The organism is Paeniglutamicibacter cryotolerans, assembly GCF_014190875.1.
GTDB lineage: Bacteria > Actinomycetota > Actinomycetes > Actinomycetales > Micrococcaceae > Paeniglutamicibacter > Paeniglutamicibacter cryotolerans.
Genome location: NZ_JACHVS010000001.1, coordinates 1,717,549 through 1,946,674 on the forward strand (window position 1 = coordinate 1,717,549; position 229,126 = coordinate 1,946,674).

Below are 229,126 nucleotides of genomic sequence, written 5' to 3' on the forward strand. Positions count from 1 at the left end.
GCCCGGGGCACTCCTTCCAGACACCACAGATTAAGGAACAACAGCAATGACCACTAACATCGCCGATCAGCTGGCAGCGGCTCCCATCTCCTGGGGCGTCTGCGAGGCCCCCGACTGGGGCGTGCAGCTTTCCCCCGAGCGGGTTCTTGCGGACATGCGCGAGCTGGGCATCAAGGCCACCGAATTCGGCCCGCTGGGCTTCCTGCCGGCCGAACCGGGCCCGCGCGCCGAGTACCTGGCCGGCTACGGGATGAAGGCCATCGGCGGCTTCCTTCCCGTGGTGCTGCACGACGCATCGGTGGATCCGATGCCGCTGGTCGATGCCGAGCTCGAGGCCTTCGTGGCGGCAGGAGCCTCGGTGCTGGTGCTCGCTGCCGATGCCGGAACCGGCGACTACGAGGCGCACCACGAAATGGACGAGGCCCAGTGGGGCACCTTCGCCGCGAACCTGCAGCAGATCGTGGACCGTGCTGCAGCATGCGGGATCCTCGCCGTGCTGCACCCGCACGTGGGGACGATGATCGAATCAGCCGCCGCGGTGATCCGGCTGCTGGAAACCACCACGGCGCAGATCTGCCTGGACACCGGCCACCTGCTGGTCGGCGGAACCAACCCGCTTCAGCTGGTGCGCAAGCATGCGGACCGGGTCGGGATAGCGCACCTGAAGGACGTGCGTTCCGAGGTGGCGGCGCAGGTTGAAGCCGGTGACCTCGGCTTCGTCCAGGCCGTGAAGCAGGGCATGTTCGTGCCGCTGGGCCAGGGCGATTGCGAGATCGGGGAGATCGTGAACCTGCTCCAGAGCTCGGGCTATGCCGGCTGGTACGTCATGGAGCAGGACGCCGTGCTGGACAGCGCCGCCGAGGCCGACGCGGCCAAGGGCAACGTGCGCGCGTCGATCGACTTCCTGCTGGCACTCTAGCCCCCCGCCCATGGTCCCGGCATCCTCCCCTCTGGGAGGCGGGGTGCCGGGATCTTTGTCGTCCAGGCGGATACCCGAGGGACCCGGGGCCTAGACTGGGGCCATGCCAGCTTCCCAGTACCTGCAATCGCGCCGGCGCATCGTTGCGGCCGGGCCACACGAGATCTTCGAGCTGCTCTCGGATCCGGCAATGCACCCGGTCATCGACGGCTCGGGTACGGTCAGGGCCTCCCGCGGCGCAGCGGAGAAGTTGGTGCTGGGCAGCACCTTCGGCATGGACATGCGCCTAGGCGTGCCCTACCGGATCACCAACAGAGTGGTTGAGTTCGAGCAAGACAAGCTGATTGCCTGGAGGCACTTCAACGGACACCGGTGGCGCTACGAGCTGGAACCCGTCGCGGGTGGAACGCTGGTCACCGAGACCTGGGACGCCAGCCGGCTGCGGTACAAATGGGTGCTGAGGCCGTTGGGTTTCACGCGGAGCACCGGGCCGAACATGGAGCGGACGCTGGAGCGCTTGGCCGCACACTTCGCCCCGGAACCGCGGTAAGGGGCTCCGGAAACCTACCAACCGATGGTCAGGCCACCGAGCCGCCGAAGATCAGGCCCAGCACATAGGTCACGCCCGCGGCACCGAGCCCGATGCCCAGCTGGCGTAGACCGCGCTTGGCCGGCGAGGCGCCGGAGAGCAGCCCGACGACACCGCCGGTGAGCAGCAAGGCGACACCGACCAGGCTGGCGGCGAGCAGGATGGCCGGTGTGCCGACCATGCCGAAGATAAACGGCAGGATCGGGATGATCGCACCGGAGGCGAAGAAGCAGAAGCTGGCCGAGGCGGCCCCCAGGGCCGAGCCGATTTCTTCGTGCTCGATTTCGGTGGCGGCCTCCAACTCGGGCTGCACCGACAATGAGGGATTGCAGTCGCAGGAGTAGATGCCCATGCGCTCGGCGGCCCGGTGTGCTGCATCGGCGTCGCTCATGCCGCGGGCCTTGTAGACCAGCATCAGCTCATTGGATTCCAGATCCAGATCGGGCGCGGCGGACAGGGTGATCTGGGTGGGCTTGGATGCGGAAAGAAGCTCGAGTTGGGAACGCACCGAGACGTATTCTCCGGCGGCCATGGACAAGGCTCCGGCGAGCAGCCCGGCGAAACCGGAAAATAGGACGAGCGAGGATGAAACGCCGGTCGCGCCGATGCCCAAGACCAGCGCCAAGTTGGATACCAGACCGTCATTGGCGCCGAAGACGGCGGCACGGAAGTTGCCCGAGAGCCGGTGTCGGCCCCGCGTTGCCAGGCCGCGGACCACCTCCTCGTGGACCAGTTCGTCGGCGGCCATCTGCCGGGATGCGTCCTTGTCGGCTCCGTAAGGTGAAGCGCCTTCGGCCCGCTGGGCCAGGGCCAGGACGAAAACCGAGCCGAAGTGCCGGGCCAGGAAACGCAGTACCGTCCGGCGCAACGAGGGGCGGGAGGACTTCGCTGCATGCGGACCCAGCAGGTTGTGCCAGTGTTCTTCATGGCGTTTTTCGGCGTCTGCCAGGCCCAGGAGGATCTGGCGTTCCTCACCCGAACGGTTATTGGCCAACTCGCGGTAGACGGCACCCTCGGCGATTTCATCTGCCAAGTACTTGCGCCAACGCCGGATTTGGACGGGCGTGGGCTCGGAGAACGGAATCGGTGCTGGCGCTTGCTGCGTCATGGTTTCCTTTGTCGGTTCGTCATTTCCACGCGGGGCGGAAAGCGGAAAACCGAGGGAAACGGGTACAGAGAGCCTCGGTCCGCCGCTGGCGGTCCGAAGGTCTCGCTCGCCCGTGAAAATGATCGCGGGTGGATTGCCGGGTCAACATCATTGTGACCAGTATGTCGACAAGCCGCCGTCACCGCCGGGGCGGTGCATCGGGAACTACTCCCCTTCAGCCTATGAGTATAGCCGCATGGTCGCGGGTGAGGGTCGAAGCTGACCGGTCACTGCCGTTGAGTGGTTCCAGCACGAAGGCACAGGCTTTACCGTTGGCGCTGCCGGTGCGCGGTACCCGGATCGCGAGGGTGCGCGACATCGGATTCCACTCGGCCGGGCCGACCGCCCGGGCCAATGCGAGATGCAGTGCAGCGGGGGCCGGGCAGAGGAACCGGTGCCAGCGGCGGTTGATGCGCAGCTGGATCACGCCGAGGTCGGTATCGAGGATCGGCAGGACGCGGAAGACGGATTGCATGGGGCGGACTTCTTTTCCCTGGTTCTTGCACCGCCGGTCTGGACGGTGCCACTTCGTCATCCGAACCACCCCGTGAACCTGGGGGTTGGTGCGCGGCCAGTCGGAGCTTGGCGCCGCATCTCTTGAAGCTGGAATCAGTATAGCCACGGACCCGTTCGGGCGATCAGTTGATGAAGTGGCCGCCCGCGACCTCTGCCGCGCGTTGGACCCGGCCGCGGTAGCCTTCCCACCAGCCGTCTGCCTCGGTGGGGATGTTGGTGTTCCCCTCGCGCAGCCCGATCTCGCCGTCGATCAGCTCGCGCACGATGTCAGCATGGCCGGCGTGGCGGGCGGTTTCCGCGATGACGTGGGTGATGACCAGATGCAATGGCACCGCCCGTCGTTCCTCGGGCCACCAGGGTACCGAACCGATGTCATCCAGGTCGAGGTCCTCGACGGTGGCATTCGCATGGGCCTGCGCGCGCCGGTAGAAGTCAACGATCCAGGCACTTGATTCACCGGGCATGGCCCACATATCGTAATTGGTTTCCAGCTGGTCTTCGGGAACCCCGGCCCAGGGCATGGGCTCGGGCGCGGGCCGGCCAAAGGTCTCGCCGAAGTACCCGTATTCGACGCCGGCCATGTGCTTGACGAGCCCCAGCAGGTTCGTCGCACTGGGAACCAAGGGCCGGCGCATGTCCATCTCACCGAGCCCGGCAAGTTTCCAGAGCAGCGCATCACGCTGGGTCTGAAGGTATCGCATGAGGGTATCCTTGGCCTGATCCATGGGCACAGGGTAGGCTTTTTCGCTTGGAATTCACAGGGAACGGGACACCTGCCGCCGCTGCTGGGGGAGCGCCCTCGCTGATGTCGAATGCCGTCTGGCCTAAGCTTGTGCAAGACCGGAAAACCCAGAGCAGTAGAGAGTCGCAACCCATGAAGGCCTTGCCCGTCGAGCCCAGTAGTGCCCCGTTGGCCATCGGGTCGCGCATCCGTGCCGCGCGCCACGCCCAGCGCCTGACCATCGAGCAGGTGGCTGAATCCACGGGGCTGACCAAGGGGTTCCTCTCGCGGGTCGAGCGCGATCTCACCTCACCCTCCGTCGCCTCTCTGGTAACCCTGTGCCAGGTGCTCTCGGTGGAGGTCGGTGCGCTCTTCTCCGCCCCGGACATCCACGTGGTGCCCCTGGCCGACGCCCCGCGGATCTCCATGGGCGGGGTGGGAATCGTCGAACAACTCGTGACGGCGCGTTCGGAGCGCCGGCTGCAGGTCATCCGCTCCGTCATCGACCCCCGCGGGGCCGGCGAGCAGGAGCTCTACGCGGTGGACTGCGAGGTGGAGGTGCTGCATGTGGTCTCGGGGCGCTTCGTGCTGATCTTGGCGAATGAGCGCTATGAGCTGGCGGCCGGTGACACGCTCACCTTTCCTGGGCGCGAACCGCACAGCTGGCTCAACCCGACGGATGAGCCGGCAGTGGTCATTTGGACGCTGGTCCCGGCGGCCTCCAGCTAACCCACGTGCACCCACGGCCGGCGCTGCAGGTTCGGCTCCGCCTCCCGCAGCACCTCGCGGGTCATCGGGGCGATTTCGCCCTGGCCCAGGAAGAGGAAGCTGAGCATGTTCTTCACCGGGGAACCCTCGGTCCAGCGGAAATAGATGTGCGGCATGATGCCCGTTGTATCGCGTACGTGCATTGCGATGGCTGCCAGCGCCGTGGGGACGGAGGTGGCACTGGCCTCCAGGATCGGGAACCCGTGCCGGGTCAGCCCGCGGACCACGATGTCCTCGGCGAAGTCGGAGAAGTCCCCGATCTTCACCTCCACGAAGATGGCGGGCGAGTCGACGGGCAGGTGGCTTGCCGCGCGGGCATGGGCCAGCTTGTGCCGGTAGCGCTCTGCGCTCATCCGGACCGGCTCGTGGGCGATGAAACGGACCAGGCCCTGGTGCTCGGCGGCGCGGATGATCGCCTGGGCCTCCTCATCAAGCAACACAGAGGTGGCACGCAGTTCGGTGGATCGCTGGAAGCGCGAGATGAATGAAACGATCACTATCCCTGAGATGAAGAACGCGGCGATGCGCAGGCCGTCGGGCCGTTCGATGGAGTTGACGACCGTCGTGTAGAGGAAGACCACGGATACCAGCGCGAACATGAAGGTGCGCCAGCGTTGCTTCAGACGCCGAGCCGACAGTGTTACGGCCACGGCGGCCGAGGTCATCAGCACCAGCACGCCGGTGGCGTACGCGGCTCCCTGGGCGTCGACATCGGCATCGAAGACGATGGTCACGAGCAGGGCGATGGCCCCGAGCACCAGGACCAGCGGGCGGATGGCCCGGGCCCATTCGGGGGCCATGCCGAAGCGCGGCAGGTAGCGGGGGATCAGGTTCAGCATCCCGGCCAGCGCCGAGGCACCGGCGAACCAGAGGATGCCGATGGTGGAGAGGTCGTAGATGCTGCCGAAGACCTCGCCCAGCTGCTCATGGGCCAGGAAGGCCAGCGCGCGCCCGTTGGCCGGTCCGCCGGGTTGGAACGCCGCGGCAGGAATCAGGATCGTCGTCACCAGGGAGGAAGCGACGAGGAAGCCGCTCATGGTCAGTGCTGCCGTGGTGAGCAGCTTTTTGGCCCCGGCGATGCGTCCGGCCGGATTGGCCTCGGTGTCGCCCGGGCGCATCCGGATCTGCGGCATGACAGCAACGCCGGTCTCGAAGCCGGAGAGTCCCAGGGCCAGCTTGGGGAAGACGATCAAGGCCATCGCCACCATCATGACCGGGCTGCCGTGGCCGGTGGTCAGCGAGGTCCACCAGTCGCCGGCGGGGACCGGGTTCCGGGCGATCACCATGAATGAATTCACCACGACGACCAGGTTCAACACCAGGTAGATGCCCACCAGTGCCACGGCAAGGCCCATGACCTCGGTGAATCCGCGCAGGAACAATGCCGTGAGGCCGATGATCAGGAGGATCGTGATGGGGAGGTTCTGTCCGTGGAACCAATCCGGGGTGAATGGGTTCTCAATGATGTGCGCCGTCGAGTCGGCCGAGGACAGGGTAATGGTGATCATGTAGTCGGTGGCGGCGAAGCCCAGCAGGACCAGCACGAAGACCTTTCCCTTCCAGCGCGGCAACAGCCGTTCGAGCATGGAGATCGATCCTTGCCCATGAGGGCTTTCCTCGGCCACCCGGCGGTAGACCGGCAGCGCGGCGCCGAGGGTGACTGCAACGAGGATCAGTGTGGCCAGCGGGGCCAGGGCCCCGGCGGCGAGCGCCGCAATGGCCGGCTGGTAGCCCAGCGTGGAGAAGTAATCGAGTCCTGAAAGGCACATGACCTGCCACCATCGGTGACCAGCCGGCTTGGCCTCCTTCGTGGCCTGTCCCGTTTCGACGTGGCCGACGCCGGGGTTCATGAGCCAGGCGGAAATCCGCGTACCCGCGGTGCGGGAGCCGGGGGCGATGCGGCGGCCGTTAGCGCCAATGGGTGTGTTCACGACCGGAAACGCTACTCCTGGTTGGAGGCGAAAGCATCGGATCACCGCGGATAGTTTTGTGATACGGCTGACACCGCCGTTGATTTTCCCCCGCGGAAAGACAATGGTTTTCCATAACGGAAAGACAGATGGAGGGGAGTTGGGGTGGATGGAAGATGCATGTGGGGCGGACCCGGGCTGGCGGCGCGTGGAGCTGGCTAAGAGCCTGGCGCTCGCAGAGGGGGCCGCCAAGGCGATGGCCGGGCGTTTCGGGGAGCCTCTGTGGTTCTGCGTGCTCATGGGAATGCTGGCCGGAATCGGGGTGACGTTGCTGCATCTGGACGGAGCGGGCTTCGCGGGGGCGGTCGTCGTCGGGATCTTCGTTGCCCTGGTATCGGTCCGGGCCATCTGGCGTGGCCGCCGCGTGCGCGACCGCCCGCCACTGACCCATGGGCGGAGCCATATGTGGTGGGTCTGCGCGATGCTCCTACTCATGGGCCCGGTGCCGATGCTCACCGCGGTCGACGCGTTGCCCTGGGTGCTGGCAAAGCTGCTGCTGCTCTCCGCGGCCTTCACTTTGGTCTATTTCAAGTTGAGCAGGGCGGCACTGCGCCAGGCGGTAAAGGAGGGGTGGGTTGATGACACCTTCTGATCCGCCGGGCTTCAACGCGCTGATCCACGCACCGCAGCGCCTTCGCATTTGTGCCGCTCTGCTGCCCGTGCGGGAAATTGAGTTCTCGGCGTTGCGCGACGGACTCGCAGTGGCCGATTCCGTCCTGTCCAAGCACCTGCGGGTCTTGGACGAGGCTGGCTATATCCGCCTCTCCAAGCCCACGGGCCGGGGCCGGGCGAGGACCTGGGTGTCGATCACCGCGTCCGGGCGCACCGCCGTGCTGAAGCACCTGGATGCGCTTCGTGCCATGCTCGGTGATGTGGGCGCCTGAGCCCGACATTGTTTTCTTGACTGTGGCAGCTGCCACAAATAGCATTATAGGCAACAGTTGTTTTCAAATAGGAAACTTGGTGTGGGGTTCTTCCTCGAACCGCATCCGGGTGCCGCCCCGAAGGAGATCCAACATGGAAGAGATCCGCATCGAAGCCAATGGCAAGCTCGGCCCGATCGACGCCTCGCGCATTCCACGCTTTGCCGGTGCCGCGACCTATGCCAAGCTGCCGCGGATCGACCAGGTCGATGCCGCAGACATCAAAATCGTCGGAGTGCCCTTCGACGCCGGAGTCTCCTACCGCCCCGGTGCCCGCTTCGGTTCCACCCACATCCGCGAATCCTCACGGCTGCTGCGGCCCTATAACCCGGCCCTGGACATCTCCCCGTTCGAACGCTGCCAAGTGGCAGACGCCGGCGACATGGCGGTGAATCCGTTCAATATCAACGAGGCGATAGAGTCCATCCAGCAGAACGCGCTGGAGCTCACGGCCGACGGCTCCACCCTGGTGACACTGGGCGGGGACCACACCATCGCGCTGCCGCTGCTACGCGCCGCCTCCGAACGCGCCGGGGAACCGGTGGCCATGCTGCACTTCGACGCGCACCTGGACACCTGGGACACCTACTTCGGTGCCGAGTACACCCACGGCACGCCCTTCCGCCGCGCCGTGGAGGAAGGGATCCTGGACACCGAGGCGATCTCCCACGTGGGCACCCGCGGCCCGCTCTACGGCAAGAAGGACCTGGAGGACGACAAGCGCTTCGGCTTCGGCATCGTGACCTCCTCCGACGTCTACTACCAGGGCGTGCGTGAAATCGTCGAGAAGCTCCGCGATCGGATCGGGGCCCGCCCGCTGTACATCTCGGTGGACATCGATGTGCTTGACCCGGCCCACGCCCCGGGCACCGGAACCCCCGAGGCCGGCGGCATCACCAGCCGTGAACTGCTCGAAATCATCCGCGGGCTGCGTGGCATGAACATCATCGGCGCAGACATCGTCGAGGTCTCCCCGGCCTACGACCACGCCGAAATGACCGGCATCGCCGCCTCACACGTCGCCTACGACCTGGTTTCACTGATCGCCGACAAGCGCGCCGCCGATGCGGAGGCCAAGGCATGAACGCACCGACTGGGCCGAGCACCCGCAACGGCGGGGATCTGGTCATCGAGACGCTGACCGCTCTCGGTGCCAAGGCCGTCTTCGGGATCCCCGGGCAGCACGCGCTGGGCCTCTTCGACGCGCTTTCGCGTTCGAAGCTGAGCTTCGTCTCCTCCCGGGTGGAAAACAATTCGGCCTTTGCCGCCGATGGCTATTCCCGGGCCACCGGCGAGGTCGGAGTACTCTTCCTATCCACCGGGCCCGGAGCCCTGACTTCGTTGGCCGGACTGCAGGAGGCCTACGCGACGGGCGTGCCGATGATCGTGGTGGCCAGCCAGATCCCGCTGGACGGGCTCGGCGCCCGCCGCAAGGGCATGCTGCACCAACTGGATGACCAGAAAGCCTCCGCCGCGAACGTCACCAAGTCCCAACGCACCGTCCACCATGCCTCCGGCATCCCCTCGGCGATCCAGGACGCCTGGGCCGACGCGATCACCGTGCCGCAGGGCCCGGTCTGGATCGAGGTGCCGCAGGACGTGCTGCTGGCCCCGGTGTTCGTCCCGCCGGTCGCCGACGCGCTGGCCGAGGCATACCAGCACCCACCGCGGATCGAGCTCATCGACGAGGCGGTGCGCTGGCTCGGCGAGGCATCGCGCCCCGTGATCGTCGCCGGCGGAGGGGTTCGCCGTGCCGGTGCGCAGGCGGCGCTGCTGGCTGTGGCCGAAACGCTCGGCGCCCCCGTGGTGTGTTCGCCCGGCGGCAACGGCGCCTTCCCCTGGAACCACGAACTGTCGCTGCAATCCTGGGTGGAGGACCGGTACGTCACCGAGGTACTCGAGGACGCCGACGTGCTCATCGTCGTCGGGTCCGCCTTGGGCGAGGTGACCAGCAACTACTTCACGCTGGAACCACGCGGGCGGCTGATCCAGATCGACGCCGAACCTCGCGTGCTTGAATCCAACCGCCCGGCGCTGGGCATCCGCGCCGACGCCCGGGCAGCCCTCGAATACCTGGAAACTGCACTGACTGCCACCTCGGGCGGAACTGCCGCCGACTGGCACGGCCAGGGTCCGGTCCGGGTCGTCGCACAGACCCTCGCGAAGGTCGCTGCCCGGCTCGATGCCCAGGACCTGGCCAAGGAGCGCCGGTTCATGGCCGACATCCGGACCGCCGTGCCAGAGGACATGCAGACCTTCTGGGACATGACGATCTCCGCCTATTGGGGTTGGAGTTGTTGGGATGCTCGAAGCGGCGAATTCCACTCGGCCCAGGGCGCCGGCGGGCTGGGGTTCGGCTTCCCCGCGGCCATCGGCGGTGCCGTAGGCCTGCAAGTCGCCGGCAAATCCCATGCCGATGCGCGCGTGTTGGCCGTCTCCGGTGACGGTTCGGCGATGTACTCGATTTCCGAGCTCGCCACGGCCCGGCAGCACAACACACCGGTCACCTGGCTGATCGTCGATGACGGCGGGTACGGGATACTACGCGAATACATGGTCGGCACCTTCGGAAAGGCCACGGCCACCGAGCTTGCCCGCCCCGATTTCGTGGCACTGGCGCAATCCTTCGGCGTTCCGTCCCGACTGGTCGATCCAGAGGACGTCGGTGCCGCGCTGGCAGAGTCGTTTGCCGGGCAGGGTCCGAACGTGGTGGTTGTGCAGACACTGCTGAAGATGTTCGCCCCGACGCACCTCTAGCGGGAGTTTCCTAGCTAATCACTCCGATAGTCATGTCACACCTAGTCAGTGTCGGTTTTTAGTGACCGGAAATGTATGACCTAACTTTTCTTCGGGGCCAGCTTGGCGAGGTTGAAGATTTCGGCAAGGTTGGCGTGGGTGTCGATTTCTTCGGTGAGCATGCGCCGGGCCTTGGGGCGGCCTCCGGTGGAGGGGTAGATCATCACGGTTTCGCCGATGCTGGCCAGTCGTTCGAGCAGTTCTCGTACGGAGTGGTGTTCGCCGGCCTGTTCGACGTCGCGGCGCATGAGGTGGGCGATCTGCAGGGCCAGGACGCAGGTGAAGGTGTGGATGCGGATGTTGTGTTCGGTCCAGTGGTTCATGGGTGAGAACGAGACCACGTGGGGGTCCTTGAGCTGCCGGAACCCGAATTCCGCGTCCGATTGGGACCGGTAGGCGTCGACCACCTCGGCCACCGGCCAGTTCTCGTGGGTGGTGACCAGGATCCTTTTCCCGAACACCTCGTCTTCCAGCTCCTTGCGTGCGGTCTCGTTGACGCTGACGGAGAGCCTGTGGGTGGCCGGTGTGGTGCCGGTGACCTCGCAGAGCAGGACGCGCTGGAGCCAGGAGTCGCGAGTGATCGATTTGATGTGCTCGGCCAGCTCTCCGGTGGTGCGGCGGGCCTTTCCGCGGGCCAGTGTCTCGGCGAGGTCCGCGAGCTTTGCCTGGGCCTTGGCCAGGGTTTGGGCAAAGCCTGCGGCCTGCTTTTGGTGCAGTGTCGGTGAGTGGGTGAGGATCACCCGGCGCTCGGTCCCGTAGACATCCCTACGGGACTCCACTGCGCTGAGCCCCTCGAAGCGTTCCTCCTCCATGATCACGCGGTCCTTGGCCGGTATCTTGAGCAGGTCCGTGACCTGGGAGGGTGGGATGGAGCCGACGAAGGCGAGGTCGGTGTCGGTGACGCGGGTGAAGTTGGAGGCCGAGTTCTGTCCGGCGTCGAACACCACGGTGACTTCCGGGTTACCGGAGATCCCGGCGGTTTCGGCGAGCTTGCGGTGCCGCGCTCCGAGCGCGTCGATCATGAGCGGGAATTGGGTGACGTCGGGTTTGTTTCCCGGGTAGGCGTGGGCGAGCAGCGGGATGCCGCCGTCGCGGGTGATGACCAGTCCCAGGCCGACCAGGCGCAGGTCGTTGCGTTTCTGTTTGGCCTTGCCGCGTTGGGCGATCGGCGCTTTCTCGTTGGTGGAGTCGATGTAGGTGGCGAAGTTGGTCATGTCCAGGGCCAGGGCGGAGATGTCCAGGTTGAATTCGGTGATCATCGCCAATGCGATGCGTTCCTCGATCACCGCGAGCTGTTCCAGGGTGACCTTGTGCATGGCGTCCCAGAAGCGCCGGTGGTCCAGCACGGACGCGGGGATCTTGGTGAAGCGGTCCGCCGCGGTGGTTTTCCACCAATCACTGAAGCCGGCCTTGGAGGTGGGTGCCACGACCCGGTTCAGCGCCGCCAGGGACAGGTAGGTGCCTACCGAGGCACCTGCGTCCGTGCGGCGTGGGCCAACGGCCTCGTCGATAATCCCGGCGATGTCCAGGCGTTGCAGGATGCCCCAGACCGCGGCGGAATCCCCGAAGCCCAGGTGCCGCGTTTTCTCTGGCACGGTTGCGGCTTCCTTGGCGTCCAGGAGCTTTTCGATGTCCTTGGCGCTTCCCAGGTACCGCTCGGAAACCATCTTCGGCTTCCCGTCCACCCGCGCCATCTCACGCAGGTACCAGTACACGTTGCCGTTGATCGTTTTCTTGTAGAGCGCCATGTCATAAATCATACTTTAGGTCATACATATTTCGGCAGATGGAAGGCCCCGACACGCCGCTGATTCCGCGGTTTATTTCTTGTCGGGGCCTTCGAAAACGAAATAGCTAGGAAACTCCCGCTAGGGCCGGACGGTTGTTGTAGGTGTCATCGGCCGCGCATCTGCCGGGGAGGCCCCTGTACAAGCATTTCCGGAGCCCGGGCAATCAGAAGCCACACTGGCAGTACGGCAAAGCAGAGGACGGGTAGAAGCCGGATGTCCCCTGCCACCACCACGGCGATGAAGATGGCAATCCACCCGTCGCGGGACACGGACAGGACCATTCCCAAGGCTCCGCAGGCGATCGCCAAACCCACGGGGATCTGCTGTAGTACGGCATGGGCGCAGAGCCCGATGGCGACGCCGATGAACACGGCGGGGAAGATCCTTCCACCGCGAAAACCGGCGGTCGCGGCGATGAGCAGCGCCGCCAGTTTGACCGCGATGATGCCCGCGAGTTGCCATGCGGTGAAATTGCCGGCCCGATCCACGAGCTCCACCATCTCCTCGCTGCCCTTGAAGAGCGTCAGCGGACCACCCACGGCGCCCAGCAATCCAAGGATCAACCCGCCGAGCGTGGTGTAGAGGAGCGGCCACTTCAAGCGGCGGAAGAGGCCATGCAGGGGCTGGAAAAGCACACCTCCGACGAGTCCGACGAGCGCCGCGAGGCAAGCTACCAGGACGGCTGCTGGCAGCAGCCCCAACAAGGGGGAATCCACCGCGGGAACCACCGGCGCACGCAGCTGTTGGCCACCGAGAAGCACCAGGGTTATTGACGCCGTACTGGCTGATAGCAGCGGGAGGAACAACCTGTCCCACAGCGTTCCCCCGGTTTTGGCCGCTGCCACGACGCCCGTCAGCACGAGTATCGCGGCCACCGGCGTGCCGAAAAGGGCGCCGATGGTTCCCGCTGCGGAAACCATCACCACCAGTTCGACGCCAATGCGCGGCCATAAACGGTGGACGACCGCCACCAGAATCGCTGTGTTGAGGGCAACGATGGATGACTCCGGGCCCAAGCTGACCCCTCCGCCTAGACCCAACGCCGTCACGATGGCGAGGCCAGGAACGGCGGCCAGGGGCATCGGCGCTCCTATGAGTTCTATTGTTGCCGAGTCCTTGCCTCCATGGCCGGGCACGAAGGCGACGATCAGGCCGATGAGGAATCCAATGGCGCTCAGCACGGCGAAAATCCACCAGCGGGAATCGGGATCAACCTGCAAGAGATGGGGGAGCCAAGCCCAAAGGAATTCCTTAATGACATGAGCGACTTCGTCCACGATGAACAACCCGAGGGCTGAAACGAAACCCACGATGACCGCCGGTACCGACAACTGCAGCAGCATCCGGATGGAGGGAACTTCTTGTTCGTTCGTGATACTCATTTCGACAAGTTTTCGGAGCCCGAAAGGCCTCCACAGTGTGGGCCTTCGGGCCACGTGCGCGCACTACCGATCGCCGGCAATGACGCGGGCCCGGAGTATCGCGTCGTTGGCGGGGGCGGAATGGCCCGTGCAACAGAGCAGGAGCCCACACGGGAAACGGTGAAAACATGGAGTCGGTATTGGTGATTCATTCTGTCGAAGCACCCACTTTCTTTCGTCATGCACACGGGTGAGCCGTGTCGATCAGCTGGACATCAACCGTCTCCGGGTTTCGGCCGGCCTGCCAACGAACCGTTCCACCATGCCCCGGCCCCGAAGGCCGGCCCAGAACCTCGCCGCACCACCTTCCAGCGGAAGTACCCCTCACCTTGGTTTCGGATGCGCCACTCGCAGGGGTGGCGCATTTCGTGGTCGGCCAATCGACGGCACGTCAAACAAGACACCGACCGAAGGACGTGGCTAGCCGATCAGCCTCGATTTCGCCGCGACGAATTCCTCTTCGCTGAGAATTCCGGCATCTTTGAGCCCGGCGAGCTTTTGCAGCTCGGCGACGAGGTCGAAGCGGCCATTGCCCGGAACGGCCGCCTGCACCGGCTGCACCGGCTGCGCCGGCTGCACCGGCTGCGCCGGCTGGGCAGACTGCTGCATCATGGCCTGTTGCTGGGCGGCCTCATACTGTTGCTGATCGGTTGCGGACTGGGCTTTTTGCTGCTGTTTCGCGGCCATTCCGCCGGACACGGCGTTGACGGTTCCGGCGACAACGGCCGTCCTCGCGGCCAGGCCCAGCAGGCCCGGACGTCCGCCTCTTCCCATTCGTGGCATGATGATTCTCCTTTAGTTTTCATTCATTGAGCTGACGGCGTCAACGAGACCGTTGACGACCGGTGCGGGGATGCGTTCGACACTCAGTACTTCGGCACCGGAAGCGGCGAACCGCTCGCTGAGCTTCTTGGCCCAGGTGAGCTCAAGCACGACGAGCGCAGCCGAGCTTCCCGGCGGGACGAGCTCGGCGAGCTGCTCGATGTCGTCGTCGCCGGCGATGCCCACGGCGGCCATGTCGGCGCCACCGAATCCGTAGTCCTCGGATTCGTACTCGATCTCGGTAACGGTGACTTCACCATCGGTGTCCTTGGTAATGATCATGAAGTCCAGCAGCCGCACCACTTCGGTATCGAGTAGGTTCCCGAGGGCTTCAAGCACCCCAGCCGAGGGTCGGTCGCCCTCCAAACCAACAAGGTAGAGCTCTACGGGCCCAAAAGTGAACTGTGCCATGGCATGATTCCTTTCTCGAGGTTGCTGATTTCCGAGCCGGCAGTCGAGACGACGGCGGGCAACGTTGGATCCACCATGATGTTGGCGGCTTCTCCGCGCGATCCACAGTTCGGTTCCGTTTGGGGGATGCCGTGATTGTCCTCGGCTTGCAAATAGCCGAGCACGGTGTCCAACCCATGGATAGGAGGGCTCGCTCCGGGGATCGATGCACCCATGGCTAGGCCTCTCCGGGCGGCAGATCGGAGAGGCGGTTGTCCCTTGAGAGGGCAGCAATGGCAGCGCGATTGGTCGGGAAGACAGTGTGTTCATCGAGCAGTTCCAGACGCCTGAGACGGTGTTTTGCCTCAGGGCGCACCCGGCTGAAGCTCGGTGCCACCTGGTGTTCGGAAAGCCAAGTCTGGAGCCCTGCGAACGATTCGGCACCCGTGACGTCGATGTCGGTCATAGCCTCCATGTCGATCACGAGGTGATCCACCAAATCTGGGCCCGCCGATTCAATGGCCCCCCTTTCGGCCTGAACAAACATGTCGCTGTTAGCGAAGAACAAGGGGGCGGCGAGTCGGATCACAATGACTCCCGGAGCTGAAACGGAGCCAGCGGGAACGTCGTCCAGAAGAGACTCTCCCAAGTCACCGGAGGCCTGAAGCACATCGACAGCGGGGTTGGATGCACGTTTGGCCATATTAACGAGCGTGAGCACGAACGCCACGATGATGCCCATGATCGATCCAACGAACAGCGTGACCAGAAAGCAGAACACGCCGACGGTAAATTCACAACGGTACTTGCGCCACAACTCCTCGAACTCCCTGATACCCAGCAACGGTATGATCGCCACGCTCACAACAGCGCCGATCGCCGGTGACGGTATATCGGCCAGAATGCCCGTGCCAAAAAGCAGCAGCAGAAGTGTCCCGAGAGCCATCACCAGTGAAGGCAGTTGGGTTCGGGAACCGGCCTGGTCGACCGCCGCTGTTCGAGACGTGGAAGAACCCACGGTAAAGCTCGCTGATGCCCCGGCCGCGATGTTGCCCAAACCAAAAGCCAGAAAGTCGCGGTTGGGGCTGGTCTTATAACCCCGCTTCTCGGCGTAGGGACGTGAGAGGAGAAGTCCCTCCGCCGTCGACACCATGGTGAGGGCCAGGGCCGAAGGGATGAGCACAAGCCACATCGACCACTCGATCACCGGCCAGGACAGCCTTGGCGGTCCGGCCGGCACCTCGCGCAGCACAGCGACACCGGCCTGCTGGTCATTGGTGAGGAGCACGAAGGCCGTAGCGGCGACGAGTACTACGAGCGCCCACGGAACCACGGCGTGTAGGCGCCGTCCTCCCAAGAGTACGAGAACCGAGCCCACGACTATGAGTAGCGAGAACACGCTGATCGTGTTGAGCCCCATGATCAGTTGACCGAGCTTTTCCGTAAACTCGGCCACCGAATCGACGTGTACCCCCAGCACCTTCGCAACCTGGCTCACCATGATGTTCAGCACCAAAACTACGACGAACCCGAGGAGGATCGGTTTGGACCGGAAATTCGCCAGGAAACCAAGCCTGAACATCGCCAGGAGCAAGAACATGATCCCGACGATGATTGCCTGGGCCAGTGCAAGGGTCGCATAGTCGGCGCTCCCGGCGATGGCGAGTCCTGCGAGTGAGGATGCCACGAGGGCGGAAGCAACGGCATCCACCGAGACCACCAGCTGGCGCGATGACACGGTGAGCGCATAGATGATCGTCGGGAGGACCAGCGCGTACAGGCCAGCGGTGGCTGGCAATCCCGCGATTTGGGCATATCCGATATTGAGGGGAATCGCGATCGCGAGCAGCGATACTCCGGCCAAGAGCTCGCGCACGAGATTTGTCCTGCTGAGCCCCACCAAAGGTCTCCGCATGATTTCCTCCGAGGGCTCGGTTTCCTGAGCATATGCTCCTGCATTCCCAGGCTTCACGGCATCACCCGTGGAGGGTGATATCCGGAAGCATGCCGACGGATGCAGCATCTACGTCGGCCATCGCGGATCGCGAGGGCCGACTGCGATTCCCGAGCACACCACCCGGCACTCTGCGGGCAGGGGGCCGGCACACCTGATGCAAAAACGAATCTTCGTGTTCACCTACTTGTTGTCCAGAGCGGGAGTGAACAACCTTATGACGGCTCATCGCGTACATGGACCTCGGCGATCTCCAAGCCCATGTCGGCAATGCGAGTGAGGATCCCGTGGAGCTCAGCCTGGTCATGGAGCATGCCCGTCAGCACCGTCGTCGACGGTGCCAGCTGCACTGCATCGAACTCGGGGAACGCCGCAGCCAGGGTGGCGGACAGGGCATAGGGAAGTCGGATTTCATATCGTTTCATTCGGGTAAACCACCTCCGGATGCAGAAGACCTTGTCATTCTCCCGTCGAGCCGCAGTCCACATATCACCTCGGACGGGTGAGCTACGATTTGCCCCATGAATTCCTTCAATGGCTGATTGGCGTACGCAGCAGGAGCCTGGTCCGGAGCAAACAGGTCAGTAGCCGGTCAAGTCACGCATCACAGTGTGGGCGGACTTCGAAAAAACGGCCTACTGGGAACACGCATGATGTCGAATTCTCGGCAGGCCCCGGTTATTGATGATCAGGGTGCGCTGTCGTTCATGGAAAGTCACCCTTATTGGGTGTTGGGCGAGGTTCGTTTCCCCCGTAGAAAAGTTAAAGGCCTCGGAATCAGCCGCAGGCATCGACGTGGAGGAGTGTTTCTCATGAATTTTTGGAATAGTTTTTGGGACATCATTTGGTTCTTCCTGTGGGGGTTTGAGCCTGTCAGATGGAGTGTGTAAATGACCTAGTCACCATCTGATTCAGAGGACAATTATGACCGTGATAGAACGCAAAAAACCGGCAGGGAAAGTAGACGCCTCGGCAGCGGCCGAGCGCATGGCCGCCGTCGGGAACATGGAAGAACTCAAGGCCTCGGGGGCCTTCGATGAGCTGATGGGCCAGATCGACCGCGGCGAGATCGAACTCGATGGCAAGGACGGGTTCATCCAGCACCTGATCCGGGCCGGTCTGGAACGGGGCCTGAAGACCGAATTGACCGAGCACCTGGGCTACGAGAAGCACGAGTACGCCGGCCGCGAGGTCACGAACTCCCGCAACGGTTCCTACCCCAAGACGGTGTCCACCAGCGCCGGGGACATCGACCTGGCAGTACCGCGGGACCGGGCCGGGACCTTCGTCCCGCGCCTGGTTCCCAAGGGCACCCGGCATACCGGGCAGCTGGCGGACATGATCGTGAGCCTCTATGCCGGGGGCATGACGGTGCGGGACATCGAACACCACCTGGCCTCCACCCTGGGCACCGAACTCTCGCGCGAGACGATCTCGAAGATCACCGACGAGATCCTTGACGAGGTCATCGCCTGGCAGAACCGCCCCTTGGATCCGATCTACCCGATCATGTACCTGGATGCGATCGTGATCAAGGTCCGCGACGGCGCGCACGTGAAGAACAAGGCCGCGCACATCGCCGTGGGCGTGGACATGGACGGGATCAAGCACGTGCTGGGGATCTGGATCGCCGCGGCCGAGGGCGCGAAGTTCTGGGCGCAGGTCTGCTCCGAGCTGGCCAACCGCGGGGTGAAGGACGTGCTGATCGTCTGCTGCGACGGGCTCACCGGTTTCCCCGAGGCCATCGAGGCGACGTGGCCCCACGCGACGGTGCAGACCTGCGTGGTGCACCTGATCCGTTCTTCGATGCGTTTCGTTTCCTACGCAGACCGGCAGAAGGTCGCCGCCCAGCTGCGGCTCATCTACACGGCCCCGAACGAGGAAGCCGCCGGTGCGGCCCTGAAGGAGTTCAGCGACGGCGAGTGGGGCACCAGGTATCCGGCGGCGGTGAAGACGTGGCAGAGCGCCTGGGAGCGTTTCACCCCGTTCCTCGCGTTTCCCCCTGCCTTGAGGAAGGTCATTTATACGACCAATGCCATCGAGTCGTTGAATTTCCAACTTCGAAAAGTCACCAAGAACCGTGGTCACTTCCCTAACGACGCGGCCGCGGTGAAGCTGCTGTGGTTGGCGATCTGCAACATCGAGGACAAGCGCGCCATCGAACGTGCCAAGGTCCGGGCCGGCACCCGGGCCTCCAGCGGACGCCTCCTGGAGGGGGCCAAGACCACCGGTTGGAACCAGGCCCTGCAGTACCTGTGCCTGACCTATCCCGAACGCGTGGAAGCCTACCTGGATTAGAATCGAATCTTCGCCTTAAAGGGCCTCAAGGATTAGAGCAAGAAACACTATCTGACTAGTTCATTTACACAGACAACTTGACAGGCCCGGGGGTTTGCCTTCGTTGCCTACCTGTTTGCCCTGTTTGCGGTCATCAGCGACCTGTTCCGAGACCGGGCACTGAACGGCTGGTGGAAGGCGCTCTGGATTATCCTGCTGGTATTCGTTCCGTTCCTGACTGCGCTCGTCTACTTGATTGTCCGGGGCAAGGGCATGGCGGAGCGAAGCTACGAATACGCCAGTCACGCGCAGGCCGCGACCGAGCAGTACATCAAGGGCGTGGCGGCAACCAACCCCGCGGACGAAATCGAGAAGGCGAAGACATTGCTGGATGCCGGGACGATCACCCAAGAGGAGTACCAAGGGCTCAAGGCCCGTGCACTTCGCTGAGTGGCATGCCCCGTTCACTATTGCCCGACCCCGGCAAAGCCGCTGCGGGGATTCGCCGTCTCGGAACGTCCCGCCCGGGAAACGGGGTTCGGAATTGGGGGCCAGGGGTGGTGGTCGCGACGCGTTGGTGACGGGCCTGTCGCCGACCGGAGGCGATAGGGGGGCGCTATCGGCGGATTCTGTCTGACTCGTAGGTGTTCAATGACCACGAACCTGCCCTAGTGTTTCCATGAATCTATGGGGCACGTCTCCACTGTTGTGGAGGCGTGCAGCGGCCGTCCTAGGAGGAACAGTGGATACGAGCAGCAGGCCCATCCGCAACGACATCGAGACCATGCGCAATACGGTGCTCTTTGACGGACCGGATCGGGGACATCGGCTCAGCCGATTCTGGATGCTGCTGACGCTTTCCTCCATGCTCGCTGCCGCGGGCGTCGTGGCGGACTCCACGGCGACGGTGATCGGAGCCATAATCGTCGCGCCTATGCTGCTGCCCATCCAAGGCACCACGCTGGCGACGGTGCTGGGCGATCGCACGAATCTCGTTCGATCCGTGCTGCTGGTCATTCTGGGAGCAGCCGCTTCCCTCGTCATCGGGTACCTGATCGGCCTGGTAGTGGTGAACGATGTCGTGGCAGAGACCAACTCACAGGTAGCCAGCAGGGTGAGCCCGGGGCTGATCGACATACTGGCGGCTCTTGGGACGGGGGTCGTCGGATCCATCGCGCTGGTTCGCCGGGATATTTCAGATACCCTCCCGGTGGTTGCGATAGCGATTTCCCTGGTTCCGCCCCTGGTGGTCGTGGGCCTCGCCCTGGAAGCGGGAGCATACTCACAGTCGCTCGGGGCACTGCTTCTTTTCGTCACGAATGTCACTGCGATCCTCGCCATCGGGATCGTGGCCATCGGGATCGTGGTGATGGCCTTGTACGGTATTTACCGCGGACCCATTTCCCCAGACGTCAGCGGACGGAAGACGGTGAATCGGAGGAAGGCCGTCCTCGTGATCTTCACGATGATGCTCATCGTCGGGATCCCGCTCACTATCTCCAGTATTGGCAGCAGCACCAGCGCACTGCGGGAAAGTGCCGTTCGCACGGCAGCCGAAACATGGACACGCGCCGAGGGCTGGGATCTACTCGATGTCACCACGGACTACGACGGCATGAAAGCCAGGGTCACCGGCCCGTTGCCGATCCCCGGTGTCGGACCGTTCAAGAAACTTCTCGTTGATTCGGGGATAGACACCCAAGACATTGATATCGATCTCGTTCCGTCGTACATCGTGAAGCTCGAAGGTCCGTGAGCACATCGATGGCACGCGGTACGTCAAGTTATGCATTGTGAGCAAAGGCTGGAACACGTGATGAGTCAAAAGAAGAGCCCGCTGGATTTCACGAAACTTGCTCCAGGCGGAAGGATCCGCGTTCTTCTTTTCGCAGTGATGCGAGCGGTCCTGGTGCTGTTGGCCATGTTCTTGCTGTACTTCCTCATTCCCGTCGCTGGGTTCAATGCAAACAATCCCACGGGGGCCTGGATCAGGCTCCTGGCAGTAATCGTGGTTTTTCTGACGATTTTGGTCCTGCAGCTGCGCTTCGTGCTCTTTGCCAGCGCTCCGCAAATCAGGGCGGTGGAGGCCGTGGTGGAAAGCGTCGTGGCGTTCGTGCTCTTGTTCGCTTGGCTCTACGTGTCGCTATCGACGACCGAGCCGGCCTACTTTAGCGAGCTGCTGGACAAGGTAGATGCCCTCTATTTTACGTCCAGCACATTTTCCACCGTCGGATTCGGTGACATTGTCGCCACGTCGAAACTGACCAGGGGCTTGGTCTCGATCCAGATGATCTCCGGACTGGGAGTTCTGGCCTTGACGGCCAAGGCCGCATTTCTGATGGCCCAGAAAGCGGAGAGCCGAAGGCCCTGACCTGCTGCCGGGGCATCGGGTTTCGGTCAGCGCAACACGACGGTGCGGTTCCCGTCGAGGAACACCCGGCTCTGGCAGTGCCATTTCACCGCATTGGACAGCGCCTTGCATTCGCTGTCGCGGCCGGCGGCGATCAGGTCTGCGGGGGAGAAGGTGTGGTCAACCTCGACGACCTGCTGGGCGATGATCGGGCCCTCGTCAAGCTCGGAGTTCACATAATGAGCCGTCGCACCGACGGTCTTCACCCCACGCTCGTACGCCTGGTGGTAGGGCTTGGCGCCCTTGAAGCTGGGCAGGAACGAATGGTGGATGTTGATGGTCTTGCCCGTGAGCCGGCGGCTGAGGTCGTCGCTGAGCACCTGCATGTAGCGGGCCAATACGACCAGTTCGACGTCGTAGTCGTCGAGGAGTTCAAGCAGCCGGGCCTCTGCCGCCGGCTTCGTCTCCCGGGTGACCGGCACGTGGTAATACGGGATGTCATGCCATTCCACCAGCCCGCGGTGGTCCTCGTGGTTGGAGACCACAGCGACGATGTCGATGGGAAGTTCGCCCATGCGCGAGCGGTAGAGCAGATCGTTGAGGCAGTGCCCGAATTTGGAGACCATGATCAGCACCCGGCGTTTGGTTCCCCGTGGTTCCAGCGTCCATTCCATGTTGAACCGCGCGGCGACCGGGCCGAACGCGGCACGCATGGCGTCGGTCAGCTCCGGGGCGTCTGCACCCGAAACATCGAGGCGCATGAAGAACCTGCCGGCGGCCGGATCGCCGAACTGCTTGAGCTCGACGATGTCCCGGCCCTGCTCAAACAGGAAGCCGGAGACGGCGTGCACGATCCCCGGCCCCTCGGGGCACTGAACCGTCATGATGTGTTCGACCTCGTTGACCGCTTCCATGCCCCGCCACTTCCCTGTTTTTCGTGATGTGTTGTGTATGCCCGGCGGTGAACCACCGGACAAGCGGGGCGGGGTCCGGACCGTTGGAATCCGTCCGCACGCCCACCCCGCCGATCGGTCCCCGGCTATCCGGCGGCCGTGTACTCCACCATGGCATCGAGCAACCAGTGCGCCGTGTAGTCGGCGAACGAGGCCCGCGGCAGGATCCGGAAGGTGTCCGGAGCCGTGCGCCAGAGCAATACCGGGACCGGGCCGAGCGTGGTGGAGATGGCGGTTCCGACGGCGAAGGAACGCGGGTGCAGATCCGCAGGGCAGCCCTTCTCCAACACGTCCCGGCTCTTGGGACCGGACAGTTCGAGCGTGGTGCGGTTTGCCGAGAGATCGACCACCGCACCGGGTTCGTTCCCGAGCGCTTCGGTCAGCGGACCGGCGCTGCCGGTGCCATCCGGTGCGATCAGCAGGAATTCGTCGGGCCCCTGCCAGAGCACGGCGATGCCCGAGGCGTCCCCGGCGACCTGGCCGACCGAGCCCGGAAGCCCGACCCCGGTGGCGGCGGCCAACGCGGTATGGGCGTCGCTGCCGGGGTCGGCGCGCAACCCCGTCATTTCCATGAAGACGAGCTCGCGCAGGCTCACCACGGCCTCCAGGCCAGCGGCTGCCAGCTCGGTTGTGCGGTGTGCCAGCGGCGAACGGCGCAGCACTGAAATATCGTCAAGGACCTGTTCAGCCATCTCGACGGCTCCCTTCAGGATCGAAAAGCACTGTTTCGGAAACGAGGACCTCGACGAGGTCCCCCTTGATGGGGGCGAAGAGCGTTTCGCCGATGCGGTTGCGTCCGTCCTTGATCAGCGCCATGGCGAAGCTGCGTCCCAGTGCCGCCGAATGGTAGCTGGAGGTCACATAGCCCTCCATCGGCACCGGACCGGCCTCGGGGGTGATCGGGGTGCCGGCGTTCACCAGTTGGGCGCCCTCGGGCAGCCGGTAGCCGGTGTCCACCGGGAGCACGGTGACCAGGTGCTTGCGGTCGGTGCGCAGGTTGTCCACCCGGGTGAACGAGCGCTTGCCTACGAAGTCCTTGACCTTGGACACGACCCAGCCCATCGACGCGTCGTCCGGTGTGACAGTGCCGTCGGTGTCCTGGCCGACGATGATGAAGCCCTTTTCGGCGCGCAGCACGTGCATGGTCTCGGTGCCGTAGGGGGTGATATCGAATTCGGCACCCGCCGCCACGACGTCTTCCCAGACCTTGAGCCCGAACCAGGAAGCCGTATTGATCTCGTAGGCCAGTTCGCCGGAAAAGGAGATCCGGCAGATGCGCGCCTCGATGCCCGATTCCAACGTGGTTTCCCGGAACTCCATGAACTTGAAGGCCTCGTTGTCCAGATCCAGGTCCGGGGCTAGCTTGGCCATCACGGCGCGGGACTTCGGACCCACGACGGCGACGGTCGAATACTGCTCGGTGACCGATGTGCACACCACGTCGAGCTCCGGCCATTCGGTCTGCAGCCATTCCTCCAACCAGTCCAGCACCTTGGCGGCGCCACCGGTGGTGGTGGTCATCAGGAAACGGTCCTCGTCCAGGCGAAGCGTCACGCCGTCGTCGAGGATCATCCCGTCCGCCGTGCACATCAACCCGTAGCGGGCCATGCCGGGGGCCAGCTTCTTGAACGCGTTGGTGTACATCCGGTTCAGGAACTCGCCGGCGTCCTTGCCGCGGATCTCGATCTTGCCCAGTGTGGTGGCGTCCATGACGCCGACCGATCCGCGCACGGCTGCGCATTCGCGCAGCACCGCAGCGTCCATGTCCTCCCCGGGAAGCGGGTAGTACCAGGGGCGCTTCCATTGGCCGACATCCTCGAACAGGGCTCCGTTGTCCACATGCCAGGGGTGGATGGAAGTCAGCCGGGCCGGGTCGAAGAGCTCGCCGCGCTGGCGTCCGGCCAAGGCGGCGAAGGCGACCGGGGTGTAGGGGGCACGGAACGCCGTGGTGCCGATGCCCGCCACGTCGTTGGTGCCCAGCGCGGCGGCAATCACGCCGATGGCGTTGACCCCGGAGGTCTTGCCCTGGTCGTTGGCGGTGGAGATGGAGGTGTAGCGCTTGATGTGTTCCACCGACCGCAGGCCGGCGCCGGTGGAACGCAGCACGTCGGCCACGCTCTGGTCGCGCTGGAAGTCCACGAAGTGGTGCTTGTAGTCGGTGTCTTCGCCCTTCAGCCCCGGAACCAGCCATAGTGCGCGGGTCTCGGAGGGGTGTTCGGCAGGGGCCATCGGCACGATGGCGGTGGTGGGGAAGCCCGCCGCCGTGGCGGCGGCGGCACCGGCTGCCGCACCCTGGCTGAGCGCCGCAGCCAGCTCGAGCCGGCCGTTCATGGCGCCGGCGGTTCCCTGGTGCTCGACCGGATGGCCGGGGACGAAAGCCGAAAGGGACTCGTCCCAAGCGAGCCGTCGTTCACGCTGCGAGTGCAGGTGGACCACCGGGTTCCAGCCGCCGGAGACCGCGAGTACGTCGGTGGCGATGGTTTCGGTGGTGCCGCTCAGCGCGCCGTCCGCATCGATGGCGCTGACGGTAACGGCCGAGAGCGACCCGTCGGGGTGGGCGGAGGTATCGGCGACGACGGATGCGGTGAGGACCCGGATCCCGCGGCCCACTGCCTCTGCCGCTGCCAGGGAGACCGAATCCCGGGCGTCGATGACGACGGGCACCTCGATGCCGCGGTCCAGCAGGTCATTGACCAGCGCGTAGGCCGAGTCGTTGGTGGTTGCCACGACCACTTCGGACCCGACGGCCACGCCGTAGCGGTTCAGGTAACTCCGGGCGGCCGAGGCGAGCATGATGCCGGGGCGGTCGTTGTTCTCGAACACCAGCGGACGCTCGTGGGCGCCGGTGGCAAGCACCACGCGGGCGGCACGCACGTGCCAGACCCGTTCGCGGGAGACGCCGTGTGCCGGTTCGGCGCCGAGGTGGTCGGTGCGGCGCTCGAGCGCGAGCAGGTAGTTGGCGTCGTAGCTGCCGAAGACGGTGGTGCGTGGCAGGTAGCTGAACTCCGCTGCGGCCTCCAGTTCGGCGCGGGTGGCGGCGATCCAGTCGAGCGCCGGCATCCCGTCAATCATCTCCCCGTTGCCCGACAGCAGCGAGCCGCCGGCTTCGGGCTGTTCATCCATGAGGATGACCCGGGCGCCGGAGCGGGCCGCTTCGCGGGCCGCCGCCAGTCCGGCGGGGCCGGCGCCGACCACGAGCACGTCGGTGTGCACGTGCTTGCGGTCGTAGAGTGCCTCGTCCTTGCGCGGATCGAGCTGGCCCAGGCCGCTGAGCAGCGAGACGGCCATGCCGTCGGTGATTTCAACGGTGGGCGCCGGAAGCATCGACTCGTTCACGTGTCCGGCATACCGGGCGGCGATCTTCACCAGTGCGTTTGCCTCCTCGACACCGGCTGACATGATGCCGCGCGGGCGGCCCAGGTACAGCGAATTGCCGCAGCTGCGGATCCCCGAGGCCAGCATGGCCGAGGCGATCGAATCACCGGGGTGTCCGGTGGCTACTCGCCCGTCGATGTCCAGGTTCAGCGTGGTGCCGCGGTCGATCCGGGCGTTGGGTACGGCTGCCGCATCAAGGCGGCGGGGGGCTGCTGCCGTGCTCATTTCGATCCTCCCGTGGCGGGTGTTGCGGCGATGTCCGGGCGGGGATCGCCCGGTTTGTAGACTGCCTTGAATTCGTAGGTCACCGTGTCGCGGATGGCGTTGAACCAGCGGCGGCAGCCGGTGGAGTGCATCCAGCGTTCGGCGAACAGGCCCTTGGGGTTCTGGCGGTAGAAGAGGAACCGTGACCATTCCTTGTCGCTGAGCGCGGCGGGGTCCTGGGGGTAGGCAACATGGGCCTGGCCACCGTAGTGGTATTCGTTTTCGTTGCGGGGCCCGCACCATGGGCATGCAATGAGCATCATCGGAAGTGGTTTCCCTTCTAGTGGGCCACGGCTGCGGCGCCGTGTTCGTCGATGAGGTGGCCTGTTTCAAAGCGGTCAAGCGAGAACCCGGCGTTGAGCTGGTGTGGTTCGTCGTTGGCAATGGTGTGGGCGAAGGTGTAGCCGGCGCCCGGGGTTCCCTTGAAGCCACCGGTTCCCCAGCCGCAGTTCACATAGAGCTGGTCGATCGGGGTCTTTGAAACAATCGGGGAGGCGTCCATCGTGGTATCCACGATGCCGCCCCAGGTACGCAGCACGTGGGCCCGTGCAAAGATCGGGAAGAGTTCGACGGCCGCTGCCATCTGCTCCTCGATCACGTGGAAGGCGCCGCGCTGGCCGTAGCCGTTGTAGGAATCGATGCCCGCGCCCATGACCAGTTCGCCCTTGTGGGCCTGGGAGACGTAGACATGGACGTGGTTCGACATGACCACCGTCGGGTGGACCGGTTCGTGCAGTTCGGAAACCAGTGCCTGCAACGGGTGGGACTGGATCGGCAGTTCGAAGCCGGCCAGTTCGGCCAGTACCGAGGAGTGCCCGGCGCCGCAGAGCGCCACCTTGCCGGCGTTGATCCGCCCGCGGTTGGTCTCCACGCCGACGACCCGGTTGCCGTCCTTGATGATCCCGGTGACCTCGCAGTTCTGGATGATGTCCACGCCCATTTCGTCGCACTTGCGGGCAAAGGCCCAGGCGACGTGGTCGTGCTTGGCGATGCCGGCGCGGGGCTGGTAGGTGCCGCCCATGACCGGGTAGCGGATGTCATCGTTGATGTTGATGATCGGGCAGAGTTCCTTGACCTGCTCCGGGGTGATCCACTCGGCGTCGACCCCGTTGAGCTGGTTGGCATAGACCCGGCGCATCGATTCACGCACGTCGCCCAGGGTATGGGCGAGGTTCATGACGCCGCGCTGGGAGAAGAGGAAGTCGTATTCGAGTTCCTCCGGCAGCTGCTCCCAGAGCTTGAGCGAGTGCTCGTAGATGCCGGCCGATTCGTCCCAGAGGTAGTTGGAACGGATGATCGTGGTGTTGCGGGCCATGTTGCCGCCGGCCAGCCAGCCGCGCTCGAGCACCGCGATGTTCGTCATGCCGTGGTTCTTGGCCAGGTAGTAGGCGGTGGCCAGGCCGTGCCCGCCGCCGCCGACGATGACGGCATCGTAGGACGGCTTCGGGTCCGGGTTGTGCCAGAGGAAATCCGGGTGCTCCGGAAGGATGTCTGCCATGGTCTTAGGCTCCTGTCGGGGAAGAGAGGTTTTCCAGTTCCGGGTACAGCGGGTGCGCCGCGGCCAGTGCGTGGACCCGGGCCCTGAGCCCGTCCAGCACGGCGGCTTCGGCGTCGGCCCCTGCGACCAGGGTTTCGGCGATGAGGTCGGCGACCTCGGCGAAGGCCGCGGCGGAGAAGCCGCGGGTGGCCAGGGCCGGGGTTCCGATGCGCAGTCCGGAAGTCACCATCGGCGGGCGCGGGTCGAACGGGACGGCGTTGCGGTTCACCGTGATGTCGACCTTGGCCAGCAGGTCCTCGGCGACCTGCCCGTCGAGGGCCGACGCACGCAGGTCGACCAGCACCAGGTGCACGTCGGTGCCGCCGGTGAGCACGCTGATGCCCGCTGCCGCGACGTCCCCGCGACCGAGGCGTTCGGCCAGGATGGCGGCGCCTTCCAGCGTGCGGGCCTGGCGCTCGGCGAACTCCTGCGTGGCGGCGATCTTGAACGCGACGGCCTTGCCGGCGATCACGTGTTCCAGCGGGCCGCCCTGCTGCCCGGGGAACACGGCGGAGTTGATTTTCTTGGCGATCTCCGCGTCGTTGGACAGGATGATCCCGCCGCGAGGTCCGGCCAGCGTCTTGTGCGTGGTGGAGGTGGTGACGTGTGCGTGCGGCACCGGGCTGGGGTGCAGCCCGGCGGCGACCAGCCCGGCGAAGTGCGCCATGTCGACAAACAGGTACGCGCCGACCTTGTCGGCAATCTCGCGGAAGCGGGCGAAGTCCAGCTGGCGCGGGTAGGCGGACCAGCCGGCGACGATCAGCTTCGGCCGGTGCTCCAGCGCCAGCGCCTCGACGGCGTCCATGTCCACAATCAGGGTCTGCTCATCGACCCCGTAGGGGACGATGTTGTACAGCCGGCCGGAGAAATTGATCTTCATGCCGTGGGTCAGGTGCCCGCCGTGGGCCAGGTTCAGTCCCATCACCGTATCGCCGGGGCGGATCAGTGCGTGAAACACCGAGGCGTTGGCCTGGGTGCCGGAGTGCGGCTGCACGTTGGCGTAGGCCGCGCCAAACAGGCCCTTGGCCCGCTCGATGGCGAGGGTTTCGATGACGTCGACCTCCTCGCAGCCGCCATAGTAGCGGCGGCCCGGGTAGCCCTCGGCGTACTTGTTGGTCAGCACGGATCCCTGTGCCTGCATGACGGCGAGGGCGGTGTGGTTTTCCGAGGCGATCATTTCCAGGCCATTGCGCTGGCGGGCAAGCTCGGCGTCGATGCGCTCGGCGATTTCCGGATCGAGGCTCGAGATGTCCTGTGTCAGCGTCGATTCCACGAGGGTCGAATTCAGGGGGGTCATGGTGTCCTTCACGCTTGGCGCACAAGTTGTCGCGAATTGATATATCAGAACTTCCACTAAAGGTATGATGGGGATCACAATGTGTCAATGGGTGCGGGTAACGGATTCCCGATCCACGTAATGTGGCGGGTCACCACCACCCCGCCGCTACCGACGAGCCAGGAGTAGTTCGATGAGCAGCCTTTCACTTGCACCGGATGCCGCCATGGAGCCGGTGTCGCTTGCCGAACGGGCCTACCGCGACATCCGCGACAGCCTGATCATGCTCGATATCCGGCCTGGTGACCCGATCCACGACGGCGCCCTTGCCCTTCGGTTGGGCGTGGGGCGGACTCCGGTACGCGAGGCGCTCAAGCGGCTGGAAACGGACCATCTGGTGGTCTCCTATCCGCGCCGGGGAACCTTTGCCACCATCGTGGACATCACCGAGCTCGCCGAGGTGTCGGAGCTGCGCCGGGTGCTGGAGCCGCTCGCCGCCCATAAGGCCGCCGCCACCGCGTCGGATGCGTTGCGTGCCGGCCTTGGCTCGTTGGCCCGCGACATCGAGAAGCTCGGCGAGCGGGAAGTCGACAAGCGCGGGCTCATGCAATATGACCTCGAGGTGCACCGGATGATCTATCGCGCTGCCGGCAACAGGCATCTGGAAGACACGCTGATTCGCCTGGATAACCTGGCCACCAGGATCTGGTGCATGGTCTTGGACCGGGTTCCCTCGGTGGCCGGGCACATCGAGGAGCATGTCCAGCTGCTCGATGTCATCGTCGCCGGAGAGGCGGACCGCGCAGCTGAATTGGCCCTTGCCCACATCGCTGGCTTCGAGCGGACGATTAGAGCCGTGCTTTAAGGCGGAGGTGCGAGCGGTCGTTTCCGCGGCAAAGGGGCCGGTGCCCATCGGCGCCGGCCTTTTGCGTGCAAGGTCCCACCGGCAGGGAGGTGCTCGGAACCCCTTGACGGTGACCTGGCTCACACTTAGTCTGGTGCAACAGCGTTGCGTAGAATGCAACCCAAACTTCTGGTGGTACTCCATGACTCAGAGCAACAACACACCGGTCCGCAGCTCCGCGGCCGGGAGTTCTGCACCGACTTCACAAACCACAGATCCATCCCGTGACTTCGGTCCAACACTCAGCGGCCAGACCCACGTCGATCCGGCAGGCATCGGGCGCAACACCCGAGTCAAGGTGGTCGCTGCAAGCTTCATCGGCAACTTCGTTGAATGGTTCGACTACGCGGTGTACGGCTACCTGGCCATTACCATCTCCGCGGTCTTCTTCCCCACCTCGGATCCGACGACCGGGCTGATGCTCACCTTCGCCCTGTTCGCCGTGTCCTTTTTCGTCCGCCCGCTGGGCGGCTTCATCTGGGGGCACCTCGGTGACAAGATCGGACGCCGTGAAGCGCTCTCGTGGTCCATCCTGATCATGTCGGCAGCGACCTTCTGCATGGCGCTGATCCCGTCGTACAACACGATTGGCATCTGGGCCCCGATCCTGCTGCTGATCATCCGCGTGGTCCAGGGGTTCTCGGCCTCGGGCGAATACGCCGGGGCCTCCGCCTTCCTGGTCGAATATGCCCCGGCCCACCGCCGCGGCCTCTACGCTGCGGTGGTCCCGGCCAGTACGGCCACCGGACTCTTGCTCGGCTCGCTGCTCGCGGCGCTGCTGACCGGGATGCTCCAAACCGAACAAATGGAGTCCTGGGGATGGCGCCTGCCGTTCCTGCTGGCCGCACCGATGGGCCTGATCGGGCGGTACGTCCGGACCAAGCTCGAGGACTCGCCGGTGTTCAAGGCACTGGCAGCCGAAGACGAGGCCATCAAGGCGCCGGTCAGTGCGCTGTTCAGGAACCATTGGCGCCAGCTCATCCAGGCCGTCGGTGCGGTGTTGCTCAATGCCGTGGGCTTCTACCTGATCCTCAGCTACATGCCCACGCACCTGCATGAGAACATCGGGCTCAGCCAGTCCGCCGCCTACCTCGCCACCACCGTGGCGCTGGCCACCTATATCGGGTTCATCTTCCTGATGGGCATGCTTTCGGACCGGCTGGGCCGCAAGAAGGTGCTGATGAGCGCATCGATCCTCTTTGTGCTGCTCACCGTTCCGGCGTTCCTGCTGCTGGAAACCGGGAACTTCCTCATCATCGTGCTGGTGCAGATCCTGCTCGGTGGAATGCTCAGCCTCAATGACGGTACGCTGCCCAGCTACCTGGCCGAGATGTTCCCGACCCGGGTCCGCTATTCCGGATTCGCCGTCAGCTTCAACCTTTCCAACGCGATCTTCGGCGGCACGGCACCCTTCGTTGCCACCGTCTTGATCGCCACCACGCACAGCGTCCTGGCCCCGGGCTGGTATCTGATGGGGGCGGCAGTGATCTCGCTCATCGCGGTCGCCTGTTCCGTGGAAACCAGCAAGAAGCCGCTGGCCTAGGCCGCCCCCCCCACACGTCCCGCTCGACACCACCAACGAACAATACTCAGGAGTCACCATGACCACTTCCCCGGTAGCAGCACGCAACGTATCCGAACTCGAACGCCTCAAGACGCTGCATAACGGCACCAAGCAGCAGCTGACCTTCTCGGATGCGGAGTTCGAACGCCGCCTGGGCGGCCTGCGTCGGATCATGGCCGCGATGGAACTGGATGCCGTCATCCTGACCAGCTATCACGGCATCAAGTACTACTCCGACTACCTGTACACCACCTTCGGGCGCAACTATGCCCTGGTCGTGACCCAGGAGCAGTCGGTCACCGTGACGGCGAACATCGATGCCGGCATGCCGTGGCGAACCAGCTACGGAGACAACATCGTCTACACCGACTGGAGGCGCGACAACTTCTACTACGGCCTGCAGGAGGCAGTGAGGCGCGCCGGCGTCAGGGCCAGGCGCATCGGTGTCGAGGACGACGCGCTGCCGGTCATGAGCCGGGCGAACATTGCCGCGGCCTTCGAGGGTGCCACCCTGCTGGATGTCTCGCAGGATGCCATGCGCCAGCGCATGATCAAGTCCGCCGAGGAAATCGAGGTCATCAAGCACGGTGCACGCATCGGCGACCTCGGCGGCGAAGCGATCAAGGCCGCCATCCGCGAGGGCATCACCGAGTACGAGGTCGCCTTGATCGGCACCGAGGCGATGGTGCACGAGATCGCCAAGACCTTCCCACACCGCGAGGTGCGCGATACCTGGGTCTGGTTCCAGTCCGGGATCAACACCGACGGGGCGCACAACTGGGCGACCACCCGCAAGCTGCAGCGCGGGGACATCCTTTCGCTGAACTGCTTCCCGATGACCAGCGGCTACTACACTGCGCTGGAACGCACGCTGTTCCTCGGGGAACCGGACGAGCGTTCGCTGGAACTGTGGAACGTCAACGTCGAGGTGCACAAGCGCGGGCTGGAGCTGATCAAGCCCGGGGCCGTCTGCAAGGACATCGCAGCCGAATTGAACGAGATCTACATCGACCGCGGCCTGCTGGCCAACCGCACCTTCGGCTACGGCCACTCGTTCGGCGTGCTCTCGCACTACTACGGCCGCGAGGCCGGGCTGGAACTGCGCGAGGACATCGAGACGGTGCTTGAACCGGGCATGGTCGTCTCGATGGAACCGATGATCACGGTGCTCGACGGTGAGCCGGGTGCAGGCGGCTACCGCGAACACGATATCCTCGTGGTCAACGAGGACGGGGCCGAGAACATCACCAAGTTCGGTTTCGGCCCGGAAAACAACATCATCCCCTGCTAGCGGGGGCAAACCGCCGGTACCGGCGGCCGGTTGCCCGGCCGCCGGTCAGCGAAAGGGACGAAAGACGATGGCCGAACACGCGCCGGATGCCTCCGGCAAGGAACCGCGGGCCGAGGCCAAGGGCGCCTCGGTCATCGTCAACGTGATCCAGGTACTGCGTTGCTTCACCCTCGATGAGCCGCTGCTGGGGGTTACCGAGATTGCGCTGCGCGTGGGCCTGCACAAGTCCAGCGTCTCGCGCATCCTGGCCACCCTCGAGGATCAGAACATCGTGGAGCGCGACGAGGAGTCACGCAAATTCCGCCTCGGCCTGGGCCTGATCGCCGTGGCCGGGCCGCTGCTGGCCAACCTCGACGTACGCCGGGTGGCGTTCCCGACGCTGGCCGAGCTCTCCGAGACGACCGGCGAAACGGCGGCGCTGACCATCTGGAACGGGGGCGAGGCCATTTCGGTGGAACAGATCCCCAGCAGCAAGCAGGTCAAGCACACCTCGCCGATGGGAAGCCGGTACAACACGGCGCTCAGCGCCAGTGTGCAGGTGTTCCTCGCCCATGAGCCCGAGTCGGAGGTGCGCGGGCTGCTGGAATCGGGCAGTGTGATCCTGGACCCGGACACACCCGGCGGCATCGAGGCGTACCTGCTCCGGTTGGCAGCCGTCCGCGATGCCGGCTACGCGGTCAACCATGGCGAGACGAATATCGAAGAGGTCGGTCTGGCGGCCCCGGTCCACGACCACCGCGGGGCCGTCATCGCCGCCGTCATGATCGCCGCACCCTATTACCGGGTGCCGGCGGAGCGCCTTCAAGTGCTGGGCAGGGCCTGCCGGCAGGCCGCAACCCAGATCGGCCTGCGCCTGGGCGCGCTACCGCGCTGACACCGAAGGAAACGGGGAAAATACATGCTGGAGAAACGCGGAGAGCACTCCTTCGACCACGAACTGCATGGCGGATCGAGGATGCGCGTCGCCTCGCACTTCGCCGGTTCGATGACCCTGCCGGTGGCGGTGCAGACCTGGGAGCTTCCACCGGGCGGTTCCGAAGGGCTGCACGCCCACGGGGTGGGGCCCGACGCTGTGGAGGAGTTCTACCTGGTGGTCTCCGGTACCGCCAGCATGCGCCTGGGGGAGTTGGTCCACGAGCTGGAGGCCGGTGACTGCGTGCTGGCAGTCCCCGGCGTCGAGCACGACCTGCGCAATACCGGCGCCGGCACCCTGCGGATGCTGGTCATCTGGGGGCCGCCGGGAAACGCCGACCTGTCCGGCTTCGGGACGGTGGCCCGGGCCCTGTCCCTGCGCTCGACCGAAACGGACCCGCAAAACCCGTGACCGGAGCCGCTTTCGCCCGGTAGGGTGGCGCCATGGGAAGCCACCTCGCGCAGTTCGATGTCATCGTTGTCGGCGCCGGCCTCGCCGGTCTGGTCGCCGCCACCGAGGCGGCCGGCGCGGGGCGCAGCGTGCTGGTCATCGACCAGGAGCCGGCAACGAACCTGGGCGGCCAGGCGCATTGGAGCTTCGGCGGGATCTTCCTGGTCGACAGCCCCGAACAACGCCGGATGAAGGTGCGGGATTCGATCGAGCTTGCCCTGCAGGACTGGGAGGGAACGGCCGGATTCGACCGGCCGGAGGATCATTGGCCGCGCGAATGGGCCAAGGCCTACGTGCACTGGGCCGCGGGGGACAAGCGTGCCTGGCTCCACGGGCACGGGGTGCGCTTCTTTCCGGTCGTGGGCTGGGCCGAACGCGGCGGCAGGGGGGCTTCCGGCCCGGGCAATTCGGTGCCCCGTTTCCACATCACCTGGGGGACCGGGCCCGGGATCACGGCCCCGTTCATCGCCAAGGCCCGCGCCGCCGTCGACGAGGGCCGCATCCGCTTCGCCTGGCGCCACCGGCTCGATGAGCTGGTCATCACGGACGGCACGGTCACCGGGGTCCGCGGAACCGTCCTCGAACCCAGTGCGGCGGCCCGCGGCGTGGCCACCGGGCGCGGATCCGTCGGCGACTTCGAATTCCCGGCTCCGGCCGTGGTGCTGGCCACCGGCGGCATCGGCGGTAATCCGGAGAAGGTCAGGGCCGCCTGGCCCAAGCGCCTGGGCGCGGCCCCGGCCACGATGATCTCCGGGGTCCCCGCGTACGTGGACGGGCGCGGCCTGGACATCGGCGCCGCTGCCGGCGGACGGTTGATCAACGGGGACCGGATGTGGCATTACACGGAGGGCATCGGCAACTGGAACCCGGTCTGGCCGGCGCACGGGATCAGGATCCTGCCCGGCCCCAGTTCGCTCTGGCTCGATGCCACGGGCAACCGCCTGCCCGATCCGCTCTGGCCCGGGTTCGACACCCTGGGCACGCTTGAACACCTGATGGCCACGGGGCACGAACACAGCTGGTTCATCCTGAACAGGCGCATCATCGGCAAGGAGTTCGCGCTCTCTGGCTCCGAGCAGAACCCCGACCTGACCGGCAAGGACGTGCGTGCCGTGCTGGCCCGGGCCCGGGTGGACGTCCCCGGACCGGTCCGGGCCTTCCTCGAGCACGGGGAGGATTTCATCCAGGCGAACACGGTCACCTCGCTGGTGGGGCAGATGAACAGGCTGGTTCCGGAGCCGGGGCTCGACGCGGCAGCCATTGAACGGATGCTCGTGGAGCGCGACCGGGAGGTCGGCAACGGGTTCGGCAAGGACGGTCAGCTGGCGGCCATCGCGTCGGCCCGGAGGTATCTGGGCGATAAGTTGATCCGTACGGTGAAACCGCACCGGATCCTGGACCCCGGAGCCGGTCCGCTGATAGCTGTGCGGCTGCGGATCCTGACCCGCAAGTCACTCGGCGGGCTGGAAACCGACCTCTTTTCCCGGGTGCTCGGTGCCGAGGGCGGGCCGGTGCCCGGACTGTATGCGGCGGGCGAGGCCGCGGGTTTCGGCGGCGGGGGCATGCACGGCTACCGGGCGCTGGAGGGAACGTTCCTGGGCGGTTGCCTGTTCAGCGGACGGGCCGCGGGACGCGCCGCAGCGGCGGGGATCTGAACTCCCGCCGCCGCGTTTCCCGCTGTTGTTAGTGGGTGAAGTGGTAGACGATGCCGAAGCCGGTACAGATGAGGCCGAAGGCAACGCCGATCACCAGTGGGCTCATTGCTCCGCCGGTGCTTGCCGACACGATGACGGCGAAAATTGCAAAGAGGACGGCGGCAAGGACGCCGCCAAGAATCAGGCCGCCGCCGCCATGATGAGCAACGTGGGCCTGTGCTTTTCGATTCACTACTGTAGCCATGGCTTCAGGATAGGCCCGAAAACCGGGAAAAACGAGGGGTATCCGGCTGCCTGCCGGAACACCGCAACAAAAGGAAGCCGATGCCGGAACAAGGACATGACATTGACTGGCGGCGGGTGCTCGGAGCCCTGTCGAATGCCGGGACCCGGACCCTCTTTGCCGAGCTGGTCCTCGGGAAGCCGCTCGCCCAAACGGGTGCCGGAATGAAGCCGGCCAAGCGCGCTGCAGCCATCAAGGGGCTCGAATCGGCGCTGTTGCTGATACCCGGTCCGCAGGGGCCGGTGCTTGACCCGGCGGCCTTCCGCCGGGCGCTGGCATCCGGAGCCCCGAAGGAACGTGCCGTGGGTGTCCAGCGGTTCCTGATCGGGAGCCGCATTAAGCGCTATCCGGCGAGTCAGGCGGAGCGTTTCGAGCTGCTGGACTGGGTGGTCCAACGTGCCCTGAACGACCCCGAGCAGCTCAACGAGGCGCAGGTCAACGAGCGGTTGTCGGCGTTCACCGGTGACATCGCACTGTTGCGGCGCTACTTGGTGGACCACGGTCTGCTCGAACGCACCGCCGATGGTTCCACCTACCGCAGGGCCCCGCGGCGGGCATGAGGCCGTGCCACGCCGGGTCCGGGCAATTGTGCCGGGCCGCCGCGGACAGGGTATTTTCGATGATGAACCAGCCTGATTTCCGGCGGTACAGCGCCTTCAAGGAGCCCCATGTCTGACCCGTACGCCCCGTCCGCGAAGTCCGGCCCTCCTGGGCCGGCGCAGTGGACGGCGCCCGGCACCGGTTATCCGGGTTATGGCCAGCCCGCAGCACCGCAATTCCCCGGATACGCGCAGCCGGGCTACGGCTATGACCCGGGCCCCGTCCAGGCACCGCGGACCAGCGGGCTGACAACCGCCGCGCTGGTCATCGGCATCGCCGCCGCAGTCATCTCGGTCGTGCCGATCCTGGGACTCGTCTCGTACCTGCTCGGTCCGCTGGCCATGGTCCTGGGCATCGTGGCGCTGGCCAAGGGCCTGTACCGGCGCGGTTTTGCCGTGTCCGGCGTGGCGGCCGGCGCATTCGCCCTGCTGGTCTGCATCCTGTACACCTTGTTGCTGCCTACGCTGATGATGATTGCCAGTTCGGACACCGATACCTACGGATTCGAGGTCACCTCCGACGGCAACTTCGACACCCTCGTGATCACCACCAACTTCCTGACCCCGGAGTCCGGGTCGCACAGCGGCAACTTCTCGGCCACCATGGAGGCCAGCCCGCTGGTCGGCTCGATGACGGCCAGCAACGCGCCGGGCAACTCCGGGGAGATCGCCTGCGTGATCTACAACGACGAGGGAACCGTCCTGGTCGAGGACTATGCCCACGGTCCGGACGCCCAGGTCAAGTGCCTGCTCGCCGATGCGTGGGAACCGCTGCTGGACGACGGGCCGGCCGATCTCCAGGCGACCGGCTACCGCCGGTAGCCCGCGTCGCGCCGGGCCGCCACCAGCCGCTGGACGGCACCGGTCGCCGCGGGGAAATCGCCTCCGGGCCCGAAGGCCACGAAGCACGGCGCCTCGTGGGCCGGGCGCGGCTCGTCGTCGTAGGAGTAGGGCAGGTAGCTGCCCCCGGACCTTTGCACCAGCAGCACCCCGGCTGCGACGTCCCAGGGGTTGGTGTCCAGCCCCAGTGTCGCGTCGGTCCATCCGGCGGCCACGTGGGCCAGACCCAGTGCCGCGCTGACCTTTCGCCGCAGCGTCGCGAAGGCGCATACCAGCTTCCCGAATTCGGCCAACCCGGCATCCCCGTCCAGCGCAATGGCCTCGGCAGAGGGGTAATCGGTCATCAGGCTGGCGTGGCGCTGTTCGGCGCATGCGCCGGGAACCAGCACCTCGCCGTTGAGGTAGGCATGCTCGGCATCGGCGGAGAACTCCAGCCCGGCTATCGGATCCAGTACGACCCCGGCCAGCAGCTCCCCGTCCAGGGCTGCGGCAATCGAGATGCAGAAGAACGCCACCCCGTGGGCGAAGTTGCTCGTCCCGTCGATCGGATCGACGATCCATTGGATGGCCCCCCTGCCGCGTGCGCCGCCCTCCTCGCCCAGGATCCGGCTGTCCGGCTCGCCCGCCAGCAGCACGGCCTCGATGGCCAGTTCGCTGGCGCGATCCTGCGCCGTGACCAGGTCGTGGCTGTTGGTCTTGTTCTCGGCGACGATCTCACCGCGGAAGGCGGTTTCCAGTGCCGGGGCGGCAGCCCTGGCCGCCTCCAGGGCGAGCAGGCGCAGTCGGGCGGCGCGGTGGATGGTTTCGGGGGATGGGGCTGGTCTCTCGGGCATCCATCCAGCGTAGCCCGGCAAGCGGCAAACCAAATTAGTTTGACTGGTCAACTAATCGGGGAATATGGTTGCCGAGGGCAATAGTAGACCCGGTCACATACTTTAGCGCGGTACCCGGAGGCAGGCAGATGGCAGTGAACGACGATTCGGCGACGGGGGAGCTGGTCCACGGCATCCAGATGCTGCACCGCACCCTGCGCCACATCACCCACACCGGTGCGCTGACCGACGGGCTCGGCGTCGCCGCATTCGGCGTGCTGAACTACATCCACCGCCATGAGCCCGCCCGGGCCGGGGACATCGCCCGCTGGTTGGGGGTCGGCCCCGCGGCGATGAGCCGGCAGGTCGCCGATTTGGAGGCCTGCGGCAGCCTCGAGCGCACCACCGACCCCGATGACGCCAGGGCCCAGCTGCTCACCCTCACCGGGCTCGGACGCGATCGGCTGCGGGCCGCCCATGCCAAGCGCACGCAGATGATGGCCAAGCTGCTTCCCGACTGGGACGACGACACCACGCGCGCCGCGGCGCGGACCATCACCACGCTCGAATCCGTCCTGCGTGAGGGAATCCTGGCCCTGATCCAGCGCGAGGCGGCGGCAGCCGCGGAAGTGGATGCCACATGAGCAACGCGGAAGACCTCGGGACCGGCACGCGTCAACCTGTCAGCGAGCTGGTCAACGACACCCCTCAGATGTCCCGGAAGGAGACGCTGCGCTCGCTGGTAGGCGTGCTCGCCAGCTTCTTCGCCGCGATGCTCGCCACCACCATCGTCTCCATCGCGCTGCCCACCATCATGGATTCGCTCGGCGGAACCCAGACCGACTTCAACTGGGTGCTTACCGCGGCGCTGCTGGCCAACGCCGCCTCCACCCCGCTCTGGGGCAAGATCGCGGACCTTTTCGACAAGAAGCGCATGCTGCAGCTGGGCATCGTCATCTTCGTCATCGGCTCGCTGCTGGCCGGCTTCGCCATCAACATCCCGATGCTGATGGCGGCCCGCGTCGTCCAGGGCGTGGGCATGGGCGGACTGACGGCGATGGGCATGGCGGTCATCGGCACGGTCATCGCCCCGCGCGAGCGCGGACGCTACTCCGGCTACTTCGGCGGCGTCATGGCGGCCGCCACCGCCGGCGGACCGCTGCTGGGCGGGCTCATCGTGGACTCGCCGCTGGGCTGGCGCTGGACCTTCTGGTTCGGCGTTCCCATCGCGCTGCTCTCAATGGTGCTGATCCATAAGACGCTGCACATCCACCACACCCCGCGCCGGGTCCACATCGACTGGTTCGGTGCGCTGCTGGTCACCGCGTCGGTCTCGGTGCTGCTGATCTGGGTCTCCTACGTCGGGAAGCCCGGCTTCTACGAGTGGAACTCCTGGCAGACCTATCTCATGACCGGATCGGCCGTGCTGATGATCGCGCTGCTGATCTACGTCGAGGGCCGGGTCCCGGAACCGGTGATCCCGCTGAAAATCATCGCCACCCGCACCACCTCGCTGGCCATCCTGGCCTCCATCGCCATCGGTGTGGGCATGTTCGGTTCCGGCGCGTTCCTGGGCCAGTACTTCCAGATCGCCCGCGAGGCGAGCCCGACGCTGGCCGGGGTGATGACGCTGCCGATGATCGCCGGCAACCTGTTCGGCTCGGTCTTCTCCGGCCAGATGATCACCCGCTTCGGCAGGTGGAAGATCTATCTGGTCATCGGCGCCATCTTGAACATCGGTGCGCTGTCCCTGCTGGGCACCATGGAGTCGCACACCGGCTACTGGATCATCGCCATCGGCATGTTCTTCAACGGCGTCGGCATGGGGTTCATGATGCAGAACCTGGTCCTCGCCGTGCAGAATACAGTCAAGGTCACCGACATCGGCACCGCCAGCTCCTCGGTCGCGTTCTTCCGTTCGGTCGGTGGCGCCGCGGGCGTCGCGGTGCTCGGCGCAGTGCTCTCGGACAAGGTCGGGGTGCTGGTCACCCAGGCCCTGGCCTCGGCGCACCTGATCTCGCCTGATGGCGGCGGGGCGGTGGCGGCGGGTTCATCGCTCGACCTCACCGCGATGCCCGAGCCGGTGCGGATGCTGGTGCGCGAGGCATTCGGCAACGCGACGGGCGTGGTCTTCATGTTCTCCGCGGCCGTAGCCGTGGTGGCGTTGGCCTGCATCCTGGCCATCAAGGAAGTCCCGCTGCGCCGCTCGAACTGATCCGCGCAGCACTCCGGCAGGTGGGCGTTTCATCTGGACCTTTGGATGAAACGCCCACCTGCCGTGGGGGTGGGCTGGCATACAGTGGGGACTTCCAGTACCCACCGAAAGGCCCCGAGCAGACATGGAAGAGAAGCAGCCCGTACCCGGGATCAGCCCCCTGGACGGAATCCTGGTGGCCGATTTCTCCCGGGTGCTCGCCGGTCCGCTGTGCACGATGACCCTGGCCGACCTCGGCGCCCGGGTGATCAAGGTCGAACGGCCCGGCACCGGGGACGACACCCGCGCCTGGGGCCCGCCGTTCTCCGCCACCGGTTCGACCTACTTCGAATCGGTGAACCGGAACAAGGAATCGGTCGCCCTCGATCTGCGCGACCCGGCGGACCTGGCACACGCGCGGGAACTGGCGCTGCGGGCGGACGTGCTGGTGGAGAACTTCATGCCCTGGGTCATGGAAAAACTCGGTCTCGGCTACGAGCAGCTACAGGCGCAGAATCCCGGACTGATCTATGCCTCGATTTCCGGTTTCGGCTCGGCTGCCGGGGCGTCCCTGCCCGGCTACGACTTCATCGTCCAAGCCCTGGGTGGGCTGATGTCCATCACCGGTGACGCGGCGGGCGCCCCCACCAAGGCCGGCGTCGCGCTGGTGGACGTGCTCACGGCGAAGGACGCCACCATCGGCATCCTCGCGGCGCTGAACTCCCGCACCCAGACCGGCAACGGAGCGCGTCTGGAGGTCAACCTCCTGTCCTCGCTGCAGGGTGCGCTGGCCAACCAGGGCCAGGCCTATCTGGGGGCCGGCATGGTGGCCGGGCGCATGGGCAACGAGCATCCCTCGATCGTCCCCTACCAGCTGCTGGACTGTGCCGATGGCCAGCTGGCAGTGGCTTGCGGCAACGACGGCCAGTTCGCCCGGCTCACGGCCGAACTAGAGGTCCCCGCGCTGGCCGCTGACCCTCGCTTCGCCACGAACGCCGACCGGGTCGCGCACCGCAGCGAGCTGATCCCGCTGCTGGAGGCGGCCCTCGCCGCCGACGCAACGGCGAACTGGCATCGGCGGTTGCGTGGCGTCGGCGTTCCCGCGGGCAAGGTCGGGGGCATAGACGACGGCATCGCCTACGCCCGGGAGCTCGGCCTGGATCCGGTCATCGAGGTCCATGACGCGTCCGGGGCGGTGGTCGGGCGCCAGCTGCGCCACCCGATCAGCTGGACGCCGGCGCTCGATGCGCCCACGAAGGCTCCGCCGCAGCTGGGCCAACACACCGAAGCGGTGCGCACCTGGCTGGCGGACGGCTGACTTACGCCGTCGATGACCGCAGTGCCAGCCACAGGTGCGCCGCGACATCGGGATCGTCCAGATCCACCCCGAGCAGCGATTGCACCACCGAGATGCGGTGGCGCAGCGAATTTCGGTGCACTCCGAGTTCCCGCGCCGCCCCCTCCCAGGTCCCGCGGTGGCGCAGGTAGGCGGTGACGGTCCCGATGAGGTCGGCGCGCCGATATCCAGCCAGCTGCCCGGCCCACGTGCGCGCCCGCACCTCCATGTTCTCCTGCGCGGCTGCGACCCGGCCCGGTGCCGCCCGAAGCGCGGCCTGCCCGATGGCGGCGAGGTGGCCGGGGAGCTCCTCGAGCCCCAGCGGACCGCTCAGCACCGCGGCCAGCGACGGGGTGGGATCCTCGGGCGGAACCGGCGCCGCGGACGGCTCCTGTTCGGCCTCCTCCAGCGTTCGGGCCACGGCCTCTCCCGCCACCGGCTCGGCTCCTGCGGTCAGGATCAGGAACAGCACCCCGTCCAGTTCGTGGCGCAGGAAACAGGCAGCGACAGCTTCCTCCAGATCCGGCAGGCCGGGGTCCCTCGGCAACCTGCCCACGGCGCGGGCTGCGAGTTCGGCATCGTCCCCGGGTTCCAACCGGATTCCGAGCAGCCGCACCCGCTCCGGCAAACCACCCAGCCCCACCTCCTCTGCCACCATGTGGGCGGCAGCGCACTGCCCGTGCAGCAGCAGCTTCGCCGTTGCGCCACCGAGCGCCGCAGTGGTTCCCGCCATCACTTGGCGTTGCCGGGCCTTGAGTGCCAGCAACGTCGACACCGTCAGGATCACCTGTCGGTCGGCTTTGGTCAGCGTGCGTCCACTGCCGATGCTCAGGAAGCCGTGTGTGCGGTTTCCGAGCAGGATCGGATAGGCCACCACCTGCTGCCCATGGATTTCGAAGGTGGCCGCGCTGTGGGTTCCACCGCGGTTGAAGCGCAGCGTCTCGGTGCGCAGGTGTGGGACCATCGCCGAGGCGCTGGCTGGCCACAAGGTTTCGGCACCGCCGTCGGCCGGAAGGTAGGCGGCCCACCCGCCGAGCGCCTGGGCCAGCCCGCGGACCACCGACGCGGTGGCGTCGGGGCGCATCGCGGCACGGGCGAGAGCGGTCTGGGTGCCGAGCGAATCCATCAGGTTCGCCTGGTGGTCCCGGGATGCCAGGCGCCAGTACGCGCGGGACACCGCCTGGAATGGTACGCCGTCAGGAACGATGACCAGTTCAACCCCGGCCGCGGTGCTGGCTTCGAGCACATACCCGGGCACCGTCCTCAGCCACGGACCCAAGCCGAGCCCGGCAGCGTACACTCCGCGGGCCCCGAGCCGGGCCATGAATGCGTGGGCCAGATCGGCCGAGGCGGCGAACGGCATCCCGGTAGTCAGGAGCAGTTCCCCACCCTCCAGATACGGCGTTGGATCCTCCAGCTCGGAAACATGGACACCGGTCAGGGGACGGGCCGAGACCCGCACCCCGGGGGCCGGAGCCAGGGCCTCGCCGAGGTCGTCGCAGAGCTGCAGCAGGGAGATCATGGGTTAGATTATCCAATACCGAGCAGCCTTCCGTGCTTAATGCCCAATGACGCGCGCCGCACCGGACCGTACGGTTGGACCATGACGGCATCCAGGTCCGACGCACCAACAACCAAAGGACGCACCCCATGACAGCCACAGCCCTGAGCGCGGTCGAGCCCTCGGATTTGATCGACTTCGATTCCCTGCTCACCGAGGAAGAGCTCGCGCTGCGCGATACGGTGCGCTCCTTCGTGCGTGCGGAGATCAAGCCAAACATCGCCCGCTGGTACGAGGATGCGCACTTCCCGTTGGAGATCGTCCCGGAGCTGGGAAAGCTGGGTCTTTTGGGGATGCACCTGCAGGGTTACGGCTGCGCCGGGCGCTCGGCGGTGGAGTATGGACTGGCCGGCGCGGAGCTGGAGGCGGGGGATTCGGGGTTGCGCACCTTCGTCTCGGTGCAGGGTTCGCTGGCGATGAGCGCGATCCACAAGCATGGCTCGGAGGAGCAGAAGCAGCGGTGGCTGCCGGGCATGGCCGCCGGGGAGCTCATCGGCTGCTTCGGGCTCACCGAGCCGACCGCAGGATCGGACCCGTCGGCGATGAAGACCTTTGCCCGCCGCGACGGGTCGGACTGGGTGCTCAACGGGTCCAAGCGCTGGATCGGGTTGGCCAGCGTCGCCCAGGTTGCGGTGATCTGGGCGATGACCGAACAGGGAGTGCGCGGCTTCCTGGTCCCGACTGATACCCCCGGTTTCACAGCGAGTCCCATCGAACCGAAGCTCTCGATGCGGGCCTCGATCCAGTGCGACATCGAACTCGCGGAGGTACGTCTGCCAGCCTCGGCGGTGCTGCCGGACGTGGTCGGGCTCAAGGGCCCGTTCTCCTGCCTGAACGAGGCCCGCTACGGGATCATCTGGGGGGCGATGGGCGCGGCGCGGGACGCGTTCGAAGACGCGCTGGCCTATTCGCGGCAGCGCCTGCAGTTCGATAAGCCGCTGGCCGGGTATCAGCTGACCCAGCAGAAGCTGGTGGACATGGCGGTGGAGATCAACAAGGGCTTCCTGCTGGCGCTGCATCTGGGCCGGTTGAAGGATGCCGGCTCGTTGCAGATCCACCAGATTTCGGTGGGGAAGCTGAACAACTGCCGCGAGGCCATCGCGATCTGCCGCGAGGCACGCACGATCCTGGGCGGGAACGGGATCACGCTGGAGTATTCGCCGCTGCGCCATGCGAACAACCTGGAGTCGGTGCGCACCTACGAGGGGACCGATGAGGTGCACACGTTGATCCTGGGGAATAAGCTCACCGGGATCCCCGCCTTCCGCTGACCCCGGCCCATGCCGTCCTCACCAACTCCTTGACGCTACTCTCCTCCAAGTCGCCTAGGTAACGCGGCGACTTGGAGTGGTGTCCAGGATGCGTTTCCTCAACCCCGCGCTGGTGAAGAGGTGTGCGGAGCTCGTCCTCGACGAAACTACCATGGCCTGGACGCCACGGGGGCATCCTAAGGACCGTTTCGCTGAAAGCCGTGCCGTAAAAGGTGCGCCGAACAAGAAGGTGCCCGAATCCGTCGCCGGGTGAAAGATTGGACGGGTCCGGGGTTCATGCGAGCGAGCATGCCAGCAACGCCCCGTCAACCCACCCTCACAGCCTGTGGAAAACTCGATAAAACCTAACTGACCTGTATTTTTGCGAGATGAAAGGTTTTGCTTTGAGGCGCTCACCCTTCCATCCAAAACGTCGGTGCCCGGTCATAGGCTTGTTCCATGGTCGAGGAAGCCAACACCAGGGTAGCGAACCGGAGGGACCTTCAAGGGAAGGACCCCGGGAGCACGCCCCTGGGCCGCGAACGCACCCACATCACCGCCTTCGCCATCAGCGTGGCTACCCTCGCCCCCTGCGGAAGTGAACGCGAACTCATCGAGCTGCTCACCACCACCGAACGTGCCAAGGCGGCTCTGGCCGCCCTCGAAGCCCGCACTGCCGCCGCCCTGGACACCGCCCGCCGCACCCGCCACGCCCGGGCCGGCCTGAAAAAGGCGGCCCAGGGTCGAGGCATTGGCACCGAAATCGCCTTGGCCCGCCACGAGGCACCGGCCGAAGGGCGCAGACACCTCAAGTGCTCGCGCATCCTCACCGATGACCTGCCTTCCACCATGGACCGCTTCACCCAGGGGAGCATCACCGAGGAGCAGGCCATGGTCATCGCCCACCACCTCCGCAAGCTCACTCCAGCGGCCCGAACCCGAGCCGATGAGCGACTCAACGAGGACCCGGGGCTGTTCACTGGCGAAGGCGTCAAGGCCCTGGGCAACCGGGTACGGGCGCTGGCACAGGAACTGGACCCCCGCGACCCGCTCGCACGGGCCGAAACCGCCCGAGGTCAGCGCCACCTGGCCATCTACCCGGCACCTGATGCGATGATGAAGGTCACCGGGATGATTCCAGTGGAGGCGGGACTGCTGATCAACCAGGTCCTGGACGATCTGGCCGATTCCCTCACCGCCACGGGCGCTGCCCAGGGCCGCACCCGTATCCAGTTGCGCACCGACGAGTTCTGCTCTCTGCTCACCGGCACCCGCACCACTGTCCCGCGGGTGGAGATCAACCTGGTCATGAGCGAACGAACGCTCTTTCGCGGCAGTCGGGAACCGGCGCATCTCACCGGATACGGGACGGTCCCCGCGGACTGGGCCCGGGCCATGATTCATGGACCCGACGCCGTCAACGGGGAAGCGGTTGCAGAACGATGGATCCGGCGCCTCTACACCGCTCCGCATGCAGGAGAACTGATCGGAATGGATTCCAGGCGCCGGCTCTTCCCGGCCGGGCTCGCCCGCTTCATCACGGCCCGGGACAGGTGCTGCCGCACCCCGGGCTGCAACGCAAGGATCCGGGACATCGACCACGTGTTCGGCTGGGCCCTGGGCGGGCTGACCACCCAGGCCAACGGCCAGGGCTGTTGCAAGGCGTGCAACTTGACCAAGGAAACCCCCGGCTGGTCCACCATCACCGTGCCCGGGGCGAGGCATGCGGTGGAAACGACCACCCCGACCGGAGCGACTTACCGCTCCACCGCGCCGCCTCCGCCCGGCATATGACATCACCCCAATGGGATCACCGCAATCCGGCATGCATGGCTTCACCCCTGCTTCCCAAGAGAAGCAGGGGTGAAGCCGTCTTTTATGTCTGCTGCTGGAAATCCACGTGGACGCACACGGTCTTCGACAACATAGGGGCCCTGTGAAGAGTGATTAGTTAGTGGCATCCAAAAGTTCAGGCTGAGGGCCAAGACGGAAGTGGCGGCCGGAAATGTCTGCCGGGGTAATGCGGACCCAGGATTCCTTCGTGGTGGGGATCCATGGTGTCACGCCGGAGGCGCGGGCTGCCTCGATATCGGCTTCGAGCTGCAGCACCTCGGCTGTGCCGTGCACCACCACCGACCATGCCTCGTCGGAAAGGATGCCGTCTGCCTCGAATGCCACCTGTGGGTTCACTGTCATGGCAGCGAGCTTTTTGCCCGGGGTGGTGCGCAGGTAGAGGAAGCCGTTAGCGGCCGCGTAGTTCACTGGGAAGATATCGATGCTGCCGGCTGCCGAGGTGGCAAGTCTGCCGTGTGCCGTGTGCTCCAGAAGCTTCCAGGACTGCTCGTTGGTTAAGACGAGGACTGGCTGGTCAGTGTCGTGTTCGATCATCATTTACCTATTGTTCTACATGACGTAGAGAACTGCCAATGGGAGTCGTGAATCCTTCTGTGGGGTATCCACGTGAAAGACTGGGCGCATGCCAGTAGATTACACAGTGCGTCGGGCGCGGCATTTTGCTGCGCGGGTCGAAGATGCCTGGCACGCCCATCGTGAGCGCCGCGCGCGCGAACGCGGGTGGGTCGCCACCATCCTGCCCTATAAGGGTTATGGACTGAGCTCGGAAGCGGATGGTTGGATTCGCATCTTCTCCCGGGTGGTCATGGCACGTCCCGGTGTCTTTGAAGACGGCCAGCACAGGGCGAAGGTCATTGCCGACGGGGTGCGGGGGTGGCGCAACTTCATCTCCCCGCCGGTCGCCGGCGGCAAGGTCCGCGTGGAAGTGGGCGGGAGCCGCTATGACGTTGCTGCGGATCGTGGAGGAGTGCTCGATGTCCGCGTCGCAGCAAGTCTTTCCCCGGGGTGGCATCGAGTGACGCTGTCCACCGAGGGGTCGGCGCCCGTGACGTCCCAGGTTTTCATGGTCGATTCACATGCCGACTTCGGCATGCTCTCCGACGTGGATGACACTGTGGTTGTCACTGCACTGCCGCGCCCGCTTCTTGCCGCCTGGAATTCCTTCGTGCTCTCCGAGCATGCCCGTGTGGCCACCCCCGGCATGGCTGTGATGATGGAACGGGTGATGCGTTCGCGTCCCGGAGCGCCAACGCTCTACCTTTCCACCGGGGCCTGGAATGTTGCCCAGACGCTCACCCGATTCCTCTCGCGCAACCTGTATCCAGAAGGCGCTCTGCTGTTGACCGACTGGGGTCCGACGGAGGTTCGCTGGTTCCGCTCCGGCATGCAGCACAAGGCAGATCAGCTGCGGCGTTTAGCCGTCGAGTTCCCCGGCATTAAATGGTTGCTGATCGGTGATGACGGGCAACACGATCCCGTTTTGTATGCCGAGTTCGCGCGACGTTACCCCGGGCATGTGCTGGCCATCGTGATCCGGCAGCTGACCCCGTCGGAGGCGGTGCTTGCCGGTGGCCGTACCCTGGGCCTGCTGAATTCGACCCCCGGTGTTCCGTGGGTCTATGAGCCCGATGGCTCGCGTATCGCTGCCCAGCTCGAACGCCTGGGGATCATCGAAAACGAAACAACGATAGGGGCGGACTAAATGGAAGGCCAACGGATCCGCGTTGCCGTACCCATGCGCTGGGGAGACATGGACGCCTATGGGCACATCAACAACGTGAACCTCGTGCGGATGATGGAAGAGGCCCGCATTGCCGGTTTCGGAGTCCCGGGCGGGACCGGTAAGCCGGGTATGGATCCGATGGTCGACCTGTTTTCCACTGTCCCCGATGGTACCCAGATCCTAGTCGTCGAGCACCGCGTGCGTTACCTCAAGCCGCTTGACTACCGCAATGTCCCGGCTCAGGTCGATGTGTGGATTGGCGCGATGAAACCGGCCAGCTTCGACATCTGCTATGAATTCCACGACCCGGTAGACGGCGGTATCTGCGTGAAGGCGGCCACGACACTTGCCTTCTTCTCCGTTGCCGACCAGCGGCTCTTGCGGCTGAGCCCCGAGCATCGCGCCGAACTGGCCCGCTATGCCGAAGAGCCGGTGTTCCGCTCGTAGTAGGGCAGTCCAAAAGCCCCTATGACCGACGCGAAATCGGCGGCCAGCTCCGGTTCGTGATCCAATGTGCAGGAATTCAGGGTGCTGGCAGTCATGCTGAAGTACCTGTAGCCAGCGCGGATCCGTGGATTATTCAGGACGCCGAGGATGCCCGCTTCCGGATTCCAGGTGACCTTGCCGGGTAGTCCGCCAGTGACCCGGATGAGTTCGATCAATGGCAACGGGTCGTGGACCGTGTAATGGCTGGAACCCTGGGTAGTGCGAATGTTGATGGGTTCTACCGGAGTCCCGCAGGAAACGAACGCGAGCTTCCATGCTGCGGCATCGGCCCGGGCAGTGCTCAACCGTTCCGGGCTGATCCCGTGCCCGGGATCGAAGGAAACGCAGGGAGTGGCAAGGTGGGGAAGTGTGTGTCCGGTGGTCATTGCCGGTCCTTTCGGATCGCTCTTGCGCGGCGCGTTTGCGCCGGGCCGCTTCGTCATCCGAGCCACCCGTGAGTCGTGGGGTTGGCCTGCGATCGGGTCGGAGCCCGTTCATGATCGCTTGTCGTGAAGCAGTACCAGTCTAACTGAAATCGGAATGTGATTAGCATGGGGCATGAAGCTGCTGATGATCAGGCACGGACAGACGCCCTCCAATGTCATGGGAGCGTTGGATACTGCGGCGCCGGGGGCACCGTTGGACGAGACGGGGCTGCTTCAGGCCGCCGGCCTGGTGAATCGGCTGGAGAACGAGGAGGTCGGCTCGCTCTATGCCTCACCGCTGATCCGGGCCCGGATGACTGCCGAGCCGCTGGCAACTACTAGGAAGCTGGCGCTCAATGAGCGTGACGGGTTGCGCGAGCTGGCGGCGGGGGAGCTGGAAATGCGTAACGACAAGGAATCGCTGCTCGCTTATTACTCGGTGTTCATGCGTTGGCTCACCGGGGATCTTGCGGCCCGCCTGCCGGGTGGGGAATCAGGCAGTGCGGCTCTCCGGCGGTTCACCTCGGTGATCGAGGAATTGGAGGCCCAGGATCCGGGCGCGGCCACCGTGGTCAGTCACGGTGCCATGCTCATGGTCTGGACCCGGGCCATGGCGAGCAACGTCTCGCTGGATTTCATCCGGACCGCGCCCCTGTCCAACGCCGGGGTGCTTGCGCTGGAGGGTTCGATGTCCAAGGGCTGGGTCGTGAGCAGCTGGGACGGAACCAAGCTGGACTGACATCCCCAACGGTTGTGTGCTTCACGGGTTTGCATCGACTGCTTGCATCGGCTTGGATTAAGGCATCGCCATGTGGCCTAATGCAGTGTGGCACCCGAGTGAAAGAGCGTGCATTCGTGAGTGTTGGAACAACGGCCAAGGCCGTGCGTCCGCAGGTGGTCCTCGAGGTCTTGGCCCGGGAACAACTCAGCGAGCACATGGTGCGGTTGACCTTCGGTGGTCCGGGATTCGCTGACCTCCGGGACAAGCCAGCGACTGACCGCTACGTCAAGATCCTTTTCGCGAAGCCCGAGCTCGGGCTCGTTCCGCCCTTTGACCTTGATGCGCTTCGCGAGCAGCTGGCTCCGGAGGACTTCCCAGTGCGCCGTACCTATACGTTGCGCCACGTCGATCCGGAGGCTGGAACGCTGCAGATCGACTTCGTGGTGCACGGGGATCAGGGAATAGCGGGTCCGTGGGCTCAGAATGCCGAGCTGGGCGACCTGCTCTGTTTCTCCGGTCCCGGGGGGATGTACACGCCGGACCCGTCCTACGACTGGCACCTGCTCGCGGGCGATGACACTGCCATTCCCGCCATCGCCGAGGCGATCGAGGCAATGGCACCCGAGACGATCGGTCGCGTCTATATTGAAGTTTCGGGGCCCGGCGACGAGATCGAGCTGGGCGCCCCCGCCGGGGTATCTGTGCAGTGGATCCACCGAGGTGGGCCGTTTACCCCGGATTGCACGATGCTCGCTGACGAAATCCGCTCCGGGGATTGGCTGGAAGGAAACGTCAAGGTCTTCGTCCATGGGGAACGCGAGGTCATGAAGTCGCTGCGCGGCTACTTCACCGAGGACCGCCAAGTGGATCGTCGGGAACTATCGCTCTCCGCCTACTGGGCCTTCGGCCGGGCCGAGGAGACGTTCCAGGCCGAAAAGAAGACGGACATCGGGAAGATCTTCCCCGAGGCCTGAGCCTTGATACTTCTGGCATGACATGCGGAAAGTCGGCACTTTCGAATGGATACCATCCGTTCGAAAGGGCCGGCTTTCCTGGTTCCGGAATACTACTGGCTGATGACGGTGATCGTCAGCGTCGAGGCGTACTGCCCGGGGGAGGTGCCCGTTGGGATGAGTAGGCTCAGCCCGGCCCTGACGGTGGCGCTGCCCTCGGCGTTCATGTGTGCCAAGGTCCGGGATTCGGACGGCTTCCACCGCGGGGCCCGTAGTGAGGGTGATGCCGGAGGAAATGACGGCATGCGGACTCCAGCCCAGGGCACCGCCGGCAAAGCTGCCGGTGCCTGAGCTGGAAGCCGAAGCCCTGCCATTGATGGTCCAACCGCCGGAAAGTGGGCGGGTGTCGGCAACGGTGATGGACGGAAGTGCGCCCTTGGCGGTGCACCTGGCCGGTGTGCTGGTGGCGGTTCCAGTGGCGTTCTGGCACTTGTTACCCCAAGTGGCTGGAACCTCGCCCTCGGTGACGGACTTAAGGATTGAGGCGTTTCCGGCTTCCGACTCGTAGAAGTCGTCTGATTCCGTCCATGCCCGACTGGAGTCGGAGTTCCCTGCTGTTCCGGCGGAGAATAAATTGGGCCTGGGGGTCCCGGCGGGCATTTTCGCTACCTGTGGGCGGCAGTGTCCGCCGGCGTCTAGCGCCACCGACAGGTGTGCCAACGCATAGGCGCGGTAGGGGCACCATGCCAGAGCGCGATCCCGCGCTGCCCTTTCGGTGATCCCACCCAGTGCCCCGCGCAGCACTAGGTCTCCGGCGGCGAGTCCGTTCTTGTCGCCCATGGCCCGTGTCTGCAAGTAGTCGGCTGTCCATGGTCCCACCCCGGGCAGCGTAAGCAGCTCGGATCGGGTCAAGGGGCATTTCGGCCCGGTCCCCGGACGCCGGGAGGCGAAGACGGTGGCCACCGCGTGGAGTGTGCGGGCCCTGGAACCGGTCAGCCCCACTATCTCTCGAATTTCCCCGGGGGAGGCTTCGGTCAGCCGTTGCGCCGTGGGGTAGAGGAACCGACCCCCCGGGCCCCTGCTCGCCGAAGGCCTGCAAAAGGCGGGAGCCGAAGGTGCGTGCCGCCGCCAGCGACACATGCTGACCCAACACCGTGGCGCAGGCAGCCTCGAAGCCGTCAAGGTAGCCGGTCAGGCGACGCCAGGGGTGGCTCGAAATCAACGGCGCCAGCACCGCATCGGCTCCAAGCAGGGCTTGGATAGGAGTCAGGTCGGTGGCCAGGTCGAGCCAGTCGGTGATCCTGGCGCCCAGTTCGCTTCTGTCGGCTGCATTGGAACTCGGGCAATCCACGAGCACCTCGTTGGGGGTGAATCCGAGAGTGACTAGGTGATGGCCCGAAGCCAGGGCAATGGGACTGGTATGCGTGCCCAGCGACGGGTCCTGGATGTCCATGCCGGGCAGGGCATGGACGGCAAGCACGGAGAGGATGTGCCCGGGATCCAGATGGCCGTTGACTTTGAGCGCGAACCGACTCATGCCGGCCAGACACCCGAGGTTCCGCGGCGGTGGCTACCCAGCAGGTGGGTGTCGATGATCCCGATGGCCTCCATGAGGGCGAACATGGTCGTGGGCCCAACAAAGCTGAAACCGCGTTTTTTCAGTGCCTTGGACAGGGCAAGTGATTCGGGTGAGGTGGTGGGGACCTCGTCCATGGTGCGCGGGCGTGGGGTATCCCCGGGTTGGAAGCCCCAGACGAAGTCGACGAGCCCGCCATCGCCGCGTAGCTCGAGGGTGGCCCTCGCGTTGGCGATGGTGGCCCTGATCTTGGCTCGGTTCCTGATGATTCCAGCATCCATCAGTAAAGCCTCGATATCGGATTCGGTGAAGTCGGCGACGGTTTCCGGGTCGAAGTGCTCGAACGCGGCCCTGAAGTTCTCACGCTTTCGCAGGATGGTGGCCCAGGAGAGTCCCGACTGGAATGCCTCGAGGCTGATCCGTTCGAACAGGCCGCGCTCGTCGCGTACCGGCATGCCCCACTCGGTGTCGTAGTATTCGCGTAGCTGCGGATCGACGCTGGCCCAGATCGGGCGTGCGAGTCCGTCGTCGCAGGTCACTGTGCCCTCGGGTGGTTCGTTCATGGATTTGATTCTGCCATTCCGGTGACGCGCAGGGTGATATTGATGCGGCCGCATTCCAGTCCACAATCGGCCGGGGCGGTGCCCGGAAGGATTCGGGTAACACCGTGGTAGGCCAGCCGCGACGGGCCGCCGAAGACGAACAGGTCCCCGGAGCGCAGTTCCAGGTCGGTGTGTGGGCGGTTGCGGTTCTCCGAGTTGCCGAAGCGGAACAGCCCGGTGTCGCCGAGGGAGAGCGAAACCACCGGTTCGAGGGAGAGCTCATCGCGGTCCTGATGCATGCCCATTTTCGCTTCCTCGTCGTAGTAGTTGGCCAGCGCCGCGTCGGGCGCGTATTCGGCTGCGGGATCCCGATCCGGGTAGGCGTCGGCTACGGCACGGCGGCCCAGCTCGGCTAGCCAGTCGGGGAATTCCAGGACTCGGTTTCCGTTCACATCGAGGGCCTCGCGGGAGTATGCGTAGGGGCGCCAGTGCCAGCCGAGGCAGACGGTGCGAACACTCATCGGGTGCCCTCCGATGATGGCGGCGCGGGCGGGGACCGGTCCGGCGGCCCAGATCCGGAATTGCTCGGTGAGCCAGGACTGTTGGCGGGTATCGAGCCATCCGGGGAGGTGTACGGCGCCCGGAGCGATGGTGCGCCGGTGCCTGGGCAATAGGTCGTCGCCGAAAAGCGCGTCCATGGGATCCTCCCTCGTGCCGTGGTGTCAGATCCATTGTATATAACTGAAACCAGCGATATCATCGTTATATGACGATGATAGAGAGTCGGAATCCGGCAGCACCCGGAGCAACGGCGGCAGCGCTCTTCCACGGACTCGCCGATCCGACCAGGTTGCTGATCCTCGAACACCTGCGCACCGGTGAGCATAAGGTCAAGGAGCTGACCGATCACCTGGGCCTGGCCCAGAGCACAGTCAGCGCGCACCTTTCCTGCCTGCGTGAATGCGGTTTGGTTTCCTCGCGCCCGGCCGGTCGGGCCTCGTTGTATTTCCTGGCCGATGCCGAGGGGCTCTCGGCGGTGCTCTTGGCCGCCGCTGTGTTGACTGGTACCGATGGAACGGATGCAGGTTCCCATGGTTGGAGCGAACGACACGGTTCGGACGGAGAGCGCTGATGGGACACGACCACGACCACGGGGCAGCAACAGCCAACCGCAGGAAGCTGGCTTGGGCCTTCGCCATCACGGCGATCATCCTCGTTGCGGAGATCATCGGGGCGATCCTCACCAACTCGCTGGCACTGCTGGTCGATGCCGCCCACATGCTCACCGACACCACCGGGCTCCTGCTGGCCCTGACCGCAGCAACACTGGTCATGCGCCGCCCCACACCCAAGCGTACCTGGGGATTCAGGCGGGCCGAGGTCCTCTCCGCAACGCTGCAGTCGGCCCTGCTGCTAGGCGTCGGGGTTTACGCGTTCATCGACGGTACCCGCCGCCTTTTCTCCCCGGCCGAGGTCTCTTCCGGAGGGCTGCTGGTCTTCGGCGTCATCGGGCTGGTGGGCAACCTCGCATCGATGCTGATTCTTGCCTCGGGGCGGAACGAAAACTTGAACATGCGCGCCGCTTTCCTCGAAGTGCTCAACGACGCGCTCGGTTCGGTGGCCGTGATCATTTCGGCAATCGTCATTTCACTGACCGGATGGATGCAGGCCGACTCCATCGCCGCCATGTTGATCGCCGCGCTGATCATTCCCCGCGCCTTGAAGTTGTTGGGGGAGACGGGCCATATCCTGCTTGAGTCCACTCCGCGCGGTCTGGACCTGGACGATGTGCGCACGCACCTGTTGGCGCACCCGATGGTGCTCTCCGTCCATGACCTGCATGCCAGCCAGATCGCCTCGAACCTCCCGGTGCTTTCGGCGCATGTGGTGGTCGACGACTCGGCGTTCCATGACGGCCGGGCAGCACGGATGCTCGATGAGCTCCAAGCCTGTGTGGCGGGACACTTCGAGGTCAGTATCGAACATTCGACCTTCCAGATCGAGGGCCAAAGCCACTCGAACCACGAACACCAGCTGCACGACTGAGGCGCTCACGCCAGACTGAGCGAACCGCCGGGCAGGGTAGGTGCGCCGGCTCGGCACCAATCGGGCAGCTCGACGGTCACCAGTGAACCGGTGTGTGGCGACAGCCTCCGGGCCCTGCGTACATCCTTGCCGCGTAGGTCAAGTGCCATCTGGAGACGGTGGAAGTGCGCCACCCGTTCCCGAGTGCACACCATGAAATTCGCCCAGTGCCGGATCGCGGCCGGCGATGGTTCGGCCGTCGGTTCGAGGTTGAACCCGGTGGGATCCAGCGTGAAGACCGAGGCGATGAGTTCGACCTCGGCCTGGAAGAGGGACATGAGGAGTTCCGCGGGATCGGCCTCGTCTTCGATGTCGTCGTGAAGCCGTTGGAGGGAGGGCAGGTCAAGGACTGGGTAGATGCTCATGGTGGAAGCCTGCGCCCGTGCGGAGGTGCCCGGCGGAGGAGCACGCAGCGGTGTGGATAACGCCCGTGGCCGTTCGGCTCCATTTGGAGTGCATTTTCACAACGAAAGCGCGTGCGCTGATCGGGATCTGGCCATAGGATTAATGGCTGACAAGCCAGTTGCAGAGAATGGGGATGCCGTGGGCAACGAAGACAACATGATGACCGAGGAACTCGTTGAAGAGTGGGCGGAAGCCACCAGTACCGCCTTCAATGATTCGCTGACGGGGCTCGCGGCGGAGCGCGTTTCCACTGCGGCAAACCGTTTCATCGAACTTTACGAGCAGAGCAAGGCGCTCACGTTCAACCCGGAGTTCTCCCCGGTCGACTACTTCGATGAGCACCCGGCGGCGGCCCTGGGCATGATCATGGATTCCCCGGACGCACTTTCCGAGCTGGACGACGACCAGGAAGAGGCGCTGGAAGGAATCCTGGAATACGCGGAGGCCTGGGCCCAGTGGGAAGAGAAAAACCAGCCGGAGTTGGCCGAGGAAGACGACGAGGACGGGCTGCCGAGCTGGTAGCCGGCCCGATGCCTCCCGGGCCCCTGTACCCATCCGGCCGCCGGTTCTACGCTGGGACGTGACGGCGCATCAGGCGCCCGGGAAGGACCATCATGGGACGGTTGGTCTATCAGGCCAGTACCTCGCTGGACGGCTATGCGGCCGATGAGCGGGGGAACTTCGATTTCGCGGCGCCCGACGAGGAAGTCCACCGCCACGTGAACGACGGCGAAGCGTCCATCGGTACCTACCTGCTGGGTAGGCGCATGTACGAAACGATGCGGGTTTGGGACGATCCGGAACTCTTCGGCGACGGTCCGGACTACGCGCAGGATTACGCGCGCATCTGGGGCCGGATCAACAAGGTCGTCTATTCCTCGGACCCCCACGTGTCGGTAGGGCCAGCCACCCAGCTGGAGCCGGTCTTCGACCCGGAGGCCGTCAAGGGCATGAAATCCGCTGCGCGAGGGGACCTGGGCATCGGCGGGGCGACCTTGGCGGGCCAGGCGCTGTCGGCCGGGCTCGTGGACGAGATCAGGCAGTACATCCATCCGGTGGTGATCGGCGGAGGGCTTTCCTGGCTGCCGCAACACCTGCACCTGGACCTCGAACCGCTTCAGATGCACCGCTTTGAAAGCGGCGTTCTCTTCCTGTCCTACAAGGTGCGTTAACTACGCGGCCGCTTGGCCAGGTGCAGGCGTTCGAGCGAGAGCAATGCTGCCTTGGCCTCGGTCCCGCCGAGGTACCCACCCATGGATCCATCGCTGCGCAGTACCCGGTGGCAGGGCACCACCAGAGGCAGCGGGTTGGTCGCACATGCCGTGCCGACGGCCCGCACCGCCTTGGGCCGGCCGGTGGCCGCAGCGATCTGACCGTAGCTTGCCGTCTGGCCGTAGCCGATGCGCGGCAGGTATTCCTGGACCTCGAGCCGGTATCCTGCAGACAAAGCATGGTCCAGCGGCAGGTCGAAAGCCGTCCTTTTTCCTGCCAGGTACTCGTCCAGTTCCCGGGCCACGGCATCGAGGCGGGCCGGGGCCCGCAGGATGCGCGGGCTGATCTTCCCGGCCAGGAATTGAAGGACGGCGTCGTGGTCCTCGACGCCGAAGGCGATGCGCAGCAGCCCGCGTTCGGTGGCTGCCAGCAGCAGTGGGCCGACGGCAGTATCAAGCACCCTGTAGGCGACATCAAGCAGTCCGGAGGATGCGGCATTTGCGGCGAGCCGGCCCTGCAGCAACGCCAGCGTGGCGGTTTCCAACGGCCCGGCGGGGCCGGTTGGAAGGGGGGGTGTCGGTTCGGTATTCATCATCTGTCCTTTGGGTCCAGCAGCGTGCGCAGCGACTTCATGCCGTCCGATGCCGCCTTGCGGGCAGCGGTGGGGGTTCCACCCAAGATTGCCGCCACGTCGGCGTGGGGAAGGCCTGCCACGTGGTGGTAGGCGACGGCTTGGCGTTGCTTGAACGGCAGCGATGCCAGTGCCCGCCAGACGGTGTCATCGGGCGCGGCGGGAATGCCGATCGCCGATTCGCCTTCCGGGAGTTCGGCTGCGGGCACGGCACGTCGGGAGGCGGCCCTGATCAGGTCAACCGCCTTGTTGTGGGCGATGCGCACCAGCCACCCCTGCACGTTCGCCCCGGGTGCCAGGTCCGGGTAGGCGGACAGTGCGGCCAGGAACGTCTCGCTCCACGCGTCTTGCGCGTCGGCGCCCGGCCCGAGGATCGAGTTGCACACGCGCAGGACGGCGGCGCCGTGTTCGGCGACCACCCGTTCGAAGGGCGCAACCTGCTGTTTTTTCATCTCCACACCCCGTAGACGTTTCCCGGTACCCGGATGTGAGCTCAGCGCAGGATGATGTCCGTGGCGACAGCGGGGGAGATGCCCGACTCCACGAAGCCCGAGACGTTGGACCCGGCGTGCTTGATGATGTCGGTGACCGAACCCAGATGCCGGCAGAGGTCGATCTTGTCCTCGGGGGCCGCGAGCAGCAGCTGGAAGCCGAATTCCTGCAGCGCGTTGATGCCCGCCGCCGCGTACTCGGAGTTCGCCTGGATGAAGGCCTCGTCGATCATCACGGTGCCGTAGGTGGTGAAGCCCTGGGTGGCGAAGCCCAGCTGGTAGGCCAGCGCGGCTCCCATGATGAAGGAGGTGAAGCGCTGCCCCTCGCCGCCGGAGAGCGTTCCGGGTTCCAGCCCGGTTTCGACCTCGCCGTTGGGCTTGTGCTCGTTGCAGGAGACGGTGACGTGCTGGCGCACGTCGAGCACCGTGTCGCGCCAGGACTGGCGCGAGGAGTCATCGAGCGCGTCGACCAGCGATTCGAGCGCCCGGTAGCTTTCGCTCATCTGCTCGGCCCCGCACTGGGTGTACGCGTTGCCCAGGGCCTCCTTCAGTGCGCTGCGGAAGTCCCGCGCCTCGTCGGGCACCGTGGTGCGGACCTCCAGGCGCAGGTTCGAGCCGTGCTCGAAGGGGACATCGGCCAGGATCTGGTTCAGTGGCAGGATGCGTTCGCCGATGGCCCGGCGTTCCTCCTCGAGCAGCTGGAGCAGGTCCGAGAAGCGCTCGTAGGAGCGGTTGGAGAAGTACTCGCGGAACTCCTCCTCGTGTTGCGGCAGGCCCTCCTCGAGGATCGACTCATAGAGCGCGACGTAGGCCGGGGCGGCATCGACGGATGTGCCGAACGACGCCGTGGTGCCGGCACCGAAGTCCCGGGCGAAGCCCTTGAAGGTATCGGTGAGCGCCGTTTCCAGGGTGTAGCGCTCGGCCCGCACGGTGGCACCGGCCTCGCCCAGCTTCAGGGCGATGGCGGCGACCCCCGCATCGAGCTCGGGCAGCAAGACGGGTTCATCGTCCTGTTCCATGCGCGCCAGCAGCGGGGCCAGCTCGGGGCGGGCAGCAAGTTCTGCCTCGGCCCAGCCATCCGGCGCCCGGCCCTCGGAGCGGGACTCCGAGGCCCGCAGCGCGGTGCGCGCCGCCTTGGCCGAACGGTCCAGCATCGAGGTTTCGCTGCGCAGCACGGCCAGTCGGCCCACTGCCAGTTCCAGATCGGTGCGTGCCGTTTCCAAGGCGTCGCGCACCCGGCCCAGGTCCCCGCCGCTGTTCATCGCCTCGGAGATGCGGGTCTCGAGGTCATCGAGCGCGCCCTGCTGCATGGCGGTATCCAGCGCGGTGAACATGCGGTCATCCGCCGCCAGGGTCTTAAGCAGGCCCAGTTTGGCGCCGAGCTGTTCCTTCGCCGCACTGCGTTCGGCGGCCAGTGCCTCGGCGGCCTTCTGGTTCTCATCGAGCGCGACGGCCTGGGCCTGCAGCTCGGCGATCTTCTCGCTGTTGGTGAAGCCCAGCAGATAGTCGGCAGCCGCGACGGACCGGGTGTCGCGCTCGAAGGTGCCGCGGCCGGTCTTCAGCGTGCCGGCGCGGGAGATGGCCTTGTCGTGGATGTGCAGGCCGGCGTCCTTCTCGACGCAGGCGAAGGCATAGTCGGCGGTGATCTTGGCACGCAGCCAATGCCCGGCGGCCGAGGCCTTGAACTCCAGCTTCCCGACCAGGTCCGCCGGTCCGGCGCTCTCCGTGCGCGGTTCGCGGGAGATGTCGATCCAGCGCAGCCGGCCGAAGCCATCGAGCCCGTCGATGGCGGAGGTGACCTTCTTCAGGTCCTCCCCGCGCACCAGCAGCGTGGTCGCCAGGGTTCGCAGCGCCTTTTCGGCCGCAGGACGCCAGACGGCGTTGCCCGGTGCGATGTCCAGGAGCTCGCCGGCGAAGGGCAGCTCTTCGATCGGGATGCCGGTGCTCGCGGCGATCTCGCGGCGCGCCGCCGCGGAGAAGCCATCGATGTTCGATCCGCGCCGGGCATAGGACTCGATCTCATCGCGCAGCTTGCGGCCGCGCTCGCGGGCCTTCATCGAGGCCGCCATCGCCTCGTATTCCATGGTCCGGGCGTCGGACGCGACGGATTCGAGGGACTCGGCAGAGACGGCTGCCTGGCGGCGGGAGGCCTGCAGCCCGGAGGCCGACCAGGTCACCTTCAGCCCGGCGGCGGTGAAGTCGGCCTTCAGCGACTCGAGTGCGTTGCTGCGTTCGGCCAGGCGTTCGCGGGCCGTGGCCGCCTCGCGTTCAAGTGCCTTCAGCGCTTGCCCGCCCTGGGCGTCGTGCTGTTCGGCCAGCGAGGCGACGCGCTCGGTCAGTGCGTCCTTCTCGACAGCGGCCTCGGCGATGGCCGATTCGTTGCGAGCGAGCGCCCCGCCCAGTCGCAGCGACTCGGTGGAGAGCAGCCGGGTAGCCAGCGTGTCGCGCAGCAGTGGCAGCTGGCCATTGGCCAGCACCTCGATGCGGCCCAGATCGGTGCCCAGTTCGCTGTACCGGGCATGGCGTTCGGGGACCTGGGCGAGCGCGTCGCGCTGGGCGCGGGCGTCCTCGAGCTGGCGGTGGATTCCGCGCAGGTGGCTGAAGTCCTCGATTGCTCCGGCGGCGGCCTTGAGCGTCGCCGGAACCTGCAGTACCTCGTAGCGGAAGAACTGGTTCACTCCCTTGTCCAGGCCCTTGCCGTTCTGCAGCGTGCGCAGCAGTGAGAACGCCTTGTCGTTGTCGATGCCCAGCCGGCGGCGGAAGCGCTCGGCGAACGCGCGGTGCACGTCGAATGCCTCGAAGCCCGGCAGCAGCTTCTGCAGCGATGAGGGGGAGAACCGGCGCGAACCGTGCTGCTCCAGTGCAGCCGTATCCAGCGCCCTGTCGCCGATCACGTAGTGCTTGCCGACCTGGCCCTCGAGCCCGTTGGCGGGCAGGTCGAAGAGCGCAGCGATGGTCGTGGTGGAGCCCAGCCCGTCCTCGAAGACCAACGCCAGGGCGCTCCAGGTGGCACCGGGGCGCTGGTACAGGGTCCCGGCCTCGGTCTTGAAGCGGCGGCCGCGCATGTAGGAATACGTGGTGCGGCGGTCCTTGCGAGTGGAGGCCTCGTGGGCCGACTCGTTCAGCCGCGGGGCCGCATGGAAGATGTGTCCGATGCCGTCGAAGAGGGTGGACTTGCCCACGCCCGGGTGCCCGGTGAGCAGGGTGCCCTTGCGGTCCACATACAGCGTGTGCCGGCCGTGGAACGTGCCCCAGTTGATCACCTGGATCGAGCTGAGCCGGTGCTGGCCGGGGTTGATCGACTCGCCGAAGGGCAGCGTCATTTCAATGCTCACGGGAGGTCCTCGGTTTCGGTGTCGGCATCCAGATCCAGTGTCGGCTCGGCTGCCGACCTCTCGATCGCTGCAATGTAGGCGGGGATTTCCTCGATGGCGTCGAAGGGCAGGGCCAGGGCCAGTGCGCCGGAAACCCGGTATTCGTCGCTCAGCTCGGTGGGCAGGATCAGCTTCAGCGTCAGCAGCCGGGCGAGCGCCGAATCGGTCTGCTCCTCCAACCGCTTGTCGTCGGCCGTGCCCGGAGGGCGGTGCTCCTCGAGGATTTCGCGGGCCGCGGCCCGGGAGACCACCGCGTCCGTACCGGTGCCGGCGTGCCGGTCCAGCAACAGGCGCAGGCGCAGGGCCAGCAGCGTCTCCTCACGGCGCAGCGGCTTGCGCGGGGCGATGGCGGTAGTGTGCGGGGCCTCGATGTCCACCGGGACCAGCAGTGCTATCTTGCGTTCGATGTCCAGCTCGAGCAGCAGGAAGAGTTCGGCGACGTAGGCACCGACGTCCCGGCGCCGATCCAGCAGCAGCTGCCACAGCCGCGGTTCGGCTGTGCCATCCAGATAGGGGCCGCGCAGCAGGCGCACGAGCAGTTGGCGCAGCGGTAGCTCGAAGGAACCCGTATCGCCCTCGAACAGGCGGCGTTCGGCCGAGGAAGCCGTGGTGGGGGCGGGGCTCATGCAAGGTCCTTCGTGAAGGTGTTGACCGGCAGGCCGACGCTGACTTCGCAGTCATCGACGGGGTGGCACAGAGGGGCGATCCGGCCCCCGAACGCCAATGCGCGCGAAAAGGGGTCCTTGGACCCTTCCATCTTAATCGATGGCGCGGAGCCCCGCGACAGCGCCCTGCCGGTGGTTCAGTAGCCGGCCTCGATGTCGGTGAACCCGGTCAGGGGATCGCCGGCACGCATCCTGAGCACGTTTTCGGGGACGCGGGCGGCGAGCAGCGGGATGATCATCTCCATCGTGTCCGCGCTGTGCGGAGTGATCAGCGCGCGCGGCTGGGCCCATAAAGGGTGGCCATCGGGAAGGGGGTCGGGGTCGGTCACATCCAATGCCGCGCCGGCAAGCATGCCCTCGCGCAGGGACTTCGTCAAGGCTTCCGTGTCGATCATGCCACCGCGTGCGATGTTGACGATGATCGCGTGGCCCGGAAGCAGGGCCAGCTCGGCGACGCCCAGTAACCGGCGGGTTGCGCCAGTCAGCGCCGCCGCCACGATCACGACCTCTGGCGCGAGAAGCTCATCGTGCAGCGAGGCTCCGGTGATGGTCCGGTCGGCGCCGGGAATCGTTTCTTCCCGTCGACGCATGACGGTCACCGTCGTGTCGAAGCATTTGAGCAGGCGCAGGATCTCCACCCCGATGCCGCCAGCACCGATGACCAGGACTCGCAGCCCGTGCAGTGAAGTGCCGGAGGATGTGCCCCAGCTGGTGGACCGCGCCCGCAGTGGCCGGTCGCGCAGCAGCGCAAGTGTCAAGGCCAGCGCGTGCTCGGCTACGGGCCGGGCGTAGGCGCCCTTGGCGCTGGTCCACGTCAGCGCCGGAAACTCGGAAATGGAATCGGCGAAAGCCTCGATTCCGGCACTGGGTAGTTGGACCCGGCGGATGCCTGGCTGCCGCCGCAAGGCCCGGGCAAAGCCGCGTGGCGGGGAACGAAAGTCGACAACCCGGGCCTCGGCCTTGGAATCGAGGGGAGCGCAGGTGCCTCCCGCGGATTCGATGGCCACTCGCAGCGACTGCGTTGGGGCGGGGTGGAGTCGCGCAGGGGTCCTCGTATCTGGTCGGCGGGTCGCTGTGCGCTTGCCCTGAATCGGTGGCAGCGTGGTGAACATTAGGTATTACGGTGATATATCTGTAGCATCTTCGTAATCTGGGTCACACCTTAGCTGAGGGGGATGCATGTCACAACGAGACTTGAAAAAGGGTTCCGGCGAATTGTTTCGCGACGAGGGCCAGGATGGATTGCTTCACCGGGCCTTCCTGCGCGGCGGCGGATTCTCGGAGGACGATGTCCGCCGAAGCCCGGTGATCGGCATCGCGAACAGCGCCAGTGAGTTCAACCCCTGCAATGCGGGATTGCGGGAACTCTCCGAATTCGTGAAGGAGGGAATCCGCGAGGCGGGCGGACTCCCGGTAGAATTTCCCACGATTTCAATCTCCGAGCCCTACACCCGACCCACCAGCATGTACTTGCGCAATCTGATGTCGATGGATGTCGAGGAGATGATCGGGGCCACCCCGATCGATGGCGTGGTGCTGCTCGGTGGATGCGACAAGACGGTTCCTGCCCAGATCATGGGTGCGCTGAGCGCAGACAAACCGGCGGTCATGCTCGTCGCTGGCCCCCGCCCGGTGTCCTGTTTCCAAAAAAACCGGGAGTTCACCGTCGATGACGTCTGGCCGGTGTGCGAGGACCGGCGTGTCGGTTTGGTCAACGACGAGGATTGGCGCGAGCTGGAAGGGCGCTCCAACATCGGCGTGGGAACATGCAACGTCATGGGCACCGCCACGACCATGGCGGCCGTCGCCGAAATGCTCGGCTTTGCCCTGCCCGGATCGAGTTTGCCTGCCGCCAACAGCCCCGAGCGCCGGGAGATTGCCCGCGAGACCGGACGCATGATCGTCCGGTCCGTCGCGGCGGGCCTGCTGCCCAGCGCCTTGGTGACGGATCGTTCCCTCGAAAATGCCTTCAGGGTCGTGACCGCGCTGGGCGGTTCAACCAACGCCGTCATCCACCTCGAAGCCATAGCCGGACGGGCCGGACTGCGGATCGGTGCCGATCGTTTCGAGGCATGGTCCGCCGGTACGCCATATGTGGCCAACGTCCGGCCGGGCGGGACCCGGCTGCTCTCCGATCTCGATGCGGCAGGAGGCGTCCCGGCCATTGTGCATCGAATCCGTGAGGTGATCCATGCCGATGCCGTGACGGCCACCGGCGCCACCTGGGACGAGCTTCTAGAGGGGCGCAGCTTCGATGACCACGATGCCATCGCGCCAGTGGACAAACCGCTCTCCGAGCGGGGTGCCCTGATCATGCTCAAGGGGAACCTGGCTCCGCGCGGTGCCGTCCTGAAGGCGGCCGGAGTCCACGTACCCGGGCTCCGGCACCACCGCGGGAAGGCGGTCGTCTTCGACGGCATCGAGGACCTGAACGCCCGCATCGATGATGCGGATCTGGATGTCGATGCGGACTCGGTTCTCGTCCTGCGCGGGATGGGAGTGCTGGGAGCGCCGGGCATGCCCGAAGTCGGCCACATCCCCATCCCGGCGAAGCTGCATCGGGCAGGGGTCACCGACATGCTGAGGTTATCGGATGCCCGCATGAGCGGAACCTCCACCGGAACCGTGGTCCTGCACATCACCCCGGAGTCGGCAGCGGGAGGACCGCTGGGGTTCATTGCCACCGGTGACGAGATCGAACTGGATGCTGCCGCGGGGGTGATCCGGCATTTCCTCACCGATGAAGAAATCGCCGCCCGGATCCCGCAGGCTGCGCCTGTGGCCCAACCGCGGGGGATGGCCTGGCTGCACCAGCGGCACGTGATGCAGGCCGATGATGGTTGCGACTTCGATTTCCTGCGTGCCGCAGGGGTAGAAGCGACGGATCCAACCCTGCCGAAATCGACAGGAGACTCACTATGACGCCGGTATTCGCAGACCCTGGCCACGCCGGTCTTCCCGCCCTTGGATTCCTGGGTCCCGGCGCCATGGGCAAGGGAATGATTGCACGGCTCGTTGAATCCGGTTGCCCGGTCAACGTCTATGCCCGTGATGTGGCCAAGGCGGAAAAGCTGCTTCCTGCCGGAGCCTCGATCTCCTCCGACCCGGCCCGCGTCGTGGAACAGTCAGACATCGTCCTTGGATGCCTGTTGGACTCTGCCGTCATCGGCGAGCTCTACCTGGGTGCCGCAGGGATCGTCGAGACGGCGCGTCCGGGGCAGGTCTTCGTCGAGCATGCGACGTTTGACCCCGGACTCTCCCTCCGGATCTCGAAGGCCCTGGCCGGACGCGGAGCGGCCTATCTCGAGGCACCGGTATCAGGTGGCCCGGAAGGCGCCCGCCGCGGCTCACTGGTCACGATGGTCGGAGGCGATGCGGGGGTCCTGGAAAGGGCCAGGCCGGTTTTGGAACGCTATTGCTCGACGATCAAGCACGCCGGGGATGTCGGTGCCGGACTGCGGCTCAAGCTCATCAACCAATTACTGGTGAGTGTCCACGCGGTGGCGGCGGCCGAAGCAAGCGCCCTGGTACTCCGCCTGGGGATCGATCCCGCGACCGCACACGGGGCACTGATGGGAGGGTGGGCGGCCAGCACGATGCTGGATAAGAACCTGCCCGCCGCCTGTGCCTCCGATTTCAGTTCCGACGGTGCCGCGGTATCCGGACTCGTGGAAGTCCAGCGTCTGGTTGCGGCGATGCTCGAGGATCAAGGCGTGCCCTCCGCGTTGCTGGCTCCCGTGCGCGAGGTCTTCGCGGACGCCGTCGACAAGGGGCTGGGAAACGGCAGCCTGGCGGGTCTGGTCGCCCACTACCTGCCGCCGGGTTCGTCCGAGGGCAGCACCCGGGAAACCGTTGGCCCCGGCGGGAAGGACGCGAAATGAATCGGGTTGCGCTGGTCACGGGGGCTTCAAGCGGCATCGGCAAGGCGATCGCCCTGCGGCTGCTGGAGGAAGGCTGGAAGGTGGCATTGAATGGATTCAACAGTCTCGAGGCGGGACGGCAGGTGGCCGCCGGACACGGCCAGGCCATCTACCTCGATGCCGATGTTTCCTCGGCCACGGAGGCGAAACGATTGGTCGACCTCACTGTCGAGCATTTCGGACGACTCGATGCCGTCGTCAACAACGCGGGCATCGCCCGGCAGATCGACCACTCGGATCTGGACGCGGTGGATGATGAGTTCTGGGACCTGGTCATGGCGGTCAACCTCAAGGGTCCCTGGAACGTGGCCAGGGCGGCTCGGGCACACCTTCTGCGGTCCCAGGGCCAGATCATCAACAATGCCTCGGTTGCGGGCATTACCGCCTCCGGGAGCTCCATCCCCTACGCCGTCAGCAAGGCCGGGGTCCTGCATCTGACCCGGCTGCTGGCCAAGGCACTGGGGCCCGATATCCGGGTGAACGCCGTGGCGCCGGGATATATCGATACGCCCTTGACCCATGACTGGACCGCGGTGCGCGACTTCGTTGCGGAAAAAGCCCCGGCCAGGCGGCTCGGGCAGCCCGAAGACGTGGCGGAGGTGGTGCATGGGCTGCTGTCCATGAGCTATGTCACCGGAACGGTGATACCGGTTGCCGGGGGACTGCAGCTATTGTCGGGAACATGATGGTACCCAGCACCACGGCAGGCGGCGCCATGGCCCCGCAAGGAACAGGCCGTGAATCGGCATCGGAAAGGGTCCGCGCCCTGATCCGCACCCAGATCCTCACCGCAGTGCTCCGGCCCGGGGAGATCGTCTTCGAGGCCGGGCTGGCACTTCAATATGGGCTGTCCAAGACCCCGGTCCGCGAAGCCCTGCAGATGCTCACCGTGGAGGGGCTGGTGACGGTGCTTCCGCGCCGGGGGTACATGGTGCGCACACTGAGCTTCAACGACGTGCGCGATGTGATGGAGCTGCGGTTGATCCTGGAACCTGCGCTTGTCGCCTCGGCGGCCAGGAATGCCACCGATGCCCTGGCCCGGGATTTGCGTGCCCTGCTGGAACGGCAATTCGACTTGGACCTCCCCTTGGCGGACCGCCTGCAGGCCGCCAGCGAGTTCCATGTGGCCTGTGTCAGGGCATCGCGCAATGACCGGGCGGCAAGCCTCGTGCGTATCCTGAGCGACGAGGTGAACAGGCTCCACCATCTGATGCCGCTCGTCGAAGTCCATGTGGCCTCCCAGGCCGAGCGGGACGCCCACGAAGCAATATTTGATGCGGTGACCCGGGGTGACGCGGCTGCGGCGCAGGAACACATGCGCGCCCACCTGCTGGAGGCCAATGCAGCGATGGTCGCCGCCTTCTCCGGGGCGACGGTTTCCCCCGGAGCCTAGGCGATGTCCTTCGCGAAGGTGATGACCGGGAGGTAGGCGGTGCGTTCGCTGCCGTCGACCTGGAGGAAGACGACGCGTTCGAAGCGGGTCTCGTCCATGTCTCCGGGCTCGGCGCGGGCCACCTGGATCAGGTAGCGGATGGAGTTCAGGTGCCGCTGCCCGGGATCCAGCCGGCCAAAGGCGTCGCCGAGCGATGCCGTGCCGGCGCCATGGGCGCGCGCGCGGTTCACCGCGCCGGCCAGTGCCGCCGGGTCGGCCTTCGGCGTGGACGGGGTGCGGTGGATGTCGGCAACGCTCAAGGCCGGCGGATCAGCCAGCTTGGGCGGGGCGACATGTTCGGCAGGGTCGTAGATGCCCAGGGTCGCCAGCGTGGTGAACCTGGGGTTATAGAGCCGGATCGGCGCGGCCGAGGTGCGCGGGCGCAGCGCCGGGGAGGAAGCGACGGCCAGCTCGGCCGAGCGGACGGCCGTGCGCAGCAGCTGCGATTCCCTGAACTCCTCGGTCTGCACGTAGGCGTGCAGCGACTCCGACAGCCTGCCGTAGGAATGGTGAACCTCGGAGGCCTGGCGGCGCAGTTCGCGGACCAGGTTCGCCAGCGTATGGCGTTCCTGGGCATCGAGCTCGTCGATGAAGTCGCGTTCGAGCACCTCGTTGACTGCCTGGCGGAAGCGGGCCTGGCGGGCCGGTTCGTTGAGGAACTCGGTGAAGCCGCGGAAGGTCGCGCCCTCCGGTGTTCCGCGCAGCACCCGATCGCCCTCAAGCACCTGCCCGATGGCGACGCCCTTGGCGGTGGAGGACTCCATGATCTCGGTGCGCAGCACGTGCAGCATCTCCTGCACGCCGTCGCGCATGCGCTTGAAGTCGGCGGGAAGCGTGGAGGCCAGCTGCAGCACGCTGCGGGCCGCAGCGACGGCTCCGTCGCGTGGCAGCACAGCGGGGGAAGTGCCGGCCTCCAGGGCGGTGATGCGTTCCTCGCGGATGCGGATTTCGGCTTCGAGCTGCTTGATCCGCGCCTGCGGGTCCGGATCCGTCTCGTGGGCCAGGTCTTCCAGCGAGGTCAGCAGCGTGTTCAGCCGCGAGGAGTTCAGGTTGGTGCGCGCCCCGGTGAAGTCCTCGAGGAAGGTGAGCACGCGTGCGGTCTGTGCCGTGGGTTCGTAGACGAAATGCCCGTCGACCAGCGGGCGGGCCAGGAAGCGTGAACGCACCCAGGCGTCGGCGTAGCCGGAGGCTGTCAGCGACTCGTTCATGGCCGCATCCTGCGCGCGGACGTGCTTGAGGAACGCGTCAAGCGATGCATGGAACGCCTCGAGCCCGATCCGTGGGCGGGCGCTGGTGAACTCGGCACGAAGGAAAGCCAGGGCCCAGGGAGCCGAGGACAGGAGCTTCCACGCGGCGGAGGACCGGAATTCCTGCTGGTCTCTCCAGACGGGGGCGGCGTGGTGAAGGGGGCGCATCAAGTACTTTCTGGCCACACGGTGTTTGCCTGCCGTGGAGGTCCGCTGCGGGAGGGATATCCGAGCACTCATTCTAGGCCATGGAATGCGGCCGCGTTCCTGCCGCCCGGCGCGTCGGGTTGGCCCTGCCCGGCGAACGCGTAGGGTCGTGGGTGGGGGAGTGAGGCGGCCAGGCCGCACTGTTTTGGGGGCATCCGCCGAAGGGCAAAGGAGACCGAAAACTATGAGTGAATCCATGAAGTACCGGGCCATTGCGCTGATGGGAGCCGGTTCGCTGCTGCTTGCCGGCTGTACGCCGCTGGCTTCCCCGCCTCCGGGGCAGAACGCTCCGGTATCCAGCCACATCGCCGGTACTACCGGGGCGACGCAGACCCCCGAGGCACCGAAGCCTGATGAAACGGCAACCACCATCAAGCGGGCCAGAACGCTGGCCGCCAGCTACGACTATGACGCGGCGCTGAAGCTGCTCGCCGGCATCGACGCGCCCGAGACAGCCGATGCCACCACCGAGATCAAGGCGGCGAAGTCAAAGGCCAAGGTCTGGGCGACGCCGAACCAGATCCCGCACCTGTTCTTCCACTCGCTGGTGGTCGACACGAAGCGCGCCTTCGACGGGGATGACCGCGAACAGGGCTATCTGGACTACATGGCCACCATCGACGAGTTCAACAAGATCATCGCCGAACTGCATAAGCGCGGCTACGTGCTGGTGAACCCGGAGGACTTCGCCGGCCTGGACAAGAACGGGAAGATGAAATACCGGGACATCCGGTTGCCGGCGGGCAAGAAACCGCTGGTGCTCTCGCAGGATGACGTGAGCTACTACGAGTACATGGACGGCGACGGGTTCCCCACCAAACTGCTGCTCGACGAGCACGGCAAGGTCAAGAACAGCTATGCCGATGCCGCAGGCAAGACCACCATCGGGGACTACGACATGGTCCCGCTACTCGATTCATATGTGGCGAAGCACCCCGACTTCTCCTACCGCGGGGCCAAGGGCATCATCGCGTTGACCGGCTACAACGGGGTGCTTGGCTATCGCACCTCGGCCAGCGAATACCCGGAGAACAAGAACCTGGCCCAGGACACCGCGACGGCCACGGCCGTGGCCGACGCGATGAAGAAGGAGGGCTGGGTGTTCGCCTCCCACGCCTGGGGCCACATCGACATGGGCAGGAGCCCGATGCCGAAGTTCAAGCACGACATGAAGCTGTGGGATGCCGAGGTCCGGCCCATCATCGGAGACACCGACCAGTTCATCTATCCGTTCGGTGCCGACATCTCGGGTGTGCCGATGTATTCCGGTGAGCGTTACAACCTGCTGAAGAAGGACGGATTCGACTTCTTCTACGGGGTCGACGGGACCACCACCGCCTGGATGCAGCAGGGCGATGCCTACCAGCGCCAGGCCCGGATCAACATCGACGGGTTGCAGTTCGCCAAGGAGCTCAAGGGCGACCGGCCGGTGCTGAAGACCTTCTTCGACGTGAAAAAGGTCATCGACAAGGACCGTTAAATGGACTGCTGGGAACCGGTGGCGGGCACTGCATCGAGCAGGTGGTTGGGTAGCCGGTTTCCCGGCGCCCGGCCCCTGATCTCCAGCAGCTCGCGGGCATGCTCCGCAAGCCTGATGTCCTCGTCCGTCACCGGTACCCAGGGCATGACCGGCAGCGCCGTGCCGGTTTCGTCGCGGATGACCATCACCGTCAGGCAATAGGTGGTCAGTTCCAACACGCCGGTGGCAGGATCGCCGGAACGCACCAGCACAGCGATGTGCATGCCCTTGTGCCCGGTGTAGACCAGCCGCGCCTCCACCTCGACCAGGTCGCCGATCAGCACCGGGTGGTAGAAGCGCACACCGCCGGAGAATACTGCTACGGCTGCATGCCCGGCATAGCGCGAAGCACAGACATAGGCTGCCTCGTCGATCCACTTCATCACGATGCCGCCGTGCACCTTGCCACCCCAGTTCACGTCGGTGGGGGCCGAGAGGAAGCGCAGCACCACCTTCTCCGCCGAACCGGCATCCGTGTATTCCTGCCGCGACATGGCCTCGACGATGTCGGAGCGGACCTTGATCCGGGAGATCGCGTGGTCGCGCTTGAGCACCTCGACCGGGGTCGAGGCGATGAACGGCGGCACCGGGTGCGGATGGCCCGCCTCATCGACTGCCACGAAGATGACCAGGCATTGGCTGCGTGATTCGGCGCTGACCCCCGGATCCCCGAAGGTGCGTGGGTCACCGGAAACCACCGTGGTGGAGATGTGCATCGAGGAGGCGCCGGTGTAGACGATGGTCGCCGTGACCTCGACCATCTCCCCGATGCGCACCGGCGCGGTGAAGTGGATGTTGCCGACGTAGGCCGTCACGCAATAGGACTTGGACCAGCCCACCGCTGCGGCGTACGCGGCCTTGTCGATCCATTGCAGCACCACCCCGGCATCCACAGTGCCGTCATGGCCCGCATCCGTCGGGGCGGCCAGGAACCGCAGGGTGACAGTGTGCCGTGAATTGCTGGAGATCATCATGCCGCCTCGTGCTCGATGCTGCCGGATACCGCTTGGGCCCACCGTAGCACCGGGCATGGCGAATCAGTGGATGACCACGTCGAAGTCCTCGCTGTCGATGGATCTGAACTGGTGGCTGGAGTAGCGCCGCCCGGCAATGGTGTCCTGGTTGATCAGCGCGTCGGCAGCAGCCAGCGCAGCTGCATCGAGCACCAGGTCGGCGGCGCCCATGTTCTCGGTCAGGTGCGGCGCCGAGGTGGTTCCGGGAATCACATGCACGTGTTCCCCCTGGGCCAGTACCCAGGCCAGTGCCAGCGCGGCCGGCGTGGTCTCCAGGGAAGTGGCCAGCGTGCCGAACGCATCGACCAGTGCCAGGTTGGCCCGCAGGTTTTCGGCCCGGAAGCGCGGCATGTGGTGGCGCATGTCCCCGGCCGGCAGGTCTTCGATGGTGCGCAGCGCGCCGGTGAGCAGGGCGCGGTAGAGCGGGCTGAAGGAGACGAACGCGGTGCCGAGCCGGGCGCAGGCGTCGAGCATGCCCAGCTCGGGGTTCCTTGTGGCGAGCGAGTACTCGTTCTGTACTGCCATGATCGGGTGTACCGCGTGGGCGCGCTGCAGGGTCGCGACGGAGACCTCGGAGAGCCCGATGCCGCCGATCTTCCCGGCGGTCACGGCATCGGCGAGCGCGCCGACGGATTCCTCGATCGGCACCGCTGGATCCAGGCGGTGCAGGTAGTACAGGTCGATGTGCTCGGTTTGCAGGGCCTTGAGCGAGGCGTCGATCTGTCCGGTGAGCGTTGCGGGACGCCCGTCGATCATGGCGCGGCCCTCGCCGATCGACAGACCGCCCTTGGAGGCCAGGAAGTACTCGCCGCGGCGGTGTGCCAGGTGTGTGCCGATCAGTTCCTCGGAACGGCCGCCACCGTAGAGCGTCGCGGTGTCGAGGTGGTCGACTCCGGCATCCAGTGCCGCGTGCAAAAGCGCTGCCGCGTCCCGTTCGCCGGGGAAGTGCGAGTAGCCGTGGACCAGGTTCATGGCGCCGAAGCCCAAAGGATTGACGGGGGTCGTGCCGAGCAGTCGTTTTTGCATTCCTCATTCCTAGCATGGGCGGGCGCCGGTGCCACACCGGTGGGTAACGCACGGGTAATGCTGGAACGCCCATACTGCTGTGGCGGGAGAACGAACTGCGGGCACCCACCGAGGGGGAAGAAGAGAATGGTACTACTGACGGCGGGAGCAGCCCCGGACCGGGGGCCGGGAGCCAGGGCGCTGCCCGCGGGCATCGACCTGCAGGCGCTCAAACCCCACCTGGTCAACCTCTCCGACGGGCGCTTCTCTTCCGGCGGCCAGTTGCGCACCACTTCCGAGGACATCGACGCGATCTTCTCCAACTACCTGCCGGCTTTCGTCGCCGAACACGGCGGGGTGGATGTGCCGCTGCTCTTCTGGGCCCACGGCGGACTGGTGGACGAAACTGCCGGGATCACCGGCGCGGCGGCGCAGATCCCCTGGTGGCTGTCCAACGGCGTCTACCCGATCTTTTTCATCTGGGAGACAGGTCTCTTTGAGGCCATCGGCTCGCTGCTCGGAGGCGGAAACCGCGATGCGGTGCCGGCCCCCGGGGCCCTGGCCGATCGCGGCTTCTTCGCCGATGCCTGGAACAAGACCTACGAACTGCTCGCCCGGCCGCTGGGGCCCAAGGTCTGGGGGCAGATGAAAACCAGCGCGGCCCAGTCGGTGGCCGCCGACGGGGGCGCGCTGTATGTTGCTCGTGCGCTCGCCGGTTACGTGGGGCGCAATCCGCAGGCTCTCCGGTTGCATGCGGCGGGGCATTCGGCCGGTTCGATCTTCCACTCGTACTTCCTCCCTGCCTACGCGGGAATGCAGGCCGGCGTCGACTTCTCCACGCTGAACCTGCTGGCCCCGGCGATCAACACGGCCGACTTCACCACGCGGCTGCAACCGCTGCTGGGGGCGGCCAACGGGATCGGGCATCTGGGCATGTTCAGCATGGAGAAGGAGACGGAGGAGGAGGACACGCTTCCCGGCGGCTACACCCGCTCGCTGCTGTGCCTGATCCGCGCCTCGCTGGAGGTCCAGCCCAACACCCCGATTTTGGGCCTGCAGGAGTCGGTGAACGCCGATGCGGCACTGACATCGATGTTCGCCGGACCCCAGGCCGATGTCGTCTGGTCGGTGAGCAACAACGGGCCGAAGTCCGCGCGCACCTCGGCGACCTCTCATGGCGCCTTCGACAACGACCCCGACACCATGACCAGCGTGCTCGTGAGGGTGCTGGATCGTGAGGACGTCATCGGATTCCGGGCCATGGAACCATTGGCGGCTCCGGCGGCTCCGGCGGCTCCGTCCGCCCCGGCACCAGCCAAGGCGCAGGCGTCCGGACCCGGTACCGGTGACCGCTACGCCGTGTGCGTGGGCATCAACAGGTTTGCGCACCTGCCCGCAGGCTCCTGGCTCAACGGATGCGTGAACGACGCCGAGGACTTCGCCGCGCTGCTGGGCAGCGGCTACGGGTTCAGCGACTCCCAGATCGATGTGCTCACCGATGCGGCGGCCAGCAAGGAAGCTGTGCTGGGCCGGCTCGGCGAGGCCATGGACCGGGCGGCGTCCGAGGGGCTCAAGCACCTGGTCTTCACCTTCTCCAGCCACGGCACCCAGGTACCCGACACCTCCGGGGACGAGGCTGATCATGCCGACGAGGCCTTTGCCACGTATGACCTGGATCAGGCCGGAGACCAGTGGGATCCGTCGACGCTGATCATCGACGACGAACTGCACGACCTGTTCGCCCGCGCCACACCGGGACTGCTGGTGGAGGTCGTGCTGGATACCTGCCACAGCGGGACCGGTTTGAAGGCCCTGGATCTGTTGCCCGGGCGTCGGCCCCGGTTCCTTCCGCCTCCGACTCCGATCGGGCTGGAGCGCACGGCAACGGCCGACCCTCGGGCGTTCCGCGACCTGGTCGCACGGTCGGCTGGCGCCGGGACGGGCAGTGGCCGGCCGGTGCTGCTGGCCGGCTGCCGCTCGGACCAGACCAGCGCCGACGCCGTCTTCGAGGGCCGCTACAACGGAGCCTTCACTTACTACCTGCTCAAGGAGCTCGCCGCCGATCCCACGCGCACCCGCCGGGTGCTGATGGGAGCAGTCAGCAAGTCCCTGCTAGGGGCGCGTTTCGACCAGCGGGCCCAGCTCGAGGGGCCCGTCGCCGCGAAGGCCACGGCCTGGGGCACCGCCTTCGCCAAGACCGCTGGATAAGTCGATGTCCCGGCCGGTGGTGCATGGCGCGGGGGACCTCAGCGGGCTGACCGTGCTGGCCCAGGGACCACATTCGTTGGGCCCCGACGGGTCGCCGCTGACCGAGACGCTGCGCGTACCCAGCGAGCGGTTGCTGCCAGGGCCGGTGGGTGCACGGCTGCGGGTGGTGGTGCTCGATGCCCACGGCCGGGTTGACGCCCAACTGCTGGGCGACGGGGACTGGGGGGCCATCGACAAGGCGCCGCCGAGCGATCCGGACCTGCTTGTTGGGGACGGCCGTTTCCTGGCCCAGCAGGCCTATGCCGTGGCTGCCCACACTCAGGCCCGGTTTGAAAAAGCGCTGGGCCGGCGTATTTCCTGGGCCGGCGGTGGCCGGCTGACCCTATACGCGAACGACAAGATCGACTACGCCAATACCGGGTACAACCGCTCCGATTGCTCGATCCGTTTTGGCAAGATCAAGGACCCCCGGTTCAGTGCCCGGCTCCCGTTGGCGCTCTACCGTGACCTCGTGGCCCATGAGGTCACCCATGCTGTGCTCGATGGCTACCGGCCGAGGTGGGCCGACTCCTTGGCCGGCGCCGACTCGCTGGCCATGCACGAGGCGCTCGCCGATCTGGTAGCGGTCCTGGGGGTCTTTGGTACGGTGCCGGTGGTGCAGGAAATCATCGGCACTGAAATGGCGGCACGTGGCGGCACGCTGGAAACCCTCGGCTCGGACCTGCTCGCCTCGGGCCTCTTCCGCTTCGCCGACCGGTTGTTCAGCCATGGCCGGTCGGCCCGGGAACCGCTGGCCGGGACGCTGCCCGAGAACTGGAGGACGGAGATCGAACCGCACCGGCGCGCGGCCGGGGTCGTGAATGCGATACTGACCACCGTGTTGCGGCTCTGGCGTCAGGAACTGGGGCGGCCCGGGCGCCGGGCCAGCGTCTACCAGGTGGCCGCGGCCGGTTCGCGGATCGGTGAACGGGTCCTGAACATGCTGCTGCGCGGCATCGCCTACATGGCACCGGTGGACGTCGGGTTCGAGGACCTGCTGCGCGGCATACTCGCCGCGGACGGGGCCGTGGTCCCGCAGGACGAGCACAACTACCGCGGGGTGCTTCGCACCTGTTTTGCCGAGGTCGGCATCGTCACCGCCACTGACGATTCACTTTCCGGGATCTCGGGGTTGAAGGAACTGAACTATCCCATCCGAATCTCCTCACTGTCCTCTGACCCCGATGAGGTGTTGCGCTTCATCTGGGACAACCCGGTCCTGATGGAGGCAGCGAAGCTGGACTCCGGTGCGGAGATGAGCATTGACCGGGTCCGGCCCAGCGTGCGGATCAGCCCGGAGGGGTTTGCCGTCTCCGAAATGGGTGCATCCTTTGCCCAGACGCTCCACCTGGCCCCGGGCGAGGCCCGGAAGTTGGGGTTGCATACCCGGTCCAGCGTGGTGCTGCGCGGAGGCGGCCTACTGCGCTTTGACGAGGGTGGAAAACTTTGCTTCGCGGCGCTGAAACCCGTGCTCGATGTCAAGCGTCAGCAGACGCTGCTCGATGGTGCTGAGGATGCGCGGACCGCGGCCCGCAACGTCGCCACCTCGTTGTTCCATCCCGATTTGGCGGATCCTGTCACATCTTGACCCGCGTGTTATTTCGGTGGACGATTCGTCCAAGAGGGAACCGAAAGAGAGGCCAGCGACGGGAGTGCGAAGGGGGATCACCATGCTTGCAGAAGGGTGTTCACGGCAAAGCGGGTACACACTGCGGCTGATGCCGCTCTGGGAACTTTCCTGTGACGGGGTGGCCATCGACGTCTCCACGCGCCAGCAACGGCTGCTGGCTGTCTTGGCCGTCCAGGGGGCCAGCAGGCGCGAACTGCTTTGTGGACTATTGTGGCCCGACTCCAGCGAACGCTGCGCGCTGGACAACCTGCGCGTCAGCATCCATCACGTGACCCGCGGCCTGCCCGGGCTCATCCAAGTGGACCGCTATGCGGTGGGGTTCTCGGTGAAGGCGTGGATCGATCTGCACCGCGAATGGGAGGTGCTCGAAGGGGTGGCCGGGTCCTGCAGGGAAGCCCTGCCCGGAAATACGCCGCTGCTGTTGGGCTGGTACGAAGAGTGGGTGCTCAATGAGCAGGCGCGGTTGCTTCATGCCCGAACCCACTATTGGCGCCGAGTGGCCAAGGAATGCCTGGCCTGTGGCGACTATTCCGGTGCTGTGGAATCGGCCGACACAGTACTGCGCCTGGATGTGTTGGACGAGGGGGCGCTGGAAATCATGGTGCACGCCCAGCTGGCCCTTGGCCAATGCATCTCGGCATTACATGCCATTGCAGAGTTTCGGCGTCGCGCCCACCACGAAATCGGGATGTCTACGTCGCCGGCACTGGACCAGCTGGAACTGCGGGTGCGCCAGGCGGCGGGCTCGGCACTGTCCCAGGCCTACGGGGCGGGGCCCGATAGGTGGATCATCTAGGGCATGGACAGGCAGTGACAGTCGGTAGGGCTGAGCCGGTTTCTCTCACCGGAATCTATTCGTGCCAGCTGCAGTTGGGCTTCTTGTTCGCCGGGAACCGGTCGGCAAAGGATCCTTCGATCAGATCGGTTCCGATGAGTCATCGGAAGGAACCGGCACGGAGGAACTGGACCATCTCCAGATGAGGAAGCAGTAGGGAATGACGCATTTTTGAAGCAGAATCTGGGGCGCTTCCCTGCGATGCCGGAAAAGGTTGCGTGGAGGCCCGGAACTTCGTGGTGCCCCTCGACGTTGACGCCGATTGCGAGCACGGTGTGAACGGCGGCGGCGACGAACGTGTACGGGCCAGCGCGCAGGTCCCGGGTTCGGAACGTTTCGATCTGCTTCCAGGTCCTTGGCCATGACGGAGACTTAGAAAATGCGCCAATAGGCGTGCCCCACAACCCCGCCAAAACGCACGCCAGCGTCATTAAGCTGCCAACCGACGTCATTAAGAAGCAAGGCAGGCACGACTCCTGTTAAAACTGTTTTCGACCAAGAAAACGTTTAACCAGGAGAATCGTGCCTGCCCTTCCATCATTCCTCATCGAACCCCTCTGGACCCAATTCCAGGCCCTGATCCCACCCGTTGAAGACCACCACCCCCTGGGCTGCCACCGCCCCCGCATCCCGGACAGGCTCGTCTTCGACAAGCTCATCCAGGTCCTCGTCCTCGGGGCCTCCTACGAGAAAATCTCCGACACCACCTGCTCCGCCACCACCATCCGACGGCGCCGGGACCTCTGGATCGATGCCGGAATCTTCACCGAACTAGAACAGCTCTGCCTCGAATCCTACGACCGCATCGTCGGGCTGGAACTGGAGAACCTCACCGTGGACGGCTGCATCGTCAAGGCTGTTTAGACGGAGCTTTTGGTAGCACGTGCGTAACGATCCGGTAGCACGCGTGTAAGCAACCGGTAGCGCTTCGGGACGTTCAAAGTCAGGATTGCTTTCACCCACGACACCAGGTCGGGGACAGTGAAAGGAAGACTGACGGTAATGGCTGACTACAGACACATCATGGCCCTGCTGGTGCAGGGCCATTCGTACCGACAGGTCCAAGGCAGGGCAGGCTGCTCGCACCGCACGATCGCCAAGGCCAGCCGGGTCCTTGCCGATCAAAAGCTGACCACCCGTGAGCAGATCGACGCGCTCACCGATGAGGACCTCGACCGGCTGTTCGACGACGGCCGCAAGGCCGTGAGCGGTGAGTTCGTCCCCGTCAATGTCGAGGCCGTGGTGAAGGCACGCATCGGTCGGAAGAAGCCACCGTTGAAAGTCTTGTGGGCCCGCTACCTGGACACCGCGCACACAGACTCCGCCCGGTTTTACGGCTATGAGCGGTTCTGCCAGATTATTGCCGAGCACGTCAAGGTCAACGACCTGACCAGCCCGCTGTCCCACGAACCCGGACACACGATGCAGGTCGACTGGGCCGGCACCAAGATGCAGCTGACCGATCCGATCACCCAGGAAACCACGAAGGTCTCGCTCTTCGTGGCGTCCTTACCGTATTCGGGAATGATCTTCGCCTACGGGTCCCTGGATGAGAAGCTTCCCGCCTGGTGCCAGCTGCACCGGAAGGCCTTTGAATACTTTGAGGGTGTCAGCCAGCTGGTCATTCCCGATAACGCCTCGACCGCATCGAACCAGATCAGCCGGTATGAAAAGGCCCGGGATGTGAACCAATCCTATGAGGCCTTCCTTGAGTACTATCAAACCGCGGCAGTCCCGACCGGCGCGTATAAGCCGCAGGAGAAAGGCAACGTCGAGGCGGGGGTTAAGGTCTCGACCAATTGGATCATCCACTACCTGCAGGGGCGGCGTTTCGCGGGTCTGGATGAGCTGAACGAGGCCGTGGCCGAACAGGTGGAGATGATCAATGACCGCACGCCCTTTCGCGGGGAGAACCGCTCCCGACGCGATTGGTTCCAGGATGCTGAACGCCACGAACTCATCGGCCTCCCGGCCGAGCCGTGGCAGCAGGTTTACTGGCGCAAGGCGAAAGTCTCCAGGGACTGGCACGTGCAGGTCGACACGGTTAAATATTCGGTTCCGCACCAGCTCGCCGGGCAGATCCTGGACGTGCGGATCGTGGGTGAGCAGGTCACCGTGCTTGCCGGTGGGCTCGTGGTTGCTTCGCACCGGCGTGGTGCGCAGCGTCATTCCTACGTCACCGATCCCGAACATGCGCCGCACGGGTATGAGGACATCTCACTGCTCTGGACCCGTGCCTATTTCATCCGGCAAGCAACAAAGGTCGGCCCCTACACGGTTCAGGCGCTGGCTCGGTTGCTGGATCGGAAAAAGATCGAAGCGCAGGGCTACCGCTCCTGCATGAACATCCTGGCACTGGGCAAGGGCAACAACCGCGCCCTGCTGGAGCAGGCCTGCCATGACCTCTGCGTGCAAGACGAGCGGAACCCTGTCAGTTATACCGCGCTCAAACATCGCATCACCGCCCTGCGGGCGGCCTACGCCGGGCGTCCGGGCGTGAGCGCACCGGCATCGCCGCAGTCCGGCGCGGGGCCGGTGACCGCGGGTGCCAGGGATACCAGCAGCGCCCATCTGGGCGGGATCTCGCAGTTCAGTCTCGAGGCCTTGAGAAGCACCGCCGCAACCGAGGAAACGAAGGAGGAGGACCATGCTTGATCATCATCTGACCGACGATGACATGGGGCTGTTTACCGGGTTGCGGATGACAGCGTTCGGCCAAAGCGTCATCGACATCGCCAACGACTCGGCCTATGACGAATGGACGTTTTCGCGCAAGGTCCGTCATGCACTGGATCAGGAGATCGCGGCCCGGGCCCAGCGTCGGGTGGTGAAGCTGCTCAAGGAATCGAAAACGCCGAACCCTGCTGCCTGTGTTGAAGACATCCACTACCTGCCGGACCGGAGCCTGAACCGGGAGGTCGTGGCACGGCTCGCGTCCTGCCAGTGGATCGAGCACACCACGAACCTGGTGATCCTGGGCAAATCAAGCGTCGGCAAATCGTATTTGGCCCAAGCCCTGGTCAACGCGGCCTGCCGGCACGACTACACGGCTCGCTACTTCCGACTTGATGACCTGGCGAACAAGCTCGCGGTTTATCGTCGGGGTGATGCCGAACGGCTGACGTTCCTGGGCAGCCTGCACGACTGCGATGTTCTGGTCCTGGATGACTTCTTGACCACGCCGATTAGCCCGGAGACCGCGAGCGAACTGCTCAATATCCTGGCGGGGCGCGAACACCGTGGCGCCACGGTGGTGACTTCTCAGTTCGATCCCGAGGACTGGTACAAGTCGCTGCATGATGCGGTGATCGCCGAATCGATCCTCAACCGCATCGTTTCCAGCAGTGAGTTGGTCCAGCTTGATGGGCCCAATATGCGTCGGCGTAAGCATACGGGTCCGGGAGATGAGCCGGTGAGCTGAAGCGATCGGTGCTGGCGCGAGGGCTCGGTGCTACCGGGTCCTCGCACCGGTGCTACCGTTTCGCTCCACATGCGCTACCGAAAGCTCCGTCTATACAGTCAAGGCCCCATGCGGCGGGGAAATGGCCGGAAAATCGCCGGTAGACCGCGGCAAACAAGGAACCAAACGCTCGGTCCTCACCGACGGCAGGGGCATCCCCCTGGGATGCGTGGCCGCACCAGCGAACCGGCACGACTCCCCGCTACTACGCCCCACCCTGGAGAAACTCGCCCGCTTCGGATTCCACCTGCCACCAAAGATCACCGTGCACCTGGACGCCGGCTACGACTCCACCAAGACCCGGGACCTGCTCGAGGAACTCGGCTGCGCGGGCGAGGTCGCCACCCAGGGCATCCCCTCACCGATCCCGGTCGGCAAACGGTGGGTGGTGGAACGCACCAACTCCTGGCACAACCGCGGATTCCGCAAACTGGCGATCTGCACCGAACGGCGCACCACCGTCATCAACGCGTTCATCGCTTTGGCGAACAGTGTCATCGTGATCCGCCGACTCATCCGCGAAGCCTGGCTGACCCACCGCTGGGATGCCCGGCTCCTCCGCCGCCCCTGAGCCTATTGGCGCATTTTCTTAGGAATTAGAGGGCCCAGCGATCCCCAGACTTCAACGAATTTTCCATTCGCACGTATTCACCCCAAGCAGTTGATGCCTCGCCACGACAGAGATTGGTGCGGTCTGCGAATGGGCGCCGTAGCCGGCGCCGCACACGGCGTGGACTATGGCGCCCATCAGAGCACTTATGGGTGCGGTCATCGCGTGAGCGCTCCTTCGAAACAGACTCGGTAAGTCGTTTCAAAAATCACGCGATGACCGCCGCACTTCCGGGAGCAACACGACCTAGATGGGGTGCTACAGCTCGGCGGTGGACCTCACCTAGTTGGAACCGCTTCGGTTGATCTTTCCGTTGACACCGTGCGGGAAAAACCCGCCGGATGTGACCGACTTCGGGTTCAGGTAGGCGATGTTCAAGACCTGCGCCGTGGTACGGCTGAAGGCCAGGGCATTGGCGTCGGCGGGCACGAGGTTGGCGACCTTGGCCGTTCCGATGCCCTGATCCAGATCCGTCTTGCCATCGAGGCTGTCGCGGGCGTTCGAGATGGCTTGGGCGGGAGCCTGAAGGCCCCGGGCATACATGGTGGTTCTGATAATGCCAGCGTGGTATGCCTCCACAGCAAGGATGCCAGCAGCCGCCTCGAGGTAGGTCTTGTTGTCAATGAACGGTGCAGCCCCCTTATATGCAGTGACGCCAACGTCCTCGAAAATAAACGCCCCGAGCAGGAAACTTGTTTCATCCTTGAACGGGCTGAAGGTCTGACCTGCAGTGATGAGACCGGCAGCGAGAGCGGCAGCGGTAAAGCTGGCATCAAGGTCGATCCGAGGCCGGGCCACCGCGGCTTTGCCGAGTGCGCTGCGCAGAAAACGGACATGAGCCTTTTCATCCGCTGCGATCTCGATGGCGTACTTGTGGATCAGGCTACCGCGTGTGAACGGGACCTTTCGTCCGCCCGTGACCCAGCCTTTCTTTCCCCTGCCGTCCGTGAGGCTGTCGGCCAGACCCCTGCCAGTGACCGCACGCAGGTAGAATTCGGCCTCAAGGTATTCCAAGTTCAGTGCGAAGTTCAGGATGGAAGAGTCGCTGGGGGCACCCTTATGCTCGTCCCTATCGGAATGAGCCGATGCAGGTGCGGCCGATAGCAGTGCGCCGGTACCCACGAGGCCTGCCGCGGCAGCTGCGCTAAAGAGCTTCCTGCGGTCAAGGGTGTTTTCCGCGCTCCTTGCCATTGCCGTGGTGATGAATTTCTGCTCGAACATTGTGTTCTCCTGCCATTCTGATGGAATGGCGGGGGCAGGACTGTCTCCTCTAGCGCTCCCCCAGCACTGCGGAACCCTCGCCACGGTCGAAGCGACCGCGATAGGTGTCAGGGTACATGCAGGATCAAGACGAGGGAAGAGGCCGCGTTGACTCATAAAAACCTCCGCGTAGCCAGATGCGTTGCCTCGGCTGAGTGTGGACAGTCATTATTTACCGGGGTCATACTGGCGAGATGCGCGAAGTAATCAGCACGCCCAACGCACCGAGTTCCCCGTTGTACAGCCAAGGCATCAAAGTGGGGGGGCCATGTTTACGTTACGGGATTGGTCGGTATTGATGTCGCCACGGGCCAACTTGCCGGACCATAAATCCAAGAAAAAACACGGCAGGCGCTCGTCAACTGCAGAAGCGTCCTGGGAGCTGCGGGGGCCGGCCTCGATAACGTGGTTGAGGTCGGGGTATTGCTCGCGGACCCGGCGGACTTTTCCGGCATGAATGACGAATACGGAACATGGTTCCCCGTCAGCCCCCGACTCGCTACACGACAAAACTCGGTGCCGTGGTTCCTGGAGTCCTCATCTCCATTCGCATGACTGCGATCATCGAGTAGGCAACGCCCCGCCGCGCAGGTGAGATCGAGCTACCTCCCTGTTGTGCTTATAGCGTTTTCGTTTGTGGAAGTGCGCTTGGCGATGGTCGTACGAAGTGCCCGATTGTGACGATAATGTTCGTAAGGCATGACCGTCAGCAGGTCCACAAACGGACTCGTGTTACGGGCTGTGTGGCCCTGCAGCTAGACGATGCGGGGGCTGCGCATCGGTCCAGCCACATATCAGGTCCGAGGAAAGCACGTCGATTGCACCAAGATGTTGGTTCCAGAAACGATGTTCCGACCGAAAATCCGGCCACCCTCAAAGTGGCTTGCCGCATCGCACGCGAAACCCTGCAGGCTTCACATGCCCGCGGTCCTGAATATCGGTCAACCCTGATGTTTTGTCCGCAGGCCAATCACCTGACATCCGTGATTTCACGAGCAAAAATGAGCCTTGAGTACTTCACGTTCCCGTGTGCTGAACCGCCCCCGTCCTCAGTGCGGGAAGCGCACACTGAAGCTGGCACGGGAGTCGAGCCTCCGACTAGCTGCTCGGCTCCACGGCTTGCGAGCGTTGGAACATGGTGCTCGTCGCGGAGCTTTCGTTTGGTCAGGAGCGGTCCAGCCCGATGAACGCGCCCAGTTCGGCGAATACGGCAGGATTCGAGGGCATGTAGTTGGTCAGCTCGGGGGAGCGGATGATCACGGCGCGCCATTGCCCGCGCGAAACAGCCACATTGACCCGGTTGCGGTTGAGGAGGAACTCCATGCCTCGAGGTGCATCCACCGCGGCCGAGCAAGCCATCGACATCAGTACAACGGGGGCCTCCTGGCCCTGGAACTTATCCACCGTTCCGACCCGTGCCTCGCCGAGCCCGGCGGCGTCCAGCGCATCTCGGACGATGTTGACCTGCGCGTTGTAGGCAGCGACCACGAGGATATCGGATGCTTCCAGCGGGCGGCTTCCCCCGCCCTCGCGCGGGTCGTGCCAAGGAAGTCCAAGGTGCGCGTGGATCTGGTTGATTACCTCGGCAGCTTCCTCGACGGAGGAGGTGGAGTTGCCCTGATGGGACACCATGACCGTGTGCACGCCGGGTTCGGCGCCTTCCAGATGCCGGGCCGATGCGGCGGGCGTGGATTCAAGCTTTCCGCGGTAGCTCAGCTTCGAGACGGCGGCGCATAGTCGCGGGTGCATCCGCCACGAATCGGCTAGGAAGTAGCCCATGGGTTCAGGCAGCGTGCTGTGCCCGGCCGAGAGCCAGCCCAGCGCCGATTCGTCCACTGGTTCCGGGTGCTGGCCCTGGGTGACCTGGGGAAGCTGCTGCGGATCCCCGAGTAGCAGCAGGCGCTTGGCCGACCGTGCCACGGCCAGGGTATTCGCCAGCGAGTACTGTCCGGCCTCGTCGATCACCAGCAGGTCAAGGGAATCGGCACCCACATGGTTGCCGGTCATCGTCCAAGCGGTCCCGCCGATGAGTGCGCCGTTTCCGGAGCCGAGCAGACCTGACAGGCCCTCATCCGTTTTCACGCGCCAGGGCACCGAATCCGGATCGATGCCGTCGCGGACCTTCTTGCCCACCAGATCGGGATCCACACCGGCCTTGTTGATCGCCGCGCGCAGCATGTTCTCCACCACGGCATGGGATTGGCCGACGACCCCGACGTTCCAACCACGGCCCACCAGCTCGGCAATGACATGCGAACCGACGTGTGTCTTACCGGTGCCCGGTGGGCCTTGTACAGCGAGGTAGGAATGGTCCAGGTCGGACACTGCGGCAGTAATGGCCTTAATGTAGTTGTGCCGGCCGTGCTCATCGGTTTCCAAGGCGGGCAGTCCGTTCAGCGTGGCAAGCTGCGGGGAACGCCGGCGCAGGATGTCCAGGCCCGGGTGTGCCGGCAGGTCCGGAACGGTGGCGCCGACCTCCTGGGCAAGCGCAGCAAGTGCGGCGCGCAGGCTTGCCGTGTTCACCGGCTTGTTGACCAGCAGGCGGATCGGCAGCTCCCCGTCGGCCGGCAGCTTCCCGGTTTCCTTCTCGCGCAGCACGATCCGGGACATGGTCTCGTCTCGGGCGGCCTTGCCCAGTGCATCATGGGCCGGCTCGATGCTCTCGACCTCGGCATCCGGTGCGGCATAGCGTCCGGTTTCCGTGGACACCGGGAACATGTAGGTTTCCGGGGCGGGGCCAGACATGACCCGGTGCCATTTGCTGCCCTCGCGGAAATCCGATCCCTCGGGGGCGGTCCCGATCAGCTCCACGAACCGGGTTTTCATCCTTGTCCGGGCTCCTCCGACCTTCGCCCAGTCCTCCAGCACCGTGGCGCGGTGGACCAAGAAAGAGTTGCGAGTTTCGGCGAGGTCCTCGTCCAGCGCATCGATGTTGCTGAACAGGTCCCACCAGTACTGCTTGTCCTCGCGCCGGTGGTAGCCGGTGGCCGCGGCGACCATGGCGATCGCAGCCTCCTCCGGCGTCGCGTCGCGGTCATCGGGCAGGGCAGCCAGATAGTCACGCAACCGAATTTCCTCGGGTGAGGGTTCCGGCACCGGGGCCTGGGCCGCCGAATCCGGCAGGGCTTGCTGAGCGTGGGACTCCCAGGCGGTGGCTGGTGCCAGCGAGCGCAGCCAACGGTCGAGCTCGAGCGTGGAGAGGCAATCATATTCGTTGTAGTCGGAGATGGAGGTCAGGATCGTGGCGGCCACCGCCGCATCCCCGCCATCGCGTGCCTCGGTGTATTTCGAGTAGGCGACCACCGAGGCGCCGGCGTCTTTCACATCACCGGAGCGAAGGTTCTCGCCCATGTACAGCGGCTCGATCTTCTTGATCGAGTATGAGGCCTCGGTGATCCGCAGCGAATTGCGCACCGTCTCGTAGAGGTCCACCAGCAGGCCCTCGCGCAGCCAGTCGTCCACCGTTTCCTCGCCTGCCACGTGGCGAAGGGAAAGGTTGCGCAGCGCCGACTTCTCATACGCGGCATAGTGGTAGACGTGCAGCTCCGGCCAGGTCTTACGGCGGTCCTCGACATAGGCGAGGAAGTCCAGGAACGCCTGGCGCTCGCCGGCACGGCTGTGCGCCCAGAACGGCTTGAAGACAGCACTGCCGGTGTCGACCTCGATGACCCCAAAGAGGTATTCCAAGCCCCAGCCCTCGTTGGTGTCCTGCCACAGGGGGTCGCCCTCGAAATCGAAGTAGATGTCGCCGGGGCTCGGTGCCGGAAGCCGGGAAATGGTCTGGGTGGGCAGCAGCCGATAGCCCACTGTGCGTTCGGTGCCGTTGGCGGTGAAGGTGCGAGAGCCGTCCGGTTCCTGCACCCCTGTCTGCATGCGGGCCTGGTCGCGCAGCTTGGAGACCGCTCCGGTGGCCGCCGTGGCGGGCATCGCCGCCAGCTCGTCGATGGTGGTGATTCCGGCGTCCATCAGCTTCTTGCGTCGTGATGAGCTCATGCCCGCCACCAGCAGCAGGTCCCGGTGCGCGGTGACCTGTTCGAAGCAGTAGTCGCAGCGCCCGCACGCGCCGATCCCGGGCTGGCCCCAGGTCACGGCGTTTCCGGCGCGCGCCGCAGCGCTCATCGAACGGAAGCGGTCGCGGCGGTCCCGGAAGACCGGCAGCAGGTCGTGGATCTCATGCACGCTGTGGGTGTTATCGCCGAGCACCAGGCGGGTTTCGCTGTGCAGCGGAATGCCCGAGGCAAGCAGCTGGTCCCCGTAGGCGGCCAGCTGCAGCAGGGCGGTGACCTTGGCATGGCGGGCCAGCTTCGAGTCCCAAACCGAGTAGGCACCGTCGGGCTCGCGGACCAGGAAATCGGCGAAACCAACGAACTCCCCGTCGAAGAACGTGGCTTGGAAGACAACGTCTGCGCCGATGCGCAGGGCCTCGAGGGTTTCGTCGCGGGCAGCGCTGAGCGCAGTCCGGTTGCTGTCGGCGCGGGCCAGCTGTTTGACTCCAGTGCCGGTGGCCCGGTCCCATGGACCGAATTGGTTGATCAGCCCGTGCAGGACCTTGTTTTCGTGGACATCACCCAGGGCGGCGGCGCGGTCGAGCATTTCATCGGTGCCGAAGTCGGGCTTACCCGTTCGTCCCAGGCGCAGATCCAATACCCGCAGCGACCGGTATTCACATTCGCTGGCGGTCACCAGGTCGCTGGCCGAGAAGACCAGGTCGGCCGGCGCGCCGGCGATATCCGATGCAAGCAAGAACAATGGGGGAGCCTCCGAGGGGCATCATGCCGCGGCCGGTTGCCGCGTCCTGCTTCGAATCTAACAGCCCGGGCCGACACCCGGCGGCGGGAAGGGCGTCCGCCCTGCCGCGTGGAGAACCGGTTTGAGTCCCCCCTCCGACTGAATACCGAATGCCTAATGGGCGGCCTTGCCATGGAGGCTGCCAAGAAACCGGTTTCCTTTGCCCCTTCTTCGCCTTCGGGGGAGACCGTTGGGCCAACCCGGCCATACCGGCTCAGTGGCTGGCAGACCTCAGCTTTTCGGCCACCTCCAGCGCATCCCCGGAGGGCGCATGCGACTTGCCGTCCGGACGGGCGGCGAAGAGGTAGATCAATCCGACGCCGGCCACCACGGCGAAGCCGATCAGGACCGTCCAGTCGGTGAAGAAATCGCCGGTGCTGGTCGGCTTCGCCAACAGGTACAGGGCAAAGAGCCCGTAGGCAAGGGCGGCCACGTTCACCACGATGCCGAAGGATCCGAGACTGAAGGGCCCGGCGGGCTTCCATCCGCGAAGCCGCTGGCGCAACGCGGCGAGCACTACGGACTGGAAGGCGACGTAGATCCCCAGCACGGCGAAGCTGGTGACCTGGGTGAGCAACTGCTCTGAACCGAAGAAGATCAACACGCTGATCAACACCGGGATCAGGCAGGCGACGATCAGCGCATGGGTCGGGACCTTCGACTTCGGAGAGACCTTGGCCAGCCAGGCGTGCCCCGGAAGCATTCCATCGCGGGCAAAGGAGAAGACCAGCCGCGAGGCCGCCGCCTGCAGCGAAAGTACGCAGGACATGAACGCCATGATGGCAACGACGAGGAAGACCTTGGCCCCGATCGGGCCGAGCGCCGATTCCAAGATGGCGGGGATCGGATCGGGATCCTGACCGGCGACGATCTTTTGCAGATCAGGAGCGGCAAGCACGTATCCGCCGAAGGAGAGCAGAGCCGAGACACCGCCGACCAGGATGGTCATGACCATGGCCAGCGGAATGCGCCTGGCCGGGTTGTTGACTTCCTCCGCCACATCGCCGCAGGCCTCGAAGCCGTAGAACAGGAACAATCCGGCCAGGGCCGCACCCATGAACGCCGCGGCGTAGGAGCCGTTTCCTTCCACTCCCATGGAATCGAAAAACGTGGAGAAGGGGTGCTTGCGGTCGAAGATCAGCAGGTAAAGGCCCAGCGCTATCACCCCGGTGAGCTCGGCGACGAGCCCGATCCGGGCCGCCGTAGCGAGGGTTCGGGTGCCGGTGAAGTTCAGCGCCAGCGCAACGAACAACAGGACCAGGGTTAACAACAGGGTGGAGCCGCGGGAGACCTCGACGCCGAAGATGCTGCCCAGGAAGCCGGAACCGAATTGGGCGACCGCCGTGATGGTCACGATCATCGCCCAGATGTAGATCCAGGCCGCCATCCACGCGTAGCGACGGCCCCAGAGCCGCCGGGTCCAGGGGTAGATGCCGCCGTGGATCGGGAACTGCGAGACGACCTCACCGAAGACCAGTGCAACCAGCAGCTGGCCGCCGCCGACGATCAGCAGCCAGAAAATCGAGGGCGGTCCGCCGGTGGCCAGGGCCACGGCGAAGAGCGAATACACGCCAACGAGCGGGGACAGGTAGGTGAACCCCAACGCGAAGTTCGACCAGAGCGACATCGACCGGTCGAAAGAGCCGGTGTAGCCCAAGACGGCGAGATGCTCGTTATCATCCAAGCGCTGGTGCTGTTCCACGAAGACCTGCTTTCCACCCGGCGGAAACCCCGGTTCGGCCCGTGCTGGCACCGACCCGCGGCAGCGGGCGGAGCCCGCTAGCTGAGAGGGTACGCCCGAAACCCGGAGTTGCCCATGGTCCGGAAGGCCACGTCAGTCGCCGATCCGCACGGCCGCCTCGCGTAGGTTCTGTTCCACCAGCGTGTAGGCGTCGCGGGCAACGGCCTTCCAGAGCCGCAGCGCCAATTCCGGGCGCTGCTCCTCCAACTGCTCGATGGCCTGCGCACCGAGCAGTTTCAGCCGTACCGGGCCCCGCGCCGTGACCTGGGTGACCTGGTCGCCGCCGGACCCCAGGGCTATCTCCCCGAAGGTCATGCCCGGGCCGAGCATCGCGTGGCGGACCAGATGCCCGCCTTCGCTGGTGCTGGTGGTGACCTTGCCGGAGAGGATGAAATACACGCCGCCGAAATTCTCGCCGGTCTTGCGCAGGAAGATCCCGTCCTGCACCTGTAGCGGGACCATGAGTTCCTCGAGCACGGCGATGTCAGCCGTCGAAAGTGGGGCGAGGACGTCGAAATCGGGGATGTCCACCTCGGTGGCGCTCAGGTGCTCGCCGCCGTACCGGGCCAGCAGCTGCTCCTCGGCCCATTCGACCGCCTCGGTGCGGGTGGTGAAGAGCGGGTCCCCCTCGGCGCAGACGTGGGAGCTGGTCGCCCCGGCCTCGTCGATCAGCCCCAGCACGCGGCCCTCCTCTGCCAGCTGGTCGCGCAGCTCGCACATCATGGCCAGCGCCACGGCATCCGTCTCATCGACCCGGCGCACGTCCAGCAGCACCAGTTCCACCTCCGGATCCAGTTCGGTGATGGCACGGACCATCGATTCGGTGCCGGCGAAGAGCAGGTCTCCGGTCAGCTCCACGATCCGGGCCCGGTAGCCCTGCGCGTCCAGCAGCTCCTCCTCGGCCTGCGAATGGCGTACCGCCGAGGGGACGGCCCGCACGTCGTAGCTGCCGCGCACGGTCGAGCGTCCAATGCGTGCGGCGCGGACGAAGTGCAGCCCCATGTCCCGGCTCATCCGTTCGCAGGCGGCCACCCCGCGCACCGAGGAACCGTGCGCATCCAGCGGCGGCGAATACACCGCCAGGCCCAGCTGGCCCGGCAGTACTGCGATGAGCCCGCCGCCGACACCGGACTTGGCTGGAAGGCCCACCGTGCTCATCCACGCGCCGGCATCGTCGTACATCCCGCAGGTGGTCATCACCGAAAGCACCCGTTGCACGGCGTCCAGGCCCATGGCCTGCACGCCGGTCACCGGGTGGCTGCCGGCGTTGGCCAGGGTCGCGGCCATCATGGCCAGGTCGGGCGTGGTGACCATGACCGAGCAGGCCCTGAAATAGTCCTCGAGCGCCCGCGTCGGATCGGTTTCGATGATGCCGAAGGAACGCAGCAGGTAGGCCAGTGCGCGGTTTCGGTGCCCGGTCTGTGCCTCGGAATGGTAGATCTCCTCGCTGACCGCCAGCTGACGCCCGGCGCAGAGCGAGAAGCGTTCCAGAATGCGTTCGAAGCGGGTGGCTCCGGGGGCCTCGGGAATCAGCGAGACGGCGGCGATGGCCCCGGCGTTGATCATCGCGTTCGCCGGGCGGCCGGTGTCCCTTGCCAGCGAGATCTCGTTGAACGCGTCTCCGGAGGGTTCGACGTCGATCTTCTCGTCCACCGGCCCGGCGCCGAGGTCATCCAGTGCCAGCCCGTAACTGAAGGGCTTGGAGATGGACTGGATGGAGAACTCCGACTGCGTGTCGCCGACCTGGTAGACGTGCCCGTCCACTGTGGCCAGGGCTATGGCGAATTCGTCGGGATTCACACCGGCCATCGCCGGGATGCCCTGGTAGGGGACGCCGCCACGCAGCCGGGACAGGTCGGCGTGGAGTTCGCGCAGGTAGCCTTCGATGGGGGATCGCATGTGCCCAGCATAGGCCTGCGCCCCGCGCCCCCGCGCGGTGGCGCCGGTCGGTGTTATTGCTGGCGGGAGGCCTCGGCCTGGCGCAGCAGGTAGCGCTGCAGCTTCCCGCTGGGGGTCTTGGGCAGATCCCGGACGAACTCGATGCGGCGCGGATAGGCGTGGGTCGCATAGCGGGTCTTGACCAGCTGCTGCAGTTCGGCGACCAGAGCGGCATCGCCGGTGATGCCGGCCGTGGGGACGACATAGGCGATCAGCACCTCGCCACGCAGCTCGTCGGGGACCCCGATGACAGCGGATTCGCGGACCGAGGCGTGCTCGGCGAGCACCGATTCGATCTCGAACGGGCCAATCCGGTAGCCGGACATGATGATCACGTCGTCATCGCGCGAGGAGAAGAAGAAGTAGCCCTGCTCGTCGACCATTCCCGCGTCTCCGGTGTAATACCAGCGCCCGTCCGAGCTGAAGCGCTCGGCGGTGCGGACCGGGTCGCCCGTGTAGCCGGGGAACCACATCATCGAGGAGGCAGGAACGTCGAGGGCCACGCGACCGCGCTCGCCCGGGTCGGCTATCTCGTCGGAATCCAACTTCAGCACGGCGGCCGCGTAGCCGGGCATCGGCCCGCCCATGGAACCGGGGCGCAGCTCGGCGATCACGTCCGGTGCCCAGCCGTTGATGATGCACATGCCCATCTCGGTCTGCCCGTAGTGGTCGCGGACCGGGGTGCCCAGCACCTTGGCCGACCAGTCGATGGTGGTGGCATCCAACGGCTCGCCGGCGCTGGAGGCGCGCAGCAGCTTGAGCCCGGGGAGCCCCTCGGGGCGTTCTGCGCGCATGGAGCGCACGATGGTCGGCGCGGCGGCGAAGTTGGTGACGCCGAACTTCACCAGCACCTGCCAGCAGAGTTCGGCGCTGAAGCTGGTGGACAGCAGCAGGTTGCGCCGGCCGGCATAGAGCGGGGCGAGGATGCCGTAGTACAGCCCGTAGGCCCAGCCCGGGTCCGCGACGTTCCAGAAGACATCGTCCTCGCGCACGTCCAGCCCGTAGTGGAAGTAGGCGTCGAAGGCCTCCAGTGCGCGGACCGGGACCGGGACGCCCTTGGGGGTGCCGGTGGTGCCGGAGGTGAAGATCTCCACTATCGGGTCATCGAGCCGGCGCACCGCCGCCTCGAAGCCGGTGGGCTGTTCGGCAAGCATCAGTGCCAGCGGGCCCTCGGGGCCATCGGCCTCCAACACGCTCAGGTTCAGCTCGCGGGAGAGTTCATCGGTGGCGAGCTTGGGCAGTTGCGCGCTGTCGGCAACCACGACGCGGGCTCCGGCGCCTTCGAGGCGGACCCTGATGGCCGGGGTGGCGAAGGCGGTGAAGAGCGGGACATGGACGGCGCCTAGGCGCCAGATGCCCAGGAGCATCGAGATAAGTTCGGAGCTCTTGCCCATGAGCGTGGCGACGCGGTCGCCTGGCTGCACGCCGAAGGATGCCAGCAGAGCGGCGGCGCGTTCGGAGTCCTCGCGCAGCTGCGCAAAGGAAAGGTCGGCGTGATCCAGCTGTTCGTCGATGACTGTGAACGCGGTGTCGGCAGCCGGGTGCCTGTCGCAGAGCAGTTCCGCGACTACCACCTCGTGGGGGAGTCGGGATTGTACGGAGAGTGGGGAAACCGGCATGTCATCACCTTGGTTAGAGACTCTGTGTGTGTGGGTGTTCGGACGGGCGCCGGCACCGTTCCCCTGAAGCTATCAGGGCCGGTGCCGGCCGCCCGTCACCATGAAGCGCTGACGAAACGAAGGCCAGCTGCCTATTTGCCGCGGCGCCCGAACAGCAGCGAAGCGATGACGGTGCCCGCGGTGACGGTGTAGACGGCGGGCCAGGCGCCCAGCTTCTTCGCCAGCGGGTGCGAAAGCCCGAACGCTGCCAGATAGGTCCCGGTCAGGGCAACGGCCCGTGGCGTGCCGGCGTTGCGCTTCCACAGGGCGAAGGCGCCCGCTCCCGCGGCGGCCAGGACGGCTCCTCCGAGCTGGCGGTTCTTGGTGGCCCGGGCGGTCTGGAACCCGCCGATCAGGCCGGCGCCCGAGAGCAGGGACGGCAATAGCGAACTCATGTACGACTCCTGATGTGGGTAACTGTTTTCCCTCAGCGTAGTCCCGCCAGCTGTCGGGAGGCTGTGCAAGCGATGATTGCTACGCTGGAATTTCCAGGCCGCCGGTGCAGGCCGCATCGGGCTCGGGGGTCTGGGAGCCGAGCCGGTATTTCTTGATGAACACGTCGATCCGCGGTCATCGACGGTGTCTGCAGACAGCTGGGCACCCCAGGCGCTGAGCACTATGGGGGAGGCCATGGTGTGGATTTGCCCCGGTGGGGTTTTGTGCCCGGCAGGCGAAGTGGTGCCATCAAGCGTCCGGGCGGACATCCAAGCCATCCCAGGCTGCGAGGAGGCCTGGGGGAGCCACCAGATGTTCAGCCAGGTGAACGTCTGCCCCGCTTGCTGTTGTTGGGTCAGGGCGATGTCATAGGCGAAGGTGCGTACCGCCTCGTTGGTCGAGCAGCCGCGGATGATCATCGACAGCTCGACAGCTCGACAGCTCGACAGCTCGACTGCCTGGTGGCTGGGTTGCATCTCGCGGGCAAAGCCTGCCTCGACCGATGCGTTGGCCGGGTAGCCGGTGTTCGGGCTCATCGTGCCGAGAATCCATCCACCGAAGCCGATGGCCAGGACGAAGGCGGCAACGGCCAGGATCAGGGCACAGGAAACGGGGCGCCGTGACGGCGCAGAAGAGGTGGACATCGGGGGTCCTTTATATGGTGATCAACCGGCGTGCCCGCCCCCTGCTGGAGGGGGGGGGCAGTGGACGGCGGTGGGGCAGGTCGCGGTGAGCTGCCCGGTCGGCCGGGGCAAGGCACTGCGGGGAAGGTGGAGCATTGTCCGGGCAATGCCGGACCCCGGAGTCGGCAACCACTGTGCCCATCGTTTCCGTGGCGGCGTCCTGAGTTCCGGAGGATGGGGAAACCGGCGCCGGGTTGGCATCCAACGCGAGGAACACGAAGGAGAACCGAGCGGCGAACGATGCCATGGATCTCCTTCCCCGGACCGTGCCCGGCCATAAATAACAGTTGAGTCGGCGAGCGTAAAGTTCGAATGTGGGAGAAGCCCGGGAATCGCGATCCGTGTCGCACCACGCGCGCAGCGGAAATCGGCCCGCGTTGCATCAAGTGACGCGACGTTGCCGGTTAGGGCCGGGAGCCTGCGGGTGCCGCCCCGGACTCCTGGTCCCGTCCCCGCCCTGGCGCGTTTGCCGAGTTCACGCCCGTGGCCCATAGGCTGAACACATGGAATTTCTTGCACGGTGGTGGGACGCGGTCCTGGCCGGATTCGGACGTGGCGAATCGCTGCAGGCGCCCCTGCCGGTGCTGCTGGGCCTCCTTGCCGTGGCCGCGGTGGTTTCGGTGCCGCGGGCCAGCTGGCGCTGGTTCGGGCTCTACGTGACGTTCGTGCACGAACTCGGGCACGCATTTGCCGCGCTCATGACCGGACGAATGGTCCATGGGCTGAAGATCGGGCTCGACCATTCGGGCGAGCTGGTCTCCAGCGGTCGCGGCCGTTTCGGCGCCGCCTGGTCCGGGTTCTGGGGCTACCCCGCGCCGGCCGTGGTGGGCGCGGCGCTGATCTGGGCGGCAGGGGCAGGATATTCCGGGGCCGCGCTATCCATTGGAGCGCTGTTGCTGCTCGCCTCGCTGATCTTCATCCGCAATTGGGCCGGGATCCTGGTCTCGCTGTGCTGCGCGCTAATAGCCCAGTTGCTGGTTCTCTTTGCCGCGCCAACGGTGGTCGCCTGGGTCATCCTGTGTCTGGGCATCGGCCTGCTCGTGGGCTCGGTGCGCGACTGGTTCAAGGTCGCCGCCGTCCATGTGCGGCACCGAAACCGGATCGCTTCATCGGATGCGTACCTGCTTGCGCGCCGCACCGGGGGACCGGCGTGGCTGTGGCTGAGCGGATTCGCCGTGGTCATCCTCGCCGCGGTGTCCTTCTCCGTGTACCAGTTCAGCTTCCTGCTCGCCTGAGCCCGGGGATCCCCTACGCTGGAACGGTGGTCAATTACACGTTCAGGCAGTTGCAGTATTTCGTTGCCGTCGCCGACAAGGGCTCGCTCTCCGGGGCAGCCACCGCCTGCCATATCTCGCAGGCGGCCATGTCCCAGGCGATCGGCGAGCTCGAGCGCATCGTCGGTTCCCAGCTACTGGTGCGGCTCCGGGCGCGCGGCGTGGTGCTCACCGCCGTTGGTACCCAGTTCCTGCTCGATGCCCGGGAACTGATGCGCCATGCGGAAGAGGTTCAGAACCGGATCGGCGAACGCAACGCCACGTTATCCGGGCCGCTGGTGATCGGCTGCTACTCGGGATTGTCGGCCTTCTGGATGCCGGTGATCTGCGAGCAGTTCTCCAAGCCCAACCCGGGACTCGACGTGCGCATCATCGAAGGTGACGGCACCGAACTGCAGGAACGCATGCTTGAGGGCTATTTGGATGCGGTGCTCACCCATACCCGGCATGTGCTGCCACAGGTCCAATCGACAACCATCATGGCGGGACGACCCTATGTGCTGCTGCCAGCGGGCCATGTGCTGGCCCGCAGCGGTCGCGTGAAACTGGCGGACCTGGCTGATGAGGACTTCGTTTCACTGGACATCCCCTCGGTGCGGGACAACCAGATGGTGAACCTGCGCATGTCCGGGCTGGACCCGAAGATCGCCTGGAGCTCCTCGAACCTGGAGACGGTGCGTGGCATGGTTGCCCGGGGCCTGGGCTATACGGTGCTGGTCCAGCGCCCGCCGGTTAACCTGAGCTACGACGGGCTTCCGCTGGCCATCGTGGAAATCGACGGACCGGTGGGAAACAGCGACATCTGCGTGGCCCACACCGCCTCGGTCAGGCCGAGCCTGCGGCTGCGGGCGTTCATCGCCTTCTGTGAGCGGATCGGGGTCGAACGCGAGGTTCATGCAGCCAGCCGGTGATGGCGTAGTCCCCAGCCGTCGAATCGTCACAGCCGGTTACTGGCTTTCAAACAGCCTCGGCATATCAGCGACGAGCATCGTTGATAGTGAACCGGTGATGTGTGCCGGGCCCATGCATGGCAGCGCTCCGGGCGGCCATTGAAAGGAATGCTCATGGCAAAGAAAAAGGGCTCTCCTGACGTAAATGTGGGTGGTGTCATTTCTGGTATGGGAGCCGGGTGGTGACCGGTCCGCAGGCGAGCATGATCAGTGCCAGCGTGGCCTCCGGTGAATGGAACCCGTAGGAGCGTCTGGTCATGGTTCTGATCTTGTTGTTCAGGCCCTCATGCTTGCCATTGCTGATTCCTCGCGTCACCGCCTGGTAAATGCCTTCCATATGTCCGCGCAAGGTCGCTGCGGCCTTCCTGAACGGAGCCAGGGCGCTGGTGGTCGCGGCGTCGCACCAGGCGCTGATCATGCCCATGACGTCTTGGGTTTCAAGGTCCCCGGCGAAGACCTCCCGCAAGGACTCCTTGAGCAGGTATGCCTCCCAAAGTTCCCCTCCGTCCTGCTCCATTTGCTTCAGGGTCGCGCCCTGCTTTTCGGTGAGGTCCCCGGGATTTTTCAGCAGGGCCCAGCGGTTGCCCTTGTATTTTTTGGCGAAGGCCTTATCCGGTAGTTCACGGGCCTTTTGCCAGAAGGCACGACGGACGGCTTCCAGGGCGTTGGTGGCCAGCTGGACGCAGTGGAACGGATCGATGCAGATGGCGGCCTGCGGCGCATTCTTCTTCACGGATTTGATGAATGCCGCTCCCATGTCCATGCTGACCGCCTTGATGTCTTGGGTGTTTTCGGGGCCGATTTCCGTGAAGAACTGATCCAGGGTGGCGGCGTTCTTCCCGGCTGCTCCCCAAAGGATGGTGGAGGTTTCGTGGTCCGAAACCAGGGTGAGGTAGTTGTGGTGCTTTTTCCAGGAGATCTCGTCCACGCCCAGGTGCACCAGATTCTCAAAGCGTGTGTCGTCGAGTTGTTCCTCCACGACGCGTTCACAGATGGCTCCGACGGTGCGCCAGGCGATCCTGGTGAAGGCGGAAACGCTGGTCTTGTCCGCCCGGGTGACCAGCCAGGCGACGAGGTCCTCGAAGTCTCGGGTGAACCTCGCATTGGAGCGGGCGAAAGGCACGGCCTGGACCACGACTCCGTGTTCGGGGCAACGCAGCCGCCGGCGCAGCATTTTCAGGACCAGGGGGCTGCCGCCCAGATCCAGGTGCCTCCACCTGGATTCGGCCCACCGGGTGTCGTATCCGACCGTGGTGGCAAAGGGGCAGTGCGGGCAGGAGAGCTTCTTCCGGGCGGTGAGTTTCACCGTGGCGATGACCGCGCCATGACCATCGAATTCGACGTTGGTGATACTGGTGCCGCTGAATTTGAGGGCGCGATTGAGTAGAGTGGTAGCTCGCATGGGTAACTCCGGTTAAGTCTGATAGTTGAGGAACTTACAAACTTACCGGGTTGCCCATGCTTTCTCGTTTACCACGTTTTCCCTGACCCACATTTACGTCAGGAGAGCCAGAAAAAGACAATGGTTATTGGTACTTCCGCTGCAGCCCTGGCGCTTCTCGCCGGTCCGGGCTTTGCAGGAGTTGCCTCTGCTGCCGATTCGTCCGGTACCGCCTCGGACGCGACAAAGAGCATCACCCGTTCGGCGCCATCGGAACACGGCTGGCACGGCAACCACGAGGGACACCAGAAAGGTGAAATGGCCTCCGGTTTGGCTAGGAAGCTGGGAGTTGACGCATCAAAGGTCAGCGACGCACTGAAGACGTTCAGGGCGGCCAACAAGCCGACCGAACGCACTAAGGGCACCGAGCGGCCTGATCGTTCCCAGCTGAACGAGGAGTTGGCCAAGTCCTTGGCCGGGTCGCTGGGAATCGACGAATCAAAGGTCACTGCAGCCTTGAATGACCTCCGTTCCACGGCCTAGGACGAACATGCCGCCGGGATGAAGTCCAAGCTGGAAGCGGCCGTTGCCAACGGGACGCTGACACAGGCCGAAGCCGACGCCGTCACCAAGGCCATCGACAAGGGAGTGATCGGCGGGCGCTAGCCCGCAAGGTCGCCTTGGCACAGCAAGGAGGTGGCCCCCACGGATAATCCGTGGGGGCCACCTCCTTGTGAACCTGAGTCCGATGCCGTTACATGACGTCGGCTGACAGGTCCGCGTCCTTGCCTTCCTTCATGCTGCGCATGGCCACCGCGGCGACCAGGAACGCAGCCGCCCAGACCGCGCCGGCGATCCACAGCGAGCCCCCGCCCAGGAGCACCAGGCCGGCAACGATCATCGGGGTGAACCCGGCACCCAGCGTCGAAGAGAGCTGATAGACCAGCGAAGCGCCGGTGTAGCGGATGCGGGTCGGGAACAATTCGGCGGTGAAGGCGCCGAACGGGCCGAAGATGACACCTTGAATCAGGCCGTTGGCGGCAAAGAGTGCGATGGCGAAGGCCCAGAGCATGCCCAGCTGCAGCATGAACATGATCGGCAGTGCCAGCACGGCTCCGGCAATGATGCCGACCATCATGACCGGGCGGCGTCCGATGCGGTCCGAGTAGCGGGCCGCGACCCACACGGCAACCACGGTCAGGGCGGCGCCGCAGGCCTTGATGTTCAGTACTGCGGTGCGGTCCATTCCGGCCGAGTCCACCACATAGGAGATCGCCCAGACCGTCATGATGCCCTGCACTGTGTAGGAACTCATGCCCACGAGCGTGCCCATGATGACCGATTTCGGGTACTTGGTCAGGACCTGCATCAGCGGGATCTTGCGTTCCTCGGCCTTGTCTTCAAGGGCCAGGAACAGCGGCGACTCGGCGACCTTCAGCCGGATGACCAGGCCGATGGCGACCAGCAGGATGCTGGCGAGGAACGGGATGCGCCAGCCCCAGGCCAGGAACTGGTCGTTGGGCAGCGTGGAGACGGCCGAGACGGCAAGGGTTGCCAGCACTGCGCCGGCCGGACCGCCCATGTTGGCGAAGCTTGCAGCGAAACCGCGGCGTTCCTTCGGTGCATGTTCGAGGGCCATGAGCATGGCGCCTCCCCATTCCCCGCCAACGGCCAGCCCCTGGACGATGCGCAGGAAGATCAACGCGATCGGGGCAATCATGCCCACCTGCGCGGTCGGAGGAAGCAGCCCGATGATCGTCGAGGCCACGCCCATCATCACCATGGAGGTAATCAGCACGCCCTTGCGGCCCAGTTTGTCGCCGAAGTGACCGAAGACGATGCCGCCCAGCGGCCGGGCGAGGTAGCCCACTGCGAGGGTGGCGAAGGAGGCGAAGAGTGCGACGGAGGGGTTCAGGTTAATGAAGAAGACCTTGTTGAAAACCAGCGAGGCCGCCGTTGCGTAGAGGATGAAATCGTAGAATTCGATCGCGCTGCCGATAAAGGAGGAGGCGAGGATTCGCCGCATTTGCGGGGAATTCAGCGAAGGGACTTCGAGTGATGCTGCCGGGGGGACCTGAGTCGTGGTGCTGTGCTTCATCGGGTGGCTGCCATTTCGGAGGGTACGTGCGCGAAGGAGATGGTTTCAAGGTCATCCGGCACCAGGAAGGTTCCGGAGAAGCCGTCGGCGTGGGAGAGCCAGACGGAAAGCGGGGTGGTGCCCGGCACCAGGTGGTGCAGGGCCAGCGTGCGGACGCCGGCGCGTTCGGCCAGTTCGATGGCCTGGGCCGGAGAGGTGTGGGAGACGCGGTGGTGGTCCATGGAGGCGCGTGCCGCCTCGGTGCCGATCGACCCGTAGGAGCGCTCGACCCAGTCGAAGTCGATGGCCTCATGCAGCAGCAAATCGGTGCCTGCTGCCAGGGTCACCAGGTTTTCACAGGGGGCGGTGTCCCCTGAGATCGTTACCGATCCTTCTGCCGTGTCGAAGCGGAACGCGAAGGCCGGTGCTATGGGTGGGTGTTTGACCAGTGTTGCCGTCACGGTGACCAGGTCGTCGCTGTAGATTTCGAACGGGATGAAATCTTCCGGGGTGGGATTCTGGTTCGGGTGGTAGCCGGTCCCCTCCGGGATCACGATGTCAGTGGCGATGAAATGCTCCAGCGGTGAAGGACGCAGCGCATCGATGACCCGGTCGTTCAGGTCGGTGGCGTAGGCCTGCATCAGGTGGCTGAACATGTCGGCTGTTCCCGGTGTGGGGTTGGCGGGGTAGAGCGGCTGCGGTGCCACCGCGGCACGCGGTGACGCCGGCGGCAGGGCGCCGCGGTTGCCCGGGCCGACGATGTGGATCGGCGCTTGGCCGGGGGAGAGGTTGAACATCCCGAAGATGGCCAGCGAGGCAAGATCGATCGTGTGATCCGAGTGCAAGTGGGTGAGGAAGATCCCGCGCAGGTCGGCGACGGTGAATCCGGCCTTCATCAGCTGGTTGCCGACGCCGGTCCCGGCATCCACTAGGTAGACGGCCGAGCCGACCACCACGGCTGTGGCAATGCCTGAGCGCTTTCCGGCGTTTTCGCCGGTCCACCAGCGAGGCCCGCCCGCAGTGCCGAGGGTCACGACGTGTGGTTTCAGGGATGTGCTTTGCACGGGATTCTTCTCCTTCGAGGGCCGGGATGTCTAACGGAGGCCCATAACCAGAATGGTGTCCCAGCGCACATATGTAAAACTGTATTTATCTGACATTTACATCGGTTAAACCTATGAATGCCGACCACCCTCGGAATATGCCACCATCGAGGGGAGCACTCACCGATTTACCGAGGAGACCCCCCGAACATGAGCATCCCGCCTGGAAGCCTGCCGCTGGATTCACTGCCCCGACTGCTGCTGGACGTCGAGGCCATCGAGGCTAATATCGCCCTGAAGGAACGCTGGGCCGCCGAGCACGGCATGGTCCTTGCCCCGCACATCAAGACCACGATGACCCGGCAGATTGTGCAACGGCAGCTTCCCGGAGCATGGGGAGCCACCGTTGCCACAGCCAAGCAGGCCGCACTCGCCGCCCAGTTCGGCGCCCGGAAGATCCTGATCGCCAACGAGGTGATCTTCGCGCCCGACCTCATGGTGCTGCGAGGCCTGCAGGAAGCCGACCCGGGACTGCTGATCCACCTGCTCGTCGACTCGGCTGCCGGTATCGCCGCCGCGACCGGGGCCTTTGCCGGGAGCCCGATGCCGCTGCGCGTGCTCATCGACGTCGGAGTCGCCGGCGGGCGCACCGGCATCAGGGACGCGGCCCAGGCCGGCCCGCTCGCGGAGGCGGTCATCGCGGCACCGTGCCTGCTCTTCGCCGGGGTCAGCGCCTATGAGGGGGTGGCGCCCAACTCGCGGGACGCAGGCAACCTCGCGGCCATCGACGCGCATTGCGCCAATGCGCTGGGCATCTTCGAGATGCTGAGGTCGAGCGTCGAAATCGAGAAGCCCATCTTTTCGATCGGCGGTTCGGCCTTCCAGGACCGTGCAGCGCTCTTCCTGCCCGGCGGCACCGTGGAAAACGTGCTTCGCTCGGGTTGCTACGTCGTCCATGACCACGGGACCTATGCAAATATCAGCCCGGTGAAGGGCCTGACGGCAGCGGCCCGGGTCCGCGCCCAAGTCATTTCCGCTCCGGAGGAAGGCCGCGTGATGATCAACGCCGGCAAGCGGGAGCTCGCCTACGATGCCGGGCTGCCGGTGCTGCTCGTCGCCTACCGAGCTGGGGCACCGATCGCAGGAGCAGCCGGAACGGCGACCCGGCTCTTCGACCACCATCTGATCCTCGAGGAATGTGCCGGGCTGGTCGTGGGGGACCTAGTGGATCTGGGCATTTCCCATCCGTGCTCGGTGTTCGACCGTTGGCGCGACGCGGTTGCCGTCAGCGCCCAGGGTGCCGAAACCTGGCACCCGGAGTTCTGAGGACAGCTTCCGGAATCTCAGGTGCGGGCCGGCATGCTCAGCCGAGACCGTCAACGAAATGGGTGACCGCCGCATCGAGCTGTTCGAAGCGGTCTTCCCGCAGCGCGGAGATGGCTGTTCCGCCGTCCAGCAGCGGGTTGGTGCCCAAAATCCACGCACGGGCAAGGTCAGCGTCCTCTACGGCGCACAGACGCAGCCATTGCACCAAGGCGTTGCGCAAACGTTCGGCCGCTGCCGCGCCCGGTTCTGCTCCGTAGGGTCTGGTCCACTGTCCGGGGAGGGCGCGATCGCCCGTGCCGGTCAATGCGCCGACGAGTGCCGGGCCGAGCACCGTCATGACACCCCGGGCAACTGAGCTGATATCCATCAGGGCAACGTGTTCACGGATTCCGTCCGTGCTGGGGCTGTTCATTGCACCAGACTACCGATCCACGTGGCTGGCGAGGGTCTTCGCCGGCGGGTTTCTGCTCACCCGGCGAAGATGTGCGGTTCGTGATTGCAGGTACAAATGAAATACGGTAGCTCGTAACCGCGCAGTACCGTTCCGAAGGAGCTCCCATGAGTGTTTACGCAGTCACCAACCCCGCTACCGGCATCGTTGAAGCCACCTATCCCACTGCTAGCGACGCCGATGTCGCAGCGGCACTGGAGATGGCAGGCACCGCCTTCGCCGGCTGGAACACCTCGGCGATCGCCGAGCGGGCGGCGCTGCTGACCCGAGTTGCCGACCTGTATGAGGAGCGCCGCGACGAACTGGCGGGGATCATCACCCGCGAAATGGGCAAGCCGATCTTCCAATCCGGCAAGGAAATCGACATCACCGTCTCGATCTACCGCTACTACGCGGCAAACGGTGAGAAGTTCCTGGCTGACGAGGAACTTGAAGTAGCCGCCGGCGGCACCGCGTTGATCCGCAAGGAGGGCGTCGGAGTGCTGTTGGGCATCATGCCGTGGAACTTCCCGTACTACCAGGTGGCTCGCTTCGCGGCGCCGAACCTGATGAACGGCAACACGATCCTGCTCAAGCACGCCCCGCAGTGCCCGGAGTCGGCCCTGGCCATGGAGGCCATCTTTGCCGAGGCAGGTGCCCCCGCCGGAGCCTACGTGAACATCTTCGCCAGCAACGAACAGGTCGCCGACATCATTGCCGACACCCGCGTGCAGGGCGTCTCGCTGACCGGCTCCGAGCGTGCCGGATCGGCCGTCGCCGAAATCGCCGGCCGCAACCTGAAGAAGGTGGTGCTGGAACTCGGCGGCTCGGACCCGTTCCTGGTGCTGGATAACGCCAACGTTGCCCGTGCCGCCAAGCAGGCCATGTTCGGCCGCTTCGGCAACACCGGCCAGGCCTGCAATGCGGCCAAGCGCATCATCGTCGACGAGCTGGTCTACGACGAGTTCGTCGAATCCTTCACCGGTGCCGTAGCCGGGATCAAAGTCGGGAATCCGGCCGAGGAAGACACCTTCCTTGGCCCGCTGTCTTCTGCCGCTGCCCGTGAGGGACTCGCTGCCCAGGTACAGGACGCCATCGACAAGGGCGCCACGGTGCTGGCCGGCGGTGCAGCGCTTCAGGGCGACGGCGCGTTCTACGCCCCGACGGTACTCGCCGATGTCACGCCGGACATGCGTGCCTACAGCGAAGAGCTCTTCGGCCCGGTCGCCGTGCTCTACAAGGTTGCCGGCGATGACGAGGCGGTGGAGCTTGCCAACAGCTCCGCATACGGGCTCGGCGCCTCGATCCAGACTACCGACATGGAGCGCGCCCACGCTATGGCCCGGAAGTTGGAGGTCGGCATGGTCTCGATCAACCAGACCAGCGGCAGCGCCGCAGAGCTTCCGTTCGGCGGAGTCAAGCGTTCGGGTGTCGGTCGCGAACTGGGCAAGTACGGCATGGAGGAGTTCGTGAACCGCAAGCTGGTCACCTTCCGCGGCTAGGCGCCAACCGTGGGGGCGCGGGATGCGGATTCGTTGCGCATCCCGCGCCCCCTTTTTGCGTGTTTCGATGGCCGGCTCACAGCACGGACCAAGCATTGGTTTTAGTCGTCATGCTTGAGCTGTCGACCCGAGCTGGGAGTGCTCGCCGAGGCACGCCGGAATTAATCCTGGTCGGTGTAGCCGTGACGGAAAAATCAGGACCCGATCCCCAGTGCGTTGCGAAAAAGAACAGCACCACCCCGGTCGGCAGAATTTGCGGGGCGGTGCCGTCTTGCGACGCCGGTGCAGGCTAGGGGTGGACGGCCGGATCCTGCCAGGCCGGTCGGGTCAGGGCCAGTGCCGCCAGGGCTGCCGCGGCCCGGGGCAGGACCGCTTCATCGAAGTCGGCCCGAGGCGAGTGGTTGGTCTCGGTGGAGTCGCCAATTTTGGCTCCCAGAAGCAGGTACGCGCCGGGGACCTCGTTCAGGACGTGGGAGAAATCCTCGGATCCGGTCAACGGGTGTTCCAGTTCCTGGAAGGCTTCCGCCCCGAAAAGTGAGGTGATGGTGTCTTGAGCGAAGCGGTGTTCGACGTCATTGTTCACGGTTACCGGGTAGTCCGGGGCCAGGCTGTAGCTGGCGTGCAGGCCGTGTGCCGAGGCGATGCCTTCGACCAGGCGGACCACGTCCTTGATCAGTTTTTCCTTGTTCGCCGGGGAGAAGAGCCGCAGGCTGATGTCCATGGTGGCGGTGTCGGGAATGACGTTGCCGGCGGTGCCCGATTCGAGCCGGCCGACGGTGGCGACCACCGGGTCAAAGACGTTGTAGCCCCGGGTGACCAGGCTCTGCAGGGCTACGATGATTTCCGCTGCCACCGGGACGGGGTCCTTGGCCAGGTGGGGGATGGAGCCGTGGCCTCCGGCGCCGTGGACCGTGACGAAGATTTCCTCGCAGCCGGCCATCAGGGTCCCGGGCCGGGAGAGGAAGACCCCATTGTCGTGGAGCATGGAAAAGACGTGCAGGCCGTAAGCCTGATCCACGGTGCGTCCGGCGGCTTGGAGTACGCCGTCTTCGACCATGTAGCGGGCTCCGTGATAGGCCTCTTCGCCCGGCTGGAACATGAAGATGACATCGGCGGTGAGTTGATCGCGTCGTGCGTGGAGCAGTCGTGCGGCGCCGTAGAGTCCGGCGACATGAAGGTCGTGTCCGCAGGCATGCATGGCGCCGTCAATTTCGGAGCTGAAGTCCAGGCCGGTTTCCTCGGTGACCGGCAGGGCGTCCATGTCGCCGCGCAGCAGGACGACCGGACGTTCGCCCTGGTACGGGGCGGCACCGCGCAGAACAGCGGTGACCGAGCTCTGCCGGGTGCCGGTGCTGATTTCCAGTCCCTCGAGTTTGTTCAGTCGCGTGATGATCGAGGCTTGGGTCAGGGGCAGGTCCAGGCCGATTTCCGGGTGGCGGTGGATTTCGCGCCGGAGGTCACGAAGTTCGGGATCCAGGGCCTGGGCATCGTGGACGAGTGAGGCAAAGACGGATGGATCATGGGCTGGGGACGTGGGGTTCCCGAGGTGGTTTGTGGTGCTGGAATCGTTGATTGATGCATCGTGGGTCATGGGGTGGGCTCCGATCGGGTGGGTGGGGCAGGTGTGGTTGCGAGGTTTGCTGTGGTGTTTCAGGCGTCTGGTGCGGACCGGCGGTGGCTGGACGGGGTGTTGCAGTGGGCCAAGGCGAGGAGCCCGCTTTCCAGATCCCCGTGCTCCAGTGCGCTGACGATGGCTGAGTGGTCGTCCGCGACGTGTCGGATGTGGTCGGGGGAGGGCCGATGGGTGAGGGTAATGCGGCGTTGGATGGGGTGGGCCCAGACGCCGGAAAGGACTTCGAGGAGATATTCGTTGGGGCACGGTGCCATGAGCAGTTGATGGAATTGCAGTGATGCTTCATAGAATTCCTCACCGTTTTCAGGGGAGACCTGCAGTGTTTCGGTGGCTAGGATGCGTAGTTGATGTAGCTGCAGGGCGGTGTGCTTTCCAAAAACCATCCGGAAGGCTGGTTCCTCCAATGCCGCGCGTACGGTGTAGACGTCGGTGACGGCATCGCGGGAAACATCGCTGACGAAGCAGCCCTTGCCGGAGATCAGTTGAGCCAGTCCGTCGGCGGTGAGTTGAGTCAGGACGTCGCGAATAGGGGTCCGGGAAACATCGAAGCGGGCGGCCAGCTGCTTTTGGATCAGGGGCGTCCCGGGTGCGATGCGGCCGGTGACGATGTCATCACTGAGGATGCGGTGCACCCGGGTGGCCAGGGGCTCCACCATGATTTCGTTCATTGCGCTTCCTTCCCGGCCTGGTGCGAGCCGTGACGTGTACGGAGGGTATTAGGTGGATTCCCGTTGCGGGAACCCACCTTCAAGGTGACCGGTTTCAGCAGAAAATTTGGTGATTGACATCACAAGAATAAAGTGAATACAGTGTATACACACTCGAGGGTGGTTAGGAAACGTCTACCGAACCACATCAAAGTGCGCGGTTCCCATGAAGCGAAACGCCACGGTTTCATCCAAGGAATCACGGCGATGTTGACCTTATGGTCGAATTTTCGAAGCAGCAAGACGTACTCCCATATTGAATGAGTAAATTTATCGAAGGGCATTTCATGCATTCCATCAAGCGTCCGATGGCGGTCTTTTCCGTCGTCCTGGCCACAGCCTTCGCTCTTACTGCCTGCACCAACGCCTCGTCCCAGAACGGGGCAGCCGAACAGAACCCGAGTGGAACCGCGGTCCAGGAGGTGGCCGTCAACGAGGCCGCACGAGCCCTGCTGCCGGCCGATATCCGGGACAAGGGCATTTTGACCATTGCCTCCGATCCCTCCTACGCACCCTTCGAATACTTTGATACCGACGGCAAGACCATGATCGGCTTCGATGTCGACCTGACCGATCATCTGGCCGCTTCATTGGGCCTGAAGCCGGAGCACCAGGCAGCGACCTTCGATACCATCCTGCCGGGCTTGTCATCGGGTAAGTTCGACGTGGGCATGTCCTCCTTTGGCATCAGGCCCGAACGTATGAAGATCGTGGACTTTGTCCCCTATCTCCAAGGAGGTACGGCACTGGGCGTAGCCAAGGGCAACCCGCTGGATCTGCATTTGGAGGACAACAGCATGTGCGGACACACCATTGCCGCGCAGAACGGCTCGATCCAGGCGCTGATCCAGGGCCCCGAATTCTCCAAGGCCTGCACCGACGCCGGGAAGAAGCCGATCGATTTCAAGACCTTCCCGAGCCAGTCCGATGCCAACTTGGCTCTGACCTCCGGCCGGGTCGAGGCCATGCTCTCCACGGGCACGACGATGGCCTACCAGGGCCAGCAGGCCGGGGGTAAATTCGAGGTGGCCAGTGGACCGGATTACCAGCCGGCCGGTGTGGGCATGGCAGTAAAGAAGGGCAGCCAGCTGACCGAGGCGCTGCGCCTGGCCATGCGGGACCTGATCGAGGATCCTGCCTACGCCAAGTTGTATGCGGATTGGAAGATCCCTACCAACAACATGATCACCACTGCCGACTTCGATCGTTATCTCAAATAGGGTCCCGACCCCGACGGTAGCCCCCTCGGAGCCCCGGGTGCTCACACTGCGCCGCAGGGTGATGCTCCTGTTCGGGTGATCCATCACCCGAAAACAACGCTGGCTCGGCCGGTCGCCCCCGAAGGGCGCGACCGGCCGAGCCAGCGTTGTTGAAGCCTCGATCCCGCCGGGAACCGAAGCCGATGGTCCAAACCAAAGTGCCAGCTGACCTTTTAGCCCCAGAAGCCGAGGGCAAACTCCGCGATGACGACGGCGAGCAGGAACGACGCGGTGATCGCGACCAGGCCGACGGGGATGATCTTCCAGCCGATCTTACGCAGCAGCGGAATGTCCTTGCCCAGTGACAAACCGGCCAGGGTGAGCATGACGGTGGCGATGGACAAGAAATCCACGGAGGAGACCAGTGCGGTCAGCGACTTCCCGGCGAAGAACCACGGGCTCGATACGTAGGCTCCGATGGTTGTGATCCAGATGATCGCCGATATCTTCCGGGTGACCTTGCCCAGGAACAGGCCCAGCAGAACCAAGGCCATGAGGAGCGCGTAGCCTCCCACGACCTCCCATTTGAAGCCCTTGGCAGCCACGAATGCGGTGGCCAGGCCCAGGACGGAGAGAACACTCAGGGATACCCACAGCGGCAGATGCACCGGGGCGGAGGACTCGACGACCTTCTCGCGGAAGGCCTTGTTTTCCTCGGCCAGCCTCGCTGCCTCGGTTTCGGCTGCTGCGATCTCGGCGGCGCTCGACGTCGAGGCGGCAACACGTGCCGATTCGACTTCGCGGGCCGTCTGGCGGCGCGTAAGCACCTTGTAGAACTTGTCGGCCAGCGGCAGCGCAATGTAGATGCCGACATATACGCCCAGGATCGTGGTGATCAGGTTGGAGACGGCGGCGATGCCCAGGATGGCTTCCTCCTGGCCCGGGTAGGCGTCGATGATGCTGGCCGCGGAGGCAGCCATCATCGAACCGGAGCCGACGCCGGCACCCATGGCCAGGGCCAGCGGGTCGAAGATCCTCCAGTTGGCCACCAGCGAGGTCAGCAGCGTGATGAACACTGCACCGAAGAGGGTGCCGAACACGTACATGGCGAGCACGCCGCGGTACTGGTCCGAATCCGGGCCGTACTTCTCCGAGACCATGGCGAACGACGGTTCGCGGTCAAGCGAGAACGTGGCGCCAACGGTGGCCTTGCCCATACGCAGCAACACTGCCAGCGGCAGTGCCAGCGCGACGGTGCCCAGCAGGTGCCCCACCTCCTGGAGCAGCAGGGCAGGGCCGGCCTTCACCAGGACGGGCAGCGAAGGGCCGATGTTGAAGGCCAGTCGCGCCACCAACAGCATGACGGCCACGCCAACCAGCGCCGAAGCGACCTTCTGCAGGTCGATGCCCAACGGCTTGAACTTCTGGATGGAGACGATCAGACCCAGGATCAGGCCCCAGACCATCGGGAAAATAACGATCATGCCGATGCCGATGTCCAGCTTGAGCGAGCCGACAAGCTGGACGGCCACCGCGATGACCAGCGCCAATGCGGCAATCGGCAGGGCGGGTTTGAACGAAGACGGGGAGGTCTTCGTGGACTGAGCGCTCATACGAGAGCCTTTCTGTAGTGCGTGTGTGAGTGCGTGCGCCGGGGAGCGGAGGTGCTAGCCGCGCCGGTAGGCGGCGGCCATGAAACGCGCGCGTTCGGCCGGGGACGTTGCAGCGTCCCGAATGGTCCGGGCCAAAGCGGTGCCGGCCTCGAGCATGACCTTGTAGGCATCCGGGGTATCGGCAAGGGCTGCGAAGTCGTGGGAGTGGATCGGGACATTGGCGCCGGGGATCGAGAGCCAGGGATGGAGCGAAGGGATGACCTGAGAAATATTGCCCATGTCGGTGGACCCGCCGCCCATCTTCGCGGCCGGGGAGGTGTCCCGGCCAAACGAGTCCATGGCGGCTGTCCAGTAGGAAGCCAGGGAATCATCTTGCAGCAGCGGCTCGTAGAGCGGTTCCGTGGATTCGAACTCCAAGCTGGTGCCGGTGGATAGCGCCGAACCTTCGAAGCAACGCTTGACCCGTACGAGCAACGACTCGTATTCGGGAAGCGTGAAGGCGCGGCATTCGAACTCGACCACGGCCTTTTCAGCAATGATGTTGGTGACCTGGCCAGCCTCGGCGATGTAGGACGCGACCCGGTGGTCATCCGGGATCTGCTGGCGCAGCAGCCCGATGGCCACTTGGGAGAGCGTGGCCGCATCCGCGGCATTGATGCCCTGGTGCGGCGCGGCAGCGGCGTGGGCGGCCTTGCCGGTGAAGGTGGCACGGTAGCGGCCCACGGCCTGAGCGGTGGTACCGGTGGGATTGTAGGTGATGCCGTCCTGGACCGGATGGACCATGATGGCCAATCCGACGCCATCGAATGCGCCGGCCTCCAGCATGATCGCCTTGCCTCCACCGTGTTCCTCGGCCGGGGTGCCGATTGCCTTGAGCGTGATGCCCAACCGGTCGACATGCGGGGCAAGGGCCAGCGCTGCGGCCACCGAAGCGCCGGCGATGAGGTTGTGTCCGCAGGCATGCCCGATGCCCGGAAGCGCATCGTATTCCACGCACAGGGCCACGGTCAGGTCTCCGGAGCCCACACTGGCGCTGAACGCCGTCGCGAGGCCGGAGGTTCCGGTCTCCACCTCGAAGCCGCCGCGTTCAAGGAGCGCAACGATGGCCTTGGCCGATTCGACTTCCTCGAAGGACAACTCGGGGTGGGCGTGCAGCGAGCGTGCGAGCCCGAGAACCGGCTCGCTCCATTCGTCGATTCCAGCGGCGAGTGCCGCGTAGTCCTCGCCGGCGCGCTCGTCGTTGTTCAAAGTGTCGTTGTTCACGGGTGGCTCCTTAATAGCTCAGGGATGGGAACGTGGCTCCGGCTGCCCGGGTGGGGACCCAGATGGCCTTGGTTTGCGTGTATTCATCCAGGACGCCGGGACCGGAGGACCGGCCGTGTCCTGAATCCCCGAAGCCGCCGAAGGGGACGGCGACGTGGATGGTCTTGTAGGAATTGATCCAGAAGGTTCCGGCCTTGATGGTACGCGCGAGGTGATGCGCGCGCGAGATATCGGAGGTCCAGACCGCCCCGGCCAGTCCAAACGTGGTGTTGTTGGCACGCTCGATGGCCTCGGCCTCCGTATCGAAGGCGTCGGCGCCCACGACAGGCCCGAAAACCTCGGTGGTTTCCAGCCGATTGGCCGCAGTGACCCCGTCCAACAGCGTCGGCATGACCCAATGGCCGCCCGCGAGGTGCGCGTCGGGGTGGCCTGCGGAGGCGAATGGGACGGTTGCCTCGGTGACGCGCCGGGCGCCGTCGCCGATGCCGGCCTCGATCAGGGCGCGGACGCTCGCGTACTGCGGCGCCGTGATGATCGGCCCGATTTCGGTGTGCGGATCCAACGGGTCGCCCAGGCGCAGGGCAGCGGCGCGGGTAGCTACGCGTTCAAGGAACTCGGCATGCACCGAGCGCTGGATCAGCAGGCGGGACCCTGCAACGCAGGACTGGCCGGCGCCGGAGAAGATCGCGGAGATGGCCCCGTCGGCGGCCCGGTCCAGGTCGGCGTCGGCGAAGACGATGTTGGCGCTCTTGCCGCCGAGTTCCAGCAGCACCGGGATGCCGTGTTCGGCTGCGGCAACGGCCACCCGTCGACCGGTGGGTACCGAGCCGATGAAGGAGACTTTGCCTACCCGGCGGTCGGTGGTCAGTGCGGCACCGAGAGTGGATCCGAGCCCGGCGGCGACGTTGAAGACGCCATCGGGCAGGCCGGCGGCATGGGCGATCTGCGCCAGACGCAGCGTCGAGGCCGGGGTGAACTCGCTGGGTTTGATGATCACTGCGTTGCCGGCGGCCAGCGGAGCAGCCGAGTTCCAGCCGGCGGTGAACATCGGCGCGTTCCACGGGGTGATCGCCACGACGACCCCCCAGGGGACCCGTTCGGTGTAGGTATGCCAGTTTCCGGGCACCGGGATGGTTGCACCGGTGAGCTTGTCCGCCCAGCCGGCGTAGTAGCCGAACATTTCGGCCACCTTGGCTGCCTCGGCTCGGGCATCACGGATCGGTTTGCCGGTGGTTGCCGACTCGAGCAGCGCCAGTTCCTCGGTGTGGGCCCCGATCGCGTCGGTGACCCTGCGCAGGATGGCTGCTCGTTCGAATCCGTCCAGCGCACCCCATAGCTGGGCACCGCGGGTCGCGCTGGCCAGCAGGGCCTCGGCGCCCTCGGTCCCGGGGTCGTTGAACGAGGCGAAGACCTCTCCGGTTGCCGGGTTGCGCAGTTCGATGGCTGCTCCTGCGCCGGGCACCATGGCCCCGTCGCAGTAGGCACCGAGACCGTGCGGGAAGGCCGCGTCGAGGATGGATCGTGAGGTGGCGGCCGAGGATCGGGTGGGGAAGCTGGTGGCGGTGCTCATTGGTTCCCCTGTTCTTGGGCTGTGGCCGACGCGCCCGCCCGGGTGGCGAGGGCAGGGGCCACGGTGGTGGAGATTTCGGTGAAGTCGGCGTCGGGGCCCAGCTGCTCCAGGCCTTCCTGCCAGAGGTCGCTGGCTGCTGCCAACAGTCGCGGATGCTCGCCCCGGGAGGTTGCGATGGTGATGGCCAGCGCCGCATCGCGGGCCATCAGGCCCAGCGCGAAGCCGGAGTCGTGGGTTCCGGAGAGCACCCAGTCCGGGTACATGGTGGTGGAGACCCTGCTGGCTCCTGACGCTGCGCTGATGCCCGCGGCCGCCACCGACGGATCGATGCCGTAGGCGGTGGCGACGGCGAGTGCCTCGCCGACGCTGGCCAGATTTGCCGCGCACAGGACGTTGTTCAGCAGCTTGACCACGTTGCCGGTGCCGGGTCCGCCGATGTGCCGGTGGCTGGAGGTCAGGGCATCGAGGATTGGTGCTGCTGCTCTCAGTGCCGCATCGGTGGCACCAACAAAGGCGCTGAGCGTTCCTGATAGTGCCCCGGCCCGTCCACCGGATACCGGTGCGTCGATGAATGCCGCACCGTGCTCCTCGGCCAGCGCGCTCATGGCCGCACTGGTTTCGGGCTCGGAGGTGGTCGTGTCGATGATGGCCACGGCGCCCGGGACGCCGAGCAGGATGGGCACGCTCAGTGCGACGATGCGGGCCGAGGGCAGCGACAACACCACGTAGGGTGTCCCGGCGACGGCTTGGAGCGTGTCGACGGTGCTGATGCCCTCGGCAGCCGCCCGGGCACGAGCCTCGGGGGAGGGATCGAAGCCGGTGACCTTCCAGCCGGCGCGGGCCAGGGTGGAGGCCATGGCCCCGCCCATGGAGCCCAGTCCGATGACTGCTGCGTTCAGGTGCATGTTCATACTCCTTTTTTGGTCAACAAGGTGGTGGAGCGCGAAAGCCAATCCCGCTCAATCGAGGTAGATCTCGAGGTCTTTCCAGAGCTGCTGGGTCCTGCGGATCGCTTCCCGGCTACGTCGAGGGTGGGCCGATTCCATCCCGGCAAGCAGCCCGTAGACGACGGAGGTAGCTGCCGTCACCGACTGGAAGAAGGAGATTCCCTCGGAAGGGACGATCAACAACTGGTCGGCGATGTTCGCCAGCCGGCCACGGCGCATGTCGGAAATGGCAATCACCTTGGCCCCGGCCGCATGTGCCGCCTCGGCCGTGACGATGATCTGGGCGATGGAGCGCCACATGTTCACCACCACCAGCACGTCCCCGGGGCCCAGCATGTTGCTTGCCGTGGCGAGATGGACTCCGGCGCGGCTTTCCAGCGCTATGGGGTATCCCATGGTGGAGCCGAGGTGGGCCATCACCGAGGCGGGCCCGGCGAAGGAGCCCAGCCCGACCACCAGGATCGAATCGGCCGCCGCGAGCGCGGCGATGGCCGCCTCGGCCTCCGCGCCGGTGTTGCTCTCCAAGGTGAGCCGCAGATTGGCCAGGTCATGGTTCAGCGCGTCATGCAAAGGGCTGTGATAGGGCCCGTGTTCGGCCAGGGTGTCTTCGGTGGAGAGCCTGACCAGATAGCGTGAACGTAATTCCCGCTGCAGGTCCGGCCAGCCCCGGTAGCCCAGGGCCTGGGCCGTGCGCACCACGGTGGAGACGTTGACATCGGCCCGCTGGGCAATGACCGAGAGTTCGGCATAGGAGGCGAGCTGCGGGTTGCGGATCAGCACATTGGCCACCCGCTGCTGCGATTTGGGCAGGGGAACATCGGCCAGGGCGTCGCCCAGCCACGTGGCATCGACGGATGCCGCCTCATCAAGTACGTCGACCATGCCCGTCCCGTCTCCATCTGCCGGTCCGATGTGTGCGGGACCACTCTGCAATCGCAATTGCAAATACTGTACTTTGCAATTCAAGTTGCGAGAAGCGGTGCTGGTGGGGACGCGTAATAATCCGATCCTGCCGGCATCCCGGGGTCCCGCTGCCGGGTGGAACCGCAGAATCGGTCATAATGCATTTCATGGGTAAATCCTTCACTCTGGTCCAATTGCGCTACTTCGGTGCCGTGGCGAAGCTGGAAAACATGACCGCGGCGGCCGCCGAGCTGAACGTCACCCAGTCCACGCTCTCCTCCGCGATGGCCCAGCTGGAGCGCGAGCTTGGTGCCGCGCTCTTCACCCGGCTCTCCAGCAAGGGGCTGCGGCTGACTCCCGCGGGACGGCGCCTGCTGCTGGGCTCGCAGGCCTTCCTCGAGGAAGCCGACCTGCTCTACCAGGCCGTGCGCGACGAGAGCGAGGCGCTCGCCGGGGAGCTGGTGGTGGGCATCTATTCCCCGCTGGCGCCCTTCAAGGCACCAGTGATCCTGCAGGCCTTCGAGGCGGCGCACCCGAACGTCAAGGTCAGCTTCCACGAAGGGGACCAGGAGTCGCTGCGCCAGGCGCTGCTCGACGGGGTCTGCGAAGTGGCGCTCATGTACGACCTGGGTGTCGGTCGGGAGTTCGAGCGCCGCATGCTGGAGCGGATCCCTCCCCATGTGCTGGTCTCGGCGGAGCATCCGCGGGCAGCTCGGCGCGAGGAGCCGGTCAGCCTGAGGGAGTTCGCCCAGGAGCCGTTCATCCTGCTGGATTTGAAGCACACCAGGGAGTACTACCTGGACATGTTCAAGCAACTTGGAATCCGGCCGGAAACCCGGCATGTGGTTTCCGGCTACGAGACGGTGCGTTCCTATGTGGCCCGCGGGCATGGGTACTCGTTGCTCAATCAGCGGATCAGCATGAAAACCACCTATGCCGGCGGCGAGGTGGTGGCGCTGGGCATCATCGAGGAACTGCCGCCGATCGAAGTCTCGCTGGTGCGGCCGGTCGGGGCCAAGCCCACCCGAAAATCGAGGGCGTTCGAGCGGATATGCATTGAGCTCTATGGGAAGGCCTCGGGCTAACGCCGGTCCGGCACCGGCAAATGCCAATCGTCTTCATCGATGGGGCTTAGCGAAAATATCCGTTAGACCAATGTGACTGCAGTCACGATGATGGAGGGTGAGGAAACAGCCGATGCAGGCCGGAGCGATGCTTCGGGACCAGCGGACCCAGGAGTGACGATGCAGACAAAGACGCAGCACACGGAGCCGGAACCCGGAGTAATCAGCGGCCAGAAGCCCAGCTCCGGCATGCAGAAGCGGGTGCTGGCAGGTGGCAGCATCGGCCAGTTCATCGAATTCTACGACTTCACCCTGTACGGGCTCTCGGCCGTCGTGCTCTCCCAGCTCTTCTTCCCGGGCAGCAGCCCACTGGCGGGGCTGCTGGCTACCTTCGCCACCTTCGGGGTCGCCTTCCTGGTCCGCCCGCTGGGTGGACTGTTCTTCGGTGCGCTGGGGGACCGGGTGGGACGCCGCAAGGTCCTGTTCATCACCCTGCTTTCCATCGGTACGGCCACCGCATTGATCGGCGTGCTACCCACCCACGCGACCATCGGCGCGGCAGCTCCGGTGCTCCTGGTGCTCTGCCGCATGGTTCAGGGTTTCTCGGCCGGCGGTGAATCGGTCGGTGCCCCGGCCTTCGTATTCGAGCATGCCCCGATCGAGAAGCGCGGCTTCTGGCTGAACCTCACCCTGGCCGCCACCGCGCTGCCCTCGGTCTTCGGCGGCACGCTGATCCTGATCCTCTCCGGTTCCATGTCATCCGAGGCATTCATGTCTTGGGGCTGGCGCATCCCCTTCCTGATCGCTTTGCCGATGGCCTTCTTCGGCCTGTGGATCCGCGCCAAGACCGAGGAATCCGAAGCATTCAAGGCCGTGCTGGCCAAGGAAAGCACCAAGGAATACAGTCCGATCCGCCAGGCCTTCACCGAAAACAAGGTCCGCATGCTGCAGGTCATCTTCGTGATGGGCCTGACCGCCATGGGCTTCTACTTCCTCTCGGGGTACTTCGTCTCCTACGTCCAGGTCACGGGCAACCTCAGCCGCGAACACTCGTTGCTGGCCAACGCCGCGGCGATGCTGCTGTATGCGATCCTGCTGCCCATCGGCGGCATCATCGGTGACAAGGTCGGACGCAAACCGATGCTGATCGCCGGTTCCGCGGCACTGGCCCTGCTGGCGATACCCTGCTTCATGCTGGTCACCAGCGGCTCGCTGCCCCTGGCTATCGCCGGACAGCTGCTCTTCGTGGTCCCCATGTGCATCTACGGCGGCGGCGCCTACACCTTCTTCGTGGAGATCTTCACTACCCGTACCCGATTCACCTCCGCAGCCATCAGCTACAACGTCGCCTACGCGATCTTCGGCGGATCGGCCCCATTCATCGGCACCTTCCTGGTCGCACAGACCGGCCTGAGCGCTGCCCCGGGCTACTACATGGCCGCCGCGGCGGTCATCGTCTTCCTGTTGCTGACGCTGACCAAGGTCCCGGAAACCCGCCGCCGCATCGGCTGATCAACTCACCACCGGCAGCATGCACCACCCGCACCAGATACCACAGCGCAATACCGCTAGGAGTAGTAAACCCATGAGTGAAGCAGCATTCCTCACCGATTTCCACCATGTCGCCAGCTTCGGGGCGACAGAGAACAAGGGCGTCGAGCGCCAGGCTGCCACGCCTGAAGACAAGCTCTCCCGCGACTGGTTTGCAGCGTTCGCGGCCCAGCGGGACTGGGAGGTGCGGGTGGATGGCATCGGGAACATGTTCGCACTGATCGAGTTGGTTCCCGGGGCGCCGTACATCCTGCTCGGATCGCACCTTGATTCGCAGCCGCTGGGTGGCCGCTTCGACGGGGCCTACGGAGTACTTGCCGGGCTGCATGCCGCGCAACGGGTCGTGGAACGCTTGCGCACCGAGGCATCGACTCCGGAATTCAACCTGGCCGTGGTGAACTGGTTCAACGAAGAGGGCGGGCGATTCGCTCCCTCCATCATGGGCTCCTCGGTCTTCGCCGGTTCGATGGACGAGGCGAAGATGCTGGCGGTCAAGGATCTCGCCGGAACCACCGTCGCGCAGGCGCTGGAAGCCATCGGCTACTTGGGCACCGATGTGCGCCCGGAGCTGGCCGGCTACGCCGAGATCCACATCGAACAAGGCCGCATCCTGGAGCGCGAAGGAATCACCCTGGGCGCCGTCGACTACTCCTGGTACACGCAGAAGCTGGACATCGAGGTGCTTGGCGAACAGTCGCACACCGGCGCCACCGCCATGGCCGACCGCCATGACGCACTGGTCGCCGCCTCCAAGGTGGTGCTGCTGGTCCACGACGTCACCGCACAGTTCGCCGCCGAAGCGCTGGTCTCCTCGGTCGGGCAGTTGACCTTGGAACCAAACTCCCCGATCGTGGTAGCCCGACGCGTGCACCTGGTGGCCGACCTGCGCTCAGCGTCCCCGCAGATTGTCGCCGAGGCCCGCGGCTCACTGATCGCAGACATCGCACAGATAGCCAAGGACCACGACATCCGCATTAATGTCAACGACTTCGATGTCCGCGACATCCAGTACTACCCGGAGGACGGGCTGGAACTCACCGAAAAGGTGGCCGCGAACCTGGGCCTTGAGGTGCGCCGCATCCGCACCATGGCGGGCCACGACTCGGTGGCGATGAACCGGATCGTCCCCACCGTCATGATGTTCATCCCGTCGGTGGACGGGGTCAGCCACTGCGAACGAGAATTCACCACGGACGCCGACATGCTCGCCGGAGTGCAGGCGCTCAGCGGTGTGGCCTGGGAAATGGTCCACGGGGCATTGTCGCCCAGACGAAATGCCGGAACCGAGCTTTTCGAGGTGGCAGCAAAATGACAACCAACGCCATCCCGCCCTCGCTGGGCCATCTCTCTGCAACTGAATTGCTGGAGGGCTTCCGAACGTTGGAGATCACACCGCTTCAGGTCCTGGACACACAGATCGAACGCGTCGGGCTCTTCAACGGGGACCGGGAAACCGGGATCAACGCGTTCACCGAAACACTCTTCGACACGGCCCGCGAGCAGGCTGCGGCGGCCGGTGCCGAATACGTTCGGTTGGCCCGCGAGGGAGGCCGGGCACCGGCGCTGCTGGGGCTCACCATTGCCACCAAGGAAAAGCACGGCATCGCCGGACTGACCCTCGAACAGGGACTTGCCGCACATCGTGGCAAGATAGCCGCGGTCGACCACCCGGTGGTTGAACGGATCAAGTCTGCCGGCGGCATCATCCATGCCCGCACCACCAGCCCCGAATTCAGCTGTGCCACGACCACGCATTCCCCGATGTGGGGGATTACCCGCAACCCGTGGAACCCCGCGGCATCACCGGGTGGTTCCTCGGGCGGTGCCGGTGCGGCGCTCGCCGCCGGTTTCACCACGCTGGCGACGGCCTCGGACATCGCCGGGTCAACCCGGATCCCGGCCGGCTTCACCGGAACGGTGGGCTACAAGGCGCCCTACGGCCGGGTTCCCGCCTTCTCGTCGCTGTCCGCCGATTGGTACCGTGGAGACGGTCCGATGGCCCGCACCGTTGCCGATACCGCGTTGCTGGCATCCGTCATCTCGGGCCGGCACGCCCTGGACCACGGGTCCTGGGGCGGGCGGGACACGAATCCGCTGCTGCCCGGAGACGTCCGGGGACTGCGCATCGGGCTTTCGATTACACTCGGCGACTATCCGGTGGCTCCGGAAATCCGTGAGAACACCCTACGGGTCGCTCGTGCCCTGGAGAACGCCGGTGCGCTCATTGTGCCGGTCGAGCTGCCCTGGACGACTGCCCGGATCGCCGAGACGATCTTCGCCCACTTCGGGCATATCCTGGGTCCGGCCATGGCCGTGGAAACTGCCGGAACCGAGGATCAGCTCGCCGCCTACACGACCCGGTTCATCGCCGACGCCGCTGCGGCCGCAACCCGGAACACGCTGGTTGATTCCCTGGGGATGGACCACGCGCTGCAGGCCGAACTCGCCACGGCGATGCAGGGCCTGGACGGACTACTCTGCCCGACCTCAGCCGTCACGGCGCTGTCCGCAGATGGCGACTACCTCAACGGTATCGACACGCCGGCACGCCATCTGGGGCACTATTGGGAAGCCCACATGACGAGCCCGTTCAACGTTGCAAACCGCTGCCCGGTGATCTCGGTGCCCAGCGGACTGGCCGATGACGGCGTGCCGACCGGCGTTCAGGTAGTGGGCCACCCCTTCGAGGAGTCGATGACCTTCCGGATTGCCTCGGCGATCGAGTCGCTGGTTCCCGGCCCCGGAGTCCCGTTGCTTCGTTAAGCCGGAGTTATTTCGTCGGTGGTCGGGGCTTCGGGGTCTTCAATGGCCTCGATCCCGACCAGCCAACGCACGACAACTGCGCGCATGGCCTCCTCTTTAAAGGTGAGCCACGCTTCCCGTTCGGCAGGGAAGGCGCCGAGGGTGCGCTTGAACTGTACGAACGGCTTGCGGCGGATCAGCGCCTGTTCAAGTTCGATGCGGGCCTCTTCCTCGGGCAAAGCCGCGGTGAATTCCTCCATCTGGCGGTAGGACTCATGGGATTCGACGCGGCCGATGGCGGCAAGGTGGTCGTCCTCGAATTCGGCGGTGACCACCTCGCCGGATTTCAGGTCCAGGTAGAAACTCAGCCCCATGGAACCGTCGTCCTGCATGGCGCTGGCGATCATATCCAGATTAAGGTCTTCGAGTTTCAGCATGTTTATTCCTAGCTGTTTGAGTGCTGTGTCCTAACCAGCCTTGCGCCATGACACGGATCGGGCAAGTTCGGCCCGGATCTGGGCTTCGCTCACATGATATGCCGCTGCTATTTCGGCCAGCGTCCAACCAGCAACCCTCAGTTCCATCAGCGTCGCGTACCCGGGCACGACCGGAGAGTCTTCCATCGCAGCCTCCTTGGCATCCTCTGGACCCTTTGTGCCCAGTACAGCACCGGGAACCGACTGATTGGCCAAGGGAGGCGAGCCGCCGTCACTCCGGGTTCCGGTGGCTCCCTCTGAGGCGGGGCTGACGCCGGGTGGAACGATACCCGTCGGCAGCCAGCACGAGCAGCGCCAAGAAGAGTGGAATATAGGTCAGCGCATCGGTGGCCAGCACCTTTTCCCCCAAGATCAACGCGACCGCCAGCAGCAGGACGGGCTCCACATAGCCCAGTAGGCCGAACAACGAGAGCGGAAGCACCTTGCTTGCGCCCAGGAACAGGAACATGGCCAGGGCACCCAGTACACCGATGGCGGCCGTAGCCAGGAACCCCGTGTTGATCAGTGGCGGACCAGTGATGCCGTGGGGACCGGCGAGGACGAAGTACACCGCTGCCGGAAGCAGGATCAGTAGTTCCAGGGCGAAAGCGGCCAGGGATTCGAATCCGGCCATCCGGCGCATGACGAAGTACAGCGGATAGCCCAGGGCGACCATCAGGGTGGGCCAGGCCAGGCCCCCGGCAAAGAGGGCCTCGAACAAGACCCCGACCCCGGCAAAGGCCACGGCGATCCATTGGGCAGAGCTGAGCCGCTCGCCGAAGATCACCCTGCCGACCAGCACCATGACCAGCGGGAGCAGGAAATATCCGAGCGAAACCGAGATGGCCATGCCGTTGATCGGCGCCCACATGAAGAGCCACAGCTGAACGCCGACCAGGCCGCTGCCGAGGATTCCCAGCGGAAGGCGGGCTGGGTGGGCCCTGAGCCGAGCCAGTAATTCGCGGACCATGCCACGGCCCCACGGAATGATGAACAGGGCGGGAACCAGAATGGCCAGGGTCAGGATGACACGCCACCCGAAGACTTCCTCCGCGCCCCAGCCGGTGAGGATGCCGGCCAGGAGGAAGATGGCGGCAAAGAGTCCAGATGCCACTAGCGAGGCGAGCACGCCTCGGAGAGTGTTGCCTGAGGGAGGCTTTTTCGTGCCGGTCATCGGTGATTTCGCCTTTTGGGTTTGGGCATGGCCGAGGTGGGCGATGCCGGGGGATTCCACCAGCATATGAGCATCCGGGGACTCCGGGTGAATCCGGTGGCGTATATGCCGGATTCACCCGGTTGAGTCCGGTGTTCCTAGGCGGTTCCGCGGCGGGATCCGCACTGCAATCGTTGCGGCGCGATGAATTCCCGGCCGGGACTTGCCGCGTCAACTAGGCTGGTCGGAAGCGACGAGGAGAGCCCCACCATGGCAACATTCAGCTACACCACCCACCTTCCCTTTTCCCGTGAGAAGGTCTTCGCCTGGTTCGCCCGGCCCGGGGCGCTTCCGCGGCTCTCGGCCCCCTACCTGGGAACGATCCGCCAGGAACCCGACCGAGGGATTGACATCGGATCCCGGGCCGTGATGGACCTCGCCGCTCCGGGGACCTTCGGAGCCGGATTGCAGGCAGCGGTGGGCCTGGGCGCCAAGGCGCTGCACCTGTCGGATCGGGTGCGGGCAACCGTCCCCTGGCACGCCCTTCACACCGAGCTGGAGCCCGGAACCCACTTTGCCGACATCATGGAGTCCGGACCGCTTCAGAGCTGGCGGCACAGCCACGATTTCAAGGACATCCTGGCGGACGGCGGACCCGGCACCGTCATGGTCGACACCGTCGACTACGAACTGCCGCTGCTTAATAAGCTGCCCTGGGGCAAACCGGCGGATTGGAGCGAGGAGGTATTCGGGAGGACACTGAGCGGGATCTTCGAATACCGCGAGGCCAACCTGCGTGCCGACCTCGAATTCCATGCCCGCTACGACGGGACTGCCCACACGGTGGCTGTGGCCGGAGCTTCCGGCCTGATCGGAACCCAGCTCTGCGCCTTGCTCGCCGGCGGCGGACACCGGGTGATCAGGCTGGTCCGTGATCCCGGCGCCGCCACGGACGAGGACCATGTTTACTGGAACCCGGAGACAGGCGAACTGGATGCGGCGGAGCTGCGCGAGGTCGATGCCGTGGTGAACCTCGCCGGCCACACCATCGGCGGGCGCTTCACGGCGGCCACGAAGGAGAAGATCCTGGACTCGCGGGTCACGAGCACCTCACTACTCGCCCGGACCCTGGCAACGCTGTCCAGTGATGGACGGGAACGGGCCCTGATCTGCGCCTCTGCCATTGGTTACTACGGAGCCGAACCGCACGGGGGAGCGGAGGCAAAGCCGCTGCAGGAGGGCGCCCCGCACGGAGCCGACTTCCTGGCATCTGTCTGTTCAGCCTGGGAAGTCGCCTGCGCCCCGGCACGCGACGCCGGAGTCCGCGTCGTGAACGTGCGCACCGGGATCGTGCAGTCGCCGGCCGGCGGAGTCCTCCAGCAGCTGCTGCCGCTCTACGCACTGGGACTCGGCGGGCCGCTGGGCAGCAAGCAGCACCAGTCGTGGATCGGCATCGACGACATGGCGGGCATCTACGCGCATGCGGTGCTGAGCCCCGCGCTCACCGGACCGGTCAATGCGGTGGCCCCGCATCCGGTCACGGCGGCCGAATACTCGGCCACGCTGGGCCGGGTGCTGCGGCGTCCGGCGGTGATACCGGTTCCCGCCTTCGGCCCCCGGCTGGTTTTGGGTCTGCAGGGAGCCCGTGAGCTCGCGCTCGCAGACCAGCTGATCTCCTGCGCCAAGCTTGAAGCCAGCGGCTATGTCTTCAGGCACAGCACCCTGGAACCTGCGCTGCGCCACGTGTTGGGGAACTGAGCCGGGTCGCGCCGGGCGCCTTCCTCAGCGGCCGGCATGCCGCCGCCCCAAGAGGTAGGCGCCGAGGGTGCCCAGGGCCGTGACGGCTAACCGCCAGGGGAAGTGCGCCGGTTCCAGTTTCTGTGTCTCGGTTGCCCCGGCCAGGCTGACCCGCAGTGCGCGCCCCCGGTCCACGTCGTCGTATCGGGCCAGCTCCTTCTTGATGATGGCTGTCGATTCGCGCGGAGGCAGCAATACCTTCTCTTCCGCAGGGATGCCAGCCTGCAGTTCGCGTGCCCGTTCCAATTCGGCGTCGAATTCGGCGCCGAGCAGGAGTGAGATGTTACCGATCCAGAGCCACAGCAACAGCACGATCACTCCGCCGATGGAACCGTAGGTTCGGTTGTAGTTGGAGAAGTTCGAGACATAGAAGAAGAAGCCGACAGTGGCGACGGCCAAGATGATGAGCGCCCCGAAGGCGCCGAGTGACATGAACCTGAACTTGCGTCGGCGCACATTAGGCGTGAAGTAATACAGCACGGCGACCATTAGGACGGCCACCAGCGCCAGCACCGGCCACTTGGCAATGTTCCACAGCATCAGCGTTTCGTCGCCGAGCCCCACGGCATTGCCGATTCCACGGGCGACCGGACCAGAAAGCAATAGGATCGTAATGGAAATGACGGCCAACAACACGATGACCAGAGTGAGAAGCAGCATCGCCGGGCGCAGCTTCCAGAGTGGACGGCCCTCGTCCATCGCATAGACCCGGTTCAGGGCCCGGCCGAACGCGCCCACGTACCCCGAAGCCGACCACAGGGCACCAAGAAGGCCGGCGACGAACGCGAATCCCGCACCGCTGGCCCCGGCGAGCTGTTCAATAGGACCGCGCACCGCAGCAACAACCTCCGGACTGGCGACGGAGTCCATCGTCTGCAGTAGGAAGTCGGTAGTGGCTTGTGCCTGTCCGATGATGCCCAGCAGCGAGACCAGTGCCAAGAGCCCAGGGAACAGTGCAAGCACGGCGAAGTAGGTCAGCGAAGCGGCCAGGTCGGTGCCTCCGTCGCGGGAGAACTCGCGGAAGGTACGCAAAGCCGCGTACTTCCAGAGGGCCGGGGAAAAGCGGGTCGGCTTGGTGTCCTGGACCGAGTCCGGGGGCACACCGTGAATGCTGTCCGCCGTTTTCTGTGTGGATTGGATCATCATTTACTCCCTGCGTAAGTCTTCTGGATCACACTAGTGCACCATTTCCGCGCGCAGGGGCGCTGCTGATGCCCCCTGCCGTGCTTTCCGGTAGCGTCGGTACCAACATGTGACACGGCGAACCTCGAGGCGGTGGTGGGGATCATGGGACTGCTCAGATGGAAGAAGTCCGGCGCCGAGCTGGCAGACTACATCAAGGCGCCACGCACGCTGCACCTGGTGGTCATTTCGACGCTGGACAAGCCGGGCGCCATCAACTTCGACGCGGCGGCCATCGCCGCCCAAACCGATGACTGGGCCGATGTCATTACAGTGCCCAACGGCTCCACGACGTTCGCCATGGCGGCTGCCTTGCCCCCGGACTGGAACGTCTATGGCACGGCAGCGCGCATCTACCCCATTGGCGCCGGAATGCGCGGGATCCGCCCTGGCCACTATCTGATGGCCCGGGCCCCGGAACAATTGCACCAGCTCACCGAGGACCTGCTCGATGAGGTGCTTGGCCTGCCCAACCCGGCGCGACTGCGACCCGCCACACCGGTCTCCCCGGCCTCCGGATCATCACCGGTCACGGCCGCGCTGCCGATGCTGCGCACCGGGAGGGTCACTGGCTTCCTCGGCGCGGGCGAACGTGCAGTCGTCGATCTGGAGGACGGAATCCGGGCACTGGTGCGACGCGAAGACCTGGCCGCCGGCACCCGGCTCGACTGGCTGCTGGCCATCGGCGCGAAGGTCGAGGGCAGCTACGATCCGGCCACGCACGTGCTCGACGTCTCTGCATCGGCCGCCGTTCCGCGGCTGCTGCAGGCATACTCGTTCGGGCAGGTGATCCTGGCCCTGGTGGTGGAGGCATCGGCGCAATCGGCTGTGCTCTCTCCGCTGCCCGGGGAGCTGATCACCGTGACCCGGCCCGAGGTCTCCTCGAATGAGCTCGATGACATCGACTCGCTGCTGGCACCTGGCCAGGTCGTTGCCGCACGGCTCACGCAGCTGGCGGGCATCAGGCACCTGGTGCTGGTCGATGTCGACGATGCTGAGGCGATAGCCCCCGCCCCGCCGCTGCTCACCGGCCAGCTGCCCTGGCTCCAGGAGGGGCGGGACCTGCTCCCGCCCTCGATGGACGAAGCCGATGAGCTGCCCACCACACCACCGGCGCCGGCGACGCCCATGGCCCAGCATGCTCCGGCCCCGCCGGTGCGCCACGGTTCGGCACTGCACGACGCGCTGCTGAGCATCGAACGGCTCAAGGCGGAGAACCGGGCATTGCGTGCCGAGGATGCTGAGGGGCTGGCGCGTCTGAACGCGGCGGCCGTCGAGGAACTCGCCCACGCCCGTGCGGATCTGGGCAAGGCCAGGGATGCCAACCGACGGCAAGCCGAGCTGCTGAACAAGGCGCAGGAGAAGGCCCGTAAGGCGGCGCGTTCCACGGCCCTGGCCCCGGCCGATGCCAGGGCGCATTTCGAGGATCCCGACGACGCATTGCGCCACGAGATCTACCTGGCCTGGGTGTCAAGGGTCCCAGCCGCCGAGAAACCAACCTACCCATGGGATCCCGGATTCCTGATCGGTCCGCGTTTCACCGCCTCCTATTTCGGACATGAACCGGCGCTGCGGGCCAAGACGGCCAAGGCGCTGGTTGACCTGGTGACCCACCGTGCCGAGCGGATGCCCGCCCGCGAAGTCCACCCCAAGCGCACCGGCCCCGGCGGGGACGACCCGCAGCAGGTGCGGGCCGATGGTGCAGCGTGCTGGCGCATGAGCGTCGAGGTCAACGTGGCGGCCGCGCGCCGGGTGCATTACTGGAAGCTGCCCGACGGGCGCATCGAGCTGCATGAGCTGGTCGCCCACGACGTATTCGGGGTGTAGTGGCAGAAGGGCAGCCCATGGACCATGACTCACGTCATGGTTTAAATTGTTGGACATCCAGTGCCGACGCCGGGTATCCAGGCGTTTTTTGTCCTTAAGCTTTAGAAATTGCGCCAATTGGCGCAATTTCTAAGCCGGATAGGCGGCCGAGGTGGGGCAAAGCGCCCGGGCTAAGAAAATGCGCCAATAGGCGTGCCCCACAACCCCGCCAAAACGCACGCCAGCGTCATTAAGCTGCCAACCGACGTCATTAAGAAGCAAGGCAGGCACGACTCCTGTTAAAACTGTTTTCGACCAAGAAAACGTTTAACCAGGAGAATCGTGCCTGCCCTTCCATCATTCCTCATCGAACCCCTCTGGACCCAATTCCAGGCCCTGATCCCACCCGTTGAAGACCACCACCCCCTGGGCTGCCACCGCCCCCGCATCCCGGACAGGCTCGTCTTCGACAAGCTCATCCAGGTCCTCGTCCTCGGGGCCTCCTACGAGAAAATCTCCGACACCACCTGCTCCGCCACCACCATCCGACGACGCCGCGACGAATGGATCCACGCCGGGATCTTTGAACACCTCGAACAAATCGCCCTGGAATCCTACGACCGGATCGTGGGCATCGACTTCGAAGACCTCGCCGTGGACGGGTGCATCGTCAAGGCCCCCTGCGGCGGCGAAGCCGCCGGCCGATCCCCGGTAGACCGCGGCAAACAAGGAACCAAACGCTCCCTCCTGGTCGATGGCAAAGGCATCCCGCTGGGCACCGTGGTGGCACCGGCGAACCGGCACGACTCCCCGCTACTACGCCCCACCCTGGAACGGCTCTCCCGCTTCGGATTCCACCTGCCACCAAAGATCACCGTGCACCTGGATGCCGGCTACGACTCGACCACGACCCGGGACCTGCTCGAGGAACTCGGCTGCGCGGGTGAGGTCGCCACCCAGGGCATCCCCTCACCGATCCAGGTTGGTAAGCGGTGGGTGGTGGAACGCACCAACTCCTGGCACAACCGCGGATTCAGCAAACTGGCGATCTGCACCGAACGGCGCACCACCGTCATCAACGCGTTCATCGCTTTGGCGAACAGTGTCATCGTGATCCGCCGACTCATCCGCGAAGCCTGGCTGACCCACCGCTGGGATGCCCGGCTCCTCCGCCGCCCCTGAGCCTATTGGCGCATTTTCTTAGCTTGGCATTTAACCTTTGTAGTGGGCCAGCCCGACGGGCTGGGTCACGGGTTTGACCCGATTCACGCCGCCTCGGGGACGTCCCGGACCGGCCGTGGAAGCTATCGGCGGGTTCGCCGGGTGGACCGTGTTCTGGCAGGCACGCCGATAGGTCGCCCGGACTCTTCCCGGGGTCACCTTGGACTCTGGAATGGGCTGTTGCCACGGCAAGCGGCACTCAATGGCCATTGGCCGCACCAGCCGCAGCGAGGTGTGCGCCGCGATCACGATCCAGGTCCAGCGGTCTGCCGCATTCGGTTCCCGCAGGTGGGGCCGGGCCCAGCCCAGGTTCTGTTTCAGGAAGCGGAACGTGTGCTCGATATCGAAGCGACGCAGGTACATGGACCACCAGTGATCCACCTCCCGGACATCGCCGGGGACGGGTTTGGACGCCCACAGCCACATCGGCTTTGGTGGCTGCCCACCGGGCAGGTGTTCGACGTTCAGTCCGATCACCGTGCCTTCGATGAGGGGTGGGGAACCGTGGGAATCCTTGCACCCAGCCCTGGTGTCGATTTTTTGGTGCATCCGCTCGAACGCGACCGTGCTCACGGCTCCGTACCGCTCCAGTTCCTGGACCGAACGGTGCACAGGGTCCGGGTGTGTGGCCGGATCGCGCAGAGCCAGCTTGGCTCCGTGGCGCGGCGGCCGGCCCTTGGTCGGTCCGCGGCGTGCCCCGGCCGGGGCGTAGAACACCCGTATCCGAGCGCAACCGGGCCACCAGCACCACCGGCAGGTCTTGGAGCAGCCAAGCCAGACGGGTCACGTCGTAGCCGGCATCCATGACCACCAAGACCTCGGGATCTGTGCTCTGTTGCTGCCCGGTGGCGCTCAACCGGTCAACGACGCTCCGGAGCTGATCTGCGGTGATCGCGGTCGCGTCATCGGCCGGGCGCAGCCGCACCACGTCCAGTAGCGCGGTCCAGGAGGTGGCTCCGGATTCCAGTGCGGCCACGAAGGAATAAGGCCACCCCGGAACCATTTGCGCTTGCCCGTTGCGGGCGTAGGTGTGGCAGAACGCGCGCCCGGGGCTGCAGGCGGCGTCCGGTCTCAGCCAGTTCGACACGTCCACCGCCAGCACGATTCCTTCCCGGCCATCGGGGCCCGGGATCTTGGGCACGGGCAGCGCCCCGATGAGGGTTTTCAGTGCCGCGTGGTTGATGTTCCCGGAGTTCACCGCGTCATACAGGGCGCCGTAGCCGCGGTGGTGCTCGGGTTCCAGGGACAGGTGGGCCAGGTCGGTGACTTTCCCCTGGGTACACAGCAATGCATCGGTGAGTTCGAAGAGCGCATCGGCCCTACGGGTGAGGCAGTGGTAGTAGCTTGGCCGGAACGCATCGAATTGCTGCTCGGGGCAGGAGGCTTGCGATTCACCGGAACATTCATGCATACTCATCGCCACGGCCCTCGGTCCTTTTGCTGTCTTGTTGGTACCAAACAGCATGAGAAACGAGGGCCGCTTATCGTGTCATGACACGTCGATTGAGGCGCGGAAAGTCAACAGACTTTCCGCCAGAGGTTAAATAGCAAGCTAAGCAGTTTTGCCTCGCACGGGCGCTTTGTCGCGCCGGGGCCGGAGCCTCAGACGGCCAGCTTCCGGCGCAGGAACGCGGAGGCCTGGTCGACCACGATGACCAGCACCAGCACCACCAGGATCTGGGTGAGCATCGCGTCGAACTGGAAGGACTTGATCGACTGGTTGATCAGCAGGCCGATGCCGCCGGCCCCGACCAGGCCGAGCACCAGAGAGGAGCGTACGTTCACGTCGAAGCGGTAGAGCAGCAGCCCGACGAACTGCGGGATGACCATCGGCAGCGAGGCATGGGTGACCTGCTGCAGGCGTGAGGCCCCTGCGGTGGACAGGGCCTGCTGCGGCCCATTGTCGGTCTCTTCCATCGACTCGGCCCAGAGCTTGCCCATCACCCCGGTGTTGTGGCAGATCAGCGCAAGTACGCCGGCGAACGGGCCCAAGCCCACAGCCGTAACGAAGATCAGCGCGAAGACGATGTCCGGCACCGCACGGAAGAAGGACAGGATGGCCCGGGAGGCCTGGTAAATGACCGGGTGCGGGGAGGTGCCTCGGGCGGCGAGCACTGCCAGCAGCAGTGCGGTGGGCACCGAGAGCGTGGTGCCCAGCAACCCGATCCACAGCGTGACCAGGGTGGCCTCGAGCGCGGGTGCCAGCACTCCGGACCAGCTCAGGTCCGGTGGGAAGGCGTCGGCCAGGAACGATCCCATGCCCTTGGCCCCGGTGATCAGCAGCGAGGGATCGAACTCGGTTCCGCGCAGGGCCAGCACGTGCAGGGCGATGAAGACGGCCAGCCCGGTGGCGATCCAACCGGCGCGCCTGCCTTGCCGCGGGACCGGGGGAACGCGCAGGGTGAGGACCGGGGCGCTCATGCTGCTGCCCGATCCGGGGAGTAGAGCTCGTTCTGCACGGCATGGGTCATGGTGGCGATCTCCCCGTCGAAGACGATGCGCCCACGCAGCAGCCCGATGGCCCGGTCCGCATGGCGCAGTGCCAAGTCCGGCTGGTGCAGCACTGCTGCGACGGCGAGGTTCTCGGTGTGTGCCAGTTCGGCCAGCAGCGCCATGACCTGTTCGGCCGCATGCGGGTCCAGCGCCGAGACCGGCTCGTCGGCCAGGAGCACCGAGGCCCGCTGGCACAGGGCCCGGGCCACCGCCACGCGCTGCTGCTGCCCGCCGGAGAGCCGGCCGGCACGTTCGTGCGCCCGGTCCGCCAACCCGACGCGATCCAGCGCAGCCATTGCCTCCTCCTTCAGCGACTGCGGGAAGAACAAGGGGGAGAGGGAGCCCGCGCCGTTCAGCCGCGAGAGCCCGCCGGCGCAGACGTTTTCCAGCGCCGTGCGGCGCGGCACCAGATGGATCTTCTGGAACACCATGGCCGCCTTCGACCGCGCTGCCACCAGCGCCTGACCGCCCAGCGTGGACAGGTCGGTGCCGAGCAGGTTGATGCTCCCTGCCTCCGGGGTGCTCAGCCCCATGACGCATTTGAGCGTGGTGGACTTGCCCGAGCCGTTGGCTCCGAGGAAGGCCACCAGCTCGCCCCGGGCCAGGCTGAAGCCGACCCCGTCCAGCACGGTTCGCCCGGAGTAGGATTTGCTCAGTCCGGAGACGGTGAGGGCAGGTGTGCCGGCCACGGGTGCCTCCTGGCTTCTCGGCGCGGTGCGTGTACTGGGCAGCTGGATCAGTGTCATGGCGTTTAGAGGTCCTTCTCGGTCAGGCCCATGGTGGCGGCCAGGTCGAAGAGCGGGGCGTAGGTTTCCTTGTCGACGGCCAGCAGCTTGCCGGCGGGTGTCACGTCCAGGAATTCGCCGACGGCGGCGACGTCGTCGGCAGGGAGGTTCAGCAGCGCCTCCCTGACAGCCGTTTTGAAGGCCGGGTCGGCGTCGGCAGAGACGGTGATCGGGTCGTTCGGGGTCGGGTCGGAGGCCCAGATCTGGCGGAAGTCCCCGGGTGTGAAGTTGCCAGAGGCAATGGCGCTGGCCTGGGTCTGCGAGTTCAACTGCGCCGCGTCTACCGTGCCGTTGACCAGGGCAAGCAGGGCCTCGGGATGCCCTCCGGCGTAGTTCATGTTCAGCGACTTCTCCTGAATGCCTGCCTTCTTCAGTGCGTAGCGCGGTAGCACGTCCCCGGAGGTCGAACCGACCGATCCCAGGGCCAGGTCCTTGCCGGCCAGGTCGTTGATGTCCTTGATCTCCGAGTCCTTCGGGACCCAGATCCCTGCGGTGTAGGTGCTCAGCTTGCCGTCGGCCGTACCGAAGGAGGCCAGGGGTTCGGCGTTTGCCTTTTCCGAGGCGAAGACGAAGCCCATTGGCCCGAACTGGCCGATGTCCAGGCGGCCGTTGCGCATGGCCAGGACTTCTGCGGAGTAGTCCTCCACGACCTGGACCTGGACCTCGCAGCCGAGCCGCTTTTCCAGGGCGCCGGCCAGCACCTGGTAGGCCGGTTCCAACTTGGAGGGGTCCTCGAACGGTTCGATGCCCATCTTCAGCGGGCCCTTGGCACAAAATGCCGGGGTGGATTCGTCGGCCCCCTGGGCGCCCGGGGCACGGGGCGTCGAACAGGCCGCCAGTGACAAGGCGGCGAGAAGGGCGAGGGAGAGCGGGGCGATGCGGGAAAGCTTCATGGTGGTTCTTCCTTACTGGAAAAGGCGAGTGAGCGTGGGTTAGAGCGAGGCGAGGTTTCGTTCGGCCAGGCCGAAGGAGATCGTCATGCCGATGCCGGCGGTGACGGAGACGGCGGTGATGCCGGGGCCGATGTCCTTGATGAACAGCGGAGCAACCTCGGAGGAGGCGTAGATGCCCTGCCATCGTTCGGTCAGGTGCAGGTCTCCGGCGCCGAGGACCTCCTGGGCCGCGCGGAGAAGCCTGTTGGTGGTGTCCTCGGCGAGGAAGGGATCGGCCGTTGCGTGGTAAGCATGCGAATCACCGAGCAGCAGCGTTCCATCGGGGCGCTGGGTGAACATGAGGTTTGCCCCGATCTCCAGCAGCTCCGGTGCCTGCTGGCTGACTTCGTTGCGCAACGCCTCGGCCGAGGGAACCTCGGTGAAGGCCGCATAGCGCAGCATCGACGTGGCGGTCAGGACGGCCTCGGCGATCCGGGTGCCTGCAGGTGCCTGTGCCGATGTCATTTGCAGGGTGCAGCGCTTGATCTTGTGCCCGGCGGCGAGTTCCGGGAAAAGGTAGTCGACATCGTGCCCGACGCAGACGAACACCTGATCGGCTTCCAGCCGCCCGCGGCTGGTGTGGACGGCGGCGGTGCGCCGGGTGCCGGAGCCGAAGCCCAGCGCCGCCGTGTTGAACATGACCCGGCCTCCGGGGCCGGCGTCGACCCAGGCGGCCAGCGTCCCGACCGTGGTGCGCGGATCCACGCGCAGGTCATCGGCGAGGAAGGCCCCACCGAGGATGCCCGCTGTATCCTCGCGGCCGAGGCGGGATCGGACCGACTCGGCATCCAGCAGCGTGATCTGCCCGGGGGGCCGCGCCGCAGCGAATTCGCGCAGTACGGCCAGCTCGGTGCGGGTGCCGGCAACGACCAGTGCGCCGGACTCGGCGGCCCAGAATCCGGCCCGTCGTGCAAATGCGAGCCAATGCTTGCGGCCGTTCTGGGCCAGTTCGTACAGCTCGCCCGACTGGGCGGTAATGCAGGCGTGGCCGAAGTTGCGGACCGATGCGCCGACGGCCAGGTGGTCGCGATCGATCACCGTGACTGACAGGCCCTTGTCCAGGGCGAGGGCGGCGTGGGCCAGGCCGATGATGCCGGCCCCGACGATCAGGACGTCGCTGGTGGCCAGCGGTTCGCCGGTGGCTTCGATTGTTGTGTTGTTGGTGTTCACGGCTTCTACATTTGCCGGTGGATGGGGCCCAGAACAAGTCGAAACGGCACTTGTTCAGACATGTTCATTCACGGTTCATTTTGTCTGTCCGGGGGATGGAAACTGTTCATCGGGCGTTTACCTAACCACCTGAAAAAGCAGGTCATAGAGCTTGTATGCTCAAGTCGTGGACAATTTCCCGATCCAGCCAATACACCTGCGCCTGACCGGTGAACTGCGTGGACAGATCCAGGATGGACGCTTCACCGAGGGCGGCAGTTTCCCCAGTGAAGCCGAGTTGTGCATGGCCACGGGGGCATCGCGCGGCACCGTCCGCCGGGCCCTGTCGGTGTTTCGCGCCGAGGGGCTGATTACCGGTGGCCGTGGGAAGGTGCCGGTGGTCTCGCGCCCGGTGCCCTCGCAACCGTTCGCCACCTTCATGTCGTTCACCGAGTGGGCCTTGGCTACGGGCAGCGTTCCGGGGCAGCGGACGCTTGAAGTTGCCCTCCGTCCGGCATCGGAGGAAATCGCCACGTAGTTGGGCATCTCCCGGCGGGATCCGGTGGTTCAGGTAGTGCGGCTTCGACTGCTCGACGGGGTGCCGGCGATGGTGGAGGCCTCCGCCTTCGTGCACTCGGTGGGTCGGCGTCTCTTCGACTTCGATGCGGATTCGGGTTCCATCTTCGGTTTCCTCAGCGATGCCGGTGTCGACCTGCGCCGTGGTCGGCACACCATCGACGCCGTGGCTGCCACTGCAGGAGATGCCGAACTGCTCGGCGTCGAGGAATCGTCGCCGCTGCTGCGCGAACGGAGGCTGACCTAGTCATCGCGGGGTGAAGTGCTGGAGTATTCCGATGACCGCTACGTCCCCGCCCTGGCTAATTTCGTCATTGAAAATACCCGGGAAACCAGGGCCGCGTTAATCCGCATTCCCGCCTCTGCATGGAAAAGCAAGAGAATGATCGAACGAGGTGCCTTCGACATGGCGGGAACGAGCATCGACGAACACGGGGATGTCTGGAGTGCGCTGGAAACCTCGGTACGCGACGCCGGTGCAGAGGTCACGGCAGAGAACCTGCCGGCCTGGATGGGTGCGGACAAGGGCGAGGCGATTACGGCACTGATCGGCCTCGGCAGCAGTATCCCGGAACCGTTCCTGGCGGGCGATACGTCCGAGTGCTTCCGTGAACTGTGGGCCGCTACCATTCCGCCGCGCCGTCGGTGGGGCTGCCGGGAGTGGACGATGCACTGCGCGCCCTCACGGCCGCTGGTAACAAGGACGGTCTGGCCAATGGATATTCTCGAGCTGTGGTGGATCCTCGGCTATCCGGACGGGGCCGGGGCGTGGGGGACGGTCAAATCCTTGATGCTGTGGTTGCCAGCGACGAGGTGGCTGCCGGACGCCCTGCTCCGCATGTGATCCACCGCCTGATGGAGCTGACCGGGGTTTGCGACGTACGCCGGGTCCTGGCTGCCGGCGACACGGTCAACGACTTGGCCGCGGCAAGGAACGCCGGCGTCGTGGCGGCGGGGGTACGCACCGGCGAGCTGCACCGCGCCGACATCGACGTCCATCCGCATATCCACGTGCTCGGTGGGGTGAGGGACATTCCGGGGCTCTTGAAGATCAGCTAACCGACTTTGCCCGCACATTGGTCTCAATTGGATAGCGGGCGTTTCCTGGCCTGGATGTTGGCCGAGTCCTTTTTGTTATGCGTTGGTGCGCTGATCTTGCCCGACGGGCACAGTTTCGGAAAGTTTGTGAGATTACTTTCTGTTCGATTCGGCATCCAAAAAGGGGCTGTTCCGGCTCTTCTCCGATCTGCTGGGGCTCTCGTCGTCAACATTTCAATTGACATGAAATCCACTGGTCAGAGTACTGGCGACTAGAGCATCACGGGGAGAGGCGAGGCCATTTCCCCGGGAAACCATGAATAAATGTGAGTTCGCTGGGTCAGCTGACAGCTACCTGATAGTAGTCAAATTATTGTGAATAGGGCTTGACGGACCCCCCTGGTACGCCCGTACGGTAATAGTAACGTTTAGATAACGCGGACTTCGCGGAATCGAGACATCCATTGCTGGTAATCCTCCGTTGTCCACCCAGCATACGGACCATTTGACGTCGATAGCGACGCCGGACAACGGCGCAGAGAAGACCGGGGACGGTCTGAGCGCGGATGGCACTGGAGAAGCATGATCCAGCAGAATTCCAAGAATAAGAACCTTCGTCGTGGCGCAGCCACCGTTGCAGCTCTGGCTATTGTCGGTGCGGGAATGGCGGCATCCGTTGCTCCTGCCTCGGCTGCCTCCACCTCCACCTGGGACACCATCGCCGCGTGTGAATCCGGTGGAAACTGGGGCATCAGCACCGGTAACGGCTACTCGGGCGGGTTGCAGTTCACCCCCTCCACCTGGAAGGCCTACGGCGGCAAGGGCAACGCGGCAAACGCCAGCAAGAGCGAGCAGATCCGCGTAGCCGAAAAGGTCAAGGCCGGACAGGGCTGGGGTGCATGGCCCGTATGCTCCGCCAAGGCCGGCCTGCGCGGTGGAAAGAGCTCGGCTCCGGCCGCGGCCACCACGGTCAAGAAGTCGACCTACACCCCCAGCGCAAGCACGAAGACCTACGCCAAGAAGTCGTATGCCCCGGCGACGTCCTACGAAGCCAAGAAGTCATACACCCCGGCTAAGTCATACGTCAGCACGGCTAAGCACCGCGCCCAGGCACCGGCTTCAACCCACAAGTCGAGCACCCCGCAGGCCCGCCACGTGGCAGCCGTGACGGTTGCCGATTCGGGCAAGAACTACGTGGTGAAGACGGGCGATACCCTGTTCAAGATCGCCCAGTCGCAGGGCCTGAATTCGTGGCAGGGTCTCTACAACCTGAACGCGGACGTCGTGCCTAACCAGGACCTGATCTTCGTCGGTCAGAGCTTGGATCTTCCGGCCAAGTAAGCTGTTCCAGCTTCTGCAATAAAAAAGGCGCGTCTTCCCGGGAATTTACCGTGGAGGCGCGCCTTTTCGTTCCCGCTGAAGGCTATCCGGCAGACCAGCGGGCAACCACGACCTGGAACTGGTCATGGGCCAACTCCAAGGATTCGAGCGCCAGCGATTCGTCCCGGGCGTGCATCTGCGCGGGTTCTCCGGGACCCCAGATGACGACGGGCACCCCTGGAAGTGCGGCGCCGATGACCGAATCGTCGGTGAAATACGGGCATTCCCGTTCAGGACGGTCCTGGCTACCAGCGGGCGCTACGCCGCTCCTATAGACATAGCCCCATCGTTGCGCCGAAGCAGGGGAATACTCTGGGGCGCAATCGCTGCCAAGGCACCGGGGCGGTATTGGTTGAGGGTTTTTACGCGGAGGCCTATGCCATGAGTTCACTGGCACGGCAGGGCTTGAGCAGCAGTTCCGCGCGCAACCCCGCATCCAAGGCGGCGTCAATGATGGTCGCCGCCAGGGCCTTGGCGCCGTTCAGGGCTGCCGCGTCGCCGCCCGGCGAAACGGCGGCTGAGGCGAACTCGTGGGTGTGCCCGTCGGGACCATCGTCATCGAGGCTGATCATCGGGTGGATGCTCGCGACATGGTGGCTCACATTTCCCATGTCGGTGGATCCGTTCAACACACCGGAATCGTCGCAATGGTGGCCGAGTGCCGCAGCATTTTTCACATAGGCGGCGGTGAGCCCGGGGTGGGGGAGCATATCGGTGAAGACCTCGCCGTTTTCCTTGATCTCCACGGTGGCGCCGGTGGCCAGCGCTGCGCCCTCGAAGCAGCGGCGCCACCGCGCCTTGACCCGATCGAGGGATTCGAGGCTGTCGGCCCGCACCATCCATTCGCCGGCGATGTGGTCGGGGATGATGTTGGAGGCCTGCCCGCCGGCGGTGATGATCCCATGCATCTGCTGGTTCGGCTCGAGCTGTTGCCGGGCCAGTGCCACGGCGTTCATGGCCAAGGTCATGGCATCCAGCGCATTCACTCCCTTGTAGGGCTCGTCCGATGCATGGGCGGCCTTGCCGCTGAAGGCCACATCCAATCCGACGCAGGCGTAGGCGAGCATGGAGGATTCGTCCCGATTGGAGGGATGGACCATCACCGCTAGATGCGAGCCGTCGAAATCGCCCTGGCGCAGCATGATCACCTTTCCGCCGACGGTTTCTTCAGCGGGGGTTCCGAGCAGGCGCAGGGTGAGGCCCAGCTCGTCGGCCGCGGGGGCGAGTGCAAGGAAGGCGCCGAGGCCGGCCGCGGCAATGATGTTGTGTCCGCAGGCATGGCCCAGGCCGGGCAGCGCATCGTATTCCGCACAGATGACGGCCACCAGCGGACCGTTGCCGATCTCGGCGCGAACGGCAGTGGGAAGGGAGCCCAGCCCGTGCTGGATGCGGATGCCTTCGATGCCCGAGAGTTCCCCGACCAGCCAGGTCGCTGCCATTTCCTCGTTGAGGCCCGTTTCGGGCTGGGCGTGGAGGCGATGGCTGAATGCGAGCAGCCGGTCAGCGAGCGCGTCAACGCGTCCCGCGGATTCCTGCTTGTGTTCGGTCAGCTGCGGTGCTTGGTTCGTCATGGGTGTTCGGCTCCATCCAAGGGGTGGATCCGGGTCAAGCGCTGGGCGTTTATACCGGATCAAACGACAAGTCCCTGTGGACACGCGTTATGGTGTCCCGGGTCACTCAACACTAGGTCGACGAAGCCGCGGGATGCAGCAGGCTTGCCGGGGAGGGCGCAACGGGGCCCGGATCGCCCACCGTCGGGCGGGCGATCCGGGCCCCGTCAGCTGCTGCTGGAGCTACGCAATCAGCGGGCTCTGACCGAAACCGGACAGGGTGGCCATCGCGTTGGTATCGACGTTCTGTGAATCGCCGTTGAGGTAGCGTTCCATCGAGTCGTCCATGGCATTGATCCACCGGGTGTGGTGGCGGGAGGCCATGGTGCCGGTCATGACCGAGCGGTGCACGTTGTCGCGGTACCCGAGGATATCGGCGTCCTTATCGCGCATCCACTCCTTGAAAAGTTCCGAGACCGTGTCCAGGTCGAACTCCGGGTAGTCGGTGGCGGAAATGAGTTCGCGGAGGTAGTCGGTCTGGAAGTCCGCCTCGGCGTTATGGCTTTCCAAGGCGGCCTGGCGGTTGAGCCACGCGTCGATGTCAGCATTGCGCTGCGCCAGCGGGGGAAGAACAATGCCTCCCATCATCACGTCGCGGGCAAACCATGCCTGGGCGTCGAACATATTAAAGGTGTAGTACTGGTCCTGCGCGCCCAGGTAGAACAGGTTGGTGTTCTGCTGCCAGATGACGCCCTTGTAGAGGTTGCCCGGGTAGAGCACGTTCTTCGACTTCAGTGACATGTTGCTGGGCAGGAACGGGTACTTGTGCAGATATCCCGTGCAGAGGATGACGGCGTCGAATTCGACGATGGTGCCGTCGGCGAAGTGTGCCGTAGAGCCCTCGAAGCGGTTGACCAGCGGGCGTTCCCGTGTGGTGCCGGGCCAGTCGAAGCCCATCGGGGCGCTGCGATAGCTCATCGTGACGGAGGCTGCACCCATCTTGTGGGCCTGCATGCCGATGTCCTCGGCCGAGTAGCTCGAGCCGATCAGCAGCAGGTTCTTGCCGGCGAAGCGCTCGGCGCCGCGGAAATCGTGGGCGTGCATGACCTCGCCGGGGAACGAGTTGATGCCCTCGAATTCCGGGACGTTGGGCACCGAGAAGTGGCCCACCGAAACGACGAGCTTGTCGAAAACGTGGGTTTCGGTCTCGCCGGAGGTCAGGTCTTCGACAACGACGGTGAATTCCTCGGTGCCCTCGTTGTAGTCGACCCAGCGGGCAGTGGTGTTGAAGCGGACGTACTTGCGCACGTCGGACTTCTCGACGCGGCCCTTGATGTAGTCGAAGAGGACCTCGCGCGGAGGATAGGAGGAGATGGGGCGGCCGAAGTGCTCGTCGAAGCTGTAATCCGCGAATTCAAGGCATTCCTTGGGACCGTTGGACCATAGGTGGCGGTACATGCTGGAGTGCACCGGCTCGCCCGAGCCGTCCAGGCCCATGCGCCAGCTGTGGTTCCACTGCCCTCCCCATTCAGCCTGCTTTTCAAAGCAAATGATCTCGGGGATCTCAGCGCCCTGTGCGCGGGCAGACTCGAAGGCCCGTAGCTGTGCCATGCCGCTGGGGCCCGCACCAATGATTCCGACTCGCAATGTCATGCTTTTCTCCTCATTCCCGGATCCGCCTTGCGTCCTGAAGGCAAACGTGAAGCAGCAACCCGGTGCGAGCCATTTCCGGTACGCCAAATGAAGGCCAATCGTCCTTCATCCGGTTTCCGGAGGCGGCTTGAGCGCCTCGCCCGAATCATCAATCCCGATCGCGGGAGAGTGGGCGACAAATGCAGTGAGGGCTAGCTGAAAATGCCCGCCCAGCGGCTTCGTCCGACCCACCTGGGATCCGAATCCAGGAGGTGGGCCTATATCCCTCATAACAGCATTTCATACGGTCGAATGTCAAATATCGATCGTTGAAATTTTGGTTAATTTGAGTAAATTGAAAAGTGTCAAATTGTTATATTCGACGATTAATTAAACAATTCTGACGTGGGTCGATGTCCCGAATCACGCGGGCGGGAACGGTTCCCCGACCCAGCCTCTGCCTGCTCCGCCTGTAGGGAAAGTCACCAGCCCGATGTTCTGACTGGGAGTTTCGTGGGAAACCCCTCAGCTGGGTGTGATAAGCACAGCTTTGCTGCAGGGGGCACAATGGTGACGAGCGAGCCGATGCCGACGAAATGCCGTTCAGCTACATGAGCGCATGCCGGCGGGTGGGAAGTAACGATTCCACCCCTGAAAATTCGGAGGGAACCACCTTCCGTTTCCCCTCAGCGCCATGTTGAGTCCCGGCGCGGGTTGAGTGCGGAAACGGCGATTGCCCCGACCAAGCTGAATTTCAGGACGGCGGCGGCGTCGTTGGCGGTCATCGTCCCGACCGTCAATTTCCAGCGGGAAAGGTTCCTGAAGGTCCTGCTGCCGGCGGCGCTGAAAATTTCCCGTGGAATGCGCAGCGCCTACATCGGTGAGGAATCCCGACGCCCGAAAACGATTGTTCCGGGACGGCAAAAAGCCGCCGGAGGGATGCTCCCCTCCGACGGCCCGATGCCGGGTGACGCCTACTTGGCGTAGGTGATCGTCCAGCAGCGCTCTTCGCGGTCCCAGCGGACCGTCTCGTCGCGCAGCTTGCGGAAGGCCTTGAGCACCTCGCGGTTGATGGCCGGGTGACCGTTTTCGTTCGTGTAGACCCACTCGTCGCCGAAGGCCTCGGCGATGCGTGGCACCACGGATTCCTGGCTGACTGTCTTCTCTTCGTGGATCAGGTCAAGGATCCACTGGGCGATTTCTGGTGCATTGTTCATTGAATAAGGGTACGGGGCGCCGGGCCCTACCGCGCACCACCGAGGAAGGCTCGCAGCGAGGAAACGGCGGCCCGCACCCCGGTGGCGAGCGTCGGCTCGATCTCCGGACCGAAGAACGGGGAGTGGTTGACCGGCGGAGTTCCCTTGGACAGGTCGAATCCACCGAACATCCAATACGCCGATGGAACGCCGATGGCATCGGCCAGGTGGCCGAAGTCCTCGCTGCCCATCATCGGAGCCGATTCGTGGATCGCCTGCTCTCCGAGCTCGTCCCGCAGGGCTAGCGTGACCCTCATGACGGTATCGGGGTCGTTGTAGCAGCGCGGGAAGGTATAGATCTCCTCGATGAGCGGTGCCGGGGCGTTGGAAGCAAGGGCCTCGGCCTGAATGATCCTGGTGATGGCGGCCAGCACCTGGTCGCGAACGTCCTGGGTGAAGGTCCTGATGTTCAAGGTGAACTCGGCACGGTCCGGAATGATGTTTTCCTTCAGTCCCGCATGGAACGTGCCCGAGGTGATAACGGCGGGGGAGGTGGGATCCAGCTCGCGCGAAACGATGGTCTGCAGCCGCGTGATCATGTGGGCCCCGAGCACTATCGGATCGATGCTCGACTGTGGCTGCGAGCCGTGGGACTGGCGCCCGAAAACGGTGACCCGCAGGGCATCCGCCATCGCCATTGCCGTGCCCGAGGAAATGGTGATCTCCCCGGCCTGCGCCGGCATCACGTGTTGCCCCAGCACCACGTCCGGCCGTGGGGCCTTGTCCCACAACCCGTCATCGACCATGGCCCTTGCCCCCGCAGCGGTCTCCTCGCCCGGCTGGAAGACGAGCACCAGGGTTCCGGACCAGGATGCGGTATCGCGGGACAGCAGCTTCGCCGCAGTGAGCAGCGAGGTGACGTGGGTGTCATGGCCGCAGCCGTGCATGACTGGCACGGCGGTTCCGTCCTCCAAGGTCCCGGTAGCGGTGCTGGCGTAGTCCAGCCCGGTGTCCTCGGCGATTGGCAGTCCGTCGGTGTCGGCGCGGAAGGCCACCACCGGGCCCTCCCCGTTTTCGATCACCCCGACCACGCCGGTTCCCCCGCAACGGAAGTTTTCGATGCCCAAGGCGTCGAGCTGTGCGGCAATGTAGTTGGCCGTCTCGTGTTCCTGCATCGAGAGCTCAGGATGGGTGTGCAGGTGGATGTACATCTGGTGCATCGCCGTGGTGTCGGCGTCGGTGAGCAGCGTCTCGGTGATGGTGTTTTCCATGGTGTTAGCGAACCTCGTTTTCCTGGATGGCGGGGATGTCCTCGATTGCAGCCGTGTGGTCGATATTGCGGTTGCGAAGGAACCAGGAGGCCAGGATGGTGCAGACCACGACGATGGCCGTGGCGAACATGGCGGCCTTCGGGAGCGCCGGAACCAGGGCGAACTGGACGACCAGTGCCAGTGCGAGGGCGATGACTGTTGGGCGGATCTGCTTCATGGTGGCGATGCACTGGATCAGCACGGCACCCATCAGGGCGGGCAGGATGTAGAGCCTGGCTACCTCGATGAGTCCGGGTGGGATCCGGGTCATCAGCCAGGTGCCGAGCAGGCCCACGAAGATCAGCAGCGAGGTCAGGTGGACGGTTGCCGCGCCGCAGATGGCCATCACGGCTGCGAGGTCGCCACGCTTGGTTCCGGGACGGGCGCCGATGCTGGATTGGGCGACGATGGCTGCCGGGAGCAGCTTGTTGGAGATGTTGCCGATCATGAACGCCTGGTACATGGCGGCCGATCCGAGGATCGGGAAGTAGGTCAGCGGTTCGACGATCCAGAACACGCCGAAGGTCGCGGCAACGGCAAGGAAGGCGATCCAGATTTGACCGGAGGTGATGTCGAGGCCGCCGAAGACGACGAGGTAGATGGGTCCGATCAGCGAGAGGACCAGGCCGGCGAGCATCGTGATTCGCCCCCAGCGGGAAGTCGACGCTTCAAACGCGGCCATGCCGGCTTCGGCGCGGTCCAGTGATTGCGTGCTCATGGTGTCGTTCCTTTCAGGTGGGGGGCTAGGAGGTGTGGGCGACGAAGGCGACGGCCAAGGCGACGATGATGGCGAAGCCCAGCGCCCATTCCTTGAGCCAACTGGCATGGAGCTTCTTGGCCAGGAGCAGGCAGCCGGTCATGACGGCCGCTGAGACCAGCAGGGTGATCAGGTGGACCCAGGATTTCGGCATTTCGGCGATGGCCAGCATGGAGAAGGCGCCTAGCAGTGCCGCGCACGGGATGATCGCCATTGCGGCCGGGCTGACCTGAGCCAGGCGCTTGCCGCCGCGCTTCAGGATCGGGGTGAGCAGCAGCGTGGCGAGCATCCACATGCCGCCGCTCAGGCTCATGGCCATGAAGGCCACGGCAAAGACCTGCTGGGTGTAGTCGTGCCCGCCGAGCGTGGCGCCCATCGATGTTGCGGCGATTCCGGCGGAGGCGGTTTCGGTGGCAGCGGAGCCGATCAGCCCGATGCGCACCAGGACGGCCGGTGTCCCGAAGAGGGCCAGCAGGGCGATCGCCACCAGGACCACGGCGAGCGAGGGACCGATGGAGGCAACGGCGCCGGCGCGGAAGGCCCCGGAGAGTTCCTTCGCGGGCATTCCGATCTCGGGTGCCGTGCGGCGGGCCGCCTTGATGTAGATGAAGGTCTGGACGAAGATCACGGCGAAGACGCCCAGGGCGCAGGCCCACACGAGCGGGGAATTGGCCACGGCCATGATGTCCGTGGAGCCGGCTGCGGCCGGAACGTGAATGCTCAGTGGGTGCATGGACCTTGGCTCTCTGGTGGTGGTTCTCGGAAGAGTGAAAGTGACGCGCGTTACAAGTTGATGCTTCGTAGGCATAACCATCCGGCTCAATGGGAAATATGACAATAGTTGGACGCAATGGCCATATTTGTGGCCATTTCCTCCACCAAACGGGGAATTTGGACAAAAGCTACCGATCCCGTGAAGACTTGGCCAGACTGTGCTGGACAGTAGGAATGAACGAGTGAAGCGGCTGCGAGCCGGGAGCAGGGGGATGGCCATGACCGAACTTCAGGACATGTCGGCAGCGGAGATCACCAAGGGCATCAAGCGCCGCGATTTCTCCGCCCGGGAGGCGCTGGACGCCCAGTACGCACGCATTGCCGAGGTCAACCCGGTCATCAATGCCGTAGTGACCCAGGACCCCGAGGCAGCCTATGCTGCGGCCGCTGCGGCCGATGCCCTGACGGCATCCGGGGCCGACACCGGGATCCTGCATGGGCTGCCGATGACGCACAAGGACACCCACAACACCCGGGGCATGCTCAGCACCCAGGGCTCCCCGATCCTGAAGGGCTTCATCCCTGCCGAGGATGACCTGGTGGTGGCCCGGCTGCGCACCGCCGGAGTCGTGGCATCGGGCAAGAGCAACGTCCCGGAGTTCGGTGCCGGATCACATACCTTCAACGAGGTCTTCGGCACGACGCTGAATCCCTATGACACCACCCGCAGCGCCGGAGGCTCCTCCGGCGGTCTCGGTGCAGCCCTGGCGGCACGCATCCAGCCGCTGGGCGAGGGGTCCGACATGGGTGGATCGCTGCGCATCCCCGCCTCCTTCTGCAACGTGGCGGGACTGCGCCCCTCCTACGGGGTGATCCCGATGCCCTCGCCGGCCAACGCCTGGACCTGGCTGGGACGCACCGGGCCCATGGCCCGCGAAATCTCGGACATCGCGCTGTTCATGTCTGCTGTTGCCGGCCCGTCCGACCTGGTCGCCACCGCCTCGCCGCTGCGCGGTTCGGACTTCGCCGGTGAGCTGGTCGGGGACCTGCGCGGGGTGCGGATCGGCTGGAGCGAGGACTTCGGCATCGGCATGCCGGTGGAACCCGAAGTGCTGGAGGTGCTGCGCCGCCAACTGCGCGTTTTCGAGGAGGCCGGCGCGATCATCGAGCAGGCGGCCCCGGACTTCTCCGAGGCCGATCTGGTCTTCGAACGGGCACGGGCCACCGACTTCGCCGCCGGGCTCGGCCCGCTGGTGCGCAAGCACCGGGAACTGGTCAAGCCGGAGGTCATCTGGAACGTGGAACTGGGCTGGTCCTTGAGCGCCGAACAGCTCATCGAGGCCACTGCAGCACGCACCCGGCTGGAGGCCTCGGTGCGCGGCTTCTTCTCCCGCTACGACGTGTTCCTCAGCCCCGCCGCGCAGGTGCTCCCGTTCGACGCGACACTGCGCTACCCGGCCGCGGTCGACGGCACCGCATCCACTACCTACCTGGACTGGATGCGTTCGGCCTGCGTCCTCTCGGCCACCAGCCTGCCGGTGCTGGCGGTCCCGGCGGGATTCACCGCGTCGGGGCTGCCCGTCGGGTTCCAACTGGCGGTGAACCACTACCGCGATGCCGACCTGCTGCGCTATGGAAAGGCCTTCGAGGACCGGACCCGGGTCGCCGAGGTGCTCCCGGGCCTGCTGGCCCGGGACGCGGCCTCCCGATAGCGGATGCGCAGCCGGCGCATTCGCCACCTAAGGGTGGGGGATGAGCCGGCCCCCGCGCTTGCGGGCCTGGAGCAGGATCGTCGAATCGATTCCGTACGCGTCATCGGCCCAGGCCGGATCGGTGATGAAGGAGTACAGGGCGGCGGTGTCCGGAACCGTCACGTTCGCGACCAGCTGGTAGTCGCCGGCAACAGCCGCCGCATACCTGACCTCGCGGCGCAGGGCCAGTGCCTGCCCGACCTTTTCCACCCGGCTCGGCGCCGAGCGGATCCACAGGAAAGCCTCGACCGGCAGGCCCATGGCGGCCGGTTCAACCAGGGTGCGCACCGTGACCCGGTTATTGCGCAGTAACCAGTCCACGCGTCGTCCGGCAGTCGTCTCGGAAATCCGGACCCGCCGGGCAATGGATTCCAGGCTGGCGCGCCCGTCCTCGACCAGGACGGCAATGATGCGCTCGTCCTGTTCGCTCAGCGGCTCGCGCGAGCTCAGGTCGGTTCCGTCGAAGGTGAACTCGTTATCCATGGCGCGGGATTGCGCGTCGGTGAGCAGGCCCGAGCGCCAGCCGCGGATGGTCCTGAAGTAGCGCAGCACCGGGTAGCTCACCGCACGGACCAACCCGACGGTTGCCGGAATTTCCGTGGTGAGCACGCTCGATACGGCAGCGGGGTCCAGGTTCAGCTCGGCCACGGCATCCGCGCCACCGGTCATTAGGTAGCTGTAGGTGGTGTCGGGGCGTTGGGCGAGCGCCTCGGCGGCCACCCGGCTGGTGCCCGGTGAGCATTCAAGGCGCAGCAGCGTCGTGCTGCTGCGCACTCCCATGCCGGCGACAGTCACGACGCCCGAGGAAAGCAGCTCGGCACCGTGCCGTGCCACGGTGCGTTCGGGCTCCTCCAGGACCGTGGCGATCTTGCGCCACGTGGCCCGGCCGTCGATCTGCAGGGCCGCAATGATCAGTCGTTCCAGGTCGTTCAACGTCCGCTGCACTGTGGGTTCGCTTTCTTGAGCTCTCAGCCGGTGGTGCTCCTTATCCGATACTAGGACCCGGTGCGGTATCCGGGGCGGATCAGTGCCCCAACAGTCGGAATTTGGCCCGGCGTTGATCCAGCCGCTGCTCGGCCGGGGTGGCGCAGGCAAGCGCCAGCTCGTACTCGATGGCGGTGGCCATGCGCACGCAGAATTCACGCGGTTCAGCCGCCGCATCCGGGCGCTCGTCGACCACGTGGTCAACCAGCCCGATGCGTCTGAGCGAGGCGACCTCCACGCCCTGGTCCGCGGCGATCTGCGGGGCGAACTCGGTGCTGCGGTGGATGATCGCGCTGGCACCCTCCGGCGGCAACGGCGAAAGCCAGGCGTGTTCGGCGGCGATGATCCGATCCGCCGGCAGCAGCGCGAGTGCCCCGCCCCCGGTGCCCTGGCCCAGCAGCACCGCCACCGAGGGGGCGCGCAGCCCGATCAGCGAGTTCAGCGAGCGGGCGATCTCCCCGGCCAGCCCGCCCTCCTCCGCCTCCTTGGACAGGGCGGCGCCGGCGGTGTCGATGACGGTGAGCAGCGGCAGCTTCAATTCCTCGGCCAATTGCATGCCGCGCCGCGCCTCGCGCAGCGATGCCGGACCCATGGCCGGGCCATCGGCATGGCGCGGGCGCTGGTGGCCCAGCACGATGCATGATTGCGAGCCGAACCGGGCCAGCGCCAGCGAGAGCCCGGGATCGTTTTCACCCTGCCCGGTGCCGTTCAGCGGCAGTGCCTCAGCGGCGCCGGCGGCCAGCAACATGCGCAGGTCCGGGCGGCGCGGGTTGCGGCTGATGAGAATCGATTGCCAGGCGGTGGCCGGACCCGGAACAACATCCAGGGTGTCGGGCCGGGCGCGGACGCCGGAATGAGTGACCGGCAGCAGGATGCGCAGGGCCTTCTCGATGATCTCCGGCAGCTCGGCGGGCGGGACCACGGCGTCGATCAGGCCCTTGCGGTAGAGGTTCTCGGACGTCTGGACATTGGGCGGGAACGGCGTGCCGGTCATCGTCTCGAAGACCCGCGGGCCCAGGAAGCCCAATAGCGCTCCGGGTTCGGCGACGCTCATATGCCCGAGCGAACCCCAGGAGGCCATCACTCCGCCGGTGGTGGGGTTGCGCAGGTAGACCAGGTAGGGCAGCCCGGCCTCCTTGTGTCGGCGCACCGCATCGGTAATGGACACCATGCCCAGGAACGCGAGTGTTCCCTCCTGCATCCGGGTGCCGCCGGAGGCCGGTCCGGCCAGCAGCGGCAGCCGTGCCGCCGTGGCCCGCTCGATGGCGTCGGTGATCCGGTTGACCGCCGCCTGGCCGATGGACCCGGCGAGGAAGCGGAACTCGGAAACGATCACAGCGACGCGGCGGCCGCGGATCAGGCCCTCGCCGGTGAGCACCGATTCGTCGGCGCCGGACTTCTCCCGCGCCGCCAGGAGCTCCGCAGCGTAGGTGTCGCTGATCCGCGGCTGTTGCACCGGGGCGTCCCAGGAACTGAAGGACCCCGGGTCCAGCACGGTGTTGATCAGCTCGGTGGCGCTCATGCGCGGGGTCTTGAGTGCCGGGGTGCTCATGGGGTGTGCCCGATTCTGTCTAGCCATTGCCGGATGGAATCCGCGTCGGCATCGAGCAGCGGCGGGGCGGTGTGTGAGGTGCGAGTGGTTTCGGCGGCCGTTGCCGCGTCGAAGAAGCGCAGTGGCGGACCAGGCAGTGAAATGTTGCCCAGTACCGGGTGCTCCACGTCGATGAGCAGGCCCTGGGAAGCCACTTGCTCCCAGGCGTAGACCTCATCCAGCGTGCGGACCTTCCCGGCCGGGATGCCCGCAGCGTCGAGCATGTCCAGCAGTTCTTGAGGGTCGTAGGCCGCGAAGGCCGCCTCGATCTCGGCTACCAGCGCCGGGTGGTTTTCCACCCGGGTGGCGTTGGAGGCGAATTCCGGGCGTTCGGTGTCCAGCCCGAAAGCCGTGGCGAAGGCGAGCCAGAGCTTCTGGCTGCCGACGCTGATCTGCACCTTGCCACCGCGGCAGCCGAACAGCCCGTACGGAGCAATGGAGGGGTGGTGGTTGCCCTGGGCGCGCGGTACCTGTCCGGCGACAGTATTGCGGGTGCCCTGAAAGGCATGCACGCCGATGATGGAGGCCAGCAGCGAGGTGCGCACCACCTGGCCCCTGCCGGTCTTTTCGCGTTCGAGCAGGGCGGCCAGCGCGCCATAGGCCCCGTACATGCCCGAGAGCAGGTCCGCGATCGGAACCCCGACGCGTTGCGGGTCATCGGGTCCGGAACCGGTCAGCGACATCAGGCCGGCCTCGCCCTGCAGGATCTGGTCGTAGCCGCTGCGGTGCGCTTCGGGGCCGTCGTGCCCGAACCCGGTGATGGAGAGGATGACCAGGCGCGGGTTCAGCTCATGCAGCGTCGCCACGTCGAAGCCGAGCCTGTCCAGCACTCCGGTCCTGAAGTTCTCCATCAGCACGTCGGATTCGGCGATGAGCCGGCCCAGCGTGGCCCGGCCCTCGCCGGACTTAAGGTTCAGCGCGATGGATTCCTTGTTCCTGTTGCAGGAGAGGAAATAGGTAGCCTGCTGGTTATCCTCCGGGCCGACGAAGGGCGGTCCCCAGCCCCGGGTGTCGTCGCCGACGCCCGGGGTCTCGACCTTGATGACACGGGCGCCGAGGTCGCCCATCATCATGCCGGCATGCGGTCCGGCCAAAGCGCGGGTCAGGTCAAGCACCGTGTAGCCGGACAGTGGTCCGGCGGTGACTTGATCTTGATCGGGGGCCTGGTGGGTGATGGTGGTCATGGGGAGATCCATTCCGAATGGTGCGGGAAAAACAACTGGCTCACTGGCCTAGCCTCCTAGACACCAGGTGTCCTTGTCAATGGCCGTGTCCGGTAGATTGGGGGAGAGACCTGAATCCTAGGGAGACATTGATGGCGCAGCGCGCGAAGCACGGAACACTGGGCAAGGTCGCGCGCCCGCGCCTCTACGAGCAGCTGATGGAACAGATCCTGGGCTACGTCGAGGCCGAACAATTGGGCCCCGGCGACCACCTGCCGGCCGAGCGGGACCTAGCCGAACGGCTCGGAGTGTCCCGCGCGACGCTCGCCCAGGCGCTGGTCGCGCTCGAGGTGCTCGGCGTCGTGGACGTGCAGCATGGCACCGGCGCCGTGCTGGTCTACCGGCCCGCCATCGCCACCGTCCTGCGCCAGCTGCGTGAACACCAGAACCGGCTCCCGGAAATCGTCGAGGCCCGCAGCACGCTTGAGGTCAAGCTCGCGGGCCTTGCCGCCGAGCGCCGCACCGATGCCGACCTGGCCGCCATCGAGCATGCATTGGGCGTCATGGAGGCGGAGATCAAGGACGGCGGACGTGGTGCCGGTGGAGACGAGCTCTTCCACGAGGCCGTGACGGCGGCGGCTCACTCCGGTGTGCTGGCCCAGCTGATGGCCTTCATCTCCGAAATGGTGCTTGAAACCCGCATCGAGTCCCTGGGCCAGCCCGGCCGTCCCGAGCGCTCGCTGCAATCCCACGGGTTGATTGCCGCTGCGATCCGTGAACAGAACCCGGTGGCTGCCGCCGCTGCCATGCAGGCGCACATCGACCTGGTCTCCGACGTTGAACTGCTGAAGTAGGGGGCCGGGATCAACCGGCTGCCAGCACCGCTGACATCTTCTGAATGAAGGCCGTGAGCAGAGCCGACTGACGCCGTCCGGGCATGGTCAGGATCTGCGCCTGGCGCTCGCCGAAGGCGGGGTGGTCGATCGGGATGAAGCACAATCCATCATCCACGCCTTCACTGTGGGCAAAGTGGCTCATGAGGGTGACCCCGGCCCCCGAACGTACGAATTCCATGGCCGGTTTGATGTGATCGGTGGTCATGGCGATGCGCGGAGTCAGGCCCTCCATCTGGGCGGCGATGTCGAAGAGCTCGCGCTGGCTGATGCCTTTGGACGGTAACGAGAGCCTGTAGTCGCACAGCTCGGCCAGGCCTACCCGATTGCGCCCCGCCAGTGGATGCGCGGAGGCAACAATCGCATAGGCCGGGGCCGGGCAGGAGAACTCTACCTTCACGTCCCGCCGCGGACCGAGGGCAAAAACCATCGCCACATCGGCAACGCCGTCTATGATCCGTTGCGTGGCGCCGGTGGAGGGGATGACCGAGAAATGGACCGAGACGTCCTCGTGCTCTTGGCAGAAAGCGGCGATCGCGGCCGGAACCCGGTAGGCGGCCAGGCCTTCGGAAGCAACGATCTCCAACACCCGTTGCTTGCCTGAGGCAAGCTCACGCAATTCGGAGAGTAGTTCCTCGGATTCGGCCTCGGTACGTCGGGTGTGGGCCAGTAACAAGGTCCCGGCTTCGGTCAGTTCCATCCCGCGCGGGTGGCGGCGGAACAGCTCGACTCCGGTGGAGCGTTCAAGCCCGGTAATCTGCCGGCTGATGGCCGAGGCCGAGACATGCAATGCCTCGGCAGCTTCGGTGATGGATCCGCTGCCGGCCACCTCGTGGAAGTACAGCAGGGCGGCGGGCAGCATGTGCACGGTCGGTCACTCGTTTCGGCTGGGTTTGCATTCAGGTCAACTCCCCTGCGAAAACTAGCACTGGTTGAGGGGGAAGAACTGCGGATATCGTGATTCACGATACAACAAGGATAAGGATGTGCAGCTGTGGACGAACGCATGAAAATCATGGAGACGGCAGTGTCGTTTGTCGATTCCGGGCGATTCTTCGACGAGCTCGACGCACTAGTCCAGCGGCAGACCGTCAGTACGAATACTGCCGACGGGTTTGAAATGAAGTCATACCTTGAAGAAATGATCGCACCTCGGCTGGGCCTGATGGGCTTTGAGAACACGTTGCACCCGAACTGGAATGACGGGTCCAACAGCTTTCTGGTCGCCCGCCGCGTCGAAAGCCCCGAACTGCCCACCGTATTGTGTTACGGCCACGCCGACGTGGTCGACGGGCACGAGGGCCAGTGGGACAACGCACGGGAGCCGTTCACCCTCACCGCCGAGGGTGAGCGCTGGTACGGCCGCGGATCGGCCGACAACAAGGGCCAGCACCTGGTGAACCTCAAGGCCTTGGAAATCCTCTTCGCGGCCCGCGGGGCGTTGGGATTCAACCTCGTCTTCCTTCTGGAAGCCGGAGAGGAGATCGGCTCCCCGGACCTGGCCGAATTTGCCGCGGCACACCGGCAGGAGCTCGCTGCCGATGTCTTCATAGCCTCCGACGGCCCACGACTCTCGGCCCAGGACCCAACGATCTTCCTCGGAGCACGCGGTGGGGTCGGCATCGAACTGCGGGTGGACCTGCGCCCCGATAGCTACCATTCGGGAAATTGGGGCGGACTGATCCGCAACCCGGCCACCACGCTGGCTGCGGCCATCGGCGTGCTGGTGGACGGGCACGGCCGGATCAAGGTGCCCGGGTTGCTTCCCGCGGACCTGCCGGCAGCGGTGCGCAAGGCACTGGAGGGCATCGAAGTAGGTACCGGAGCCAACGACCCGATCATCGACGCCGGCTGGGGCGACACCACACTGAGCGCCGCCGAACGGGTCTACGGCTGGAATACGCTCGAGGTGCTGGCCATGGGTGCGGCCGATGTGAAGAACCCGGTCAATGCGATCCCCGGGAGCGCCACTGCCATGCTGCAGCTGCGCCACGTGGTGGGCACCGATATCGACGGGCTCGAAGCACTCATTCAGCAGCACCTGGATGAGGCCGGCTTTGACATGGTCACCACGCACGTCATCGACAGCTTCCCGGCCAGCCGGACCGAGCCGGACAGCCCCTGGGTCACCTGGGCCGCCGACTCGCTGGCCGAAAGCACAGGGAGGGCCCCGGTCATCCTTCCGAACATCGGAGGCTCGCTGCCCAACCACGTCTTCGAAGCGGTCTTGGGCCTGCCTACCTTGTGGATCCCGCATTCATACCCGGGTTGCCTGCAGCACGCGCCCAACGAGCACATGCTCGAACCGATTGCGCGCCAGGGGCTGGCACTGATGTGCGGGCTCTTCTACGACCTGGGAGTCCGCGCCAACAGCCCATTCGATCCCGGGAACCGCGCAAACGGTTTCTGAGCCATCCGCCACCGGGCTCCCCGCGCCAGCGCTCCGGGAGCGCCACAAGAAATCCACCTTCCACAAGAAAGAACATCATGCGCCTCATCGCCAAATCTCTCACGGTCGCATCCATTGGACTGCTTGCCTTCTCCCTCTCGGGCTGCACCACCGCCTCCCTCGAGGGCAGCGAATCCACACCTGGGTCCCAGGGCCCGGCAGTATCGGAATCAGCCATGACACAGATGCCGGTGAACGAAAAGATCCGAGCTCTGCTTCCGGAAAAAATCCGCACCGCCGGCGTGCTGAAGATCGCCTCGGATCCCTCTTACCCTCCTTTTGAATTCTTTGAAGGAGACCAGCAGATCGTTGGTTGGGACATTGACATGGGAGATGCGATCGGACAGGTCCTGGGGCTCGAGACCGAGCACGTGGCAGCCACGTTCGACACGATCCTGCCCGGGCTGAACTCGGGCAAATACGACCTCGGCATGTCGGCCTTCTCGATGACGCCGGACCGGCAAAAGGCCATGGACATGGTCCAATACCTTTCCTCCGGCACCGGGTTGGCAGTTCCGGCCGGCAACCCGAAAAAGCTATCCACCAGCGCGGCCAGCCTATGCGGGCTGCCGATCGGTGCGCAGAAGGGCACCAGCCAGTCTCTCGAAATCCTTCCCGAGCTCTCCCAGGAATGCATCGCCGCCGGTAAGCCGGGAATCGATGCCAAGCTGTTTCCCAGCACTAACGACGCCCGCCTGGCCTTGATATCGGGCCGCGTCGACGGTGTCCTGGCCGGAGCGCCCTCGTTGGCCTACCAGGGCAAGCAGTCGGCCGGAAAATTCGAACTGGCAGAAGGCGAAGCCCTGAGTAACCGCCCCATCGGCATTGCCCTTCCCAAGGATTCCGAGCTGACGAAGGCGGTCGGCGCGGCCTTCGATGAAGTGCTGTCCAGCGACGCCTATGGGCAGATCAATAAGAAGTGGGACATGCCCAGTACCTCGGTGATGGACCAAGCCAAGACAACGACCAAATAACAACGACGAGGTAGTCGACGTATTCTGATGAACATGACAACAGCAAAGCAAGATCCGGAGTCGGCAACGCTGCCGGCTGATGCCTTTACGATCGTCAAGGCCCGGCATCCGGGGCGGTGGGCTTCGGCCATCGTGATCCTGATCCTGGCCGGGATGCTGGCCCGTTCGGTGATGGTGAACCCGAACTTCGGGTGGGCCACCGTCGGGGCGTATATCCGCGACGTGTCGATCGTGCGCGGCATCATGGTGACGCTGGAACTGACCGCGATCTGCATGGTCATCGGCATCGTGCTCGGTGTCATCGTGGCGGTCATGCGCCTCTCGGCGAACCCGGTGATCCGTACCGCGGCGTTCGCGTACGTGAACTTCTTCCGCGGCACCCCGGTGCTGGTGCAGCTGCTGTTCTGGTACAACTTGGCGGCACTGTATCCGCTGATCAGTTTCGGGATCCCCGGGGTGGCGTTGGATGCCAATGCGATCATCACCCCGATGACCGCGGCGATCCTGGGCCTGGGGCTGAACCAGGGTGCCTACATGTCCGAGATCGTGCGTGCCGGGATCCTCTCGGTGGACCACGGCCAGTCCGAGGCGGCCGGGGCGCTGGGCATCAACCGGTTGCAGACGATGCGCCGGATCATCCTGCCCCAGGCGATGCGGGTGATCATCCCGCCGACCGGCAACGAGACGATCGGGATGCTCAAGACCACCTCGCTGGTCTCGGTGATCTCGGTGCCCGAGCTGTTGTATTCGGCGCAGATCATTTACGCGCGGACCTTCGAGACGATTCCGTTGTTGCTGGTGGCCAGCATCTGGTACATCGTGGTGACCTCGGTGTTGAGCATCGGGCAGTACTACCTGGAGCGGCACTATGCCCGGGGCGGGCAGCGTTCGCTGCCGCTGACCCCGTTCCAGACGCTCAAGCGCTTCGTGCGGGTCCATGACCCGCTGACCCGGAAGGGAGCAGTCAAATGACCGCCGCCACCGCTGTACCGGCCCCGATGATCAAGGCCGATTTGATCCATAAGTATTACGACCGGTTGCATGTGCTCAAGGGCATTGACCTGCAGGTCGCCCAGGGGGAGGTGGTGTGCCTGATCGGGCCCTCGGGTTCGGGCAAGTCGACGCTGCTGCGGTGCATCAACCACCTGGAAACGATCGATGGGGGTCGGATGTGGGTCGATGGGTCGGTGATGGGTTTTGACATCAAGGGCACCAAGCTCCATGAGCAGTCCCATGCGCGGATCTGCCGTTCGCGCACGGAGATCGGGATGGTGTTCCAGCATTTCAACCTGTTCCCGCACATGACGGTGTTGGAGAACCTGATCGAGGCCCCGCGGCTGGTGTTGGGGGAGAAGCGTTCCACGGCGACGGCCCGGGCGTTGGCGTTGTTGGAGTCGGTGGGGTTGGCCGATAAGGCCAAGTCCTATCCGCGTCAGCTCTCCGGTGGGCAGCAGCAGCGGGTGGCGATTGCGCGGGCGTTGTGCATGAAGCCCAAGGTGATGCTCTTTGACGAGCCGACCAGTGCGTTGGATCCGGAGTTGGTCGGTGAGGTGCTGAAGGTGATGAAGGATCTGGCCGCGACGGGGATGACGATGGTGGTGGTGACCCATGAGATGCATTTTGCCCGGGATGTTGCTGATCGGGTGGTGTTCATGGCTGATGGGCATGTGGTGGAGTCCGGTCCTGCTGCGCAGGTGATCGGGGATCCGCAGCATGAGCGGACCCGCGCTTTCCTCTCCTCCGTCCTCTAAGATGCAACCCTTGGATCCCTGTATTCCCCCGTCGCGGGGATCCGGGGTCCAAGCGCTTTGACGGCTCCGTGCATTTTCGGCCCTCGTCTTGCAGCGGGATCCCTAGGCCGTAGGACCGCATCGGGGTGCTGGGCGCAAACGTGTCAAGACCGTCTGCTCACCCTCGGTGGGGACCTAGAAACTCCTCCAGCCGCAGTGCCACCGCCTTGGGATCGTGCAGCTCGCACTCCCACAGCACCAGGGTGTCCCACCCGAGCTCGCCCAGCGCCGCGAGCTGGTGGGCGTCGCGTGCCTGGTTTCTGCTCCGCTTGGCTACCCAAAAGTCGTGGTTGGTGCCCGGCTCACGCAGCCCGGCCGGGCAATGGTGCCGGTGCCAGAAGCAGCCGTTGACGAAGACGGCTTTGTGGCGGGAGGCGAAGACCAGATCGGGTTTGCCCGGCAGCCTGGAACCCGGCAGTGCGATATCCGGGTGGGCACGCCGTGCACTGGCCGCTTCGGCCACCGACATGCTGCCCTGTAATCGGTATCGATAGCCGGCGGCGTGGGCCAGCTTCCGGACCAGGAGTTCGGGCCTGGTGTCCTTGCTCCTGATCCGGCGCATCATGGCCGAACGTTCGGCCGGGGAAAGCCGGTCCATGCAACCAGTATGTGGGCAGCGGGAGGGTCCCGGACCGCAGGGCCGGCAACGGTTCCCTAACCAGAGGCGGCCCGGCAGCTCGTCGACGGTCCATTCGGCCGTCGCTGTAACCGGAAAAACGCCGTCGGAGGCTGAATGGACGCGCCCGACCCGACCAGTGTGCCGATCATCACTCGGACATTGAAGGGCCTCCACATGACCTTCCGCATTTAGAAGCCTGTGGCAATCCGGTTCCGGGGGGCTTGAGGCGTTGTCCCACGAGCCGTCTGCAGGGACTGGCCCGGGCCGTGGCCCGATGCGCAGGCCGGTCCCTTATCGGCGAGGATCCACCGTCCGCAAACGGCCGTCCAGCGCCTACGGCAAGGGCTCTCGGGGTGGATGCGCTGCACCGGTGGAACAGTTTCTGAACGATGGTCAAGTAACTGGTCCAACGGTTCGGGGTGAAGCTTTTCGGCGGGAAAACGCGTCTACCGCACCACGGTGCCTCGAAGGTCGACGGCCGGCCGCCTGGATGCCTGGGTGTAGCCAGCCAGCGTAGTCCGCACCGCGGTAAGTGGCGGCGGGCACCTGCAACAACCCCTTCAGAATGGGTAAAGTGGATGTCCGTTAAGTTCAAAGACCTCAATTTCCGTGGACGGGAACTCGCTCGATGACAAAAAAACAGGATTCAGGAACCACTGAAAAGGACGCGACTACCCCGACTCTGGGTGAGGGTTCGCTCCTTCAGGTCCTTGAAGAAAACTATCCCCACGACATCCATCCCGGGCTTGTACCGGGGATTTCGGTGGATGAACAGCGGATCAAGTACGGCACGGACCGGCTCGTGTTCAGCCTCGCCGCGATACTGATCCTGGGTTTCATTGCCTGGGGCATCATTTCAACCGAATCACTTAAAAGTGTTTCCGACGCGGCGCTCAGCTGGGTCGTCGCCAACATGGGTTGGCTCTTTACCTCGCTGGTATCGCTGGTGCTGCTATTCATGATTTATCTGGGGTTCAGCAAATATGGGCGCATCCCGTTGGGCGTCGATGGCGAGAAGCCGGAGTATTCCAAATTCTCTTGGATCGCCATGATGTTCTCTGCGGGCATGGGCATCGGGCTGTTCTTTTTTGGACCTTATGAGCCGTTGACGTACTTCATCTCGCCAGCGCCCGGAACCGCAGATCCGGAAACCCGTGAAGCCTTGCACAAGGCCATGGCACAGACCATTTTCCATTGGGGTCTGCATGCCTGGGCGATCTACGCGTTGGTGGGTGCCGCCGTCGCCTATGGCGCCTATCGCCGCGGCCGGGTTCCGCTGATGAGCTCGATTTTCACTGTACTGCTGGGCAAGCGCCAAACCGAGGGCATCCCAGGTCGACTGATCGACATGTTTGCCATCGTTGCGACGCTTTTTGGTACTGCAGCATCGCTGGGTATCGGCGCCTTGCAGGTGGGAAGGGGAGTGGAGATCGTCGGGGGCATTGGAAAGCTTTCCAATGCGGGCCTGATCATCATCATTGCGATCCTCAGCGCCGCATTCGTCGCCTCGGCCGTATCCGGTATCGGGCGCGGGATCCGCTGGCTTTCCAATATCAATATGACCCTGGCCATGCTGCTGGCGGCCTTTGTCTTCATTGCCGGACCGACGCTCTTCCTGCTGAACCTCATCCCGGCCTCGCTGGCCGAGTATCTCTCGGAACTGTTGCATATGATGAGCAAGGGACCCTCCTGGGGAGGCGAATCGGCAGATTTCTCGGCTTCATGGACGGTCTTCTACTGGGCTTGGTGGATCTCCTGGTCACCATTCGTCGGCATCTTCCTGGCCCGGATCTCACGTGGTAGAACGTTGCGCGAATATGTGCAGTATGTCCTGGTCGTGCCCACGGTGGTGTGTGCCTTGGCATTCGGCGTCTTCGGTGGAACTTCCATGTGGCTGCGGATGAACGGTGCGGGCATCGGAACCGATGAATCCCCGCAGGATCTATTCTTCAAGGTCCTTGAACAGCTGCCGTTGGCTCAGATCACCCCATTCGTGGCGATGGCATGCATTGCAATCTTCTTTATTACGTCTGCCGATTCGGCATCCGTGGTGATGGGCATCCTCTCCCAGCGCGGCAAGCCCGAACCCGACAAAAAGATCGTTGTCTTTTGGGGTATGGCCATGATGGGCATTGCCGTGGTCATGCTCTTGGTGGGCGGCAACACCGCTTTGGAAGGCCTGCAGAACCTCATCATCGTCTCCGCCTTGCCCTTCGCCATCATCTTGCTGCTCATGATGGTGGCTTTCACCAAGGACCTACACACCGATCCCATGATGATTCGGCAGGAATTCGCTGTGCAGGCGATTGAGAATGCGGTCAAGGTCGGCATCGATGAACACGGCGACGATTTTGCACTGACCGTCGAAAAAGCGAGTGACGGGCAGGGCGCCGGCGCTGAGTTTGATTCCCACGGAAGTGAAGTAACCGACTGGTATCAGCGTCACGATGAGGAGGGAAATCCCATCGAATACGACTACAAGGCCGGCGAATATGCCGACGGTTGGATGCCCGAAAACGGCGTAGCCAGTGGTGCTCAGGAGCCCGAGCCGATGGAGTCGGCTAAACCCTGATTCTGCTATCTCCGAGGTCTGTGGTTTTCGCAACTCCCATCCTCGGAGCCCGTGAGACGCGGTAGGACAGGCCACCGCCGGTCATCCGTGGGTACAGGGATTTTGCCGGGGCGTTGGCGATTCCCCGTTGGTGCCCTGTTTGACGTGCGGACGGGGCGGAGTGCTGACCGTCCCGCCGGGATGATCCGGCAATGCAATGCAACCACTATGGAGACCGTCAGGTGACTTCGCCATAAAAATGACAGGCAAAGCCAGTGCACATGTGCTCTGGCTTTGCCTGTCATTAAGGAACGGCTGGCCGCTGCATTCCCGGGTTGCCGCGACCGGAAGGCCAGATTCCCAATAGATGCCGGGGCCGAGGAACACCGGGGGCTGGGTGGGGCTACTTTGCGGGCGTGGGCGAGAGCCCGGTGCCGTAGCCGATCCCGGGCTTGGGTTTGCCGAGGATCTGGGTGACCGTGACGAAGTGGAAGCCCCGGCCTTTGAGGTCCTTCAGGACGGCCGGCATCGCCTTGAGCGTTGACTCGTGGATGTCGTGCATCAACACGATGGAACCGGGCTTGGCGGCCTCCGCTGCCTTGATGGTCTTCTTCGTGTCGCGGGTCAGCCAATCCTGCGTGTCGATGCTCCACAGCGCGATGGGCGTGCTGAGGTCCTTCTTCAGAGCTGCGGGAAGGGCGCCGAACGGCGGACGGATCAGCGTGGGGTTGGAGCCGGTGACCTGCTTGACGGCGGCGGCCGTCTTGTCCAGGTCGCGCTCGGCGGCGGATACCGACATCTTGCTCAGGTCCTGATGCGCCCAGCTGTGGTTGCCGATCTCATGGCCGCGGCTGGCTGTGTCCTTGAGGACCTGCGGGTGCTTCTGCACGTCTTTTCCGATCACGAAGAACGTGGCCTTGGCCTGATACGTATCGAGCAGGTTAAGCAGGTCCTCGGTGTAGGCACCCGGTCCGTCGTCAAAGGTCAGCGCGACGCACTTGACCTTTGCGCAGTTCGGACTCTTGGTCGTCTCGGCGGGTTCCTTGCGTTTACCGGAAGTTTCCGCAGGTGGCGAGGTAACCGCTGGGCTGGAACCGGGGCCGGCAATGAACTGCTGCCCGGATTGGGCAGGGTGGGTCGGCGCGGGTAGTGCTGCTGAGCATCCGGCCAATGCCAGGATCGCAGTGGCGGCTAGGGATGTGCGTAGTGCTTTGGAGCGGAACCTCATGCTTTCCATGGTGTCGTGGATTCGTCTGCGTTTGGGTAATTGACGCGCCTTGGAGGCCGATTGCCAGCCAATGCATAGGCAGTTGGCAGGAAACGAACCATCCAAACTAGTTACAGCCGGGTCACAACTTCGAAATCAAAACCATTCGCCAGCGCAAGGTAGAGCGGCTGACGCAGATGGTTACCGGAAAACGAGACATGCCCGCGGCCTGCGGTGAACTCCGCGCCGTCCACTGCGGCATCCAGATCGTTGATCCTCAAGGATGCCGCCCTCTCTGCGATGTGTTTAAACGCCTGGAGTGCCTCGTAGCAGGACTCGGCCGGGCTGTTCAGTGCCGGTGCGTGCCTTCCATGCAGCCGCTGGTAACGCCCAAGGAGATCGAGCGCATCGGTGGTGGCCAAGGAACGGAAATAGGCAGCCGTGGAGTAGAGGTCCTGGGTCGCATCTGCCCCGCTGGCCAGCAACGTGTTTTCCTCCATGAGCGGGCTGAGCCTGATCATGGCATCCTGCAGGCCGCGATGGGCGAACCCGCGGTTGAAGAGGGCGGCGTTCTGGCCCACCATCAGCACCAGCACCGCATCGGCCCCGCTGCGGGCCACGTCATCCAGTACGGCTCCCATCCGCTGCGGCGCACTGTTGAAGGCGGTGCCCACGATGTCCAGATCCAAGGCGTGCATCTGGGCCCGCACCCCGGAAAAAGTCTTCTTCGGCCAGCTGTAGTCATCCCCGACAACAAACCAGCGCTTGGCCTTGCGATGCAGCTTGAGCCAGTCGAGTGCAGGATTCAGTTGGACGGTCGGGATCTCACCGGTGCAGTAGATGCCGGAGCGGTTCTCCCCGCCCTCATACAGCGCCGAATACAGGTAGGGGACCCGTCCGGATAGTACCGGTGCCAAGGCATCGCGGATCGGTGAAATATGCCAGCCGCTGACCGCCTGCACTGCGCCGGATCCCACCAGGGCAGCCACCTCGGTTCGAATCGATAGGATCGGGGCTCCTCCGTCAACGAGCAGGGTGCTCAGCTCCTGTCCGCGGATCCCTCCACCGGCGTTGATTTCGGCCACGGCAAGCTCGGTGACGGCCTCGGCGGAGGGTGCATAAATACCGCCGGGACCCTGCAGTGGAAGGACCATGGCAACCGTTAATCCCATGCTCCCACCTGCCGAGATGTGCTGTTGACGGGCGGCATTATGCCTACTTGGCGGTAGGCTGGACGCCTCATGGAGATTTCACGGGTCGCGCAGCAGGCGGATCCGGCAACCGGGGGAGTGGACGCGATGTCTGAACTACGCAATGCCGTTGTCGAATCCCGGCGCCTTGTCCAGCAGGTGCTGCCGGTCCTGAGGGCATCCGAGCTATCGCTCGAGGAATGGCTGATCCTCGATGTCTTGGCAGTGTCCGAGGGACTGTCCATGAATGAGATCGGGACGGCGACGAGAGCCTCGAATGCCACGTTGAGCCGGCACGTGGACGCGTTGGTGGGCCGGTCGCTGGCATACCGCGAGGTGGCCTTCGATGACCGGCGCAAGCTGGTGGTCTTCCTCTCGCCCCGAGGACGCGCATTATTTGATTCGATTACGCATAACCTCCTGACGCTTGCCGATTCGACCGCATAGACGGTGGGGTATGGCGGCCTTCCGGGTTTTTCCTCGAAAAGCTACCAGGGATCCGGGTTGTTCCAAGTGGGGAACGAGTTGCGCCGTCGTGGTGGTATTTGTACCTCGGCCAGGTGCCGCTCGCTCCTGATTGAATCTAACATTCATTGCTTGACAGTGTGACGTGAGTTACCTAGTGTCGGTCTTGAAATGCTTCCATTTGAAAATATTCCAACTGGACGTTTCTTGTGATTGATTTTCCAATACGACTGGAGAGTGGGATTCCGTGGCATTGAGCATTCATGACCAACTGGCAGACAAGGGTGTGCACCCAAGTGCCGAGCACCTGCGCAAGATCGAATCGAAATGGGACGAGATCAGGTCGCTGAAGGGCGACTTCGACGGTCTGAACCTGGATGATGCTGACATTGCAGTGCGTAACACGGCTGGAGGGGATCACCTTGTCTAAGGAACTGCTGAGCAAGTCCATCACCGAGTTGGCCGGGCTGATCGAGTCCAAGGCCGTCTCCCCGGTAGAAGCCACCGAGGCCCTGCTGGATCACGCACAGGCGCTGAACGGCGAGATCAACGCCTACATCAGCTTCCGCCCCGAGGAAGCCATGGCCGAGGCCAAGGTGGCCGAGGCGGAGATCGCAGCAGGGAACTATCGTGGCCCGTTGCATGGTGTTCCGATGGCGATCAAGGACAATATCTACGTCGGCGGCGAGGTCACCACCATGGCCTCGAAGATCCACGGCAACTTCGTGGCCGAAAAGGATGCCACGGTCATCGCCAAGCTGCGTGAGGCCGGCATGGTCTTGACCGGCAAGTTGAATATGCATGAATACGCTTGGGGCATCGATAACAACAGCCCGCACTTCGGACCGGTAAAGAACCCCTGGGACTTGGAAAAGGTCCCCGGCGGATCCAGTGGAGGTTCCGGTGCCGCAGTGGCGGCAAACATGACCTTCGGAACCCTGGGCACCGACACCGCCGGTTCCATTAGGATCCCCTCCGCCGCCTGCGGCATCGTCGGGCTCAAGCCCACCCATGGGCGGGTCAGCAAGGCAGGATGCTTCCCGCTTGCCTGGTCGCTGGACCACATCGGCCCGATGACCAAGACGGTCGACGACGCGGCAGCAATGCTGCAGGCCATCGCCGGATTCGATGCCAAGGATCCGACCTCGGCCAACGCGCCGGTGGGCAACTACACCGGGAACCTGAGCGGGGACGTCAAGGGCATGGTGATCGGCGTCGAGGAAGCCTACTTCTTCAAGGACGTCGACAGCGGCATCGAGGCGATCGTCCGTGATCAGATTGATGCGCTGGTACAGCGCGGAGCCATCTTGAAGAAGATCCAGATTCCGACGCTGCGTTATTCGGAATGGGCGGAGCTGGCCACCAGCCTCTCCGAGGCCTCTGCCATCCACCACCGCGACCTGCAGACCCGACCCGAGGATTTCGGCGCCGACATCAGGTTCCTGTTCGAACTCGGCGAGTTGTTCTCTTCGGTGGAATACCTGCAGGCCCAGCAGATCCGGCGCCAGCTCAAGGGTGACTTCCGTGCCGCGCTGGGTGAGGTCGACGTGATCATCGCCCCGACGCTGCCGGTCATGGCACCGAGCATTGGATCCTCCGAGGCTGACCTGAACGGGAAGAAGGTCGATCTGATCGACAGCTTCATCCGCTTCACCGGGCCGAGCAACCTCACCGGGCTGCCCGCGCTGACGGTGCCCGCCGGACTCAATGGCGGCATGCCGGTGGGACTGCAAATCATCGGGCGTGCCTTTGACGAGGCAACGATCCTGAATGTAGGCAGGGCCGTCGAACTGACGGTGCCACTGGGCGACGCCAAGCCGGACGCGGTCGAGGCCCGGGTCTGATCTGGCGAATTCCTGAACACGCGGGGACGGGACGGGGTTTGACCCCGGCCCGTCCCTTCGTGTTGCCGCGCACGTGGAGAGTCCCATGAGATTGGCCGGGATCGGGATGCTTGGACTGGCTGCCGGCGGCATGGCAGCCGCCGTCGGCGTGCTGCCGACTGCGGAGCTGGCCGCCCTGGGGTTGCGGATCGGTCCGATCATGCTGTTCCTGGCGTCGATCTCCGTGGTAGTGAACCTGTCGGCCCGGGCGGGCGTCTTTGCCGCACTGGCTGCCTTGGCTACCCAGGCGGCCGGCGGACGGACCTGGCTGTTGTGGACCTGGCAGATCCTGTTGGCCATCCTCTGTACAGCATTCCTGTCGCTGGACACCACTGCCGTGCTCTTGACCCCGCTGGTGCTGGCTGTGGTGCGTACCGCAGGGTTGCGGCCGCTGGCGTTCGCGGTTCCGATCATCTGGCTGGCCAATACCGCATCGCTGTTCCTGCCGGTGTCCAACGTGACGAATTTGTTGGCAGTGGAGGGTGGGACGCTGGGCACCCCGGCCGAGTTCCTGATCGGCATGTTCCTGCCTGGGGCCGCAGCGGTGGCTGCAACGGTGCTGGTATCCGTGCTGGTTTTCCGACGGCAGTTGCAGGGCCGGCACCGCGTCAGCAGTGGCGGGGACGGACCCGAAACGTGTGGGGACCGGATGCCCTTCCGTGCCTCGGTCATGGTGCTGGTGATGATCCTGCCGCTGCTGCTCAGTGCCATACCGTATTGGATCACCACCACGGCAGGGGCCGCTGTGCTGCTGGCCGTTTTCGCCTTGCGGGAACGTGCCGCCGTGCGTCTGTCCCTGGTGCCCTGGAACATTCTGCTTTTTGCGATCGGGCTGATGGTTGCCGCCAGCGTGCTCTCGGCGCTGCCGCTGGCCGGACTGCTACCCCGGCCAGGGCCGGGGCTCGGTGGGATGCTGGCCCTGGCAGCGTCCGGTGCCGTGGGCTCGAACCTGATCAACAACCTGCCGGCCTACCTGGTGTTCGAGCCGCTGGCTGGTTCACCGGAACTGCTGCGGGCCCTGCTCATCGGGGTCAACGCCGGCCCGCTGGCCACGCCCTGGGCCTCGCTGGCCACGCTGCTCTGGCATGACCAGCTACGCCGCGGCGGGGTGGAAGTGAGCTGGTTGACGTTCTGCCTGTGGGGTCTCTTGCTGGCACCACTGGCTGTGGCCGCCGCAGTGCTCACCTCCCACCTGACCGGAGGCTGAGTCCCGGCTTCGGCCTGCTTCGCCGACTCGCCTAGTCGCTGCCGAGCACGAACAGGGCGCTGGGTGCCGCATGCGTGTCGCGGATGCGCAGGAACAGGGCGGCGCCCGCGGCACCTGGCCAGTTGGCCGGCAGGCAATCGGAGGGCAAGCCCGGATCCCGGTAGGGGATCATCCGCCAGCTGTCGATCAGCTGCACGTAGGCGGCGAAGGCCGCCGGTCCCGGGGCGACCGTGCCGGCGGGGACAGTGGCGTTGAGCTCGATGAACTCCCGATGCAGGGAGGCCAGCGCCTCCAGGTCCCACCAGCTCGAGACCACCTCGCGCAGCTCGCCGGTGACGTGCGGGCGGGCCGTGGTGAACAGCACCGCTCGCTCGCCCAAGCCCAACGCGGTGAGGATCTCCGTTGCCTCCTCGCGGAGGTAATCGGGGCAGACCCAGAGTCCGGGGGAGACCATGCCGCACCCGATCCAATGCAGCTGCCGACGCAACTGGTGCCGCTGGCCGCGTTCGGATTCGGGCACCGAAAAGGAGATCAGGCACCACTGGCCATCGGGAGCCATGGCGCGCGGGGTGTGGATGCGCCGGTCCCCGCGCTCGAGCATGTGCTCGGCACGCGGGTCCAGCCCGTAGCCGGGTTGTCCGTCGCGGGCCTCGGCCACCAGCACATCCTTTTTCCGCAGCCGGGTGAGCGCGGTGCGAGTCAGTTCCGGGGCGACATCCAGGGCCTGCATCAGTTCGATCAGGCGTACCGATGACATCCAGCCGCCGGCATCACGCAGGTAGAGCCCGATGACTGTGCGCAGCAATGACGTGGTGCTCCCGGGGCGGGAGTCCATGTCATCGAGGACGGTGCTCATGACATGGAGGCCAGGACCCCGCGGATGGCCAGGATTCCGGCCTCGACTTCGGCGAAGGATGTGCTCAGCGGGGAGAGTCCGATGCGCAGCCCATACGGCGGGCGGAAGTCCGGGATGACTCCTGCTTCCCACAACTTGGCCGTGACCTCAGCGAAGCGGGGGTGGTCGATGATGACATGCGAGCCACGGTGCGCCGGATCCAGCGGGCTGGAAAGTTCCACGCCCAGCGGCACCAGATGCTCGCGTACCAGCGCAATGGTGTATTCGGTCAGCGCCACCGACTTGCTGCGCACCGCCTCGATGCCGACCTCGGCGAGCAGCGCCAGCATGTCCTTGAGCGGCTGCATGGCCAGGATCGGCGGAGTCCCGGTAATGAAGCGGCGGACGTTTGCCGCCGGCTCGTAGTCGGCTCCCATCTCGAACGGGTTGGCCGCGCCCATCCAGCCCCAGATGGGCTGCTGAAGCCGGCCGGTGAGCGCTGAATTGATGTAGGCGAAGGCCGGGGCGCCGGGGCCGCCATTGAGGTACTTGTAGCTGCAGCCCACGGCCAGGTCCACGCCCCAGGCGTCGAGTTCGGTCGGGATCGAACCGGCAGAATGGCACAGGTCCCACATCATCAGCGCGCCGGCATCCTTGACCAGCTTCGTGATTCCCGGGGCATCGGCGAGGAAGCCCGAACGGTAGGCGACGTGGCTGAGCAGGACCAGCGCGGTGCGCTCCCCGATGACGGCGGCCACGTCTTCGGGGGTGACGCCGGTGGCGGCGTCGGGATCGATCCATACGATTTTTGCGCCGCGTTCGGCCGCAATGCCCTCGACCAGGAAGCGGTCGGTGGGGAAGTTCCAGCGGTCGATGACTATCTCATCGCGGCCCGCCTGCCCGTCCAATCCCGCACGCAGCAGCTTATAGAGCAGCACGGAGGTCGAGTCCCCGATGATGGTCTGTCCCGGCGCCGCCCCGAGTACCGTGGCGCCGAGCAGGTCCCCGACTACCGTTGGCTCATCCATCCACTTCTCATCCCAGGAGCGGATCAGCCCGCTGCCCCATTCGCCCTGCACGAAGGCGGTGAGGTTCGCGGCCGTGGCACGCAGCGGACGGCCGAGCGAATTCCCGTCCAGGTAGGAGATGACCGAGCCGTCGGCCGGCTCGAAGAAGCGGTCGCGGTAGGCGGCTAACGGGTCCGCCGCGTCCAGCCGGGCGCTGGTGAGTGTGGCGTTCTCGGTGCTGTTGCTCATGGGTGTGGTGGTCCTTCTGGTGCCGGGGCGGGAACGGGGAAGCGGAGGAGGAAGGCGGTTACTTGCCGATTTCGGTGCGGACTGCGAAGAGCTCCGGGAAGAAGGTCAGGTCCAGTGCGCGCTTGAGGAAGTCGACTCCGGAGGAGCCGCCGGTTCCGGTCTTGAAGCCGATGGTCCGCTTGACCACGGACATGTGGCGGAAGCGCCAGGCCTGGAAATTGTCTTCAAGGTCCACCAGATCCTCGCAGGCCTGGTAGAAGCTCCACTGGGTGGCGTCGGATTCGTAGATGTCCTTGAACACCGGCACCAGGGCCTCATGGAAGACCCAGGCCTCGGACACGTCGCGGTTCAGGATCTCATCCGGGATCCCGTAGCCGGCGCGGGCCAGTGCGTGCAGGAATGCGTCGTAGACGGTGGGAGATTCAAGCAGCGTGGAGAGCAGCTGGTGGGCTGCCGGGTCCGATTCGAAGACCTTGAGCATGCCGCGGTGCTTGTTGCCGAGGATGAACTCGACGGCGCGGTACTGGAAGGACTGGAAGCCCGATGCCGATCCGAGGAAGCCGCGGAATTCGGAGTACTCGCGCGGGGTGAGGGTGGCCAGGACGGACCACTGCTCGGTGAGGGTCTTCTGGATGTGCTTGACCCGGGCCAGGCACTTGAGTGCCTTGCCGATTTCGTCGTTGTCCAGCAGGCGGCGGGATTCGAGCAGTTCATGCAGGATCAGCTTGAGCCACAGCTCGGAGGTCTGGTGCTGGATGATGAACAGCATCTCGTCGTGGTGCTCGGGCGTGCTGACCGGGTGCTGTGCCGAGAGGATGCGCTCCAGGTCCAGGTAGCTTCCGTATGACATGGTGTTGTGGAAGTCGGTGCGCATCGTGTCTTCGATTTCGCGGACGCCTTCGGGGCTCTGTGCATGGGGGCAACTCATGAAACGATGATATCAAGATCGTGACGCGCGTCAAGACTTTGAAATGATGGATCGTGTTGGATGCTGACGGCTCCCCGGGCCGGCAGCGTACCCGCAACGAAACTGTCCGGGTTCATCCAGGCGGCCACGCCAGGATCCCCGCCCGGGTCAGGCTTCGGGCCCGAGAACAAATTTGTTCGTTGGTACGCTGAGGGAATGGATGTTTCTTCGTTGTCGATCAGCACGCAAAACTACCTCAAGGCGATCTGGTCGTGGCAGGAGTGGTCCGACGAGCCGGTGACCACCTCGGTGGTGGCCGAAAAGGTTGGACTGCGTGCTTCCACCGTTTCCGAGGCAATCCGCAAGCTCAATGAGCAGGGGTTGGTCGACCACGAGCGCTATGGGCATATGACACTTACGGAGGCAGGACGGCTGCTGGCGGTCCAGATGGTTCGGCGCCACCGGTTGCTCGAGTCCTTCCTGGTACAGGCGTTGAAGTACCGCTGGGATGAGGTTCATGAGGAGGCTGAACACCTCGAGCACGTGGTCTCGGAAATGTTGGTGACCCGGATCGACGAGTATCTCGGATTCCCGCGCCGGGACCCGCATGGGGATCCGATTCCCCGTGCAGACGGAACAACCCACCGCCCGGATGCCGTGCCGCTCTCGGACATCGAACCCCAGGGGCTGGTCCGGGTCGAACGGATCTCGGATGCGGATGCGAAGATGCTCCAATTCTTTGCCGAGCGCGGGATCGTCCTGGATGCCGAGCTGTCGGTGGCGGCCGGCGAACCCTACTCCGACGCCGTCCTGGTCGCGGTATCCGGACGGGATGCGGAACCGCTGCGGCTGGGCCCGGCTGCGGCAGGTGCCATTTGGGTATCGAGCGACCAGGGCTGAACGAGGCCACCGGATGACCCGGATCATCACGGTGACGTGAACCGGGTCATCCGGTAGCGCTAGGCGTCCACCAGGGAGCGGCGGCGGGTGGCATCGGCCACCCTCCGGCCGATGACGCCTTGGCGCGGGCTGAACAGGTAGGCCAGGGCAAAGGCCCCGCCCTGGGCCAGTACCACCATGCCGCCGGAGGCCGTGTCCAGGTAGTAGCTGCAGTACAGCCCCACCACGCCGCACACCACCGAAATCACCGGTGCAATGACCAGCATTTTCCCGAAGCTGTCGGTCAGCAGGTAGGCGGTGGCACCGGGGATGATCAGCATCGCCACCACCAGCACCACGCCCACGGCCTGCAGGGCGACGACGGAGGTCAGCGCCAGCAGGCCGAGCAGGGCCGCGCCGAGCAGCTTCGGATTCAGCCCGATGGCATGGGCGTGGGTCGGGTCGAAGGCGTAGAGGGTGAAGTCGCGGCGCTTGAGCAGCAGCACGCCCAGGGTGATGGCGCCCAGTATCAGCACCTGGCTGACATCGGACCACGAAACCCCGAGCAGGTTCCCGAAGATGATGTGGTTCAGGTCCGTTTGCGAGGGCGTCACCGAGATCAGCACCAGGCCCAGGGCGAAGAGCGTCGTGAACACGATCCCGATCGCCGCATCCTCCTTGACCCGGCTGGTATCGCGCACCACCCCGATCAGGGCCACGGCCAGGAAACCGAAGACGATGGCTCCCAGCGCGAACGGGGCGCCCACCACGTAGGCCAGGACCACGCCTGGAAGCACGGCATGGGAGACGGCGTCGCCCATCAGCGACCAGCCGATGAGGACCAGCCAGCAGGACAGTACGGCGCAGACGATCGAGGAGACGAGGGTCGTCAGCAGTGCCCGGAGCATGAAATCGTAGCTCAGTGGTTCAACGAGGTATCCCATCAGGTCCATGCTCAGGCCTCTTTTCTGTTCAGGACATCGAGCCCAAAGGCCAGTGCCAGGTTCTCCGGGTGAAGGATCTGCTCGGGGGCGCCATGCATCAGCACCCGGCGCATGAGCAGGACCGCTTCGTCGGCGAGCCCCGGCAGGGCCTGCAGGTCATGGGTGGACACCAGGATCGTTGCCCCGGCCGCTGCCTGCTCGCGCAGGAGCCGCGTGATGGTCGCCTCGGACCGTTTGTCGACGCCGGCAAAGGGCTCGTCCAGCAGCACCACCGTCGCACCCTGGGCGATGCCGCGCGCCACGAAGGCGCGCTTCTTCTGGCCCCCGGACAGCTGGCCGATCTGCCGGTCGGCCAGCGCGGTCAGCTCGACGCGTTCCAACGCGGCGTCCACCTCCTCGTGGTCCCGGCGCTTCGGCCGACGGGTGAGTCCCATGTGCCCGTAGCGGCCCATCATCACCACCTCGCGGACCGAGAGCGGGAACGCCCAATCGACTTTCTCGCTCTGCGGAACGTAGCCGACGACCCCTGATTTACGTGCCTGCGCCGGTGAGGCGCCATTGATCGTCGCCCGGCCCGCGTCGGGCTTGATCATGCCCATGATCGTCTTGAAGAGGGTGGATTTGCCTGATCCGTTCACGCCGATCAAGCCACAGATCCGTCCCGGGTTGATCGCCAGGCTTGCCCCGTCCAGGGCGAGGACCTCGCCGTAGCGCACGGTGACGTCCTGGACGAGGATCGCCGGAACGCTCATGGCTGTGTTCCGTTCATGGCATCGACGATGGTCTTGGCATCGTGGCGGATCAAGTCGAGGTAGGTCGGTACCGGGCCGTCGGCGGTGGAGAGGGAATCGACGTAAAGGGTGCCGCCGTAGCGGGCGTCCGTCGCCTCGACGACCTGTTGCATCGGGGCATCGGAGACTGTTGATTCGCAGAAGACGGCAGGGATCGCGTTGTCCTTGACGAATTCGATGGCGCCGGCGATTTGCTTGGGCGTGGCCTGTTGTTCGGCATTGACAGCCCAAATGTATTTTTCGGTCAGTCCCGCATCACGGGCCAGATAGGAGAAGGCCCCCTCGCAGGTGACCAGGGCCCGCTGCTGTGCCGGGAGCTGTCCGAGCCCGGAAACCAACTCGTCCTGGACCAGCTGGAGTTCGTCCTGGTAGCTCGCTCCCTGCTCCTCAAAACTGCCGGCGTGTGCCGGGTCCAGCTCGCTGAACGCCCGGACCATGTTATCGACGTAGGTCTTGACGTTGGTCGGGGACATCCAGGCATGCGGGTTCTCCAGTCCCGCGTAGGCATCCTCGGTAATGCCGATCGGCTCGATGCCCTGGCTGACCAACACATGCGGGACATCCATCCCGTCCACGAACCTGGCGAACCAGGCCTCGAGTCCCATCCCGTTATCCAGGATGAGGTCGGCGGCCGCGGCGCGCCTGATATCACCCGGGGTGGGCTCATAGCCGTGGATTTCCGCCCCGATCTTGGTGATGGACTCGACCCGGAGGTGTTCGCCTGCCACGTTTTGGGCGATGTCGGCCAGCACCGAGAACGTGGTCAGGACCACCGGGCGCTCATCGGCCGCGGCGTCAGGCGGCATTGCTTCGCTCGTGCAGGCGGTCAAGGAGAGGGCGAGTAGTGCCGAGATACTGGTGAGCGCAGTACCGGCGCGAATTTTTTGACGGACAATATTATGTTTTCTCATGAGCGAAACCATATTATTCAATGATCCTAAAACACAAGTTTGGTATGCCGAATATTTGATGTTCAGTGGGCTGACCGGCACGCAAATGCGCGTTGACCATGCCCGGATATGACGCAGCGGTGTGCGCCGGACATAGGGTGGGGAAGGTGAAGAACATGAAGAGCGAATCCTTCCCTACTGGCGTCGGCACCGTGAATGACGGCTTCGTGCATGTGCGGGGGGCCAGCGAAAATAATCTGCGCGATGTCGGGGTGAGCATCCCCCGGGATGCCATTGTCGCCTTTACCGGGGTCTCGGGCTCGGGAAAGTCATCGCTGGCCTTCGGAACCATTTTCGCCGAGGCGCAGCGCCGCTTCCTGGAATCGGTGGCGCCTTATGCCCGTCGGCTGATTGCCCAGGGCCACACACCCCGGGTGGAGTTCATTTCAGGGCTGCCGCCGGCCGTCGCGTTGCAACAGCGCCGCGGATCGGTGAGTTCGCGTTCCACGACCGGAACGGTCACCACGCTGTCCAACTCCGTGCGGATGCTCTTCTCCCGCGCCGGAGATTACCCCCAAGGTGCACAGCGGCTGGACTCGGATTCGTTTTCCCCGAACACCGCCATGGGTGCCTGTCCCGAATGCCACGGTCTGGGCATCGCCCACACCGTCACCGAGGAATCGCTGGTCCCCGATCCATCCCTGTCCATCGCCCAGGGGGCCATCGCTGCCTGGCCGGGTGCGTGGCAGGGTAAGAACCTGCGCGATATCACCTCGAAGCTGGGCTACGACGTTCACGTTCCGTTCCGCGAGCTTTCCCGCACGGACCGCGACTGGCTGCTGTTTACCGACGAACAACCGGTAGTCGAGGTGATTCCCCAACGTGACCGGATCGAGAAGCCCTACAAGGGCCGCTTCTGGAGTGCCAAACGCCACGTGCTGCACACCGTCTCCGATTCCAAGAGCCAGCCCCAGCGTGAGCGGGCGCTGCGCTATATGCGTTCGGGGCCGTGCCCGCTGTGTGCCGGAACCGGGTTCAAGGCGGAAGCGCTCGCCGTCAGCTTCGGAGGATTGGATATTGCCCGGTTCAATGCCACCTCGCTGACCGAGCTGGCACAGGTGCTTGCACTTCCCGCCGCGGGGGAGGGGAACGACGTGGCTGCCGCCATTGCCTCCGATCTCTTGGAGCGCATCGAGGTGTTGCTGGGGTTGGGCCTGGGCTATCTGTCGCTGGACCGAGCCACCCCGACGCTTTCGCCGGGGGAGATGCAACGACTGCGGATTGCCACCCAGTTGCGTTCGGGCCTCTTTGGTGTCATCTATGTCCTTGACGAGCCCTCGGCCGGCCTGCATCCTGCCGATGCCGAACCCCTGATCGAGGTGCTGGGTGCGCTGAAGTCCGGAGGGAACTCGGTATTCGTGGTGGAGCACAACATGGATGTGGTCCGACGGGCCGATTGGCTAATCGATGTGGGGCCCGGCGCCGGGGAGGGCGGAGGAAACGTCCTCTATAGCGGGCCAGTTGCCGGTCTCCAGGCAGTGGGGGCCTCGGTGACCAGGCCCTTTTTGGCCCTCGATGCAGCACCGGTGTTGCCTGCTGCTCCCCGGACGGCCACCGGCTGGGTGGAGCTGAACGGAATCTACCTGCATAACCTGGTGGACCTGGCTGCGGCTTTCCCGCTGGGAGTGCTCAGCGCGGTCACCGGTGTTTCGGGTTCGGGCAAATCCTCGTTGGTGAGCACCGTGCTGGCACGGGTGGTCGGGGAACGGCTCAAGGGTGGAAACAGCGCCGGGCCGCACCCCCGGGACACCGAAGCAGACGCGGAAGCGGAAGCCGATCAGCTCAGCGTGCGTAGCCTGAGCGGTGCCGAATCCATTGACCGGCTGGTGCGAGTGGACCAGAAACCCATTGGCCGGACCCCCCGTTCAAACCTGGCCACCTACACCGGACTCTTCGATGCGGTCCGCCGTGCCTTTGCCCAGACCCCGGTGGCGCGACGGCACGGCTATGGCGCCGGACGCTTTTCCTTCAATGTGGCCGGAGGGCGATGCGAAACCTGCCTGGGTGAGGGGTACCTGGAAGTCGAGCTGCTCTTCCTGCCCGGAACCTATGGGCCCTGCCCCGAATGCCAGGGGGACCGCTACAACCCGGAGACGTTGGCTGTGGAATACCAGGGAAAGAACATTGCCCAGGTGCTGGGACTCAGCGTGGATGCTGCAGCAGGATTCTTGGCAGAAATTCCCGCCGCGGCGCGCAGCCTGCGCACGCTGCAAGACGTGGGGCTGGGCTATCTACGCCTGGGTCAACCGGCCACCGAGCTCTCCGGCGGCGAAGCCCAGCGGATCAAACTCGCCACCGAACTGCAACGGGCCCGGCGCGGGCATACCCTCTATCTCTTGGACGAGCCCACCACCGGGCTGCACCCTGCAGACGTGCTGCTGCTGCTGGCCCAGCTGAACCGACTGGTGGACGCGGGAAACACGGTGATCGTGGTGGAACACAACATGGATGTGGTGGCGTCCGCCGACTGGGTCATCGATCTGGGGCCCTCGGGTGGGGATGCCGGCGGACGCATCGTGGCCGCCGGAACACCACGCGATGTGTCCACGCATGCGCACAGCCGGACGGCGCCGTATCTGCGCAGGAGGCTGGCTGGTTGAGCAACGGCATGAGCCGGGCTCAGAGTTTGGACAAGAACTCCAGTACCCGTTGGGTCAGCAGTGCGGCGGAGTCCGGATCGTAGGATGCGAGCGAGCCGTCGGCAAAATAATGCTGGTCACCGGGATACAGGAACAGTTCACCGGCCTGCGCCTGAGCGGCGAGTTCCCGGGCTGCTTCGAGGTCTCCGTCGTCAACGAAGTACGGATCGTGTGCTGCCCCGTGGATCTGCACCGGCACCAGTGCTGGCCACGGCCCGAAAAAGGATGCCGGTACGCACGAGTAGAAGAACAATGCGCCCCGGGCCCCGGGGCGGGTCTGGGCCAGCTTCTGGGCCGGTAGCACCCCGAGTGAGAATCCGGCGTAGACCAGGGCCTGGGGCAGCTGTTCGGCCGCGAGGACGCCGCGTTCGGTGATCGTGTCGAATCCCACCGACTCGACATAGGCCATCCCCTTGCCGATGGAATCAAAGGTACGACCCTGGAAAAGGTCCGGCGTATGCACGATATGTCCAGCAGTGCGCAACTCTTGGGCGAAGTCGATGGTGCCGGGGCCGAGCCCCAGCGCATGGTGGAAGAGCAGGACCTCGGCCATCGTGAAGGGGGACCTCTCCTGGGCATGCATCGAACCGGCAGATAGGTACCACTCTGCACCAGCTGCGAATCGGCTGGCAACCCCGCGTGAGCCATCGCCTTTTCCTGCCCGGCAGCGTAGCGTTTTGAACAGGAGCACCACCGAGTCGAATCGTTGATCATGAAACTCTCTGCAAGCAGAAAATGGATACCGGCCGTTGCCGTTCCGGTCTTGATCGGGACCGTCGTGCTGGGTTCGTCCCTGGCCGCGAAGGCAGAACCGACACTGCCGCCCAAGAGTGCGGCCGAGCTGCTGGCCATGGTCGCCAACAACGACGTGCGCGCCTTCTCCGGTCAGCTCAGCGCCAGTACCGACCTCGGCCTGCCGCAGCTGCCGGATACCGGCGCGCTGGGGTCGAACAAGCAGGGGATGTCCGAGCAAGGTCATTCCAGCCCGGCCACCGCCTCCGTCTCCGCAATCCTGGGCCTGCTCTCGGGAACCCATCAGGCGCGGGTCTATGTCGATGGACCGGCCAAGGCCCGACTGCAGGTGTTCAACGGCATGAACGAGCGGAACCTCATTCGCAACGGCTCCAGCCTCTGGAGCTACGATTCGGCGAACCGGACGGCAACCCACGCCATTCTGCCGGCCAGCGCGGGCCACCATGCCCCCGATGCATCGAGCATGCCGACCCCCGATGAGCTCGCCAAGACGCTGCTGGCCAAGATCGAGCCGGGCACCGATGTCTCGGTCGGAACGGCATCGACCATCGCGGGCCGCGACGCCTACGAACTCACCCTGAGTCCGAAGACCGGCAGCTCGCTGGTGGCGGAGGTGCAGATCGGAATCGACGCGCAGACCGGCATGGCGCTGAACGTCACGGTCGATGCGGTGGGCCAATCCGACCCGGCCATCTCGCTCGGCTTCACCTCCTTTACCCCGCAGGCCCCGAATGCGAGCCTCTTCGACTTCACCCCGCCCCCGGGCGCCACGGTCAGGGAACAAAAGCTGCCGACGCCGCCAGCCACGAACCACCCGGCCACCGGCGTCAAGGACAGGCAGTCGATGGCCAAGAAGCCGACAGCCGCCCCGAACTTCGTGAAGGGCCACGGCTGGGATGCCGTCGTGGTGATCCCGGCCAAGGATGTCCCGGCGCAGCTCTCCGGGAACAAGGAATTAAGCATGCTGGCCACTCCGGTCTCCGGAGGGAAGCTGCTGCACACCTCGCTGTTCAACGTGCTGATCCGCGATGACGGCTCCGTCGCCGCCGGAATGGTGCCGCTAGAGGTGTTGCAGTCAGCGGCCGGCACGCGGTGAACGAGGCATCGGGCGACCTGGCGATCAGTACCCGGGGGCTGAGCAAGGCCTTTGGAAAGCGCCGGGCGGTCAACTCCATCGACCTTGCCGTCCCGCATGGGTCGGTCTTCGGGTTCCTGGGACCCAACGGATCCGGGAAGACCACCACCATCAGGATGCTGCTGGGACTTGCCGCCCCGGGCAGCGGGGAGATCACCCTGCTGGGACAGTCGATGCCGGGCGCCGCGGCGCGGGTGTTGCCGCGGGTCGGGGCGATGGTGGAGGGCCCGGCGTTCTACCCGTTCCTCTCCGGCCGGGCCAACCTGCTGCGGTTCGATGCGGCAAACCGTTCCACCGATCCGAGGACCAGCCGGCGGCGCATCGATGCGGCCCTGGAAAGGGTCGGCCTGGCCAAAGCGGCCAAGCTGGCCGTGCACGCCTATTCGCTGGGCATGAAGCAGCGGCTCGGGATAGCCAACGCGCTCAGTACCGAGCGCGACCTGCTGATCCTGGACGAGCCGACCAACGGACTGGACCCGCAGGGTACCCGCGAGGTCCGCAACATCATCGCAGGCCTGGCGGCGGAAGGACGGACCATCTTCGTCTCCAGCCACCTGCTCAGCGAAATCGAACAGATCTGCACCCATGTTGCCGTGATGAGCGTGGGCACATTGGTGGCCCAGGGGACGCTTCAGGAGCTGCGGGCCTCGGGCAGCAGCCGGATCACGGTGCTCACCCCGGATGCCGCCGTGGCACTCGCCGTGCTGGAAAGCCTCGGACTCGAGCCCAGGTCCGATGGCCCCGGATCCGTTGGCGCGCTGTATCCGGAGGGCTCGGCCGCACCGGAGGACATCGTCGCCGCCCTGGTCGCGGCCCGGGTGCGGGTGCGTGGTTTCAGCTCCGATCGGTCAAGCCTGGAGCAGCGGTTCGTTGAACTGACCGGAGAGGGGTTCAACCTTGCGCAATGAGACCCTGTTCGCCTCCGAACTGGCACTGCTCTTTCGCCGCCGCCGGACCTGGGCCATGCTGGCGGCCCTCGCCGCGGTGCCGGTCCTGATCGGCGTGGCCGTCAAGGTGTCTTCCTCTCCGTCCAGCGGCCGCGGGCCGGACTTCCTGGACCAGGTTGCCGGGAACGGGCTGTTCACCGCCCTGGTCGGGATCCTGGTCTGCATCCCGTTGTTCCTGCCGCTGACGGTTGCCGTGGTTGCCGGGGACGCCATCGCGGGGGAAGCCGGACACGGCACCCTGCGCTATCTGCTGATTTCCCCGGTCTCGCGGCTGCGTCTGCTCGTGGTCAAATACATCGGTGCAGCGGTGTTCTGCGTGGTTGCCGTGGGCGTGGTTGCGCTCGCCGGCATCGGTATCGGGTTGCTGCTGTTCCCGGTGGGACCGGTGACGCTGATTTCCGGCGATACCGTCTCGCTCGGACAGGGGCTGGCGCGGATCGGGCTGGTGGCAGCCTACGTGGCACTATCGCTGCTGGGCCTGGCCGCACTGGGACTGTTCATCTCCACGCTCACCGACGTGCCGATCGGTGCGATGGCCGCCACGGCGGTGCTGGCCGTGGTGGCCCAGATCCTTGGATCCCTGCCGCAGCTGGATTGGCTGCACGCGTGGCTGTTCACCAACCACTGGCTGGATTTCGCCGACCTGCTGCGCCAACCCGTGCTGTGGGATTCTTTCGGGCAGAACGCGCTGCTGCAGGGCGGGTACCTCTTGGTGTTCGGGGCCCTGGCCTACGGGCGGTTCGCCTCCAAGGACATCTTGTCCTGAAGGCCGCTGCCGCTACAGCAGCAGCGGCAGATCCACGGTGAAGGTACAGCCCCGGCCGGGCAGGCTGTCCACGGCAAGGGTGCCGCCGTGGGCCTCGATGATTTCCCGGGAGATGGACAGGCCGAGCCCGGTGCCGGGAACGGAGGAGCGCAGTGCCGATCCGGTCCGGAAGAAGCGGTTGAACAACTGTTTTTGCTCCTCGGCGTCCAGGCCCGGACCGTTGTCCGCGACCTGGATCCGGGCCCCGTCATCCGTTGCAGCCACGAGAATGTCGACGGTTCCTCCGGACTGCGTGTACTTGACCCCGTTGGACACCAGGTTGTCGATGACCTGGCCGATCCGGAATGGATCGGCCAGTACCGGCAGCGTGACCGGGCCCCGAAGCCCCAAACTGATTCCGGCCATCTGTGCCGATCCCCGATGGGATTCGACGGCCATCCCCACCACCTCCATCAGGTCGATCGGCTCGGGCTTGATCCCCAGGCCGCTTCCGGCACTGGAGAGCAGATCATCGACCAGGCGCTTGAGCCGGTGCGTGTTCCGCTCAGCCACCTGGGTGAACTGTACCGCCGGTGCGGGAACCCCGGGGAAATCCTGGACCAGTTCGAGGTAGCCGAGGATTGAAGTCAGCGGTGTGCGCAGCTCGTGGCTGATATTGGCCAGGAAGCGGTCCTTGACCTGGCTGGCGGTGATCAGCGCCGTGACGTCCTTGAACACGAGGACCGCCCCGGCGGCGCTGCCGTCGGGGCGGGTGAGCTGACGGGCCGATACAGCCAGGGCCTCGGCCTCCCCCTCGGGCCCGAGCCAGAGGAGCTGGTCGGTGAACTCCTCGCCGCGCAGGGCCCGGGTCACCGGCACCTGGTCCTCGGGCAGCAGCCCGGGGAGCCGGTCTCCGCGGTGGCCGGCGCCGGAAAAGAGTAGTTGCTCCTCAGCCGGGACGCCGCTGGTCCCGGCGGTCCCCATCAGGTGGTGGCGGTGTTGGCGCTCGTTGACCAACACCTTGCCGCCCTCCGAATCCACGGCGAAGACCCCGACATTGACTGCATTGAGCACGGCACCGAGCAGCTCGGCCTGGGCCCGGGATTCCTCAAGCGCCGCTTCGAGCCGCCGATCCAAATTCATCATGCTGTCCACGGCGATATTCGTCGTAATGCCCAGGCCCAGCACGACGACCGGCATGACCATGTTCTGTCCCATCGACACCCAACTGATGTCCCGGCCGGCATGCCATGACTGGCCGCAGGCGATCACCAGCGTCGCACAGAAGCCGACGATCAGGGTGGCGCGGGGATGCAAGGCGGACCATGCCATCCAGAAAACGGGCATGACGGCCAGCATCGGCACCCCGAAAAGCACCGGGAAGGCGCCGGCAGCCAGGAAATAGATGGCCACGAGGTCCAGGAGGGGAATCACCCAATAGGACCCGGTGGGCAGCTTCTGCCAGGGGATGAACCCCGACACCACCGTCAAGAGGGCCACACCCGCCACGCCGGCACCGAACCAGGGGTCCGTCAGTGCCCTGCCCGAAGTGAACACCAGATCCACGAGGACCACCAGGACGGTGGCAGTGGTCAGGGGAAGCTGGCTGAGCAGCACCCGGCGGCGCAGCGGGAGCTCATGGAATTGGTTCCCCGAGGTGAGCAACAACAGGAGCCTGCGGATCTGGAACAACGGCTGTGCCTCCTGATGGACTGCTGAGAGTGGCCGAACCGCATGGAACTTCCAACGAATATCCTATGGTCAGATGGTGTGAAAGTGGCCGTCAGCAATGGATGGGGCGCTTGAGGAACAACACGTGCCATGACCGGGTTCAGACGACCGGACTCCCACCGTCGCCGCAGGAGGCGATCACCGGCTGCGGCACAATGGATCGGTGAGCACTTCTGATTCCCATCCCGGACCAGCCTTCGATCTGCGGGCCATCGGCGCCGGACTCGTCTTCGCCGATTCGCTGCCCGCGCTCTCCGCAGCCCTGAAGGACGGGGGAGAGGGAGCAACTGCAGTGGTGCAGGCGCCCCCGGGCACCGGCAAGACCACCGTTGTCCCACCGCTGCTGGCCAACCTGGTCGCCGGGACGGGGAACCGGGTAGTTGTCACGCAGCCGCGGCGCGTGGCGGTGCGCTCGGCAGCCCGCCGGCTGGCCCAGCTCGATTCCAGCAGGCTCGGCGGACGCGTCGGATACACGGTCCGCGGTGAAAGCAGTGCAAGCGCCCGGACGCTGGTTGAGTTCGTGACACCGGGCATCCTGCTGCGCCGGCTGCTCGCCGACCCGGAGCTGCCCGGAGTCGGAGCAGTCATCCTGGACGAGGTCCACGAACGCGGACTGGAAACGGATCTGCTGGTGGGCATGCTGTCCGAGGTCCGCCAGCTGCGCGGGGACCTGCGCCTGATCGCCATGTCTGCAACGCTCGACGCCCCGCGCTTCGCCACGCTGCTGGGCAACGACGCCGGCGGCCCGGCCCCGGTCATCGATTGCCCCGCTGCCCTTCACCCACTTCACGTCCGCTGGGCACCGGCGCCCGGTGCCCGGCAGGATGAACGCGGGGTCACCTTCTCCTTCCTGGACCACGTGGCGGATACGGCCGCTGCGGCACACGCCCAGGCGCTGGCCGCCAACCCGGGCTGCGATGCACTGGTGTTCGTCCCCGGGGCCCGGGAAGTATCGCTGGTGGCCTCCCGGCTACGCGCCAGGGCCGGTGCCACCACCGAGGTGCTCGAGCTCCACGGACAGGTGGAACCGAAGCTGCAAGACCGGGCAGTGTCCGGGCGGGCCCCCGGAGACAAGCCGCGGATCATCGTCTCCACCTCGCTGGCCGAATCCTCGCTGACGGTTCCCGGGGTCCGGCTGGTCATCGACGCCGGGCTCTCACGCGAACCGCGCCGTGATGCGGCACGGGGCATGTCCGGCCTGGTGACCGTTGCCTGCTCCCAGGCCTCGGCCCAACAACGGGCCGGCCGTGCAGCACGCCAGGGACCGGGCACCGTGGTGCGCTGCTACGACCAGAAGACCTATGGCGCCGCACCGGCCCACCCGACCCCGGAAATCGCCGTCGCCGATCTGGCTTCGGCCGCACTGCTCCTCTCCTGTTGGGGGGCGCCGCGTGGCGGGGGACTGGCCCTGCCCGATGTCCCTCCGGCCGCCGCAATGGACGATGCCATGGCCGAACTCCACGACCTGGGCGCCGTCGACGGGCAGGGCCGTGCCACCGCGCTGGGCCACACGCTCTCCACGATTCCCGCCGATCCCCCCTTGGCCCGGGCCCTGCTCGACGGAACGGGCGAGGTCGGCGCCCGCGTGGCTGCCCAGGCAGTGGCACTGGTCTCCGGCGAGGCCCGGGCCCAGGGCGCGGACCTGACCCGGCTCCTGAGTGCACTGCGCTCGGGAAGCGATCCGGCGGCACGGCGCTGGAGCCAGGAAACCGACCGCCTGCGCAGGATCGCCGAACGGCATCTCCCCGCCGCTGGCTCCCCCGCTTCCCGCGGAGACGCGCTGGGCTTCGTGGTGGCGCTGGCCTTCCCACAGCGCGTGGCCCGCAAGGTCCCCGGGGCCCAGAGTTACCTGCTGGCCTCAGGCACCCGGGCCGGGTTGCCCGCGGGAAGCCCGCTGGCCGGCCACGAATGGCTGGCCGTGGCCGAGGTGTCCCGCGCGCAGGGCCGCGATGCAGCAGGAACCGGCGCCGTCATCCGGGCCGCTGCACCCATCGAGCAGGACACGGCCGAACGCGCCGCCCGGCACCTGGCCACGGACCGGGTCGAGGCCCGCTTCGATGCAGGAAAACTCAGTGCCCGGCGCGAACGCCGGCTCGGCGCCATCGTGCTTTCCTCCACCCCGGTGCGGGCCTCGATCCCCGAGGGACGGGTAGCGGTGCGCACCGCATTGCTGCGCGACGGGCTGGACCTGCTCACCTTCTCACCGGCGGCGCAGGGCCTGCGCCGCCGCATGGGTCTAGTTCATCGGGAACTCGGGGAACCCTGGCCCGATGTCTGCGAGGCCGGGCTGCTGGCGCGGATCGATGATTGGCTGGGCCCGGAAATCGAGGCGCTCGCCGGTGGCAGGAATGCCGGGTCGCTGGAGTTGACCGATCCGCTGCGCCGGTTGCTGCCCTGGCCCGAGGCCTCGGCGCTGGGGGAACTGGTGCCCGAACGGCTCGAGGTCCCCAGCGGATCGCGGGTCCGCATCGACTACCCGGAACCGGGGGAGGAGGCCGGGCGGCCCATCGTGGCGGTGAAGCTGCAGGAGTGCTTCGGCTGGGCGCAGACCCCGCGCCTTATCAAGGGCCGGGTTCCGGTGCTTTTCCACCTGCTCTCACCGGCGGGCAGGCCGCTGGCCGTCACCGATGACCTGGCTTCGTTCTGGTCAGGTCCCTACGCGCAGGTGCGCGCGGAGATGCGTGGACGTTATCCCCGCCATCCCTGGCCCGAGGATCCGTGGACGGCGCTGGCCACGAAGAAGGTCAAGAGCAAGATGTAGTGCCCGCGTCGTGCCGGGCGGGGGCTATTGCCAGGAAACGTCGGCCTCGTCCAGGGCGATGGGCGCCGGGGTCCGTTCCACGTGCGCGCGGACGGTGAGCCCGTCGGGGGATACCCACCCCTGGGTACCGGCGTATTCGAGCATGCCCTCGAAAGCCCGCTCCCAATCGTCGCCGAGCCCGGCTCCGGCTGCCCGCAGCACGCCGACCTGCAGCCACGCGTGGTCGCCCTCGAGCAGGCCCCACCCGGCGGCGCCGAGCATCGCCTGGAGATGGACGTCGTCCACGGCATGGGCCCGGACCGCCAGTTCACCGAAGTTGGTCAGGTCCCGGAGCGCGGCCGGCTGCTTGGCATTGATCTCCACGTACATACTCCGTGACGCTAGCCGAACTGGAGCCTGGTCGGCAAGGACATGACAGCCCTGCCCGACGCGCACACAGCGGCGGCCTGCCGCGGGCACAGCTGTGGCATAACAACCGGCCGATCGCCGTTCAAGGGGAGCCTTCCGATGCCGCATCCACTGACCGGGCAGCAAACGGATACCGACGCATCCACCTGCCGTGGCCGCCGGCTTCCCCGGCCCGAGGAGGATCTCGAAGACCGGGGCCCGGGGTTCGACGTGCAGACCCTATTGCAGCGGCGCAACATGCTCAAGGCCTTCGGCTCCGGGGCCCTGGCCTTCACGGGCTGGCCGCCTGCAGTGCCCAAACGCCGCGCGCAGCGCCGGGTTCCTCCACGGGGGCGGCAGGTACCGGTGCCGGGGAGATCCCCCACGAGACGGCCAGGCCGTACCCGGGAGACGGATCGAACGGACCCGACGTGCTGGAACAAAGCGGCATCGTGCGCAGCGACATCCGCTCCAGCTTCGGGAAATCCACGGGCACGGTCGAGGGCGTCCCGTTGACGCTCAAGTTGAGAATCAACGACCTGGCCAACGACGGGGCACCCTTTGCCGGTGTACCGGTCTACGTCTGGCAATGCGACCGGGCCGGCGACTACTCGATGTACTCCACGGCAGCCGCGGACCAGAATTACCTGCGCGGGGTCCAGATTGCCGATGCCAACGGCAAGGTCAGCTTCAGCAGCATTTTCCCGGCTTGCTATCCGGGCCGCTGGCCGCACATCCATTTCGAGATCTACCCGGACCAGGCCTCGCTCTGCGAGCATGCGAGGGCGATAGGCACTTCGCCGTTGTCGCTCCTGGCCATCGACACGGTCTTCGGCGGCGGCGCACCCGGTGGATCCAGCAGGACACTCTAACCTCAGCACACCAGCGAGCGCCCGGCGTACGCCGGATAGGTGGCTCAGAGGCGATGCGGGGCACCTCGCCGTGCCGTCTTGGACCGGTACATATCCTTGTCCGCGTTGTTGAGCAGGGCGTTGGCCAATTCTTGGTGATCGGCCGGACCTGCGTCCGCCGACACCAGGGTTTCGGCCCGTCCCACGGAGATGCTCAGCCGCAGTTCGGTCCCGCCCAGGATGATCTCTGAGGCCACGCTGTCCCGGACCCTCCCGGCTACCGAGCCGAGCTCCTCCGGATGCTCGAATCCGGGGATCAAGACCACGAACTCGTCGCCACTGATACGAGCCACGGTGTCCTCGCTGCGCACCGCCGCGACGAGCCGGTGCGCGATGTGTTGCAGGACCTGGTCGCCCGCGGCATGGCCCAGGGTGTCGTTCACCTGCTTGAAGTCATCGACGTCGCAGAATAACAGGCCCACTCGGGTGTGCTGCCCGCCGGCATGTGCCAATGCGGCGCGCAGGCTCTCCTGCAGGTGCAGCCGGTTGGGCAGGCCCGTCAACGGGTCATGCAGTGAGCGGTGGCGTGCTTCATCCAGCAGTAGGGTGCGCTCCGCTTCGGCATCTTCAAGCCGTCGGTGGGCGGTGGCCAGCTCGCGCTCATAGCGTCGACGTTCCGGAGCGGAAAAGAAGACCATCAGGTCTCGGGTGACCGTACCGTGCAGCGTCCGGGTGACCGAGAGCAGCACCGGCAAGCGCGACCCGTCGGGGCCCAACAACTGCAGCGAGAGTTCGGCCAGGTGGCCATCGCGATCCAGTTTTGGTTCGGCATGCGTACGGTACATGAGCCGGTCGCTGACGGGCAGGATATCCAGCAGGCGTGAGCCTTCCAGTGTCCCGGGTTGGAACCCGGTCCAGTCGCACATCGTGGCATTGGCAACGAGGATGGTTCCCTGCATGCTTGCCACGATGTAGCCTACGGGTGCCTGATGGAAGAGCTGAGCGTAGTCCACGCCATCGACGGCGCCCTGGCTCATGTCTGCTTCAGGTAGCTGAGGATCGCCGCGACGGTTTCTTCCGGCGCACTGCTTTGGGGGAAGTGCCCGGTGGCCTCGAGCCTGACCAGGGTGCTGGCACGGAGGTGCTCATGCAGGTACGTTCCCACCTGCTCCGGGGTGACGATGTCGTCGGTGCTCTGCAGGATCAATGCCGGGATCCTGACCTCGGGCAGCAAGTGCCGGACATCGGAGAGGAAGGCCACCCGGGCGAAATCGCGGGCAACACGGGGACTGATCCGGCCGAAGCTGCCCTGGATCTCATGATCAAGCTCGGGCGCATCCGGTGTGTTCATGTAGACCGGTGCCATTGATTCGGCCCACACCAGATAATTGGCGTCGAGGGATTCGAAGACCTCGGCGATGTCCTGCCGGGTGAACCCTCCCACATAGCCGTCCTCGGGGTAGTCGAGGTAGCTCGGAGAGGCAGTGAGCAGGATGAGGCGCCCCCAGCGGCGGCTGTGGTCCTTGGCTGCGGCGCTGATGGCCATCATGGCTCCCACGCTGTGGCCGATGAGGGTGGCATCCACCAGGTCGAGCTCCGCGCAGAGCTCCATCAGGTCATCGACGTAGGCGTCAAGCAGGCAATAGGTGGCCGAATCGTAGGCGGACTGATCCGAACCGCCGGAGCCCACATGGTCGAACAAGATGACCCGGTAATGGTCGATGAGCGAGGGGAGGATCTTGTTCCACATGCTCTGATCGGTGCCGAATCCGTGCGCGAACACCAGCACCGGACCATCTGTCGGCCCGAAAACCTGAACGTTGTTTCGAGCGTAGACATCTTTTTGCGCTGTTGTCCCAGGCGCAGTCGGCGAACCCATTCTTTTTACCCATTCTTTTCAACTCAAGCAGTTGCGGGCCCGGGATGCACCTGGACTTCCGCACGATGGTCGGTGCCGCACCAGGCAGAATCCGCCCAAGCGATCTGCTGCTGGTTTCCAGCGACTACATCAGCCGTACCGGGTCCTGACAAGGAGCCCGTTCGGTTGATGGCTCCATCCTAGCCGTCAATGGGCTTCTTCTGGTGGGCCTGGAGTGGGTGCTGAGGGTGCCGAGGGTCGGCTGCTGAACCGCGAACAGTCAGCAGTCGGGTAGTGAGCACATGCAGTGCACCTCGAACATGGGCATCCACGCAGCCACGCCGCCGTACCCGGTGGACAGGAGATGCTGCTGGTCGACCATGAACACCGGCAGCTCGGGGCAGAAACAGCTGTTGTAGGCAGTGGGGTAGACAAACTATCCGACGAGTTCGTAGGCAGGAAGTGCATGCGGATCGTGGGCGTTGTGGGCGCTTGGATGCAGTTCGTACTCGACCAGGTAGTGGCTGGCCACTGCGTAATCGTGATCGGCGTTGATGTCCGTGGGAAACAAGATGGCTTCCATGGTCCAGTCCTTTCCAAAGGGATGCCAGCGGTCCGAGCCACTGCGGGAGCCCGAACCGCCGGCAACACGCCAGCAAGCGATATTGGCAAGGCCAGCCTAATGTGAATATGTTGTCGAGTCTGCACGTATTGATTGTCGACCGCATCGGGCTGCAGTCATCGGCGGGGCTGCGCCCCTGGTTCGGGGCCACGTGGTTGGATGAGGTCAAGGGGTCGGTGCTGCACCGGAATGTCGCCGGGCGTTCCGCTGGGGCGGAGGGAAACAAGATGGTTCTCATTCGATCTTCTGCGTCCAAGCCCGCAGTCGGCCCAAGGAATCAGTGGAGGGCCAGAACGATGACCAAGTGTCCCTGCTGACGCTGACGGCTAGACGGCGCCTTGCCCTGCTCCGCTACTTCCCGAACCCCTGAAAGGGAAATCCTGATGAAGCTCCGCTTTGCCTCCATCCTCTCCGCCCTCGCCCTAGCCGGAGCCGTGGTGCTGGTGCCGGGAACCGGGCCGGTTCCGCAAACGACGAGTGCACCATTGCTCACCGCACCATCCGCCGTTGCCGCCACCGGAAGTGCGAGGATCGCGCCCGGTCCCCGGCTTGCCGGCCCGCGTGCCCTTTCCCTGCTCGAGGCCCTGCCGGTCAAGGGCAAGGCCGCGGCCACCGGGTACAACCGCAACGCCAAATTCGGCAACGGGTGGAAGGACTTCAATGGCAATAAGTGCGATGAACGACAGGATTCCCTGAAGCGGGACATGTCGAAGGTCAAGTACAAGGACAAGAAAAAATGCCAGGTGGCCTCCGGGCGCCTGCACGATGCCTACACCGGCAAGGTGTTGAACTGGAAGGTCAACAGTGGACTGGTCGACATTGACCATGTCGTCGCCTTGAAAAATGTCTGGATCTCCGGCGGGCAGAAACTCTCGCAGACCCAGCGGTTGGCCGTGGCCAACGATCCGTTGAACCTGATGGCGTCCGCGGCCTCGGCCAACCGCTCCAAAGGTGATAAGAATGCCGCCGAATGGCTGCCGAAAAACAAGTCATTCCGTTGCCAGTACGTCTCTACCCAGATCAGCGTCAAAAAGAAATACGCACTCTCGGTGACCTCCGCCGAGAAGGCCGCCATGAAGCGGGTGCTGCGTAGCTGCTCCACGCAAAAGGCCGCCAAGGTCACGGCCATCAAACCGGCCGGCGGCACCGGAATTCTCAAGCCGACTGCACCGGCCAAGCCCGGAGCGGCCACGACGGTGAAGAAGAAGGTCTCGCCCGGGGCCTTCTGTGCCCAGTCCGAGAAGGGCAAGAAGGGCCTCGGCAAGAAGAATGGAAAGCTGTACATCTGCAAGGCCAGTACGAAGGAAGCCCGGTTGCGCTGGCGGCGATAGCCCCGGCGATAGGCCGGTCCATCCCCGCCCCACGGTGAGGCAACGCCGAAGGATGGGGGCGACGATCAGGGCTTCGGTGGCTGGAAGAGGGTGCCTAGGATGATGCTTCCGTGGAAGGTGCGCGTGGCAACGACGATCCAGGCGGCGACCAAGAATGCATAGCCCGCGACGGCCATCCATTCGAAGGCCGCCAGATGCGTGTGGATAGCGAGCCCGGTCAGGCCGGTGACGCAGGTTCCGACCGGAAAGGTGAAGGACCACCAAGTCAGCGAGAAGGGCAGTCCCCGGCGTGCCGTGCGCAGGGTGATGGCCGCGGCCAGGGTTGCCCATAGGAGCGCGAATCCGAGCACTGGTACGCCGTAGAGGACGCCGAAGGCCTCCATGGCGCCGGCCAGCGGTTCGGGTGCGGCCAGGTGTGCGTTCCCGCCCAGAAGGTTTGCGGCGGTGATGGATTGGCCCAGGGGGCCAAGCACGATCCACAGGGTGGGGACTGTGGCGGCGGCGCCGATCTTGTGTAGCGCCAACCGGTTCCAGATCAGGGGGATGATCACCAACGACGCCAGCAGGCTCAGCCCGAACATCGCATAGCAGGCCAGTAGCATGCTTAGCCGGGCCTGCCCCGCGGGGAGGTAGGGCAGCAGCAGCGCCCCGGTGGAGGCCGAGACCATGGGCGGTACCACCGGCATCAGCCAACCACCGAAGGCGCTGCCGACGTCCACTTGGTGCCGGGTGAACTGCAGATAGGGGATGGCGATGGCGGTCACCAGGCCCAGCAGGGTGCCCGTGCTCCACAGCACCATGTCGATGTCCAGGGCCAGCTGTTCGCCCAGGACGTCCTTGCCCAGCAGCAGGGTTCCGGCGCCCACGGTGAGCATGGCCATGGGCGGTGCGCCGTAGAAGTGTGCCATCACCGGATGGCGGTGGTGGCCCATGGCGGTGGCACGGTGGCGGATCCAATGCCACGCGGTGGCCGCAATCAACCCGGCCAGCAACATGGACGCCAGCATCCAGAGGATCGTGGCCGCTATGCGCAGTCCGGGGAATTGCACCGGCAGTGTTGCAGCGGCTGTCGCGAGGATTCCGGTGCCCATCACCGAAGCGAACCAGTTGGGTGTGAGATGGGAAAACAGCTCCGAGGGTCGTTCCAGATTCTGGAGAAAAGCTCGGTTACCCCTGCTTCGTTCCTGGGTCAGCTGTTGGTCAGTGATATGGGGCGCGTCAGCGGTCAAAGTTTCCATAGTTCTCATTTTCCGACGGTGGGGCGTGACACAGTAGGTGGCATAAACTTGTCACGCCACAAGTTGGACTTGTGGCTCAGTTTTTTGCCTAGGAGGTTCCCATTCTCAGTCGTCGGATGCCCGCACTCACCGCGTTGGAAATGCTGGTCGCGGTTCATCAAGGGGGATCGCTCTCGGCCGCCGGAAAACAGTTGGGCCTGTCGCAACAAGCCGTTTCGTCGCGGATGCGTTCCCTGGAATCCCAGATCGGGGCCGACCTCCTGGCCCGGACCCCACGCGGAACCACCCTGACCGAAAAGGGAACCTTGATCGCAGGGTGGGCCGAACAGATCCTTGCAGCGGCTGAACGGCTGGATCGGGGCATCGCTTCGATCCGGTCGGAGGGTGTACGAGAGTTGAAGGTCGCTGCCAGCCAAACAATGGCGGAGCATCTGGTGCCCCGGTGGCTGGTGGTGCTGCGTCGTGAGCAGGAGAGCCTCGGAATCATTCCTACCGTCGTGGAGCTGAAGGTGGCCAATAGCCAGGACACGGTGTCGCTCGTGCGTTCAGGGCAAGTAGACCTTGGCTTTGTCGAAAGCCCGCAGCTTCCTTCCGACCTCAAGACCGCGGCCGTCGGGGCAGATGACCTGCTCCTTGTCGTGGCTCCTCGGCATCCCTGGGCCCGGCGCAGACGACCGGTCACTGTGAGCGAGCTGGCTGCAACGGCCTTGGTTGCTCGGGAACAGGGCAGTGGAACCCGCGATGCCCTTGAATTCCTGCTGAGGCAGGCGGGCGCCACGACCCTGCGAGATCCCATCGTGGAGCTATCCACTGCCGCTGCGGTGCGCTCCTCGATCGCTGCCGGCACCGCACCGGGCGTGCTCAGCGCATTGGCGGTCCGAGATGACCTTGCCCTGCATCGACTCGTCGAGGTCAAGGTGGAGGGGCTCCTCCTTCGCCGCCCGTTGAACGTTATCTGGCGTACCGGAAACATACCGCCGCAGGGCCCGGCCCGGGACTTGGCAGCCATTGCCGCCAGGGCTGTTCCGGGTTCGGGTGTGGAGGCTCAAGCGTGCGATTGAAATGAGGGTTTCCGGTGCCGGATGTGAGGTCCCGAGGGCGCCGGGGATAAACCGGAACCCATGCTTCCTCCTGCCTGAACGTGAGAGTCATGGCAGGAGGAAGCGTGGGTTCCGGGATAGTGCGATGAGGCTGTGCCGGTCAGTGAATGCGGTGTCCTGCCGAAGTAATCCCGAGCGTATCCGGACTGACTAATCCGCGCTACGGGGCACCATCGCGTTTCAACACGTCACATTGAAGCCCTTGGCCTCCTTTGCTGTGTCAGCTGGGCCATCAGGGCCATGAAGCCGAGAATACCGCTAGCCATCAGCCAGAAGCCGGGGGCTCATCAGGCGCCCTGTGGAACCACTACGCTTTCGCTACGTGTCGCGTTCAGGGGTGCTGCGGTGTGCTGGCCGGGGTTCAGCGGGACGTCTTTGAGATGGTCAAGGTAGCTGCGCTGGATCGTGATCTGTTCCGCCACGTACTTGGCATCGTGCCACACCCCCCAGATGAAGCTCGAGCCACGGTGCGACTGCCAGGGAAGTCCCAGGAAGTAGATGCCGCTTTCCGCCGATACCCCGCGCTGGTGGTTGGCCCGGCCATGTTCGTCGAGGGCCTCGGCTGGAAGCCAGCTGTAGTCGACGGCGAATCCGGTCGCCCAGATGATCGTCGTGATCCCGGCGGCCGCCAGATCGAGATCCAGCGTCGGGTTGGTGACATCGGCTGGATCCTCGCCCAGGATCCGGGCCTCGGGCTCTTCGGGGAAGTCGAGGCCATTGCGTTGGATGTATGCATCGGCCTCATCCAGCACGGAGAGGTAATTCGCGTCGCCATTGGCGATATTCCGGGCCAAGTCCGGTGCGAATGACAGGATTCCGTTGTTGTAGGACCGGGTCCGGCCCACCAGCTTGATGCCGCTGGCGGCCAAGGTCCGGAAGTCCACCGTCAGGCCGCCGTTGGCGCCGCTGACGGCAATGGTGACATGTTCGGCGCCCTTGGGTGGTGTCGCAACCGACCATTTGTCCAGCACGCCGAGCCACCAGCAGAAGTCCTTGCCGCGGTACTGGCGCGGCGGCCGGTCGTGCGGGCCGACCGACAGGGTGACCTGGCGGCCCGAGCGGCGCAGCTCGTCGGCGATCTGCACGCCCGAGGAGCCCGCTCCCACGACCATGATGCCGCCGGCGGGCAACTGCTGGGGGTTGCGGTAGGAACTGGAGTGCAGCTGGGTCAGCCCGCTGGCTTCGGGAACCACGGCAGGGATCACCGGACGCTGGAAGGGTCCCGTTGCTGCCACGACGTATCGGGCATCGTAGGTCCCGGCCGAGGTTTCAACCTGGAAGCCGGGCTTGCCCTCATGCCGGCGTACGGAGGTGACCTCTACTCCGCAGTGGATCGGGGCATCGAACTTCTTCGCGTAAGCCGCGAAATAGTCGGCAACGCGGTCCTTGGGTGTGAACCCGTCGGGGTTGACATCCTCGAAGGTCATGCCGGGAAAGCGATCATGCCATGCAGGTCCGTTGGCCACCAGCGAATCCCACCGTCCAGAGCGCCAGCGCTCGGCCACCCGGTCCCGCTCCAAGACGACGTGCGGGACGCCGCGCGATGTCAGGTGCTCACTCATCGCCACGCCGGCCTGGCCGGCGCCGACGATGAGGACTTCGGTCTGATGGCTCGACATGCCAACCTCCATTGCTAAGAATTCGCTGAACTGATGTGACGATGGACCGTCGGTGCTTCAGTGGAATGGGCCCCGGGAGGCTTTTCGTCCATCTGCTTATATTCAGGAAACCGCATGCCCGGGCATCTTTCAAACATCCATTCAAGGTCAACCACATCGATTTTCCAGATGCAGTCGACTGTCGAGTCTCGGCGACGCACTTCACCGGCATTCCGAGTCCGATTACTCCCCGGAAGGGGCTGGGCCCGCAAGATACAGGGTGGATTTCGACCTCGGCTGGCTGCGTACCCGGAGAGTGGACTTTCAGGTGCATCCGTTATCCTTGACCAGTTCTCAGCTGCGGTGTTTCGAACGACATGGGCGTTAATTCGTGATGAATCAAGGTTTGTGGAAGTCCGGCGGGACTGTCGTGGGAACGGAATCCGGTACCAGTCGATTGATTTGCGCCACATCCCGGGTGTGAGCAGCCCCGAAGCATGAGGAACACATGACAAGCACTCGCCCTGCCCCGAGGGCCGCGGATATCACCCGCCGCTCGATCATTGGCATGATCATCGCCATGGCCCTGATCGAATCCCTGAGCGGGGTTACCCAGGGATTCCTGAACCCCATCCTGCCGGCACTCGGGCCGGTCCTGAACATTGACGATCCGACGATCAACGGGATCTTCCTGATCTCCAACCTGAGCTTCGCCGTGCTCACCCCGATCATTTCCCGTCTCGGGGACAGCTATGGCTATCGGTTGGTGTTGCGTTGTTCCACGCTCGTGGTGGTTCTCGGCGTCTTCATGATGGCGTTGTGGCCGACCCTCTGGACGGTGACCATCGGAGTGGTCATGCTCACCTGCGTGGTCGGGTTCATCCCGTTGATGATGGGCATTCTTCGCGTGACCAGCCCGAAGCACACCCGTACCGGTGTTTCGGTGATGATCGGGATGCTGATGATCATGGTCGGTGGCGGCGGACTGCTGGCCGGGATCGTGGGAGTGAACGATCCGACCCGGGGATTCTGGGTCGGGGTGCCCTTCGCCCTGGTGGCGTTGGCCTGCTCCTTCCTGCTGCCCGATGCCGGTACGCCGTCCCGGGAGGGGCTCGCCCTGGGCCCATTGATGGCCTGTTCGGTGGGCCTGATCGGATTCGTGGCGGCCCTGTCCATGGGCCCGGACTGGGGCTGGACCAACGCCAAGACCATCGGATCCGGGGTCCTGGGCCTGGTCTTGCTGCTGATCTGGATCAAGCTCGATTTCCGCCGCGCGGAAGGCGTCCCGCCGTTCATCGACCTGCGGATGCTGTTGAACCCGAGCATCCGGACCGTTTCGACCGCAACGTTCCTCTTTGGCTTCGCTTCGGTCAGCTACATGGGCACGAACGGCATCTTCCTGCATGCCGAGGCCTCGAGTGCAGGCTACGGCTTCGGGCTGAGCCCACTGGATATCGCCATCATCTTGGCAGCGACCTCCGTCCTGTCACTGCTTTCCTCTTTGTTCACCGCGAAGGCGATGAGCCTGTTCGGCGAACGGACCACGCTGGTCTTCGCCGGATTCCTGCTGGCCGCCAGCTTCATCGTGATGCTGTCCGCCCGGGCCAACTTGGTGGGCTACATTGCCGGGTTCTCCCTATTCATGCTGAGCATGGGCATCTATCAGGCCGCCACCCGGTCGCTGTCCGTCGAGGGGGTTCCGGTGGAAGAAACCTCATCGGCCGCCGGACTGAACGAGTTGGCGCTGAGCGTGGGAATTGCCGTGGGTGCAGCTATCGTGAAAATGATTTCCTCGGCCAATGTGCTGGAGGGAAAAATTACCCTGACCGGGCTGAACGCCATATGGCTGTCCCTGGCAGCCGCGGCCCTGCTGGCGGCGCTGGCGGCGGCCCGATATCCGCACCGACAGACAACGGAGAGCAAGCCATGAGCACCGACGAGGCACGGGCGCAGCGGATCACCGCGGCACTGGAACACTGGAAAGCCGACCTGCTGCAACTCAGCCATGAGATCCACGCCGATCCGGAACTGAGCGGCCAGGAATTCCGGGCCGCTCAGCGGGTTTCGAACCTTCTGGAAAAGGCCGGCTTCGGCTTCGATGCCCAGCAGCCGCAGCTGGCCACCGCCTTTTCCGCCCGGCACGGAAATGGTGAACTCGTCGCGGCCTTCTGCGTTGAATACGACGCGCTTCCGGGCATCGGGCATGCCTGTGGCCATAACGTGAACGCAGCCGCCGCAGTCGGGGCGGCACTGGGGCTGGCGGCGGTGGCCGGGGAACTGGGCATCACCGTGAAAGTGCTCGGAACCCCGGCGGAGGAGACCACCGGTGGGAAGGTCGAGCTGATCAAGGAGGGGTTCTTCGATGACGTCTCGCTGGCCATGATGGCCCATGCGGGAGCCGATGACATCGTGGGTGGTTCATCCCTGGCCATTTGCATGTGGGATGCGTTGTATACGGGAAAGCCGGCCCATGCGGCATTGGCCCCCGAGGAGGGGATCAACGCGCTCGATGCCATGGTCATCGCCCAGACCGCCATCGCCCTGGCCCGGCAACAACTTCCCGCCGGTTCGGTGGTGTCGATGATCGTGACCGAGGGCGGTAGCGCCGCGAACGTCATTCCCGACCGGGCCCGTGCAAACATTGAAATGCGTGCCGAGTCGGTGGAGACCCTGCGCCGAATCGAGGCCAGGGTCAGGCGCTGTCTGGAAGCCGGAGCGCATGGCACCGGGGCCGCGCTGGATATCAGGGAGGTCGGCAACGAGTACGCCGACCTGCGCCAGGATCGCTTCCTGGCCGGGGCCTACCAGCGGGCACTAGGTGCCCGGGAACGCGACGTTCTCTACGATGAGCGGGCCCTGGCCTCCACCGACATGGGCAACGTCTCCCACCTGGTGCCGACCATCCACCCGGTCATCGGCTACGAGGTCGGGGGCGCGGTACACCACACGGCCGAATTCACTGCCTTCGGCACCTCGGCATCGGCAGATAAGGCCATCATGGACGCCGCCTTCGGGATGGCCATGGCCGCCGCTGCGGCGGCAGCTGATCCGGTCGAACGGGAGCGGTTGTTGGCTGCCAAGGACTGATGCTTACCGCGATGGCCGACGGCGCGGCACGGCCAGGAGGACGGTGCCTACCGTGCCCAGGTCGAGCAGGGCATCCGCACGGCGAACGGAAAGCCGGCACGTGCAAGGCCTCCAGTGCCGCGGCAAGGTTGCGCAGGCGTCCATTGCCGGGCAGACGGCAGGGGTGGTCAACCACTCGAATGTGGTTGACCACCCCTGGTCCAGGCATCATTCACGCGATGCCGGACTAGCCGGCATCAGACGGCCCGGGTGTCCACCTCGAGTCCGACGATCAGCCGCCCATACATTTCTGCGGCTGGATCAACATCGCAGACGGCGTGATGCGAAGCCACATGGACATTGCGGAAGGTGGCAAGGAACTCGCTGTTGTTGTAGATGACACCGCCGCCGGCGGCATCGTACAGCGTGGTGACGGCCCGGCGAAGCACATCGATTGCGTGTACCGCCTGCCATTTGATGGTGGCCCGGTCTTCCAAAGTCGAGGCGCCATCACCGCGGACAATTGCGTCGAATCGATCCGCAGCATCCTTGAGCAGCATTTCCGCGGACTTGATCTCCGCGGCCACTTTTGCGATGCGGATCATTTGGGCCTGGGAATCGGACTTCGAACGCCCCGTATAGCGTTCCGTGCGTTGGCGAATCCGTTCGACATAGAGCTCCAGGGCCCGCTTGGCGGCGCCGAGGACCGTCCCGGAGACCAGGAGCGGCAGTGCCGATACGACGGGCATCTTATAGAGATTTGTCGTTTGCCGTTGGGCGGCATCGGATACGGAGCTTCGATCGGCCGGGATCGAGACCCGTTCATCGGGCACGAAAACGTCCACCAGTTCCACATCCGGGGACCCGGATGAACGCATCCCGAGCGTGTCCCAGTTGCCGAGCTGCTTGACCTCTGATGCGGGGCAGTACATGGACAACATGTCCCCGCGCTGGCCTTCCTCGCCTTCGGCGAAGGTGAGGAAAGAGAACCATGACGCATGCTGGATACCGCTGATGAATCCGAAGCGACCGGAAACCTGCCAGCCCCCGGGCACCTTTCTGGCCAATCCGTTGGGAACGATTGCTCCGGAGACGATCGCGCCGGGATTTTCACCGAAAATCTCATCCTGGATGCTCTCGTCCTGACGGCCCACCTGCCAAGCATTGCCGTTGGCGATCATGATGTGCCAGGCGGATCCCGGACAGCCTTCGCCAATGATGCTCGCGGCTTCGAAGACCGATGCAATGTTTCCTTCCCAGCCGCCACACCGTCGTGGCGTCATGATCTGGAAGAGACCCGCATCCTGGAGTGCATGGAAGGAATCGGCACTCAGGTACCCGAGCCGGTCCGATTCCGGAGCGTTGCTTCGGACCCTTTCGACAATTGATCGGGCCGACGTCAGGATTTCTGTGTGGCTGGGGATGGAAGCGGAAACGACGGTTTTCATGTGAATCCTTTCGGTAGTCAATCGGCCGCGCAGGGCAGGTCGATCAGAGCAGTTCTTTGAGGGAATCGAGAGCACCGGTGATTTGCTCGCTGGTGCCGACCGACATGCGGATTTTGGTGGGAAACCCCAGCTGGGTTCCGGGGCGGACAATGTAGCCCCGTTCCTTCAGCGAGGCAAAGGCGTTCTCTGCTCCACCGGGAGCATCAAAAAGTACGAAGTTGGATTGAGAGGGGTAGTACCCAAGGCCATGCAGACGACAGAAATCCTCGATGCTGGACCGTTCCCGGGCATTGCGTTCGCGGCTTTGCTCGAGGAAGCCGGTGTCCTTCAAGGAGGCGAGTGCCGCCGCCTGTGCCAAGGACGAGGTGTTGAAGGGGCTGCGCACGGTGTTGAGCAGGTTGGCCACCTTCTCGCCAGCGATGCCGTAGCCGATCCGGATCGCCGCAAGACCATGTATCTTCGAAAAAGTCCGGGTCATAATCAAGTTGGGGTAGGTCCGCGTCAGCGCCGCGGCATCTGGGAAGTCGGGCGCGGTCACGTACTCGGCATATGCCTCATCGACGACAACGACCACGTCCTTGGGGACCGCCGCCATCAGGTCATTGAAACCTGCGGCATCGAGGTAGGCCCCGGTCGGGTTGTTGGGGTTGCAGACCCAGATGACTGACGCACCTGGTGCCATGGCGGCCAGTGCGATGGGATCCGTCCGTCCGTCTTCAAGCGGCACCGGGATGTACTTGGCTCCCGTGGACAGGGTGTGCGCCCGATATTGGGCGAAGGTTGGTTCGCAGGCCACGGCCGTTCGGCCAGGTCCCAGGAACGCCCGTGCAATCATCAAGAGCACTTCGTCGGAGCCGTTTCCGAAGACGAGTTGGTTCTCCTTGACGCCATGGAGTTCTGCTACCGCAGTACGTAATGCTCCGGCGGTGACCTCGGGATACACGGAGAGGGAGGTGGCTGCCGAAGCGACCGCTTCGGAGGCGAGCTTGGAGCAGCCATAGGGGTTCTCATTGGATGCCAGCTTATGAACCGTCTCGAGACCCGTCTGTGCTTGGACTACCTTGGCTGATTCTCCCGCACGGTAGGGCGTCAGTGAGGCCAGGGAGGGCACCGGAAGGACCTCTAATTCGGGTTCCAGCTGAATGATTTGGTGGTTTTCGGTCGTGGTATCCAAAGACATCTCCAATAGCAACGAGTTCGGTGAGTCGCCCAAGTCCGATACCAGAAGGGCTTTGGCCGCATCGACGAGATGCAGGTGCGCTGCCCGGGAAGCACGTTCGCGATCGCCGGCCTCGATCGCGTCCAGAATGGCGTAGTGTGCTTCGACCGCAAGACGTGGACTGGTTGGTTGTGCAAGTGCTTCCTCGCGCAACCGAGTCATCCCGGCTTTAAGCTGGCTCATGAAATCGGCGAGAAGGGGGCTGCGGGCAGCACTCAGCACTGCGGCATGGAAGTCGATGTCCCCTTGTTCTCCGGACTCGCCCAACGCGAGTTCGTCTTCCATCCTGCGCAGTGATGCCCGGATCGCGATGAGGTCCGCAGGAGTCCGCCGCTCAGCCGCAATGCCCGTCATATAGGGCTCGATGGCAAACCGTGCCTCCATCACATACGGCAGTTGTTCACTGGAGTCGATGAGTGCATCGGCCATTTCCGAGGCCACCTGGCTCGGTTCGCTGCCCACGAGGTAGGCCCCTGACCCGTGCCTGATCTCAATCAATCCCTGTGCTTCCAGGGCCGACATGGCCTGTCGGAGCGAGTGCCTGCTCACTCCCAGGTGGGCCGATAGGACCCGTTCGGAGGGCAGCTGATCCCCGATCGTCAGCATTTTGTCATTGACGAGCTGGATCACGCGGTCCCGGACCTGCTGGTAGAGGGGGCGGCGGGATATTGGCTCTACGGTGCTGTCAGAGTCTGTTTCGACGACGGAATCCCACGTTATCTTCTGCATGGACCACATGCTTGCACCAATTTTCAACCAGGTCAACCAAAGTGCTTGTACCAGTAGACCACTTAGGCTATGTTTTCGTTATCTGCTGCAACTTTGGTCGTAACGGGACAACGATGTCCCCGTTAATACAGGCCATAGTCGACCTACAGGGAGAACGTCAATGCCTCGAACACCCGTCCCGAATCTCGGACCAGACCAGTTGCGTGCGCTGTGGGCAACACCCGCTCCCGCCTACGGCCTGTGGTCCACGATGGGAGACTCGCGATCCCCTGAACTGGCGGCGCGGACAGGTTATGACTGGGTGGGCCTGGATGCCCAGCACGGTGCCTTGACCGAAGGGCAGGTCTTGGACTTCCTCCGTGGCGCAGAAGGATCCGGCATTCCCACGCTGGTCCGTACCCGCGGCGGCGACCCGGACATGCTCGGCTGGCTGCTCGACGTCGGTGCAGACGGCGTGATCGTGCCGATGGTCGAATCGAGGTCCCAGGCCCAGGCCCTGGTCCGGGCAACCCGGTACCCGCCACTTGGTGCACGCAGTTTCGGCCCGGTGCGTGCCTTTGAACGTGGAGTGCCCGCACCTGCCGCATATGCGCACCGGCCTTTGGTTTTTGCCATGATAGAGACCGCCGCAGCCGTCGAGAACGTCCAGGACATCGCCAGCGTCGAAGGCCTGGACGGACTGTTCGTCGGTCCGGGCGACCTTGCGGTGTCCCTGGGCCGCGCACCCTCGCTGGACTTGCCGGATGCGGAACTCGACGGGCTCATCCGCCGCGTCGGACAAGCCGCTCAGGACAACGGACTCGTCAGCGGTATTTACAGCGGAAGCGTAGAGGTGTTGCATCGCTACCGGCAGGCAGGTTTCCAACTCATGGTGGTGACCTCGGACATGGCCGCCTACGCAGCGGGCATCGACGCTGCCCTCGGCAAGGCCCGGACGTGAGACGAGCCCGGCCATGATCCGGGCGGCCGGCCAAGCCCCATATCCTCATCTCCGCTCCACGAGTGGTTTCTCAGCTTGCATCGCTCCAAGACTTAGAATGGTGGTCAGTTCACGTGGATAGCTCCATACTCAACACCTTGGATCAAGGCCTGATCCTCGCATTTGCCGTCATCGGCGTGCTCCTCACCTTCAGGATCCTCGACTTTCCCGACCTGACGGTCGAAGGCTCCTTCCCCCTGGGTGGAGCGGTCATCGCCACGCTGCTCGTGTCCGGCATGAATCCGTGGCTGGGCATCATCGCCGCGGTGATCTGCGGTGCCCTCGCCGGGGCGCTGACCGGGTTGCTGATCACCGCCCTGCGGATCAATGAGATCATCGCCGGCATCGTGGTCGCGGCGGGAATGTACTCGGTCAACCTGCTGGTGATGCGGGCACCGAACGTCAACCTCATGGGGCATGACACCATTTACAGCCTGGTGCTCGGCGGCCTCGGCGTCCCCGAAAACAGCCTGAACCGGGCGGGCGTCACGTTCGTGCTGCTGTCGGTTTCGGTGGCGGCGCTGATCTGGTTCCTGAACACCGACCTGGGCCTGACGATCCGTGCGGCCGGCGCGAACAAGCGCATGGTTCGGGCCCTGGGCATGAACACCAGCGTCAGCCTGATCCTCGCGATGATGATCGGCAACGGCTTCGTTGCGGCCTCCGGTGCGCTGCTGACCCAGGCCCAAGGGTTCGCGGATGTGAACATGGGCATCGGCACCCTCGTCGCGGCTGCCGCCTCGGTGGTCATCGGCGAAACGATCTTCGGCAGGCGCAACCTGCTGGTCTGGTGCATGGGCGCCGTCGCCGGGGCACTGATCTACCAGGGGCTGCTGAACATCGGCCTGCGCCTGGGCATGCCGGCCTTCTACTTCAAGGGCGTCACGGCGATTCTCATGGTCCTGGCCCTGTACGTGCCGACCGCCATCTCGCAGTACCGGCAGCGGCACCGTCCCTTCGTGGATGAAGAGCCCGAACCCGTCGTCACCACCACTGTAGGGAGCTCACTGTGAACGAGGTAGCGGCAGTCACGGTGGACGCCGTCTCCCAGGTGTACTTCCCGGGGACGGCCAACGAGGTCAGGGCCCTGCGGCGGTTGAGCCTGAGCATCGCCCCGAACGAATGGGTAGCGGTCATCGGCAGCAACGGAGCGGGCAAGTCGACGCTGCTGCGCACGGTCGCCGGGCTGGAACGGCCCCTGCGCGGCCGGGTGGAACTCAATGGACGCGACGTGACGTCGTGGCCGGAATACCGCCGGGCCTCGATCATTGCGCGCATCGACCAGGACCCCGGAGCCAGTACCGCCCCGACGCTCTCGATCGAGGAGAACCTGGCGATCGCCGCGATGCGCGGGGAACGCCGCCTCTTCCGCCGCGGCGTCACGGCAGCCAGGCGCAAGGCCTTCCGCGAGGCACTGGCCGTCTGCAACCTGGGGCTGGAGGACCGGCTGCAGGCGCCCGTGGGCAACCTGTCCGGCGGCCAGCGCCAGGCCCTGGGCCTGGTCATGGCCACGCTGACCGGACCCGACGTCCTGCTCCTGGACGAGCACACCTCGGCCCTGGATCCGAAGGCCGCCGCCCAGGTGATGGAGCTGACCAACCGGCAGGTCCGCGAGCACCGCCTGGCCACCTTGATGGTCACGCACAACATGCAACACGCCATCGACTACGGCGACCGGCTGGTAATGATGCACCGTGGACAAATCGTGCTCGACGTGACGAACCCCGCGAAGGCACAGCTCACCGTGTCCCGGCTCATCGACCGCTTCCACGAAGTCTCGGGGGAGTCCTTCTCCAATGACCGAAGCCTGCTGGCCCCGTAAGTCCCGATCGTTCCATCCTTCCCGATATTCACTGCTGTACTACCCCGTTAGGACATCATGAACAAGCTCACCCCCCGCAAGGCAACCCTCCTTTCCCTCGCCCTGGTCGTCGCAGCCTCGCTGACCGCCTGCGGGCAGGGAGGATCCGGCGAAGCCGATGCGAAACCGGAGATGAAGACGATCGGCATCAGCACCATCGTGTCCCACCCCGATCTGGACACCCTGATCCAGGGCATCCAGGACGGACTCAAGCAGGAAGGCCTCACCGAAGGCAAGGACATCAAGGTCGAGGTGCAAAACGCCCAGGGCAATATTGCCCTGGCCACCACCATCGCGCAGAAGTTCGCCGCCGATAAGGTCGATGTCATCGTCGGGGTGAGCACCCCCAGCTCGCTGGCCGCGGTGAAGGCCACGGAAAACAGCTCCATTCCGGTGATCTTCACTGGAGTCTCGGCCGATCCCGCCGCTGCCGGTCTGGCCAAGCCGGGCAACGAGCCGCTGGGCAGGCTGGTCACCGGGGTGTACACCCCGGACACCACCGTCGACCAGCTCGAACTCTTCGGGCAGCTGAGCCCGGACGTCAAGAAGCTCGGGTTCCTGTTCAACCCCGGTGAAGCGAACTCCGTCCAGGCCCGCACCCTGGTCGACGCGGCCGCCCAAACCCACGGTTGGAGCCTGGTCGACGCCACCGTCACCTCCAGCAACGACATTTCGGCTGCCATGAACTCCCTGGTCGGCCGCGTCGACGCGGTGATCCTGCCGCAGGACAACACGGTGCTCACCGGGCTTCCCGCCATCCTGAAGATCGCCACGGAGAACAAGCTGCCGGTCTACTCCTCGGATACCAGCTCGGTCAAGGAAGGCACCGTCGCCACGGTGGCCACCAACACCTACGAGCAGGGCGTGCAGACAGCGGCCATGCTGGCCAAGATCCTGAAGGGCACCTCGGCCAACGACATTGCACCCGAGCCGGCCGGCAAGGTCGCCACCTGGGTGAACACCACTGCCGCCGAGAACATGGGCGTCACCGTCCCCGCAAACATCCTCGAGACAGCGGAAATCGCCAAGTGACAACCCTCCGACGTTTGACCACCCTGCCCGGTGACACCGGGGAAAGGAGCCAACCATGACCGAAACCATGATGGCGGCAGTACTGGAACGCCCCGGGGCCCCGCTCCGGCTTGAAGAAGTCCGCATGCCCGAGCCGAAGCATGGCGAGGTGCTGGTGCGCGTTGCCGGCTGCGGCGTCTGCCATACCGACCTGCACGTCATCAAGGGCGAAGTGGCCTTTCCGACGCCGGGAGTCCTCGGACACGAGGTGTCAGGGACGGTAGCGGCGTGGGGCCCCGGCGTCACCGGACTGACCGAAGGCATGAACGTCGTCTGCTCGTTCATCATCCCCTGCGGCACGTGCACCCATTGCGTGCGTGGACGAGATGACCTGTGCCTGAACTTCTTCTCCCAAAACCGGCTCAAGGGGACCCTGTACGACGGCACCTCGCGGATCTTCCGCCCCAATGGCCAGCCGCTGGCCATGTACTCGATGGGAGGGCTCGCACAGTACGCGGTTGTCCCGGCGAACAACGTGTTTGCGTTGCCCGCCGGCCTTCCGCTGGTGAATTCATCGATCCTGGGCTGCGCGGTCTTCACCGCCTACGGTGCGGTGCGCCACGCGGCGGACCTCCGGCACGGGGATACGGTAGCGGTGTATGGCAGCGGCGGGATCGGATCCAACCTCATACAGGTCGCCCGTGCCTTGGGCGCATCCCAGATCATTGCCGTCGATATCCGTGATGACCAGTTGGCGGCGGCCCGTGCCCTGGGCGCCACCGACACCATCAATTCCCGGACCGAGGACGTGACGGCACGCTTGCTTGAGCTGACTTCCGGCCGGGGCGTGGATGTCGCCTTCGAAGCACGCGGGCTCCCCGAGACCATGGTGCGGGCCAGTGAGGCGGTGACCGACGGAGGCAAGCTCGTCGCGGTCGGGATCGCCGATGGACGGGCCACCGCACCGATCGAGATCACCCGCCTGGTGCGCCGGTCGATCCAAATCATTGGTTCCTACGGCGCGCGGACGCGAACCGACATGCCTGCCGTCCTCCAACTGGCCCAGTCCGGGGCGATCACCACCTCCCGGGTGATTACCCGGCGCGGCCCGTTGGAGGAAGCCGCGCAGATGTACGACGACCTCGATGCGGGACGGATCGTCGGACGAGCCGTCATCGATCAGACATGAAAAGCCAAGGAGTCGACGAAATGAAACGAATTGCCATCGTCGGAGGCGGACAGTCGGGCCTGCAGTTGGCCTTCGGACTGCTGGGAAACGGATATGACGTCACCGTGTATACGGATCGCGACGCCGATGAGGTGGGCTCCGGACCCGTGATGTCGGCCCAATGCATGTTCGAGAGCTCGCTGCAGCTCGAGCGGGACCTGTCCCTTGACCTCTGGCATGAGGAGGCCCCGGAAATCGCGTCCATCTCGATGACCCGGACCGATGCGACCGGTGCGCTGCTGACCTCCTGGACGGCGCGGTTGGACAACCCCGCGAGGTCCGTCGACCAGCGGCTGAAGATCTCGACCTGGATGAGGCACTTCGTCGCTGCGGGCGGTTCGCTGGTGGTCGGGCGGGTGGACCTGGAGGAACTCGACCGTATTGCCGTGGACGTGGATTTGGTCGTCGTCGCCACCGGGCTCAGCGAGCTCGGCTCGCTGTTCCCCATCGACGAGGAACGAACCCGTTTCGACCGGCCGCAAAGGGCGTTGGCGCTGACCTACTACGAGGGCGCCCAGGAGGCGGACCAAGCCGGGAAGCGCTACTTCCATATCCGCGGCGTGGGGGAGTACTACTCGCTGCCTGCGCTCACCGCGAAGGGCAGCTGCGAGATCATGATGATCGAGGCCGTCCCCGGCGGACCATTGGACCGCTGGGGCGAGGTGGCTTCCGGTGCGGAACACCTGGCCCGGTGCAAGGAATTCCTCGAGGAGTACCTGCCGGAGGAAGCAGCCCGGTGCCGGGACATCCGCCTGACCGACGACGGCGGCTACCTCACCGGACGCTTCACTCCGGTGGTCCGCCATCCCATCGGGACCCTTCCCTCGGGCCGGCTCGTCCTGGGCATGGCCGACGCGGTCGTGCTCAACGACCCCGTGACCGCCCAGGGTGCCAACAACGCCGCCAAGAGTGCCGACATATATCTCCAATCCATCATGGCCCGAGGCGATGACCCCTTCGACGAGGACTGGATGCAGGAGACCTTTGAACGCTATTGGCAAGGGTACGGGGAATGGGCGGTCGCCTGGACCAACTCGATGCTGGAGTTCGAGGGTTCCCCGGGCGAGCAACTGGTCGAAGCGGCCGCGACCTCGCCGGCGCTCGCCAAGTTCATCGTCAACGGATACAACGATCCACGTAACCTCTACCCGGCCTGGTTCGATGCCGCCGAGTCCCGGCTGCTCATCGAGCGTAGTATCCGTGAAGACAACGCGTCGCAGTTCGACACGCGCGCCTTGCGGCGCGCACTGGGACAGTTCGCAACAGGCGTGGTTGTCGTCACCACACGAGGCGAAGACGGCGAACGCATAGGCCTCACGGTCAATTCGTTTACCTCGGTTTCCATGGATCCCCCGCTGGTGCTGTGGTGCCTGAGCAGCGAGTCACGCAATCTCGAAGCGTTCCGCCGGGCTGAACAGTTCAACATCCATGTGCTGGCCTCCGACCAGCACCACCTCTCACGTCGGTTCTCCAGCCCGCATGCGGAGAAGTTCGAGGGGATGACGGATCCCGATTCGACGATCACTCCGGTGCTGGAGGGGGCCGCGGCGCAGTTCCTCTGCAACAACGTGCGGCAGTACACCGAAGGGGACCACGAGATCTTCATCGGCGAGGTCCGGGAATTCACGCAGTTCGAACAAGAGCCGCTGGTGTTCCACTCCGGTACGTACCGGGTGGCCACACGGCACCCCGACTTCGCCATCTAGACGCCCGGCGGCCCGGGGCTGAGCCCGGGCACCGGCCGCAACGAGGAGGTCCCTGCGGGGTGGCGACACTGCGCAGACAGCACACACCACGACGAAAACGAGGAAATGCAATGCCAGCAGAAGCCACCGGCACCAAACTCAACCGCATGAAGGTGGTGCGGGAATCCGAGCGTGAATCGCTCTGGTTCCTGGGCGACAACGTGCAGATGCTCATCGACGGGTCCGATACCGAGGGGCGCATGGTCATGGCATACCAGCATGCCCGTGCGAGCTCACAGCCGCCCCTGCACGAACACGACAACGAGGACGAGATCTTCTTCATCCTTCAGGGCGAGATCAAGTTCTGGACGGCCGACACCGTGGTCACGCTCTCCGCCGGTGATTGCATCCTGCTGCCCAAGGACGAGCCGCACACCTTCCAGGTCTCGCCGAACAGCGAAGCGAAATGGCTGGTGATCATGACACCGGGTGGTTTCGACACGTTCTACCGAGCCGTCGGCACCCCGGCCCAGTACCCCGGACCGCCGCGGGACTGGAGCATGGACAGCGAAACCGAAGAGCGCTTGGAAACGGCTGCCTCCGCCTGCGGGATCAAGCTGTTGGGCCCTCCGGGCACGCTTCCCGAACCCCGCGGCTGAGCCGGGGTGCCGCACAAGACTCAATGGAAGATCAGGAGGAAGAAGGTGGCTTCAATGCTCAGACGGGCCGGGTTCAGCGGATATGAGGAGGGCGGGATCGAGCGGTACCTCGGTATCCAGTATGCCGGCCCCGGAGCCTCGGGCCGCTTCTCGCACGCGGTTGCCCTGGGCGAACGCCGACAGTTGGATGTCGCTTCGCTCGGCGAGGTCCCGGTGTTTCCCCAGCTGCCGAGCAGGCTTTTTGCGGCCATGGGCAACGGCATCGAAAGCAACCCGCAAGACGAGTCGGCGTTCTTCCTGAACGTGTGGACCCCGGCCGGCGGTTCGCGGCTGCCGGTGCTGGTCTTCATCCACGGTGGCGCCTGGATGACCGGCGGGGGATCCGCCTCCTGGTACGACGGCAGCGCGCTGAGCGGCAGCGGAATGGTCGTGGTCACGTTCAACTACCGGCTCGGTGCCCTGGCGCACCTGGCTGACACCACGGAGGAGGCTAGGAACCCGCCCTACTCGGACATCGTTGCGGCCTTGCGTTGGGTGCGGGAGCATATCTCGGGATTCGGCGGCGACCCGGAGTCGGTCACCGTCGCCGGTCAATCCGCCGGCAGCTGGTACGCCCATCTGCTGAGCATCTCGCCCGAGATGCGGGGGCTGTTTTCCAAGGTCGCGCACCTGAGTCCCGCGCGAAACCGTGCCTGGGACCGCGCCCATGCGGCACGCGTCCGTGACGGCGTCCGGCGGGAACTGGGGGGCCGGAGCCTCGGGCACGTTGGCGCCGGGGAGCTGCTGGAGGCGGGTCTGCGGGTGCTTGGCCGGCGCACCCTGGATCTGGGTGCCGTTCCGACGCCGTACCTTCCCACGCTGGATGATCCCGTCAACAACGTCTTCTGCAGCCCGCAGGCAAGTGCGCAGGCGTCGCATGTGAAGGAGGTCTACATCAGGCTGACCGGCACGGAAACCTCCGCCTTCTTCTTCAATTCGGCCCGGGAGCTCGGCGTGGATGCCGGGGACGTGGAGGCACTGCGCGCAGCGGCCCCGGACGGGGACGCGGCCGCCCCGGCCAGGACCGATGACTCGCCCTATGCGCAACTGGTGGCCATCACCTCGAAGGAGCACTTCGAGACGCCGGCGCGGCTCCTGGCCGATGCCTTCGCAGCGAGCGGTGTCCCCACCTATCTCCGCACCTTTGGCAAACGCAGCAAACTCGACGGGTTCATGAGCGGCCACTGCTTTGACCTGCCCTTCCAATTCGGGCTGATGGACCGGTGGGCAAACGCGCCCATGCTCCAGGGCATCGGGCGGGACGAGTTTGAGGCCGTTTCCCACGCGCTGGTCTCCGAGCTCGCGGATTTCGTCATGTCACCGGCGGGCATGCACGCATCCGAGCGGCATGTCCTCGGTGCGCAGGCGCTGCCGGTGGCGACGGCCGGGTAATCGGTACAAACCACGCCGTCATCGAAGCCCCCGCCGGGGGCTTTGGTGCCCACCGGGTCCGTTCAGGCCCGTGGGGGCAACCATGCCCGGCATCCCTGGCCCCGGCCCACGCTGCCGTGGCAGGGGACCGGGACCGGGCAGGCCGTTACGGTGCGGGCACCGGGTCTGGAATGCCGGCCAATGCCGAGGGGGAGAGCAGGGCATCGAGCCGGTCCGCCTCGAGCAGGCCGTAGGCGATGACCAGCTCCCGGATGCCGCGGCCGGTGGCCAGGGATTCCTTGGCCAGCTTGGCGGCATTGGAGTAGCCGATGAACGGCGCCATGCCGGTGACGATGCTGACCGATTCTTCCATCCTGCGGGCCAGCAACGGCTCATTGGCTTCGATCCCGTCGACGCACTTGGTGCGCAGCGTCCTGCAGGCGGCGGTGAGCCACTCCATGGATTCGAGCAGGCAGTCGGCCATGACCGGTTCGAAGGCGTTCAATTGCAGCTGGCCGGCCTCCACCGCCATGGTCACCGTCGCATCGGCACCCACGACGCGGAACGCCACCTGGTTCACGACCTCCGGGATCACCGGGTTGACCTTGCCGGGCATGATCGAGGACCCGGCCTGGACGGCTGGCAGGAAGATTTCATTGAAACCGGACTGCGGGCCCGAGGAGAGCAACCGCAAATCGTTGCAGATCTTCGAGAGCTTCACGGCACTGCGCTTGAGCACCCCGGAGAGCAGCATGAAGACCCCGGTGTCGGAGGTCGCCTCGACCAGGTCGTGGGCGGAGACCAGGTCCAGGTTGGTCAGCTGGTTCAGCTCCCGGGTGACCAGCGCACGATACTCCGGGTGGGCGGTAATGCCGGTGCCGATGGCGGTGGCACCGAGGTTGATTTCCTTCAGGTGCGGGCCGAGCTCGGCCATCCGGGCCAGGTCCTCACGCAGGGTTTCGGCAAAGGCGCCGAACTCCTGGCCCAGGGTCATCGGCACGGCATCCTGCAGCTGGGTCCGTCCGACCTTCACGATGTTGGCGAACTGGCTGCCCTTGGCGGCAAACGAGTCGATGAGCAGCCGGTGCTCGGCGCAGTAGTCCAGCAGCGCCGCCTGCAGCGAGATCTTCACCGCCGTGGGGTAGGTGTCGTTGGTGCTTTGGCCCCGGTTGACGTGGTCGATCGGATCCAGTTCGGCGTACTGGCCCTTGGCGAAGCCCAGGATCTCCAGGGCCCGGTTGGCGATGACCTCGTTGACGTTCATGTTGGTGCTGGTGCCGGCCCCGCCCTGGATCCGGTCCACCGGGAACTGTGCGTCGAACATGCCGTCGCGCACCTCCAGGGAGGCCTGCTCGATGGCTCGGGACCGGACCGGATCAAGCAGCCCCAGCGCGGTGTTGGCCCGGGCGGCAGCACACTTGACCGATCCGAAGGCCCAGATCAGGGAGCGCATGCTGCCCACCGGGCGGCCGCTGATCGGGAAGTTCTCCACGGCCCGCAGGGTGCTGATGCCCCAATAGGCGTCCGCGGGAACCTGGGCCGAACCCAGGGAGTCGGTTTCGGTCCGGGTGCCCGCGACCGGGGTTCCATTGGTTGCCGGGATGCTCGATGTCTGCTGATCCATGTCCTGCTCGCTCATTCCTTGGTGGTGTCCGGTGCGCCGAGGTATTCCAGCGCGGTCAGGGCCAGTGCGGCTGCCCCGTCGTGGATGGCCAGGTTGGCCGCGTCCCCGACGCAGTGCGCGGCGAATTCGGGTTGGTGGTTGGCTGCGGGGAAGCAGCCCAGGCCGATGTAGGGGTGGATCGCCGGGACCAGTTGGGAGACGTTGCCCATGTCGGTGGAGGCCCGGTTCATGGTGGCCTGCTCCGGGGGTGCGTCGAAGCTGCGCCCCAGCGAGATCGCGTGCCGGGTGTAGATGGCCAGCGCCCGCTCATCGGTGCGGAATTCGGAGTACGGCTCGGATTCGGGGGTGATCTCCAGGGCGCAGCCGGTGGCCAGTGCGCCGGCCTCGAAGCACTTGTTGACCCGCTCGTTCAGCGGTTCCAGTTCGGCGAGGGTTTCGGCACGCACGTACCAGCGTCCCGTGGTGGTTTCGGGGATCGCGTTCGGAGCCTCCCCGCCGCGGGTCTGCACGCCGTGGACGCGGGTTTCCTTCGGCAGCTGCTGGCGCAGCAGCCCGATGGCCATCTGGGCGATGAGGAAGGCGTCGTTGGCGTTGACCCCCTGGTCCGGGTAGGCGGCCGCATGGGCCGACTTGCCCTTGTATTCCACGTGCTGGTGCGCCACCGCGAAGGGGTTGGCCACGGCGGAGTCCACCGGGCTGGGGTGGACCATCATGGCCAGGTCCAGCCCGGCGAAGGCACCGCGCTTGAGCATTTCGATCTTGCCGCCCCCGCCTTCCTCGGCGGGGGTTCCGTAGAGTTCGATGCGCAGGTCGTGTTCCTCGGCGAAGCCGGCCAGCGTGCAGGCCGCACCGACGGAGGCCGCGGTGATGATGTTGTGCCCGCAGGCGTGGCCCAGGCCCGGCAGCGCATCGTATTCGGCCATGAGCCCGATCCGGCGGGACCCGGTGCCGAACACGGCGCGGAGGGCGGTGGGGAAGTCCAGGTAGTTGCGTTCCACGGTGAAGCCGCGGGCTTGGAGGAAGTCCGCGGTCCAGGCCGCGGCCCGGTGTTCCTGCCAGCCGAGTTCGGGGTGGGCGTGGATGGCTTCGGACAGGGCCACCAGTGCCGGGTGTTCGGCGCTGACGGCGCCCAAGACCCGCTCGTGGGCGGTGCCGGCGGACGGCGCCGATGGCACCTGCAGCGCTTCGGTCCTATCGGTCATCGCCGGGTACCCCGTATCCCTCGGAGAGCTGCGGTTCGAGCCCGCGGGTCACATAGGCGTCGCGTTGGGGCATCCAGAGCTCCAGGATCCTGCCGAGTTCGGTGACCGGGTCCTCGTGCCAGTCCACGCGCAGGTCGGTATCGCGCCAGCCGTGTCCGGAGACCACCGACAAGCCGGCCGAATACACCGGTCCTGCTTCGCCTCCCGCGGCGATGGCCCCGCGCAGGCCCGCCAGCAGGCGCACCTCGAGTTCACCCTCTGCCGCTTCGAAGGCATCGCAGGCGCCCTGCAACACGTCCGGGTTCGCCAGCATGTTCCCGGCGCTCACGCTGGCCGCACCGGAGCCGGCACCGAAGATGCCCAGCGTCCTGGAACCGTGGTAGACGGCCGAGGCCCCGGTGGAATCGAGCACCACGAGCTGGCGGAAATCGATGTCCGGCGCGGTGGCCACCACCGCTTCCAGGGCCTGTGCCGCGTTGTCCCCGGCTTCGAGGCGGTCCAGCAGGGCCCGGCCCAGCCGCGGATCGGTGATGTTCTGCGAACTGACTGCCCCCACGCCGTCGCGCAGGTGGATGCACCTGGCCGCGACGGCGGGGGAGGAGGAGGAGACGGCCATGCCGAAGCGGCCGTGGCCGTCGGTGCCGGCGATGCTGAAGGTCATTACTAGTCCTGTGAGAGTACGGCCGTGGCGTCGATTTCCACGAGCCATTCGGGGCGGGCCAGGGCGGTGACGACGATTCCGGTGGAGACCGGGAAGACGCCCTTGAGCCAGCGGCCCATGGTCCGGTAGACGGCCTCGCGGTAGCGCGGGTCGATCAGGTAGACGGTCACCTTCACGATGTCCTCCAGGGTGCCTCCGGCCTCCTCGAGCAGCATCTTGATATTGGCCATGGCCTTTTCGGCCTGCGCTTCCACATCCCCGATGCCCACCGATTCGCGGGTGTCCAGGTCCTGGCCGATCTGTCCGCGCAGGTAGACCACGCCGCCGGCGACGACGGCCTGGCAGAGGTCGTTGTCCAGGTTCTGCTCCGGGTAGGTTTCCTTGGTGTTGAAGGTCCGGATGCGGGTGTGCTTCATGTGCTCTTCCTTTACGCTGGCAGTCAAGGGGGGCCGACCATCGGGCCCGGGGCCGGTGGTGCCCCGACCCGCGTCGGTGTCTGCCTTACAGCATCCAACGGGCACTGGAATCTGTCTAACAGTTTTTTCCGGGATAAGGCATCTAATATTCAGATGCAATGGTTTATGCTCGGGGAATGGATGTCACGTTAACCCAACTGCGGTATTTCAGCGAGGCTGCGGCACGCTTGTCGATGACCGGCGCGGCCGAACGGCTCAATGTCGCCCAGTCCGCGGTCTCCAGCGCCGTCGCCCAGCTCGAACGCCAGATCGGCTCGCAGTTCTTCATCCGGCAACGCTCCAAGGGCCTGGTCCTGACCCCGGCCGGCGAGCTCTTCCTGCGTGATGCCAAGGCGGTCCTGGCCCATGTCGAGGAGGCCATCGACCACGCCCGCGGGGAACAGACCACGATCACCGGAAGCGTGCGGCTGGCGTGTTTCAGCACGCTGGCACCCTTCCTGCTGCCGGGCCTGCTCAGCCGGCTGCGTGCCGATCATCCGGGCCTGGAACTGGAAGTGGTGGAGGCCGATGCCGCCGGGTGCTCCGCGGCGCTGCTGGGCGGACAAGTGGATCTGGCCCTGTGCTACGACCTGGGGCTTCCGGCCGAGGTCGCCGCCACTGCCGTCCATGGCGCCCGCCCCTACCTGGCCCTGCCGCCGGATCATCGTTTTGCCAGTCGCGCGGAGGTCGCGTTGGCGGAGATGCGCGATGAACCCTATGTCTTGTTGGATCTTCCGCATACCCGCGAACTGATGCTCTCGATCCTCGCGGACGCGGGACTGGAACCGAACGTGCGTTTCCAATCCCGAAGCTATGAGACGGTGCGCACCTTCGTGGCCAACGGGCACGGGTATTCCATCCTGCATCAGCGCCCGCACCACGATTTCACCTATGACGGGGGCCGGGTCGCCTCGGTGGCCATCAAGGGCAAGGTCCCTCAATTGCAGACGGTCATTGCCCGGCTGCGGACCCAACGGCCCACCGCACGCACGCGGGCCGTGGCCCAGGCGGTACGCCGGCAGGTCGCCGGGCTCCCGGCCGCGGAGCCGTCCGGGGCCTAGCCGATCCGGGGGCCTGGCCGGTCCGCAGGATCAGGCGGTGCAGGAAACGGCGATCCGCTCGAGCATGGATTCGATCAGCCGGCGCTGGCGGGATCCGCTCATGGCCCCGGGGTCGAGCATCGCGGTGATGTGCAGGCCCATCATGGTGTTGAGCAGCTCATCGGCGAACAGGTCCGGATCCGCCGTTCCCGGGCCATCACCCTCGGCCTGCGCCTGGGCCAGGCAGGTCATGATCGAGGCATGCCAGCAGGACAGTGCCTCGCGGCCCACGTGGCGCAGCGCCGCATCGGTTTGGGCCCGCTGCCAGAAGGACACCGCGACCTTGGCCTCCACGGTGGTCAGGTCCTCGGCCGGGATGATTTCCAGGCACAGTGCGAGCAGCGCGTCGAGGCCGCGCCGGCCCACCGTCGCCGCATCGATGCGCTCGTTGGTCCGTTCGCAGATCAGCTCGTAGGAGGCCAGCAGCAGTTCGTTCTTATTCGGGAAGTAGTGCGCCAGGACCCCGGGGGCCGCGTAGCCGCAGGCGCGGGCGATATCGCGCATGCTGGCGTTTTCGATGCCGCGTTCGGCAATGAGCTGCCAGGTGGTTTCGATGATGGCGCGGCGGCGTTCGGAATGGTCGACCAGGCGGGGCATGGAATCCTTCTTCGGGGGATGCACGGCGGGCAGGATCGCGTTGGACCCTGCCCGCCGTCACTGTACCACCGTGTGCTCCACGGTGCCGTGGGTGGTTTTAGCTTGCCTCGTGGCATCCGGTCGGGGCGCAGTGCCCGGCGGTGGAGGCGGGCAGGTTCAACGTCGGGTTCTCATCGAAGAAGCCGTGCGGCTTGAGCTTGAACCCGGTGGTGTCCACCGGCATGATCGGCCAGTCCTCGGGTCGCGGGAAGTGCGTGAGCCCGAAGGAATGCCACACCACGATGTCCTCGCCGTCGATTCCACGGTCCTGGGCGACGAATGCCGGCAGGCCGGCGCCGCCGGGGTGCTGGTTGACGAAGTCCCCGGCCGCATAGAGCTCGTCCTCGGCGAAGCGGGTCACCCACAGGTGGTGCCGGGCGAAGGCTGCACGGGCGGCGATGGAGGAATCGTCGGCCATGGCCAGGGTCGGCGCGTTTTCCGGGTAGAGCGTGTAGCCCACCGGCACATCCATCTTGTTCAGCGAGCCGGGGTTGCTGATGTGCCAGGCCCGGCCCACCGTCCCGTCCGCGTCGCGGATCGCCTGGGATTCGGTGGCCAGCACGTTGCGGCTCTGGGTGAACGCGTTGCCGTGCGGGTTTCCCGGCCCCTTGGGCAGGCGGACCAAATCCAGTTCCTCGACCCGGTTGGTGGTGCCGTCGATCATCATGTCCAGCCGGGCGCTGAACAGGTGCTGGTGGTAGGGGGCGCCGAGTCCGGGCGCGATTTCCGAAGCGTATTCATAGCCCTTGTGCGGCAGCGCGGCAGTGAACACGATGCCTGTGGCCTTGGCCTCGAACTCGATGGTGCCATCGAGGTACAGGTACCAGTAGAAGCCGTAGTCGTAGTTGCCCACGGTGGTGAAGAAGGAGATCACCAGGCGGCGGTTGCGGCGGACCTCGTTGGAGTTGGCCCATTCATCGGTGTGCTTCCAGGCGATGCCGGCGTCTTCCTCGTGGATGCAGATGCCGTTGGGGATGGTGCGCGGGTTGCCGAAGTCATCGGCCACCACGGGGGAGAGGTAGGTGATTTCGCCCAGGCAGTCGCAGCCGAGCTTCAGCGAGTTGGCATCGCGTCCGACCAGGTATTCCCCGGAGTCGAAGTAGTTCTGCCAGCTGCGGTACGGGGCGGGGTCGCCGTAGGGCACGACCATTTCGGAGATGGCGGCGCGGTGGACCACCGGGCGGCGCCGGTTCTGGTGGGTGTGGTGCAGCTGGTGCAGGACTAGGCCCTCACGGGCATCGAAGCCCACGCGCAGGTCCCAGCCGAGCCAGGAGAGGTGGTTTCCCTCGAGGGTGAAGGAGGCGCCCTCGGGCTGGATGACGTCGATCGGCTTCATATCGGTGCGTAGTTCACCGTGGATGGCCGGGTCGTTGTAGTTGCCGTTGACCTCCGGGACCGGGACCGGTCCGTCGTCGATCAGGTGGTTGACCCGGCGCTTTTCCACATCGACGAAGGCCACCAGCCCATCGATCGGGTGGGCCCAGGCATGGTCAGCCGGGTGGTCCTGGCGGAAGCCCAGCCCGCGCAGCAGGCGTTTGCCGGTCTCGTTTTCGTACTCGAAGACCCCGGCGGACAGCGGTGCCACCCGGACCTGGGCGGGGCTCAGGCCCCGGGACTCGAGGGCGGCGAGCCACCCCGGATCCACGGCGAGGATCTGTTCGATGATCTCGAACTCCTCCAGCAGCACCGGCAGCTGGCCCTCGGTGGCCGGGTCCAGCTCGCGGCTGCTCAGCACCGATCCGCTGCGCAGCGACACGGTGAGGTCCAGCGAGCGTGACAGCGCGGCGTCCCAGAGCATGACGCGCACGCGCCGGTCCACATCGGTGCCGGGCTGCGGGTAGAGCAGTTCCTTGGCCGGTTCCAGCAGGCCGACGTAGGCGAAGCGGGTGGTGTCCTCCACCAGGCCCGCCGCATCGAGGATCGAACGCACCTGCTGGTATTCGACGCTGGTGAGTTGTTCCAGCGGGTGGGTGGTTTGCGTGGCGAGGTGGTCTGTCTGCAGAGTCATGGGGTCTTCCTCAAGCTGGCGTTTTGATGATACAACTGTTCAATCAACAATGTGATGTTACCCAGATCACCGGCGTTCCGTAAAGGCCGTGGCGGAGATCGGGGTCGATGGAAGGGCCGGAACGTGACATGCGAAAGACCCTCAGCACCCACCCGCGGCGCCCCCGGATCCTGACGTTGGGCCTGTGCTGCATCACCCTGGGGCTTGCCGGAGCACACCTGGCTGCCGCCTTCGAGGGGACCGGGGCCATGGCCGTGGTCATGGGCGTCATGGGCGTGTTCTGCCTGACCTGCCTTCCCTCCCTGCGTCATGCCGGGCACGGGGTGGAGCGCTCAGCCTTCCACCTGATGTTCATGTCCGCTGCCATGGCGGTGATCCACCTCGCCTGGATCAGCCTTCCCGGTGCGGGCGGACACCAACACGGCTCGGCACAGCAGCCCGGGGCGATGACCGCCCCGGGGGCAACGATGCTGCTGCTCATCGCCCTGGAACTCACCGCGCTCTTCCTGGCCTCGGCGGTGATCCGGATCAACCGGAATGCCCTCCGCCGGACCTCGCCATCACTGACCACCAACCACTGACCACCAACCGCCGAAAACCACTGGAGTCGAAATGACCAGCCAAACCCTGACCACCTGGGATGCCCGCGCCGATGCGCTCTCGATCGATGGACGGGCCTTCGTGGACGGCCGCCGTACGGGCGCCGCATCGAAGAAGACCCGCATCGTCACCAGCCCGATCGATGGCCGCGAACTCATCGCTCTCAGCGCCTGCGGGGCCGAGGATGTGGAGGTGGCTGTCGCCGCCGCACGCCGGGCCTTCGGCGCCTGGTCGCGCTCGGGCCCCGAATCGCGCAAGCACGTGCTGTTGGCGTGGGCCGCACTGCTGGAGGTCCATGCCGAGGAACTGGCGCTGCTCGAATCCCTGGACAGCGGCAAGCCGATCCTGCAAACCACCACGGTGGATGTGCCCGGTGCCATTTCCACGCTGCGCTGGTACGCCGAGGCCGTCGACAAGCAGCAGGGGGAGATGCCTGTGGTTCCGCCGGGTGCCACGGCCCTGGTGACCCGCGAGGCCCTGGGCGTGGTGGCGGCCATCGTGCCGTGGAACTTCCCGCTGGAAATCGCGATCTGGAAGCTGGCCCCCGCGCTGGCCTCGGGAAACACGGTGGTGCTCAAGCCCGCCGAGCAGACCTCGCTGAGCATCCTGCGCGCAGCCGAGCTGGCCGCAGAAGCCGGCATGCCCGAGGGCGTGCTGAACATCGTCACCGGTTCCGGACGCGAAATCGGCGCTGCGCTCGCCCTGCACATGGACGTCGATGCGCTGACCTTCACCGGCTCCACCGCCGTGTCCCGGACCCTGCTCGAGGCTTCCGGGCGCAGCAACCTCAAACGCCTGAGCCTGGAGGCCGGGGGCAAAAGCTCGAACCTGGTCTTCGCCGATGCGGCGGACCTCGCGCTGGCCGCCGAAAAGGCCGCCTTCGGTGCCTTCTACAACCAGGGTCAGGTCTGCTCGTCCAACTCGCGCATCCTGGTCCAGCGCTCGGTCCACGACGAGTTCAAATCCCTGCTGGAGGAAGCGGCTCAGGCCTACCTTCCGGCCGATCCGCTGGCCGGGCTCGGTGGAAACGGGGCGCTGATCTCCCGTGGCCACACCGATGACGTGGAGGGCTGGATCCACCGCGGCCGCAGCGAGGGGACGGTGCTCTTCGGTGGGGGCAGGTTGGATATCCGCGGATCGGACGCCTACCTGGAGCCGACGCTGCTCGGTGGCTTGGATGCCGGGCACGAGGTGCACCGTGAGGAGATCTTCGGCCCCGTCGCGGTCCTGCAGCCCTTCGATACCGAGGAGGAGGCAGTGGCCATGGCCAACGACACCGACTACGGGCTGGCCGCCTCGCTGTGGACCTCGGATCTGTCCAGGGCGCACCGGGTGGCCGGGGAGCTGGTCGCCGGCACCGTCTCGGTGAACACCGTCGATGCGCTGGGCAACTCCACGCCCTTTGGCGGCTTCAAGCAGTCGGGCTTCGGCCGTGACCTGTCCCTGCAGGCGTTCGATAACTACACCGCGGCGAAGACCACCTGGATCCAGTTCGGCTGATCGGCTGCGCGGGTGTGCTCCGTCCGCCTGAGGTGGACGGAGCACATCTGTTTTTCCGATGCAGAGCATCATTTGATTCTGCTTTACGTGATGCACGTCATGGCCTTAACGTTTAATCCACGCCACAGCCCGGCATCGGAACCGATGCGGGCCGCCCCTCCCAGTCAGGAACGCCATGAGCACCCAGCAAAGATCCCGACTCTTTGACATCGAGCAGGAATCCATCGCACCCATCCCCGAGGATGCGCGGCACGGCAAGGCCACCGAACTGTTCACCATCTGGTTCGGGATGAATATGACCCCGCTGACCGTGGTCACCGGCGCCACGGCCACCAGCCTGCTCGGACTCCCGTTGATCCCCTCGATCATCGCGATCATGATCGGCCACGCCCTGGGCGGAATCGGCATGGCGCTGCATGCGGCCCAGGGCCCGGCGCTCGGAGTGCCGCAGATGCTCCAGGCCCGCGGACAGTTCGGCTCCAAGGGGGCAAGCCTGATCGTGGCCGTGGCGATCCTGATGTTCGTCGGGTACTTCGCCTCCAACCTGATCGTGTCGGCCGATTCGATCACCACGCTCCTTCCGGGAGCCAGCGGCACCGCGATGATCATCGGGTGCGCCTGCCTGAGCTTCGTGATCGCGGCCTTCGGCTACAACCTGGTCCGCAAGGTCACCCAGATCGGGGCGTACGTCGTCGGGGCGCTGGTGCTCGTCTCCTTCTTCGCGCTCTTCGCCAACGGCGACTTCTGGGCCAACATCTCCGCCGGTGAGTTCACCTGGCCGGCCTTCTTCGCCATGCTGGCCATCGGCATCGTCTGGCAACTGACCTACGCACCCTACGTTTCGGACTACTCCCGCTACCTGCCGGCCAAGTCCGGCACCAAGGGTGCCTTCTGGGGCACCTACCTGGGCTGCGTGACCTCCAGTGCCACGCTGATGGTGCTGGGCGCCGGCGTGGGCCTGGCCGTCACCGGGGTCGATGCGATGGCCGGACTCCACGGGATCCTGGGCCCGGTCCTGGGCGCGCTGGTGCTGGTCGGCTTCGCCCTGGTCGCCGCCTCGGGCAACTCGGTCAACGCCTACTGCAGCGCGCTGTGTGCCTTGACGCTGGTGGAAACCTTCCGCAGTGGCTGGCGCCCGGCGGCCAAGGCCCGGCTCATCACCTCGCTCGTCCTGCATGTGATCGGCATTTCCCTGGCCCTGACGGCCGCCACCAGCTTCGCGTCCTCCTACTTCAGTTTCCTCAGCGTGCTGCTCTACATCCTGATCCCCTGGTCGGCGGTAAACCTGGTGGACTACTACATCATCCGCCACGGGTCCTACGCCGTCACCGAGTTCTACGCCGCGGACGGCGGCCGCTACGGCCGCTGGAATGCCGGTTCCCTGCTCGTCTTCGTGATCGGCGTTGCGGCTCAGATTCCCTTCATGGCCACCACCTTCTATACCGGCCCGCTGGCCGGGGCCATGAACGGCATCGACATCGCCTGGTTCGTCGGCTTGAGCGTCAGCGCCTTGGCCTACATCATCATTGCCCGGCTCGCTCCGGCGATGATCCGCCTGGAACCGGCAACGGTTTATTCCGAACCGGTCAGGAAGTAGGAACCATGGAACACGCAGAGTTGTTGTTCGTCAACGGAGCCGTCCACACCATGGATCCCTCCCATCCCCGCAGCAATGCGCTGGCCGTGCGGGGAGGAAAGATCGCGGCCCTGGGCCCCGAGGCGCTGGAACTGCGCACGGCGCGGACCGAGGTCATCGACCTCTCCGGCAAGGCGTTGCTGCCCGGGTTCCAGGATGCCCACGTCCACCCGCTGATGGGTGGGATGCAGATGGTTTCCTGCGACCTGTCCGAGGTCCACTGCCTGGAGGACTACCGGCGGATCATTGCCGAGTATGCCGCGGCAAACCCCGAGAAGGAATGGATCGAAGGTGGCGGCTGGTACGGCGATGTCTTCGAAGGCGGTTTTCCCCACCGCCGGCTGCTGGACGAATTGATCCCGGACCGTCCGGCCTACTTCATGAGCCATGATGCCCATGGCGCCTGGGTCAATACCCGGGCGCTGGAACTGGCTTCGATCAGTGACGCCACCCCGGATCCGGATGGCGGGATCATTGCCCGGGATGCCGACGGGCAGGCCACCGGCATGCTGATCGAGCATGCCGCCGAACTCGTCTCGGCGCTGATCCCGGCGCCGGGGCAAGCCGAGATCCGCCGCGCGTTGTTGGCGGCACAGGCCTACCTGCATTCCAAGGGCGTCACCGCTTGGCAGGATGCCGCGGTCGGCGACGCTTTGGGCGCCCCGGACGTGTTCGAGCATTACCTGGCCCTGGAGGAACAAGGACTGCTCACCGCCACGGTGACCGGTGCCCTGTGGTGGCACCGGGACCAGGGCACGGAACAGCTGGAGCTGTTCCGTGCCCGGCGGGCAAAGGCCACAGGGCGCTTCCGCGCCACCGCGGTGAAGATGATGCTCGACGGGGTGTGCGAGAACCTGACCGCCGCCATGACCCGTCCGTACCGCGGGCACCCGCACGAGCGGGGCATGACGCTGATCGAACCCGAGGCCCTGTGTGAGATCAGCCGGGCCCTGGACGCCGCGGGCTTCGACCTGCACCTGCATGCCGTGGGCGATCAGGCGGTCCGGGACAGCCTGGCGGCCCTGGACCTGCCCCGGCGTCCGGGCTGGGACCCCCGCCATCAGCTGGCTCACTTGGACATCATCGATGAAAAGGACCTGGCGGCCTTTGCCCGGGTGGGGGCGATCGCCAATATCCAGCCGTTGTGGGCCCGGCAGGACCCGGTCCTGGTGGAAACCAAGCTGCCCTATCTGGACGCCGGACACCAGGGCATGCACTTTGCCTTCGAGTCGATGCATCGGGCCGGGATTCCCTTGGCCATGGGCAGCGACTGGCCCGTCTCGAGCCCGGATCCCCTGTGGGGCGTGCATACGGCGGTGAACCGCACGGCGCCGCCGGCGGATCCGCATGCCGCCGATGCACGCTCCCAGCACGAACCCCTGCTGGCCCACGAGGCCATCGCCCTGGATGCCGCCCTGCACGCGGCGACGGCGGGTGCAGCCTATGCAAACCGGCTCGATGCCGAACGCGGCTGGCTGCGTGCCGGGATGATTGCCGACCTGGTGGTGCTGGACGCCGACCCCCATGCGGTGTGGGCCCGGGAGCTGGGCACCATCGGTGCCGAGCAGGTCTTCGTGGATGGTTCGCTGGTTTACCAACACCCTTAGTGGATCGGGTTCCACGGCTTTTCAGGACCATCCTGCATCTGCATAAGCGATGCGGATGATCGAAAATAAGTTCTTTGAGTGATGCCAATCACAACCTAGTGTTGGAGCACACGACGCTTCGCAGACACTTACCGGTCCAAGCGTCAGAAACTCCCCTCTGGGGGCAATGACGAAGGACTGATCATGGAACAACCCGGCTCATCAACGCTTCTCGCGCAGGAGCAGACCAAGCATCTGCAGAAATCCCTGGGACGCATGGACATCCTTTTGCTGGTCGTTGCGGCTGTCGTCTCGATCGAGGTCCTGGGCCAGGTCTCCGGCTTCGGAGGGGAGACCTTCACCTGGACGCTCATCCTGGCCGTGACGTTCATGATTCCCTATGGACTGGTCTTCGCCGAGACCGGCGGCACCTTCACCGAGGAAGGCGGCGTGTATGTCTGGACCAAGATGGCCTTCGGGCGTGTCGTTGCCGCCATTGCGGCGCTGTTCACCTGGGTGACGCAGCCGGTCTGGGTCGGCGGGGCCATGGCCTTCGTCGCCGTGGAGACCTGGTCCGAATACGTCCAGCCCGTGGAAGCCGGCGGGGTGGGGGACTACCTCTTCAAGCTCGGGTTCATCTGGATCACCGTCACCTCGGCGGTCATCAGCCTCAAACACGGCAAATGGCTGCCGTCCCTCGGCGCGATCCTCAAGGTCCTGTTCCTCGCCTTCTTCCTGGTCGTCACCGCCGTCTATGGCTTCCAGCATGGCTTCAACGGACTGAACCTCGCGTTCTTCTCACCCACCATGGCCGGCTTCCTGGGCGTCACCCCGTTGCTGCTCTTCTCCTTCCTGGGCTTCGAATCCGGAAACAGCGCCGCCGGCGAAATGAAGAACCCGGCCAAGGACGTCCCGATCTCCATTGCCCGCACCTCCGTCCTTGCCGCGGCCAGCTACCTGCTGCCGATCCTGGCCATCTTGTTGGTGGTCCCGCTGGATGAGATCACCGGCATCGGCGGACTCTTCGGCGCCGTCTCCACCGTTTTTACCGTCTTCGGCTCCGCGGCCGGCCTCATGCTGTCCATCTCCGCCGTGGTGTTCTGCTTCGTGCTGGTCTCCCAGGGCGCGGCATGGATGATCATCAGCGACCGCATGCAGGCCATGGCCGCGGCCGACGGTTCCTTCTATGGCGGGTTCTTCGGCCGCTTCCACCCGAAGCTGGGTACCCCGATCCGCATCAACACCCTCTCCGGCGTCGTGGCCACCCTCTTCATGCTGGCCGCCATGCAGATGACCGGTTCAAGTAGCGCGCTGTTCGGCGTGGTGCTGACCATCTCGATCTCGACCTTCCTGCTCAGCTACCTGATCGCCATTCCCGCGGTGGTCCGGCTGCGCACCAAGTACCCCGCGGTTCCGCGCCCGTTCAAGGTGCCGGTCTCCGACACCGGATTCAAGATCCTCGGTGGCATCTGCTTTGCCTGGATCGCCGTCGGCTCCTGGGTCGCCGTCTTCCCGGGCACGCTCGAGCGGGTCTTCGGCATCGACTACGACTTCGAAGGAACCTGGGGCCTGTCGCAATCCGCCTTCGCCTCGTTTGCCCTCGGAACCCTCGGGAGCATCCTGGTCCTGGGCATCGTGGGCTACATCTTCGGCAAGAAGGTCCGTGAGGAAAAGCAAGACGGTCAGGGTGACGATGCGCCAGCATCGGAGTCTGCTGCAGAATCCGTGACTGTTTAACTCCGGGTGAGGCTGGTCTCGGGAAACTGAAGTCCGGCTGACGGTGCCGCTCGGGGGCCCCGGCATGCACGGAGTCGGTAGGGGCATGACGAACCACGATCAAAGAGTGCCGGAGGTCCTCATGCCCCACAATCAGTGGGGCATGAGGACCTCAGCCGATCTCAACCGCAGCAAATCTGGGGAAGCTCTGGATCGTAATTTCATATGTGCTGTTATCGGCGGTTGGAAGCACCCGGCAATACTGGTCTCTCACAAAAGGGCGGCATGATTTCAGGGACCGTTCAGTCAGATGTGTTGCTTCGGGGTGTACCCCAACACAGCATTTATGTGAACTGAAGCAGGAGGCGGAAGGGGTGGTTGTCATTTTCTCTAACGAGCTTGGCCGAAAGAGGCCGGTCCCGCGCATAGGCACGTCCAGCCACCGTCCTCCGGACCCCTCTGGCAGGACACGCCTGCGCGGAGCGTGCAGGCCACCAACAATCAACACACTTGAGCCGTGCCGCGGGCATAGGATTCTTTTAATTGGCTATCCGTTTGGTGGACCCTTTCGCCACGGCATTTTCTGGGGCGGGAGAGCCAAGGAGTGCGGAGCCACGTGAGATGCAGTCGGCGTGGTGGACGGAAGGAACGTGAACGCCGGGCTGTGTTCCGTGACGTCGCTGGAGGCCGGGACCGGAGCTGGAGAAGTGTTGAGCATGGCCTGGACAAGCCGGTAGAAAATTAGACCCGGGACCTTCGAAGTTCTCCTATTGAATCTGAAAACGAACTCGTCAAGGTAGGCGGCGAGGTGCTCGGGTTGGACACCGCCTTGATGGGTGGTCAGCATCCATCGCTTCGTCAGGGAGATGACCAAATGGACTCCCGGAAGCAACTCATGAGCAGGGGCGCCCGAACCGTGCACGACGTGAACGTCATGTACATACCGGGTGGTAGCAGCGTGATATGCGTTCAAGCCGTCCGTCACGACGGTCGATCCCGATTCAACAGTGGCTGCCAGAAAACCGGATAGCGTAGAAGACTGGGCGTTCGGAATAACCAGCGTCCTGGCCCGTCCCAGTGCCTTACCCCCAGCATGCTCCACGGCAACCGCGACCATCGTTTTGCCTGTGGTCCCGCGGCCTCGGATGCCGCTTCTGGGTCCACCGAAAAACGTCTCATCAACTTCCACGGTGCCGCTCAGGAGGTTCTTCGTCCCGGAGCCCATTCCCTGGCGCAATCGATGCAACATTGTCCAGACCGACTGGTAGCTGCTGATCCCCAAGGTGCGTTGCAGTTCCAGAGCCGAAACACCGGATTTCGACGTTGCCATGCGCCAGATGGCATGAAACCAGACGGTCAGCGGAAGCCTGCTTCCGGCGAAGAGCGTCCCTCCAAGGACGGAAACCCATTTGCGACAGCTGGCACAGCGCCAACGCCCACCAACACTCCACCGTTTTGTTCCCCGGCAATGCGGGCAAACAAAACCGTGGCCTGACCATCTCAACCAATCCAGATAGTCCATGCATGCTCCATCGGTACCGAACTACGCGAGAAAGTCACCGTAGTGCCCCGGGTAGTCCACACCAGCTTCAGGCATGTAACGAGCGTACGTTCAGGGTCCACCAAACGGATAGCCAATTTAGAAAATGACAATCTGTGCACGGCCAATCCCCTGCGGGTCTACGCCGTGGGCAACGATACGAGTGGGTTTCGGTTGGCAGCGACCACGACACCGGGGTCTTCGCGGTGAAAACCATCGGCTACCTGGGCAACACCGCTGGCAGGAACAACCATGCGCACGTAATTCGATTGCCGATCCAGGCCGACGGCAGCAGATCCAACGGTTGGCGTGCCCGCTCCCGGAAGACGGGACTCGCTGTCCTGGCCCGGGAAAACCGTTTGGAGATCTATGGCTCTTCCACGCGACGGAACTTGTCAAATCAAATGAGACATAGTGGTGGTCGTTAATGCGTCGAAGGCTCGGCTCTTTTCGCCGGGTCGTTAATGGCCGCCTTGACCGGTAACGGCGGCGCGGCTGGCCGGCGAGCAAATCGCTCTGGGTGCGCGTGATAGGCCCGGTCCAAGGTGATCTGGCGTCGCTCACGCACCGCGCCAGCGGTGCCGTAATGCACGCTCGCCGGGGTGTGATAACCGATCCCCGAGTGCCGGTGCTCATGGTTGTAGTAGACGGTGAACCCTTCTATCCAGGCCCGTGCCTCGTTCACCGAGGCGAAGCGTTCGGGGTAGTCAGAGGTGTATTTCATTGATTTGAACTGGGCCTCGCTGTAAGGGTTGTCATTGCTCGTGTGGGGCCTGGAGTGGGACCTGGTGATATCCATATCCACCAACATCGATGCCAATGCCTTTGACGTCATCGCCGCCCCTCCGTCGGCATGCAGGTAGCCCGGCGGGTGACCGCCGGTATCGGCGACGATCTCCTGGACGAGGTCCGCGGCCAGCTGCCCATCCTCGATGATTTCGACCCGCCAACCAACGACATAGCGGGAGAAAATATCGAGCACCACGTAGGCGTGATACCAGATTCCCTTGGCCGGACCACGCATTTTCGTGATATCCCACGACCAGACGGAATTGGGTTCGGTGGCCATTAGCTCGGGTATTTTTCGAGGCGGGTGGGTCGCCTGCCGCCTGCGCTCACCACTCATCTTTGCATCCGCCAGGATGCGATACATGCTGCGCTGAGAGCACCAATATCGACCCTCATCTAGTTCGCGGACATAGACCTGGGTTGGTGAAAGGCTCGCGTAGTCCTCGCGGTTGAGCACGGCCAAAACCTCTGCCCGTTCGCCTGGTGAGAGCTCCGCTGGGTGCTGCGCCTTGGGCCAGGGACCGTGCATCCGCGGCTTGGGGCTGGACTGACGGTGATGGGTGGCCCGGGAGCGGCCCACCAGCTTGCAGGCATTCACCACACCCAGATGGGGGATGAGTTCTACTACGGTCTCTGCTTGCCACGATGTGTATTCGGTGCCGGTGATGACGCGTTCTTCGAGCAGAGAGCTTCCAAGAACGCGACCCCTTTTCCCAAGGTGTCCAAAGCGGCATCAGATGAGGCCAGCTGGTCGCGGGTCCGCTCGTGTGAGGCCCGTTCGGCAGCCAGCTCTTTGGTCAGCTGAGCGATCTGAGTCTGCTCGGTTGAGTTCTTCGGCCGGCCCCGGCGTGCCGTCGGTTTCTCGAGCTTGCCCGCCTCAAATGCAGCCCGCCATTCTTGGATATGGGAGTCGTAAAGCCGTTCGCGGCGAAGTATCGCGCCCTTGGATCCGTTCGGTGCCGAGTCGTATTCCTTGACGATTGCCCGTTTGAACTCGGCGGTAAAGGTCCTGCGTGCTGGCCGGTCCGAACGTGGTCCCTGCTCCGGTGACTCTTGGTCCTGGCCGGTGGGTTCTTCCGGTGCGGGTTGCCCGGTCTCGTCTGGTGTGGATGTGGTCATGGTGAAGTTTCCCTCCTGCCTTCAGCCTCTATTCTCGTTCAAGAAGCGGTCTCTAACGAGTCTGGCTGATAGGGCGACGCGGCGTAGCTTGGTGTTATTGCTCCAGACCTTGGCAGTGGATTCAGCCACGCCGAACAAGGAGCAACCATGCCGAACAGGGAGCAGCCATGCTTAGGCATTCATATTATGCCCCCCAACTTGTGTTGCGGAAATCCATGGTGTTTCCTCGGAGCACAATGGCAGTTAGGACATGCGCGGGCGACCAATGCGCGAGGGCCAACAGGCTTGCGGTTGACGGCCCGAGCAACCTTTTCGGCGATGCCGGCTTCGAACCACCGCCGGCGCAACTCATCGACATCCACCTATCCGCGGATGCCTACAACCAGTTCCGGCGCCTCGCCATGATCGCGGCTTGCTGCGCCCTGAATGAGGAGACATCCAATGCTCGATAACGTGGCCATCAAGGTATTGATCATTACCGACCCGGGTGCAGGTAGTGGCACCTATCGGGAAGCGTTGGAGACTCTGCTGGGTGAGCTCACGCAGTTGGAAGTCGTCGTTCGGCGATCAACCGATGCCGACGACGCGACGCTGGCACTTGGTTCGGATGCTTCCTTCGATGCAGTCGTTGTGGATGTCGTCGGCGCGCTCGATGCGGAGACCATCGTTCCTGCCATCCGGCATCGTAATGATCACATCCCGGTGTTTGTCGCCTCGGGGGTACGTGGAGCCGAGGATCTTTCCGCTTCCGTCCTTGCCAGGATCAACCAGTTCATTTACCTGCTCGATGACACTCCCGAATGGATCGCCGGCCGCATCCATGATGCCGCACAGAAGTACCGCAGGGCAGTGTTGCCGCCGATGTTCGAGGCTTTGGTCGACTTTTCCACGACGCATGAATATTCCTGGCACACCCCCGGTCACGAGGGTGGGACGGCGTTTCTCAAGTCGCCGGTGGGTCGCGCCTTTTGGGGATTCTTCGGGCAACAGATGTTCCGCTCCGATCTTTCCGTTTCCGTTGCCGAAGTGGGTTCGCTTCTCGACCATTCCGGGCCGATCGGTCGTGCTGAACGACGGGCAGCCCACGTGTTCGGCGCGGACATGACGTTCTTCGTCACCAACGGCACTTCAACCTCCAACCGGGTGGTGCACCAAGCGTCGGTCACCGCGGGGGAGGTGATGGCACTTGACCGGAATGCACACAAGTCGATGGAGCAGGCAACGACCATCACCCATGGGTTACCGATCTACCTCCGCCCTACGCGCAATCACCTCGGCATCATTGGGCCGATCCCTCCCTCGGAGATGACTGCGCAGGCCATTGCCGAAAAGGTTCGCACTTCTCCGTTGATTTCGGACTCTGAAGCCCGACCGGTCATCGCGATGGTCACCAATTCCACTTATGACGGGTTGCTCTACCACGTTCCGACAGTCGAAGCGACGCTGGGCTCACATATTGATCGTCTGCACTTTGACGAGGCATGGTACGGCTATGCGGCATTCAATCCGATCTACGCCGAGCGGTTCGCACTACACACCGCAGACCGGGCCGCGGATGCCCCAACAACTTTTGCCACACAGTCCACCCACAAATTGTTGGCGGCACTGTCCCAAGCCTCATATGTGCACATCCGCAACGGGCGTCGCCCGATCGATCACGATCTCTTCAACGAGGCATTCATGATGCATGCCTCGACCTCCCCCTTATACGCGATCATCGCCTCCAACGACGTGGCAGCTGCAATGATGGCCGGCAGTGGCGGCCTTGCCCTGACCGCTGAATCGATAGCCGAGGCGGTAGCCTTTCGTAGGACGTTGGCGAGGGTGGCCGCCGAGGAAGGTCCTGGCGGCTGGATGCCGCGTCCCTGGCAGCCCGAAACGGTTCTCGGAGCTGATGGCATTGTGCGATTATTCCATGATGCCGACGAGCAGCAATTGATCACTCGGCCAGAGCCATGGCTGCTTCGCGAGAATGACGCATGGCATGGCTTTCAGTTGCCCGATGCCTATGCGATGCTCGACCCGATCAAGGTCACCGTAACGACACCGGGCCTGGCCAACGACGGGACGCCTGAACAGTTCGGCGTGCCCGCAGCGATCCTTAGCGCCTATCTCGACGAGCAGGCCTCGATCGTGGTGGAGAAGACCCAGGATTACTCGGTGCTATTCCTGTTCTCGATCGGCGTCACGCGCGGTAAATGGGGAACCTTGCTGAGCACACTACTGCAGTTCAAGCACGACGTAGACGCGAACAAGCGCTTGGAAGAAGTCCTGCCGGCGCTTTATAGCAGCAATTCCCGACGCTATGCGCGTATGGGGCTGCGCGACCTCGCCGGGCAGATGCACACCGCCATGTCGGAGAATCGACAGTTGGCAGCACTGCACGAAGCCTTCGCAACCCTGCCAACTCCGGTGTTGTCCCCGGCGGACGCATACGCCCGGCTGGTCCACGGTGAAACCGATCGCATCAAGATCGATGATCTCGCCTCCCACACCTTGGCAGTGGGGATCGTGCCCTATCCGCCGGGCATTCCACTGATGATGCCCGGCGAGGAGTCCGGCAGCAGTTCTGGGCCATTGGTCAGCTATCTCAAGGCACTACAAGGATTCGACCGTCAGTTCCCCGGGTTCGAGCACGAGATCCACGGTATCGACCATGTCGACGGTGCATACGTCACTCATGTCATCAGGACCGATCATGTCTGAAACCAGCGGAAACCCACAGCACCCGCGCGGCGCGCGACGTCAGCAGGGCAGTTCCGGCAGCGGCGCACAAGCCGCTGCCCAGAAAAAGGGACGGACGGCAAAGCGGGTAGTAACGCTCGGTGTCTTCGCCCTGGCCATGATCGAGGTCAACGCCGTCCTCACCGTACGGAACTTCCCGTCGATGGCCGAACTCGGTTGGCACAGCATTGGCTGGTATATCCTTGGATTGCTCCTCTTCTTCCTCCCGCTATCCCTGGTCGGTGCCGAACTGGCGACGGGTTGGCCGAAAGGCGGTGGCGTATACGCTTGGGTCCGTGAGGCCTTCGGCGAGAAGCCAGGATTCATCGCCATCTGGTCGGATTGGGCGGAGAACCTTGTCTGGTTCCCCACTGTGCTTGCGTTCATTTCCTCGACTCTGGCGTTCGCACTGTTCCCGTCGGTAGCCGACAACCGATGGCTGATGTTGGTCATCATGCTCGGCGTCTTCTGGCTGGTGACCTTGGCCAACTTCTTCGGGGACCGATTCAGCAGCCTGATCAGCAGCATCGGCGCTGTTGTCGGTGTGATCATCCCCACTGGATTGCTGATTGTCCTCGTGTTTGTGTTCGTCTTCTCAGGACAGCCTTCGGCCATCAGCTTCAGTGCAGCCGACATGCTCCCCAACTTCACCGCGGGGTCCCTCCCGTTCGTCGCAACCATCGTGCTGCTGTTCGCCGGCATGGAAATGGCAGGCTTCCATGCCCTGGAGACAAAGAATCCAGCCCGTGACTATCCGAGGGCGATCCTGCTTTCCGGGGTCATCATCTTCGGCCTGACCGTGCTTGGCACGATGGCCGTTGCCATCACCGTGCCGGCCACGGAACTTTCCCTCGCTGCCGGGGTGATTCAGGCCATCGCGGCAATGGTCCAGTCCGTGGGCGTGCCCTGGCTCACCATCCCCATCGCGCTGATGATTGTCGTCGGCGCGATCGCCCAGCTGAGCACCTATCTGGTCGGGCCCGCCAAAGCGATGGGAGTCGCCGCGGCTCAAGGGAACCTTCCTCCAAGCTGGCGCGAACACAACCACCGGGGGTCCCCTGTTGCGGTACTCCTGATCCAAGCGGTGATCTCGTCCGCAATTGCCCTGCTGTTCGTTCTTATCCCCTCGGTGAACACGGCCTACTGGATTCTGACCGCGCTCACCACTCAGGGGCTCATAGTGATGTACCTGCTGATGTTTGCCGCCGCCATCAAGCTGCGGTACAGCCAGCCTGACACGGCCCGCCCCTACCGCATCCCCGGTGGCAAACCCGTGATCTGGATCGTCTCCGGCGTCGCCCTCGTGGCGCTTGGTTTCGCCTTCGTGATTGGGCTCTTTCCCCCCAGCAACACCAACGCCCCGACTTGGCTCTACTTCATCCTGATGTTGGCAGCTTCGCTGCTTCTGACCGTCGGGGCGCCATTCATCTTCTGGAAATTCAAAAAACCATCCTGGCGTGCCAGTAACGCTGAGGCCTATCTAACCTCCGAGCAACTTCCTGATGAGCCTGGTGACGAAAGGCATTTTCAGCGTCCGTGACTACTTTGCTTCTGGATCCGGGTGGACGCACGACAAGTTCTTCTAGTACTACAGCCGCGTTTATTTCCGGTGTCATCGGCGGCATGACCGGACTCCAGCTCGGAAACCTGTTAACCATGAACGGTGAGCGATGATATTTGGGTGGCGGAAATACATGAACGGGCCCAGGGCCTTCAGGAAATCAGGGAGCTGATCGACGGCGAGTTCGCGCGCACCGAACCGCGGAACAACGCGATCAGCTACATCCGCGGTCTGCTCTCGGACGAGGAACGCAAGAACTCCTGGACCCTGTCCGAACGCGCCGGACGCGGGACCCCCGACGGGATGCAACGCCTGCTCTAGAGCACCGACTGGGACCCCGACGCGGTGCGCGACGCCCTGTTCGGCTACGTGAAACAACACCTGGGCGACCCGTCGGGGATCCTGGCGATCGACGAGACCGGCTTCCTGAAAAAGGGCACGGCTTCGGCCGGGGTCGCCCCTCAATACTCCGGCACCGCGGGCCGGGTGGAAAACTGCCAGATCGGCGTGTTCCTCACCTACGCAACCGATGCCGGGCGCACCTTCTAAGGATCGGGAGCTCTACCTGCCCAAGGCCTGGGCCGAGGACCCCGAACGCCGCCAGCGCGCCGGAATCCCCGAGGAACGGGCGATGGCCACCAAACCGGTGCTCGCCGCCCAGATGATCGAACGCGCCCTGGATGCCGGCATCGAAGCAGCCTGGACCGCCGGTGACGCCGTCTATGGCCAACACACCGGACTGCGCCGCCGACTGGAAGCCCGCGGCATGCACTACGTCATGGCCGTGCCCATGAACCAGCGCGCCATCATCTCGGTTCCCGGGCAGCTGCTGGGGACCGAGGGACGGGCCGATGAACTGTTCGCGGCCCTGAACGGGCGCGCCTGGCGCACCCGCACCGCCGGGGCCGGCACCAAGGGGAACCGGCTCTACGCCTGGGCGCGGATCCGCATCGACGGACCGGCCATCACCGGCGAGCACTGGCTGCTGGGACGCCGCTCCCTGAAGGACCCGACGGACCTGGCCTACTTCATCTGCCACACTCCCGAGGATGTCACCCTGATCGAGTTGGCCCCGGTTGCCGGAGCCCGCTGGGCCATCGAGGAAACGTTCCAGACTTCCAAGGGCGAAACCGGGCTGGATCACTACCAGATACGCCAATACACCGGCTGGTACCGGCATATCACCCTGTCGATGTTCCCCCACGCGTTCCTGATTGTCATCCGCTCTAAAAAGGGAGCCCGGAGCCGGGTTCCGAGCAACTGGTAAGACTTTCCCGGCCCGAGATCAGGCGCCTGATCGCCCTGATTGCCGGGCCCCGGGAATCGGACCCGGCCCACGTGATCCGCTACTCGATCTGGCGTCGAAAACACCCATACCGGGCCCCGTACTGTCATTACAAGGCGCGGGGCCACATGCTACAAACGCGACTGTAGTAAATAGGTCAAAGAAGGCACCATGACGATGGCCAGTCCAGCGGCAATGAACAATGACTGGTGCTCTTCTTTTCCCTTCAACCTCGGAACCTGTCCATGTCCCATCTCATGGAGCATGGTGTAGAGCTTGGAGACAGCGAAAGGGCTGGCCACCATGCCCGAAAGTGTGGCGATCACGATTGATCCGGGCCAGGCAGGTCCGTGGTTCGAGGGGCGTGGTTCTGGTGCCTGGTGTGGTGGTCCATGGGGTGGCCGTCGTTGGAGTGGTCCTCGCCGGTTTGATCGTGTCCTGAGTCGGGTGAGCCACCCATCATTTTGAGCATGTTGCCGGAGTCGCTGCGGAAGAACACCACGAGCAATGCCAACCCGATGAGGATGAAAGCGATGTTGAGCCAGGTGGTGTAGTTCCAGCTGATGCCAGCGTCGATGATCGAGAGGTGTCGGTTGCTGGGGACCAGATGCAGGGGCGTGAAGATCAACTCGATGACGTAACCGGCGAGCACCATCGCCGCATAAAATATCGCAGTGATGCGCAGTGCCGCCTTCGTGCCGTAGTACTTCCGATAGATGAGGATGATCGGGATGATAATCAGGTCAGCGAAAATGAAGCTGATGACCCCGCCGAAGCTGATACCTCCATTCCACAGGACTGCGGCCAGGGGCACGTTTCCCACCGAGCAGACAAAACTGATGACCGCGATGAGCGGTCCGATCAGGGGACCGAGAATGAACGCCAGAGTTGGGTCGTTGACGAAAAAGATCGCTTGCAGCCAGGGTTTGGGAACCCACGCTGCAAACGCTCCGGCAATGAGCAACCCCAACAGGATGTCGCGGAGCACTGCCGCCCAATCCATCACAAAGTACCGCGACACCGACGTGATGCCGGCGCGGGAGAACAGCCTCTTCCAAAAGCTCCCTTCCGTAGTGACGGACATGTCCATCGCTGCGTGGCCCTCCATGGAGCCAGCCACACCCTTCTCGGCCTGGTCCCGGGCGGCCTCCACGATCTTCCCGCGCATCCACATCCGGAATCCGAGAGCGACGAACACGATGATAAACGGGCCGCCGACGAACTCCGCCAGGGTGAACTGCCAGCCCATCACGAACGCCAGGATAAGCCCGAGCTCGAGCACCAGGTTCGTGGAGGCGATCTCGAACGCCATCGCGGCAGTGAAGTTGGCGCCCTTACGAATCAACGCCCTTGCGAGGGCGACGGCCGCGTAGGAGCACGACGAGGACGCAGCGCCGAGGCCAGCTGCGATCGATAGGGAGCGGGGGGAGTCATCGTTCATGAGAGCAACGATTCGTTCCTTGCGAACAATCGCTTGAATCACACCTGACAGGGTGAATCCGAGCACGAGTGGCCAGAGGATCTGCCAAGCCATTGAACCCGCGATGGCGAGAGCCTGGCCGACAGCTTCCAGAATGAACATGTTCATCCTCCTTCACGGTCTATGTAAAG

General features: G+C 65.1%; 201 protein-coding genes, 7 pseudogenes and 2 riboswitches. Of the genes and pseudogenes, 105 read left to right on the top strand and 103 right to left on the bottom strand.

The annotated features are described in order from the left end of the window. Positions 1-46: 46 nt before the first annotated feature. On the top strand, positions 47-919 hold the full coding sequence (locus tag E9229_RS08080; RefSeq protein ID WP_183510717.1) for a sugar phosphate isomerase/epimerase family protein: 873 nt from the start codon (positions 47-49) through the stop codon (positions 917-919). Positions 920-1,022: 103 nt separating this feature from the next. Then, on the top strand, positions 1,023-1,469 hold the full coding sequence (locus tag E9229_RS08085; protein ID WP_183510718.1) for an SRPBCC family protein: 447 nt from the start codon (positions 1,023-1,025) through the stop codon (positions 1,467-1,469). A 28-nt stretch (positions 1,470-1,497) separates the two neighbouring features. Here E9229_RS08085 and E9229_RS08090 read toward each other — a convergent pair whose 3' ends face one another. From E9229_RS08090 to E9229_RS08100, 3 genes are all read right to left on the bottom strand, one after another. Continuing rightward, positions 1,498-2,616 carry a VIT1/CCC1 transporter family protein gene (locus tag E9229_RS08090; RefSeq protein WP_183510719.1) on the bottom strand — a complete coding sequence of 373 codons (1,119 nt, stop codon included), beginning with the start codon at positions 2,614-2,616 and terminating at the stop codon, positions 1,498-1,500. A 214-nt stretch (positions 2,617-2,830) separates the two neighbouring features. Next, positions 2,831-3,130, bottom strand: coding sequence for a hypothetical protein (locus E9229_RS08095; RefSeq protein WP_183510720.1), 300 nt, complete (start codon positions 3,128-3,130; stop codon positions 2,831-2,833). Between the two features lie 16 nt (positions 3,131-3,146). Beyond that, a riboswitch (SAM riboswitch) is annotated at positions 3,147-3,258 on the bottom strand. A 35-nt stretch (positions 3,259-3,293) separates the two neighbouring features. Further along, entirely contained in the window at positions 3,294-3,872 is a 579-nt protein-coding gene (locus E9229_RS08100; protein WP_246380428.1) for a DinB family protein, read from the bottom strand. Positions 3,873-4,045: 173 nt separating this feature from the next. Between E9229_RS08100 and E9229_RS08105 the strand changes: the two genes are divergently transcribed. Further along, positions 4,046-4,621 (top strand): cupin domain-containing protein, encoded by a 576-nt coding sequence (locus E9229_RS08105; RefSeq protein ID WP_183510722.1) that lies wholly within the window; start codon positions 4,046-4,048, stop codon positions 4,619-4,621. On the opposite strand, the gene E9229_RS08110 is transcribed toward E9229_RS08105, so the two are convergent. Then, the gene (locus tag E9229_RS08110; protein ID WP_183511952.1) at positions 4,618-6,429 is read right to left on the bottom strand and encodes an APC family permease; all 1,812 of its coding nucleotides are present in this window, start codon (positions 6,427-6,429) and stop codon (positions 4,618-4,620) included. The two genes, E9229_RS08105 and E9229_RS08110, sit on opposite strands and share 4 nt — an antisense overlap. Positions 6,430-6,739: 310 nt before the next feature. Between E9229_RS08110 and E9229_RS08115 the strand changes: the two genes are divergently transcribed. The 4 genes from E9229_RS08115 (at position 6,740) to E9229_RS08130 (ending at position 10,310) form a co-directional block, all read left to right on the top strand. Beyond that, a complete protein-coding gene (locus E9229_RS08115; protein ID WP_183510723.1) occupies positions 6,740-7,222 on the top strand; it encodes a hypothetical protein in 483 nt (160 codons plus the stop codon). Next, positions 7,209-7,514 carry a transcriptional regulator gene (locus E9229_RS08120; RefSeq protein ID WP_183510724.1) on the top strand — a complete coding sequence of 102 codons (306 nt, stop codon included), beginning with the start codon at positions 7,209-7,211 and terminating at the stop codon, positions 7,512-7,514. The genes E9229_RS08115 and E9229_RS08120 overlap by 14 nt, the downstream gene beginning before the upstream one ends. Positions 7,515-7,647: 133 nt before the next feature. Then, positions 7,648-8,637, top strand: coding sequence for an agmatinase (gene speB, locus E9229_RS08125; RefSeq protein ID WP_183510725.1), 990 nt, complete (start codon positions 7,648-7,650; stop codon positions 8,635-8,637). Then, positions 8,634-10,310, top strand: a complete 1,677-nt coding sequence (locus E9229_RS08130; RefSeq protein WP_183510726.1) for a thiamine pyrophosphate-binding protein — start codon at positions 8,634-8,636, stop codon at positions 10,308-10,310. The genes speB and E9229_RS08130 overlap by 4 nt, the downstream gene beginning before the upstream one ends. Positions 10,311-10,390: 80 nt before the next feature. On the opposite strand, the gene E9229_RS08135 is transcribed toward E9229_RS08130, so the two are convergent. The 6 genes from E9229_RS08135 to E9229_RS08160 form a co-directional block, all read right to left on the bottom strand. Further along, on the bottom strand, positions 10,391-12,097 hold the full coding sequence (locus tag E9229_RS08135) for an IS1634 family transposase (protein ID WP_183511802.1): 1,707 nt from the start codon (positions 12,095-12,097) through the stop codon (positions 10,391-10,393). A 146-nt stretch (positions 12,098-12,243) separates the two neighbouring features. Continuing rightward, on the bottom strand, positions 12,244-13,521 hold the full coding sequence (locus tag E9229_RS08140) for an ion channel protein (protein WP_183510727.1): 1,278 nt from the start codon (positions 13,519-13,521) through the stop codon (positions 12,244-12,246). Positions 13,522-13,980: 459 nt separating this feature from the next. Continuing rightward, positions 13,981-14,343: an SHOCT domain-containing protein gene (locus E9229_RS08145; RefSeq protein ID WP_183510728.1), complete on the bottom strand. Its 363-nt coding sequence runs from the start codon at positions 14,341-14,343 to the stop codon at positions 13,981-13,983. Between the two features lie 12 nt (positions 14,344-14,355). Next, positions 14,356-14,793, bottom strand: a complete 438-nt coding sequence (locus E9229_RS08150) for a DUF6325 family protein (protein ID WP_183510729.1) — start codon at positions 14,791-14,793, stop codon at positions 14,356-14,358. Between the two features lie 217 nt (positions 14,794-15,010). Then, positions 15,011-16,648, bottom strand: coding sequence for a SulP family inorganic anion transporter (locus E9229_RS08155; RefSeq protein ID WP_312855634.1), 1,638 nt, complete (start codon positions 16,646-16,648; stop codon positions 15,011-15,013). Positions 16,649-16,941: 293 nt separating this feature from the next. Then, positions 16,942-17,151: a hypothetical protein gene (locus E9229_RS08160; RefSeq protein WP_183510731.1), complete on the bottom strand. Its 210-nt coding sequence runs from the start codon at positions 17,149-17,151 to the stop codon at positions 16,942-16,944. Positions 17,152-17,650: 499 nt separating this feature from the next. On the opposite strand from E9229_RS08160, the gene E9229_RS08165 reads away from it, so the two are divergent. The 5 genes and pseudogenes from E9229_RS08165 to E9229_RS08180 all read left to right on the top strand — a co-directional run bounded on the left by E9229_RS08165 (position 17,651) and on the right by E9229_RS08180 (position 21,374). Then, entirely contained in the window at positions 17,651-19,024 is a 1,374-nt protein-coding gene (locus tag E9229_RS08165) for an IS256 family transposase (protein WP_183509542.1), read from the top strand. Between the two features lie 111 nt (positions 19,025-19,135). Next, positions 19,136-19,255 (top strand): annotated as a pseudogene (locus E9229_RS19805) (PLDc N-terminal domain-containing protein); the annotation flags it as partial. 21 nt (positions 19,256-19,276) lie between these two features. After that, entirely contained in the window at positions 19,277-19,453 is a 177-nt protein-coding gene (locus E9229_RS19810) for an SHOCT domain-containing protein (RefSeq protein ID WP_312855635.1), read from the top strand. A gap of 292 nt (positions 19,454-19,745) precedes the next feature. After that, positions 19,746-20,759: a DUF389 domain-containing protein gene (locus tag E9229_RS08175; protein WP_221184409.1), complete on the top strand. Its 1,014-nt coding sequence runs from the start codon at positions 19,746-19,748 to the stop codon at positions 20,757-20,759. A 60-nt stretch (positions 20,760-20,819) separates the two neighbouring features. After that, the gene (locus tag E9229_RS08180) at positions 20,820-21,374 is read left to right on the top strand and encodes a potassium channel family protein (protein WP_183510732.1); all 555 of its coding nucleotides are present in this window, start codon (positions 20,820-20,822) and stop codon (positions 21,372-21,374) included. 26 nt (positions 21,375-21,400) lie between these two features. On the opposite strand, the gene purU is transcribed toward E9229_RS08180, so the two are convergent. From purU to glyA, 6 genes are all read right to left on the bottom strand, one after another. Next, a complete protein-coding gene (gene purU, locus E9229_RS08185; RefSeq protein ID WP_183510733.1) occupies positions 21,401-22,267 on the bottom strand; it encodes a formyltetrahydrofolate deformylase in 867 nt (288 codons plus the stop codon). A gap of 125 nt (positions 22,268-22,392) precedes the next feature. Then, a complete protein-coding gene (locus tag E9229_RS08190) occupies positions 22,393-22,998 on the bottom strand; it encodes a sarcosine oxidase subunit gamma (protein ID WP_183510734.1) in 606 nt (201 codons plus the stop codon). Beyond that, positions 22,991-25,906 (bottom strand): sarcosine oxidase subunit alpha family protein, encoded by a 2,916-nt coding sequence (locus tag E9229_RS08195; protein ID WP_183510735.1) that lies wholly within the window; start codon positions 25,904-25,906, stop codon positions 22,991-22,993. Before E9229_RS08195 ends, E9229_RS08190 begins: the two co-directional genes overlap by 8 nt. Continuing rightward, entirely contained in the window at positions 25,903-26,208 is a 306-nt protein-coding gene (locus E9229_RS08200; RefSeq protein ID WP_183510736.1) for a sarcosine oxidase subunit delta, read from the bottom strand. The genes E9229_RS08195 and E9229_RS08200 overlap by 4 nt, the downstream gene beginning before the upstream one ends. Positions 26,209-26,225: 17 nt before the next feature. After that, positions 26,226-27,443 carry a sarcosine oxidase subunit beta family protein gene (locus E9229_RS08205; RefSeq protein WP_183510737.1) on the bottom strand — a complete coding sequence of 406 codons (1,218 nt, stop codon included), beginning with the start codon at positions 27,441-27,443 and terminating at the stop codon, positions 26,226-26,228. A 4-nt stretch (positions 27,444-27,447) separates the two neighbouring features. Beyond that, positions 27,448-28,779, bottom strand: coding sequence for a serine hydroxymethyltransferase (gene glyA / locus E9229_RS08210; RefSeq protein ID WP_183510738.1), 1,332 nt, complete (start codon positions 28,777-28,779; stop codon positions 27,448-27,450). A gap of 172 nt (positions 28,780-28,951) precedes the next feature. Between glyA and E9229_RS08215 the strand changes: the two genes are divergently transcribed. The 6 genes from E9229_RS08215 to E9229_RS08240 all read left to right on the top strand — a co-directional run bounded on the left by E9229_RS08215 (position 28,952) and on the right by E9229_RS08240 (position 35,535). Beyond that, positions 28,952-29,623: a GntR family transcriptional regulator gene (locus tag E9229_RS08215; protein ID WP_183510739.1), complete on the top strand. Its 672-nt coding sequence runs from the start codon at positions 28,952-28,954 to the stop codon at positions 29,621-29,623. Positions 29,624-29,804: 181 nt separating this feature from the next. Next, positions 29,805-31,205 (top strand): MFS transporter, encoded by a 1,401-nt coding sequence (locus E9229_RS08220; RefSeq protein ID WP_183510740.1) that lies wholly within the window; start codon positions 29,805-29,807, stop codon positions 31,203-31,205. A 58-nt stretch (positions 31,206-31,263) separates the two neighbouring features. Next, positions 31,264-32,517 carry a M24 family metallopeptidase gene (locus tag E9229_RS08225; protein ID WP_183510741.1) on the top strand — a complete coding sequence of 418 codons (1,254 nt, stop codon included), beginning with the start codon at positions 31,264-31,266 and terminating at the stop codon, positions 32,515-32,517. Positions 32,518-32,584: 67 nt separating this feature from the next. After that, entirely contained in the window at positions 32,585-33,391 is an 807-nt protein-coding gene (locus E9229_RS08230) for an IclR family transcriptional regulator (protein ID WP_183510742.1), read from the top strand. Positions 33,392-33,415: 24 nt separating this feature from the next. After that, positions 33,416-33,841 carry a cupin domain-containing protein gene (locus tag E9229_RS08235; RefSeq protein ID WP_183510743.1) on the top strand — a complete coding sequence of 142 codons (426 nt, stop codon included), beginning with the start codon at positions 33,416-33,418 and terminating at the stop codon, positions 33,839-33,841. A 32-nt stretch (positions 33,842-33,873) separates the two neighbouring features. Then, positions 33,874-35,535: an FAD-binding dehydrogenase gene (locus E9229_RS08240; protein WP_183510744.1), complete on the top strand. Its 1,662-nt coding sequence runs from the start codon at positions 33,874-33,876 to the stop codon at positions 35,533-35,535. A 28-nt stretch (positions 35,536-35,563) separates the two neighbouring features. Here the strand turns inward: E9229_RS08240 and E9229_RS08245 are convergent, their stop codons facing one another. Continuing rightward, positions 35,564-35,767 (bottom strand): hypothetical protein, encoded by a 204-nt coding sequence (locus tag E9229_RS08245; RefSeq protein WP_183510745.1) that lies wholly within the window; start codon positions 35,765-35,767, stop codon positions 35,564-35,566. 92 nt (positions 35,768-35,859) lie between these two features. Between E9229_RS08245 and E9229_RS08250 the strand changes: the two genes are divergently transcribed. Together E9229_RS08250 and E9229_RS08255 are read left to right on the top strand one after the other, a co-directional pair. Continuing rightward, positions 35,860-36,378, top strand: coding sequence for a DUF2087 domain-containing protein (locus tag E9229_RS08250; RefSeq protein ID WP_183510746.1), 519 nt, complete (start codon positions 35,860-35,862; stop codon positions 36,376-36,378). A 108-nt stretch (positions 36,379-36,486) separates the two neighbouring features. Beyond that, entirely contained in the window at positions 36,487-37,239 is a 753-nt protein-coding gene (locus E9229_RS08255) for a DUF4190 domain-containing protein (RefSeq protein WP_183510747.1), read from the top strand. Here the strand turns inward: E9229_RS08255 and E9229_RS08260 are convergent. Further along, complete coding sequence (locus tag E9229_RS08260; RefSeq protein ID WP_183510748.1) at positions 37,227-38,090, bottom strand: inositol monophosphatase family protein; 864 nt, start codon at positions 38,088-38,090, stop codon at positions 37,227-37,229. The genes E9229_RS08255 and E9229_RS08260 overlap by 13 nt on opposite strands. Positions 38,091-38,218: 128 nt before the next feature. Here E9229_RS08260 and E9229_RS08265 point away from each other — a divergent pair, with 128 nt between their 5' ends. The 3 genes from E9229_RS08265 (at position 38,219) to E9229_RS08275 (ending at position 41,581) form a co-directional block, all read left to right on the top strand. Next, a complete protein-coding gene (locus E9229_RS08265) occupies positions 38,219-38,713 on the top strand; it encodes a MarR family winged helix-turn-helix transcriptional regulator (protein ID WP_183510749.1) in 495 nt (164 codons plus the stop codon). After that, positions 38,710-40,284: an MFS transporter gene (locus E9229_RS08270; RefSeq protein ID WP_312855636.1), complete on the top strand. Its 1,575-nt coding sequence runs from the start codon at positions 38,710-38,712 to the stop codon at positions 40,282-40,284. The genes E9229_RS08265 and E9229_RS08270 overlap by 4 nt, the downstream gene beginning before the upstream one ends. A 124-nt stretch (positions 40,285-40,408) precedes the next feature. Next, positions 40,409-41,581, top strand: a complete 1,173-nt coding sequence (locus tag E9229_RS08275) for a CaiB/BaiF CoA transferase family protein (protein WP_183510750.1) — start codon at positions 40,409-40,411, stop codon at positions 41,579-41,581. 1 nt (position 41,582) lies between these two features. Here E9229_RS08275 and E9229_RS08280 read toward each other — a convergent pair whose 3' ends face one another. After that, on the bottom strand, positions 41,583-43,121 hold the full coding sequence (locus E9229_RS08280) for a PucR family transcriptional regulator (RefSeq protein WP_183510751.1): 1,539 nt from the start codon (positions 43,119-43,121) through the stop codon (positions 41,583-41,585). A gap of 128 nt (positions 43,122-43,249) precedes the next feature. Between E9229_RS08280 and E9229_RS08285 the strand changes: the two genes are divergently transcribed. Both E9229_RS08285 and E9229_RS08290 read left to right on the top strand, forming a co-directional pair. Continuing rightward, positions 43,250-44,431 carry an acyl-CoA dehydrogenase family protein gene (locus tag E9229_RS08285; protein WP_183510752.1) on the top strand — a complete coding sequence of 394 codons (1,182 nt, stop codon included), beginning with the start codon at positions 43,250-43,252 and terminating at the stop codon, positions 44,429-44,431. 438 nt (positions 44,432-44,869) lie between these two features. Then, on the top strand, positions 44,870-46,204 hold the full coding sequence (locus tag E9229_RS08290) for an HNH endonuclease (protein WP_183510753.1): 1,335 nt from the start codon (positions 44,870-44,872) through the stop codon (positions 46,202-46,204). Between the two features lie 153 nt (positions 46,205-46,357). Here the strand turns inward: E9229_RS08290 and E9229_RS08295 are convergent, their stop codons facing one another. Further along, positions 46,358-46,801 carry a pyridoxamine 5'-phosphate oxidase family protein gene (locus E9229_RS08295; RefSeq protein WP_183510754.1) on the bottom strand — a complete coding sequence of 148 codons (444 nt, stop codon included), beginning with the start codon at positions 46,799-46,801 and terminating at the stop codon, positions 46,358-46,360. A gap of 85 nt (positions 46,802-46,886) precedes the next feature. On the opposite strand from E9229_RS08295, the gene E9229_RS08300 reads away from it, so the two are divergent. Both E9229_RS08300 and E9229_RS08305 read left to right on the top strand, forming a co-directional pair. Further along, positions 46,887-47,966 (top strand): App1 family protein, encoded by a 1,080-nt coding sequence (locus E9229_RS08300; RefSeq protein WP_183510755.1) that lies wholly within the window; start codon positions 46,887-46,889, stop codon positions 47,964-47,966. Beyond that, the gene (locus E9229_RS08305; protein ID WP_183510756.1) at positions 47,967-48,434 is read left to right on the top strand and encodes an acyl-CoA thioesterase; all 468 of its coding nucleotides are present in this window, start codon (positions 47,967-47,969) and stop codon (positions 48,432-48,434) included. It abuts the gene before it with no gap. On the opposite strand, the gene E9229_RS08310 is transcribed toward E9229_RS08305, so the two are convergent. After that, positions 48,404-48,859, bottom strand: a complete 456-nt coding sequence (locus E9229_RS08310; protein ID WP_183510757.1) for a hypothetical protein — start codon at positions 48,857-48,859, stop codon at positions 48,404-48,406. The genes E9229_RS08305 and E9229_RS08310 overlap by 31 nt on opposite strands. 13 nt (positions 48,860-48,872) lie before the next feature. After that, a riboswitch (SAM riboswitch) is annotated at positions 48,873-48,988 on the bottom strand. Positions 48,989-49,031: 43 nt separating this feature from the next. Here E9229_RS08310 and E9229_RS08315 point away from each other — a divergent pair. The 3 genes from E9229_RS08315 to E9229_RS08325 all read left to right on the top strand — a co-directional run bounded on the left by E9229_RS08315 (position 49,032) and on the right by E9229_RS08325 (position 50,923). Next, the gene (locus E9229_RS08315) at positions 49,032-49,637 is read left to right on the top strand and encodes a histidine phosphatase family protein (RefSeq protein WP_183510759.1); all 606 of its coding nucleotides are present in this window, start codon (positions 49,032-49,034) and stop codon (positions 49,635-49,637) included. Positions 49,638-49,753: 116 nt separating this feature from the next. Further along, positions 49,754-50,593: a siderophore-interacting protein gene (locus E9229_RS08320; RefSeq protein ID WP_312855637.1), complete on the top strand. Its 840-nt coding sequence runs from the start codon at positions 49,754-49,756 to the stop codon at positions 50,591-50,593. Between the two features lie 45 nt (positions 50,594-50,638). Further along, positions 50,639-50,923: a hypothetical protein gene (locus tag E9229_RS08325; protein WP_183510761.1), complete on the top strand. Its 285-nt coding sequence runs from the start codon at positions 50,639-50,641 to the stop codon at positions 50,921-50,923. A 181-nt stretch (positions 50,924-51,104) separates the two neighbouring features. Here the strand turns inward: E9229_RS08325 and E9229_RS20050 are convergent, their stop codons facing one another. The 3 genes from E9229_RS20050 to E9229_RS08340 are packed head-to-tail and all read right to left on the bottom strand — an operon-like array spanning position 51,105 to position 53,388. Then, complete coding sequence (locus E9229_RS20050) at positions 51,105-52,109, bottom strand: AlkA N-terminal domain-containing protein (RefSeq protein WP_183510762.1); 1,005 nt, start codon at positions 52,107-52,109, stop codon at positions 51,105-51,107. Beyond that, complete coding sequence (locus tag E9229_RS19330) at positions 52,106-52,711, bottom strand: DNA-3-methyladenine glycosylase I (protein ID WP_246380430.1); 606 nt, start codon at positions 52,709-52,711, stop codon at positions 52,106-52,108. The genes E9229_RS20050 and E9229_RS19330 overlap by 4 nt, the downstream gene beginning before the upstream one ends. After that, positions 52,708-53,388, bottom strand: coding sequence for an alpha-ketoglutarate-dependent dioxygenase AlkB family protein (locus tag E9229_RS08340; RefSeq protein ID WP_183510763.1), 681 nt, complete (start codon positions 53,386-53,388; stop codon positions 52,708-52,710). The genes E9229_RS19330 and E9229_RS08340 overlap by 4 nt, the downstream gene beginning before the upstream one ends. 68 nt (positions 53,389-53,456) lie before the next feature. Between E9229_RS08340 and E9229_RS08345 the strand changes: the two genes are divergently transcribed. Beyond that, positions 53,457-53,822, top strand: a complete 366-nt coding sequence (locus E9229_RS08345; protein WP_183510764.1) for an ArsR/SmtB family transcription factor — start codon at positions 53,457-53,459, stop codon at positions 53,820-53,822. Continuing rightward, a complete protein-coding gene (locus E9229_RS08350; RefSeq protein ID WP_183510765.1) occupies positions 53,822-54,736 on the top strand; it encodes a cation diffusion facilitator family transporter in 915 nt (304 codons plus the stop codon). The genes E9229_RS08345 and E9229_RS08350 overlap by 1 nt, the downstream gene beginning before the upstream one ends. A 5-nt stretch (positions 54,737-54,741) precedes the next feature. On the opposite strand, the gene E9229_RS08355 is transcribed toward E9229_RS08350, so the two are convergent. Further along, positions 54,742-55,140: a hypothetical protein gene (locus E9229_RS08355; protein WP_183510766.1), complete on the bottom strand. Its 399-nt coding sequence runs from the start codon at positions 55,138-55,140 to the stop codon at positions 54,742-54,744. A gap of 142 nt (positions 55,141-55,282) precedes the next feature. Here E9229_RS08355 and E9229_RS08360 point away from each other — a divergent pair, with 142 nt between their 5' ends. Both E9229_RS08360 and E9229_RS08365 read left to right on the top strand, forming a co-directional pair. Next, a complete protein-coding gene (locus E9229_RS08360; protein ID WP_183510767.1) occupies positions 55,283-55,702 on the top strand; it encodes a hypothetical protein in 420 nt (139 codons plus the stop codon). A gap of 92 nt (positions 55,703-55,794) precedes the next feature. Next, positions 55,795-56,352, top strand: a complete 558-nt coding sequence (locus E9229_RS08365; protein ID WP_183510768.1) for a dihydrofolate reductase family protein — start codon at positions 55,795-55,797, stop codon at positions 56,350-56,352. Here the strand turns inward: E9229_RS08365 and E9229_RS08370 are convergent. The 5 genes from E9229_RS08370 to E9229_RS08390 all read right to left on the bottom strand — a co-directional run bounded on the left by E9229_RS08370 (position 56,349) and on the right by E9229_RS08390 (position 62,560). Continuing rightward, the gene (locus E9229_RS08370; protein WP_221184410.1) at positions 56,349-56,987 is read right to left on the bottom strand and encodes a methylated-DNA--[protein]-cysteine S-methyltransferase; all 639 of its coding nucleotides are present in this window, start codon (positions 56,985-56,987) and stop codon (positions 56,349-56,351) included. The genes E9229_RS08365 and E9229_RS08370 overlap by 4 nt on opposite strands. Continuing rightward, positions 56,984-57,475, bottom strand: a complete 492-nt coding sequence (locus E9229_RS08375) for an RNA polymerase sigma factor (protein WP_183510769.1) — start codon at positions 57,473-57,475, stop codon at positions 56,984-56,986. Before E9229_RS08375 ends, E9229_RS08370 begins: the two co-directional genes overlap by 4 nt. A gap of 41 nt (positions 57,476-57,516) precedes the next feature. Further along, the gene (locus E9229_RS08380) at positions 57,517-60,849 is read right to left on the bottom strand and encodes an ATP-binding protein (RefSeq protein WP_183510770.1); all 3,333 of its coding nucleotides are present in this window, start codon (positions 60,847-60,849) and stop codon (positions 57,517-57,519) included. Next, positions 60,846-61,514: a DUF4194 domain-containing protein gene (locus E9229_RS08385; protein ID WP_183510771.1), complete on the bottom strand. Its 669-nt coding sequence runs from the start codon at positions 61,512-61,514 to the stop codon at positions 60,846-60,848. The genes E9229_RS08380 and E9229_RS08385 overlap by 4 nt, the downstream gene beginning before the upstream one ends. A gap of 176 nt (positions 61,515-61,690) precedes the next feature. Continuing rightward, complete coding sequence (locus E9229_RS08390) at positions 61,691-62,560, bottom strand: NAD(P)-dependent oxidoreductase (RefSeq protein WP_183510772.1); 870 nt, start codon at positions 62,558-62,560, stop codon at positions 61,691-61,693. Between the two features lie 172 nt (positions 62,561-62,732). On the opposite strand from E9229_RS08390, the gene E9229_RS08395 reads away from it, so the two are divergent. Genes E9229_RS08395 through E9229_RS08410 form a run of 4 tightly spaced genes read left to right on the top strand, consistent with a single transcriptional unit; the run spans position 62,733 to position 66,866 of the window. Beyond that, the gene (locus E9229_RS08395; RefSeq protein WP_183510773.1) at positions 62,733-64,475 is read left to right on the top strand and encodes a dihydroxy-acid dehydratase; all 1,743 of its coding nucleotides are present in this window, start codon (positions 62,733-62,735) and stop codon (positions 64,473-64,475) included. Then, positions 64,472-65,434 carry an NAD(P)-dependent oxidoreductase gene (locus E9229_RS08400; protein ID WP_183510774.1) on the top strand — a complete coding sequence of 321 codons (963 nt, stop codon included), beginning with the start codon at positions 64,472-64,474 and terminating at the stop codon, positions 65,432-65,434. Before E9229_RS08395 ends, E9229_RS08400 begins: the two co-directional genes overlap by 4 nt. Next, entirely contained in the window at positions 65,431-66,159 is a 729-nt protein-coding gene (locus E9229_RS08405; protein WP_183510775.1) for an SDR family NAD(P)-dependent oxidoreductase, read from the top strand. Before E9229_RS08400 ends, E9229_RS08405 begins: the two co-directional genes overlap by 4 nt. After that, positions 66,156-66,866 carry a GntR family transcriptional regulator gene (locus E9229_RS08410; protein ID WP_183510776.1) on the top strand — a complete coding sequence of 237 codons (711 nt, stop codon included), beginning with the start codon at positions 66,156-66,158 and terminating at the stop codon, positions 66,864-66,866. Before E9229_RS08405 ends, E9229_RS08410 begins: the two co-directional genes overlap by 4 nt. On the opposite strand, the gene E9229_RS08415 is transcribed toward E9229_RS08410, so the two are convergent. Next, on the bottom strand, positions 66,863-68,320 hold the full coding sequence (locus tag E9229_RS08415; protein ID WP_183510777.1) for a DUF3375 domain-containing protein: 1,458 nt from the start codon (positions 68,318-68,320) through the stop codon (positions 66,863-66,865). The genes E9229_RS08410 and E9229_RS08415 overlap by 4 nt on opposite strands. Positions 68,321-68,543: 223 nt before the next feature. On the opposite strand from E9229_RS08415, the gene E9229_RS08420 reads away from it, so the two are divergent. Next, entirely contained in the window at positions 68,544-69,839 is a 1,296-nt protein-coding gene (locus E9229_RS08420; protein ID WP_246380434.1) for a polysaccharide deacetylase, read from the top strand. Here the strand turns inward: E9229_RS08420 and E9229_RS08425 are convergent. Further along, on the bottom strand, positions 69,836-70,849 hold the full coding sequence (locus tag E9229_RS08425) for an acyl-CoA thioesterase (RefSeq protein ID WP_183511959.1): 1,014 nt from the start codon (positions 70,847-70,849) through the stop codon (positions 69,836-69,838). The two genes, E9229_RS08420 and E9229_RS08425, sit on opposite strands and share 4 nt — an antisense overlap. Positions 70,850-70,915: 66 nt before the next feature. Then, positions 70,916-71,917 carry an aldo/keto reductase gene (locus E9229_RS08430; RefSeq protein WP_183510778.1) on the bottom strand — a complete coding sequence of 334 codons (1,002 nt, stop codon included), beginning with the start codon at positions 71,915-71,917 and terminating at the stop codon, positions 70,916-70,918. Between the two features lie 126 nt (positions 71,918-72,043). Here E9229_RS08430 and E9229_RS19335 point away from each other — a divergent pair, with 126 nt between their 5' ends. From E9229_RS19335 to E9229_RS08445, 3 genes are all read left to right on the top strand, one after another. Continuing rightward, positions 72,044-74,104 (top strand): caspase family protein, encoded by a 2,061-nt coding sequence (locus tag E9229_RS19335; RefSeq protein ID WP_246380436.1) that lies wholly within the window; start codon positions 72,044-72,046, stop codon positions 74,102-74,104. Between the two features lie 4 nt (positions 74,105-74,108). After that, positions 74,109-75,731, top strand: a complete 1,623-nt coding sequence (locus tag E9229_RS08440) for a gluzincin family metallopeptidase (protein ID WP_183510779.1) — start codon at positions 74,109-74,111, stop codon at positions 75,729-75,731. A gap of 82 nt (positions 75,732-75,813) precedes the next feature. After that, a complete protein-coding gene (locus E9229_RS08445) occupies positions 75,814-76,569 on the top strand; it encodes an AfsR/SARP family transcriptional regulator (protein ID WP_183510780.1) in 756 nt (251 codons plus the stop codon). A 251-nt stretch (positions 76,570-76,820) separates the two neighbouring features. Here E9229_RS08445 and E9229_RS19340 read toward each other — a convergent pair. Continuing rightward, a pseudogene (locus E9229_RS19340) lies at positions 76,821-76,980 on the bottom strand (IS256 family transposase); the annotation flags it as partial. A 150-nt stretch (positions 76,981-77,130) separates the two neighbouring features. Here E9229_RS19340 and E9229_RS08450 point away from each other — a divergent pair. The 4 genes and pseudogenes from E9229_RS08450 to E9229_RS08465 form a co-directional block, all read left to right on the top strand. After that, a pseudogene (locus tag E9229_RS08450) lies at positions 77,131-77,466 on the top strand (transposase); the annotation flags it as partial. A gap of 144 nt (positions 77,467-77,610) precedes the next feature. Beyond that, positions 77,611-79,263: an IS21 family transposase gene (istA, locus tag E9229_RS08455; protein WP_183510647.1), complete on the top strand. Its 1,653-nt coding sequence runs from the start codon at positions 77,611-77,613 to the stop codon at positions 79,261-79,263. Continuing rightward, positions 79,256-80,029, top strand: a complete 774-nt coding sequence (locus E9229_RS08460; RefSeq protein ID WP_183510337.1) for an ATP-binding protein — start codon at positions 79,256-79,258, stop codon at positions 80,027-80,029. Before istA ends, E9229_RS08460 begins: the two co-directional genes overlap by 8 nt. A 97-nt stretch (positions 80,030-80,126) precedes the next feature. After that, positions 80,127-80,639, top strand: a pseudogene (locus tag E9229_RS08465) (transposase); the annotation flags it as partial. Between the two features lie 321 nt (positions 80,640-80,960). Here E9229_RS08465 and E9229_RS08470 read toward each other — a convergent pair. Continuing rightward, the gene (locus E9229_RS08470; protein WP_183510781.1) at positions 80,961-81,899 is read right to left on the bottom strand and encodes a ferritin-like domain-containing protein; all 939 of its coding nucleotides are present in this window, start codon (positions 81,897-81,899) and stop codon (positions 80,961-80,963) included. Positions 81,900-82,313: 414 nt separating this feature from the next. On the opposite strand from E9229_RS08470, the gene E9229_RS19345 reads away from it, so the two are divergent. Continuing rightward, the gene (locus E9229_RS19345) at positions 82,314-82,493 is read left to right on the top strand and encodes a RidA family protein (RefSeq protein WP_246380638.1); all 180 of its coding nucleotides are present in this window, start codon (positions 82,314-82,316) and stop codon (positions 82,491-82,493) included. A 609-nt stretch (positions 82,494-83,102) separates the two neighbouring features. Here E9229_RS19345 and E9229_RS08480 read toward each other — a convergent pair. From E9229_RS08480 to E9229_RS19815, 5 genes are all read right to left on the bottom strand, one after another. Further along, positions 83,103-86,687 (bottom strand): TM0106 family RecB-like putative nuclease, encoded by a 3,585-nt coding sequence (locus tag E9229_RS08480; RefSeq protein ID WP_183510782.1) that lies wholly within the window; start codon positions 86,685-86,687, stop codon positions 83,103-83,105. A 253-nt stretch (positions 86,688-86,940) separates the two neighbouring features. Continuing rightward, positions 86,941-88,428 (bottom strand): APC family permease, encoded by a 1,488-nt coding sequence (locus E9229_RS08485; protein ID WP_312855638.1) that lies wholly within the window; start codon positions 88,426-88,428, stop codon positions 86,941-86,943. A 132-nt stretch (positions 88,429-88,560) separates the two neighbouring features. After that, complete coding sequence (gene glsA, locus E9229_RS08490; RefSeq protein ID WP_183510783.1) at positions 88,561-90,366, bottom strand: glutaminase A; 1,806 nt, start codon at positions 90,364-90,366, stop codon at positions 88,561-88,563. A 53-nt stretch (positions 90,367-90,419) separates the two neighbouring features. Further along, a complete protein-coding gene (locus E9229_RS08495; protein WP_183510784.1) occupies positions 90,420-92,024 on the bottom strand; it encodes an AMP-binding protein in 1,605 nt (534 codons plus the stop codon). A gap of 131 nt (positions 92,025-92,155) precedes the next feature. Then, a complete protein-coding gene (locus E9229_RS19815; RefSeq protein WP_183510786.1) occupies positions 92,156-93,142 on the bottom strand; it encodes a DUF305 domain-containing protein in 987 nt (328 codons plus the stop codon). Positions 93,143-93,684: 542 nt separating this feature from the next. On the opposite strand from E9229_RS19815, the gene E9229_RS08505 reads away from it, so the two are divergent. Next, positions 93,685-94,416 (top strand): M50 family metallopeptidase, encoded by a 732-nt coding sequence (locus E9229_RS08505; protein ID WP_183510787.1) that lies wholly within the window; start codon positions 93,685-93,687, stop codon positions 94,414-94,416. Between the two features lie 26 nt (positions 94,417-94,442). Then, positions 94,443-95,366, top strand: a complete 924-nt coding sequence (locus tag E9229_RS08510; protein WP_183510788.1) for a LysR substrate-binding domain-containing protein — start codon at positions 94,443-94,445, stop codon at positions 95,364-95,366. Between the two features lie 196 nt (positions 95,367-95,562). Here E9229_RS08510 and E9229_RS08515 read toward each other — a convergent pair whose 3' ends face one another. Beyond that, positions 95,563-96,807: an ISL3 family transposase gene (locus E9229_RS08515; protein WP_183510471.1), complete on the bottom strand. Its 1,245-nt coding sequence runs from the start codon at positions 96,805-96,807 to the stop codon at positions 95,563-95,565. A 120-nt stretch (positions 96,808-96,927) separates the two neighbouring features. On the opposite strand from E9229_RS08515, the gene E9229_RS08520 reads away from it, so the two are divergent. Further along, a complete protein-coding gene (locus tag E9229_RS08520; RefSeq protein ID WP_312855639.1) occupies positions 96,928-97,329 on the top strand; it encodes a hypothetical protein in 402 nt (133 codons plus the stop codon). A 211-nt stretch (positions 97,330-97,540) separates the two neighbouring features. On the opposite strand, the gene E9229_RS08525 is transcribed toward E9229_RS08520, so the two are convergent. Beyond that, on the bottom strand, positions 97,541-98,884 hold the full coding sequence (locus E9229_RS08525; RefSeq protein ID WP_183510789.1) for an MFS transporter: 1,344 nt from the start codon (positions 98,882-98,884) through the stop codon (positions 97,541-97,543). After that, entirely contained in the window at positions 98,881-99,927 is a 1,047-nt protein-coding gene (locus E9229_RS08530; protein WP_183510791.1) for an MBL fold metallo-hydrolase, read from the bottom strand. The genes E9229_RS08525 and E9229_RS08530 overlap by 4 nt, the downstream gene beginning before the upstream one ends. Positions 99,928-100,116: 189 nt before the next feature. Between E9229_RS08530 and E9229_RS08535 the strand changes: the two genes are divergently transcribed. Next, positions 100,117-101,232, top strand: coding sequence for an alanine racemase (locus E9229_RS08535; RefSeq protein ID WP_183510792.1), 1,116 nt, complete (start codon positions 100,117-100,119; stop codon positions 101,230-101,232). Between the two features lie 37 nt (positions 101,233-101,269). On the opposite strand, the gene E9229_RS08540 is transcribed toward E9229_RS08535, so the two are convergent. Continuing rightward, a complete protein-coding gene (locus E9229_RS08540; protein ID WP_183510793.1) occupies positions 101,270-101,644 on the bottom strand; it encodes a hypothetical protein in 375 nt (124 codons plus the stop codon). A gap of 146 nt (positions 101,645-101,790) precedes the next feature. Here E9229_RS08540 and E9229_RS08545 point away from each other — a divergent pair, with 146 nt between their 5' ends. Further along, positions 101,791-103,164 (top strand): NAD-dependent succinate-semialdehyde dehydrogenase, encoded by a 1,374-nt coding sequence (locus E9229_RS08545; protein WP_183510794.1) that lies wholly within the window; start codon positions 101,791-101,793, stop codon positions 103,162-103,164. 289 nt (positions 103,165-103,453) lie between these two features. Here the strand turns inward: E9229_RS08545 and E9229_RS08550 are convergent, their stop codons facing one another. Both E9229_RS08550 and E9229_RS08555 read right to left on the bottom strand, forming a co-directional pair. Further along, positions 103,454-104,755: a M20 metallopeptidase family protein gene (locus E9229_RS08550; protein WP_183510795.1), complete on the bottom strand. Its 1,302-nt coding sequence runs from the start codon at positions 104,753-104,755 to the stop codon at positions 103,454-103,456. Between the two features lie 59 nt (positions 104,756-104,814). Continuing rightward, on the bottom strand, positions 104,815-105,465 hold the full coding sequence (locus E9229_RS08555) for a GntR family transcriptional regulator (RefSeq protein WP_183510796.1): 651 nt from the start codon (positions 105,463-105,465) through the stop codon (positions 104,815-104,817). A 326-nt stretch (positions 105,466-105,791) separates the two neighbouring features. Between E9229_RS08555 and E9229_RS08560 the strand changes: the two genes are divergently transcribed. After that, positions 105,792-106,724, top strand: a complete 933-nt coding sequence (locus E9229_RS08560; protein ID WP_183510797.1) for an ABC transporter substrate-binding protein — start codon at positions 105,792-105,794, stop codon at positions 106,722-106,724. Between the two features lie 212 nt (positions 106,725-106,936). Here the strand turns inward: E9229_RS08560 and E9229_RS08565 are convergent, their stop codons facing one another. The 5 genes from E9229_RS08565 to E9229_RS08585 are packed head-to-tail and all read right to left on the bottom strand — an operon-like array spanning position 106,937 to position 112,978. Further along, the gene (locus E9229_RS08565) at positions 106,937-108,316 is read right to left on the bottom strand and encodes a DUF3100 domain-containing protein (protein WP_183510798.1); all 1,380 of its coding nucleotides are present in this window, start codon (positions 108,314-108,316) and stop codon (positions 106,937-106,939) included. Between the two features lie 54 nt (positions 108,317-108,370). After that, positions 108,371-109,579, bottom strand: a complete 1,209-nt coding sequence (locus E9229_RS08570) for an amidohydrolase (protein ID WP_312855640.1) — start codon at positions 109,577-109,579, stop codon at positions 108,371-108,373. A 10-nt stretch (positions 109,580-109,589) separates the two neighbouring features. After that, a complete protein-coding gene (locus E9229_RS08575) occupies positions 109,590-111,149 on the bottom strand; it encodes an aldehyde dehydrogenase family protein (RefSeq protein WP_183510799.1) in 1,560 nt (519 codons plus the stop codon). Further along, entirely contained in the window at positions 111,146-112,054 is a 909-nt protein-coding gene (locus E9229_RS08580; protein ID WP_312855641.1) for an NAD(P)-dependent oxidoreductase, read from the bottom strand. The genes E9229_RS08575 and E9229_RS08580 overlap by 4 nt, the downstream gene beginning before the upstream one ends. A 54-nt stretch (positions 112,055-112,108) precedes the next feature. Continuing rightward, positions 112,109-112,978 (bottom strand): MurR/RpiR family transcriptional regulator, encoded by an 870-nt coding sequence (locus E9229_RS08585; protein WP_183510801.1) that lies wholly within the window; start codon positions 112,976-112,978, stop codon positions 112,109-112,111. A 188-nt stretch (positions 112,979-113,166) separates the two neighbouring features. Here E9229_RS08585 and E9229_RS08590 point away from each other — a divergent pair, with 188 nt between their 5' ends. The 4 genes from E9229_RS08590 (at position 113,167) to E9229_RS08605 (ending at position 118,377) form a co-directional block, all read left to right on the top strand. Continuing rightward, entirely contained in the window at positions 113,167-114,084 is a 918-nt protein-coding gene (locus E9229_RS08590) for a LysR family transcriptional regulator (RefSeq protein WP_183510802.1), read from the top strand. A gap of 159 nt (positions 114,085-114,243) precedes the next feature. Continuing rightward, positions 114,244-115,575 carry an MFS transporter gene (locus E9229_RS08595; protein ID WP_246380438.1) on the top strand — a complete coding sequence of 444 codons (1,332 nt, stop codon included), beginning with the start codon at positions 114,244-114,246 and terminating at the stop codon, positions 115,573-115,575. Between the two features lie 19 nt (positions 115,576-115,594). Beyond that, the gene (locus E9229_RS08600; RefSeq protein ID WP_281369489.1) at positions 115,595-116,926 is read left to right on the top strand and encodes a M20 family metallo-hydrolase; all 1,332 of its coding nucleotides are present in this window, start codon (positions 115,595-115,597) and stop codon (positions 116,924-116,926) included. Next, the gene (locus E9229_RS08605; protein WP_183510804.1) at positions 116,923-118,377 is read left to right on the top strand and encodes an amidase; all 1,455 of its coding nucleotides are present in this window, start codon (positions 116,923-116,925) and stop codon (positions 118,375-118,377) included. Before E9229_RS08600 ends, E9229_RS08605 begins: the two co-directional genes overlap by 4 nt. Here E9229_RS08605 and E9229_RS08610 read toward each other — a convergent pair. The 3 genes from E9229_RS08610 to rarD form a co-directional block, all read right to left on the bottom strand. Next, positions 118,374-118,793: a UPF0158 family protein gene (locus E9229_RS08610; protein ID WP_183510805.1), complete on the bottom strand. Its 420-nt coding sequence runs from the start codon at positions 118,791-118,793 to the stop codon at positions 118,374-118,376. The two genes, E9229_RS08605 and E9229_RS08610, sit on opposite strands and share 4 nt — an antisense overlap. Before the next feature lie 30 nt (positions 118,794-118,823). Continuing rightward, positions 118,824-118,979 (bottom strand): DUF433 domain-containing protein, encoded by a 156-nt coding sequence (locus tag E9229_RS08615; protein ID WP_183510806.1) that lies wholly within the window; start codon positions 118,977-118,979, stop codon positions 118,824-118,826. 85 nt (positions 118,980-119,064) lie between these two features. Further along, complete coding sequence (rarD, locus tag E9229_RS08620; protein WP_183510808.1) at positions 119,065-120,006, bottom strand: EamA family transporter RarD; 942 nt, start codon at positions 120,004-120,006, stop codon at positions 119,065-119,067. A gap of 249 nt (positions 120,007-120,255) precedes the next feature. Here rarD and E9229_RS08625 point away from each other — a divergent pair, with 249 nt between their 5' ends. Next, on the top strand, positions 120,256-121,743 hold the full coding sequence (locus E9229_RS08625; RefSeq protein ID WP_183510809.1) for a TIGR01777 family oxidoreductase: 1,488 nt from the start codon (positions 120,256-120,258) through the stop codon (positions 121,741-121,743). A 24-nt stretch (positions 121,744-121,767) separates the two neighbouring features. Here E9229_RS08625 and E9229_RS08630 read toward each other — a convergent pair whose 3' ends face one another. Then, positions 121,768-122,925, bottom strand: a complete 1,158-nt coding sequence (locus E9229_RS08630; protein WP_183511964.1) for a YihY/virulence factor BrkB family protein — start codon at positions 122,923-122,925, stop codon at positions 121,768-121,770. 144 nt (positions 122,926-123,069) lie between these two features. On the opposite strand from E9229_RS08630, the gene E9229_RS08635 reads away from it, so the two are divergent. Both E9229_RS08635 and E9229_RS08640 read left to right on the top strand, forming a co-directional pair. Beyond that, on the top strand, positions 123,070-124,791 hold the full coding sequence (locus E9229_RS08635) for an OmpH family outer membrane protein (protein WP_183510810.1): 1,722 nt from the start codon (positions 123,070-123,072) through the stop codon (positions 124,789-124,791). A 321-nt stretch (positions 124,792-125,112) separates the two neighbouring features. After that, the gene (locus E9229_RS08640; RefSeq protein ID WP_183510811.1) at positions 125,113-125,952 is read left to right on the top strand and encodes an IS5 family transposase; all 840 of its coding nucleotides are present in this window, start codon (positions 125,113-125,115) and stop codon (positions 125,950-125,952) included. A gap of 30 nt (positions 125,953-125,982) precedes the next feature. Here E9229_RS08640 and E9229_RS19355 read toward each other — a convergent pair whose 3' ends face one another. From E9229_RS19355 to E9229_RS08665, 6 genes and pseudogenes are all read right to left on the bottom strand, one after another. Beyond that, positions 125,983-126,540, bottom strand: coding sequence for a transposase (locus E9229_RS19355; protein ID WP_407671360.1), 558 nt, complete (start codon positions 126,538-126,540; stop codon positions 125,983-125,985). A gap of 130 nt (positions 126,541-126,670) precedes the next feature. Further along, a pseudogene (locus tag E9229_RS20055) lies at positions 126,671-127,456 on the bottom strand (transposase); the annotation flags it as partial. Positions 127,457-127,593: 137 nt separating this feature from the next. Then, on the bottom strand, positions 127,594-128,412 hold the full coding sequence (gene phnE, locus E9229_RS08650) for a phosphonate ABC transporter, permease protein PhnE (protein ID WP_183510813.1): 819 nt from the start codon (positions 128,410-128,412) through the stop codon (positions 127,594-127,596). After that, a complete protein-coding gene (locus E9229_RS08655) occupies positions 128,409-129,230 on the bottom strand; it encodes a phosphonate ABC transporter ATP-binding protein (RefSeq protein WP_183510814.1) in 822 nt (273 codons plus the stop codon). Before E9229_RS08655 ends, phnE begins: the two co-directional genes overlap by 4 nt. 5 nt (positions 129,231-129,235) lie before the next feature. Further along, entirely contained in the window at positions 129,236-130,162 is a 927-nt protein-coding gene (locus E9229_RS08660; RefSeq protein ID WP_183510815.1) for a phosphate/phosphite/phosphonate ABC transporter substrate-binding protein, read from the bottom strand. A gap of 39 nt (positions 130,163-130,201) precedes the next feature. After that, positions 130,202-131,371, bottom strand: a complete 1,170-nt coding sequence (locus E9229_RS08665; RefSeq protein ID WP_312855642.1) for a TIGR03364 family FAD-dependent oxidoreductase — start codon at positions 131,369-131,371, stop codon at positions 130,202-130,204. Between the two features lie 166 nt (positions 131,372-131,537). Here E9229_RS08665 and E9229_RS19360 point away from each other — a divergent pair, with 166 nt between their 5' ends. The 4 genes from E9229_RS19360 (at position 131,538) to E9229_RS08680 (ending at position 134,305) form a co-directional block, all read left to right on the top strand. Continuing rightward, positions 131,538-131,888, top strand: coding sequence for a GntR family transcriptional regulator (locus E9229_RS19360; RefSeq protein WP_312855643.1), 351 nt, complete (start codon positions 131,538-131,540; stop codon positions 131,886-131,888). Further along, entirely contained in the window at positions 131,889-132,173 is a 285-nt protein-coding gene (locus tag E9229_RS19365) for a UTRA domain-containing protein (protein WP_246380443.1), read from the top strand. A gap of 413 nt (positions 132,174-132,586) precedes the next feature. Next, complete coding sequence (locus E9229_RS19370; RefSeq protein WP_312855700.1) at positions 132,587-132,985, top strand: HAD family hydrolase; 399 nt, start codon at positions 132,587-132,589, stop codon at positions 132,983-132,985. A 561-nt stretch (positions 132,986-133,546) separates the two neighbouring features. Then, on the top strand, positions 133,547-134,305 hold the full coding sequence (locus E9229_RS08680; RefSeq protein ID WP_183510816.1) for a transglycosylase family protein: 759 nt from the start codon (positions 133,547-133,549) through the stop codon (positions 134,303-134,305). 413 nt (positions 134,306-134,718) lie between these two features. Here E9229_RS08680 and E9229_RS08685 read toward each other — a convergent pair whose 3' ends face one another. Together E9229_RS08685 and E9229_RS08690 are read right to left on the bottom strand one after the other, a co-directional pair. Continuing rightward, complete coding sequence (locus E9229_RS08685) at positions 134,719-135,915, bottom strand: amidohydrolase (protein WP_221184411.1); 1,197 nt, start codon at positions 135,913-135,915, stop codon at positions 134,719-134,721. A 222-nt stretch (positions 135,916-136,137) separates the two neighbouring features. Then, the gene (locus E9229_RS08690) at positions 136,138-137,547 is read right to left on the bottom strand and encodes an NAD(P)-binding domain-containing protein (protein ID WP_183510817.1); all 1,410 of its coding nucleotides are present in this window, start codon (positions 137,545-137,547) and stop codon (positions 136,138-136,140) included. A 693-nt stretch (positions 137,548-138,240) separates the two neighbouring features. Between E9229_RS08690 and E9229_RS08695 the strand changes: the two genes are divergently transcribed. Further along, complete coding sequence (locus E9229_RS08695) at positions 138,241-138,513, top strand: hypothetical protein (protein WP_183510818.1); 273 nt, start codon at positions 138,241-138,243, stop codon at positions 138,511-138,513. Here the strand turns inward: E9229_RS08695 and E9229_RS08700 are convergent. From E9229_RS08700 to E9229_RS08715, 4 genes are read right to left on the bottom strand one after another with little or no spacing between them, the layout of a single operon-like run. Beyond that, the gene (locus tag E9229_RS08700) at positions 138,501-138,743 is read right to left on the bottom strand and encodes a DUF6953 family protein (protein WP_183510819.1); all 243 of its coding nucleotides are present in this window, start codon (positions 138,741-138,743) and stop codon (positions 138,501-138,503) included. The genes E9229_RS08695 and E9229_RS08700 overlap by 13 nt on opposite strands. 26 nt (positions 138,744-138,769) lie before the next feature. Beyond that, on the bottom strand, positions 138,770-139,993 hold the full coding sequence (locus E9229_RS08705; protein ID WP_183510820.1) for an amidohydrolase: 1,224 nt from the start codon (positions 139,991-139,993) through the stop codon (positions 138,770-138,772). Between the two features lie 4 nt (positions 139,994-139,997). Continuing rightward, the gene (locus E9229_RS08710; RefSeq protein ID WP_183510821.1) at positions 139,998-140,750 is read right to left on the bottom strand and encodes a hypothetical protein; all 753 of its coding nucleotides are present in this window, start codon (positions 140,748-140,750) and stop codon (positions 139,998-140,000) included. 25 nt (positions 140,751-140,775) lie between these two features. Next, positions 140,776-141,522 carry a DUF5058 family protein gene (locus E9229_RS08715; protein ID WP_183510822.1) on the bottom strand — a complete coding sequence of 249 codons (747 nt, stop codon included), beginning with the start codon at positions 141,520-141,522 and terminating at the stop codon, positions 140,776-140,778. Between the two features lie 259 nt (positions 141,523-141,781). On the opposite strand from E9229_RS08715, the gene E9229_RS08720 reads away from it, so the two are divergent. Then, positions 141,782-143,215: an amidase gene (locus E9229_RS08720; RefSeq protein WP_183510823.1), complete on the top strand. Its 1,434-nt coding sequence runs from the start codon at positions 141,782-141,784 to the stop codon at positions 143,213-143,215. Between the two features lie 27 nt (positions 143,216-143,242). Here the strand turns inward: E9229_RS08720 and E9229_RS08725 are convergent, their stop codons facing one another. From E9229_RS08725 to E9229_RS08735, 3 genes are all read right to left on the bottom strand, one after another. After that, positions 143,243-144,199 (bottom strand): Lrp/AsnC family transcriptional regulator, encoded by a 957-nt coding sequence (locus E9229_RS08725; RefSeq protein ID WP_183510824.1) that lies wholly within the window; start codon positions 144,197-144,199, stop codon positions 143,243-143,245. 79 nt (positions 144,200-144,278) lie between these two features. Beyond that, a complete protein-coding gene (locus E9229_RS08730) occupies positions 144,279-145,790 on the bottom strand; it encodes a carboxyl transferase domain-containing protein (RefSeq protein ID WP_183510825.1) in 1,512 nt (503 codons plus the stop codon). Beyond that, positions 145,787-147,013: a CaiB/BaiF CoA transferase family protein gene (locus E9229_RS08735; protein ID WP_183510826.1), complete on the bottom strand. Its 1,227-nt coding sequence runs from the start codon at positions 147,011-147,013 to the stop codon at positions 145,787-145,789. The genes E9229_RS08730 and E9229_RS08735 overlap by 4 nt, the downstream gene beginning before the upstream one ends. Before the next feature lie 131 nt (positions 147,014-147,144). Here E9229_RS08735 and E9229_RS08740 point away from each other — a divergent pair, with 131 nt between their 5' ends. Then, the gene (locus E9229_RS08740; protein ID WP_183510827.1) at positions 147,145-147,846 is read left to right on the top strand and encodes a FadR/GntR family transcriptional regulator; all 702 of its coding nucleotides are present in this window, start codon (positions 147,145-147,147) and stop codon (positions 147,844-147,846) included. Between the two features lie 10 nt (positions 147,847-147,856). On the opposite strand, the gene E9229_RS08745 is transcribed toward E9229_RS08740, so the two are convergent. Beyond that, positions 147,857-148,747, bottom strand: coding sequence for a LysR family transcriptional regulator (locus E9229_RS08745; RefSeq protein WP_246380642.1), 891 nt, complete (start codon positions 148,745-148,747; stop codon positions 147,857-147,859). A 132-nt stretch (positions 148,748-148,879) separates the two neighbouring features. Between E9229_RS08745 and E9229_RS08750 the strand changes: the two genes are divergently transcribed. The 4 genes from E9229_RS08750 to E9229_RS08765 all read left to right on the top strand — a co-directional run bounded on the left by E9229_RS08750 (position 148,880) and on the right by E9229_RS08765 (position 153,059). Continuing rightward, positions 148,880-150,295 (top strand): M20 family metallopeptidase, encoded by a 1,416-nt coding sequence (locus E9229_RS08750; RefSeq protein ID WP_312855644.1) that lies wholly within the window; start codon positions 148,880-148,882, stop codon positions 150,293-150,295. Positions 150,296-150,372: 77 nt separating this feature from the next. Next, positions 150,373-151,308, top strand: coding sequence for an ABC transporter substrate-binding protein (locus E9229_RS08755; protein ID WP_183510829.1), 936 nt, complete (start codon positions 150,373-150,375; stop codon positions 151,306-151,308). A gap of 33 nt (positions 151,309-151,341) precedes the next feature. Beyond that, positions 151,342-152,280 carry an amino acid ABC transporter permease gene (locus E9229_RS08760; protein ID WP_183510830.1) on the top strand — a complete coding sequence of 313 codons (939 nt, stop codon included), beginning with the start codon at positions 151,342-151,344 and terminating at the stop codon, positions 152,278-152,280. Next, the gene (locus E9229_RS08765; RefSeq protein ID WP_407671319.1) at positions 152,277-153,059 is read left to right on the top strand and encodes an amino acid ABC transporter ATP-binding protein; all 783 of its coding nucleotides are present in this window, start codon (positions 152,277-152,279) and stop codon (positions 153,057-153,059) included. The genes E9229_RS08760 and E9229_RS08765 overlap by 4 nt, the downstream gene beginning before the upstream one ends. A 157-nt stretch (positions 153,060-153,216) precedes the next feature. Here E9229_RS08765 and E9229_RS08770 read toward each other — a convergent pair whose 3' ends face one another. Further along, positions 153,217-153,696, bottom strand: a complete 480-nt coding sequence (locus tag E9229_RS08770; protein WP_183510832.1) for a very short patch repair endonuclease — start codon at positions 153,694-153,696, stop codon at positions 153,217-153,219. Positions 153,697-154,480: 784 nt separating this feature from the next. Between E9229_RS08770 and E9229_RS08775 the strand changes: the two genes are divergently transcribed. Beyond that, complete coding sequence (locus tag E9229_RS08775; protein WP_312855645.1) at positions 154,481-156,289, top strand: BCCT family transporter; 1,809 nt, start codon at positions 154,481-154,483, stop codon at positions 156,287-156,289. Positions 156,290-156,671: 382 nt separating this feature from the next. On the opposite strand, the gene E9229_RS08780 is transcribed toward E9229_RS08775, so the two are convergent. Both E9229_RS08780 and E9229_RS08785 read right to left on the bottom strand, forming a co-directional pair. Next, positions 156,672-157,496, bottom strand: a complete 825-nt coding sequence (locus E9229_RS08780) for a polysaccharide deacetylase family protein (RefSeq protein ID WP_183511969.1) — start codon at positions 157,494-157,496, stop codon at positions 156,672-156,674. A 110-nt stretch (positions 157,497-157,606) separates the two neighbouring features. Then, complete coding sequence (locus tag E9229_RS08785) at positions 157,607-158,647, bottom strand: substrate-binding domain-containing protein (RefSeq protein ID WP_221184412.1); 1,041 nt, start codon at positions 158,645-158,647, stop codon at positions 157,607-157,609. Positions 158,648-158,716: 69 nt separating this feature from the next. On the opposite strand from E9229_RS08785, the gene E9229_RS08790 reads away from it, so the two are divergent. The 4 genes from E9229_RS08790 (at position 158,717) to E9229_RS08805 (ending at position 162,220) form a co-directional block, all read left to right on the top strand. Next, complete coding sequence (locus tag E9229_RS08790) at positions 158,717-159,112, top strand: MarR family winged helix-turn-helix transcriptional regulator (protein WP_183510834.1); 396 nt, start codon at positions 158,717-158,719, stop codon at positions 159,110-159,112. A gap of 271 nt (positions 159,113-159,383) precedes the next feature. Then, a complete protein-coding gene (locus E9229_RS08795; RefSeq protein ID WP_221184413.1) occupies positions 159,384-159,560 on the top strand; it encodes a hypothetical protein in 177 nt (58 codons plus the stop codon). Further along, positions 159,553-160,974, top strand: coding sequence for an amidase (locus E9229_RS08800; RefSeq protein ID WP_183510836.1), 1,422 nt, complete (start codon positions 159,553-159,555; stop codon positions 160,972-160,974). The genes E9229_RS08795 and E9229_RS08800 overlap by 8 nt, the downstream gene beginning before the upstream one ends. Before the next feature lie 85 nt (positions 160,975-161,059). After that, a complete protein-coding gene (locus E9229_RS08805) occupies positions 161,060-162,220 on the top strand; it encodes an SLC13 family permease (protein ID WP_183510837.1) in 1,161 nt (386 codons plus the stop codon). Between the two features lie 31 nt (positions 162,221-162,251). Here E9229_RS08805 and E9229_RS08810 read toward each other — a convergent pair whose 3' ends face one another. From E9229_RS08810 to E9229_RS08825, 4 genes are read right to left on the bottom strand one after another with little or no spacing between them, the layout of a single operon-like run. Further along, positions 162,252-163,076, bottom strand: a complete 825-nt coding sequence (locus E9229_RS08810) for a PaaX family transcriptional regulator (protein ID WP_183510838.1) — start codon at positions 163,074-163,076, stop codon at positions 162,252-162,254. Further along, positions 163,073-164,311: a kynureninase gene (locus E9229_RS08815; protein WP_183510840.1), complete on the bottom strand. Its 1,239-nt coding sequence runs from the start codon at positions 164,309-164,311 to the stop codon at positions 163,073-163,075. Before E9229_RS08815 ends, E9229_RS08810 begins: the two co-directional genes overlap by 4 nt. A 58-nt stretch (positions 164,312-164,369) precedes the next feature. Next, a complete protein-coding gene (kynA, locus tag E9229_RS08820; protein ID WP_183510841.1) occupies positions 164,370-165,239 on the bottom strand; it encodes a tryptophan 2,3-dioxygenase in 870 nt (289 codons plus the stop codon). After that, a complete protein-coding gene (locus E9229_RS08825; RefSeq protein ID WP_183512061.1) occupies positions 165,236-165,463 on the bottom strand; it encodes a hypothetical protein in 228 nt (75 codons plus the stop codon). Before E9229_RS08825 ends, kynA begins: the two co-directional genes overlap by 4 nt. On the opposite strand from E9229_RS08825, the gene E9229_RS08830 reads away from it, so the two are divergent. Beyond that, complete coding sequence (locus E9229_RS08830) at positions 165,450-166,118, top strand: metal-dependent transcriptional regulator (protein WP_312855646.1); 669 nt, start codon at positions 165,450-165,452, stop codon at positions 166,116-166,118. The genes E9229_RS08825 and E9229_RS08830 overlap by 14 nt on opposite strands. A gap of 59 nt (positions 166,119-166,177) precedes the next feature. Here E9229_RS08830 and E9229_RS08835 read toward each other — a convergent pair whose 3' ends face one another. From E9229_RS08835 to E9229_RS08845, 3 genes are read right to left on the bottom strand one after another with little or no spacing between them, the layout of a single operon-like run. Then, entirely contained in the window at positions 166,178-167,050 is an 873-nt protein-coding gene (locus E9229_RS08835; RefSeq protein WP_183510843.1) for a metal ABC transporter permease, read from the bottom strand. Positions 167,051-167,052: 2 nt separating this feature from the next. After that, positions 167,053-167,793 (bottom strand): metal ABC transporter ATP-binding protein, encoded by a 741-nt coding sequence (locus E9229_RS08840; RefSeq protein WP_183510844.1) that lies wholly within the window; start codon positions 167,791-167,793, stop codon positions 167,053-167,055. After that, positions 167,790-168,743, bottom strand: coding sequence for a metal ABC transporter substrate-binding protein (locus tag E9229_RS08845; protein ID WP_183510845.1), 954 nt, complete (start codon positions 168,741-168,743; stop codon positions 167,790-167,792). The genes E9229_RS08840 and E9229_RS08845 overlap by 4 nt, the downstream gene beginning before the upstream one ends. A gap of 155 nt (positions 168,744-168,898) precedes the next feature. On the opposite strand from E9229_RS08845, the gene E9229_RS08850 reads away from it, so the two are divergent. Beyond that, positions 168,899-171,382 (top strand): excinuclease ABC subunit UvrA, encoded by a 2,484-nt coding sequence (locus E9229_RS08850; protein ID WP_183510846.1) that lies wholly within the window; start codon positions 168,899-168,901, stop codon positions 171,380-171,382. A gap of 19 nt (positions 171,383-171,401) precedes the next feature. On the opposite strand, the gene E9229_RS08855 is transcribed toward E9229_RS08850, so the two are convergent. Continuing rightward, positions 171,402-172,004 (bottom strand): dienelactone hydrolase family protein, encoded by a 603-nt coding sequence (locus E9229_RS08855; RefSeq protein WP_407671328.1) that lies wholly within the window; start codon positions 172,002-172,004, stop codon positions 171,402-171,404. A gap of 129 nt (positions 172,005-172,133) precedes the next feature. On the opposite strand from E9229_RS08855, the gene E9229_RS08860 reads away from it, so the two are divergent. Genes E9229_RS08860 through E9229_RS08870 form a run of 3 tightly spaced genes read left to right on the top strand, consistent with a single transcriptional unit; the run spans position 172,134 to position 175,022 of the window. Further along, positions 172,134-173,270 carry a LolA family protein gene (locus tag E9229_RS08860; RefSeq protein ID WP_183510848.1) on the top strand — a complete coding sequence of 379 codons (1,137 nt, stop codon included), beginning with the start codon at positions 172,134-172,136 and terminating at the stop codon, positions 173,268-173,270. Further along, entirely contained in the window at positions 173,267-174,217 is a 951-nt protein-coding gene (locus E9229_RS08865) for an ABC transporter ATP-binding protein (protein ID WP_312855647.1), read from the top strand. The genes E9229_RS08860 and E9229_RS08865 overlap by 4 nt, the downstream gene beginning before the upstream one ends. Further along, positions 174,207-175,022: an ABC transporter permease gene (locus E9229_RS08870; protein ID WP_281369498.1), complete on the top strand. Its 816-nt coding sequence runs from the start codon at positions 174,207-174,209 to the stop codon at positions 175,020-175,022. The genes E9229_RS08865 and E9229_RS08870 overlap by 11 nt, the downstream gene beginning before the upstream one ends. A gap of 12 nt (positions 175,023-175,034) precedes the next feature. On the opposite strand, the gene E9229_RS08875 is transcribed toward E9229_RS08870, so the two are convergent. Next, the gene (locus tag E9229_RS08875) at positions 175,035-176,693 is read right to left on the bottom strand and encodes a sensor histidine kinase (RefSeq protein ID WP_183510850.1); all 1,659 of its coding nucleotides are present in this window, start codon (positions 176,691-176,693) and stop codon (positions 175,035-175,037) included. Between the two features lie 202 nt (positions 176,694-176,895). Between E9229_RS08875 and hrpB the strand changes: the two genes are divergently transcribed. Beyond that, a complete protein-coding gene (gene hrpB, locus E9229_RS08880) occupies positions 176,896-179,493 on the top strand; it encodes an ATP-dependent helicase HrpB (RefSeq protein ID WP_183510851.1) in 2,598 nt (865 codons plus the stop codon). Between the two features lie 24 nt (positions 179,494-179,517). Here the strand turns inward: hrpB and E9229_RS08885 are convergent, their stop codons facing one another. Continuing rightward, complete coding sequence (locus tag E9229_RS08885) at positions 179,518-179,856, bottom strand: hypothetical protein (RefSeq protein WP_183510852.1); 339 nt, start codon at positions 179,854-179,856, stop codon at positions 179,518-179,520. A 455-nt stretch (positions 179,857-180,311) separates the two neighbouring features. Between E9229_RS08885 and E9229_RS19820 the strand changes: the two genes are divergently transcribed. Further along, positions 180,312-180,752 carry a dioxygenase family protein gene (locus E9229_RS19820; protein WP_312855648.1) on the top strand — a complete coding sequence of 147 codons (441 nt, stop codon included), beginning with the start codon at positions 180,312-180,314 and terminating at the stop codon, positions 180,750-180,752. Positions 180,753-180,796: 44 nt separating this feature from the next. Here the strand turns inward: E9229_RS19820 and E9229_RS08895 are convergent, their stop codons facing one another. The 3 genes from E9229_RS08895 to E9229_RS08905 all read right to left on the bottom strand — a co-directional run bounded on the left by E9229_RS08895 (position 180,797) and on the right by E9229_RS08905 (position 183,172). Further along, the gene (locus E9229_RS08895) at positions 180,797-181,768 is read right to left on the bottom strand and encodes a sensor domain-containing protein (protein WP_183510853.1); all 972 of its coding nucleotides are present in this window, start codon (positions 181,766-181,768) and stop codon (positions 180,797-180,799) included. Next, positions 181,765-182,514: an alpha/beta fold hydrolase gene (locus E9229_RS08900; RefSeq protein WP_312855649.1), complete on the bottom strand. Its 750-nt coding sequence runs from the start codon at positions 182,512-182,514 to the stop codon at positions 181,765-181,767. Before E9229_RS08900 ends, E9229_RS08895 begins: the two co-directional genes overlap by 4 nt. Positions 182,515-183,025: 511 nt before the next feature. Then, entirely contained in the window at positions 183,026-183,172 is a 147-nt protein-coding gene (locus E9229_RS08905) for a hypothetical protein (protein WP_183510855.1), read from the bottom strand. Between the two features lie 422 nt (positions 183,173-183,594). Here E9229_RS08905 and E9229_RS08910 point away from each other — a divergent pair, with 422 nt between their 5' ends. Continuing rightward, positions 183,595-184,542: an HNH endonuclease family protein gene (locus tag E9229_RS08910; RefSeq protein WP_183510856.1), complete on the top strand. Its 948-nt coding sequence runs from the start codon at positions 183,595-183,597 to the stop codon at positions 184,540-184,542. Between the two features lie 65 nt (positions 184,543-184,607). Here the strand turns inward: E9229_RS08910 and E9229_RS08915 are convergent, their stop codons facing one another. Continuing rightward, complete coding sequence (locus E9229_RS08915; RefSeq protein ID WP_312855650.1) at positions 184,608-185,789, bottom strand: TDT family transporter; 1,182 nt, start codon at positions 185,787-185,789, stop codon at positions 184,608-184,610. Positions 185,790-185,896: 107 nt separating this feature from the next. Here E9229_RS08915 and E9229_RS08920 point away from each other — a divergent pair, with 107 nt between their 5' ends. After that, positions 185,897-186,841 (top strand): LysR family transcriptional regulator, encoded by a 945-nt coding sequence (locus E9229_RS08920; protein WP_221184414.1) that lies wholly within the window; start codon positions 185,897-185,899, stop codon positions 186,839-186,841. A 326-nt stretch (positions 186,842-187,167) separates the two neighbouring features. Here E9229_RS08920 and E9229_RS08925 read toward each other — a convergent pair whose 3' ends face one another. Beyond that, complete coding sequence (locus E9229_RS08925) at positions 187,168-188,499, bottom strand: flavin-containing monooxygenase (protein ID WP_183510858.1); 1,332 nt, start codon at positions 188,497-188,499, stop codon at positions 187,168-187,170. A 487-nt stretch (positions 188,500-188,986) separates the two neighbouring features. Between E9229_RS08925 and E9229_RS08930 the strand changes: the two genes are divergently transcribed. Further along, positions 188,987-190,408, top strand: a complete 1,422-nt coding sequence (locus E9229_RS08930) for an MFS transporter (RefSeq protein WP_183510859.1) — start codon at positions 188,987-188,989, stop codon at positions 190,406-190,408. Continuing rightward, positions 190,405-191,565 (top strand): amidohydrolase, encoded by a 1,161-nt coding sequence (locus tag E9229_RS08935; protein ID WP_183510860.1) that lies wholly within the window; start codon positions 190,405-190,407, stop codon positions 191,563-191,565. The genes E9229_RS08930 and E9229_RS08935 overlap by 4 nt, the downstream gene beginning before the upstream one ends. A gap of 236 nt (positions 191,566-191,801) precedes the next feature. Here the strand turns inward: E9229_RS08935 and E9229_RS08940 are convergent, their stop codons facing one another. Then, on the bottom strand, positions 191,802-192,992 hold the full coding sequence (locus E9229_RS08940) for an acyl-CoA dehydrogenase family protein (RefSeq protein ID WP_183510861.1): 1,191 nt from the start codon (positions 192,990-192,992) through the stop codon (positions 191,802-191,804). A 43-nt stretch (positions 192,993-193,035) separates the two neighbouring features. Beyond that, positions 193,036-194,976 (bottom strand): histidinol-phosphate transaminase, encoded by a 1,941-nt coding sequence (hisC, locus tag E9229_RS08945; protein WP_183510862.1) that lies wholly within the window; start codon positions 194,974-194,976, stop codon positions 193,036-193,038. Between the two features lie 124 nt (positions 194,977-195,100). Between hisC and E9229_RS08950 the strand changes: the two genes are divergently transcribed. The 8 genes from E9229_RS08950 to E9229_RS08985 all read left to right on the top strand — a co-directional run bounded on the left by E9229_RS08950 (position 195,101) and on the right by E9229_RS08985 (position 203,794). Continuing rightward, complete coding sequence (locus E9229_RS08950) at positions 195,101-195,880, top strand: HpcH/HpaI aldolase family protein (protein ID WP_183510863.1); 780 nt, start codon at positions 195,101-195,103, stop codon at positions 195,878-195,880. A gap of 113 nt (positions 195,881-195,993) precedes the next feature. Next, complete coding sequence (locus E9229_RS08955) at positions 195,994-196,932, top strand: ABC transporter permease (RefSeq protein WP_183510864.1); 939 nt, start codon at positions 195,994-195,996, stop codon at positions 196,930-196,932. Continuing rightward, a complete protein-coding gene (locus E9229_RS08960) occupies positions 196,929-197,741 on the top strand; it encodes an ABC transporter ATP-binding protein (protein ID WP_183510865.1) in 813 nt (270 codons plus the stop codon). Before E9229_RS08955 ends, E9229_RS08960 begins: the two co-directional genes overlap by 4 nt. A 57-nt stretch (positions 197,742-197,798) precedes the next feature. Then, positions 197,799-198,812 (top strand): ABC transporter substrate-binding protein, encoded by a 1,014-nt coding sequence (locus E9229_RS08965; protein WP_183510866.1) that lies wholly within the window; start codon positions 197,799-197,801, stop codon positions 198,810-198,812. 55 nt (positions 198,813-198,867) lie between these two features. Beyond that, positions 198,868-199,980 (top strand): zinc-binding dehydrogenase, encoded by a 1,113-nt coding sequence (locus E9229_RS08970; protein ID WP_221184415.1) that lies wholly within the window; start codon positions 198,868-198,870, stop codon positions 199,978-199,980. A 20-nt stretch (positions 199,981-200,000) separates the two neighbouring features. Then, the gene (locus E9229_RS08975; protein WP_183510867.1) at positions 200,001-201,725 is read left to right on the top strand and encodes a flavin reductase; all 1,725 of its coding nucleotides are present in this window, start codon (positions 200,001-200,003) and stop codon (positions 201,723-201,725) included. Between the two features lie 110 nt (positions 201,726-201,835). Next, the gene (locus E9229_RS08980; protein ID WP_183510868.1) at positions 201,836-202,363 is read left to right on the top strand and encodes a cupin domain-containing protein; all 528 of its coding nucleotides are present in this window, start codon (positions 201,836-201,838) and stop codon (positions 202,361-202,363) included. Between the two features lie 54 nt (positions 202,364-202,417). Further along, on the top strand, positions 202,418-203,794 hold the full coding sequence (locus E9229_RS08985) for a carboxylesterase family protein (protein WP_183510869.1): 1,377 nt from the start codon (positions 202,418-202,420) through the stop codon (positions 203,792-203,794). A gap of 145 nt (positions 203,795-203,939) precedes the next feature. Here E9229_RS08985 and E9229_RS08990 read toward each other — a convergent pair whose 3' ends face one another. The 4 genes from E9229_RS08990 to E9229_RS09005 are packed head-to-tail and all read right to left on the bottom strand — an operon-like array spanning position 203,940 to position 207,676. Continuing rightward, entirely contained in the window at positions 203,940-205,397 is a 1,458-nt protein-coding gene (locus E9229_RS08990) for an aspartate ammonia-lyase (RefSeq protein ID WP_183510870.1), read from the bottom strand. An 11-nt stretch (positions 205,398-205,408) separates the two neighbouring features. Beyond that, positions 205,409-206,599, bottom strand: coding sequence for a M20 family metallopeptidase (locus E9229_RS08995; RefSeq protein WP_183510872.1), 1,191 nt, complete (start codon positions 206,597-206,599; stop codon positions 205,409-205,411). After that, positions 206,589-207,260, bottom strand: coding sequence for a DUF1028 domain-containing protein (locus E9229_RS09000; protein ID WP_183510873.1), 672 nt, complete (start codon positions 207,258-207,260; stop codon positions 206,589-206,591). Before E9229_RS09000 ends, E9229_RS08995 begins: the two co-directional genes overlap by 11 nt. Positions 207,261-207,262: 2 nt before the next feature. Continuing rightward, the gene (locus tag E9229_RS09005; protein WP_183510874.1) at positions 207,263-207,676 is read right to left on the bottom strand and encodes a RidA family protein; all 414 of its coding nucleotides are present in this window, start codon (positions 207,674-207,676) and stop codon (positions 207,263-207,265) included. A 176-nt stretch (positions 207,677-207,852) separates the two neighbouring features. Between E9229_RS09005 and E9229_RS09010 the strand changes: the two genes are divergently transcribed. Beyond that, a complete protein-coding gene (locus tag E9229_RS09010) occupies positions 207,853-208,776 on the top strand; it encodes a LysR substrate-binding domain-containing protein (protein WP_183510875.1) in 924 nt (307 codons plus the stop codon). Between the two features lie 30 nt (positions 208,777-208,806). Here the strand turns inward: E9229_RS09010 and E9229_RS09015 are convergent, their stop codons facing one another. Both E9229_RS09015 and E9229_RS09020 read right to left on the bottom strand, forming a co-directional pair. Next, positions 208,807-209,412, bottom strand: a complete 606-nt coding sequence (locus E9229_RS09015; protein WP_183510876.1) for a TetR/AcrR family transcriptional regulator — start codon at positions 209,410-209,412, stop codon at positions 208,807-208,809. 97 nt (positions 209,413-209,509) lie between these two features. After that, positions 209,510-211,459 carry a primary-amine oxidase gene (locus E9229_RS09020; RefSeq protein ID WP_183510877.1) on the bottom strand — a complete coding sequence of 650 codons (1,950 nt, stop codon included), beginning with the start codon at positions 211,457-211,459 and terminating at the stop codon, positions 209,510-209,512. Between the two features lie 128 nt (positions 211,460-211,587). On the opposite strand from E9229_RS09020, the gene E9229_RS09025 reads away from it, so the two are divergent. The 5 genes from E9229_RS09025 to E9229_RS09045 all read left to right on the top strand — a co-directional run bounded on the left by E9229_RS09025 (position 211,588) and on the right by E9229_RS09045 (position 218,518). Beyond that, on the top strand, positions 211,588-212,040 hold the full coding sequence (locus E9229_RS09025) for a hypothetical protein (protein ID WP_183510878.1): 453 nt from the start codon (positions 211,588-211,590) through the stop codon (positions 212,038-212,040). Positions 212,041-212,071: 31 nt separating this feature from the next. Continuing rightward, a complete protein-coding gene (locus E9229_RS09030) occupies positions 212,072-213,559 on the top strand; it encodes an aldehyde dehydrogenase family protein (protein WP_183510879.1) in 1,488 nt (495 codons plus the stop codon). A gap of 175 nt (positions 213,560-213,734) precedes the next feature. Beyond that, the gene (locus E9229_RS09035) at positions 213,735-215,156 is read left to right on the top strand and encodes a purine-cytosine permease family protein (protein ID WP_183510880.1); all 1,422 of its coding nucleotides are present in this window, start codon (positions 213,735-213,737) and stop codon (positions 215,154-215,156) included. 5 nt (positions 215,157-215,161) lie between these two features. Further along, positions 215,162-216,802, top strand: coding sequence for an amidohydrolase (locus tag E9229_RS09040; RefSeq protein WP_183510881.1), 1,641 nt, complete (start codon positions 215,162-215,164; stop codon positions 216,800-216,802). Between the two features lie 183 nt (positions 216,803-216,985). Then, positions 216,986-218,518, top strand: coding sequence for an APC family permease (locus E9229_RS09045; RefSeq protein ID WP_183510882.1), 1,533 nt, complete (start codon positions 216,986-216,988; stop codon positions 218,516-218,518). A gap of 526 nt (positions 218,519-219,044) precedes the next feature. On the opposite strand, the gene E9229_RS09050 is transcribed toward E9229_RS09045, so the two are convergent. Both E9229_RS09050 and E9229_RS19665 read right to left on the bottom strand, forming a co-directional pair. After that, positions 219,045-219,857 carry an IS1595 family transposase gene (locus tag E9229_RS09050; RefSeq protein WP_281369571.1) on the bottom strand — a complete coding sequence of 271 codons (813 nt, stop codon included), beginning with the start codon at positions 219,855-219,857 and terminating at the stop codon, positions 219,045-219,047. A gap of 60 nt (positions 219,858-219,917) precedes the next feature. Then, a pseudogene (locus E9229_RS19665) lies at positions 219,918-220,025 on the bottom strand (transposase); the annotation flags it as partial. 128 nt (positions 220,026-220,153) lie between these two features. On the opposite strand from E9229_RS19665, the gene E9229_RS20060 reads away from it, so the two are divergent. Beyond that, complete coding sequence (locus E9229_RS20060; RefSeq protein WP_183510883.1) at positions 220,154-220,465, top strand: ISAzo13-like element transposase-related protein; 312 nt, start codon at positions 220,154-220,156, stop codon at positions 220,463-220,465. Here the strand turns inward: E9229_RS20060 and E9229_RS09060 are convergent. Further along, positions 220,462-221,427, bottom strand: coding sequence for an IS3 family transposase (locus E9229_RS09060; RefSeq protein ID WP_312855589.1), 966 nt, complete (start codon positions 221,425-221,427; stop codon positions 220,462-220,464). The genes E9229_RS20060 and E9229_RS09060 overlap by 4 nt on opposite strands. 23 nt (positions 221,428-221,450) lie before the next feature. Beyond that, the gene (locus E9229_RS19005) at positions 221,451-221,945 is read right to left on the bottom strand and encodes a transposase (RefSeq protein WP_221184359.1); all 495 of its coding nucleotides are present in this window, start codon (positions 221,943-221,945) and stop codon (positions 221,451-221,453) included. 441 nt (positions 221,946-222,386) lie between these two features. Between E9229_RS19005 and E9229_RS09070 the strand changes: the two genes are divergently transcribed. The 3 genes and pseudogenes from E9229_RS09070 (at position 222,387) to E9229_RS09080 (ending at position 227,497) form a co-directional block, all read left to right on the top strand. Beyond that, positions 222,387-224,651 (top strand): Orn/Lys/Arg family decarboxylase, encoded by a 2,265-nt coding sequence (locus tag E9229_RS09070; RefSeq protein ID WP_183510885.1) that lies wholly within the window; start codon positions 222,387-222,389, stop codon positions 224,649-224,651. Beyond that, positions 224,644-226,209 carry an amino acid permease gene (locus tag E9229_RS09075; protein ID WP_183510886.1) on the top strand — a complete coding sequence of 522 codons (1,566 nt, stop codon included), beginning with the start codon at positions 224,644-224,646 and terminating at the stop codon, positions 226,207-226,209. The genes E9229_RS09070 and E9229_RS09075 overlap by 8 nt, the downstream gene beginning before the upstream one ends. Before the next feature lie 141 nt (positions 226,210-226,350). Next, positions 226,351-227,497 (top strand): annotated as a pseudogene (locus E9229_RS09080) (IS701 family transposase). A gap of 149 nt (positions 227,498-227,646) precedes the next feature. Here E9229_RS09080 and E9229_RS09085 read toward each other — a convergent pair. Beyond that, positions 227,647-227,841: a hypothetical protein gene (locus E9229_RS09085; RefSeq protein ID WP_183510887.1), complete on the bottom strand. Its 195-nt coding sequence runs from the start codon at positions 227,839-227,841 to the stop codon at positions 227,647-227,649. Continuing rightward, positions 227,838-229,097 (bottom strand): permease, encoded by a 1,260-nt coding sequence (locus E9229_RS09090; protein ID WP_221184416.1) that lies wholly within the window; start codon positions 229,095-229,097, stop codon positions 227,838-227,840. Before E9229_RS09090 ends, E9229_RS09085 begins: the two co-directional genes overlap by 4 nt. Positions 229,098-229,126 lie beyond the last annotated feature (29 nt).

Bases quoted from the DNA above. Each gene is read 5' to 3' on its own strand.
- E9229_RS08425 (WP_183511959.1), bottom strand. From the start codon at position 70,849: ATGATCTCCAGCAATTCACGGCACACTGTCACCCTGCGGTTCCTGGCC.
- E9229_RS08615 (WP_183510806.1), bottom strand. From the start codon at position 118,979: ATGGAAGACTCTCCGGTCGTGCCCGGGTACGCGACGCTGATGGAACTG.
- E9229_RS08855 (WP_407671328.1), bottom strand. From the start codon at position 172,004: ATGCATGCCCAGGAGAGGTCCCCCTTCACGATGGCCGAGGTCCTGCTC.
- E9229_RS08415 (WP_183510777.1), bottom strand. From the start codon at position 68,320: ATGCGCCCCCTTCACCACGCCGCCCCCGTCTGGAGAGACCAGCAGGAA.
- E9229_RS08345 (WP_183510764.1), top strand. From the start codon at position 53,457: ATGACGATGATAGAGAGTCGGAATCCGGCAGCACCCGGAGCAACGGCG.
- E9229_RS08590 (WP_183510802.1), top strand. From the start codon at position 113,167: ATGGGTAAATCCTTCACTCTGGTCCAATTGCGCTACTTCGGTGCCGTG.
- E9229_RS08360 (WP_183510767.1), top strand. From the start codon at position 55,283: ATGGCTGACAAGCCAGTTGCAGAGAATGGGGATGCCGTGGGCAACGAA.
- E9229_RS08180 (WP_183510732.1), top strand. From the start codon at position 20,820: ATGAGTCAAAAGAAGAGCCCGCTGGATTTCACGAAACTTGCTCCAGGC.
- E9229_RS08980 (WP_183510868.1), top strand. From the start codon at position 201,836: ATGCCAGCAGAAGCCACCGGCACCAAACTCAACCGCATGAAGGTGGTG.
- E9229_RS08385 (WP_183510771.1), bottom strand. From the start codon at position 61,514: ATGAGCCCCGCCCCCACCACGGCTTCCTCGGCCGAACGCCGCCTGTTC.
- E9229_RS08150 (WP_183510729.1), bottom strand. From the start codon at position 14,793: ATGGCACAGTTCACTTTTGGGCCCGTAGAGCTCTACCTTGTTGGTTTG.
- E9229_RS08100 (WP_246380428.1), bottom strand. From the start codon at position 3,872: ATGCGATACCTTCAGACCCAGCGTGATGCGCTGCTCTGGAAACTTGCC.
- E9229_RS08745 (WP_246380642.1), bottom strand. From the start codon at position 148,747: ATGCTGCCCGCCGCCCTGCTGTACTTCCACGAGGTGGCCGGCAGCGGA.
- E9229_RS08355 (WP_183510766.1), bottom strand. From the start codon at position 55,140: ATGAGCATCTACCCAGTCCTTGACCTGCCCTCCCTCCAACGGCTTCAC.
- E9229_RS08765 (WP_407671319.1), top strand. From the start codon at position 152,277: ATGACCGCCGCCACCGCTGTACCGGCCCCGATGATCAAGGCCGATTTG.
- E9229_RS08925 (WP_183510858.1), bottom strand. From the start codon at position 188,499: ATGTCGAGCCATCAGACCGAAGTCCTCATCGTCGGCGCCGGCCAGGCC.
- E9229_RS08810 (WP_183510838.1), bottom strand. From the start codon at position 163,076: ATGAGCACCGTCCTCGATGACATGGACTCCCGCCCCGGGAGCACCACG.
- E9229_RS08305 (WP_183510756.1), top strand. From the start codon at position 47,967: ATGGAAGGCCAACGGATCCGCGTTGCCGTACCCATGCGCTGGGGAGAC.
- E9229_RS08370 (WP_221184410.1), bottom strand. From the start codon at position 56,987: ATGATGAATACCGAACCGACACCCCCCCTTCCAACCGGCCCCGCCGGG.
- glyA (WP_183510738.1), bottom strand. From the start codon at position 28,779: ATGACCCCCCTGAATTCGACCCTCGTGGAATCGACGCTGACACAGGAC.
- E9229_RS08895 (WP_183510853.1), bottom strand. From the start codon at position 181,768: ATGAGCCAGGGCGCCGTCGATGGCGTGGACTACGCTCAGCTCTTCCAT.
- E9229_RS08525 (WP_183510789.1), bottom strand. From the start codon at position 98,884: ATGAAGCACAGCACCACGACTCAGGTCCCCCCGGCAGCATCACTCGAA.
- E9229_RS08220 (WP_183510740.1), top strand. From the start codon at position 29,805: ATGACTCAGAGCAACAACACACCGGTCCGCAGCTCCGCGGCCGGGAGT.
- E9229_RS08420 (WP_246380434.1), top strand. From the start codon at position 68,544: ATGAGTGAATCCATGAAGTACCGGGCCATTGCGCTGATGGGAGCCGGT.
- E9229_RS08585 (WP_183510801.1), bottom strand. From the start codon at position 112,978: ATGGTCGACGTACTTGATGAGGCGGCATCCGTCGATGCCACGTGGCTG.
- phnE (WP_183510813.1), bottom strand. From the start codon at position 128,412: ATGAGCGCCCCGGTCCTCACCCTGCGCGTTCCCCCGGTCCCGCGGCAA.
- E9229_RS08905 (WP_183510855.1), bottom strand. From the start codon at position 183,172: ATGGAAGCCATCTTGTTTCCCACGGACATCAACGCCGATCACGATTAC.
- E9229_RS08265 (WP_183510749.1), top strand. From the start codon at position 38,219: ATGGCAGTGAACGACGATTCGGCGACGGGGGAGCTGGTCCACGGCATC.
- E9229_RS08190 (WP_183510734.1), bottom strand. From the start codon at position 22,998: ATGGCTGAACAGGTCCTTGACGATATTTCAGTGCTGCGCCGTTCGCCG.
- E9229_RS09035 (WP_183510880.1), top strand. From the start codon at position 213,735: ATGAGCACCCAGCAAAGATCCCGACTCTTTGACATCGAGCAGGAATCC.
- E9229_RS08970 (WP_221184415.1), top strand. From the start codon at position 198,868: ATGACCGAAACCATGATGGCGGCAGTACTGGAACGCCCCGGGGCCCCG.
- E9229_RS08240 (WP_183510744.1), top strand. From the start codon at position 33,874: ATGGGAAGCCACCTCGCGCAGTTCGATGTCATCGTTGTCGGCGCCGGC.
- E9229_RS08080 (WP_183510717.1), top strand. From the start codon at position 47: ATGACCACTAACATCGCCGATCAGCTGGCAGCGGCTCCCATCTCCTGG.
- rarD (WP_183510808.1), bottom strand. From the start codon at position 120,006: ATGACCGGCACGAAAAAGCCTCCCTCAGGCAACACTCTCCGAGGCGTG.
- E9229_RS08535 (WP_183510792.1), top strand. From the start codon at position 100,117: ATGAGCATCCCGCCTGGAAGCCTGCCGCTGGATTCACTGCCCCGACTG.
- E9229_RS08815 (WP_183510840.1), bottom strand. From the start codon at position 164,311: ATGAGCAACAGCACCGAGAACGCCACACTCACCAGCGCCCGGCTGGAC.
- E9229_RS08840 (WP_183510844.1), bottom strand. From the start codon at position 167,793: ATGAGCGTTCCGGCGATCCTCGTCCAGGACGTCACCGTGCGCTACGGC.
- E9229_RS08255 (WP_183510747.1), top strand. From the start codon at position 36,487: ATGTCTGACCCGTACGCCCCGTCCGCGAAGTCCGGCCCTCCTGGGCCG.
- E9229_RS08470 (WP_183510781.1), bottom strand. From the start codon at position 81,899: ATGTTCGAGCAGAAATTCATCACCACGGCAATGGCAAGGAGCGCGGAA.
- kynA (WP_183510841.1), bottom strand. From the start codon at position 165,239: ATGAGTTGCCCCCATGCACAGAGCCCCGAAGGCGTCCGCGAAATCGAA.
- E9229_RS08655 (WP_183510814.1), bottom strand. From the start codon at position 129,230: ATGACACTGATCCAGCTGCCCAGTACACGCACCGCGCCGAGAAGCCAG.
- E9229_RS08580 (WP_312855641.1), bottom strand. From the start codon at position 112,054: ATGCACCTGAACGCAGCAGTCATCGGACTGGGCTCCATGGGCGGGGCC.
- E9229_RS08130 (WP_183510726.1), top strand. From the start codon at position 8,634: ATGAACGCACCGACTGGGCCGAGCACCCGCAACGGCGGGGATCTGGTC.
- E9229_RS08930 (WP_183510859.1), top strand. From the start codon at position 188,987: ATGACAAGCACTCGCCCTGCCCCGAGGGCCGCGGATATCACCCGCCGC.
- E9229_RS08550 (WP_183510795.1), bottom strand. From the start codon at position 104,755: ATGACCCACGATGCATCAATCAACGATTCCAGCACCACAAACCACCTC.
- E9229_RS08295 (WP_183510754.1), bottom strand. From the start codon at position 46,801: ATGATGATCGAACACGACACTGACCAGCCAGTCCTCGTCTTAACCAAC.
- E9229_RS08635 (WP_183510810.1), top strand. From the start codon at position 123,070: ATGGGACTGCTCAGATGGAAGAAGTCCGGCGCCGAGCTGGCAGACTAC.
- E9229_RS08205 (WP_183510737.1), bottom strand. From the start codon at position 27,443: ATGGCAGACATCCTTCCGGAGCACCCGGATTTCCTCTGGCACAACCCG.
- E9229_RS09025 (WP_183510878.1), top strand. From the start codon at position 211,588: ATGCGAAAGACCCTCAGCACCCACCCGCGGCGCCCCCGGATCCTGACG.
- E9229_RS09090 (WP_221184416.1), bottom strand. From the start codon at position 229,097: ATGTTCATTCTGGAAGCTGTCGGCCAGGCTCTCGCCATCGCGGGTTCA.
- E9229_RS08950 (WP_183510863.1), top strand. From the start codon at position 195,101: ATGCCTCGAACACCCGTCCCGAATCTCGGACCAGACCAGTTGCGTGCG.
- E9229_RS08095 (WP_183510720.1), bottom strand. From the start codon at position 3,130: ATGCAATCCGTCTTCCGCGTCCTGCCGATCCTCGATACCGACCTCGGC.
- E9229_RS08515 (WP_183510471.1), bottom strand. From the start codon at position 96,807: ATGCGAGCTACCACTCTACTCAATCGCGCCCTCAAATTCAGCGGCACC.
- E9229_RS08985 (WP_183510869.1), top strand. From the start codon at position 202,418: ATGCTCAGACGGGCCGGGTTCAGCGGATATGAGGAGGGCGGGATCGAG.
- E9229_RS08755 (WP_183510829.1), top strand. From the start codon at position 150,373: ATGCGCCTCATCGCCAAATCTCTCACGGTCGCATCCATTGGACTGCTT.
- E9229_RS08505 (WP_183510787.1), top strand. From the start codon at position 93,685: ATGGAATTTCTTGCACGGTGGTGGGACGCGGTCCTGGCCGGATTCGGA.
- E9229_RS08395 (WP_183510773.1), top strand. From the start codon at position 62,733: ATGTCACAACGAGACTTGAAAAAGGGTTCCGGCGAATTGTTTCGCGAC.
- E9229_RS08940 (WP_183510861.1), bottom strand. From the start codon at position 192,992: ATGAAAACCGTCGTTTCCGCTTCCATCCCCAGCCACACAGAAATCCTG.
- purU (WP_183510733.1), bottom strand. From the start codon at position 22,267: ATGGAAGCGGTCAACGAGGTCGAACACATCATGACGGTTCAGTGCCCC.
- E9229_RS08460 (WP_183510337.1), top strand. From the start codon at position 79,256: ATGCTTGATCATCATCTGACCGACGATGACATGGGGCTGTTTACCGGG.
- E9229_RS09005 (WP_183510874.1), bottom strand. From the start codon at position 207,676: ATGAAGCACACCCGCATCCGGACCTTCAACACCAAGGAAACCTACCCG.
- E9229_RS08630 (WP_183511964.1), bottom strand. From the start codon at position 122,925: ATGATCCAATCCACACAGAAAACGGCGGACAGCATTCACGGTGTGCCC.
- E9229_RS08715 (WP_183510822.1), bottom strand. From the start codon at position 141,522: ATGCACCCACTGAGCATTCACGTTCCGGCCGCAGCCGGCTCCACGGAC.
- E9229_RS08445 (WP_183510780.1), top strand. From the start codon at position 75,814: ATGCTTGCAGAAGGGTGTTCACGGCAAAGCGGGTACACACTGCGGCTG.
- E9229_RS08735 (WP_183510826.1), bottom strand. From the start codon at position 147,013: ATGACCACCATCACCCACCAGGCCCCCGATCAAGATCAAGTCACCGCC.
- E9229_RS08225 (WP_183510741.1), top strand. From the start codon at position 31,264: ATGACCACTTCCCCGGTAGCAGCACGCAACGTATCCGAACTCGAACGC.
- E9229_RS19355 (WP_407671360.1), bottom strand. From the start codon at position 126,540: ATGCACCAAAAAATCGACACCAGGGCTGGGTGCAAGGATTCCCACGGT.
- E9229_RS08270 (WP_312855636.1), top strand. From the start codon at position 38,710: ATGAGCAACGCGGAAGACCTCGGGACCGGCACGCGTCAACCTGTCAGC.
- E9229_RS08845 (WP_183510845.1), bottom strand. From the start codon at position 168,743: ATGAGAAAACATAATATTGTCCGTCAAAAAATTCGCGCCGGTACTGCG.
- E9229_RS08215 (WP_183510739.1), top strand. From the start codon at position 28,952: ATGAGCAGCCTTTCACTTGCACCGGATGCCGCCATGGAGCCGGTGTCG.
- E9229_RS08430 (WP_183510778.1), bottom strand. From the start codon at position 71,917: ATGCAAAAACGACTGCTCGGCACGACCCCCGTCAATCCTTTGGGCTTC.
- E9229_RS08105 (WP_183510722.1), top strand. From the start codon at position 4,046: ATGAAGGCCTTGCCCGTCGAGCCCAGTAGTGCCCCGTTGGCCATCGGG.
- E9229_RS08965 (WP_183510866.1), top strand. From the start codon at position 197,799: ATGAACAAGCTCACCCCCCGCAAGGCAACCCTCCTTTCCCTCGCCCTG.
- E9229_RS08350 (WP_183510765.1), top strand. From the start codon at position 53,822: ATGGGACACGACCACGACCACGGGGCAGCAACAGCCAACCGCAGGAAG.
- E9229_RS09070 (WP_183510885.1), top strand. From the start codon at position 222,387: ATGCTCGATAACGTGGCCATCAAGGTATTGATCATTACCGACCCGGGT.
- E9229_RS08705 (WP_183510820.1), bottom strand. From the start codon at position 139,993: ATGGAAAACACCATCACCGAGACGCTGCTCACCGACGCCGACACCACG.
- E9229_RS19330 (WP_246380430.1), bottom strand. From the start codon at position 52,711: ATGAACGAACCACCCGAGGGCACAGTGACCTGCGACGACGGACTCGCA.
- E9229_RS08365 (WP_183510768.1), top strand. From the start codon at position 55,795: ATGGGACGGTTGGTCTATCAGGCCAGTACCTCGCTGGACGGCTATGCG.
- E9229_RS08145 (WP_183510728.1), bottom strand. From the start codon at position 14,343: ATGCCACGAATGGGAAGAGGCGGACGTCCGGGCCTGCTGGGCCTGGCC.
- E9229_RS19335 (WP_246380436.1), top strand. From the start codon at position 72,044: ATGGTACTACTGACGGCGGGAGCAGCCCCGGACCGGGGGCCGGGAGCC.
- E9229_RS08160 (WP_183510731.1), bottom strand. From the start codon at position 17,151: ATGAAACGATATGAAATCCGACTTCCCTATGCCCTGTCCGCCACCCTG.
- E9229_RS08235 (WP_183510743.1), top strand. From the start codon at position 33,416: ATGCTGGAGAAACGCGGAGAGCACTCCTTCGACCACGAACTGCATGGC.
- E9229_RS08935 (WP_183510860.1), top strand. From the start codon at position 190,405: ATGAGCACCGACGAGGCACGGGCGCAGCGGATCACCGCGGCACTGGAA.
- E9229_RS08740 (WP_183510827.1), top strand. From the start codon at position 147,145: ATGGCGCAGCGCGCGAAGCACGGAACACTGGGCAAGGTCGCGCGCCCG.
- E9229_RS08495 (WP_183510784.1), bottom strand. From the start codon at position 92,024: ATGCCGGTTTCCCCACTCTCCGTACAATCCCGACTCCCCCACGAGGTG.
- E9229_RS08300 (WP_183510755.1), top strand. From the start codon at position 46,887: ATGCCAGTAGATTACACAGTGCGTCGGGCGCGGCATTTTGCTGCGCGG.
- E9229_RS08785 (WP_221184412.1), bottom strand. From the start codon at position 158,647: ATGGGATTAACGGTTGCCATGGTCCTTCCACTGCAGGGTCCCGGCGGT.
- E9229_RS08805 (WP_183510837.1), top strand. From the start codon at position 161,060: ATGAGATTGGCCGGGATCGGGATGCTTGGACTGGCTGCCGGCGGCATG.
- E9229_RS08720 (WP_183510823.1), top strand. From the start codon at position 141,782: ATGACCGAACTTCAGGACATGTCGGCAGCGGAGATCACCAAGGGCATC.
- E9229_RS08520 (WP_312855639.1), top strand. From the start codon at position 96,928: ATGGTTATTGGTACTTCCGCTGCAGCCCTGGCGCTTCTCGCCGGTCCG.
- E9229_RS08595 (WP_246380438.1), top strand. From the start codon at position 114,244: ATGCAGACAAAGACGCAGCACACGGAGCCGGAACCCGGAGTAATCAGC.
- E9229_RS19815 (WP_183510786.1), bottom strand. From the start codon at position 93,142: ATGTCCACCTCTTCTGCGCCGTCACGGCGCCCCGTTTCCTGTGCCCTG.
- E9229_RS19005 (WP_221184359.1), bottom strand. From the start codon at position 221,945: ATGACCACATCCACACCAGACGAGACCGGGCAACCCGCACCGGAAGAA.
- E9229_RS09040 (WP_183510881.1), top strand. From the start codon at position 215,162: ATGGAACACGCAGAGTTGTTGTTCGTCAACGGAGCCGTCCACACCATG.
- E9229_RS08565 (WP_183510798.1), bottom strand. From the start codon at position 108,316: ATGAGCGCTCAGTCCACGAAGACCTCCCCGTCTTCGTTCAAACCCGCC.
- istA (WP_183510647.1), top strand. From the start codon at position 77,611: ATGGCTGACTACAGACACATCATGGCCCTGCTGGTGCAGGGCCATTCG.
- E9229_RS08730 (WP_183510825.1), bottom strand. From the start codon at position 145,790: ATGAGCACCCCGGCACTCAAGACCCCGCGCATGAGCGCCACCGAGCTG.
- E9229_RS09015 (WP_183510876.1), bottom strand. From the start codon at position 209,412: ATGCCCCGCCTGGTCGACCATTCCGAACGCCGCCGCGCCATCATCGAA.
- E9229_RS08440 (WP_183510779.1), top strand. From the start codon at position 74,109: ATGTCCCGGCCGGTGGTGCATGGCGCGGGGGACCTCAGCGGGCTGACC.
- E9229_RS08275 (WP_183510750.1), top strand. From the start codon at position 40,409: ATGGAAGAGAAGCAGCCCGTACCCGGGATCAGCCCCCTGGACGGAATC.
- E9229_RS08610 (WP_183510805.1), bottom strand. From the start codon at position 118,793: ATGCTGAAACTCGAAGACCTTAATCTGGATATGATCGCCAGCGCCATG.
- E9229_RS20050 (WP_183510762.1), bottom strand. From the start codon at position 52,109: ATGAGTCGGTTCGCGCTCAAAGTCAACGGCCATCTGGATCCCGGGCAC.
- E9229_RS09045 (WP_183510882.1), top strand. From the start codon at position 216,986: ATGGAACAACCCGGCTCATCAACGCTTCTCGCGCAGGAGCAGACCAAG.
- E9229_RS08120 (WP_183510724.1), top strand. From the start codon at position 7,209: ATGACACCTTCTGATCCGCCGGGCTTCAACGCGCTGATCCACGCACCG.
- E9229_RS08710 (WP_183510821.1), bottom strand. From the start codon at position 140,750: ATGAGCACGCAATCACTGGACCGCGCCGAAGCCGGCATGGCCGCGTTT.
- E9229_RS08545 (WP_183510794.1), top strand. From the start codon at position 101,791: ATGAGTGTTTACGCAGTCACCAACCCCGCTACCGGCATCGTTGAAGCC.
- speB (WP_183510725.1), top strand. From the start codon at position 7,648: ATGGAAGAGATCCGCATCGAAGCCAATGGCAAGCTCGGCCCGATCGAC.
- E9229_RS08700 (WP_183510819.1), bottom strand. From the start codon at position 138,743: ATGAACAATGCACCAGAAATCGCCCAGTGGATCCTTGACCTGATCCAC.
- E9229_RS08165 (WP_183509542.1), top strand. From the start codon at position 17,651: ATGACCGTGATAGAACGCAAAAAACCGGCAGGGAAAGTAGACGCCTCG.
- E9229_RS08410 (WP_183510776.1), top strand. From the start codon at position 66,156: ATGATGGTACCCAGCACCACGGCAGGCGGCGCCATGGCCCCGCAAGGA.
- E9229_RS08285 (WP_183510752.1), top strand. From the start codon at position 43,250: ATGACAGCCACAGCCCTGAGCGCGGTCGAGCCCTCGGATTTGATCGAC.
- E9229_RS08315 (WP_183510759.1), top strand. From the start codon at position 49,032: ATGAAGCTGCTGATGATCAGGCACGGACAGACGCCCTCCAATGTCATG.
- E9229_RS08405 (WP_183510775.1), top strand. From the start codon at position 65,431: ATGAATCGGGTTGCGCTGGTCACGGGGGCTTCAAGCGGCATCGGCAAG.
- E9229_RS08910 (WP_183510856.1), top strand. From the start codon at position 183,595: ATGAAGCTCCGCTTTGCCTCCATCCTCTCCGCCCTCGCCCTAGCCGGA.
- E9229_RS08790 (WP_183510834.1), top strand. From the start codon at position 158,717: ATGGAGATTTCACGGGTCGCGCAGCAGGCGGATCCGGCAACCGGGGGA.
- E9229_RS08990 (WP_183510870.1), bottom strand. From the start codon at position 205,397: ATGGATCAGCAGACATCGAGCATCCCGGCAACCAATGGAACCCCGGTC.
- E9229_RS08090 (WP_183510719.1), bottom strand. From the start codon at position 2,616: ATGACGCAGCAAGCGCCAGCACCGATTCCGTTCTCCGAGCCCACGCCC.
- E9229_RS08685 (WP_221184411.1), bottom strand. From the start codon at position 135,915: ATGACGAACCAAGCACCGCAGCTGACCGAACACAAGCAGGAATCCGCG.
- E9229_RS08280 (WP_183510751.1), bottom strand. From the start codon at position 43,121: ATGATCTCCCTGCTGCAGCTCTGCGACGACCTCGGCGAGGCCCTGGCT.
- E9229_RS08915 (WP_312855650.1), bottom strand. From the start codon at position 185,789: ATGAGAACTATGGAAACTTTGACCGCTGACGCGCCCCATATCACTGAC.
- E9229_RS08560 (WP_183510797.1), top strand. From the start codon at position 105,792: ATGCATTCCATCAAGCGTCCGATGGCGGTCTTTTCCGTCGTCCTGGCC.
- E9229_RS09030 (WP_183510879.1), top strand. From the start codon at position 212,072: ATGACCAGCCAAACCCTGACCACCTGGGATGCCCGCGCCGATGCGCTC.
- E9229_RS08375 (WP_183510769.1), bottom strand. From the start codon at position 57,475: ATGAAAAAACAGCAGGTTGCGCCCTTCGAACGGGTGGTCGCCGAACAC.
- E9229_RS08625 (WP_183510809.1), top strand. From the start codon at position 120,256: ATGGCAACATTCAGCTACACCACCCACCTTCCCTTTTCCCGTGAGAAG.
- E9229_RS08555 (WP_183510796.1), bottom strand. From the start codon at position 105,465: ATGAACGAAATCATGGTGGAGCCCCTGGCCACCCGGGTGCACCGCATC.
- E9229_RS08600 (WP_281369489.1), top strand. From the start codon at position 115,595: ATGCACCACCCGCACCAGATACCACAGCGCAATACCGCTAGGAGTAGT.
- E9229_RS08540 (WP_183510793.1), bottom strand. From the start codon at position 101,644: ATGAACAGCCCCAGCACGGACGGAATCCGTGAACACGTTGCCCTGATG.
- E9229_RS09010 (WP_183510875.1), top strand. From the start codon at position 207,853: ATGGATGTCACGTTAACCCAACTGCGGTATTTCAGCGAGGCTGCGGCA.
- E9229_RS08770 (WP_183510832.1), bottom strand. From the start codon at position 153,696: ATGGACCGGCTTTCCCCGGCCGAACGTTCGGCCATGATGCGCCGGATC.
- E9229_RS08660 (WP_183510815.1), bottom strand. From the start codon at position 130,162: ATGAAGCTTTCCCGCATCGCCCCGCTCTCCCTCGCCCTTCTCGCCGCC.
- E9229_RS08260 (WP_183510748.1), bottom strand. From the start codon at position 38,090: ATGCCCGAGAGACCAGCCCCATCCCCCGAAACCATCCACCGCGCCGCC.
- E9229_RS08860 (WP_183510848.1), top strand. From the start codon at position 172,134: ATGAAACTCTCTGCAAGCAGAAAATGGATACCGGCCGTTGCCGTTCCG.
- E9229_RS08250 (WP_183510746.1), top strand. From the start codon at position 35,860: ATGCCGGAACAAGGACATGACATTGACTGGCGGCGGGTGCTCGGAGCC.
- E9229_RS08760 (WP_183510830.1), top strand. From the start codon at position 151,342: ATGACAACAGCAAAGCAAGATCCGGAGTCGGCAACGCTGCCGGCTGAT.
- E9229_RS08680 (WP_183510816.1), top strand. From the start codon at position 133,547: ATGATCCAGCAGAATTCCAAGAATAAGAACCTTCGTCGTGGCGCAGCC.
- E9229_RS08135 (WP_183511802.1), bottom strand. From the start codon at position 12,097: ATGGCGCTCTACAAGAAAACGATCAACGGCAACGTGTACTGGTACCTG.
- E9229_RS08290 (WP_183510753.1), top strand. From the start codon at position 44,870: ATGGTCGAGGAAGCCAACACCAGGGTAGCGAACCGGAGGGACCTTCAA.
- E9229_RS08085 (WP_183510718.1), top strand. From the start codon at position 1,023: ATGCCAGCTTCCCAGTACCTGCAATCGCGCCGGCGCATCGTTGCGGCC.
- E9229_RS08850 (WP_183510846.1), top strand. From the start codon at position 168,899: ATGAAGAGCGAATCCTTCCCTACTGGCGTCGGCACCGTGAATGACGGC.
- E9229_RS08140 (WP_183510727.1), bottom strand. From the start codon at position 13,521: ATGAGTATCACGAACGAACAAGAAGTTCCCTCCATCCGGATGCTGCTG.
- E9229_RS08400 (WP_183510774.1), top strand. From the start codon at position 64,472: ATGACGCCGGTATTCGCAGACCCTGGCCACGCCGGTCTTCCCGCCCTT.
- E9229_RS09000 (WP_183510873.1), bottom strand. From the start codon at position 207,260: ATGACCTTCAGCATCGCCGGCACCGACGGCCACGGCCGCTTCGGCATG.
- E9229_RS08110 (WP_183511952.1), bottom strand. From the start codon at position 6,429: ATGTGCCTTTCAGGACTCGATTACTTCTCCACGCTGGGCTACCAGCCG.
- E9229_RS08605 (WP_183510804.1), top strand. From the start codon at position 116,923: ATGACAACCAACGCCATCCCGCCCTCGCTGGGCCATCTCTCTGCAACT.
- E9229_RS08920 (WP_221184414.1), top strand. From the start codon at position 185,897: ATGCCCGCACTCACCGCGTTGGAAATGCTGGTCGCGGTTCATCAAGGG.
- E9229_RS08780 (WP_183511969.1), bottom strand. From the start codon at position 157,496: ATGAGGTTCCGCTCCAAAGCACTACGCACATCCCTAGCCGCCACTGCG.
- E9229_RS08230 (WP_183510742.1), top strand. From the start codon at position 32,585: ATGGCCGAACACGCGCCGGATGCCTCCGGCAAGGAACCGCGGGCCGAG.
- E9229_RS08325 (WP_183510761.1), top strand. From the start codon at position 50,639: ATGGATACCATCCGTTCGAAAGGGCCGGCTTTCCTGGTTCCGGAATAC.
- E9229_RS08200 (WP_183510736.1), bottom strand. From the start codon at position 26,208: ATGATGCTCATTGCATGCCCATGGTGCGGGCCCCGCAACGAAAACGAA.
- E9229_RS08690 (WP_183510817.1), bottom strand. From the start codon at position 137,547: ATGACATTGCGAGTCGGAATCATTGGTGCGGGCCCCAGCGGCATGGCA.
- E9229_RS08310 (WP_183510757.1), bottom strand. From the start codon at position 48,859: ATGACCACCGGACACACACTTCCCCACCTTGCCACTCCCTGCGTTTCC.
- E9229_RS08575 (WP_183510799.1), bottom strand. From the start codon at position 111,149: ATGAGCACCGCCACCAGCTTCCCCACCCGATCCTCGGCCGCCACCTCA.
- E9229_RS08340 (WP_183510763.1), bottom strand. From the start codon at position 53,388: ATGGACGCGCTTTTCGGCGACGACCTATTGCCCAGGCACCGGCGCACC.
- E9229_RS08835 (WP_183510843.1), bottom strand. From the start codon at position 167,050: ATGGACCTGATGGGATACCTCGTTGAACCACTGAGCTACGATTTCATG.
- E9229_RS08975 (WP_183510867.1), top strand. From the start codon at position 200,001: ATGAAACGAATTGCCATCGTCGGAGGCGGACAGTCGGGCCTGCAGTTG.
- E9229_RS08195 (WP_183510735.1), bottom strand. From the start codon at position 25,906: ATGAGCACGGCAGCAGCCCCCCGCCGCCTTGATGCGGCAGCCGTACCC.
- E9229_RS09075 (WP_183510886.1), top strand. From the start codon at position 224,644: ATGTCTGAAACCAGCGGAAACCCACAGCACCCGCGCGGCGCGCGACGT.
- glsA (WP_183510783.1), bottom strand. From the start codon at position 90,366: ATGCGATCCCCCATCGAAGGCTACCTGCGCGAACTCCACGCCGACCTG.
- E9229_RS09020 (WP_183510877.1), bottom strand. From the start codon at position 211,459: ATGACTCTGCAGACAGACCACCTCGCCACGCAAACCACCCACCCGCTG.
- E9229_RS08995 (WP_183510872.1), bottom strand. From the start codon at position 206,599: ATGACCGATAGGACCGAAGCGCTGCAGGTGCCATCGGCGCCGTCCGCC.
- E9229_RS19810 (WP_312855635.1), top strand. From the start codon at position 19,277: ATGGCGGAGCGAAGCTACGAATACGCCAGTCACGCGCAGGCCGCGACC.
- E9229_RS08115 (WP_183510723.1), top strand. From the start codon at position 6,740: ATGGAAGATGCATGTGGGGCGGACCCGGGCTGGCGGCGCGTGGAGCTG.